This is a genomic window from Halopelagius fulvigenes, assembly GCF_055398025.1.
Genome location: NZ_AP043846.1, coordinates 1,267,496 through 1,487,124, shown reverse-complemented (window position 1 = coordinate 1,487,124; position 219,629 = coordinate 1,267,496). Strand labels below are relative to the sequence as shown.

Sequence of the window (219,629 nt, the reverse complement as noted above, 5' to 3'; positions counted from 1 at the left end):
CCCGGGTCGCCGTCCGCGCGGTGGAGGACGACGCCGTCGGCTATCTGGACGTCCGTCACCTCCACCGTCGTGTCGTCCGAGGAGAGCGTCCCGTGGTCCGCGGGTTGACCCCCGCCCTCGGGGTAGAACATCGTCTGGTCTAAGACCACGTCGTAGCCGTCGTCGCGTTCGAAGACGTCCAAGACGACCGCCTCGAACTCCATCCGCTCTTGGTCGTCGTAGTAGAGACGCTCCGTCTCCGGCAGGTCGGCGATGCGTTCGTCGCGGGCGACGGCGTCTCGGGTGCCGCCCTCGCCCTCGTGGCGGTCGGCGACCAGCGAGTAGAAGTCGTCCGGCATGTCGACCGTCGCGCCGCGTTCGTCGGCTATCTCCTCGACCATGTCCGGTTGGATGCCGTGGGAGTCGTACAGTTCGATGAGTTCCTCCACGGGGATGGGGTCGCCGGACTCGGCGTACTCGTCGGCGAGGGTCTGCACCTTCCGCGTGCCGCGTTCGAGCGTCTCGCGGTACTTCCGCTCCTCCGTGCGGACGATGTCGCGGATGGTGTCGCGGTTCTCGTAGCCGAGGCGTTCGGCCTGCATGTCCACCAGTTCGTCGAGGGGCGCGTCGACGCCGACGTTGTCCACCAGGCGCTTGGTCCGCCGGAGGACCATCCGCGCGAGGTAGCCGGTGCCGACGTTCGAGGGGACGATGCCGTCGCCGAACATGTACGCGAGGGTGCGACAGTGGTCGGCGATGGCGTAGATGTCTTCGAGGGGACGGAGAAGCGCCGTCAGTTCCTCGGCGTCCACGTCGAGTTGCTCCGCGATATCGACGCGCGCCTCGTACACATCGTCCACCTCGTCGATGTCGAGGTAGCCGGAGAGTTTGGCGGCGCGGTGGACGAGTTCGCGTTCCTCCTCGGAGAGTTCGACGCCCGCGTTCTCCTTGAGGAACTCGATCATGTCGGGGTAGACGGCCTCGTAGACGGTGGGGGTCCCCTGCGACACCCACGTCCAGCGTTCGAGGCCGTAGCCGGTGTCGACGATGTAGGTGTCCATCGGCGAGTACCGGTTGCCGTCCTTCATCTCGTAGTCGCCCTCGGGGTCCTGTTCCATCGACATGAAGACGAGTGTCGCCAACTCGGCGCCGCGGTACAGAACCTCGAAGGCGGGGCCGGCGTTGCCGCCGCCGACCCACGGGTCCTCGATGTACGTTATCTCCGAGACGTCCGCGCCCATGTGCTCGAAGAACTGATCGCAGAGGCGGACCGTCTCGTCCTTCCAGTACACCTCGCCGGAGTAGGCGTACTCGTCGCCGACCTCCTCGCGGGCGTTGAACGCGTGGTGCGCCATCATCTCGAACGCCATCGTGTGCCGGCCCGTCTTGCCGACGTTGTCGATGTCCTGCATCCGGATGCAGGGCTGAGAGATGGTCAGCGGGTTCGCCGGCGGCGGCGTCTGACCGCTGGTGACGAGCGGTTGGAAGTCGTAGATGGACGCCTGCGTCAAGAGCACGTCGTCGCGCCAGCGGTTGGCCGCGACGGGGTACGGTTCGATGCGTTCGTGGCCGTGTTCCTCGAAGAACGAGAGGAACTCCTCCCGCATCTCTTCGAGCGTGTACTCCTCGTCGAAGCCGGGGTTGTCGATGAAGGTGTAATCGTCGGCGGGCGGTTCGCCGCAGGTCTCTCTGTCGGGGTCGCGCGTCCAGAAGTGGACGTCGGTCACCGGACACTGCTTCCGGTAGAACCCCTCCTCCTCGAAGTAGTCGAGGCGATACTCCTCTTCGAGTTCGCTCATTACCCGTGATTGGCCTACGACCGGGTAAAACAGTTCCGGGAACGCGGGGGTACGAGCGGGCGATTCCGGGCTTCTTTCCGCACCCGAAGAGGCGGAACGAGCCGCCTTCGCCGCCGTCTAGGTGGGGGCGCGTCCGGCCGACGCGTCGGACGCCGGCGACACGGCTAACCGGTCACCGCGCCTCTCACCGGTATGGAGACGCGCGAGGCGGCCCCCGGCCGGTCGATAGGCGAGTGGATAGCGTGGGTCGGGGTGTCGTTGCTGGCGGGCGTCGTCGGGAACGCCCTCTCGGGGGCGGCGGTTCGGACGTGGTACCCGACGCTCGCCGAACCGTGGTTCGCGCCCCCGGAGTGGGTGTTCGGGCCCGTCTGGATAACCCTGTACGTCCTGATGGGGACGGCGGCGTTCCTGGTGTCTCGGTCCGACGACGGCCGGACTCGCGTCGCACTCGCCGCCTTCTTCGTCCAACTGCTGTTGAACGCCGCGTGGTCGGGGGCGTTCTTCGGCCTCCGGTCGCCGGCGTTCGGACTCGTCGTCATCGTCCCTCTGCTCGTCGCCGTCGCCGCGACGACCGGACTGTTCGCCCGCATCGACCGACGGGCGGCGGCGCTGATGGTCCCGTACCTCCTGTGGACGGCGTTCGCCACCGCCCTCAACTACGGGTTCTGGGCGCTGAACTGACGGCGGTGTCCCCGTCGGGCGGGAGAGCGGAAGAAGAGAGAACGTAACGGAGCCTACTGCTCCGACGCGCCCGCGAGAGACGCCAGCAACGCTTCGAGTTGCACCTGTTCGTTCGCGCCCTCGGTGATTCGGTAGTCCGCTTCGCCGATACGTTCCATCAGGCGGACGGTCGCCCGTTCGTCCAGGTCGAAGTCCCAGACCGACCGGTGGAGTTGGTCGATGATGTCGCCGCCGGCCATCCCCGTGTCGACGAGGAGCGTCTCCAACTTCGACCGCGCGCCGAGGAAGTCGCCGTCGATGGCGGCGGTGACCATCTCCTCTATGTCCTCGGGGCGGGCCGTCGAGGTTATCATGTACACCGCCTCCTCGTCCACCACGTCGCCCGTCGTCGCGGCGGCCTGCAGGGAGTTGATGGCGCGGCGCATGTCGCCGCCCGCGGCGTAGACGAGGGCGTCGAGGCCGTCCTCGGTGAGTTCGATGTCCTCGTTCTCCGCGATGTCTTCGACCTGCGACCGGACGGCGTCGTCCGAGAGGGGCGAGAAGCGGAAGACGGCGCACCGCGACTGAATGGGGTCGATGATCTTCGAGGAGTAGTTACACGAGAGGATGAAGCGGGTGTTGTCGGAGAACTGCTCCATCGTCCGGCGGAGCGCGGACTGCGCGTCCGACGTGAGGGAGTCCGCCTCGTCTAAGAAGATGACGCGGTAGTCGTACCCGCCGAAGGAAGAGCGCGCGAAGTTCTTGATTCGGTCGCGCACCACGTCGATGCCGCGTTCGTCCGAGGCGTTCAGTTCGAGGAAGTTGCCGCGCCAGTCGTCGCCGTAGATGGCGCGCGCGATGGCCGTCGCGCACGTCGTCTTGCCGATACCCGCCGGTCCGGCGAAGAGCAGGTGGGGAAGGTCGTCCTGTTCGACGTAGGACTGCAGACGCCCCACGATGTCTTCCTGCCCGTACACGTCGTCCAGCGTCTGCGGGCGGTACTTCTCTATCCAGATCTCTCGGCCCGCCGGCGTGGCGTCGGACTCTGCGGCCTCGCTCATACGCGTCACACGGGCCCCCCGAGTGATAAAGAACCCGCGTTGCGCGCGACCGGCGAGCGAACGCGGAACGGACGGCGGACGCGGAGAGAAACCCTGAAACCCGCGGCGCGCCGACGCACGACCATGCAGGTGACCGTCGAAGTCGTCGGGGAGGAGACGCGCGAGGTGGAGGTGGGCGACGACGGAACGTACGCCGACCTGATCCGCGCGGTGGACCTCAGTCCCCACGAGGTGTCGGTCCTCGTAGACGGCTCTCCCGTCCCCGAGGACCAACCCGTCGAAGCGCCGGAAGTGAAGGTCCTCAGGCTCATCAAGGGCGGATGACGGTCCGACGCGACTACCCCACGAAAACGGGTTCCTCGGAGGTTAGCCGTAGTAGGCGAACGAGTCGCTCCGCCCGTCGCGGAGCGTCCACCCGGGACTCCCCGCCGTCGACGGTGCTCTCGTCGGCGTACTCTTCCGCGCAGAGGTCCGACCCGCGTCGAATCGACCGACCCTAACCGAGAGACCGACGGCGGTAGCGCGGCGACCGACAGCGAGGAGGCCGACCAACAGGACATCATCGCCTCCGGCGAGATCCCGGAGCGTCCGAGCCGTAGCTCGCTGTCGCTGTACTACTCCGAAGGCTCCAAGACCTACGGCTGGTCGGAGTGCTAACCCCGAGTTGAGCTGCGTTACGCTCGGTTTGTCTCCCGTTCTTCGTCGTTCGGGCCGGAGACGTTACAGTGGTCCATAGCGTACGCTTCGTTCGATTATGCGGCTAACCGGGGGAACGGAGGGATGGTCGCGTGGCGGTCGCCGGAGAGGCGTCCCCGACGTGCGAACGAGAGAGGTTGCGGAGCCGAGCAGTACGGATACGAACGACCGTGCTGTCAGGACGACGGAGACGAGCGTCCACACCGCCGAGACGAACGCCGTCGCCGAAGCGGACGACGCCGCCGGGGAGGTATCGGCGTGAGTCCGAGGAGAGATTCGCTCCGGCGCGGACTCCTGTTCGTCGGCGCCGGCGTGCTACTCGTCGCCATCGCGTTCGGAGGGAGTTGGGCACTCGCTCCCGATACGGATCGGATGTCCGAGTCCGCCGACGTGAACAACTCGTCGCTGCTGGTGGGCGTGCAGGGACCTGGGCCGAACGGAAACGTGACCGCGCTCGACGGTCGGGGGAACGTTAAGTGGAGCATCGGGAACATCATCAGTTACCAGAGCGTCCAGACGCTCGACAACGGCTCGGTGCTGACCACGTTCGCCGCGGGCGGCTACCAGGACTGCGGACGGTACCAGCCGCCGTGCAAGCGGACCGGCGTCCGGATCATCGAGCCGAATCCCCGCCCGGAAGTCGTCTACGAGTGGAGCTACCCGGTCCGGACCCGGAAGGACAGCGAGGTCCACGACGCGGAGATGATGCCCAACGGCAACGTGCTCGTGGCCGACATGGAGTGGGAGAGCATCTTCACCTACGACCCCGAGACGGGTGAACGGAACTGGACGTGGAACGCAAGCGACCACTACGAGGCTCCCGACGACCCGACGAAGGTCGACTGGCTCCACCTCAACGACGCCGACTACATCGGCGACGGCCGCTTCCTCGTCTCGATCCGCAACGAGAACCAGCTCCTGATCGTCGAGCGCGGGAAGGGCGTGGTCGAAGTGATAAACGAGGACGGCGACGAGGACGTGCTGAACCAGCAGCACAACCCGCAGTGGCTCGGCGACGGCGCGGTGGTGGTCGCCGACTCGGAGAACCACCGCGTGGTCGAGCTCCACAGGAACGAGACGACCGGCGAGTGGGAGGAGGCGTGGGCTGTCGCCAAGGCGGGCGGTGTCGCGTTCGACTGGCCGCGGGACGCCGACCGACTGCCGAACGGCAACACGCTGGTGACCGACAGCCGGAACAACCGCGTGGTCGAGATACGCGAGGACGGGAGCGTCGTGGCGAGTTACGGCGTCCCCTCGCTGCCGTACGAGGCCGACCGCGTGCCCCACGGCGAGGTGTCCGGCAAGGCCCCGCAGTCGATCCAGCCCTACGGCACCGAGCGGGAGACCGACCTCGGCCTGCTCGAGCGCAAGATCCCGATACTCTGGATGCTTCTGGCCGGCGCGCGAGAGATCGTCGCGCTCCCCTACTGGGTGTCGGAGATTCACGTGCTAGTCGTGGCCGTCGCGCTCGTCCTCTGGATTCGGGGCGGGCACCTGCTCGTGCGAGGCGGACTCGGTGGAAAACAGTGATCGCGCTGGCGGGGTGAGCTACCCCCGTGAGCGAGGACGGTGGCGAGCGACGGGGCGGCCGACCTGTCCGATGTGCGAGGAGCCGATGTACCACCGCCACTGCAAGTACGTCCGTCCCCAGCACGGCGTGGCCTACGACTGTTCGGACACCTTCTACTGACTACTTCATCGTCACCCACGCCGGGAACGCGCGAGGGGATTTAACCCGACGCGGGGGCGAACGTCGGTCGATGAACCTCGCGGTGCGGGAGGCGACGCCCAACGACGAGGCGGACGCGATGTTCCTCCTCGACGGCGCGATGCTCGAAGCAGACGCCGAGACGGTCCGCCGCCGAATCGAGTCCGGGTCGGTGCTGGTCGCGGAGAGCGGGGACGACGGCCGTCTCGTCGGCGTCTGCGTCCTCAACGGGACGGAGATAGCGCAAATTGCCGTCCGTCGGCAGCGTCGCGGCCGGGGCGTCGGGAGCGAACTCGTGGCGGCGGCCGACGCGCGGGTCGACGGGACGGTGACCGCCGAGTTCGGCGACCGAGTGCGGCCGTTCTACGAGTCGCTCGGATTCGAGATACGGGAGACGGAGAACGAGGGGCGCTTCCGGGGCGTCCTCAGATGAGCGGTTCGACCAGTTCGCGGCCCGCCTCGAGCAAGGTATCGACGTCCTCCCGACTCGACGCCTCGGCGTAGACGCGCATCATCGGTTCCGTCCCCGAGGGGCGGACCAGAAGCCACGACCCGTCCTCGAGGAGGAGCTTGAAGCCGTCGAGCGTGACGACTTTGGCGATGTCGCGGCCGGCGACCTGTTCGGGGAGTTCGTCGTCTAAGTCCTCGATGACCCGTTCCTTCTCGGAGTCCGGGCACTCTAAGCCTATCTTGTCGGCGACGATGTCGCCGTGTTCGTCGAGGAGGCGGTCCACGCGTTCGTCCATCGGTTCGGCCGCCGTCGCCGCCGCGCCGAGGAGTCCCATGAGGACGCCGTCCTTCTCGCGGACGTGCCCGCGGACGGAGAACCCGCCCGATTCCTCGCCGCCCATCAGGGCGTCGTGCTCCTTCATCGCGTCGGCGACCCACTTGAATCCGACCGGCGTCTCGAACACCTCTTCGCCGTGCGCCTCCGCGATGCGGTCGATGAGGAACGTCGTCGAGACGGTGCGGATGGCGGGGCCGCTATCCGATTCGAGGAGGTAGTCGTAGGCCGCGGCGAAGAAGAGGTTCTCGTCCAAGTGGCCGCGTTCGGGGGTGACGAACGCCACGCGGTCGGAGTCGCCGTCGTTCGCGACGCCCAAGTCGGCGTCCTCCTCGCGGACGGTTTCGACCAACCGTTCGAGGTTCTCGGCGCTCGGTTCCGGCGGGCTTCCGCCGAAGTCGGGGTCCTGTTCGTCGCGGATGCTGATGACCTCCGCGCCCGCCGATTCGAGGAGGGCGTCCGTGACGCCGCGGCCCGATCCGTGCATGGCGTCGTAGACGACGGTGAGACCCGAGAGGTCGGCGTCCACGAGTTCGCGCGCGTGTTCCGCGTGCGGCGTGACGATGTCCACCTCCTCTATCGTCCCGCGTTCCGCCTCCGGGAGGAGGTCAGGTTCCGCGAGGCGTTCGACGATGGCCTCCGTCACCTCCGGGAGGGCGGGCGCGCCGTCGGCGGGGATGAACTTCACGCCGTTGTACTCCGCGGGGTTGTGCGACGCCGTGACCATCATCGCGCCCGAGAGGTCGCGGTCAACGATGGCGTAGGCGACGAGGGGCGTCGGTCGGTCGCGGTCCGGGAGCAGAACGTCGAAGCCGTTCCCGGCGAGGACCTCCGCCAGCGATTCGGCGAACCCGGGTGAGGACTCGCGGGCGTCGTACCCGACGAACACCGGCGCGTCGTACCCCTCCTCGGAGAGGTAGTCGGCGACGGCCTGTCCGACGATGCGGAGACGGTCGTCGGTGAACGTGTCGAGGGTGGCGCGCCACCCGTCGGTTCCGAAAGATATCTCGTCCATACGTGAACGTCTTCGGCGTCCGTCAAAAAGGTACGGCGCGGCGACGGGTAGACGCGCCCTACGGAGTGCCGACGGGCTTTTCAGCCGATGGGCCTAGTTCGCTAGCGATGACGAAGGTTATCGCCGTCTGCGGAAGCAGGCGCGACGGCAGTCACACCCTGAAAGCCCTCCGCGTCGTCCTCGACGCCGCCCGCGCGGCGGGCGCGGAGACCGAGATGATAGACCTCGGCGCGGCGGATTTACCCCTCTATCACCCCGACGAGGACGAACAGGGGGAGTCCGCCCGCTTGACCCGAAAGGTCCGCGACGCCGACGGCGTGATCCTCGGCTCTCCGGTGTACCACGGGTCGTACTCCTCGACGTTCCGCAACTTCCACGACTACTGCAGTTTCGACGACTACGAGGACACCGCCGTCGGGTTAGTCGCCGTCGCGGGCGGCGGGTCCTACGGCGCGACGCTCGAACACATGCGAAGTACCGTCCGAGGCGTCCACGGGTACGTCGTCCCCCAGCAGGTCGGAATCAGGAAGGGGTACGAGAAGTTCCAGGGCGGCGAACTCGTCGACGAGGACATCGAAGAGCGACTCGTCTCCCTCGGCGAGTCCGTCGTCGAACACGCGGCCAAACTCGACTGCGAACCGCCCGTCCTCGCGGAGTCGGACTGACCGCCTCGCAGGGGGTGCGGACCGCCGCCGGTCGAACCGCGGAGTCAGAAGAAGGCGGTGACCGACGCGGAATCTACCGCAGACGCCGACGCGAACGCGGACCGGACGCGCGGCCCCACCACCGACCTCCCCGACCGGACGCCCGACCACGTGACGAAGGTTCACGTCACCGTCCGGCAGTTCCTGAACGGTGAACTCGGCGGTGCCATCGGCGGCATCGTCGGCGGTTTCGCCGCGTAGAATCGGTCGTACCGTAGCCCTTCCCCCGGTCGTTTTCCTAGCCGTCTAATCCGACCAGTCGTTCCTTTCGTCGCCGCGAGAACTGCTTGACCTCGTACTCCCGGGACATCGCCTCGGACTTCGAGTCGAACGATTCGACGTGGACGAGTTCGACCGGCGTCCGGCCGCGGGTGTACTTCGCGCCCTCGCCCGCGTCGTGTTCGGCGACGCGGCGTTCGACGTCGGTCGTGTAGCCCGTGTACAACGACCCGTCGGCGCACCGGAGGACGTAGACGTAGTGTTCCGACACGGCGAGACGGTCCGCGCCGGACGGTGAAAGTTCGCTCGGTCCGACGGGTTCGGCTCGGTCGTCTGGTCCGCGCGTCGGAGGCTTAGTCGCCGTACGAGAACTCCGTGCCGCCGCACTTCGGGCACGCGTCGTTCCCGATGGGTTTCGGCTCCATCGACCGGATGCCGAGGAGGGTGACGCCGCAGGAGTCGCAGACGACGTTCACCGGCATCGGCCGGACGGGTTCGGCGGCGTCTGCTCGGCGTCGGTTCGACGAGGGGAGGAGGCTCCGCTCATACCTCGTCAACCGACCCTAAGGGGGGCTCTCCGGTCCTCGCGGAGAGGTTGAGTAGTTCCACCTCGTGGCTCCGCGACGCGTGGCGGGTGAAGAACGCCTGCGCGTCGTCGTAGTCTTCGAAGATAACCTCCTCCGTGCAGTCGCGGCACGCACATCGGTACATGTTACTCCTCACCCGGCGGTTCGGGGACGGTTCCCCCCTCGTCCGTCCGACGGGTAGTCTTCCGGTTTCGGGCGACGAACGCGGCACGAACGGGTCGCTCCGCGTCGCCTCCGAGTGGTCGAAGTGCGTCGCCGTCTGTCGCCTCCTGCGGTGGGAGACTGTCGCATCCGACGTCATCCGCTTCCGAAACCGCCGAGGGAACCTCCGCCGTCGATTCCTCCGTTTCGGAAGTCGCCAACTTCGCGCTAGACAATCCCATCGGCTACGAGTCAGTTTGCTACTACCAAAGTATTTTCTCCAACTCTAGTTATTGGAGTATATATCCCCAGTGTTCATTTACATTTCAAAAATTGTACCTGGGAAAATATCTAGCGGTCGTCGACGATTCCCTTCCCGAAGTGGTTGAACGGTTGGAGGTACGTGCGCCGTCGGAGGCGTTCGCTGACGATAGTCAACCCCAAGGCGTCTATCTGGGTGGCGATGTCGTTGATCTCGTCCGAGTCGTTGGAGACGGCAAGGACCCTGACGTTCTCCTGCGCGCTCAACATCTCCTCGACGCGGACGACGTGGTCGATTTTCAGCGCCTCCTGAGCGAGCTCCTCGCGGCGTTTGACCGGCGCGGTGCAGCAGAATTCGAGCCGAATGGGGAACCCGGCGTTCTGATAGTTGATAAGGGGGACGTACCCTTCGAGGACGCCCATACGTTCCATCTTCTCGATTCGGTTCCGGATCGTCTGGTCGGACACCGGGAGCTGTTTGGCCATATCGACGGGCGTGTGGTTCCGAGCGTCTTCCTGAAGGAGGTGGAGGATGCCCAAGTCTATCTCGTCGAGTCCCTCGGCACTCATGGATGACGTAGCAGTATCGGACACAATGATTCTTTGGACTGACGTTTCGGGCGGGCCGGACGAGCGGCGGCCGTGAACTCTCTCCGGAGCGAATTCGCCCTCGACGACGAACTCGGGCTTATCGCTTTAATACCTCAGCGAGCGTCGGAATACCTATGGTAACTACCACTACGCCTCCGAGCACCCGGTACGCCGTACCAACCGGCGCGGGTGAACTCGTCCGCCGGACGACGGCGGGCGTCCTCGTCGCAGTCGTCGCGCTACTCCTCGTCCGTACCGTCGTCGCCCTCTCCGGCGCGAACCTTGGCGCGACGGGGGCCAACGACCCGTTCGCCCTCGGACCGGGAATCGCCGCGGCCACCGTCGCCGGCGTCGGGGCGGCCGTCGTCTACGCCGCGTTGGTCCGACTGACCGACCGACCGGTCCGAAAGTTCGTCGCGGCGGCCGCCGTCGTCTTCGCGGTGATGCTCGTCCCCGTCATCGTCTTCGCGCCGACGCTGGGCGTCACCGCCGTCGGACAGGCCGTCCTCGTCGTCTCCCACGTCGTCGTCGCCGTCCCCCTCGTCGCGTTCGTGACCGGGGCGATTAGAGTCTAAGAGACTTCGTACCCCATATCTTGGACGGCACCTTTTATCTGCGCCTCGCCTATCAGTTCGAGGTCGAATCGGACGTCCGCCGCACCGCTCTCGGCGTCGATGTCCGCCTCCATGACGCCGTTGGCGTTCTCCAGTTCGCTCTCTATCTCCTCGACTTCCTCTTCGGACTTGACCGTCCTGATGGAGAACTGCGCGTGATTTTCGGCCATGGGAGTACGGTATTCGAGGCGGGAGAATGAGCACACGGCCTGCAAGGATAAGCCTTGGAAGGGTTTCGCGGGCAGAGCGGTCGAACTACTCGACTTCGAACGTCTCCACCACGTCCGCGAGGGCGTCGCTGTCCGGCACGCCGTGGTTCACCGAGAGCGGTGAGACGCTCACCTGCGCGTCCACGAGGGCGCGGCGGTCGGTGCCGACCGGGTAGAGGCGGCGGTGTTCCTCCGTCGGCGGGAAGGGGTTCTCCCACCCCACCGCGCCGGGCCACGTCCGGTCGTGGAGGCGGACGAGGCGTTCGTCGTCCGCCAGGTCGTACTCGTCGCCGGGTTCCGCGACGGGTTCGACGTGTTGGCCGTAGTCGTGGTGCGGTCGGGTGAGGACGACCGGCGGGTTCGCCGCGTCCACCGGCGCGTTGACGTTTAGGAGGTCCACTTCGTCGTAGACGCCCGCGTCGAGGGCACGTTCGACCAGTCCGCGGGCGGCGCGGGCGGGCCGGGAGAAGTCGTACTCCTCGGGCGGCGAGAGGAAGAAGTCCTTCGAGTGGTACGCCGAGACGGCGAGGGCGGGCGTGTCGAGGAACGCCGCTTCCAACCCCGCGCCGACGGTGGCGGAGCGTCCGACGACGTAGTTGCCGGCGTTCGGGCCGTCGTTGACGCCCGCGACGACCACGTCGAAGGAGGCGTCGAGTCCGCGGAGGCCGTACGCCGCGCAGTCGGCGGGCGTGCCGCCGAAGGCGTACCCCCACGGGTGGTCGCGGACGACGGCGGTGTCGTTCCGCGTCCGGCCGAGGCCGCTTCGGTTGCCGTCGGGCGCGACGACGGTCACCTCGCCGAGGGCGGTGAGTTCCTCGCGGAGGGCCGCGATGCCGGGCGCGTCGATGCCGTCGTCGTTGGTCAGGAGGATGGAGAGACCGTCGCTCATCGGGTACCTGAGCCTCGTCGGAGTCGAACCTATGGCTTCTGATTCGCCGCGGGAAAAGGGGGGTCGGCTTCGCGTGGTGGTCTTCCGTCCGCTTCAACGGTTATGCGGTGCGGGTACGTCGCCGCGCGACTTCAGCGATGCCCGCGTTCGCCGAACAGTTTGGACAGGCGAGGACTCGCCCTTGTTCGTCGGCGAACACGCGCACGAAGTGCTCGGAGACGTGCGACCCGCAATGGTCGCAGGTTGACATAGTTGGGTCCGGCAGCCACCACAGTGCCGGTACTCACCGTAGGTGTCCCGCGCGTAAGACCGCTTCGCGCACGTGCGACGGTACCACACAACTCCGTTCGCGGCGGCGCGTCAGTTCGCGTCGTCCGACCGACCGGCGTCCTCGGCGTCCGCCCTCGCCTGCGACACCGCGCGGGCGACGAGTCCGGCCTGCGCCCCGGCGACGAACCCGGCGTCCACGTTGACGACGGAGATGACGGTACAGGACTGGAGCATCCCCGAGAGGGCCGCCTCGCCGTCGCCGCCGTGGCCGTACCCCGTCGAGACGGGCAGGCCGATGACCGGCGTATCGACCAGTCCGGCGACGACGGTCGGAAGTGCGCCCTCGCGCCCGGCGGCGACGACGAGGACGTCGGCGGCCCGCAGTTCGTCGAGGTGGTCGAGGACGCGCCCGAGGTGGGCGACGCCCACGTCCTCGACGCGGAAGACGGAAGCGCCCATCTCGCGCGCGATGACGGCCGCCTCTCCCGCGGCCTCGGCGTCGGAGGTGCCGCCGGTGACGATACCGACGGCGGCGTCGAGACTCGGCGGTTCGAAGTCCGGCGCGCGCGCGACGAGCGTTCGCGCCCGTTCCTCCCGGTCGAGTTCCGCCGCGTCGCCCAGTTCCTCGGCGACGGCGTCCACGTGGGCCTGCGAAGCGCGGGTGAGTATCGCGCGACCCGTCGATTCGACGGCCGCGGCGGCCAGCGTCGCCGTCTCTGCGGGCGTCTTCACGTCCGCGAGAATGGCCTCCGGGACGCCTCGGCGCGTCTCGCGGGCGGCGTCGAACCGCCCGGCGTCCGTCGTCGCGTACCCCGCCAGTCGGGCCTCGGCGGCCGCCGGGGAAAGGTCCCCCGCGGCGACCGCCTCCAGAATCTCTCGCATGGTGCGCCGTTCGGATTACTCCTCCTCGTACGTGTCGTTTCCGGTCGGTGAGGGTCCGCCGACGGTCGAACCTTCCCTATCACTGCTCCCCCTATATAAATCCGTTCCCTCTGAAAGGCCATAACCTACCGGTAGGGACGTAGAGGAGGCAGATTTGCGAAATCTTATTAAGTAGGACTCTGAAAGGTGGGTTGTATGGCAGACCTTATTGTCAAGGCAGCCGTCAAGGAAGCGCTCAACGACAAGAACGTCGCTTCGGACTTCTACGACGCGCTCGATGAGGAAGTCAAGGAACTGCTCGAAGATGCCGCCCGCCGTGCGGAAGAGAACGACCGGAAGACGGTCCAGCCCCGCGACCTGTAAACCGGTTCAATCCGGCTTCGATTTTTTCGAGGCGATACGTCAGATAGCCTCGCGTGTGCGGGGCGCTACGACGGCGAACGCGACGGAGGGGAGCGTCAGCCCCGCGTCCTGACCTCGACGCCGTCGTCCGTTCCGACGTACACCTCGTCGGCCATCCCGACGAACAGGCCGTGTTCGACGCACCCCGGAGTCGCAGAGAGGTCCGCGGCGAGGGAGGCGGGGTCGTCGATAGCGCCGAACTCGCAGTCGAGGACGAGGTTCCCGTTGTCGGTGACGACCGGCCCGTCCTTCCGTTCGGCGCTCCTGAGCGTCGGGTCGCCGCCGAGTTCTCGCAGGCGCGCGGCGACCGTCGTCCGCGCGTCGGGCAACACCTCCACCGGCACCGCGCGGTCCAGCGTCGCCGCCGTCTTCGAGGGGTCGGCGACGACGACGAATCGCTCCGCGGCGGCGTCGACTATCTTCTCCCGCGCGTGCGCCGCGCCGCCGCCCTTGATGGCGTTCAGTGCGTCGTCCACCTGGTCCGCGCCGTCGATGGCGACGTCTACGGTCTCCACCTCGTCCAAGGAGGCGAGGGGAATCCCCTCCTCGCGGGCGAGTTCGCGCGTCGCGAAGGAGGTGGGGACGCCGCGGACGTCGAGTCCGTCTTCCTCGACGGCGCGGGCGATGGCGCGCACGGCGAACGCCGCCGTGCTCCCGGTGCCGAGTCCGACCGTCGCGCCGTCCGTCACGAGGTCCGCCGCGCGTTCGCCTGCGCGGCGCTTCTGGTCGTCCGTACCGCCCGTCGTCTTCATACCCGTGCGTCGGAGAGGCGCGGCGAAAAGCCTTCGAACGCCGTCGCCCGCGGTCATGCCTTTACTCCCGGAGTCCGTCGTCGGGAGTATGACAGATTCTGTCGCGGTCGTCGCGGGCGTCGGCCCCGGACTCGGAGCGTCCGTCGCGCGTCGGTTCGCCGACGAGGGGTGTTCGGTCGCCCTGTTCGCCCGGTCGGAGTCGTTCGTCGAATCGCTCGCCAAGGAACTGGACGACGGACCGGGCAAGGGACTCGCGGTGCCGACGGACCTCACGGACCCCGAGGACGTGAGAGACGCCTTCGAACGCGTCCGGTCGGAGCTCGGCCCCGTCGATATCCTCGTCAACAACGCCAGTTCGTCGGCGTGGAAGGGCGTCCGCGAACTCTCGGCGGCGGAGTTAGACGACGCGTTGGCCACCGGCGTCCGCGGCGCGTTCGTCTGCGCGCAGGAGGCCGTAGACGACATGCTCGAAACCGGGGGCGGAACCGTCGTCTTCACCGGTGCCACGTCCGCCGTCCGCGGGCGGGAGGGGGCGGTCGGCTTCTCGGCGGCGAAGTTCGCCGCGCGCGGTATGGCGGAGTCGATGGCGCGTGAGCTCGGACCCGAGGGCATCCACGTCGCCCACGTCGTCGTGGACGGCGGCATCCGCCCGTCCGACGCCGACGGAGACGAGGACGGAGACCGGACCGGCGAGGTGGAATCGCTTGACCCCGACGCGATCGCCGATGCGTACTGGTACCTCGTTCGGCAGGACAGAAGCGCGTGGACGCTGGAACTAGACCTGCGTCCGAACGCCGAGGAGTTCTGAGAAGGGTCCGCCGCCGACTCCGGCGGGTTCAGAGGCGGTCCAACACGGCCTCGGGGTCGTACGCCAACGAGAGCGACCGGGAGCGCCCCCGGCCCTCGATGTCGGCGTACTCGGTCTCGATGACGCCGAGTTGGTCGAGCTTGTTCGTTATCTCGGAGTACCGCGTGTAGCCGAGGTCCGTCTCCTCGCGGAAGGCGTCGTAGACGGTGCCGGCCTGTTCGCCGTCGTACTCCGCGATGACCCGCACGAGGGCGCGTTCGGTCTCGGAGAGGCCGCGGAGACACCGCGAGAGGTGGACGTACTTCGATTTGTCGTAGGCCGCCTCCACGTCTTCGAGTTCGACGGTCCGACTCGCGCGCATCTCCGCGTGGAGTCCCGCGCGGCGGAGCAAGTCGATGCCGACGCGCAGGTCGCCGTTCTCGGCGGTGAGCTCCGCCACCCGGTCGAGTTCCGGGTCCCCGATGACGTTCTCGTGGAACCCGCGGCGGGCGCGTCCGCGGAGGATGTCCACGATCTCGTCGACGTCGTAGACGGGGAAGTACACCTCCTCGGGGCGGAAGACGCTCTGGACGCGCCCGTCGAGTTCGTCGATGACGTCGAGAGAGAGGTCCGAGGAGACGATGATGACGCCGATTCTCGCGCCCGTGTGCGTCTCGTGGGCGCGGAGCAAGGAGTAGAGCGTGTCGGACGCCTCGTTCTCGTAGAACAGGTAGTTCACGTCGTCCAAGGCGACGGCCAACACCTCCTCGTCCTCGACGAGCCTGTCGGTTATCTGGCCGAACAGTTTCTTGAACGAGATGCCCGACGACGGCGGTTCGTACTCGAAGATGTGCTCGAAGATGCGGGAGAACACCGCGTAGCGCGTCGAATCGACTTGGCAGTTCACCCTGACGGTGCGAACGCCCGACTGCGCGCCGAGTTCGCCGAACAACTTCTGCACTGCGGTGGTTTTTCCGGTACCGGGAGGACCCCGAACCGTGGTGTTGAGGGGGCGGGAACCGCGAACCGCGGGGCGAAGCGCGTACTTCAGACTCTGCAGTTGCGTCTCGCGGTGGTTGAACGTCTCCGGGACGTAATCTATCTCGAAGACGTGTTCGTCGCGGAACACCGTCTCGTCCCACGACAGCATCCCCTCCTCGGGGTCGTCCCTCATCGCTTCAATCACGAATAGCAGTCTACTTAACGGTTCCCCAGCGGCGGAGCGAAAGTGAAAGTAAAACGAAGGGACTCTGAGACGCCCGGTATCGTAGGTTCGCGTTAACTAACGTGTTCGGGCGGCGGCGGTCCGCGGACGGCCTCGAACGGCCGGCGGTGCGTCACTCGGTCGCAAGCGTGTAGACGCGATAGGCGGAGAACAGGCCGACGGAGAGGGCGACGCCGCCGAATGCGGCCGCCGTCGCCGGTGCGGAACCGGCGAGGAAGGGGCCGATTCCGGCATAGGCGAGGGAGAGGCAGAGAGCCGCGAGTGCGAGGTGAAACAGCATCAGCGTCGCCGTGCCGACGACGTACCAGACGGCGTCTCTCGTCGCGCGGTGGACGGCGTCGTACGTCTCGTCCGCGCCGGACGGGTCCGCGTCGGAGGTGGAGGAGTCGGGGACCATATCCGGCGGAACGGAACTCACCGACATAAATCCCGGTCAGAACTTCTCTAAGAGGCGGTCGTAGAAGCCCGACCCGTCCTCGCCGGCGAGTTTCTCGACGATGAGTTCCGGCGTCGAACGCGCGAGGTGGTCCTTCACGGGGGAGCGGTTCACCTGTAGTTCGCCGTCCTTCAGGCCGACCGCTTGGATGCCGTCGACGGCCACCTCGAACGACGCCGCCTCGCGTATCTCCCCGGCGAGGTGGGAGACGAACACCGCCGTCGCGTCCTGTTCGTCCAACGCTTCGAGGATGCCCGCGATAATCTTCGCCGACGCGCCGGGTTCGGTGATGCTCTCCAGTTCGTCCACCAGGACGAGGCGGCTGGCGTCGCCGTCGGCGAGTTCGCGGAAGTCGCGGAGCGTACTCTCGAACGCGCCCGCGTCGAGGGTGCCCTGCGTCTTCGCGTAGTAGTGTAACTCGGAGAAGCGTTCGAGTTCGGCGCGTTCCGCCGGGACGGGGAGTCCCATGTGCGCCAACACGACGACGACGGCGACCAAATCGAGCGTGGACGTCTTCCCGCCGGAGTTGACGCCGGAGAGGAGGGTGACGCCGGAGACGCCGTAATCGACGGGTTCCACGTCGTCGAACCCGACGTCGAGGAGGGGCGACCGGCCGCCCGCCACCTCGAACCCCTCGCCGTCGAACGCCGGGACGACGCAGTCGAAGTCGCGGGCGAACCGCGAGACGGCGAGTTCCACGTCGAGTTCGAGGGCCGCATCGACCATCTCCTCGGCGGGGTCGCGGAGGGAGGCGAGGTCCTCGGCGAGTTCGCGCTTGAGTCGCGCCGCGCGCCTGTCGCGGCCCGCCTTCAGTTCCGTCCGGAGGCGGGAGACCATCTCCTCGTTCCGTTCGACGGGGAAGGAGGCGTCGTCGGAGAACGCGCGGACGGCCACGTCCGCCTCCTCGGGTCTGAGGTTCAGCGTCTCCACGAGGTGGTCCCTCGCCGCTTCGATGGCCGCGTCGTACTCGTCTTCTAACTCCCGAGAGAGGAGCGAATCGACGCGCGCGCCCTGTTCGACAAGCGAGAGGAAGTCCGTCCCCTCGATGGTCACGTCGCGTTCGCGGATGGCGTCGCGGAGGCGGTCGTTGGCGACCGACTCGGCGGCCGAGACGGCCGTATCGAGGTCGTCCACCGCCGCCGCGAGGCGGTCGAGTTCCTCGTCGCCGACGACGGTGCCGTCCTCGTCCAGTCGGTTCAGTGCGTCCCGCAGTCTCTCGACGTCGCAGGGCGCGTTGAGGTCCGATGCCTCGTGGACGTCCGCGGCCGCCTGCACGCGTTCGCGGTTCTGCGCGAAGAACGCCAGCACCCGTTCGGGGACTATCTCGTCGGGGTTCTCCGCGGCGTCGGGGCGCACCCGAACGTCGCCCTCCACGTCCACGCCCGCGAACGTCTCGTCCAAGGCGACGACGGTGGAGTACGACCGGGCGAGTTCCGCCAAGTCGCGGGCGTCCTCGACCACCTCCACGGAGAGTTCCGGGAAGGCGTCCTTCGCCGCCGCGTAGCGTTCGGCGTCGAGGGTGGCGAGACAGCGCTCTCGGACGCGGACGCCCGAAGCGGGTTCGAGGGGTTCGACGCCGGAGAGGGCGTCCAGCACCTCGGGGTCGGGGTCGCGTTCGACCGCCTCTTCGGCGAACTCGCGGACCTCCTCGATGCGCGAGGCCGACGACGTGGGAAAGAGCGTCTCGACGCGCTTGCCGGCGTAGGCGGTGACCGTTCGGTCGCGGAGAAGCGAGAGCACGTCGCGGTACACCTCCCGGGCGCGGTCGGTGGCGAGAAAGTCGCCGTCGTCGCCGTGACGGCGGCGGATGGCGGCCCGCGCGATGGCCGCCGCGCGCCCCTCGGTGATGCCCGGGGCGCGGGCGAGTTCGGCGACGTCGCCCGCTTCGAGGGCCCGAGCGGGGTCGTCGAGTTCCGAGAGCGCGGCCGCCGTCTTCTCGCCGACGCCCGGAACGGTTTCGAGGTCCATCTCGCCGTGGAGTATCGCTCCACCCGACAAAACGTTACGGGTCGCCCGGTCGGGCCGTGTCGCCGAGATTCTCTCGGCGGGCCTCCGCGGGGGACGCCGAGGACAACGCGCTTTTGGCGCTTCGCGCGGAAGTGCATGCCATGCAACCCGACGTGGACTCGACGGGCGGTGCGGACGCTTCGGTCGAGGAGAAGGCCGAGGCGGTCCGGACGGCCCTCGGAGAACGCGACGGCGTCGTCGTCGCCTTCTCCGGCGGCGTGGACTCCGCCGTCGTCGCCGCCCTCGCGCACGACGCCCTCGGCGACCGAGCGGTGGCCTGTACGGCGCGGTCCGAGACGCTGCCGTCCTCGGAACTCGACGAGGCGCGCCGCGTCGCCGACGAAATTGGAATCAGACACGAAGTCGTCGAGTTCTCCGAGTTGGAGAATCCCGACTTCGTGGCGAACGACGGCGACCGGTGTTACCACTGCCGGACGATGCGTCTCGGCCGGATGTACGAGACGGCGCGCGAACTCGACATCGACACCGTCTGCGACGGGACGAACGCCTCGGACCCCGGCGAGGGGCACCGACCTGGCCTCCGCGCCGTCGAGGAGTTGGAAGTGTTCTCCCCGCTTTTGGCCCACGGCATCACCAAAGACGAGGTACGAGCGATAGCCGACGAGTACGGCCTCTCCGTCGCCGACAAACCCTCGATGGCCTGTCTCTCCTCGCGCATCCCCACGGGACTGGAAGTGACCGAAGAGCGACTCACGCGCGTCGAGAAGGCCGAACGCGTCCTGCGGACGTGGGGGTTCTCGCAGTTCCGCGTCCGCGACCACGACGGCCTCGCCCGCATCGAAGTCGCCCCCGACGAACTGGAGGCGGCGTTGGACATCGACTTCGTGGAGGCGGCCCGCGAACACCTGACCGACATCGGATTCGACCACGTGACCCTCGACATGCACGGCTACCGCACCGGGAGCGTCAGCCCCGCGAGCGAAGCGAGTGGGGCATCGTCGCAAGCGGAGCGAAGCGACGGCAGCCCCGCGAGCGAGGGTGACGACGGCGAGGAGGAGAGCGCTGACGACTCCGAACCGGTGGTCGAGGACGTGTTCTCGGCGGACTACCCGACGGGAGAGTAGTCCGAGAGACGGAGCCAGACCCCGGCCGCGGGCGGAGTGAGACCACGACTTACGCGCTAGTTCACGTTCTTGGACGACGTATAGGGACGTATGCGAGAACTCGTTACGACGATAGCTATCGACGCCGCGCCCGACAGGGTGTGGGAGGTGCTGACCGACTTCGAGTGCTACTCGGAGTGGAACCCGTTCATGCGGATTACGGGCCGGGCCAACGAGGGCGCGCGCATCGCGGTGGAACTCTACCCGCCGGAGGGGCGCGGCGCGGCGTTCCGACCGACCGTGACGGCGTCGGAGTACGGCCGCGAGTTCCGGTGGGTCGGTCACCTCGGCGTCCCCGGACTGTTCGACGGCGAACACCGCTTCGTCCTCGAACCCGACGCCGACGGCGAGCGAACGACGCTCACGCACGCGGAGACGTTCCGCGGCGTCCTCTCGGGGGTTCTGTTCAGAGCCGTCGGCGACAACACGGAGGCGGGCTTCCGGCAGATGAACGAGGCGTTAAAGGCGCGCGCGGAGTCGCCCGCGCCGGACATCGCCAGCGGGTGGGCCGACGGAAACGCGTCGTAACCCCCGCCCCGCCCGCCGGCGGACCGACGGTCACTCCATCCTCGTCCACCGCAGGAGGAACAGCGTTCCCTCGAACAGCGTGATCATCGTCGCGGCGATGATGATGGGTGCCATCCCCGTCGGGTCCGGACTGACGAGGAACGAGAGGCCGAGGAACGCGCCCCAGAAGAGCAGACGCCGCTGAATCAGCCAGTCCCGCGTGACGAGGTTCATCATGATGGCGAGCATGACGAACAGCGGAATCTGGAACACGATGGCCATGTAGCCCATCAGAAGGAGGATGAGGTTGAACGTCTCCTTGAGGCCGAACGCGACGGTGGCCGTCCCGGTGGTGTAGGAGGTGAAGTACGCGAAGATGGCGGGGAGGACGACGAAGTGCGCGAACGCCATGCCGACGAGGGCGAGGACGAGACTCGTCGGGACGGCCGCGAGGTAGTAGCGTCGCTCCCGCTTGTACAGGCCGGGCCGCATGAACAGGTACGTCTCGTAGACGAAGACGGGGAGTCCGACGAGGAGGCCCGCGAGGGCCGCCACCTTCAGTTCCGTCAACACGAGTTCGAGCGGTCCGTACACGCGGGGGCGGCGCTTCGCGATCTCCGGCGCGCCGGGGATGTGGCGGTTCCACAGGTAGTTGATGACCTCCGTCGCGCTCGTGAGGTCGAAGCCGAACGCGGAGTTGACGAGTTCGCCGCCCGGGAACAGAATCAGCGTGACGATGCTGCCGACGGCGAACACCACCGCGAGGCGGCGGACCATCTCTTCGATGTGGTCCGCCAGCGGCATCTCCTCGTCGCTCTCGGGGCCTTCGCCGACGATGCCGTCGTCGGCGTACTCGGTCTCGGAACGCTGTTGACGAGTCGGGGCGTTCGCCGAGGGGACTTCGCCGCCGTCGGTCCCCGTTTCGACGGCCGCCTCGCCGTCCGCGTCCGGAGCCTCTGGGTCGACGGGATCGTCCGCGTTCGGGTCGCGGCCGTCCGCGTCCGGCGCGAGGTCGTCCATCTCGTCGGGCGTGTAGTCCGCCTCGGGCCACGGGTCGGTGTCGTCGTCGTCCGAGTCGTCCGCGTTCGGAGAAGGAGCGTCAGCGTTCGGGTCGCGACCGTCCGCGTCCGGCGCGGGGTCGTCCGCGTCGTCGGGCGTGTACTCCAGCCGGTTGGTGGGCTCGTCGCCCGTCGAGTCGTCGTCCGGGCTTTCCGAATCGGATGACTCTGATACGTCGGCGTCCGGGGGAGTGTCAGAATCGGTATCGGCGTCTACGTCGCCGTCGCTCCCGGTGGCGTCCGTCTCGGGGACCTCCTCGTCGCTCTTCGCGGGGTCGGCCCCCGACCCGGACGCGAGTTCGTCGGGGGGGCTCCCCTCGTCCGTCTCCGACTCGTCGGCCATTCACCTGGAATTCACCACCCGGTTCTTATAGGCCTTTCCGCATCGCGCCGAGGTTTCGCGGTGGGTAACCGACGAGCGCGGTGAAAAAGATTGATAACCGCGAGAGGGTTTTCAGTACGTATGTCCAGCGCGCTCGACGAGGACACCCAACAGACGCTCGCGGCGGGACGAGAGACCGCCGGTGCGATGCTTCGAGCGGCGCAAAAAGACCTCCAGAAGGTGTTCATCGTCTTCCTCGTCGGCTTCCTCGGTACGTTCTACGCGCTCCGGTTGTTCATCTGGGACTTCCTGAAGAGCGTCACGGAAGCGCAGATGTCGGCCCACGTCGAGGGCAGCTACGACATCATCGCGCAGACTCCGTTCGACGTCATCCTCCTGCAGGCGAAGATAGGGTTGGTGACCGGCATCATCCTCGCCGCGCCAATCTTCCTCTACTTCTCCCGCGACGCCCTCCGCGACCGGGGCGCGTGGCCGCAGTCGCCCGTCGCGACGTGGAAGCTCGCCTTCATCGTCGTCACCTCCGCGATCCTGTTCGCCGCCGGCGTCGCCTACGGCTACTTCGTCTTCTTCCCGTTCATGTTCGCGTTCCTCGCCGGGAACGCCCTCAGCGCCGGGTTCGCGCCCACCTACTCCATCGTCATGTGGGCGCAGTTCATCTTCCTTCTGACCGTCTCGTTCGGCCTCGCGGCGCAGATGCCGCTGGCCATCACCGGCCTCTCGTACGCCGAAATCGTCCGCTACGAGACGTTCCGCGACAAGTGGCGCCACGCCGTCGTCGCCATCTTCGTCTTCGGCGCCCTGTTCTCGCCGCCGGACCCCTTCACCCAGATCATGTGGGCGCTCCCCCTGCTGTTCCTCTACGGCGGGAGCCTCTACCTCGCGAAAGTCGTCGTCACGGCGCGGCGCGGGAGCGAACGCATCAGCGTCCCCGCCGTCGCCCGGCGTCGGTGGAACCTCCTCGCCGGGAGCGCAGTCCTCGGCGGCCTCCTCGTCTACCTGTTCTACGAACGCGGCGGTCGAACCGCCTTCAACGGCTTCCTCGCCCGGTTCGGGAGCGACTACCGCGTCCCCGCACCGGGGGCAACGCTCGGCCTCTCGCCGGAGGTGTCGCTCGTGGTGTGGGCCGCCCTCGGCGCCGCCGCCTTCGCCCTCGCGACCCTCGCGTACACCGTCTACCGCGCCATCGCGGAGTCGGTCGATCCGCTCGAATCGGGGCTCGGCGAGCCGAGTCAGATAGACGTCGCCGGCCTCGACGCCTCGGGCGTCCACGCCGCGCCGCCGGAGGCGTTCGCCGACATGACCGAGGACGAGGCGATGGCCATCGCGGGGCAGGCCGTAGACGAGGGGAACCACGAGAAGGCCCAAGCCGTCCTCGACAGGTTCGACGAGGCGGAGGAACGCCGCGAGGCCGAGGAGGGCGACGGGTCCTCCGACGTGCCCGAGGACGCCGGCACCATCGAGGACAGGGCGACGCGCGCCGGCGGGACGTTCCTCGACGAGTTGACCGAGGGCGAGAAGGACGAGGACGACATCGGCGGCTACTACGCCGACATCGCGTTCATCGTCGACTCCATCACCTCGAAGACGTTCCGCATCGTCGCGGTGTTCATGCTCGTCCTCGCGGGGACGTTCGCGTGGCTCTACACGGGCGGCATCAAGGAGGTGTACGACAACTTCCTGAGCAGCCTCCCCGCCTCGGTGCACCCGGAGGAGGCCATCAACGTCGTCGCCCTCCACCCCGTCGAAGCGCTCATCTTCGAGGTGAAGTTCTCGACGCTCATCGCCGCACTCGTCACCCTCCCCATCGTCGCCTACTACGCGTGGCCGGCACTCAGAGAGCGGAACATCGTCCGCCAGCGCCGCCGGACCGTCTTCCTGTGGACCGGTTCGCTCACCGCCGGACTGCTCGGCGGCTTCGTCCTCGGCTACACGTTCATCGCCCCGACCATCATCTCGTGGTTGGTGAACGACGCGGTGCAGGCGAACATGATAATCGCCTACCGCATCACCAACTTCTTCTGGCTCATCTTCTTCACGACGGCCGGAATCGGCATCCTCGCCGACATACCGGTGGCGATGGTGCTCCTGAACGGCACGGGCATCTCCTATCAGACGATGCGGAACCGCTGGCGCGAGGTGACCGTCGGCGTCCTCGCGTTCGCCGCCGTCTTCACGCCCGCCGGCATCATGACGATGTTCCTCGTCACCGTCCCCCTCATGGTCGCCTACGGCATCGGCCTCGGCGTCCTATTCATCGTTACGTTGGGCGGGCGGCGCAACCTCGCTCCCGCCCGCGGCGCGGACATCTAGAGACCCACTTTTTCTCGGGGGCGCTACGCGCCCCCGACAAAACCTGGAGGAAAAAACGGCGGACGGTCGGCGAACTGCCGTAGGCCCGTTCCGGGGGCGTACCGGCACCCGAACGGAACGGTCCGGGCGGTCGATATTCGAACGGTCATCTCGTGGTATGAAGACCGTATGCTTAATACCGCGTTACGACCCAAGAGCCGAGTATGGCCAAGATAAGCGTCGAGATACCCGACGAGTTGCTCGCGGACCTCGACGAACACGTCGGCGACGACGGGAAGTTCGTCAACCGGAGCGACGCCATTCGGGCGTCGGTTCGGAAGACGTTGGACGTACTGGACGAGATAGACCAGCGCCACGGACGACTCGAAGATGAGTGAGCGAGGACCGGCGACCGGACAGGTCGTCCTCATCGGACTGTTCGTCACGGCGTTGGTGACGGCGCAACTGACCGCCTCGAAACTGCTGGCGTTCGGTCTGCCCCTCGCGTTCCCGGTGACGGGCGACAGCATCGTCCTCCCCGGGGCGGCGTTGGCCTACGCGCTCACCTTCTTCGCCTCGGACTGCTACTCGGAGTTGTACGGCCGCCGGGCGGCGCAGGTGATGGTCAACGTGGGCTTCGCGATGAACTTCGTCCTCCTCGCGTTGGTGTGGGGGACCGTCTTCGCCCCCGCCGCGGACCCCGAGTTCGGCGCGCAGTTCCGGAGCGTCGTCGCGCCGGGGACGAACATCGTCGTCGGGAGTCTGCTGGCGTACGTGGTGAGTCAGAACTGGGACGTGGTGGTCTTCCACCGCATCCGCGAGGCGACGGGCGGGTCGATGCTGTGGCTCCGCAACATCGCCTCGACGGCGACGAGTCAGGCGCTGGATACGGTCATCTTCGTCGCCGTCGCCTTCCTCGTCGCGCCGGCGGTGCTCGGCTTCGGCGAGGCGCTTCCGACCGAGGTGGTGCTATCGCTCGTCGTCGGACAGTACCTCCTGAAACTGCTCATCGCCCTCGTGGACACGCCGTTCGTCTACGGCGTGGTCGCCCTGTTCGGCGGCGAACGAGCGAGCGTGCCGGACGACGCGTGGACGGTCGAGTAACGAGACGGCGAACGGACCCTACTCCTCTACGACTTCCGCGAAGCCGAAGTTCGGCTTGAGGTCGGTGACGCGGACGCGCACGTCGTCGCCCGCCTCCGTCTCCGGGACGAACAGCGTGTAGCCGTCGACTTTCGCGACGCCGTCGCCCTCGCTCCCCACGTCGTCGATGGTCACGTCCACCTCGTCGCCGGTGGCGACGGGGGCGGTGATGCGGTGCTTGCCGACGAGGTACTGCTCGGAGGACTGGTCGCGGGAGGCGTCCGGTCGGATGGAGCGGACGTACTGGAACTCCCGCTCCATGTCCGCGCGGAGGTCCTCGACGTCCGGGCCGTCGAACACCTTCACCGCGAGATCGCCGCCGGCCGGGAGCAGTTCGAGTGCGACCTCGAACGCCTGCCGGGCGAGGTGGACCGAGCGGGCGTGGTCCAGCGAGTACTCGCCGGTCATGTTCGGGGCCATGTCCGAGATGACGACGTCCGCGCCCTCGTCGCCGATTCGCTCGCGGAGTTTCTCCTTCGTCTCCTCGTCGGTCATGTCGCCGCGGATGGTCTCGACGGTGTCGGCCTCCACGTCGCGGATTCGCTGGAGGTCCACGCCGATTACCTGCCCCCGCGGGCCGACTTCCTCGGCGGCGACCTGTAGCCACCCGCCGGGGGCCGCCCCGAGGTCCACCACGGTGTTGCCGGGGCCGAACAACCCCGCGTCCTCGTCTAACTGCTTCAGCTTGTACGCCGAACGGGCGCGATAGCCCTCCTGCTTCGCCTTGTTGTAGTAGTGGTCTCGTTTCGTCATGCCTACCTCACTGAGTTCGACGGTGCGTTTCGCAGGCGAACTATCGACGAATCAGCGTTCATACTACGCGTAACGCCGTCGAACCGGAAAGGGACATCGAATGGACTCGCCCTCTCCCTCGACAACGCAAAGGACGAACTCCTCCCAGTGCCGTCCCGCGGTGCTCGCACGGTTTCGCTTTCCGGGCGACGCCTGACCCCCTCGCTGAGGCCGCAGGCGAACGTGAAGGGCCGGATTACCGACCCCCTCTTTCGACTCGAACGGGCCGCCATCTCTACGGCACCCGAACGTTTACCATACGGTAAACCAATTAGATGGTCACATCCGGGCGCGCCCGCGAGACGGGCGTTCCCCGGCGAGGAGGACGATTCAGTATGTCCGATACCAACACACAGTCGGCGGCTCAGGGGAAGATCCTGAACGGAATCACGGTTCTCGACCTCTCAACGTTCGTTACCGGCGGGTTTAGCTCCGCGATGTTCGCCAATCTTGGTGCCGAGGTGATCAAGATCGAGCAGCCGGGCTACGGCGATGCGATCCGTCACACCGGACCGCCGTTCATCGAGGGAGAGTCGCCGTACTATTGGACGGTCAACTACGGAAAACAGAGTCTCGAACTCGACCTGAAGAACGACCGAGCGAGAGAAGCCCTCTACGAACTAGCCGAGGAGGCGGACGTTTTCATTCAGAACTACCGTCCGGGAACTGCTGAACGCCTCGACGTCGACTACGAGTCCATCAGAGAACACAACGAAGGGATCATCTATCTCGCCATCTCCGCGTTCGGTCAGACGGGGCCGTGGGCGAAGCGGTCGGGGTACGACCTTCTGATTCAGGGGATGAGCGGCATCATGAGCGTGACCGGAGAGGAGGGCCGGCAGCCCGTCAAGGTCGGACTTCCGGTGACCGACCTCATCACGGCGATGTGGGCCGCCTTCGGGGCGACCGCCGCGTTGTACAGGCGCGCGCAGACCGGGGAGGGCGAGTACATCGACCTCGGGATGCTGGAGGCGACGCTCCCGTGGCTCACCAAGCAAGCCGGGCAGGTGTTCGCCGGGGAGGAGCCGAAGCGGATGGGAACGAAGGACCCCGTACTCGCTCCGTACCAGACGTTCGAAACCGCCGACGGCTACCTCAACGTCTGCATCCTCAACGAGAAGCTCTGGCACGAACTGTGCGAGGCGATCGACCGACCCGACCTCCCGGCGGACGAGCGATTCGAGGAGAACGCCGACCGGGTCGACCATCAGGACGAACTAGAGGCGGAGATAGAAGCCACGCTCACGGGGAAGACGACCGCCGAGTGGATCGAGATCATCGCCGAGGAAGCCGGCGTCCCGGCCGGCCCGGTTTTCGAGGTCGAGGAAGCGCTGAACAACCCGCAGATCGACTACCGAGGGACGATCACCGAGATCGATCATCCCGAGTTGGGGTCGGTACCGGTGATCGAGCACCCCCTGAAGTTCGAGAACAGCGATAGCGGATTCGAACTGGCTCCGCCGCTCTTGGGGGAACACAATCGTGACGTCTTCCGCGAGTTGGGATACTCGGAGGCGGAGATCGACGAGATGGCGGAGCTAGGCGTGTTCGGGGAGCAGGACGGGGCCGAAGGCGCCCGATGACGGACGTACCGATCGTCGAGGTCGGAACGACCGATGTCGCGCCGGAGACGTCGGATCGACGGAGGGGTAGTGACAACCCCCTCATCGGACCGATACGTTCCCAAAGCGGGCGGAGAACTACCGAGGGTCCGCGTGGAGCGATTCGAGAATGAACTCGTCGATCGCCTTTCGTGTCTCCTGGGGCGCGTCGTCGTGACCGAGGGCGAGTTTGCGACCGCGAGCGGCGTGGATCACGTCCGTGATGAGCTGGCCCATCCTCGCGGCGTCGACCTCGCGAAAGACGCCCTGCTCCATCCCGTCTTCGACGACTTCGGTGATGCTCGACCGGATCCGCTCGTAGTGGTCGTTGAAGATCTCTCGGTGTTGCTCGTCGTTCTGTGCGTGCGTGAACAGTTCGTGATAGACCTTCATCCGATCCCAGTGGCCGAAGTCCTCGAACTCGGGACCGAAGAGACACTGATCGATTCGAGCGTCGAGCTCCTCTCGGGGAGGTGCGTCCGGATCGACCTCCACGCTCCCCTCGTACTGTTGGATGATGTACTCGAGGAAGCGGGACATCAGGTCGTACTTACCGTCGAAGTGGTAGTGGATGACCTGCCGCGTCATCTCCATCTCGTCTCCGATATCTCGCATCCTGAGTTCGCTGTATCCGTGCTTGCTGAGGGCGCGGAAGGTCGCCTCCATAATCGCCTCTTGAGTGTCGGTGGAGGCGGTCTCCTCGCCGGGGGGGCTCATATTACGGAATAGTCCGCTGCGATAGTTATATCGCTTGTCTTACCGAGTGTGCACCGATTTACCGCACGGTAAATTATTTACAACCTTAGTCCGAATCACCGCTCGATCATGACAGAGAAAGTCATACAGGGTGGGACGGTCGTCTCTCTCGACCCGGAGATCGGCGATGTAGAGGACGCCGACGTTCTCATGGAAGACGGCGAGATCGTCGAGATCGGACGCGGACTGTCGACCTCGAACGCGGAAGTGATCGACGCGGAAGACCACATCGTGCTGCCGGGGTTCGTCGACTCTCACATCCACCTCTGGCAGACGCAGGTTCGAGGGATCGCGGGCGACTGGTCGTTGATGGGCGATTACTTCAGCGATATGCTCGGCAACATCGCCGGACTCTACCGACCCGAGGATATGTACCTCGGGAACCTGTTCGGCTCCCTCGAGAAGTTGTACACGGGGACGACGACGGCCATGGACTGGTCGCACGCGATCAACACACCCGAGCACGCGGAGCGAGCGGTTGACGGCATCAAGGACGCCGGACTCAGGGCGGTGTACGCGTACGGCCCGCCCGGCGATGACGCCGAGAAGTGGTGGTTCGACAGTTCGACGCCGCATCCGGAGGAACAGGTCCGGGAACTCCGAGAGGAGAAGATCGCGGACGACGACCTTCTGTCGCTCGGCGTCGCCCTCCGGGGCCCGGACTTCACGACCGAGGAGGTGGCACGCGGAGACATCGAACTGGCCCGCGACCTCGGCGTCGTCGCGACCATTCACATGGGCGCGGCCCAGTGGACGTCCTCGGAGTACAACCCCGAGTATCAGGGCTTCGGCGCGATCGAGGACATGCTCGGGCCGGACGTGAACGTCGCCCACGCGAATCACTTCTCGCAGGAGGACATCGAACACGCCGTCGAGGAGGGGGTTTCCTTCTCGGCGACGCCGGAGGTGGAGATGCAGATGGGCCACGGCATCCCCGTGACCGGGAAGGTGATGGAGGCGGGCGGACGCCCGACGTGGGGCGTCGACGTCTGCTCCGGCGTCAGCGGCGATATGGGGAGTCAGATGCGGATCGGACTCCAAGTTCAGCGGATGCTGGAGAATCAGGAACTGCTCGAAGGGGGCGAGGACGTGATGGAGGTGAACATCACCGCCCGCGACACACTCGAGATGGCGACGATCGAAGGGGCGCGGGCGCTGAACATGGAAGACGAGATCGGGACGCTCACGCCCGGGAAGCGGGCGGACATCATCATGATCGACACGAGTGACTTCATGACCGCTCCGAGCCATTCGCCGGTGCAGACCGCCGTGTTCCAGTCGGATCAGTCCCACATCGACACGGTACTCGTCGACGGGGAGGTCGTCGTCTCCGACGGGGAACTGAGGAACTCCAAGGTGAACGAGGAGTTCGACCGATTCGTCGAGTCCGGTCGTCGCCTCATCGGCGAGGCCGGCGTCGACCTCTGAACTGCGTTCGCCCGTATTTATCATCAACTGACAGTGAGCATTACGACACACGAAGATGCGACTCGGACAATACAGTACGGAAGACGCGGAGGAAGCGTGGACGGGAATACGACTCGACGACGAGACGGTGGTGAACCTCCCGGAGGCCGGTGCGGCCGCCGGCGTCGAACTCCCGAGAACGAGTACAGATCTGCTCGCCAGTTGGGAGTGGCGGGAGAAGACCGAACTCGCCGTCAAGTACGCCGAAGAGACCGAAACCGGACTCTACGACCTCGACGGCGTCACCCGGCACGCGCCGGTCACGAACCCCGGGAAGGTCGTCTGCGTCGGGTTGAACTACCGAGACCACGCCGAGGAGGGGGACAATCCGATCCCCGACACGCCGGTACTCTTCTCGAAGTTCCCGACGACGGTGACGGGGCCGAACGGCACGATCGCGTGGGATCCAGACCTGACGGGGAAAGTCGACTACGAGGCGGAGTTGGTCGTCGTCATCGGTCGCGAGGCCCGACGCGTAGACGAGGACGAGGCGCTTGAGCACGTCGCCGGATTCCTCGTCGGAAACGACGTCTCGGCGCGCGATCTCCAGCACGGTGACGGTCAGTGGGTGCGCGGGAAGAGCCTCGACTCGTTCGCGCCGATCGGGCCGGAGTTGGTTACGCCCGACGAGGTGTCCGACCCGCACGACTTGGACATCTGGGCGGAGGTGAACGGCGAACGACTGCAGGACTCCTCGACGTCGAATCTCATCTTCGGGATCGACGAGCTCGTCTCCTTCTGCAGTCAGGCGTTCACGCTCGAGCCGGGCGATCTCCTCTTCACCGGAACGCCGCCCGGCGTGGGGGTCTATCGGGAGCCGCCGGTGTTGCTGGAGGACGGCGACAGCGTCACGATCGGGATCGAGGAACTCGGCGAGTTGACGAACGACTGCGCGTTCGAGTAGGCCGGCGCGGCGCTCTCAGCCGGAGAACCCGTACACCTCTCGCGGGTTTTCGAGCACGACCCGCCGGATCGCGTCCGGCTCGATGCCGTAGCGGTACAGTTCGAAGATCGCTCGCTTGATCGCGTACGGATCCGTCCGGAGGACGTTCGCGCAGTCGGTGTCGATCATGATCCGCTCGGGCCCGTACTCGTCGATGGCGTCGGCCACGTCCGCCGCGTCGACGCCGATCAGCCACGAGTGACCGATGGTGAAGCTGAGGTAGCAGTCCGTCTCGCGCATCAGATAGTCGGTGTTGTTCTGGTCGGCGTGCGAGGCGACGACCCGCGTCTCGTCCAAACCGGCGTCGCGCGCCGCCTCGACGTCGATCTTCACCGATTCTAAGGCGGGGTTCTCGCCCGTGATCACCGGACGCTGACCGAGCGTCGTGTTCTTCTCGTAGCCGGGGATCCCCAGTCTGGGCCGGTAGCTTCGCCCGCCGCTACCGCCGGAACGGTTCGGCGTGTGGAGAATCACGGGCAGGCCGTGATCGTCGGCGATCTCCATCTGCGCCTGAACGACGGCGCGTTGCTCGTCGACCTCCCACGACTCGGCGTGTTGGGACGGAGTCACGCCGGTTTCGCCGACGGCGACCACCTCGTCGAGAGCGCAGTAGTCGTCCATCGCATCGAGCAACTCGTCGGGGTTCTCGATGCGGACGCCGGTGTGGATACCGAGTCCGAGTCGGGGAGTGAAAAAGTGGTTCTGTTCGATCGCGGCTCGGCGGTTGACGGCGTCGTCCCACAGGTAGCGAACGTCGTCGGCCTCCACCGGCTTGTACGGCGTCCAGTGGTATCCCGATGCGACCATGACCATCCCCTCGCAGCCGGAGAGCGCGTACCGTTCGCGGTCGTCCCACGAGAGCGTGTGCGCGTGGTTATGGCCGTCTATCCACGGCAGGTTGAGTAACTCTGTCGGAAGCGAGGGCGGTTCGTCGTCCAGATGCGCCGCGTCGGTCGGTCGCTTTGTGGGTTCGGTCGGGTTCATGGGAGGGGAAGCGCGTACTGGCGGTCGAGAGTGACGTCCGTCGACTCCCGTTCGGAAGGGCCTTACTTAGCGTTTTACGGCTCGGTAAATATTTATTAGTATGCCATACGGCATCACAACACATGACGCTCCTGATCGGAACAGACGAGGGACTGTACCGGGTCGACAGGATCCCGTTCGAGAGAGGTGACGCGGAGCGGATCTTAGACTGCGGCGTCGTGACCGCCGTTCGGACGTTCGACCACGTCGAGGGCGTCTTCGTCGCGTCATCGGAGGGGGCATTCCGTTCGAGAGGCGACGGCGACGCGTGGACAGATTTGGGCGTCCCGCTGGGTGACCGATTTTGGCACGCCGGACAGAGCGAGGTCTGGTCGATACTCGCCACCGCGGACGGGGCGCTGTACGCGGGAACGAACGACCCCTACATCTACCGATCGATCGACGATGGCGAGACGTGGTCGGAACTGAAGGGGTTCCGCGACCTGCCTTCGAGAGGCCACTGGGAGTCGCCGATCGATCCCCACTACGCACGACTCCGCGCGTTGGAGTCCGTTCCCGGTCGTCCGAATCGACTGATCGCGGGGGTCGAGGCCGGAGGAATTCACCTCAGCAACGACGGAGGACAGACGTGGCTCGACCGGCGCGAGACGATCATCGACGACGTCCACCAGATCCTCCCGATCTCCGAAGACGTCTGGCTCGCGACGACCGGGTACCTCGACCACGATCTGGAGAACCTCGGTCTCGGCCACGCCGTCGGCGAGGGAGGCCTCTACCGAACGACTGACGCGGGAGACTCGTGGGACCGGATCGATACGGGAAACGACTTCTCGTACATCCGGCGCGTGTTCGCTCACGACGGGACGGTCTTCTTCTGCGGCGGCGAGGAAGCCCCGCCCGCGTGGGTGAACGACGAGCACGAGGCGGCGCTGTTCGAGTCGACGAACTTCGGTCGCGACTTCGAACGCGTCCCGTATCCGGGCGAACCGCACGAGGTCATCGAGACGTGGGACGTGCACGAGGGCGACGTCGTCTGCGGGTCGGGACTGTTCGACGTGCCGGACGCGCGAGAGGACGTCGAGGGCCGCATCATGCGTCGGGACGACGACGGCACATACCACAGCGTCGGCCGAGTGGAGTCGAACGTCAGTCGTATCGCCGCCCTCTGACCGGGAAGACGATTCCGGAGAAGAACAGTTCGCGAACCATCGACGCAATCTCCGACCACCGACTCAATGACATCGAACGATCCACCGTCTGCGCTCGGCCGACTCCTGTACAGCGGAATCCTCGCCTACATGGCGATTGACGGATTCAAAAACAACGAGAAGCGAGTGAAGGCCGCGGAAGCCAGCGGAGTACCCGCCCCGGAGTTGCTCGTTCCGTTCGTCACCGGAATGCTGTTCGTCGCCAATCTCGGGATCCTCCTTTGGAAGTATCCGCGCGCTTCGGCGGGTGCCCTCGTCGTGTTCTTCCTCGGAACGACGCCGGTCATCCACAACTTCTGGACGATGGAGGGTGAGGAGCGTCAGGGGAACAAGATCAACTTCCTGAAGAACTGCGCGCTACTCGGCTGTAGCATCATGCTGCTGGACGAGGCGGCGAAGACGGCCGACTGACGCCACGTCTCTTCCGCGCACGGGTTCTGTTTCTGTTCTCGTGTACGGAACGTCGCCGGCGGCCGTCGATGGAGGGTGCCGAAGGACTTCGCGGTCGAGAGGTGGCGTTCAGCGAGTAGGCGCGATAGACCGCGAGGAGTAGTCGGAGTAGTGGCTTCGTTTCGTCAGCCGTAGTCGCGGGGAGTCGCCCGCGCGCAGTCGCGCCCGACGCACGGGAACACTCTATCACACCGAGAAACCGGGGGGATTTTTAAGCCCGATATCCTATCACCGTCCATATGTTCAAGGCCATCGTCAGCGCCTCCACGCTCCGGGACGCGCTGGATTCGGTGAGCGTACTCGTCGACGAGTGTAAGATACGACTCAACGAGGACGGACTCGCGATTCGTGCCGTGGACCCCGCGAACGTCGGCATGGTCGATCTGTCTCTCGACGCCGCGGCGTTCGAGTCCTACGAGGCCGATGGCGGCGTCATCGGCGTCAACCTCTCGAAACTCGAAGACTTCGTCGGCATGGCCGACTCCAGCCAGCTCGTCGAGCTCGAACTCGACGAGGAGACGCGGAAGCTGAACATCCGCATCGAGGGGCTCTCCTCGACGCTGGCGCTCATCGACCCCGACTCCATCCGGCAGGAACCCGACATCCCGGACCTCGATCTGGCCGCCGAAATCGTCCTCGAAGGCGCGCAACTCGACCGCGGTATTAAGGCCGCGGACATGGTCTCCGACCACGTCCGCCTCCGCGTGGACGACGTCGAGGAGGCGTTCCACATCCAAGCGCAGGGCGACACCGACGACGTGGACTTCGAGCTCGACGCCGAGGACCTCATCGACCTCACCGCCGGGCAGGCCGACTCGCTGTTCTCCCTGGACTACCTCAAGGACATGAACAAGGCCATCCCGAAGGACGCCGAGGTCACCGTCGAACTCGGCGAGGAGTTCCCCGTCAAGCTGCACTACCGCGTCGCGGAGGGGCAGGGCAACGTCACCTACATGCTCGCGCCGCGCATCCAGAGCGACTGAAGACGCTCTCTCTTCTCGTTTTCGCCGTCGGCACGACCGATCACTCGTCTCCCGCGCCCGTCTCGACGCTCTCGCCGTCGTCGCGGCGAGCGGTTCGAACGGTTCGGGCCGCGAGGAGGGCGACCACCGGAACGACGAGTACCGCGCCGGCGACAAACGGCGACCAGTACGCGACGACGTAGAGCGCCGCCATCGACGGCGGACCGACGGTTCGCCCGAGGCTCCCCGCGCCCTGGGTGACGCCGAAGGCGTTGCCCTGCCTGTCGGCGGGGACCGACCGCGAGACGAGCGTGGAGAGGGCGACGTTCAGCAGGCTGTTTCCGAGCGAGAGGCCCGCCAAGACGAGCAGTAAGGCGAGAACCGAGGCGGTGAGCCACGGGGGGCCGCCGACTTCGGGAACGGCCGAGCCGAGGGCGTGGGAGAACGGAAGCGCCGCGAGGGCGACGGCGAGAATCGTCGCGCCCGCGACGGCGACGGCGCGTTCCCCGTACCGACGGGAGAGGCGGCCCACGACGACGCCCTGATTCAGCACGGCGAGGACGCCGACGTAGGAGAGGAGAAGCGCGGTCTGCGTCTCGTCGTAGCCGTACAGGTCCGCGGCGTACGGGATGAACATGACCTGAATCCCCGAGAACGCGACGGAGACGAGGAAGAAGGAGACGACGAGGCCGCGAATCGACGGGTCGCGGAGCGCGCCCGCGAACTGGCCGACGAGCGTCGTCCGACTCGCGACCCCCCGAGTCCGGTTCGGTTCCGGGAGAAACAGCGCGGCGGACGCGAACGCGACCAGGCTGAAGAACGCGGCGGCGAAACTCGGCAGCGAGAAGCGCGTCGCGGGGACGAATTGGGGGAGAACGGTCCGGGCCGCCGCGACGGCCTCCTCGCTGGCGAAGACGCCGCCGATGGCGGGGCCGAAGACGAACCCGAGGCCGAACGCCGCGCCGACGAGTCCGAGGGCGGCGGCGCGGCGGTCCGCGGGCGTCACGTCCGCGATGTACGCCTGCGCGGTGGCGATGTTGCCGCCCATCGCGCCCGCGAGCATCCGCGAGGCGAACAGCGTCGCCAGCGCCGGCACGGTGCCGAAGAGGATGCCCACCTGCGTCCCCAACCCGAACACCGTCCACGCGACGGTGTTGCCCGCGAGCGACAGCATCAGCACCGGACGGCGGCCGCGCGAGTCCGAGACGCGCCCGAGAAGCGGCGCGGAGAGGAACTGCATCGCCGAGTAGGAGGCGGCGAGCAGGCCGATGAACACGTCGCTGGTGGCGAAGCTACGGACGTAGAAGGGCAGGATGGGGATGACGACGCCGAAGCCGAGTAGGTCGACGAAGACGATGCCGACCACGATGGCGAGGGCGCCTTTCGGCGCGTCTACCGACTCCGCGGGCGGAGCGTCGGGCGACCCGGGACCGGCGGATGCGCCCTCCGGTGTACTCACGCCCCACCGCACGGGCGGTGGAGCCGTAATTCTACCGACTAGTCAGTCCGATAATAGTTCAGGGTGTCGAGTCAATCCGGCGGGCGGCGACGCCGCCGGGGACGACGCTCCGGACTACCGGTGACGGTCGATGACGCGCTTGGCGGATTCGGCCTTCTCCTTCCAGCCGTACCCCGCCTCGTAGACGTGGCGCTTCTTGTCCACCAACTGCTCGGGCGTCGCCTCCTCGAACCCGCCGCGACTCCACGAACCGCTCTCTCGGAGCCAGTCGGCGACGTTCTCGCGCGTCTCGGACCACGAGAGGCCGACCATCTCGTACCACGCGATCATGGCGAAGACGGCGTTGTCGTGACAGCCGGGGTAGCTTCCGTGGCGGTAGAGCGTCTTCATCGGTTCCCGCGACGGAACCGACACCTCCTCGCGGAACTCCTCGGCCGTGAGGAGGCGGAGGACGCCGTTTGACTCGTCCACGCGCCCGTCGCGCTTCAGTCGCTCCATCGCCGCCCGGTGGAGCGCGTCCCACTCGCCGTGGACGAGGCTCAGAACGTCGTCCTCGTCCGTCGTTCCCGCCGAGAGGTGCGCGACGACGTCGGTGTACGCCTTCTCGACGTCCGGCCACGGCGTCCCCTCGAACTGGCAGTCGGCGTCGTGGAGGCTGTTGGTGGCCCGGCAGTCGGGGCACGGATAGTCGAACTGCGGCACGAGACGACGGACGAAGGATGTCGTCTTAGGTGATGTGATATTCTCCGCTCCGAGAGAAGATGTGACACTCCGACACGGCGGGCGCGACGCGCCCGCGACAATCGCCGTGTTTATTCGCAGTCACTCGCAAACCAGAGCCGATGCCGATGGACCCGCTCCACGCGCGCTACCCGTTCTTCGGCGGCGCACGTGACGCCGTACGAGAGGCGGACATCTCTCCCGCGGAACTCATCGCCGAAGACGCACCCGCCGTAGAGCGCGGGCTGGAACGGGTCGAACGCGCCCTCATGGAGGGCACCGTCGAAGCCGAGGAACCGAACCGGTGGGACGAACGCGAGGAACTGCTCTCGTACCCCATCGCACGCATCCTCGTCTCGCTGGTCGATACCCCGGCGGCGGTGGACAAGTACGCCGCCGCGGAGGCCGCCACCGCGCGGACGCGGTTTCTCGCCGACTTCGAGGCCGACGACGACGACTTACAGAGCACTCGGACGCGCCGCGCGTCCCTCGACGGCGTCCTCTCGGAGTTCGGGCTTTCGGGCGACGTGCGCCCGGAACGCGACGACGACGCGCCGCGGCGGCGCGACCCGACGCACTACTGGGTCGCCCTCGGGTCGTACCTGACGCTGGCGGACGCCGGGTGGGGCGAACGGTGGCGACTCGTCAACCGCGAGGTGGCCGACGGCGAGGTTCGCGTGACCGGAGACGAACTGCACCGGACACTGGAGGAGGCGGTCCGACGGCGCGTCGCCGACGGACTCCCGTTCGAGGTGCGCGGCAGCCCCGCCGGCGAGGAGATAGCCGACGCCCTCGACGAGGAGGTGGCGGCGCTCCGCGACCTGTTGAACGACCACGACGCCGCCGGGAGCGCCGCCGTCGAAACCGTCGTCCCCGCCCTGTTTCCGCCGTGCATGAAGACGCTCGTCCGCCGAGTCCGGGAGGGCGAGGCCGTCGCGCCGCACTCGGAGTTCTCGCTCGTCTCCTTCCTCGTCGCACTCGGGATGGACGAGACGGAGGTGACGACGCTTCTGAACGCCGACGGGGAGGACGCGGAGAGAGTGGAGACGCGCATCGCGTACCTCGCGGACGCCGACGGATCCCAGTTCGCGCCGCCGACGTGCGCGACGCTGAAGGCGTACGACGACTGCACGGACCCCGACGAACGCTGCGAGACCATCTCGCATCCGCTCTCCTACTACGAGAGCGCGGTGCGAGACGCCGGCGACGTGCGCGACTGGCGAGAGACGGTCGCAGAAAGCGAGTAGTCTACCGGCCCAACCAGAGGCCGAGAGCGCCCATCGCCACGATGAAAAACGAGATGGCCCCAATGAGGGCGAGTCCGCCGGTGCCCGTCGCTCCATTCCCGAACGTCACGCCGAGACCGATGATGAGCGCGATGAAGAATCCGACCGCCACGACGGAAGTGACTATCTTGCGACGCATCTCCGCTTCGATTTCCATGCTCCGGCTTACCCCCGGCCATTCTAAAAGGCCTTCGATGGACGTTTCGGACCGTTCGTCCACCTGAAACCAAGGTTTAGGTTCGTGCAGCACGTAGGTATATCTGACGAGGGAACGGCCCTCAGACCCCCCTAAAACCGATGACGCACACACGAAACACACCCGCGTCTAACACGCAGTCTCGCCCCCGCCGCCGCGCGGTCAGACAGAAGACGACACTCCCGGCGTCGGGCTTCGTCGGGCGCGCCCGTCGCGCCCGCGAGGACCCGATGGCGGTCCGCCCCCTCCGCGACGGCCGGTACGTCGTCGAGACGGACGGCGGGACCTACGTGGTAGACTCCGAAACCGACACCTGCACCTGCCCCGACAGCGCCATCCGCGACGCTCGCTGTAAGCACCTCCGGCGGGTCCACATCGAGATAGCCGACGGCCTCGTCCCCGCGCCGGACGAACGCACGGCGGTCTGCGCCGTCTGTGGCAACCGAACGTACGTGCCGCGGTTCGACTCCGGCCCCGTCCTCTGTGACCGCCACGACCACGCCTCCGGCGACTTAGTGCGCGACAGAGAGACCAAGAGCCTGCTCGTCGTCCTCCGGGCGACGGGCGACAGGGCCGACGAGGCCCGAACCGACTCGGACCGCACCGTCGCGGACTACGACACGAACGACGACTACGGGCCGCACGAACCCGTCTTCGAGGCCGTCTACGTCGATTCGGTCCCCCTCGACGAGGACATCGCGGAGCTCAGAGCGAAGAAGCGGTACCTCTTCCCCGCCTCGCGCCTCATCCCGGTCGAGTCGGGATTCGCGACGGAGGAAGTGCGCCGAACGCTCGCCGGGTCGCACCTCGGCGGCGAGTCGCAGACGACGCAAGCGACGCTGAGATTGAAAACGTAATCGCCTCAGGCGTCCGAATCGTCCTCGTCCTCGGGAACGTCCGTCAACCGACTCTGTGACGGCCCGCCGACGAACGAATCGAACGGTTCACCTTCGGCGAGAGCGGTCTCCTTTTTGACTCGGTAGTTGCCGCCGTCGGTGACGTACAGGTCGCCCGGGTGGAAGAAGTACCACTCCTCCCGGTCGAATCGGACGGCGATGCGGGACTTCGCGCCGAAGTTCTGCGCGAAGTAGATGAGCGCTTCCACCTCCTCGCCGGTGAGGTAGATGGGTCGCCCGGAGCTCGCTTTCGCCTCGATGGCGTAGAACACGTCGCCGTTGCCCGCGAGGACGTCCGGCAGTTCGCGTTCGGTCGCGCTTCCGGAGGCGGGCGCTCGCATCACCGCGAATCCGGCCTCGTCGAGCTTGTTGACGAGTTCCCGTTCGCGGCGGTCCCCTTTACGGTTCGAAGACATTGGCGTTTCTCGGAGGTTCACGCCCTTAAACTGGGCGAAACGGACGGACGAACTCCCGTTCGCGGCGTCTCCGTGAGCGAAGCGAACGGAGGCTCGAAGCACGAGCGAAGCGAGTGCTTCGGTGTCCTCACGAACGAAGTGAGCGAGGGTACGGGACGCGAGATATCGAGCGTTTCCCGTGAGCGAAGCGAGCGGAGACTCGAAGCACGGGCGAAGCGAGTGCTTCGAAGGTCCCCGTTACGGTTCGAAGACATTGGCGTTTCTCGGAGGGTCACGCCGTAAGCCGGGTGAAACGGACGGACGGGCCGCGAACGGTAACCAAATCTAACCTGTTCGTGTCCGGCAAGAGGGATTTTCCGCGGCGCGTCCGACGCGCAGAGTGTCAGAATGAGCGACCAGAAAGAGGAGAGGGCCGAGGAGTTGGAGGAGGAGTCCGACGCCACCGAGGCGGTGAAGGAGGCGCAGGCCGAGGCGAAGAACCGGGGCGAGCAGACGCCCGAAAGGGCCATCCTCGAAGAGCAGATTACCAGCGCGATGAACGAGCTCCGTCGGCCGGCGAGCGGACTGTTCCTCTCGGCGTTCTCCGCCGGCCTCGACATCGGGTTCGGCCCCCTCCTCATGGCCGCCGTGTTCACGCTCGTGTCAGGGGCGTGGAGCGACCCCCTCACGAGCATCGCGCTCGCGAACCTCTACAGCGTCGGGTTCATCTTCGTCGTCCTCGGTCGCTCGGAGCTGTTCACCGAACACACGACGCTCGCCGTGTTGCCGGTGCTCGACGGCCGAGCGTCGATATCGGACCTCGGTCACCTCTGGGGCGTCGTCTACGTCGGAAACGTCGTCGGCGGCGTCGTCTTCGCCGGCATCGCCGTCACCGTCGGCCCGGAGTTCGGCATCGCCGACACCGCGGCGTTCGTCGAACTCGCGCGGGGCCTCACCCAGCACTCGCTGTGGGGACTGATGACCGCCGCTGTCCTCGCGGGGTGGCTCATGGGACTCCTCTCGTGGCTGGTCGCCGCGGCGCAGGAGACGATTTCGCGCACGTTCTTCGTCTGGCTCATCGCCACCACCATCGGACTCGCGCACCTCCCGCACTGCATCGCCGGCAACGTCGAAGTGCTGATGGGCCTCCTCGCCGGGTCGGAGGTCGGGTTCCTCGCGTACGGCCGGTTCCTCGCGGTATCGACGGTCGGAAACGCGGTCGGCGGGTCGGTGTTCGTCGCGCTCCTGAAGTACGGACACGTCGTCCGAGGCGGGCCGGGCGTGTGAGGCGACTTTCCTGAGCGACCGGCCGTCACTCGACCAGTTCGCGGAGACTCTCGATGACGTAGGTGGGTTCGCCCGCGTCGAGGCCCTCGGGCGTCGAGAACGCGGCGTCCTCTCGCCCTTCTCGGCGGACGAACGCCGAGTCCGCGCCCGCCCGGGACGCCGCCGCCACGTCCACGGGTTCGTCGCCGACGTACAGCGTCCGCTCGGGTTCGACGCCCACGTCCTCGCAGGCGGCACAGAGGTAGTGCGGGTCGGGTTTGGTCCGACGGAGTTCCTCGGGCGTGAAGGTGGGCGCGCGGACGGACTCGACGCCGAGGCGCGTCCTGAGGTCGAACCGTTCGACGACTTCCTCCACGACGGGGCGGAGGTTGTTGCTCACCAACGCACTCGGCGCGGAGAGCTCCGAGAGGGCGTTCACGTCGTCGTACACCGAGCGAAGGCCGCGTTCGAGTTCGCGCTTCTGCGCGCGGTAGGCCTCCCGCGCCGCCTGCGTGCAGAAGGCGCTTCGGTCCACGCCCGCGGCGCGACAGAGGTCGGTGATGCGTTCGACGTCGCCGGTGACGAGTGCGCGGACGCCGTCCCGGGAGGGCGATTCGAGGTCGAACCGGGAGAAGGTTCGCGCGGCCGCCTCTCGAAGGGCGTCCCGACTCGGGAGCTCCACGAGGACGCCGTCGACGTCGAAGACGTAGGCGTCGTACGGGGGGACGGTCGCCGAGTGGGTCATAGAGTGCCGTCGTCTCGAAGCACGTATGAATCTATCCGATTGCGGCGAGCGTCGCAGGCGTTGAAAAGAGCGTTCAGCGGGCGAGACGGAGGCGACGAGTCGCTCGGAGCCTTACGTCCCGTGACTCCAGCTGCTCATGTACTCCTCCTGCGTCTCGGTGAGGGTGTCGATGTCGACGCCCTCGGCGTCGAGTTTTATCTCGGCGACTTCCACGTCGAGTTCGTCCGGCACGTCGTGGACGCCGGCGTCGTACTCGTCGCCGTTCTCGACGAGTTCGCGGACGCAGACCGCCTGCACGCCGAACGACTGGTCCATCACTTCGACGGGGTGGCCGAGGGCGATGGGCGACGCGAGGTTGACGAGGCGGCCCTCCGCGAGGACGTTGATGCGGCGGCCGTCCTCCATCTCGTAGGCGTCCACGCCGTCGCGGGCCTCGTACTCGTCCACGGCGAGGTCAGAGAGGGCGTCTAAGTCGATTTCGATGTCGAAGTGCCCGGCGTTGGCGAGGACGGCGCCGTCCTGCATCTTCTCGAAGTCCTCGCGGGTGATGACGTCTCGGTTGCCCGTCGTCGTGAGGAACACGTCACCCACCTCCGCCGCCTCGTTCATCGGCATCACATCGTAGCCCTCCATGTGCGCTTCGAGGGCGCGGCGGGGTTCGACTTCCGTGACGATGACGTTCGCGTTCTGCCCGGCGGCCTTCTTGGCGACGCCCTTCCCGCAGTAGCCGTAGCCCGCGACGACGACGTTCTTCGACGCCCACGAGAGGTTCGTCGTCATGGCGATGTTGGCGAGGGAGGACTCGCCGGTGCCGTGGACGTTGTCGAACAGACGCTTCATCGGCGTGTCGTTGACGGCGAAGACGGGGTAGTTCAGTTCGCCGTCCTCGTCCATCGCGCGGAGTCGGTGGACGCCGGTGGTCGTCTCCTCCGCGCCGCCGAGGATGGTGTCGATGAGTTCGGGGTACTCCTCGTGGACGAGGTAGACGAGGTCCATCCCGTCGTCCACGGTGACGGTGGGTTCGTGCGAGACGACGGCGTGCATCGCCTCGTAGTACTCGTCTTCGTCCACGCCGCGCTTGGCGTAGGAGGTGATGCTGTCGTTCGCGTCGAGGGCGGCGCTCACGTCGTCGTGCGTCGAGAGCGGGTTGCACCCGGTGATGGCGACTTCCGCGCCGCCGAGCGCCAGCAGTTCGACGAGGTTCGCCGTCTTCGCCTCGACGTGCATCGCCATCCCGACGACCTGCCCTTCGAACGGTTTCGACTCGGCGAACTGCTCGCGGAGTTCCTGCAGGATGGGCATGTGCTGAAGCGCCCAGTCCATCTTCCGTCGGCCCTCCTCGCGGGCTTCCTCAACGTCGTCGAGGTGGCCGCTTATCGGAGCGTAGGTGGATTCACTCATGAAGCCCGCTTCGGGCAGGGTCGGGAAAATCCTACCGAAGGCGGAGGGAGGACGGTGCGAATCGGTGGCACGGTACGGAGGTCCGAGCGGAGAGACGACGCCGAAGCGACGTTCGTCCGCACAGATAGATTCAAACCCCGCCTTCACGGAGGTACGCGGAAGCGATGCTGGTCACCCGCGCCGAAACAGATATCGAGGTCTCCGACGCCGAACTCCTCACGCTGATGGGATCCGAGGCCGCGAACGCGATACTCCGGACCGTCACGGAACCGATGACGGTCAAGGAGATTCACCAGTTCGCGGCGGTGCCTCTCTCGACGGCGTACCGCGAGGTGAACCGCCTCGCGGAGGCGAACCTCCTCGAAGAGCGGATTCAACTCAACCCGCGGCGGGGTCGGCACGCCAACCGGTACGTCCGCACGTTCGACACCATCGAAATACAGATGACCGACGAGGGCGTCGTCGTGCAGTTGCTCTCCTGATCCGTTCGCCCCGCGCCTCAGTTATCGTCGAGGATGTTCGCCGCGCAGGCCGACTCGTACCGTCCCCGGACGTTCTCCCAGTCGACGACGTTCCAGAACGCTTCGACGTACTCGGAGCGGCGGTTCTCGTACTGGGGGTAGTAGGCGTGCTCCCAGACGTCGACGACGAGAAGCGGCGTTCCGGCCTGCACGACGAGTTCGTCGTGATTCTCGACCTGCGTGACGAGCAGCGAGTCCGAACGGTGGTCGTAGAGGAGCGTTCCCCATCCCGACCCCTCGACGGCCGAGGCGGCCGCGGAGAACTCCTCGCGCATCGCCCCGAACGATCCGAAGTCGGTCCCGATGCGGTCGGAGAGCGAACCGCCGGGTTCGCCGCCGCCGTCGGGCGACATGTTCCCCCAGAAAATCGTGTGGAGGACGTGCCCCGAGAGGTTGAACGACAGGTCGCGTTTGACGCCGCTGATGCCGTCGAACTCGCCGGAGTCGCGCATCTCCGCAAGCGCGCGGAGGGCCTCGTTCGCACCGTCTACGTACCCCTGATGGTGGCTGTCGTGGTGCAGTTTCAGTATCCGTTCGTCAATGTGCGGTTCCAGCGCGTCGTAGTCGTACGGAAGCGGCGGGAGCCGATACGTCGGACCGTCTCCGTCGTCTCCGGTCGCCGCGGCGACGTCCGTTTCGAGGAGCGTCACGCCCGCGGCGACGCCGATTCCTCGAAGAACCGTCCGTCGTCCGAGTTCTGGAAGCGAGTCTCGGTGGAGGTGGGGACCATCTGTCATCGTACGTCGGTTCGCCGTTCAGCCGATCGGTTGATTAATCTAATTGACACTTCCGCGACTGTCGCTCCGTCGAACAGATTCTGTCAGACGAATGCCAAAAACGGAGCAGCCGATTACTCGGCTCTCTCGACCAGCGACGCCGCGCGTTCGCGCGCCTCCGCGACGACGCGCTCCTCGTCCAGCGTCAGCACCTCGCGGTCCCGCATGAGGACGCGCCCGTCGCAGACCGTGTGGCGAACGTCCGACCCGCGGGCGGCGTAGGCGAGGTGGCTCACGTAATCGTGCGTCGGCGCGAGGTGCGGGGCGTCGAACTCCACGACGGCGACGTCGGCCGCCGCGCCGACTTCGATTCGGCCGGCGTCGACGCCGATGGCCGCGGCACTCCCGGCGGTGGCCGCCTTCACGGCCGCCGCGGCGGGGACGGCGGCGGCGTCGTCGGCGCCGAGTTTCCCGATCATCGCGGCGTCGCGGAGTTCGTCGAACATGTCGAGGTCGTTGTTCGACGCCGCGCCGTCGGTTCCGATGCCGACGGTGACGCCCGCGTCCAGCATCTTCTGGATCGGCGCGATGCCGGAGTTCAGTTTCATGTTCGACGCCGGGCAGTGGACGACGGCCGCGCCGCGGTCCGCGAGGAGTTCGATCTCCTCGTCGTCGGTGTGGACGCCGTGCGCGAGGAAGTTCGACTCCTCGAGCATCCCGACGTCGTCGGCGTACGAGAGGGGGCGTTCGCCGCGTTCCTCGACTATCGGCACCACCTCGTCTCTCGTCTCGTTGGCGTGGAAGTGGACCGGGATACCCTCCTCGCGCGCCGTCTCGACGCCCTCGCGGAGGAGCCCCTCGCCGACGGTGGTCAGAGAGTGGGGCATGAACGCCGTGGAGACGCGCCCGTCCGCCGCGCCGTCGAACTCGCGGGCGACGCGGAGACTCTCTTCGACGTCTGCGGCGGCCTCCTCGTCGTCCTTGGCGACGGTGACGACGCCGTGGCCGACGCGGGCGCGGACTCCCGCCTCCTCGACGGCGGCGACGACTTCGTCCACGTCGAAGTACATGTCCGCGAAGGCCGTCGTCCCCGAGCGAATCATCTCGACGATTCCGAGTTTCGCCCCGGCGCGCACGTCCTCGGGTTCGAGGGCGGCCTCCGCCGGCCAGATGTCCTCCCGAAGCCACGGGTCGAGGGGTTTGTCGTCGGCGTACCCGCGGAGGAGCGTCATCGCGACGTGGGTGTGGGCGTTGACGAGGCCCGGCATCACCAGACAGCCCTCGGCGTCGAGGGTCTCGTCCGGGTCGTACTCCTCGGCGACGTTCGGGCCGACGGCCTCGATTTCGCCGGTGTCCCGGTCAGCCACGACGTCCGCCCGTTCGACGGTCATGTCGGGACGGAGCACCCGCCCGCCCGCGACCAACAGCGTGTTCGTCATGCTCGACCGTTTCCGCCGGCGAGCGTATCACTCCATCGGACGAACCCGGCGAGAGGAAACGGCCGAGTACGGCCGTTCGAGACGCCGACTAGTGCGTTTCCCGAAGTTCGAGAATCGTCGGGCTTCTTAGGGTTGGGTACGAACGACTCACCAATGTTGTCACCAGCACACGCGGGTGCCCACGGAGGGTACGACGTACCGCTCGCGGCGGTGTTGCTGCTCGCGGGAGTCGGATCGCTCGCCGTCGCCGGCCTCGCTGTCGGCGCACTCGCCCGGAGGCGGTCGCGTTCGTACCTCCTCGTGGCGCTCGCGTTGGTGACGCTCGCGGCGCGGACGGCGGTCGCCGGGGCGACGATGGCCGGGGTGGTGGAGACGTCGGCGCACCACCTGCTCGAACACGGCCTCGACGTCGTCATGGCCGCGCTCGTCATCGCGGCCGTCTACTACGCGCGACGGACCGAACGCGCCGCCGGAGGAAACCAGAGATGACCGAGACACGCACGCAGATAACCGACTACATCGGGTCGCACCCGGGCGTCCACTTCAACGAACTCGTCCGTTCGCTGGACCTCGCGCCGGGACAGGCACAGCACCACATCCGCCGCCTCGTCGGCGACGGCACCGTCAACCGCGCGGAGTACTACGGGAGGACCCACTACTACCCGCCGGAGTTCGACGAGTGGGAGCGCGCGACGCTGGCGCTGTTCCGCCGGGAGACGGCGCGCGACGTGCTGGGCGTCCTCCTGCGGGAGGAGGAAGCCCGGCCGGACGCGGTGGCCGAGGAACTGGACATCGCCCGCAGCACCTTGGAATGGCACCTCGACCACCTCGTCGAACAGGACATCGTCCGTAAGGAACGGGACATCCGCAACCGCGTGACGCTGGTCCTCGAACACCCCGACGAGACGGCGGAACTCCTCGCCCGCGTGTCGCCGTCGCTCCAGGGGCGGTTCGTGGACCGCTTCGCCCGCCTCGTCGATTCGCTTCTGGAGGGGTGAAAGGTCCGTCGGAGGCGTTGGTCAACCAAACCGGTCGGTGAACGCGTCCGCGACGTCCCCGGGCGAACGGTCGAGCGAGCCTTCGGTCCGCAGGTACCGCGACCCGGTGAGAATCACGGTCACCGAGACGACCGAGGCGAGCATGTTCAGGAGCAACCATCCCCCGGAGACGCCGTAGCGGACGGAGGTGACGGGTGCCAGCAGGTAGACGCCGCCGGTGACGAAGTCGAGGGCGATGTGCGAGATGAACCCCGCCGCCGCGGCCCGCCACGGGCCGAAGTACGAGAGGCCGAGCACCACGACACAGCCGCCGAGGAGGGAGTGCGTCATCCCGCGGTGGGCCCAGACGGGGCCATGGACGTACCCTGAGTCGACGAGGACAGGAAGGAGATACACGTCGATGTCGGGGAAGATGGCGGCGAGCGCCGCCACGAGGTACGGTTCCGGACGCTCCGCGCGGAAGGCGAGAAAGACGACGGCCAGAGCGACGAGGACGTGGACCCCATCTGCGACCATACGTCGTGCCAACGATTGCCACGGTGAAAACGCTGGGGGCAGACCCCTCGTCTCGGCGAGCGAAAGGCACACGTCGGCGGGCGATGACTCCGAGGTATGCGCATCGCCGTGCCCAACAAGGGCCGCCTGCACGATCCGAGCGTCGAACTCCTCGAACGCGCCGGACTCCACATCGAGGACGGGACCGACCGGAAGTTGTACGCGAACACGGTGGACCCCGACGTGACGGTCCTGTTCGCCCGCGCCGCCGACATCCCCGAGTACGTCCGCGACGGCGCGGCGGAGGTCGGAATCACGGGACTCGACCAGGTGCGGGAGTCGGGCCACGAACTCGCGGAACTGGTCGACTTGGAGTTCGGGACCTGCCGCCTCGTCCTCGCGGCCCCCGAGGACGGCGACATCGGGACGGTCGAGGACTTAGACGGCCGGACGGTGGCGACGGAGTTCCCGCACATCGCGCGGGAGTACTTCGCCGAGAAGGGCGTCGACGCGGACGTGGTGGAGGTGTCGGGCGCGACGGAGTTGACGCCGCACGTCGAGATGGCCGACGCCATCATCGACATCACCTCGACGGGGACGACGCTCCGGGTGAACCGCCTCGCCGTCGTGGACGAGGTGCTCGAATCGTCGGTGCGACTGTTCGCCCGCCCGGACGTGGTCGAGGACTCGAAGGTCCAGCAGTTGGCGACGGCGTTCGAGTCCGTCCGCGCCGCCGAGGGCAAGCGCTACCTGATGATGAACGCGCCGCGGGACCGACTCGACGACGTGCGCGAGGTTATCCCGGGCCTCGGCGGGCCGACGGTGATGGACATCGCGGGCGGCGGCGACGCCGACGAGGGAACGTCGTCCGGCGACGTGGCGGTCCACGTCGTCGTGGACGAACGCGACGTGTTCGAGGTGGTCAACGACCTGAAGGACGTCGGCGCGTCCGGCATCCTCGTCACCGAGATAGAGCGGTTAGTCGAGTGAGCGAGGCCCCGCGCTCCGAACGAATCACCGACGCTCGTCGGTCGTCGCCGCGGTCCGCCGCCGTTCTTCCGCCGCCTCCTCTCCCCCGTCGCGCCACCGGAGGTCGGGCCTCGGCAGACCAGGCGAGACGCGGGCCGACCCGTACCGGGCGCGGACGTACGCGACGATGAGCGCCGTGCCGAGGACGATGGCACCGACGCCGAGAGCGCCCGCCTCCGGGCCGAACGCGCCGCCGGTGATCGCGTCCGGACCGGTCTCTCTGGTCGCGACGACGCTCGTCTCGATGCCGAGGCCGCTGACGGAAAAGCCGTAGACGCCGCCCTGAAACAGGTTCCACGTGATGTGGAGGCCGACGGGGATGGCGAGTTCGTCGGTGAGGACGTAGCCCGCCGCGAGGAACACGCCCGCGAGCGAGATGCCCAGCGTGCTGACCAGCGTCGCGTTCGGGTTGGTGAGGTGGGCGACACCGAACGCCAGCGAGGAGACGACGACGGCGACGGCGACGGCCGCGCCGTCCGAGACGTAGCCCGCGAGTCCCTCCGCCACGTTCGTCAGGAGGTAGCCGCGGGCGACGAGTTCCTCCGCGAACCCGACGGCGACGAACTGGAGCGTGAGGACCGCCATCCCGGCGACGAACCCGCCGGTCCGCGGTCCGCTAACGAACGTGCCGGTGACGCGGACCCACCCGGCGAGGAGGGCGAGGAGGAAGATGGCGGTCATGAGACCGGCCCCCAGCGAGAGGCCGAACCCGAGGTCGACCCACCAGTCGCGGTCGAATCCGAGTCCAGCGTCCGCGAACGTCCGCCTGTCGAGGAGGGCAACCGCGACGAGGACGGCGACGCCCGGCGCGGCCGTCCCGCCGACGGCGAGGACGAGGAGGACGGGGAGCGAGTCGTTCAGGGGGGTGAACGCGTTCACCGCGAGACTGAACCCGAAGAGGGCGACGGCGACGACGACGGCCGCCAGAACGAGGCGAATCGGGGAGCGAAGCCGTCGCTCGTCGGCGTTCCAGACGAGGGCGCGGGCGCGCATGCGGTGAGATGCACCGCGCGGCGGTTTGAAGCCTACGGATGTGATCGGAGAGACACGTCCTACGACGGGGCGGTCGAGAGGAGCATCAACCCGGCGAAAAGCACCGCGCCGAGGATGACCGTGACGACGAAGTGGACGAACGTGACGTAGGCGGTGAGCCCGTTCGACCGCCCGTAGAGGGCTTTCACCGCCGTCGCGTCGAGGAGGAGAGCGAGGGCCACGCCGGCGAACGACGGGAGACCGTACGTCGTGAACACCACCGCGACGACGGCGGGGACCGACCCGACGACGAGGGACTTCAGCGCGGACGCCTCGCCGAGGACGTTGCGCGCCGCGAGGAACGCGGTGACCGAGAGGAACACCGCGAACGACGCGAACGTTCCGGCGACGGCGACTGCGCTACCGACTGACCCGGACTGCAGGACCGCGACGCCGTTGGACATGTACGCGACGACGAACGCCGGGAACTTAGGTACGTCCACTTCGGCGCGACGCGGAGACCCAGGACGCGAGCTATCCGTCTAAGAGACCGAGTTCGCTCAACCGAGAGACGATTTCGTCCACCGCCTCTTTCGCGTCCGAGGGGTGTTTGCCGCCGGTGATGACGAGTTTACCCGACCCGAAGAGGAGCGCGACGACGCTCGGTTCGTCGAGTCGATAGACGAGACCCGGGAACTGTTCCGGTTCGTACTCGATGTTCTCCAACCCCAGACCGATAGCGATGGCGTTGAGATTCAGGTTCCGCCCTAGATCCGCCGAGGTGACGATGTTCTGGACGGTGATGTCCGGTTCCTCGTCCACCGGAATCTGCAGGTCGCGGAGTTTGTCGAAGACGATGTGGAGACTCTCGTGAACGTCGTCCGTGGACTTAGCGCCCGTGCAGACGATTTTCCCCGACCGAAAGATGAGCGCCGCGGACTTGGGGTTCTGCGTGCGGTAGACCAAACCGGGGAACTGCTCCGGGTCGTAGTCCGCGCCCTCTAAGTCCATCGCCACGCTCTGAAGGTCCAATTCCTGACCGATTCCGGTCGAGGCTACGACGTTCTCGATGTTTATCGTGTCCTTGGGGTCGGTCATGTGACAACTTAAACGACGTATTTAACCTTTAAAAAGGTTGGTGCGGGACCTGACAGATGTCGTCACCGCTGAAGGACGCGAATATTCTGGAGCGTCACCAACACGCCGACGACCGCGACGGCCCCGGGGATGGCCGGGCGAACCGGCGAGGGGCCGACGAAGAGATAGCCCGCGACGAAGCAGCCGAACGCGGCGGCCTTCAGCAGGGCGAAGGAGACGAGCGGCGAGAGCGGCGCGGCGAAGACGCGCCTGACGATCGGATTTCGCTCCACGGCGTCGGGACGCGACGCCGCCGCCACGGTGGTCACGTAGTCTCCGACGCCGTAGAACGCGACGGCGAGAACCCACAGAACGGCTTCGAGCGGAGACGGCGCCGGGACGGGAGAGAGCGAGACGGCGTCGGGGAGGAGTCCCATCGTCGGAGTAGACACCTTCGAACGCCTTCGTTGTTCGCCCGTCTCCCGGACGCGCCGACGCCCTCGCGCGCCCTGCGTCGGTGCGCCGTCCCGCCGCATCGACACCCTCATGGCCGCCGCCGGACACGTCCGACCGTGTACTGCCTCGAACTCGCAGGCGAACCCGACGACGAGGCGTTCGCCGCAATCGAAGCCCGACGCGCCGCCGCCGACGCCGTCTCCGTCGTCGCGCCGGGCCTCGCCACGGCACGCGGCGTCCGAACCGAGCGCGTTCGCCACCTCGCGTACACCCACCGCGTCAGCGAACTCGTCGGTCGGACGGACGCCGGCGTCGAGAGCGCCGTCGCCCTGCTGGAGGCGGCGTCGATAGACCGGGCCGGGTCGGTGGCCGTTCGAGGCCGAAACGTCCGCGCGACGGCCGACGCGAGCACGAGCGAGGCCGAACGCGCCCTCGGCGGCGTCCTCGTTGACCGGGGGTTCTCGGTCGATCTGGAGGACCCCGACCACGAACTCCGCGCGGTGTTCTCGGGCGAGGAGTGCTACCTCGGGTGGGCGGTGGCCGAGAGCGTCCGCGACTTCGGCGACAGGCGACCCACCGACCGGCCGTTCTTCCAACCGGGGAGCATGGCCCCCCTCGACGCCCGCGCGTACGTCAACGTCGCCGCCGGGCGGTCGCTCCCGGACGCGACGGTTCTCGACCCGATGTGCGGCACCGGGGGCATCCTCGTGGAGGCGAGTCTCGTCGGCGCGCGCGCCCTCGGGAGCGACGCCCAGTGGAAGATGGCCCGCGGCGCGCGGGAGAACCTCTCCGCGCTCGCCCCGCGGGACGACTGGGACGTGGTCCGCGGCGACGCCACGGACCTGCCGTTCCGCGACGACGCGGCGGACGCTATCGTCTTCGACGCGCCGTACGGTCGGCAGTCGAAAATCGCGCGGCACGAACTCTCGGACCTCGTCTCCGGCGCGCTCTCGGAGGCGGCGCGAGTCGCCCCCTCGGCGGTCCTCGTCGCAGATAGGTCCTGGGAGGACGCCGCCGAAGACGCCGGGTGGCGCGTCGAAGAGCGGTTCGTTCGGCGGGTTCACCGGTCGCTGGACCGCCACGTGCACGTCCTCGCTCGGGAGTGAGTCGAGGCGTCGTGACAGCCGGTAGTAACAGTCCGCATCCGAATTTATACCGAACGATCGTTAAGATTCTACTTGTACGTGCGGAGCGTATCTCTCGGAGGAGAGATCATGGCAGTACAGACACCACCGGGAGACGAACGCATATACAGAGACCTCGAAGCGCGATTCCGCGGAACGTTGCTCCAGCCGGAGGACCCCGGCTACCACGACGCCCGGGCGGTCTGGAACGCCATGATAGACCGCCGGCCCGCACTCGTCGCACAGTGTGCCGGTGCGGCGGACGTGATGGCGGCGGTAGACGCCGCCCGAGAGCACGGACTACCGCTCTCCGTGAAGGGCGGCGGCCACAACATCGCCGGGAGCGCAGTCCTCGAGGGCGGACTGATGATAGACCTGTCGCCGATGCGGTCGGTACAAGTGAACCCCGAGTCGAAGACGGCCCGCGTCGAACCGGGCGCGACGCTCGCCGAGTTGGACCACGAGACGCAGGCGTTCGGTCTGGCGACGCCGGTGGGATATAACTCGACGACGGGCATCGCCGGTCTCACATTGGGCGGCGGGTTCGGCTGGTACTCCCGGAAGTACGGACTCACGTGCGACAACCTCCGCGCCGTCGACATCGTCACCGCCGACGGGCAGTTACGCCACGCCGACGAGACGCAGAACGAGGACCTGTTCTGGGGTGTCCGCGGCGGCGGCGGTAACTTCGGCGTCGTCACCTCCTTCGAGTTCGACCTGCACGAAGTCGGGACGGAGGTGTTCTCGGGACCCGTCGTCTACTCGTTCGAGGACGCCGCGGACGTGCTACGCGAGTACCGCGAGTTCACCAGCGACGCGCCCGACGACGTCAGCGTGTGGTTCGTGATTCGGGACGCGCCGCCGTTTCCGTTCCTCGACGAGAAGTGGCACGGCGAACGCGTCCTCGTCCTCGCGGCGTTCTACGCCGGAGACGTGGAGGACGGCGAGGAGGCGCTCGCACCGCTTCGAGACATCGGCGACCCGATAGCGGACGCCGTCGCCCCGCACGTGTACGTGGACTGGCAACAGGCGTTCGACCCGCTACTGACGGAGGGCGCGCGGAACTACTGGAAGTCGCACAACTTCGAGGCGATGACCGACGGGATGATAGAGACGTTCGTGGAGTACGGCGGGAAGATTCCGACCCCGCAGAGCGAGATAGCCGTCGCGCAGTTGGGCGGAGCGATAAACGACGTTCCGGTGGACGCGACGGCGTACCCCCACCGCGACGCCGAGTTCCTGATGAACCTCCACACGCGGTGGGAGGGCCCCGAACAGGACGAGGAGTGCATCGCGTGGGCGCGCGAACTCCACGCCGCGATGACGCCGCACGCGACGGGCGGCGTCTACGCCAACTTCGTTCCCGAGGAGGTTGGCCAAGAACGGGCCGTCTACCGCGAGAACTACGACCGACTGTCCGAGATAAAGACCGGGTACGACCCGGAAAACCTGTTCAGCGGGAACCAGAACGTCGTTCCCTCGGAGTGAGTACGCGCCCGAACGTCACTCGCCGCCGCGGAGTCGCCGCCCGCGTTTCGCCCACTCGGCCACCCCGGGGTGAGAGGCGACGAGTCCCTCGATGCCCGCCGCGCCGAGTGCGAACGCCACGCCCCGCCACCGAACCGGCCACGCGTAGACGGTGATCCCCTCCTCCCGCGCCCGTTCGACGAGGTCGGTTCCCAGACAGAGCGACCAGTGGGCGTTGACCCGGCCACAGTCGAGGAGGCGGGCGGTGGTGAGGTTCCGTTCGACGCGGACGTCGAAGTTGTACGCGAGCGTCACCGACTCGTCCATCGACTGCGCCTCCCAGAGGACGTCCGAATAGAAGGAGGTGAGGACGACGTCGTTCGGTATCTCGTCGGTGAGAGCGAGGACGTCCTCGACGACGCCGGGTTCCTTCAGGTCGAGTTCGACGCACACGTCCGGCGGGATGACGTCGAGGGCGTCGTCGAGGCGGGGGACGCCGTACGACGACCCGTCCACGCCGAGCGATTCCAGTTCCGCCGCCGACCGCTGGTTCACCCGCGCGAAGTCGTCGGTCGTCCAGAACAACCGCTGAAAGTGGCTGATGACCAGTTCGCCCGACCCGCACCGGCGGACGTCGAGTTCGACGCAGTCGGCCCGTCGCGCGGACTCACGGGCCGCATAGACCGTATTCTCGGGGTACTCGTCCCCGAACCCGCGGTGAGCGATGACCCGCATGGGTCCTCCGACGGCCGGGAGTCACAGAAACGCTACGGCGGATCGGCAGGTCGCAGAGACGAGGCGGGACTCAGCGCTCGTCCGCGTTCCCGGCGTCCGCGCCTGCGTCGGCGGCCGTCGGGTCGTTCGGACCGCCCTCGCGCCGGGCCACGATGGACTCCCCGGCGCGGACCGTATCGCCCACCTCGACCAACACGTCCTCGCGGTCGTAGGCGGGCGGGAGGAGGACGTCCGCGCGACTGCCGAAGTCGATGTGGCCGATTCGCCGGGCGCGCGTCAGGTCGTCGCCCTCCTCGACGTACGGGTGGATTCTGCGGGCGAACGCGCCGGCGATGAGCGACAGTTCCGCCGGGCCCTCCGGCGTCGAGACGTCAACGTCCACGCGTTCGTTTCGCTCCGACTCCTTCGAGAACGCCGGTCGGTGCGCGCCCGGTCTGTGGGTCACGCGTTCGACGGTGCCGTCGAACGGCGCGCGGTTGACGTGGACGTCGGTGACGTTCATGAACACGCCGACGCGAATCTGCTCACCCTCCTCGCGGACGACGGAGACGCGCCCGTCGGCGGGGGAGACGACGCCCCACGTCGAGGGTCGGCGCTCCGGGTCGCGGAAGAACCAGAGCGTGAACGCGCCGACGGCGAACGCGACGGCGGCGGCGGGCGGCGCGACGACCGAGAGGAGGGCGGCGGCGAGGAACGCGGGGAGGCCGAACCGCCGGACGCCGGGTGCAAGTCGCATCTATACGAGGGACTCCTCGTCGAGTTCCGTCTGCCCGGCCGCCCACGCCGAGAGGAGATGCGAGAGGTGCAGGCGGGCGTCGAGTCCCTCCGCCAGGTCCAGATCGACGCCGCCGGCGAGGCGGTGGAGGCGAATCAGGTCGTCGTCCCCGAACTCCTCGGGGTAGGTGTCGGCGACGCGGAGGATGTCGCGCAGGAGTTCCTGCCCGTCGTACCCCTCGTCGTCCAGAAGCGTCGTGAGCGTCTTTCGGGCGTCCCGAATCTCGCCCTCGCGGGCCGTCTCCAAGACGTCCTTCAGGTCGTCGTCGTGGCCGACGGCCGAGAGCGCTTCCTGCGCGGCGGCCATCGTTATCTCGCCGTCGCCCTCGATGGCGGCGTCCTGCGCGGCGAGGATGGCGTGGCGGAGGTCCCCGTTTGCCTTCGAGGCGACGATGCCCAGCGCCATCTCCTCGTAGGTCACGTCCTCTGCGTCGGCGACGCCTCGGAGGACCGCCTTCGTCTCCTCCGTCGTCGGCGCGCGGACGGGCACGGGGAAGCACCGCGAGCGAATCGGCGGGATGAGCTTCGTCGGTTGCCGCGTCGTGATGACGAACTGCGTCGTCCGGTGGTGCTGTTCCATCACGCGGCGAAGCGCCTGCTGGAAGTCCTCGCGGATGGCCTCGGCGTTGTCCAACAGGATGGTCTTGTACTCCCCGGAGACGGGCGCGTAGCCCGCCGACTCCTTCAGCACGCGGTTTATCATGTCGCGCTTCGCCATCCGACTCCGGCCGGTCAGGAACTGCTCGAACCGGGGGTCCGAGCGGATCTGCTTCTTCGTGCGGCCGAAGAAGTCGGCCACGTTGATTTCGACGAGGTCGTTGTCCGGGTCGTCGTGCGCCTCGCGGGCGAGTGCCCGCACGGCGGCGGTCTTTCCGACGCCCGGCGGCCCCTGCAGTATCAGGTTCATCGGTTCGTCCACGGTTCGGCCCAATCGCTCGCGGACCTCCTCCTGCGGGAGGTCGGACAGCGACGGGGCGTGCGTCTCCGTCCACAGGGGCGCGTCCATCGGTCGGTGGTAGCGGTCGGACGGTAAGAAACCCTACGACTCCGACTCCGACTCCGCCTCCGCCTCGGCCTCCGTCTCCCGCGCGGCGCGGTCCGCCCTCGCGCGACGGACGCGTTCGCGGGCGTCCTCGGGCGTCTCCGTCTCCAACAGCAGTTCGAGTTTCCGCTCGAACTGCTCCTCGGAGAGTTCGCCCCGCGCGTACCGGTCGCGGATGCGGGCGAGGGCGTCCGAGACGGACTCGTCGTCGTCGAGACCGTCGGTTCGACCGGACGGAGCGTCAGACTCGGGCGCGTTCTCGGACGCGTGGGACTCGCGGTAGCGCTCTTCGAGGATGGCCACCAACGGGACGACGACGGCGAACCCGATGGCGAAGATGGCCCAGAACGGCTCGATGGGTACCAGTCCGAACAGCGACCCGAGGCCGAGGCCCAGGACGAGGAGGGAGGCGATACCGGCCCACTCGCCGTCGCCCTCGCCGCCCCACCACTCATCGCTACCCCACCACTTCTCGCCGTCGTCGTCGGACCGCGTCCGACGGCCCGCCGAGGTTCTCTCGGCGTCGTCGCGGGAACCCTCGCGCCGGTCGTTCATGCCGGTGAGATTGGACGGCCAACGGAATAAAGGCCCCTTCCCCGGCCGACGCCGGCGAGTCGCCGCCTCGCAGATTCGACACGGTTTACCGCCGCGGCGTCCCAGCAACGAGCATGTCGATGCGCGTGACGTTTCTCGGGACCGGCGGCGCCGTGCCGACGACGGAGCGAGGGCCGAGTGCGCTCCTCGTCGCACGCGAGGGGGAGCGACTGCTGTTCGACTGCGGCGAGGGCACCCAACGGCAGATGATGCGGTTCGGAACCGGCTTCTCCGTCTCCCACCTGTTCGTCACGCACCTCCACGGCGACCACGTCCTCGGGATTCCAGGCCTGATACAGACGTGGGACTTCAACGACCGCGAGGAACCCATCGCGATACACGCGCCGCCGGGGGCGAAGCGGCACCTCCAGAGCCTCGTGAACGCCGGCGGCTACCGACCGGGCTACCCCGTGAACATCCACGAGGTTCGACCGGGCGGCGTCGCACTCTCGGGGGACGGCTACGAGGTGCGGACGTTCGAGACGGAACACCGCAACGTCCGGTCGATGGGGTACGCACTCGTCGAAGACGACAGGCCGGGGCGGTTCGACCGCGAACGCGCCGAGGAACTCGGCGTCCCCGTCGGCCCCGCATTCGGCCGCCTCCACTCCGGCGAGTCGGTCGAACTCGACGACGGCACCGTGGTCGAACCCGAACAGGTCGTCGGCGACCCCCGCCCCGGCCGAACGCTCGTCTACACCGGCGACACCCGCCCCGTCGGCGGCACCGTCGAGGCGGCCGACCGGCCGGACCTCCTCGTCCACGACGCCACCTTCGCCGACGACTGGGCCGAACGGGCGCGGTCCACCGGCCACTCCACCGGCCGAGAGGCCGCCGAGATAGCGAACCGCGCGGGCGCGCGGCGACTCGCACTCACCCACATCTCCTCGCGGTACGCGGGCGACCCGACGCCGATACTGGCGGAGGCCCGCGAGGTGTTCGAAGGCGAGGAGGCGTTCGTCCCCGACGACGGGCAGAAGATGGAGGTTCCCTACCCGAACGACGACGAAGGCGAGGAGTGAGCGGGAACCGCCGCCGGACCCGGTCCGCGCCGGTCGCCGTCCGCCGGGGCCGCGGTCGCCGGAACTGCTAACGTATTACGAACCCTACGGCCGTCGTCTTGACGGCGACTCCGACACCGCTGTCCGTCCTCTACGTCGAACCGGACGCCGCGTACCGAGAGCGCGTCGAACGGTACTTCGACGGCCCGGAGTCGGGGATGTCCGTCGTCGCGGTTCCCACGCTGGATGCGGCGCGTTCGCGCCTCCGGGACGCCGGCGCCGAGTTCGCGTGCGTCGTCGCCGAGTACGCGCTTCCCGACGCGGACGGCCCGGAACTGATCGAAGCGGTCCGCGAGGAGAACCCCGCGCTCCCCGTCGTCGTGTTCACGGACCGTCCGGCCGAGGGACTCGTCGAGGAGGCGTTCGACCGCGGCGCGACCGACTACCTCCGAAAGCAGTCCGGGACCGAGCAGTACGCGGTGCTCCGGCGTCGTATCGAGGCGGCCGTCGCGACGGGTCGGAGCGCCGACGGCGGGGCGGCGAGCGCGGAAACTCGGGGGGACGCCGACTCGACGTTCGCCGAGGTGAGCCCCGTCGGCTACATCACCTTCGACGCGGGCGGCGACATCGTCCACGCGAACCCGCGCGCGGAGTCGCTTCTCGGCCGGGAGGCGTCGGAACTGCGGACGCTCACCTACGACGCCGCCGCGTTCGACATCGTGGACTCCGAGGGGGAGCCGATTCCCGAGGAGCAACTCCCGTTCGCGCGGGCGTTGCGTTCGAAGTCCCCCGTCACCGACGCCGAAATCGGGGTCAGGCGGCCCGGTGGAGAGCGGGTTTGGCTCTCGGTCAACGCGACGCCGCTTTACGAGGAGGGCGACGGCGGAGAAGGAGACAGCGCGGGCGACGGTGACGGCGCGGACGACGGTGACGGCGAACGCGGCGAGACGGTGCGCGGCGTCATCGCCACGTTCCAGGACGTCACGAACCGCGTCGAGGTGGAGACGACGCTGAACGAGGTTCTCGACCGGACGACCGACTCGTTCGCGGCGTTCGACACCGAGTGGCGCTACACCTACGTCAACGAGGCGACCGCGCGCCTCACCGGGCGGCCCGCAGAGGATCACATCGGGCAGGTTATCTGGGACCTCTACCCCGATTCGAGGGCGTTCTGGGACGTGTCCCACGAGGCGATGGAGACGCAGGAACCGACGTCGTTCGAGGCGTACATCCCCGAACCGATAGACCGGTGGACGGAGGTGCAACTGTACCCCTCCGAGTCCGGGCTCTCGATATTCCTGCGTGACATCAGCAACCGGAAAGCGCGCGAACGCGAACTCGAGCGGTACGAGGCAATAGTCCAGACGGTCACCGACGGCATCTGCGTCCTCGACGACGAGTGGCGATTCACCACGGTCAACGACGCGTTCGTCCGGATGACGGGCTACTCCCGCGAGGAACTCGTCGGGAGTCGGGCCGACGCGGTGGCCGACGTGGCGGACCCCGAGTCGGCGGCGCGACTGCACGCGGAGTTGATCGAGGAACGGCGGAGCGTCGCCGCGATGGAGAGCGAAGTCGAGACCAAATCGGGCGAGCGACTCCCGGTGGAGGCGTGGCTCGCGCCCATCACCTTCGGCGACGAGACGCACGGCGTCGTCGGCGTCGTCCGCGACGTCACCGAGCGAAAGCGCTCGGCCGAGGCGTTCACGGAACTGTACGAAGCGGCCCACGACCTCCTGTCGGCGACGACGGAGGAGGAGATAGCGCGAATCGCAGTCGAGGCGAGTCGGGAACTGCTGTCGCTTCCGGACGCCGTCCTCTTCCGGTACGACCCCGACGAGAGGGCGTTCGTCCACCTCGCGCACTCCCCGGAGATAGCCTCCCGCTACCCGCCCGTGCCGACGTTCCCCGCCGACGAGGCGAGCCTCATCCGACGGGCCTTCTTCGAGGACGAGGTGCTCGCGTTCGCGGACGTCCACGACTCGGAGACCCTGCGCCACACGGAGATTCCGATGCGGCGGGGGCTGTTCATTCCCCTCGGCGAGTACGGGGTGTTGCTCGCGGGCGAGACGGCGACGGGGGCGTTCGACGACCAGACGGAGACGCTCGCGGACCTCCTCGGGACGACGATTCGCGCGGCGTTCGACCGGTTGGCGGACGAGCAGGCGCTTCGGGAGCGACAGTGGGAACTCCGCCAGCAGACGGCCCGACTCGAACGGCTGAACCAGATAAACGAACTCATCCGGGGCATCGACGAACGCCTCGTGGACGCGCGGACGCGGGAGGCGGTCGAACGCGCCGTCTGCGAGCAACTCGTCGCGAACGACCGCTACGCCCTCGCGTGGGTCGGCGAGTACGACCGCGAGACGGAGACCGTCAGACCGCGGACGTGGGAAGGGATGGACCGGGGGTACCTCGAACAGCTCGCGGCGATAGACGCCGAGGAGCGAACGACGGAACCCGCGGACCGGGCGGCGCGAGAGCGAGCGGTGGTGGTGGTTCCGAACGTCGTGGACGGACTGCGCGAGAATCGGTGGCGGCGGGAGGCCCTCTCGCGGGGGTTCCAGTCGGCGATAAGCGTCCCCCTCCACTACGACGAGATTCCGTACGGCGTCCTGACCGTGTACGCGACGCGGACGGACGAGTTCGACGCTCTCACGCGGACGGTGTACGAGGAACTCGGGGAGACCATCGCCCACGCGATAAACGGCGCGGAGACGAAGCAGGGGTTGGTCGCGGACCGGGTTGTCGAGCTCGAACTCCGGCTTCGGGCGACGAACGAGACGCTCCACCGACTCGCCGCGGAGGCCGACTGCTTGCTCACCTACGAATCGGTACTGCCGCGGAGCGACGACCGGTACCTCGTCTTCTTCCGGACGCCGGCTACCGTCGCGGGCGACGTCGAGAGGGCGGCGGCGGAACTCCCGTCAGTCCGCCGGTTGAAGGCGCTCTCGACGGACGAGGAGTCGGAGTTGTTCGAGGCGGTGGTGACCGAACCGCCGCCCGCGGTGACGTTCGTCGAACACGGCGCGGTTCCCCGTCTGATTCGCACCGACGGCGAGACGCTGACCGCCACCGTCGAAGTGCCCGCCGAGACGAACATCCGGGAGTTGATCGAACGGCTTCAGGGGACGTACCCGGACGTGGAACTCGTCGCGCGGCGCGAACGGGAACGGGAAGTGCGGACGTTGGACAGCCTACAGACGACGCTCGCGTCGCACCTCACCGAACGCCAGTTGGAAGTCCTCGTGACCGCGTACTACAGCGGCTACTTCGAGTCGCCGCGGTACCAAACCGGCGAGGAGATAGCCCGTTCGCTCGGCATCACCCAACCCACGTTCAACTACCACCTCCGGCGGGCCTCCCGGAAGCTGCTCTCGCTCCTGATAGCGCAGCAGGGCGGCATCTAGATACATAGGGCGGGGGCGACCCGGACGCTCGATAGATAGAGGCACGTAGTATCCCGACTGCGCGCGTCTCTCCCCGCAAGAGTATGGAGTCCAACGAATCGAAGCGTATCAGGGTCGAGGTGGGGGAGGAAGGTGCGACGATGGCCGTCGTCAGAACCGTCGCGGAGGCCGAGGGCGTCCACTCGCTGGAACTGCCGCCGTTGTACGGCGCGGTGGACACGGACGTCCTCGACGCCATCGTCCGCTCCGAGGTGGGAGCGGAGAGTTGGGTCGCCTTCTCGTACTGCGGATACCGCGTCGAGGCGAACAGTTCCGGCGTCGTCACCGTCGCGCCCGCCCATGGCTGAAGACCCGGCGGCGAACCTCCGGATGTGCGCGCACTGCGGAACCGTCTTCGAAGTCGGGGTCAGGTACCCCGTCGTCACCCTCCGCGGAACCGACGGGACGCCCCTCCTGTTCTCCTTCTGCGGCGAGGAGTGCGAGACGGCGTGGGCGAGCGAGTTCCGTGCCGAGGAGTAGCACACCTCGCGTAATCTTTTGAACGAAGCCGCCCCACCGGCGGCCATGAGCGCGGAGCACCGCTTTCACATCGTGGACGTGTTCGCCGACCGTCGGTACGCCGGCAACCAACTGGCCGTCGTGGAGGACGGCGCGTCCCTGAGCGACGAGGAGATGCTCGATATCGCCCGGGAGATGAACTACTCGGAGACGACGTTCGTCGAGACGGGCGAAGAGCGAGAGGGAGTCGCCGGACGACGTCCGGCGGCCCGCCGAGGTTCTCTCGGCGATGGGTACGACGTGCGCATCTTCACGCCGAAGGAGGAGATACCGTTCGCCGGGCATCCGACGCTCGGCACCGCCGCCGTCCTCCGCGAGGAGTTCGGGGCCGGCGACGAGGTGACGCTGAACCTCCCCGTCGGGCGGATTCCCGTCGAAGTCCGCGAGGAGGGCGGCGAGGAGGTGCTGTGGATGACGCAGAATCCGCCGGAGTTCGGCGAGACGCTCACCCCCGAACGCGTCGCAGAGGTGCTGTCGCTCGACTCGTCGGACGTGGACGACGAGTGGCCGGTGCAGGTCGTCTCCACCGGCCTCCCGGCGGTGCTGATTCCGCTGACCGACCGCGACGCCCTCGGACGAATCGCGGTGGACCGCCGCGCCTACGACGAACTCCTCGCCGACGTGGGCGTCGAGAACCTCTTTCCGTTCTGTCCGGACCCGCGAGACGGGGCGAACGACTTCGCGGCGCGCATGTTCGCCCTCGGGTACAACGTGCCGGAGGACCCCGCGACTGGGAGCGCGAACGGGTGTCTCGCGGGCTACCTCGCCCGGCACCGCTACTTCGACTCGCCGGAGGTGACCGCCACCGTCGAACAGGGGTACGAGATGGGACGCCCGTCGCTGCTCCACCTCGAAGCGCGCGACGAGGACGAGAACCCGGACGGCGAGGCAGGAGACGCCGAGGACGAGACGGGGGACGTGACGGTGCGCGTCGGCGGGCGCGTCGTCCCCGTCGCCGACGGAACTCTCCGTTGACGAGTCCGTCGGAACTCTCGGCTCGCGGACCGGTCTGCGCCTCGCTGCGCTGAACGCATCCGAAGGGGCGGTCACCGTCGCCGTATCGAGGGCGCGGCGCGAAACGCCACCTGTCGGACTCCGACATCGGCGTGGGGTATATATTCGTCTCCGACCAAACTAATCTGTGAACGACCGGACGAGTGCGCTCGACTCCCTCGTCTTCGGCGTGGACATCCAGAGCGGCGACGTGCGCGGCGACGCGCCGTCGTACGCCGTCGTCGCCTTCGACGGGGAGAACATCGACCGCGACGTGGTCTCCCACCGGAAACTGAGACGCCTCATCGACCGCGAGAAGCCCGCCCTCGTCGCCACCGACAACATGTACGAGTTGGCGGCGGACAAAGACGACCTGGTTCGGTTCCTCCGGTCGCTTCCCTCCGAGACTCGATTAGTGCAGGTGACCGGCGCGGAGCGACCGGAACCGCTCTCGCGGGTCGCCTCCAGGCACGGCGTCCCCTACGGCAAGAAGCCGATGAAGGAGGCCGAAGCGGCCGCCCGACTCGCCGCCGCGAACGTCGGCGTCGAGGTGTCCGCCTTCACGAACACGACGACGGTGAAAGTCTCCCGCGGTCGCTCGACCGGCAAGGGCGGGTGGAGTCAGGACCGCTACACCCGCCGCATCCACGGGTCGGTGAAGCGGCGCGCTCGCGAAGTCGAGAGCCGGTTGAAGCAGGCCGGACTGGAGTACGAGATGGACGTGACCGAGAAGTACGGCGGCTACTCGAACGCGACGTTCCTCGTCGAGGCGCGGCCCGAGGACATCCCCGTCTCCGCCGGCCGCGCGGGCGACACGCGCGTGGAGGTAGAGCGCGAACGCCTCGACGGCATCGAGTTCGAACCCCTCGTGAAGCGCCGCGACCACGTCATCGTCGGCATCGACCCCGGGACGACCACCGCCGCCGCGGTGGTGGACTTAGACGGGCACGTCCTCGACGTGCGTTCGACGCGGACGGCCGACACCGCCGAGATAATCGAGTGGCTCATCGAACGCGGACGGCCCGTCGTCGTCGCCGCCGACGTGACGCCGATACCCGAAACCGTCGAGAAGTTCCGGCGGAGTTTCGACGCCGCCGGGTGGGTGCCGAACTCGGATCTGCCGGTGGACGAGAAGCTCCACCGCACCCGCGAGGCGGAGTACGAGAACGACCACCAACGCGACGCGCTGGCGGCGGCGCTCTTCGCCTTCGACGACCACGAGGACCAGTTCGAGCGCATCACCCGGAAGGTGCCGCCGGACATCGAGCGCGGGACGGTCATCGCGCGCGTCGTCGCGGGCGAGGAGTCCGTCGAAGCCGTCCTCCGGGAGTTGGACGACGACGTGCAGGAGGAGGAGACCGAATCGACGCAGGAGCAGCGCGAACTCACCGACGAGGAGAAGGAGATTCGCCGGTTGGAGACGCGGGTCGAGCGCCTCGAATCGCACGTCGAGGACCTCAAGGAGACCATCGACGAGAAGGACGACACCATCGAGGAGTACAAAGCGGAACTGTCCGAGGCGAAACGCGAGGAGCGTCGGGAGGCCAGAGAGCGCCGCGAGGTGCAGCGACTCGAACGCGAGAACGGCCGCCTCGAACGCCGCGTCGAGACCTTAGAGGAGGAGAACGAGACGCTCGACCGGAAACTGGAGCGGTTGAAGACGCTGTGGAAGCTCGACCACTCGAACTTCGCGGACGTCAACACCGAGAAGGACCTCGTGCCGGTGAAAGTCGTCGAGCAGTTCACCACGGACGCCGTCGAACGCGCCGACGAGCAGTACGGACTCGCCGCCGGCGACGTGGTGTTCCTGCGGGACGCCTCCGGCGCGGGGCGGGCGACGGCGAAGCGTCTGGCCGAGACGAACCCCCGCGTCGTCCTCCGCGGCGTCGGCGGCCTCTCCAGCGAGGCCGACGAGGTGCTGTTCGACCACGAGATACCCGTCGGACCGGCCGACGACGTGCGACTGCAGGAGGTGGACGAACTCGCCGTCGCCCGCGAGTCCGACGTGGCCGAGGTCATTGAGGACTGGGAGGACCGCGCCGAGGAACGCCGCAAGGAGCAGAAGGAGGCGATGATGGACCAGATCATCAGCGAGCACCGCGCGGAGACGAGAGGCGAGAGTCGCTGAGGGTCGTTCGGGTCCGGCATAAACTGTCATTTCGTCAAAAATAGATAGGAGGTAGCGACGTTTACGCGGGTGTGACATTCTCCTATCTCCTCGGCTCCCCGTTCTCCGCCTTCCACGCGCTGATGTCCGTTCTTCTCGCTTACTGGATATATCTCGACGCGAAGGAGCGAGGAAGCGACTCGAGCCTGCTGTGGGCAATCGGCTGTACCGTCTTCCAACCTCTCGTCGTCGGGTATCTACTGTATCGGAGCGAGATCGGCGGTCGGACGGAACCCGCCGGACCGACCGAGAGAGCCGTCGGGGCGTTCGTCGTGGGCCACGTTGTAGCCGTCCAACTGTGGTTCGTTCTACGGAGCGTCGGTGTGTTTCCGCAGTTCGTCGACGACTTCGCGGTCGAGTTGCTGTACTACGCTCTCCTGTTCGCGGTGGGCGCCGTTCCCGGATACTGGCTCGTCTGGCGGCGAGGGTGGGCGCGCCTCCGCCGGGCGTTCGGCTGGATTCAGGAGTCGGAGGTAGCGGCACGCTGAGTCGGAAAACGGCATCCGTCGGTATCGGGATTCGTCCGCGATAGGCCGCGTTACCCCGTCGGTTCGCCGAGTCGGGACTGCCCGACGAGGAAGTAGAGGGCCGCGCCGACGAGAGGGAGGAAGAACGCCAGCGCCGTCCACGCCAGCACCGAGTTGCTCCCGCGTTCGCGGGCGTCGAAGTAGACGCGGCCGGGAAGCGCGACGTGGAAGACGAGGAAGTACACCGCGAACCCGAGGAGGTAGGCGACTCCTTCGACGCCGCCGACGGCGGCCCACATCACCGCGAGGGGGACGAACGCGGCGGCGACCAAGCCGACGAGGATGAGTATCGGCGAGCGAGTGGTTGCCATCACAGAACGGTACGACCGGTGCGGTATCAGTTTGGTCTTTTCAGGCTGCGATGCGGGGTAACGTTGGAAATCCCGTCGTTCTACGTCACCGCACTCATCGATACCGATCCCGCCTCATTCCTCCTGAAAAGACCAGAGTCTTCGTCGGTGCGGGGAGTTCCAGAAGTCATATCCCGAACCGCGGACACGCACACGTATGGACGCCTACGACCTGATCACCCGGAACGCCGCCGAGGTGGTCACGGAGGACGAGGTACGCACGCTGGCCGACGACCCCGATGGCAAGCGAGCGTACGTCGGGTACGAACCCTCGGGGGTCCTCCACATCGGCCACATGCTGACGGCCAACAAACTCATCGACCTGCAGGAGGCGGGCTTCGAGGTGGTCATCCTGCTGGCGGACGTGCACGCCTACCTCAACGACAAGGGGACGTTCGAGGAGATCCGCGAGACGGCCGACCGCATGCGCGAACAGTTCGTCGCCTACGGCCTCGACGAGGAGAACACGGAGTTCGTCCTCGGGTCGGAGTACCAGATGGACGAGGAGTACGTCCTCGACACGCACGCCCTCGAACTGGAGACGACGCTCTCGCGGGCCGAACGCGCGATGGCGGAGATTCAGCGCGGATCGAACCCGAAGGTGTCGCAGGTCGTCTACCCCCTGATGCAGGCGCTGGACATCGAGTACCTCGATTTGGACCTCGCCGTCGGCGGACTCGACCAGCGGAAGGTCCACATGCTCGCCCGCGAGGTGCTTCCGTCCCTCGATTACGACGTCCGCCCGGCGGTCCACACGCCCATCCTCGCGGACCTCTCGACGGGCGTCGGCAAGATGTCCTCCTCGGAGGGCATCACCATCTCGATGGAGGACACTGAGGAGGACCTCCGGGAGAAGGTGAACAAGGCGTTCTGCCCGCCGACGGCCGACCCCGAACCCGACGGCGAGGGCAACGAACGCGAGAACCCCGTGCTGCAGATATTCCAGTACCATGTGTTCCCGCGGTTCGAGAGCGTCGTCGTCGAACGCCCCGACCAGTACGGCGGCGACTTGGAGTACGACGACTACGAGTCGCTGGAGTCGGACCTCGAATCGGGCGAACTCCACCCCGCGGACGCGAAGAGCGCACTCGCGGACTACCTCGACGAACTCATCGCGCCGGGCCGCGAGAAGATAGCCGAACAGCGCTCCTGAGCGGTCTCCGACCGCGTTTCTTCCGTACGGCGGTCGAAACGCTGAGGTGACCGGCGCGCCGCCGTCCGACATGGCTGCCGAGACTTCGTTGACCGTCGAACGCGACCGCCTCGTCGTCGAACGCCCCGAGCGAACGCTGTACGCGGACGCGTACTACGCCGAGACGGGGGAGGCGACGAATCGACCGGTCGTCGCCTTCGTCTACGGCGGCGCGTGGGAGTCCGGCGCGCGCGGGCAGTTCGCCCGGTGGGCGCTCGACGCCGCAGCCGAGGGATTTGTGGCCGTCGAACTCTCCTACCGCCTCAGCGACGAAGCGACGTTCCCGGCGCAGATACGCGACGTTCGCGCCGGACTCGCGTGGGCGAGAGAGAACGCCGAGTCGTTCGGCGGCGACCCGGACCGACTCGCCGCCGTCGGTCACTCCGCGGGCGCGCACCTCGCGGTGCTGTCGGCCCTCGCGCCGGCGGGCGAGTTCGGCGACGACTCGTCCGTCAGTTCCCGCCCCGATTCGGTCGTCGGCATCAGCGGTCCGTACGTCTTCGAGGGCGACGACGAGGACGAAGTGGTAGAACGGTTCCTCGGCGGGACGCCCGCGGAGGTGCCGGACCGCTACGAGGCGGCGCAACCGGTGACGCACGTCTCCGGCGGCGCGCCGCCGACGCTTCTGTTACACGGCGGGGACGACGAGGTGGTCCCCGTCGAGTCGTCGGAGGCACTCGCCGAGGCGATGGCGGCGGCGGGGGACGAAGCCGAGGTGCGGACGTACCCGGGCGCGGACCACGTGTTCCTGCACTCGTCGTACTGGTATCCCGACGTACGCGAGGACGCGTTCTCGTTCCTCCGCGAGTCGCTCACTTAGGGCATCCCGAGCATCCCCATCACCGACTGCGCGAGGCCGCCGGCGACGAGGATGAGTCCGACGACGATGAGTCCCAGACCCGCCGCCACGACGGGTGCGCTCCACGCGACGAGTGCGAATCCGGCGACCATGACGACCAGACCGGCGATTCCCTTCGCTCCGAGTTTGTCGAGCATGTCACCGCGTGGCGGCGACGGACACCTAAGGGTACCGTTCGCGCCGCGTCGGGGGAGCCGAAAATCGGGGGACGCAATCGGCGTCACAGTGGCGGTAACGGTCGTCAGTGGAGAAAATCCAATCGACGAGAACCGCGGGTTTAAACAGCAAGACGACTAATCGCCCACGTATGGCGAAGAACGACAACGAAAATCAGGGGCGTCGCGACCTGCGGATGCCCGAGGACGACGAGGTTTTCGCCGTCGTGACGAACATGCTCGGTGCGAACCGCGTCGAGGTGCGGTGCGCCGACGGCGTCGAACGAACCGCGCGCATCCCCGGTCGGATGCAGAAGCGCATCTGGATCCGAGAGGACGACGTGGTGCTCGTCGAACCGTGGGACTGGCAGGACGAGAAAGGCGACATCACGTGGCGCTACGAGAAGTCCGAAGCGGACCAACTCCGCGACGAAGGCCACATCCAGTAACCGTTTTCGAGGACGCGTCTCCGCCGACGGAGGACACCTGTGACGCTTTTACCGCGCCGTCCCGTAGTGACCGGTAGATGAGCGATGAGTTCGGCCTAATCGCCTCGGACGAAGCCGACGTGCCCGGCGACGAGTGGGAAGAGATAGACGTCTCCGACACGGAGGCGGATCGCATCGCTCGCCGCCGGGACCGCGAGTTCGACGACTTCCGAAAACGGCTGAAAGACGCCGACCAGTTCAAGGTCGAACAGTCGGTGTTCGACGACGCCACGTTCGCGGCCATCTACAAGTTGGTCCAAGACGGCCATATCGAGGCGTTCGGCGGACCCATCTCAACGGGCAAGGAAGCCAACGTCTACGAGGCTCTCGGCGACGAGGACACGGACGTCGCGGCGAAGATCTATCGGATAAACGCCTCGAACTTCCGCCAGATGCGCGACTACCTCGAAGGCGACCCGCGCTTCGAGGGCATCGGACACGACAAGAAGCAGGTCGTCCTCGCGTGGACGCAGAAGGAGTTCGCCAACCTCAGTCGGGCGCGGCAGGCGGGCGTCCGCGTCCCCGAACCCATCGCCGTCGAGCGGAACGTCCTCGTGATGGAACTGGTCGGACTGGTCGAAGACCGGGCGCGGCGACTCGCCGAGGTGAACGTCGAGAACCCCCAGACCGCCTACGAAGTCGTCCGCGAGTACATGCGGCGACTCTACTCGGCGGGCCTCGTCCACGGCGACCTCTCGGAGTACAACATGATAATCCACGAGGGCGAACTCGTCGTCATCGACCTCGGGCAGGCGGTGACGGTCCACCACCCGAACGCCGACGAGTTCCTCCGGCGGGACTGCACGAACGTGGCGAAGTTCTTCTCCCGACAAGGGTTGGAGACGGACGGCGACGACCTCTACGAGTTCGTCACGACGGCGGACCCCGACCCGTCCGGGTCGCCGAACGACCCCTCGGCGACCGACGGCGCGAACGCGGACGACGACGGCTGACCCGAGTTTCGGCGGCCGATTCGCTCCGCGACGCTCGCCCGAGTGAGAGACGCCGATGCGAAGCGAACGGCCGAACAAACCCTTAAACCGCTCCACCGGGTAGCCAGAGGCATGCAACACGTGAAGGTCCCGCAGGACCGAATCGGCGTCCTCATCGGCGAAGGCGGCGAGACGATGCGCGAGATAGAGCGCAGAGCGGAGGTCCGCCTCGACATCGATTCGGAGTCGGGGTCCGTCGCCATCGAGACCGTCGGCGACCCGGTCAGCGGACTCGTCGCGCCGGACATCGTCCGGGCCGTGGGTCGCGGATTCACCCCCGAGTCCGCCCTGTCGCTTCTCGACGACGAGATGCGAACCTTCGAGCTCGTCGACCTCTCTGAGCACACCCGCAACAAGAACGACCTCCAACGGCAGAAGGGCCGCCTCATCGGCGAGAACGGCCGCACCCGCGAACTGATGGAGGAGCTCACCGGCGCGGAAGTCGTCATCAAGGGTTCGACGCTGGGCACCATCGGGCAACCCGAAGAGGTGCAGGCGGTCCGCCGCGCGGTGGGGATGATACTCGACGGCGCGCCGCACGGCGCGGTGTACTCCTTCCTCGAACGGAAGCACAACGAACTCACCGACGGCTTCGACGTCCGGCAGTCGGGCTGAGTCCGGACTCCCAGTCTCGGCCGCCTTCGCGCCCGCTTTTCTCGGCCGCCGTCTCCCACTGGCCCCGCCGACGACCGGCCGAAATTCGCCCGACGACGCCGAGCGAGGGCGTAATAAACACCCCGAAATCGTGGTATTCAATGGCACGATGAACCCCTCCCCCGTGTGCCATTTTGTCAGGAACTCCGTCGTTACTTTTTTATAGAATCGCAAACAACCCCACGAGTGAATATGTCTCAGCGAATGCAGCAGGGACAGCCCATGATTATTCTGGGCGAAGACTCCCAGCGCACACAGGGGAAGGACGCGCAATCGATGAACATCACGGCCGGGAAGGCCGTGGCCGAGTCCGTCCGGACCACGCTGGGTCCGAAGGGGATGGACAAGATGCTGGTCGACAACTCCGGCGAGGTCGTGGTCACGAACGACGGCGTGACCATCCTCAAGGAGATGGACATCGACCACCCCGCGGCGAACATGATCGTCGAGGTCTCCGAGACGCAGGAGGACGAAGTCGGCGACGGGACGACGACGGCCGTCGTCATCGCGGGCGAACTCCTCGATCAGGCCGAGGAACTCATCGACCAGGACGTCCACGCGACGACCATCGCGCAGGGCTTCCGTCAGGCCGCCGAGAAGGCCAAGGAGATCCTCGACGAGAACGCCATCGAAGTGTCCGAGGAGGACCACGAGACGCTGGTCAAGATCGCCGCCACGGCGATGACCGGTAAGGGCGCGGAGTCCGCGAAGGACCTGCTTGCCGAACTCGTCGTAGACGCCGTACTGGCCGTCGCCGACGAGGACGGCATCGACACCGAGAACGTCTCCGTCGAGAAGGTCGTCGGTGGTTCCATCGACAACTCCGAACTCGTCGAGGGCGCCATCATCGACAAGACGCGCGTCGACGAGAACATGCCGTACGCGGTCGAGGACGCCAACGTCGCGCTGTTCGACGGCGCGCTCGAAGTCCGCGAGACCGAGATCGACGCCGAGGTCAACGTCACCGACCCCGACCAGCTCCAGCAGTTCCTCGACCAGGAGGAAAAGCAGCTGAAGGAGATGGTCGACAAGCTCGTCGACGTCGGCACCGACGTGGTCTTCGTCGGCGACGGCATCGACGACATGGCCCAGCACTACCTCGCGAAGGAGGGTATCCTCGCGGTCCGTCGCGCGAAGTCCTCCGACCTCAAGCGTCTCGCCCGCGCCACGGGCGCGAGCGTCGTCGGCTCCCTCGACGACATCGAGGAGTCCGACCTCGGCTTCGCCGGCTCCGTCGCCCAGAAGGACGTCGGCGGCGACGAGCGCATCTTCGTCGAGGACGTCGAAGACGCAAAGTCCGTCACGCTCATCCTCCGCGGCGGCACCGACCACGTCGTGGACGAAGTCGAACGCGCCATCGAGGACTCCCTCGGCGTCGTGCGCACGACGCTCGAAGACGGGAAGGTTCTCCCCGGCGGCGGCGCGCCCGAGACCGAACTGTCCCTGAAGCTCCGCGAGTTCGCCGACTCCGTCGGCGGCCGCGAGCAGCTCGCCGTCGAAGCGTTCGCTGAGGCGCTCGACGTCATCCCGCGCACGCTCGCCGAGAACGCCGGTCTCGACCCCATCGACTCGCTCGTCGACCTCCGCGCCCGCCACGACGGCGGCGAGTTCGCGGCCGGTCTCGACGCCTACACCGGCGAAGTCATCGACATGGAGGCCGAGGGCGTCGTCGAACCCCTCCGCGTGAAGACGCAGGCCATCGAGAGCGCGACGGAAGCGGCCGTCATGATCCTCCGCATCGACGACGTCATCGCCGCTGGCGACCTCTCCGGTGGCCAGACGGGCGACGACGACGGCGACGACATGCCCGGCGGCGGCGGCATGGGCGGCGGAATGGGCGGTATGGGCGGCATGGGCGGCATGGGCGGCGCTATGTGAGCGCCCCCGGATAGGCACACACCACCCCCACCCGACCCCTTCGCCCCGAATCGCCCCTCGAACGTCGGCCCGCACGCCGAATCCTACCTTCTTTCGACGCCATCCGCCCGGCAGCGACGGCTCCGTCCCGCCGAACCAAACTGTGTAGCCCCGAGGGCCACGGAGCTCGGGAGCGTTTGTCAAGGACGTAATGGACCGAAGTCGCCGAGCGTTTCTCGAACGAATGGGGGCGGTGGCAATCGGCGTCGGCCTCGCCGGGTGTAGCGGACAGAGTAACGGAGAGGGAACGACCGGGACGGTTCCGGCGACAGAATCGCTACAGACGACGACGGCGGCGCAGACGACCGAGGGAGCGGACGCCAGCCCGAACGGGACGGAGACGACCGGAACAGCGGAGTCCACCGGAACGTCCGCGTCGGTGCAGGGGACGGTGGTGACCGCGGAGTCCACGAACGGTCTGAACATCACGGAACACAACTTCTTCCGGTCGGGAGACGTCGCGGGCGTTGAGGGCGTCCTGAAGAACACCTCGAACAAGACGTTCGAGTACGCCGAGGTGAAAGTCTCGCCCGTGAACGAGACGGGCGACAGAGCGGGGCAGTTCTACACGTCCACGCAGGCGCAGAACGTGAACACGCTCAAGCCGGGCGAGACGTGGAACTTCGTCGTCTCGTTCTCCTCGGAGTGGGTGCAGGACTTCAACAAGTACGAAATCTGGGCCACCGGGACGACCCAGATGCAGGGGACCGAGACGGGAGGAAACGGCACCGCGACCGGAACGCAGACGCAGACCCAAGGGTAGGCCGGCCGAGAGTCCGCCGTTCTCGGCGACGCGCTGACCCGTCTCGTCGTCCGACGGAACGGACGCAACGTTCTTCCCGCGGAGCGCGGTAGACGTTGGCATGGGAGACCCCGCGTGCTACCGAGAGGTGTGCCCCGACTGCGACGCGCAGGTGACCATCGTAGAGGAGGAGTGCCCCGAGTGCGGGCGGTCGTTGGAGGTGAAGTGACCGGGGCGTCGTCCGTCGGAAGACGGAGGGGAGAGAGCGGCGAACTCGCCGCTACTGCTCACTTCGTTCGCCGAGAAGTAACGGGCACGATGGGAATCACGTGAGCGGAGCGAATGTGACTACATCGTGGCCGTGAGGCCGAGTGAAACGAGGCCGAACGGGCACGATGGGATTTGAACCCACGACCGTCGGATTAGAAGTCCGACGCTCTATCCGGACTGAGCTACGTGCCCTCGTTCTCACACAAACCCCGACAGATGAAAAGCGATGTGGGTTTCGTCCGCTACCCGTCGAAGCGGTACAGCGAGGTGACCGCGGGCAAGCGGTTGAGCATTCACACCGCGACGGGGAGGCCGACGACGGTGCCGAAGTCACTTCGGCAGGCCACCAGACGTCGTCTGGTGACGGTGACGGCGAGGAACGACGCCGCGTTCGCCCAGACCACCCGACGAGGACGAACCCGGGGCGCGGACGACGAGGGAGCGGTCGTTCACACGAGAAGACAGTCGCCCGAAGGAGAAATCGTCGCCGGATTGGAGTTCGGCAGTATAGCAGGTCGTACCGCGAGCGACCGGAGGGAGCGAGCGGCCTTTTTGGTCCAGATTTTTGCGCCGAGGGTGAGCGAAGCGAACCCGAGGCGGAAAAAGGTGGAACGGCAGCCCTAAGTCCGGCAGACGTGAAACTGGCGACGATGAAGGTCATCGGAACCGTGGGCCTCCCGGGGAGCGGCAAGGGCGAAGCCGCCGCCGTCGCCCGCGAGGAGGGCATCCCCGTCGTGACGATGGGCGACGTCATCCGCGAGGAGTGTCGCGAACGCGGACTCGACCCCGCGGAACACCACGGCGAGATTGCCACCGCGCTCCGCGAGGAGAACGGTCCGGCGGCCATCGCGGAGCGGTCGCTACCGCTCATCGAGGCGGAACTCGAAACCGCCGACGTCGTCCTCGTGGACGGCCTGCGCTCGGGCGTCGAACTCGACTGCTTCGAGATGGCGTTCGGCGACGAGTTCGTCCTCGCGAGCATCGAAGCCCCCTTCGAGGTGCGCGCCGAACGGTTGCTCGACCGGGCGCGCGACGACAGCGACTTGGACCGCGAGGCGTTGAGGGCCCGCGAGGAGCGAGAACTCGGCTTCGGCATGGGCGAGGCGATGGACCGCGCGGACGTGCGCATCGAGAACACCGACACGCTGGACCGGTTCCGCGAACGGGTGCTGACGCTCCTGCGCGAGGGACCCGAGGCGCTCCGCGAGAGAAACGAGGTGACAGAATGATATACAGCATCGAGGCACGAATCGTCGCGCCGGTCAGGGAGACGGAAGTGACGGACCGGGTCGAAGACGCCGTGCGCAACCTCTTTCCTGGCGTCGAGTTCGAACACGAGGCCGGGCAGTTGGTCGGGGAGACCCACTCGTTAGACCGGTTCTCCGAACGACTGCACGAACAGGAGATACTCGACACCGCCCGCCGGGAGTTCGAGAAACGCGCCGACGGGGACGGCTTCTCCTTCGCGTTGAAGAAGCAGGCGGCGTTCAAGGGCGTCGTCAACTTCGCCGTCGGCAACCCCGACGAACTCGGCGACATCGAAGTCCACGTCGACGTCCGCGAACCGTCCGTCGAGGAGTTCATCGACCACATCGCCCCGCCCACCGAGGACGGGAAACCGTTGGACTTCGACCGGTAGGTCGGGCCGTCCCGCATACGCTCCTCGTCTCACTCTCCTTCGAACAGTTCCGCGTGCCGCGAGGCGAGGTCGGTGTACGCACCCGACTGGTACGCCTCGAACGTCTCCGTCGGGTTCACGTCCGTCTCCGAAAGGGGCGTGACGCGCGCCGGGACGCCGCGGACGAACGACGCCGGCGGAATCTCGTACTCCTCGGGGACGACGGTACCGGAGGCGACGATGCTGTCCGCGCCGACGCTGACGCCGGTGTTCACCGTCGCGTTGAACCCGACCAACGCCCCGTCTTCGACGTGCGCCTCGTTCAACACCGCGCCGTGACCGATCATGACGCGTTCTCCGAGCGTGGCGGCGTGCAACACCGCGTTGTCGCCGACGTGGGACTCCGCCCCGACGCGGACGCCCGACACGTCGCCGCGGAGGACGACGCCCGGCCAGACGCTGGCGTCCGCGCCGACTCGCACGTCCCCCACGAGCGTCGCCTCCCGACTCACGCGGGCGTCCTCGTGAATCTCCGGTCGTACCCCCTCGAACTCGTACGTTCTGCTGTCCATACGGGACGGTTGGTGCCGCAGCATCTTGTCATTTGGTAGCGCCCGACGATATCGGTCGGAGCGAGGTCAGACGGTCAGCAGGAACACCAACGCGACGGCGATGAACACCACCTTCAGAGCGGTGTTGACGGCGACGACTTTCGACCCGAATCGGGGGCCCCAGATGCCGTACTGGAAGGGGATGGAGCGCTTGAACGTCGAGACGGCGAAGGAGACGATGCCGCCGAGGAGCATCGTCGCCACCGCCGTCCGCGGCGTGAACGTCTCGCCGACCATCGGGGCGATGGTGGCCGCGCCCGCGGTGGTGTCGAACGCGAACACCGCGATGACGGGGATGGACGCGCCGGGGAGTCCGACGAACGTCGCGAGGGGGTCCGCCGCGGCGGTGAGTGCTTCGAGGTCCGTCGTCCGGACGACGGAGCGTCACGACGAGGTAGACGACGACCAGACGGGGGACGATGCGCTTCAGTTTCGGCCACGTCTTCCGCGCCGCCGCCGCGACGACTTCGTGGGGCGAATCCTCGCCGTCGGCGTCCGGGCCGCCGTCCGTCTGGGCCGCGGCGGTCCGATCGACGTTTCGCTCCGAGAGGAACGCCGCGCCCGCGAGGACGCCGACGGCGGTGATGGCCAACGAGATGGCCGCCCGCGTCCCGACGTACAGCAGTCCGACCTCCAGCCCGAGAATCGGGACGAGGACGGGCACGTAGAAGGTGAAGATGTGCTGGACGAACCCGAAGAACGTGTTCATGGTGACGGCGACGAGCGTCGCCCTGTCGTCGAGCATGCCGGACTCTCGGAACTCGGCGAGCATCCCATACCCGGCGGTGGTGGAGGCGGCGGTGGTGAAGATGGCCGTGCCCACCTCGTCGGGGAGGTTCGCGGGGCGCGTCAGGTACCGCGAGACGGCCGCGACGTACTGGACCAAGCCGAACCCGACGGCGACGTTCGCGAGGAACACGCCGACGGCGATGAGGGCGGCGATGCTCGCGACGCGCGGGAGAACCTCCGCGAGAACGGGCCAGAGCGACCCGAGCGTTTCGGCGACCTGCACGTGCGGAAGTCGGGTTCGACGGACCTAATCGCCGTCGATTCGGCGAAAGAGGGGGCCCGAGTTCGACGGAGACGACGAGGGCGGACGAACCGCACACCGTCCGGGTACCGCCGCGTTCGGGTCTCAGTTCGCTCACACGAGTAACTGCACGGAAGCGAAGAGCACCACCACGCCGAGGACGTCGCAGGTGTTCGTCACGACGGGGATGACCACGTCGTCGGGGTCGAGCCCGAACCGGTAGGCGGCGTACGTCGTCGCCATCGTCACGCCGATGGCGAGGAACGCCAAGGCGATGCCCGAGAGGAGGGAGACCGCGACGACGGTCGTAACCGGGAGTTGGACCCCGCCGAGAAGCGCCGTCAGCCCCCACGCGCCGACGCCGATGACGGGGAAGACGGTCACCGAGAGGGCGACGGTGGCGAGGGAGTTGCCGGCCAGTTCCTCGTCCGTCGGGTCGAACGTGAGCGTCCCGAGGTGGAACGCCGTCGAGAGGCGCGCCGCGAGGATGCTCCCGAGGTTACCCGCGGTGCCGATGGTGACGGGGACGAGAGCCAGCAGCGATGGGTACCGGTACAGTTGCGCCTCGAAACTCCCGAGGACGAGTCCGCTCCCCAGTTCAACCAGCGTCAAGAGCAAGAGGACGGGGAGCATCGCCCGGGTGATGGCCCGGACCGTCCACTCCGTCCGCATTCAGACGACACCCCCGACGAGCAGCACGAACCGAACCGCCACGAGCAGAAAGAGGACGCCGAACACGTCGCCGGTGGTGGTGACGAGGGGGCCGACGAGGGTGTCGGGGTTGTGCCCGCGGCGGTAGCCCGCGAAGACGACGGCGACGACGACGCCCGTGAGCGCGAGTCCCGAGAGGACGCCCGCGACGAGGGCGATGCCGACGAGCACTCCCAGGGAGGCGACGTCTCGGCCGAGGACGAGGAGGAGGACGTACGCGACGACGGAGGCGAACACCGACGCGAGGACGCCGTTGGCCAACGCCGCCGCCGCCGCGGCGCGGAGCCGTTCGTCCGCCCCGGAGAGGCGGGGTTCGATGAGACCCTGGTGGAGCGCGGTGGCGATTCGCGCGCCGAGCGAACCGTAGACGTTCCCCCGCGTGGCGAGGAGCGCCGGGACGATGACGAGGAGGCCGGGGACCGCTTTGAGTTCGGCCTCCATCCCGCTGAGGACGACGCCGGCGAGGAGGCCGCCGCCGACGGACGCGACGAGCGCCGGAAGCGCCTCCCGGTACGCCTCGGCGGCGGCGTCGCGTAGTGTCATGGTCGGACGAACGTACGGGGACGTAAAAAGTCGGGCGTCTGGCGACGAGCGAGCGGGAGAAGGGGGTCGCTAACTACCAGTTAGTTTCGTTGAGAGTCCCGTACACCTCCAAAAAATGCCTTAGGCCGTACAACCGACGACTCGTACCGACGTGAGTTGTTCGCCAGTCGCGACGACGGATACGACCCCCCCGCAGTATCCCGTCGTCCCAACGGAACGAGTCGGAGAGAGACCGCGACGAACACGAAGATGAACGTACGAGCAATCGCAACGCTCGTCGTCGCGTTCGCGTGCATCACATCGGTGGGCGTCGCCTCCACGACGCTCCAATCGTCCGTCTCCTCGACGCCGGACGAAGTCATCAACGTCGGACACGACCTCATCCCCCTCAGCCAGTCGGACACCGGGACGCTGAAGCGGGCCATGACCGGCGAGGAGGGGTCCGGCGGCGCGTCGACGAAGAAATCGTCGGACGGGTCGATGACGAAGCAGGCGAGCGGTGGCGACGGATCCGAACAGAGGCACCAACGGCGCGACGACGGGAGTTCCGGGCAACAGCAGAAGGACGTAGAGAAGAACAAGCCGGCGGGCTCCAGCTCCTCGGAGGGCAACCAGCCCGAGCAGTCGGTCGGCGGCATCGGCGAGATCCCCGACCCCGGACAGAGTTGGCTGCCGCTCTTGGCGGCCGTCCTCGTCCTGGCGCTCCTGGTCTACTATCGCGACCGGGTGGCGTCGTTCCTCGAACCGCCCGAGGGGAACGACCCCGACGAGCCCGTGGGCGTCCCCGCGCCGAAGAACGATATCGAACGGGCGTGGCTCACCGTCGTCGGCGCGACGCGCGTCGATAACCCGTGGCGGAAGACGCCCGCGGAGTGCGCCGCCGCGGCCGTCGAGAACGGCCTCGACCCCGACGCCGTCCAGCGGATTCGCCGCGTCTTCGAGGAGGTGAAGTACGGCGAACGCGAGGTGACCGAGGACCGCCGCGACGAGGTGCGGCGCAACCTCGCCCGCCTCGACGTGCGGACCGACCTCCGGGCGGACGGAGGTGAGGAGCGATGAGGCGACGCGTCCGGATAGCGCTCGGCCTCGTCGGCATCGCCGTGTTCTCGCTCGCGGTGCTCGTCGTCGCGGTGCCGGCCGTCGGAGACGCCATCCCGTCAGACGCCCTCGTCGACGCGGTCGGCAGCGACTACGTACTCGCGGCCGCGGTCGGCATCCTCGCCACCGTCCTCGTCGTCGCGGTGGTCGCCCTCCGGGGACTCGACGGCATCGACCAAGCGACGATGCCGGAACCGGAGACGGTCCAGCACGCCTCCTACCCCGGCGTTCGCTTCGACCGCACCGTCACGGAGCGGATACACCTGCTCCCGCACCGCCCCACCGAGGAGGAGAAGCGACTCCGCGACCGGATTCGGCGGGCGGCCGAGCGAGCGGTGATGCGGCGGGAGAACGTCTCCCGGGAGCGAGCGGACGCGATGGTCGAGAGCGGCGAGTGGACCGACGACGCGACGGCGGCGGCGTTCGTGAGCGACTCCCGGCGCCCGCCGTTGCGGGCGCGGTTCGCCGCCCTCCTCACGCACCGGTCGTTGTTCCAACGCGGCGCGCGGCGCGCGGCCGAGGAAGTCAGTCGCCTCGACGGGCGCGAAGCCGGAAGTAGAAGCGACGCCGCTGGCGTCGCCGCCGAGACCGCGAGTGCGACGAACGCCGCCGACGCCGCCGACGCCGCGAACGCCCCGAACGCTGCGAACGCCGCCAACGCTGCGAACGCGTCCGGAGGTGCGCGATGACGACAGTCCGCCGGACGCGGCGGTGGCGCGGCGTCGCCGCAGTCGCCTTGCTCGCCAGCGCAGTCGGCGTGTTCGCGACGCAACCGCTGGTGTTGCTCGCCGGGGCGGTCGGCGCGGGCTTCGCGGCGTACCCGTGGCTCCGGTCACCGCCGTCAGTCGAACTCGACGTGTCGCGGTCGGTCACGCCGACCGACCCCGCCGCGGGCGAGGACGTGACGGTGACCGTCAGGGTCCGAAACGTCGGCGACTCGACGCTCTCGGACCTCCGAATCGTGGACGGCGTCCCGCCGATGCTGAGCGTCAGCGACGGGACGCCGCGGCACGCCGCCGTCCTCCGCCCGGGTTCGACGACGGAGTTCTCCTACGCCGTGGAGGCCGAGCACGGCCGCCACCAGTTCGATCCCACAACGGCCGTCGCCCGCGACGTCACCGGCGCGACGGAAGTCGAGACGAGCGTCTCGGCGGACGCCGCCATCGAGTGCGCCGCCGCCGTCCCGGAGGTTCCGCTCCGGGAGCAGACGACGCTCGGCAGCGGTCGGGTGCTGACGGCCGACGGCGGGAGCGGCATCGAGTTCCACAAGACCCGCGAGTACCACTCCGGCGACCCGATGTCCCGCATCGACTGGAAGCGCCGGGCGAAGACGGGCGAACTGTCCACCGTCGAGTTCCGGGAGGAGCGTCCGGCGTCGGTGCTGCTCTGTCTCGACGCCCGCCCCTCCGCGTACCGCGCCGCCGACGAGGACGAACCGAACGCCGTCGCCTGTAGCCGGGAGGCCATCTCGCAACTGCTGACGGCGGTCGGAAGCGGCCGAAACGCCGTCGGTCTGGCGGCCGTCGGTCGGGAGCTCTGCTGGCACCGACCCGGCCGAGGGACGGACCACCTCGCCGACGCCCGCCAGTTAATGGCGAGTCACCCCGCGTTCTCGACGGTGCCGCCGTCGGTGGACGCCGAGTGGTCCACGAGCGGGCAGTTCGAGGAGATTCGCCGCCGCCTCGGGGAGAAGACGCAGGTGTTCCTCTTCTCGCCGTTGACCGACGAGGAGGTGGCGTCGTTCGCGCTGGAACTGGAGAACGGCCGAACCGCGGTGACGGTGGTCTGTCCGGACGTGACGGCCGAGGACACGCCCGGCAGTCGCTTCGCGGCGGTCGAACGCGACGACCGGGTGCGCAGGCTCCGAAGCGGCGGCGTGACCGTCGTCTCGTGGTCGCCGAACGAACCGCTCGGCCCGGAACTGCTCCGGGCCAAGGAGCGCGGCCTGTGACGTACCTCTCATACCCCACGCGGGTCGGAAGCGCCGCCTCCCTCGCCGCCGCCGTCGGCGCGGTGCTCCTCGTCCTCCCCGACGGCGCGGGGTCGATGCTCTCGCTCGGTGCCGCCTTCGTACTCGTCCTCCTCGGCGCGCTCGCGGCGCGGGCGGCGGCGAACGTCCGCGGCGACGGGAGCCGGTCGCTCGGCGCGGTGCTCCTCGCCGTCGGCGCGGGGCTGACCGTCGGCGGTGTCGGCGTCGGCGTCCTCGGCGCAGAGACGCTACCGAACCGCCTCATCGTCGCCGCCGGCTTGCTCGGCGTCTGCCTCCTCGGCGCGGGACTCGCTCCGGTTCCGAGGGTTCGACCGCGCCGCCTCGTCAGCGCCGGAAGCGGCGCACTCGTCGTCTGCGTCCTCCTCACCGGACTGATGACCGGCGTGGAGGCCCTTCAGATGCTGGCCGCGACGGCCGCCACCGTCGTCGCGTGGGACGCGGGCGAGAACGCCGTCTCCCTCGGCGAACACGTCGGCCGGCGGGCGCGGGCGTGGCCCGTCGAACTCGGCCACTCCGGTGCGACGGCGGCGTACGGCGCGGCCGTCGTCGTCGCGGCGTTCGGCGTCTCCGAGTTGAACGTGACGGACGTCCCCCTCGTCGGGTTGCTGCTGTTGCTCGGCGGCGCGGTGGCGCTGCTGCTCGCGTTGTCGAACTGAGCAGAACGCACCCCGGGACCGTCACATCCCGTTTTTCCGGTCTCTTCTACCGCTCCTCGCCCCACTTCGTCACTGAACTCGGCGCTCGACGGACGGCACGTCCAGCCTACCGAGGATGTCCGCCACGATGTCCCGCCTGTCCACGTTCTCGACGCGCGCGTCCGGCGTGAGAACGAGTCGGTGCGCCAACACCGGCTCGGCCATCCGCTTTACGTCGTCCGGCGTCGCGAACTCGCGCCCGTCCCCGGCGGCCACGGCGCGACTCGCCTCGAACAGTCGCTGCGTCGCCCGCGGCGACGCGCCGGAGCGAACGCGGCCGTCCTCCCGCGTCGCCCGCGTCACCCGCGTGATGTAGCGTCGGACCTCGCGCCCCACGTGGACGCGTTCGGGCGACTGTCGAAGCGCCTCCGCCATCCCATCCGAGCAGACCTTGCCCGAGGAGGGCGTCTGTTCCGTCCGGTCGGCCCGCCTGTCGAGGATTTCGAGCTCGCCCTCCTCGTCCGGGAAGCCGAGACTCGTCTTGACGATGAAGCGGTCCTTCTGCGCCTCCGGCAGCTCGAAGGTCCCCTCCTGTTCGACGGGGTTCTGCGTCGCGATGACGAAGAAGGGGTCCGGGAGTTCGTACGTGTCGCCGTCCACCGTCACCTGCCCCTCCTCCATCGCCTCCAGCAGGGCGGACTGGGTCTTCGGCGACGCGCGGTTTATCTCGTCGGCGAGGACGACGTTCGCGAACACGGGGCCGGGTTGGAAGTCGAACGAACTCGTCCGCTCGTCGAAGACGTGCGTCCCCATCACGTCGGCGGGGAGCAGGTCGGGCGTGAACTGTATCCGCGAAGCGGAGAGCCCGAGCGCCCGCGCGAACGACCGCGCGGTGAGCGTCTTCCCCGTCCCGGGCACGTCCTCCAAGAGCACGTGACCCCGCGAGAGGTAGCCGACGAGTATCGTCTCTAACACCGAGCGGTCGGCGATGACCGCGTTCGATAGTTCGTCGAGAATCATCTCGCACTGTCTCGAACAGTCTGCGACGTCCATAGAGGGAAGACACCCGTACGGAGCATTAGTAGACCGTCAGTAAAGCCGGCCGACCGGGCGCGCCGCGGGACCGCCCGTAGAGGTCCGGCAGTCGGCCGTTCCGCCGTTTAACGTCTGCCTTACCGCCCGACCGCGGGCGCATTCGTCGGACGCAAGGCTGACGGCGCGGTCGGAAGAGAGGAGAGAAAGACGTTCCGTCGGGGCGTTTCGTCGGCGGCGGTCGGCCGACGAGCGTTCAGTCGCCGAACGGCCCGAGGCCGCCCATACCGCCCATGCCGCCGCCACCGCCGCCTTGGTTCTCCAGTTTCTTCATCATGCGCTGCATGTCGCCGTCGCCCATCCCTTGGAACTGCTTGAGGGTGCGCTCCATCATCTTGTGCTGTTGGAGCAGTTCGCGGACGAGCTCCTCGTCCTGACCGGACCCCCGCGAGATGCGCTCGACGCGCGACGCGCCGATGACGCGCGGGTTCTCCAGTTCCTCCTCGGTCATCGAGTCCATGATGACGTCGAACGAGCGCATGCGGTCCTGCGTGACGTCCATCGCGTCGTCCGGTAGCTGGTCTTTCAACCCGCCGCCGAGACCCGGTATCATGTCGAGGACCTGGTCCAACGGACCCATCTTGTTCATCGCCTCCATCTGTTTTTGCATGTCCTTCAGCGTGAACGACCCCTTCATGATGTCCTCGGGGTCCCAGTCTTCGTCCTCCTCTTGGGTCTCGGCCATGGCGCGTTCGACCCGTTCGGACAGCTGCTTGAGGTCGCCCATGCCGAGGAGGCGGGAGATGAAGCCGTTCGGCTCGAAGCGTTCGATGTCCTGCACCGTCTCGCCGGTGCCGAGGAAGGCGATGGAGGAGTCCGTCTCGTTGACGGCGGTCAGTGCCCCGCCGCCCTTCGCCGTCCCGTCGAGCTTCGTGATGACGACGCCGCCGATGCCGATGGAGTCGTCGAACTCGCGGGCCTGTTCCTTCGCGCCCTGCCCGATGGCCGCGTCGAGGACGAGAAGCGAGAGGTCCGGGTTCACGACGGACTCGATGTCCTCGATCTCGTCGATGAGGGAGTCCTCGAGGGCGTGCCGACCGGCCGTGTCCACGATGTGGACGTCGGCGTCGTCGGTCTCTTCGAGGCCCTCGCGGGCGATTTTGACGGGGTCCTCCTCGTCGGGGTCGCCGTAGAAGTCCACCTCGGCGCGTTCACACATCTGCTTTGCTTGGTCGTACGCGCCGGGGCGGAACGTGTCCGTCTGGACGACGGCGGGGCGGAGGCCCTTCTTCGAGAACCACCACGCCATCTTCGCGGCGGTGGTGGTCTTCCCGGACCCCTGCAGACCCGCCAGCATGATGGTCTGCGGTTCGAGGGGGATTTCGGTGGACTCGCCGATGAGACCGACGAGTTCCTCGTACACTATCTTGAGGACGTGGTCGCGCGCGGAGGTGCCGCCCGGCGGTTCCTCCTCCGTCGCGCGCTCTTTGATGGACGAAGAGAGGTCCATCACGAGGCTCACGTCGACGTCGGCGGAGAGCAAGGAGCGCTGAATCTCCTTGACGATCTCCTCGACGTCCTCCTCCGAGAGACGAGATTTCCCCTGCAGCTTGTCGAGACTGCCGCGGAGGGAGCTCCCGAGATTGTCGAGTACCATTGAAACAGTCTACGCGAGGCGACGTGTAAAGGCTTTATCCGTCGCTCGGACACCGTTCGACGGCCGGGTTCGGCGGCGCGGCCGCCTCTCGCCGGCGGGGCCAACACCTAACCCGAATCCGCCCGAGTCGTCTGTCGATGACTACCATCCTCGTCCTCGACCAGTCGGCCCACGGCCTCCCCGCCGACGAGTACGCCGACGCACTCCGCGAACGCCTCCCCGACGCGACGGTTCGCCTGCCGGAGACGACGGACGAAGCCGTCGAATTGGCCGCGGACGCGCCGATTATCACCGGATCCAGCCTCCCCGACGAGGTGTTGGACGCGGCGGACGAACTCCGCCTGTTCGCCTGCGCCGCGGCGGGGTACGACCACCTCCCCCTCGACGAACTGGAGGCGCGCGGCGTCACCGTCACGAACGCCTCGGGCGTCCACGGCCCGAACATCGCGGAACACGTCGTCGGGTGGCTTCTGATGTTCGCCCGCCGCCTCGACGAGGGTATCCGCCGACAGCGACGGCGCGAGTGGCGGAGTTTCCAGGCGTTCGGCGAACTGCAGGGGTCCACCGTCGCGGTCGTCGGACTGGGCGCCATCGGGCAGGCCGTCGCGGAGCGACTGGACGCGTTCGGCGTCACCACCGTCGGCGTGCGTCACACGCCCGAGAAGGGCGGCCCGACCGACGAGGTGGTCGGCTTCGACGAGATAGAGTCGGCGGCGACCGACGCGGACTACCTCGTCCTCGCGTGCCCGTTGACGGAGACGACGCGGGGACTCGTCGACCGGGACGCCCTGAACGCGCTTCCGTCCCACGCCGTCCTCGTCAACGTCGCCCGCGGCGGCGTGGTGGACACCGACGCCCTCGTCGCCGCACTCCGGCGGAACGACCTCCGGGGGGCGGGCCTCGACGTGACCGACCCCGAACCCCTCCCGACGGACCACCCGCTTTGGGAGTTCGAGAACGTCCTCATCACGCCGCACGTCGCGGGGTACACGCCGCACTACTGGACCCGCCTCGCGGACATCCTCGCGGAGAACGTCGAGCGAATCGAGGCGGACGGATCCTACGAGGGACTGAAGAACCAGGTGCTGCCGTAACCGCCCCGCGGGCCGGATATTCTTCTACCAGGACCGACAACGTGCGCGCATGGCCTCCGTCGTTGGACTCTCCGCGGCCACCTATCTCGCGTTCTGCGGCGCGGCGATCGCCCTCGTACTCACGCCCGGCCCCGATACGATGTACGTCCTCGCGCGGGGGATGCAGGGCCGCGGCGCGGGCGTCCGGTCGGCGTTCGGCATCTCCGCGGGCGTGTTGCTCCACACCGCGGCGGCGACGCTCGGACTCGCCGCCCTCCTCCGCGCCGCGCCGACGGCGTACCGACTCCTGAAGTACCTCGGCGCGGCGTACCTCGTCTACCTCGGCGTCTCCGCCCTCCGCGAGGGCGAGTTCGACCCGCAGGTGGAGACGAACCCCGAGGGGAGTTTCCGCCGGGGCGTCCTCGTGAACGCCCTGAACCCGAAGGTGGCGCTGTTCTTCCTCGCGTTCCTCCCGGGGTTTGCGGGCGCGGGGGCGGGTGCCGAAGTCAGGATGGCGCTTCTCGGCGCGACGTACGCCGCACTCACGGCGGCGTACCTCTCGGCCGTCGCCCTCGCGTCCGGGCGCGTCGGGCGCGCACTCGAATCGACGCGCCTCTCGTCGGGACTCAACTGGGTCGGCGGCGGCACGATGGTCGCACTCGGCGTCGCACTCGCCGCGGAGTAGAAACGGAGGGGTCGGCGTCGAAGCTCTCGGTGACAGGGGTAACTCCGGCGGCCGCGCTGAATAGCGGACGTGCGTTCGACACGCCTCGACGGTTGGTTATCGAAGAACGACCGTTCGGTACAGAGGACGTGTTCAACGCGGCATTCGTATCAGCTATTCTAGCCACGCTAACGGAACTGCCGTGGGCGACGTCGGTCGCGTCCGGTGCATCGCCGAATTAAAAAAAAAAAACGTCCGGGACTACACCCCGAGGATTAGCTCGCTTGGTACGATTCTTCGTCGATGATTATCCCCTCGTCGTTGGCGACGACCACCGTGTCAGGGTTGCTGTTGTTCAGCTTCGGGCTGTCAAAGCCGGTGTACAGCGTCGACTGCGTGTTCTCTCCCGTACCGTTGTGGACCGTCACCGTCTCGCCCGCGCCGAGGGTGAACTCGCCGAACGTGTAGTTCTGGCCACGCCCGCCCTCGAAGCTGAGGATGAACCCCGAGAAATCGAGGTCCGTATCGCCGGTATTCTGCAATTTGACGTATTCGCCGTCGGGGTTCTCCCGGTCACGGTCGGGCGCGTTCGCCTGAATCTCGACGATTTCGACGGATTCCTCCGGCGGGCGATCGGAGACCAACTTCGCGCCGGGTTCGCCAGCGTTGGTCACGAACGTCGCGACGGTGCTGACCGACGCAGTCTGTTCCTCGACAGTCGAGACCGCCCGATAGTCGGTTCGCCACTGGTCAGGCGTGATCGTGCACCGAACGTACCCGCGGTGGACGCTGTAGAACCGCTGCCACGGTTCGCCCACCGACCGGCCGTACTGCGTCAGCCCGGACGCGTCTCCGAACGACGAGATGGAGGTGCCGACGTACTCGGTACCCACCGTCTCCGAGTCGGGGTCGGAGAAGTCCGCTTTGAGGTCGTAGGCGTAATTACGGTGGACGTCGCCGGTGATGACGACCGGATTGAGGTCGGAGTTCTCGGCCATGACGTCGAGCAGCGTCTGGCGGTCGGCGCGGTAGCCGTCCCACTTGTCGCCGCCGCCGAAATCCTGGACGGTCGGGTCCGCGTTGGTGTCCCTCGCCGCGAACGGAACCTGGTTGGCGAGGACGTTCCAGCGTGCCGTCGAGTTCCGCAGACCCTCGACGAGCCACGCCTCCTGTTCGTCGCCGAGAATTGTCCGGTCGGGATTCTTCGCGGCCTCGCTGGAGTGAACCTGGTCGTCGCGGTACTGGCGAGTGTCTAAGACGTTGAACTCGACGAGATCGCCGATGGTAAACCGTCGGTAGAGCGGGAGGTTCGGACCGTCGGCCATCCGAGAGGGGCGCAGCGGGATGTGCTCCCAGTAGGCCTGGTAGGCGTTCGCGCGACGCTCGAGGAACTCCTCCGGTGGTTCGCTGTCGTCTTCGTCGGCGTAGTTGTTCTCGACTTCGTGGTCGTCCCACGTGATGACCCACGGGAACGCGGCGTGTGAGTCCTGTAGGTCAGGGTCAGACTTGTACTGACCGTGTCGAATTCGATAGTCATCGAGGGACTCACACGTGCGCGGCGGCTCGTGACCTCGACCGAACGAATCCTGCAGACCTCCCTCGTAGATGTAATCGCCGAGGTGGACAGCCATGTCGAGGTCTTCCTCGGCGAGGTGCTGGTGGGAGGTGTAGTACCCGCTCGGGTAGTTCTGGCAGGAGGCGAAGGCGAAATTGAACTCGTCTACGGATTCGCCCTCCGCGGGAGCTGTCTTCGTCCGCCCCACGGGGCTGTAGTGGGGGCCGACTTTGAACCGGTAGAAGTACTCTGTGTTGGACTCGAGTCCTTTGAGATCGACGTGGACCGAGTGAGCGAACTCGGGACGCGCTTTCGCGTTTCCTTCGCCGACGACGTTCTCCATCTCCTCGTCGGTCGCGATCTGCCACACCACCGGAATCTCACGGTCGGGCATCCCGCCGTCTCCCTTGAGCGGGTCCTGCGCGAGTCGCGTCCAGAGAACAACCGAGTCCGGCAGCGGGTCACCAGAGGCGACGCCGAGCGTGAAGGGGTCTTCAAACTGGCCTACGCCGTCGTCCTCCTTTGCCGATGCGAATCTCGTCCCCGATGCCCCGAGTCCCGCGATCGTAGCGGTGGTGAATCCTTTACGAAGGAATTCGCGCCGGCTACTCTCCAAGTGGATGTTTCCTACCATATCCATTCGGTCGGACGAATAACTCGATTATAGACCTGTCTATCAGAGTATATATTTCGCTCCGTAAGTCACACCCTCCTATATTACCCTCTGTACGTTCGACCGTTCAGGTGAAAATGTATATAGAATCAGAGTGGAGTTTGGAGACTGGCGACTTTTCGGTGAGGCCGATTTAAATTGCCCTCAGGAGGGATCAGGAGATCGTTGAGCGAGGTCTGCGAGCGTTCCTGATGTCAGGGTAGAATAGCTTCTAACGCCGAACGACGATAGTAGACGTATTTTTGATACTATCGGGCCGCAATTTTGCACTTGCCGGTAGAAAACCCAACTTAATTACATTTACCACAGATGTCGTCGCGAGTAAGTGCGTTCTGAGCGTCGACGCGCTCCCTACGTACACTTACCTAGTGTGGTTCGGCGTCTGTGGTCTCTTTACGAGGTTCAACGAGACCGAACGGGGGGCGACTCGCGGTGGCGAACGAACGGGGGGCGGCTCGCGGTGGCGAAAAGAGACGAACGGAGAGGCGTGATTACTCCTCTTCGCCCAGCAGTCGGTTGACCATCCGTTCGGGGTCGAACCGTTCGATGTCGTCGTAGTCCTGCCCGACGCCGAGGAACAGGATGGGCTTGCCCGTGACGTAGGCGATGGAGATGGCCGCGCCGCCGTTGGAGTCGGCGTCGGCCTTCGTAAGGATGGTGCCGTCTATCTCGGCGGCGTCGTTGAACTTCTTCGAGCGTTGGACCGCGTCCTGTCCGGCGACGGCCTCGTCCACGAACAGCGTCATGTCGGGGTCCACCACCCGGTCGATCTTCTCTAACTGCGCCATCAGGTCGTTGGAGGTGTGCAGTCGGCCCGCGGTGTCGCCGAGGACGACGTCGATGTCGTGGGCCTCGGCGAACTCGACGCCGTCGTAGAGGACGGCCGCCGGGTCGCCGCCCTGTTCGTGGCTGATGAGTTTCTTGTCGAGGTTGTCGGCGTGCTTCTGGATCTGCTCGTTCGCGCCCGCGCGGTAGGTGTCGCCGTTCGCGAGGATCGTCGAGAGACCGCGTTCCTCGAAGTACCGTGCCATCTTGGCGATGGAGGTGGTCTTGCCGACGCCGTTGACGCCGGTGAAGATGATGGTGACGGGTTTCTCCGCCTCCCGCACTCGCTGGTCGAAGTCGAACTGGCCGACGCTGATGACGTCGTACAGGGCGTCGTGAAGCGCCTCCGAGACGAGTTCGCCCGTGGTGTCGACCTGCGCGCGCGTCTCGCCGATCATCTTGTCGCGGATGGTCTGGAGAATCTCCTCGGCGACGGTCATCTCCACGTCGCTCTCTAAGAGCGCCATCTCCAGCTCCCAGAGGGGGTCTTCGAGGTCCTCCTCCTCGATGATTATCTTCCCCGTGGCGAACGCCGCCGCGCGCTTCAGGCGGCCCGCGCCGGACTTCTTCTTGTCCTCCTTCTTGAGGGCCTCCGACGCCGCCTCCGAGGCGATGGACTGGTGTTCGTCCGCCTCCGTCTCCATCTCCGCCTCCGCCTCAGCGTCGGCGGAATCGGCGTCGGGACGGTCTTCGAGGTCGGATTCGGGTTCCGCCGTCTCCGCGCCCGTCGCGGCGTCGCGAGACTCCGTCTCGCGGCCCGCCGAACCCTGTTCGGCGACATCGCCAGACTGCGTCTGGCGGGCTGCCGAGGCTCCCTCGGCAACGTCATCGGACTGGGTCCGATGGGCCGACGAGCTTCGCTCGTCGACGTCGGCGGACTCGTCGGGCACCCGTTCTTCGGCCTCTTCGGTTGGTTCGGGGTCGGCGTGAGGCGACGCGTCGGCCGTCGCGTTCGGTTCGATTTCGACCTCCGAGTCCGACCGTTCGGCTTCGGCCTCGGCGGGTGCCGCGTCCTCCGCGCCCGAGGGCCCGATTTCCGACGCGGCGTCGGAGTCAGGCCCGCGTTCGCCCGCCTCGGAGGCGGGATCCTCGGCGGCCGACGAGTCGGTCGTCGGCGCTTCGGTGTCGGGTTCGGTCGCCGTCTCGTCGGCGACCGCCGTCGACGCGTCCGGATCCGTCTCGGTCTCGCTCTCGACGTCACCAGACGTGGTCTGGTGGGCCGACGAACCCTGTTCGTCGACGTCGTCGGACGAAGTCCGACTGCTTGCCGAACCCTGTTCGGCAACGTCACCAGACGTGGTCTGGTAGGCCGACGAGCTTCGCTCGTCGACGTCGGCCGCCTCGGCCTGTTCCTCGGCTTTCTCCTCGGCGGTGTCCTCGACGTCTTCGCGGAAACTCTGGAGTTTCTTTTTCAGTCCGTCAAACATCGTGATAGGGGTTAGGGCGCGACGCTACCGCGTCACGGTCAGATTACTCGTCTTCGTCGCTCTGCTGTTGCTGCATCTGCTGCATCTGCTGTTGCTGCATCTGCTGTTGCATCTGCTGGGCCTGCTGTTCGAGCTCGCTGCTCTCGTCTTCGAGGTCCTCGACCTCGCCTTCGAGCTCCGAGATGCGCTCGTCGATGGCGTCCTGCTTCGTGCGCAGGGCGTCGATTGCGTCGCCCTGCTCCTGTTCTGCGGCGTAGTTGCCGCCGAGTCCGACGATGACCTCGTCGATGTCCTGCACTTCCGCGCGGAGGTAGGCGTCGCCGCCGAGCGGAACCTGCACCGTGGACCCGGTTTCGAGCGTCTCGATGGCCTCGACGGCCTCGTCTATCTCGTCTTTCTCGTCTTCCAGGTCGGAGATGTCGCCTTCGAGCTCCTCTATCTCCTCGTCGATAGCCTGCAGTTCCTGCGAGAGCTGCTGAAGTTGCTGCTGACCGCCACCCATCATGCGGCGGCCACCTCCTCGACTTCTTCGAGGTCAATCTGGACGCGCTTGAGGCCGTGACGACTACCGACGTTGGCGTACACCCGCTCTCGGGCGACGTCTTCGTTCGGCGCGTCGACGGTCGTCTCGAACTGACGGTAACCGTCGCGGCTCTGGTACCGACCGCTCACCGTAAATTGGCTCATACTCCGAGGGTGTGGATGCGCGGGGAAGTATCTTCCTACTCGGGACACCGGCCGACGGCCGGACGCAGACGGAGCGAACGCCGCGTCGGCGGGTGAAACCGCCCGCGAGGCGTCGAAGGCGACGAGAGCGGACGAACACGGCGAGGAGAGAGCGAGAGAAGAGTCGGTGCGACCGCTCGGTCGGTCGGCGGTCGTCCGCGAGCGGGTCAGTCGATGTAGTCGAGTGCGTCCTCGACTCGTCCGATTTCGGGGCCGGTCGTCTCCTCACCGACCACGTAGTCGGAGTTGTTGGCCACGAGACCGGACCCGACGAGGGGCGCGCCGTAGTTGACCGTCCCGATGTCCGCGCGGACGTCGAGGAGTTCCTCGAGCGCTTCGAGTTCCGGTTCGCGGGACTTGGGGTGACAGAGGACGCCCCTGTCGTTGGCGACGGCGGCGGTGCCGATGGTTCGGACGTCGGCGAGGTCGCCGTGTTCGACCGGCACCCCGAGGCCGTCTTCGACCGCTTCGACGGCCTCCTCGGAGAGGTCGGGGTGGACGCACGCGCCGTAGTTGTTCGCCAACACGACGTTTCCGGCGGCGTTGATCCGACCCGGCAGCTCCGTCACCGGGAGGTCGGCCGCCTCGGCTATCGCCTCCTTCTCGCGGTCGGTCGCACGGGCGGAGACGAGAACGCCGTTCTCGTTACCGGTCGCGAGTGCGCCGACCGTTCCCGACCCGCCGACGGTCGTCTTCACGGCCGGAACGCCGAGCTCGTCGCTCATCGACTCGACGAGGCCGTCGTCCGCGTCCGGGCGGACGATGAGCACGTCGTCGGTGACGCGAGCGAAGACGCCGACGTACGACGAGCCGGCGAAGGAGGCGCGAAGCACCGTTTACTCTGCCGGTTCCGCTTCGACGACGGGTTCGCCGTCCTCGTCGAAGCGAGCCGCGCGAACGCGGAACTTGCTCGGCGGCTTCTGGCGACCGTGCGCCCAGATGTCCTCGTTGACCTGGGGGTCGAGACGGACGGCGTCCTCCTCGACTTTGAAGTGCTTGGCGAGGTGCTGGCGGATGAGCTTCATCGCGCGGTCCGCCGCCTTCTGCGAGGGGACGTTCTTGGCGTCGCGGAGCGGTACCGTGATGACGCGTTCTTCGAAGTCGCTTGCGCTCATTGGTTACTCGTCCGTGTCGCTCCGCCGCCAGTTGCGGCGCTTGGGGTTGCGCGTGACTTCCATGTCCGTCTTCAGCATGACCCACGCGGGGACGCGGCTGTTCTGACGCTCCAGTTTCGCCAGCCGCTTCTTCTTCGCCTTCGTCTTCTTGCTCATAGTGGACGATGTTTTCTCTGGCCCGCATAAAATCTTGTTCCTTCGGCCCCGCCCCGTGCGAGGGCGTCACAGCCCGAATCCGACGACTCCGGCGGAGTACCGTCGGGAAACCGAGTCATTCACGACGGGCGACCGTCTCCGGGTAACCGATGCGTCACCGAACTACCGCAGTTTTCCTTCTCGTCTCCGCCGTCTGGGGGACGGCCTTCATGGCCACGAAAGTCGGTCTCAGGTCGCTTCCCCCCGCCCTGTTCGCCGCCGTCCGGTTCACGCTCGCGGCCGCACTCCTCTTCTGTCTCGCCTCCACCCGGGGCGACAGGCTCCGCCCGCGGACGAGGGCGGAGTGGGTCCCCGTCCTGACGGGCGGCGTGTTCACCATCGGCGTCCACCACGCCTTCCTGTTCACCGGCCAGCAGTACGTCCAGAGCGCCGTCGCCGCCGTCCTCCTCGGCCTCATCCCCGTCATCACCCCGGCGCTGACGCGCCTCACCGCCTCGACGGAGCGACTGACGCCCGTCGGCGCGGTGGGCGTCGCACTCGGCTTCGTCGGCGTCGTCGTCATCGCCGACCCGGACCCCTCGAACCTCCTCGGGTCGGAGCTTCGCGGCGTCGTCCTCGTCCTCGCCTCTGCGGTGGCGTTCGCCCTCGGTGCGGTGTTGACCCACGACGCGAAGTCCGCGCTCCCCCTCGTCTCCACGCAGGCGTGGATGATGGTCGTCGGCGCGGCGTTCCTGCACGTCACCACCCTCGCGCTTCCGTGGGAGTCGTACGCCGACGTCTCGTGGACGCCCGACGCCATCGCGGCACTCGCGTACCTCTCCGTCGTCGCCGGCGCGGGCGGGTTCCTGCTTTACTTCTGGCTCCTCGACCGAATCGGACCGGTAGAGGCGAGCCTCTTGGAGTACGTCATCCCGGTGTTCGCCGCGATAGCCGGGTGGGTCGCACTCGGCGAGACGCTGGACGACACCACCGTCGTCGGCTTCGTCGCCATCTTCGTCGGCTTCGTCCTCGTGAAACGGGAGACGATTCGGGGCGAACTCCGGCGGATGCGGACCGGCAGTCGGGCGCGGGCGAACGACGCCGACTGAGGCGGCGGAGAGCGGCTTACAGCTCTACCCGCGTTACCGTGTCGTACTTCGGCCCCTCGCCGGTGAGCGTGCTCTCCTTCAGCCGAATCTCCTCGACACGGAACGTCCCCAACTCCGGGTCGTCCTCCTCGACGACCCGTCGGACGAGATCTTTCCCCCGCGCGTCGTCCATCCGCGCGATGGTGACGTGCGGCGTGAACTCGTGGGGCTCCTCCTCGAAGCCGAGTTCGACCGTCTCGCGTTCGACCGCCTCGTGGAGGCGCGTCGTCTCCGCCGCGCCCGCGCCGTCCCGGATGCCGGTCCAGACGACGCTGATGTAGTCGAGCGAGGGGAAGACGCCGAACCCGCCGACCGTCGCGTCGAACGGGCCGACGCCCGCGTCGGCGACGGCGGACTCTATCGCCGCCTCGATCTCGGGGACGCGCTCCGAATCCGTATCGCCGAGGAACTTCAGCGTGAGGTGCGCCTGTTCGGGGTCGGTGAACCGAAGGCCGTCGGCGTCCGAAAAGCGGGCTTGCGCGTCCGCGACGGCCGCCGTCAGCGTCTCGGGGAGGTCGATGCTCACGAAGAGTCGCATACGGCGAGTGGGGTCGCCGCGAACGTAAATGTCGGCGGTGACGGCCGCGGACGACCGGACTCGGGGACGCCGCGAGGACGACACCGCGCGGCGGCGACACCGCCACGTGACGTAGTGCTTAACCGTCCCGGCACCTAACCGCGGCGTATGGCAGAAGACGGCGAGCGAGACCGTCCCCACCGGTTCTCCGAAGGACAAGGGTTCGACGAGGACTACGAGGAGTTCTCGCTGGATCCGCCCGAGTTGAAGATGGACCCCACCAAGGAGGACCCGGTGGACACGCGCGTCATCACCGACACGCTGGACGAGCGTAACATCGCGTCCGAGGAAGTGGACGTAGAACAGCTCATCGACGTCGGCCTCTCGTACATGCAGATAAACCGGTTCGAGGAGGCCACCGAGACGTTCGAACGCGCCGCCCGGTTCGCCGAGGAGGGCTCGGCGGAACAGCAGGAGGCGTGGGTGAACAAGGGGGCCGCACACGCCCAACTCGAAGAGTACGACCAGGCTATCGGCGCGTACCGCGAGGCGCTCAGCATCGACGCCGCCGAACACGAGGCGGACGCCCACACGAATCTGGCCTACGCCCTCTGGGAGTTCGGCGAGACGGAGGAGGCGCTCGAACACGCCGAACGCGCCGTGGAGTCCGACCCGCGCTTCCCGCAGGCGTGGTACAACCGCGGCTTCTTCCTGCACGAACGCGGCCTGAACGAGGACGCCGTGAACGCGTTCGACAACGCAATCCGCCTCGGGATGCGAAACGCCGACGTGTTAGAGGAGAAGGCCCGCGCCCTCGAAGAGCTCGGCGAGAGCGAGGAGGCCGAACGCGTCCAAGAGCAGGCGAACGAACTCCGCAGGCAGCAAGAGCAGCAGCTCGTCGAGGACCGGTGATGCTACTCCGCGAACGACAGACGCCGGAGGGGCTACTCGTCTCCGTCTGCGACGACGACTGCCTCGGCGAGACGTACGAGAACGGGACGGTGTCGCTGGAGGTGACCGAGGAGTTCTACGGCGGCGAGGAGGCCGAACGCGTAGACGAGGACGCCGTCGTCGATAGCCTGACGCGCGCGACGGTGGCGAACATCGTCGGCGAACGCGCCGTCGGCGTCGCCGTCGAGGCGGGCATCGTGGACGAGGAGACCGTCCTCGACGTGGGCGAGACGCGCCACGCGCAACTGCTCTGGATGCGGTAGACGCGACGAACGCTCGCCTTCTGCTTCCGACTCGGCGCGGAGACGCGCTCTCGATTCGGTTTTGCTCCGATTTCCGACGCCCGGGAGCGGCCGCGTCCGTCCGCCGAGGAGAGAAGCGAGGGAGCGACGGGCGCGGAGTGAACGAGTCGCAGGGCGAACGCGGTTCGGAGGGGGCCCGGCGGACGAGTCGCACAGCCGTTTTCGACCGCGACGCCGACGGAGAGTAACCGAATTCCGTTTCGTTTCGACGCCGGGACCGAAGACGTGTTAGTGCTGTGGACGCTATCTGCCTTTAATGGAAGCGCAGGAATCGTACCCAGTTGACGTCGCGGCCATCCGCGAGGACTTCCCCATCCTCGAACGGAAAGTCGGCGGCGACATCACGACGCCCGGCGAGAGCCCAGACGACTCCCTGCCGCTGGTGTATCTCGACAACGCGGCCACGAGTCAGACGCCGAAACAGGTCGTCGAGGCCATCGTCGATTACTACTACGGCTACAACTCGAACGTCCACCGCGGCATCCACCACCTCAGTCAGGAGGCGTCCGTCGCGTACGAGAACGCCCACGACAGGGCCGCCGAGTTCATCGGCGCGTCCGGCGGGCGCGAGGAGATCGTGTTCACGAAGAACACCACCGAGGCGATGAACCTCGTCGCCTACGCGTGGGGCCTGAACGAACTCGGACCCGGCGACAGCGTCGTCCTCACGCAGATGGAGCACCACGCGTCGCTCGTCACGTGGCAGCAGATAGCCAAGAAGACGGGCGCGGAGGTGCGGTACATCCGCGTCACCGACGAGGGCTACCTCGATATGGACCACGCGAAGGAGCTCATCGACGACTCCACGAAGATGGTGAGTGCGGTCCACGTCTCGAACACCCTCGGCACCATCGTCCCCGTCTCTGAACTCGCCGATATGGCCCACGAAGTGGGCGCGTACGTCTTCGTGGACGGCGCGCAGTCCGTCCCGACCCGACCGGTGGACGTCGAGGACATCGACGCCGATTTCTTCGCGTTCTCGGGGCACAAGATGCTCGGCCCGACGGGCATCGGCGTCCTCTACGGCAAGAAGGAGATCCTGGAAGAGACCGAACCCTACCTCTACGGCGGGTCGATGATTCGGAGCGTCACCTACGAGGACTCCACGTGGGAGGACCTCCCGTGGAAGTTCGAGGCCGGGACGCCGCCGATAGCGCAGGGTATCGGCCTGCACGCGGCCATCGACTACCTCGACGAGATCGGGATGGAGAACGTCCAGGCCCACGAGGAACACCTCGCGAAGTACGCCTACGACGAGCTCTCGGCGTTCGACGACATCGAAATCTACGGGCCGCCCGGCGACGACAGGGGCGGTCTGGTCGGGTTCAACTTAGACGGCGTCCACTCCCACGACCTCTCCAGCATCCTCAACGACCACGGCGTCGCCATTCGCGCGGGCGACCACTGCACGCAACCCCTCCACGACGAACTCGGCGTGCCGGCCTCCACGCGGGCGTCGTTCTACATCTACAACACGCGCGAAGAGGTCGACAAACTGGTCGAGGCCATCGACGACGCGCGGCAGTTGTTCGCCTGATTCGGGCGGTTCGCCGCCGAACTCCGGCCGACCGACCGCCGCGGAACGTTCCCGCCCCGGAACCCTTTTTGGCCGCACCACCGTATCGCAGACAACTATGGGCATGGGCTCCGACATGTATCGGCAGCAGATTTTGGACCACTACAAGAACCCCCGGAACAAGGGCGAGATGGAGGACCCGACGTTCACCCACACCGGGGAGAACCCCTCCTGCGGCGACACCATCACGATGAACGTCCGTCTGGAGGACGACGGCGAGACCATCGACTTCGTCAGTTTCACCGGCGACGGGTGCGCCATCAGTCAGGCGTCCGCGAGCATGCTCACCCAGAACCTCCCGGGGACGACGCTCTCGGAGCTCGAAGAGATGGACCGCGACGACATCATCGAGATGCTCGGCGTGGACATCTCGCCGATGCGAATCAAGTGCGCCGTCCTCGCAGAGAAAGTCGCGCAGGACGGCGCGAAGCTCCACGAGGGCGAGGACATCGACATCGACCGGACGACCACCGAAGAGTAACGCTCTCCGTCTCTCTCCTCTCTGTTCGTCCCGCGTGCGGAGTCGTGACTGGCGAGTGCGGCGGAAACACGAAAAGAGAGCGTCGGGGAAAGGGAAATCCGGTGTGACCCGGGGGAATGCGTGCGTCGGAGTGACGCAGAGTCCGTGGTTTACTCGGGCATCAGGCCGCCGTCCTGCACGCGCATCACGGCCTCGCCGTCGGCGAGGTTCGGCGCGTCCACGAGGCGGACGATACGCTTGTCGCCCTTCGACTTGCGGAGGTAGATGCGGAACGTGGAGGTGTGACCGAGGATGTTCCCGCCGATGGGTTGCGTCGGGTCGCCGAAGTACGAGTCGGGGTTCGACGCGACCTGATTCGTCACGAGGACGATGGAGTTGTACAGGTCGCCGATGCGCATCAGGTCGTGGAGGTGTTTGTTGAGCTTCTGCTGGCGTTCCGCGAGTTCGCCGCGGCCGACGTACTCGGCGCGGAAGTGAGCGGTCAGCGAGTCCACGCAGACGAGACGGACCGGGTACTCCGAGTCCTCGTGCTCGCTGGCGAGCTCCTTGGCCTTCTCCGCGAGGAGAATCTGGTGGTTGGAGTTGAACGCCTTCGCGACGTGAATCTTGTCGAGGATGTCGTCGAGGAGTTCCTGCATCGCGCCCTCGTCGTCGGGCGTCCCCTCGATTTCGCGGTCGTCCATCGTCGCCTGAAGCGTCTCGTCGTCCAGACCGCGGACCATGTCGTCGATACGCTCCGGGCGGAACGTGTCCTCGGAGTCGATGAAGATGCAGCTGCCGTGGAGGCCGCCGTGGTCGCGCGGGAGCTGGACGTTGACCGCCATCTGGTGGGTCACCTGCGACTTTCCGGCACCGAACTCGCCGTACACCTCGGTGATGGACTGGGTCTCCAGACCGCCGCCGAGTAGGTCGTCGGCCTCGGGGATGCGCCAGCTGAGCTTGCCGATCTGCTGGCGTCGTTCGAGGACCATTGAACCGGTCTCGAAGCCGCCGACGTCTGCGGCGTCTCGGGCCGCGTTGATGATGTCCGACGCCGTGCTACTGCCGATGTCCGCCTTGTTCGAGAGCTCGCCGGGGCTCGCAACCGCGATGCTCTGGTAGCTCTCGTAACCGGTGTCGATGAGTTTGTCCGCCGTCGCGGGACCGACGCCGGGGAGACTCTCTAAATCGTCTTCTGCCATCGTACTTTCTCCTCGGGCCTATACCCACATAAACCCTCGTTAACAGCGGAGTGAAAGTAAAAACGAGGGACGGCGGCGGGGGGACTAATGCGGTACAGTGAACGTTCAAATGGGAGAAATATTCTGGCGGCGGCGGCGAGCGACGCCTCTCGGATGCGGACGAGTCGGCGTCGAGAGGAGAGAATCGAGACGAAACGGGAGCGAGTCGATGAGACGGAGGAGCGTTACCGCCGGGAGGGGAGCGTCACTCCCACGGGTGGCCGCCGGGGCGGTCGGGCCACATCGGGTACCAGTACTCCTTGTCCGGTTCGAGTTCGAGTTCGCCGTCGAGGACGGACTCCAGCTTCATCAGCACGCGTTCGTTCTGCTCTTTCCCGCGTTTCGGCGCGAACGGGTAGTACGCCCCGCGGCGGAACGAGTACACCCAGTACGCTCGCTGGCCGTCCTTCTCGAAGCCGAAGACGGCGACGAGGAGGCGCGACCCGTACCCGCGTTCGATGAACTCGTCGGCGGCGAAGTGGACGCTCGTGACGAGGTCCTCCGGGTCGTCGTCGCGGAGGACGACCCACTCCCACCCGTGGGAGTCCTCGCGCACCTCGAACGTAGTTCCGGTCTCCTCCTCGCCCGCGCCGAGGATGGCCTCCACCTCCTCGACGGTCCGTTCGAAGTCCGTGCTGTCGACCGAGGAGAAACAGAGGGCGGCCGCGCCGACGGAGTCGTAGCCGAGGTCGGCCTCCATCGTCAGGTAGGCAGTGCTCATCCCGAACAGGTCCTCGGGGTCGGCGTCGCGCGTCGCGTCCGCCTCGGCGCTGATCCCGAGGACGGAGCGGATGGAGTCGAACAGACCCATCGTTCAGGCCGTCTCCATCTCGCGTTCGAGTTGGCGGAGTCGCTCGATGCGGCTCTCGGTCGGGGGGTGCGTCGAGAACAGCTTCCCGACGAACCCGGTCTTGATGGGGATGATGAAGAACGCGTTCATCTCCGACTGCTCCCGCAGGTCGTTCTTCGGCACCTGGTCCATCCGGCCGGATATCTTCTGGAGGGCGGAGGCGAGCGCCGAGGGCCTGCCGGTGATGAGCGCCGCCCCCCGGTCCGCGGCGTACTCGCGGTAGCGCGAGAGCGCGCGGATGAGGAAGAACGATATTATCCACACGACGAGGGAGGCGAGGACGGCCACGAGGACGCCGCCGCCCTGCCGGTCGCGGTTGCCGCCGCCGAAGAAGAAGCCCCAGCGGACGACCATGAACGCCACCGTCGACAGGAACGACGCGATGGTCATCACCATCACGTCGCGGTTCTTCACGTGCGCGAGTTCGTGCGCGAGGACGCCCTCCAGTTCGTCACGGTCGAGCGTTCGGAGGAGGCCCGTCGTGACGGCGACGGCGGAACTCTTCTGGGACCGTCCGGTGGCGAACGCGTTCGGGACGCGCGAGTCTGCGACCGCCACCTTCGGTTTCGGCAGGTCCGCCTGCTGGCAGAGGCGCGAGATGGTCGCGTGCAACTCGGGGTACTCCTCTTCGGACACCTCCTTCGCGCCCATGCTGTAGAGCGCGAGCTTGTCGCTGAAGAAGAACTGCGCGCCGAGGAACAACACGACGAAGGGGAGGGCGACTGCGTAACCCGTTCGCAGTAGCACCGCCACGAAGACGATGTACAGGGCGAAGAGCAGGAACATCGTGAACGCCATGCGCCCACGCAGTCCCCAGTCCCGTTTCCATTCCATACAGTCTCTTCGCGCTCAGAGTTATAAACGCTGTTGGAGGGAGGGGAATTATGGCGGACAGTCGCGTTCTCGCCCGCATGGAAACAGTCATCGTCACCGGCGCGAGCGGTCGGTCCGGTCGCTGGATAGCGGACGCCCTCGCCGACGAGTACGAGGTGGTCTGCGTCGATATCGACCACCCGGGGTTCGAGGCGGACGCCCGCGAGAACGTCGACTTCCGCGCGGCGGACCTGACCGAGAGGGGCGAGGCGTTGGACCTCCTCGGGGAACTGGACCCCGACGCGGTGGTCCACTGGGCGGCCCTCCCGTCGCCGACGCGGCACGCGGGGGGACGCGTCTTCGAGACGAACACGCTGGCCGCCTACAACGTCCTCATCGGCGCGGGGCGAGCCGACGCGCGCGTCGTCTGGGCCTCCAGCGAATCGGCCTACGGGTTCGCCTTCGCCGAGGAGAAGACGCTCCCCGAGGAACTGCCAATCACGGAGGCCCACCCACTGCGCCCCGAGGACCCCTACGGCGCGTCGAAAGTCGCGGGCGAGGAGGTGGCGAAGACGGTGACGCGGCGGTACGGCGTCCCCGTGGCCTCGATTCGACCCTCGTGGATTCAGTACCCCGGCGAGTACAACTGCCGCGACGTGGCCGAATCTGGCGACCTGTCAGGCGGCGCGGGCAACTTCTGGAGTTACGTGGACGTGCGCGACGTGGCGGGCATCGTCGCCGCCGCCTTGGACGCCGACGTCTCCGGCCACGAGGCGTTCCACGCCGCCGCCGCGGACAACTACCTCGGCCGTCCCACCGCCGAGGTTGTCGAGGAGTTCTTCGGCGGACTCCCCGACGACTGTGCGGTGGACGGCGAGGAGTCGGCGCTCTCGACGGCGAAGGCGGCGGAGTACCTCGGCTGGGAACCCGAACACTCGTGGCGCGAGGCCGCGTCCGAGTCCGTCCCGGGGCCGTCGCTGACGCGGTGACGCCGCGGGGCGGGAGGCGGACTCCCCGCGGAATGCCGCCGAACGACGGCTGACGCGCCTGTCGTGCATCTTAAAAGTCCTCGCGGCTTACCCCGTACGAATGAGTTCTGGCGACTTCTGTCCGCGCTGCGGCGACCCGGTTCCGGAGCGAGCGGAACCGCTCCCCGGGATGCCCCGGGAGCGAGACGAGGTGCTCTGCGACGAGTGCTACTTCGAGGACTTCGACTTGGTGGACGCGCCCGACGAGATTCAGGTTCGCGTCTGCTCGCAGTGCGGTGCGGTCCACCGCGGCAATCGGTGGGTGGACGTCGGCGCGCGCGACTACACCGACATCGCCATCGAGGAGGTGAGCGAATCGCTGGGCGTCCACCTCAAAGCCGAGGACGTGCGTTGGGGAATCGAGGCCGAACAGGTCGACGAGAACAGCATCCGCATCCACTGCACGTTCTCCGGCGTCGTCCGCGGCACGTACGTCGAAGAGGACGTGACGGTTCCCGTGCGCATCTCCCGCGAGACGTGCCAGCGGTGCGGCCGAATCGCCGGCGGATACTACTCCAGCACCGTCCAAGTGCGCGCGAACGACCGCACGCCGACGAAGGAGGAACAGGCGCGGGCCACCGAGATAGCCGAGACGTACATCGCCGCCCGCGAGGAGAAGGGCGACAGGGACGCGTTCATCTCGGAGATAAACCAGACGCCCGAGGGGCCGGACATCAAGATATCGACGAACCAGATGGGCCGCGGCGTCTCGAAGCGCATCGTCCGCGAACTCGGCGGGAGTTTCGAGGAGTACCCGACGCTCGTCACCGAGGACGGCGACGGCAACGAGGTGTACCGCGTCACCTACGCCGTGCGCCTGCCGAAGTTCACGCCCGGGGAAGTCATCGACCCGGACGACGACGACGGCGGGCCCGTGTTGGTCCGCAGCGTCCGAGGGAACCTGAAGGGCGTCCGCCTCGACACCGGCGAGGAGTACGAAGCCCGGTTCGAGGAGGGCGAGACGCCCGACGCGCGGACGCTCGGAACCGCCGACGACGCCGAGGAAACCACCGTCGTCACCGTCGAGGACGAACACTCCGTGCAGGTGTTGGACCCCGAGACGTACGAGTCGAAGACCATCGCCCGGCCGTCGTACTTCGACCCCGACGGGGCGACGGTGCCGGTGCTGAAGAGTCGCGCCGGACTGCACATACTCCCGCCTGACGCGGTCGAAACGGACGAAGAATAGGATTTTACGGTCGAATCAGTCGGCGCCGACTTTGGTGCCCGTCCCGGACCGTACCTCGGTTCCGGATTCCTCTCGCACGGGGATGCCGTGTTGCTTGAGCGCGGCGAGGAGTTCCGCTTCGGACCGTCCCGCGCGGGCGGCCGCCTCGGAGAGCGAGAGCGTCCCGCTCCGGTACAGCGTCATCGCCGTGGTGAGGGCGTGTGTGTGCATGGCCGAGTACGATCGTACAAACAGAACCGATGGTGTTAACTATTTCGTGAGAACACCTGCCAGACCACGAGTAGAGTACGGACACAAGGTGAATTTTCGGGGAGTGGTTCGAAGTATTTCAGTACGATCGTCCAAACCAATGGATGTTCATTAACTATACGGCGAAGCATCGTTGCGGTCGGTGTAATAGTTGCCAGTCTCGGGAGCGAGAATCGGGGCGAAGAGTTGAAACCCCCTGACGGTCGGGAAACCCTATGGACAGACAGCAACTGATGGCCCTCGTGTTGACCTTCCTGATGGTCGGATCGATGTTCATCGCCGGTGCGAGTTACCTGTTCTACTAGCCGTCGCCCCACACGTCCGAGAGGGGGTGTTTGGAGCGACCGTCGTCGGAGTCGCCCGTCGACTCCGCGTCGGTGCGAGAACCATCGGTGTTCGACCCCGCGGAGCGACTCGCACTCGAACCGCCGCCGGAGCGACCGTTCCGCGCCGAAGTCGCGGTCCCCCCACGCGATATCCCGCCGGACCCGGTACCCGCCCGTCCGCCCGCCGCCTCGGGGTCGAACTCCGGAAGGTCGGGCGTCGTCGTGCGGTCCACCTGTTCGCGGAACCACGCCGGCATGTCCGAGCGGGTTCGCTCGAACAGGTCCAGCAGGCTCGAATCCGCGAGGTACGTCGCGCCGTAGTCGTCGGGCGCGCGGACGACGCGCCCGCACGCTTGGATGACGGTTCGGAGGGCGGCGCGGCGGTACCACGGCCACTGGCCGTCTTCGAGGCGGCGCGCGACGCGCGAGTCGTTCGTGTTGAGGTACGGCGCTTTGCAGATGACCTGCCAGCGACACAGGTCGCCCTTCAGGTCCAACGCCTCCTCCATCTTCACCGAGAGGAACACGTCGGGGTCGTCCGTCGCCTTCCACGACTCCAGTTCGGCGTCGCGGTTCTGCCTGTCGTGGGCGCGGATTCGGTTTCCGAGCCCCAACCGGGCGAGGCGGCGCTTCAGTTCCGACTGGATGGCGTAGGAGTGGCAGTGGACGAGTCCCTTCTCCTCGCGGTGGTGCGCCATCAGTCGCACGAGGACGCGCGCCACCTTCGGGAGCGTCTCGTCGCGGTGTTCGTACGTCATCTTCCCCCGCGTCACGTCGTACAGCGGTCGGTTCTCCACGGGGAACGTGTGCTCGACGTCCACGAGAGCCACGTCGTCGGGGTTCAGGCCGACGCCGCGGCAGAACGCCTCCTTGTTGAGGATGGTCGCAGAGAGCAGGGCGAACTTGTTGCCGCGGTCCCAGACGGTGTGGTGGAGGTATCGCTCGGGGTCCAGCGGTTTGATCTGCATCCCCTCGCCGTCGGGTTGGTCGACCACCCACGTCGTCGCGCTCTCGGGGTTTCTGTAGTCCTCGACGAACCACTTCAACTCGGAGCGGAGTTCCTGCAACCGATCGCGGCGGGCCGCCTCGTCGGGCGTCAACTCGGGTTTCGTGAGGAGTTCGTCCTTCGCGCGCTTGCAGACGCCCGTCAGGGCCTCGGCGAACCGAACGGTCCGCTCTACGGGGTCGTCGGCCGCGTTCACGTCGGGAACGCCGATGTCGTCCCAGACGGGGACGGTGCGCGGGTTCAGGTCGATGGTGGCGTACATCTCCGCCCACTCGGCGAGTCCGTGCGCCTCGTCTATCACCACCACGTCGCGCTTTCGGAACACGTCCGACCCGGCGGTCTGCATGAAGTACGCGAGCGTCATCGCCGCGATCTGTCGGTTCGAGGCGATGGCGCGGTCCGAGAAGTACGGACACCGGTGGCGGACGGTGCAGTCGAACCCCTTCTGTCGGGCGCAGGGCGCGCGGTCCACGGGCGTGTCCTCCTCGCCGTTGATGATGCAGGTGTAGTTGCGCTTCCCGCGGATGACCTGCAGGTCCGAGAGGAGTTCGTCTTCGGCCACGTCGTCGAGTTGCGACACCTGCGGCGTCGTGTAGTACGCGTTCGTCGCCTCCGCGGGCTTCGCCTCCTCTACGGTCCGGGCCGCGCCCGCGATGGAACGCGCGAGGAGGGACTTTCCGCTCCCCGTCGGCGCGCGCACCAACACGACGTCGTTTCCGGCGGCGAACGCGTCGCGGACGTCGCGGAGGGCTTGCTCTTGGGTTCCGCGGTAACTGGGGGCCGGGAACGAAGGGAGGATGCGCGAGGGATCCACGTCCGTCCCTGCTTCGCGCCGAGGTAAAAACCTTCCATCGGAATCGACCGACGGACGTTCGTCTCGCGGGGGGTTCCGAAATCACGTCGAGAAGCAGTCAGCCAGCGTCTCGCGACTACGCCCGTCGCGTCACTCGCCCAGCAGCGAGGACATTATCTTCTGCTCGGCGGCGCGCATATGTTGGGTGAACGTCGGCGCGGAGATGCCGAGCGTCTCGGCGATCTCCTTGCCGGAACTCTCCCGCGGCCACTCGAAGAACCCGCCGTAGAAGGCGGACTCCAGCACCGATCGCTGGCGTTCCGTGAGGTGGTCGAGGGGGTTCGCCGCCCCGTCCGAGTGTTCGGCCCGCGTGGTGTGTCGCTGGGCGATGACCCTCGCGTCGGGGTACGCCTCCTGGACGCCGTCCACGACGCGGCGCACGTCGGCGCTCTGCGGCAGGTGGACGACCACCCGGTAGTCGCCGTCCTCGATTTTCGCCTCGCGGACGCGGCCGCCCTGCGAGGCGACCAACGTCACCACCGGCGGGTCGGTGAGTCTGACCGAGAAGCGCGTCATGCCGTCGCGTTCGCCCACCTCCGAGACGGAGTCCCACGACGGAAGCGCCTCGACGACCTTCTGCAGCGTCTCGCGGCCCTCCTCGTCGGCCGAGCCGTACGTGAGGAAGTGGTCCTCGTCGACGCGAATCGTCCGGTCGAGCGTTATCGTCCCCGCCCCGGACCCGCCGCCGAGGGAGTCGAAGATGTTCCGAATCTCGAACTCTATCTCGACGACGTTGTCGCTTATGAGCGCCTCCTTCCGTTCGATGGCGGCGATGGCGTGGCCGACGATGTTCCCGAGCGTTCCGATGACCTCCCGTTCCTCCCCGCCGAAGGCGTCCGGCCGCGCCGAGTAGACGTTCAACACGCCGTAGAGGATGCCCTCGTGGACGACGGGTATCGCCGCCGACGACTGGATGCCGTACTTCTCGGCGTGTTCCTGCCACGGTTCGAAGTCGGGGTTGTCGGGGATGTCGTTGGCCACCTGCACCTCCTTCGTCTGGATGGCTTTCCCGGCGGGGCCCTTCCCGGTGTCGCTGTCGTCGTAGGTGACGTCGATCTCGTCGAGGTAGCCGTCGGTTCCGGCCTCGGCCCGCACGTTCACCTCGGGGTTCCCGCGTTCCACGCCGCCCACCCACGCGAACAGGTACGACTCGGTTTCGGCCAGCCGTTCGCACACCAACCGCTCTATCTCCTCGCGGGAGGACTGCCGAAGGACAGCCGCCGTGATGTCCTGAACGACGCTGTTCAGTTGGTTCAGCGCGGCGAGTTGTTCGCGCTGTTGTCTGAGTTGTCGCTCCTGTTCGTTCCGCTCCATGGTGTGGAAGATAGAGCGGGTCAGGATGTCCGCGTTAATCTCGTCTTTGACGAGGTACTCGTCGGCCCCTCGGCGGAGCGCCTCCATCCCCGTCTGTCGGTCGCGGAGGCCTGTGAGGACGACGACCGGCGTCTCCTCTGCCTGGTCGAGCATCGTCGAGAGCGTGTCGAGGCCGGTGCTGTCCGGCAGGTCCAAATCGAGGAGGACGACGTCCGGGTGATCGCTACGAAGCCGTTCTACGCCCGGTTCGAGGCGCGACTCGCGTATCACCGTCGGTTCGACGCGTTCGACGCGTTCGCGCGTTATCTGTTCGGCACCGACGCTGCCGCCGGTACCCGTGTCCGCGTCCGCCGTCCGCTCCGAGAGTTCGGTCGCCTCGCGGAGTATCTCGCGGATGTACCGTGCGTCGCCGGGGTTGTCCTCTATCAGGAGGATAGTGAGCGTCGTCTCGTCCGTCATTTGTTCTCTCGTGATGGGGGAAGCTGAACGAGTGTGAACCAGAACTCCTCGAACGACCGGACGAGTCCGATGAACTGGTCCGGGTCGACCGGTTTGGTGAGGTACGCGTTCGACTGCAGTTCGTAGCCCCGTATTATGTCTTCTTCGGCCTTCGACCCCGTCAGGATGATGGTGGGGATGCGACGCAGGGACTTATCGTCCTTGATTTCGTCGAGGACCTCCATCCCGCTGACCTTCGGCAGGTTCAGGTCCAACAGGATGAGGTTCGGACGCGGGGCGTCCTCGTACTCGCCGCGTTGGTACAGGTAGTCCAAGGCGGCTTCGCCGTCCCGGACGACGTGCAGGTCGTTGCGTATCTGACCCTCCTTGAACGCCTCTTGGGTGAGACGAACGTCGCCGGGGTTGTCCTCGACGAGGAGAATATCTATCGGGTCCCCGTTCGGTTTACTCACGGTATCACTCCGTCCTCGGGAGAGTTAAGTAGAACGTCCGTCCCGTTCTCGCCCCGGACCGGGTATCTCGCTGACCCGCGCCGACGTCGTCACCGTCCGCGAGCGTCCGGAATTGCAGCGTCTCGCCGCCCTCCGCCTCCGGCCGGAGACCGATACCGGGCCTCCCCTCGAATTCACTCATTGGCGAAGATAGATTTCAGAGACGGATAAGCGCATCATCGGCCGGGTTCCGAGAACGTACCGAATTACTGGTACTCCGTCGGAGCGACGGGTGGGCGGGAGGTGAGAGGGCCGGCGTCCGACCGGGAGTCGAAGATGCGGGAGTCGGAGGCCTCACAGCGAACTCACGTCGTCGCTCGTCGCGACTCTGTCGTCCGGCAACCGGTCGATGCAGTCGTAACAGAGGAAGAACTCCCCGCCGTCGTCGAGTTCGAGGGTGATGCCGCCGGTCGAACTGGTCTCGAAACTCCAGAAGTCGCCGATGCCGCCGGCGATGCGGACCGGTTTGCCGCACCCGTCGCACGGTTCCGTCGTCATGGCCGACCCGAGGCACCCGAGACGTAAACGTCCACCGTCGCGCCGAGTGATTCATGCGAGTGCGTGGCATAGTTCGTCGGTATGCGCGTTGACTGCGAAGGGTGCGCCGGATGCTGCCTCGACTGGCGACCGCTAGCGCCCGATGACGGCGGCGGGCGGCGCGGGCCGCGGGAACCGTTAGACGACGTGTACAACCTCGTCCCCCTGACGCGCGACGAGGTGGTCGCGTTCGTCGAACGCGGCGTCGGCGACGCGATGGTCCCCCGGATGTGGGCCGCCTCCGAGGAACGGGCGGGGGAGGGCGTCGAGATAGACGGCGTGGACGTCGCCGCCATCGGCGGCCGCCCGGCGTTCTTCGTCGGCCTCAGGAAGCCGCCGAAACCGGTCGCGCCGTTCGGTCACTCGCGGCGGTGGCTCCGGTCCTGCGTCTTCCTCGACCCGGAGACGCTCCAGTGCCGCATCCACGGCGACGACGAGTACCCCGCCGAGTGCGCCGAGTACCCCGGTCACAACCTCGCCCTCGAACAGGAGACGGAGTGCGAACGCGTCGAGTCCGCGTTCGGCGGCGAGAGACTGCTGGACGACGAGGCCCCGGAGGGGCAACGCGGACTGCTCCTCGGCCCGCAGGCGGTCGGGTCGAAGGTGTTCGCCCACCCCGACCCGAGTCGCCTCGGCGGCGCGGTCGAACGGATGCGCCGAGGCGACCTGACGGCCGAGGACCGCGCGGAGTTCGTCGGCGTCGCCGCCGGGTCGCGCCCGGGGTCGGTCGAGGTGAACGAGGAACGCGCCGAGCGAACCCGAGCGGAGGTTTTGGAGACCGAGTCGTGGGTGAGCGACGCCGTCGAGGAGTGGACGGACGCGGCGGGCGAACTCGGATCGGAGGCGACGGACGCGCCCGTCGGCGCGGAGGAGGCCTTCGGCGCGCCGGAGACGCCCGGGTGGGACGCCGTTCGGGAGTGAGGAGGCGGCGCGGGGGACGACGGCGGGGAGAGCGGCGAGACGCGCGGCGGGAAGCGTTAACAGCGTCGGAGCCGCATCCAGAGCCATGCGCGTACTCGTCACGGGAGCGACGGGGTTCGTCGGAAGCAACCTCGTCCCCGCCCTCCTCGACGCCGGCCACGACGTGACCGTTCTCACCCGCGACGCCGACCACTACGACGGCCCCGAGGACGTTCGAATCGTCGAGGGCGACGTCCTCGAAGCGGGCACGTTCGAGTCTGCGCTCGACGTGGACGCCGCGTACTACCTCGTCCACTCGATGGCGTCCGGCGAGGACTTCGAACGGCAGGACAGACTCGGTGCGCGGAACTTCTCGCGGGCGGCGTCCGACGCCGGGGTGGAGCGAGTACTCTACCTCGGCGGACTCGGCGAGGAACGCGACAGGCTCTCGCCGCACCTCCGTTCGCGCCGGGAGGTGGAGCACATCCTCGACGAGGGCGACTACGAGTTGACGACGCTCCGGGCGGCCATCGTCATCGGCGACGGGAGTGCCGGGTTCGAGACGGTCCGGCAACTGGCCGCCCGCCTGCCGGTGATGCTGACGCCGCGGTGGGTGGCGACGCCGTGCCAACCGATCGCCATCTCCGACGTGGTGGCGTACCTCGTCGGCGTCCTCGACGCACCCGAGACGGCGGGCGAGACGTACGAGATCGGCGGCCCGGACGTGCTGACGTACGGCGAGATGCTCGAACGCGTCGGCGAACACCTCGGCCGCCGCCCCCGGCTAATCGAGATTCCGGTGCTGTCGCCCGGCCTCTCGTCGTACTGGGTCGGGCTGGTGACGGACATCTCCCCCTCCGTGGCGCGGCCCCTCATCGAGGGCCTGAAGAACGAAGTTGTCGTCCACGACGACAGCATCAGAGAGCATGTCTCGGTCGATCTCACGCCGTTCGACGAGGCGGTGGAGAACGCCCTCGGACCGCCGGCCGACGCGGGGGACGAAGCGGGCGCGGACGAGGGGGACGGGGAGAACCCCGACATCGCGCCGCCGTTCGGCGAGGACGCCGACGAAGGGACGGCCGCCGACTCGGGGTCGAACGCGGTGGACCGGTAGATGGACGAGGGGTCCCCGGAGGACCGACCCGCCGCGCAGACGGAGTACGGCGAGGCGTGGGTGTACGAGAGCATCGTCGGCGCGCTTCCGGGCGTCCGCCTCACCGACGGGCAGGCGATAGCCATCCAGTTGGGCATCTTCGAGGTCGGGGTGGTGGCGTTCGCGTGGGTGTACGACCTCTGGAACGCCGTCCTGCCGGGCACCGTCGCGGTGGCCGTCGCCGCCGTCGGAAGCGTCGTGATGCTCCGGATGGGCCGGACGACGCGTCGCCTCGACCTACCGGACGCCTATGGGCGGATGCTGTTCGGGTCGAGCATCGAAGTCGTCCTCGGCGTCCTCGCGTTCGTCGCCCTCGTGACGCACCTGTTCGTCTTCGAACCGCGGCGGGCGGCGACCCCCCTCGTCGAATCGCTGTTCGGGCCGGAACCGCCCGTCGTCGCCGTCTACCTGATGCTCCTGGTGCTGTGGGACCTCTGTTACCGCATCGGCACCTCGTGGTGGGCCGCCGTCGTCGCCGCGTGGCGGTCCCGGAAGTACGCGTTCGACGAGGAGACGGCAGCGGCGTTGCGCCGCGTGGACGCGTGGAACGTCCTGTTCGGCCTCTCGCAACTGGCCGTCCTGCCGTTCGTCGCCGACCGACCGGCGTTGCTCCTCGCGGTCGGCGGGCACGTCGTCGCCGTCTCCGTCGTCTCCGCGGCGGCGGCGGCGTCGCTACGAATCGCGTGAGGGGAAAAGAGCGCTCACTCGTCCTTCATCTTGCGGAACTGATCTAAGAGGGCCTCCGCGGAGTCCCCCGAGTCGTACTCTACCTTCCCGTGGTAGACGGTGCGTTCGTCGTCGAACCCCGCGTCGACCGACCCGTTCTTTCGCTCACGGCGCTCGTGTTCGTCTTCGTCGTATGCCCCCATTGACATGGTACAACATACCTTTGGTAATCGAGATCATATATAATTATCGGCGAAGATTACGCGGCGGACGCGGAACGGATAAACCCGCCGACCGCGTATAGGAGGTGTGGCACGCCCGCTTCGCTTCCGGCACGCGCCCGGCCGATGGACCCAATCGCGGGTCCGTCGGGACGTCTACGACGATCTCGACCGAAACCTCGGCGCGACGATGAACTCGCCGTGGTTCAAACCCCCCTCCGCGTTCGAGGGGCACCGATTCGAGATGGAGAACAGCGACGTGGCGCTCTTTCTGTGGAACGACGACGAGGCGTACTGGCTCGGAAACACGGAGACGCCGCAGGCGTTGTGGAAGACCGAGAAGTACGGCTTCGCCGAGGTACCGCACGGCGTCTCGCGGTGGGCGACGAAGGAACTGACGGCGCAACTCCACGAGGAGTCGCCGTGGCTCGAACCGTACCCGCACCTCTCGTGGTACTTCCTGCCCGTCTTCCTCTCGAAGGACGGCCGGGAGACGACGCGGACGTTCTTCCAAGAGCACGCCGCCGGGTTCCCCGACGCGACGGCCGAGGAGGCCCTCGAATACTTCGAGTCGTTCCTCCGGACGGGCGTCCTAGACGACGACCGGGAGGTGATGGCCGGGAAACTCGGCACCTCCGAGTACCTGGACCTCACGCGGATGACGGCCGCCATGGGCGAGTTCAACGCGGCGAAGGTGCTCCACGACGCCGGGTACGACCTCGAACCGGAGATTCCGGTCTCGACCGGCCACGCCATCGACTACCGGGTCGAGAAGGACGGCGAGGGCACCCTCGTCGAGGTGACGCGGCCGTTGCCGCCGAACCGCCGAAGCGCGGGCACCGGCGTCGCCGCCGTCCGCGACACGGCCGAGACGAAGTCGGTCGGACAACTGCAGGAACACGGCGGCGGCGTCGTCCTGTTCGTGGACTGCTCGTCGTTCCCGGACGACGACTGGATGGCCGTCAAAAGCGAGAAACCGGAGGTTCACCACCGTCCGGCGGTCGTGTTTCGGACGCGGCCCGACGGCCGCGTGGACGGCTACACGAAGGGGCGAGTACCCCTCGAACTGCCGTTTTAGAAGGACACCTGCTGGGGACCGTCCTCACCGAGCGTGTAGACGTCTCGGTCGCTGTAGTACCGGCGACCGATAGCCTCGTGACCGAGACCGCAGAACACCGCGTTCCGCGCGTCGTCCGCGCAGGTGTAGGTCTCCGAACCCGCGCGTTCGAGTACCTCCGCGAGCGTCTCGGACCCGTTCGGGAGTTCGATGGTGCGCTCGCCGTACTGTTCGACGAGTTCTTCGGTGGTCGCGGGATACTCGTGGGCGTCGATCAGATCGCCGGTTCCGTTCAGGCGCATTACACCCGGACGAATCCGGGGAAGAACTATAATGGTTTTCCATGATGGTGATAAGTCTCCTTGTATTCCTTAATGAACATTAATGCACGTGGAGAGGGGGCACAGACGCAAGCGATTTGCCGCCGCCGGGCGGAGCAAGAACCGTGATACGGGACCGCAACGGCGAGTTCGACGGCGCGACGCCGGTCGCAGACCTGCACCTCCACACGACGGCCTCCGACGGGACGCTCACCGTCTCGGAACTCCCGGCGGCGGCGCGGGAGGGCGGCGTCCCCGTGGTGGCCGTCACCGACCACGACAGGGTGCACCCGGAACTCGACGCGCCCGTGACGACCCTCGACGGGGTGACCGTCGTCCGCGGCATCGAACTCCGCGCGGACGCGGGCGACCAGCGAGTCGACCTCCTCGGGTACGGCGTCGAGGACGTCCCCGCGATACGCGACCTGACGGAGCGGATCCAAGCCGACCGGAAGGACCGCGGGCGGCGAATCGTCGAACGGGTGGAGTCGCACCTCGGCGTCTCCCTCGACGTGGAACTGCGCGAGGGAATCGGTCGGCCGGACGTCGCGCGGGCCATCGAGGAGAGCGACGCGCCGTACGACTATCAGGGCGCGTTCGACCACCTCATCGGCGACGACGGGCCGTGTTACGTCGCGCGGTGGGTCCCCGACTTCGAGGCGGGCGTCGCCGCCTTGCGGGAGTCGTGCGCCGTCGTCGGACTCGCGCACCCGTTCCGGTACCCCGACCCCGAGTCGGCGCTGGAGCTCACGTCCGAACTCGACGCCGTCGAGCGGTTCTACCCCTACGGCGGGGCGAGTAAGGAGCGAGAGGATAGGGCGCTCCTCGGCGAGTACGTCGCGCGGAACGGCCTCCTCGCCACCGGCGGGAGCGACGCGCACACGAAGACGCTGGGCGTCGCCGGGCCGCCGCGGGACGCGTTCGAGGCGTTCGCCGCGCGCGTGCCGGGCGTCTGACGACCGCTCTCGTCGCCGATAACCGGGAGCGTAGAGTTAAACCGGGTGAAGAGCCAAGGTCACGTATGAAGTGCCACGACTGCGACCGCGAGGCCGCGTACGCCGCCGAGAAAGACGGAATAAAGGTGGGTCTCTGCGAGCGGCACTTCCGAGAGCGAGTGGAGGAACTCGCCGACTCAGAAGAACTCGCCGCCCTGAGAGAGCAGATCGACATCGAGCGCTCCGAGTGAGCTTCGTCTCACGAGACGCGATCGGTGTCGAGTAGACGTCGAGCGCTCCGAGTGAGCTTCGTCTCACGACTCTCGCTCGATACCGAAGGAAGCCGACCCGACCCCACCGACCCGCCGCGTCACCCTCACAGCATCGTGTTGAAGTAGACGTAGAGCGCCGCGAGAATCGACTCGAACGAGAGCGTCCCTATCGCGGAGAGGACGACGAACTTCTTGTCGTCCATCTCGGAGAACCCGGCGGGGACGGTTATCATCCCGCGCGTGAACAGGAGGGTGTTGGTCACCGGGACGACTATCGGGCCCCAGCGGTCGAACCAGCCGTCGAACCGGTCGAGTTTCTCCTCGCTCACCTTGAACCACCGCTTCGAGAGGAGGTACTCCCGGCCGCCGCGTTGGGCGACTTTGAACAGGACGTACTGTCCGAGAGTCGCTCCGAGGACGGCGACGGCGATGACGCCGACGAGTTGGTCGACGCCGAGGAGAACGAGCGCCGCAGGGACGACGAGTTCGCTCGGCATGAAGTACATCAGCATCGCGCCCTCTAAGACGAAGACGCAGAACAGCGCCACGTAGGCCCACCGGGAGTTCAAAAGCGCCTGCAGTTCGGCGGGCATCTGCGCGACTTGTACCGGCAGGGCGTCCATCGACTTCGACTATCCCCGTCGTCGGCAAACGCTTTTCGCTCGCCGCACCGCGTGAGAACCGGCCGACGGCCGCAGCACCGAGAGCGATGTGGTTTTTCCCGGTCGGACCGAACCACCGGTAATGAATCTCAGCGACCGACCGCGCAGACTCCGCACGGACGGCGTGCGACCCCTCGTCAGCGAGACGCGACTGGAGGCGACGGACCTCGTCGCGCCCGTCTTCGTGGACGCGACGGCGGACGAACGCGTCCCCATCGAGACGATGCCCGGCCACGAACGGGTTCCGCTCTCGGAGGCCGTCGCGCGCGTGAGGGAGGTGCTGGAGACGGGCGTCGAGGCGGTCATGCTGTTCGGCATCCCCGAGTCGAAGGACGAACGCGGGACGCGCGCGTGGGCGGAGGACGGCGTCGTGCAGGAGGCGACGCGACGCATCACCGCCGAGACGGACGCCTACGTCATCACCGACGTCTGCCTCTGCGAGTACACCAGTCACGGCCACTGCGGGGTTCTGGAGGACCACGCCCGCGAGGATCCGAACCTCACCGTTCGCAACGACGAGACGCTCGACCTCCTCTCGAAGATAGCCGTCTCGCACGCCGAGGCGGGCGCGGACATGGTCGCGCCGAGTTCGATGACCGACGGCATGGTCGGCGCGATTCGGGAGGGACTCGACGACGCCGGGTTCGAGAGCGTCCCCATCATGTCCTACGCCGCCAAGTACGAGAGCGCGTTCTACGGCCCGTTCCGCGACGCCGCCGACGGCGCGCCGGCGTTCGGCGACCGGCGGCACTACCAGATGGACCCTGCGAACGCCCGCGAGGCACTCCGGGAGGTCCGACTCGACGTCGAACAGGGCGCGGACGTGCTGATGGTGAAACCCGCCCTCGCGTACCTCGACATCGTCCGGGCCGTCCGCGAGGAGTTCGACCACCCGGTGGCGGCGTACAACGTCTCCGGCGAGTACGCGATGCTCCACGCCGCCGCCGAGAAAGGGTGGGTCGACTTAGAGGAGACGGCTTACGAGTCGCTGGTGTCGATGAAGCGCGCGGGCGCGGACCTCATCGTCACGTACTTCGCCGAGGACGTCGCCGCTCGCCTGTAAGTCCGGCGTTTCCGGGGTTCCGGCGAACCGAGTCTCGCGCGCACGCCGGACGCTCGGCCGATTTCGGACGAGCCTCGTTGTCCGATTCCCGGGAGGACGTACGTCGAAAAGTCTGGCAACATTTGTCCAGCAACTGGTCGAAGTACGACCTTATATTTCTTGTACACGCATTTATATCGGACGAGCGTCGATTATACGGCTTCGAAAAACACGTTTGTCAACACTAACCGTTATAAGATATCGTGAGCACAGATACTTCCGTGAACCCCGATACGAACGACGGAGAATACGCCAGAATAATGTACAACCGTCCAACCAAACCCGAACCGACGAAGTTCGACGGAGGTATCGCGCGTTGATTCCCCTCCAAACCGACCTCGCGGCGGTGGTGGAGGGCGTGAACCTCGTGTGGGTGCTGACGGTCACGTTCCTCATCTTCTTCATGCACGCGGGGTTCGCGATGCTGGAGGCGGGCCAAGTCCGCTCGAAGAACGTCGCGAACCAGTTGACGAAGAACCTGCTGACGTGGAGCGTCGGCGTCGTCGTCTACTTCCTCCTCGGGGCCGCCGCCTCGACTATCGTCGGCGGTCTGACTGGCGGAGGGTCCGTCTCGGTAGGCGGGGCGTTCGCGGACCTGTACGCGCCGGAAGCCACGTCGGCGTGGGTCGATTGGCTGTTCGGCGCGGTGTTCGCGATGACCGCCGCCACCATCGTCTCCGGCGCGGTGGCCGGGCGCGCGAGACTCCGCGCGTACGTCGCCTACACCGTCCTCTTGGCGGGGGTCATCTACCCCGTCGTCGTCGGCTTCACGTGGGCCGGCGGCTTCCTCGGCGCGATGGGCTTTCACGACTTCGCGGGCGGCGTGATAGTCCACGGGATGGGCGGCGTCGCCGGCCTGACCGCCGCGTGGGTAATCGGGCCGCGGATGGACCGCTACAACGCCGACGGGAGCGCGAACGTCATCCCCGGTCACTCGATGACGTTCGCCGTCCTCGGCACCCTGATCCTCGCGTTCGGCTGGTACGGATTCAACGTCGGCACCGCCGCCTCCCCCCTCGCCCTCACCGAGAGCGGCGAGGTGACCCTCGGCGCGTTCACCTACGTCGGGCGCGTCGCCCTCGTGACGACCCTCGGCATGGCCGCGGGCGCAATCGGCGCGGCGGGCATGGCCGTGTACCGGACCGGAAAGGTCGACACGCTGTACGTCGCCAACGGCCTGCTCGCCGGCCTCGTCGGCGTCACGTCCATCGCGGACGCCATCGTCTGGCCCGGCGCGATAGTCGTCGGCCTCCTCTGCGGCGTCCAACTGCCCCTCGTCTTCTCGTTCGTCGAGAAGCGCCTGAAGATAGACGACGTCTGCGCGGTGTTCCCGGTTCACGGCTCCGCGGGCGTGCTGGGCGCGCTCCTGTACCCCGTCTTCGCGACGGGCGTCTGGTCCGGAAGCGCCTCGGTCGTCGGCGCGGCCGTCCCGCAGATAGTCGGCGTCGCGGTCATCGGCGTCTGGACGTTCGCCGCGACGGCGGCCGTCTTCGGCGTCTTCCGCGCGACGGGACAGGCGCGCGTCACGCGCGAACACGAGCGCGAGGGACTCGACACCTCGGAGCACGGCGTAGACACCTGCCCCGAGTTCGGTCGCCCCGAATCGGACGCCGGCGTCCGCGCGGACGGCGGTGTGTTCACGGAAGCGGAGCGCGAGGAGTACCCATGAGCGAAGACGTACCCAACGACGGAGAGATTCGACTGGTAACGGCCGTCGTCCGGCCGGACAGGCTGGGCGACGTGAAGCGAGCGCTCGCGGAAGTCGGCGCGCCGTCGCTGACGGTGACGAACGTCTCCGGCCGAGGCTCTCAGCCGGCCAAGAAGGGCCAGTGGCGCGGCGAGGAGTACACCGTCGACCTCCACCAGAAGGTCAAGATAGAGTGCGTCGTCGCCGACATCCCCGCCGAAACCGTGGCGGACGCCATCGCCGACGCCGCCCGGACGGGCGAACCGGGCGACGGCAAGGTGTTCATCATGCCCGTCGACGACGCCGTGCAGGTCCGCACGGGTAAGACCGGCCGAGACGCCGTCTGAGCGTCCGGTTCTTCCGCGGTTCGGCGGTCACCTTCTTCGCGCGAGTGCGCCGCGAGCGACCGCACCGGGCGAGCGCACCGGACGGGGTCAGTCGTCCTCTTCGCGCCGTCCGCCGTCGGCGAACTCCGGTTCGAACACGTCCTCGATGCGACACCCGAAGTGGGCCGCGAGTTTGAACGCGAGTTCGAGCGACGGGTCGTACCGTCCGCGCTCGATGGCGTTTATCGTCTGTCTGCTGACGCCGACCGCCTCCGCGAGGTCGGCCTGACTCATGCTCGCGCGTTCACGCCGCGTTCGTAGGTCGTTCTTCATCTCCCGTCTCTTTCTGTGGAAGTCATCGTCGTGCGTAAAGCGCACCTCACGTAAAGTTCGTTTTACGGTAGAGAGCGCTCTACGTCAATTGTTAAATCTACCGACGAGAGGGGGCCCGGGCGGTCCGCGAGTCTTCACCCGGTCGTTCGACGCGGCGTTGGGCGAACCGGAAAGACGAAAAGAGCAAAGACCGGGGGTTCGTTCGAACTCCGAGTATGGACGCCTCGCCGGTCACCCTCGCGGGACTCGTCGTCGCCCTCGTCGGCTTCGAGTTGCTGGACCGCGCGAGGGAAGCGCTCGGGTTGACCGGCGGCGGCGAACTCCGGGACCACCTCTGGAAGTGGGTCGTCCCGGCCGTCCTCGTGGTCGTCGTCGCCCTCGAAGGGAAGACGCTCGCGTCCGTCGGGTGGCGCGTCGGGTCGGCCCCTGAGTTCCTCCTCGACGTGACCGTCGGACTCGCGGCGATACTCGGGGCGAACCTCCTGATGGCCCCCGTGTGGGCGCGGGTGGGCGACGGCGGCGAGAGCCTCGTGGAAGGGATTCGGTCGTTCGCCTCGCTGTCGGTTCCGGAGCGACTGTTCGTCGCGTTCACCGCGGGCGCGACGGAGGAGTTCGCGTTCCACGGGTACGCAGTCGAGCGATTACTCGCTCTCACCGGCAGCTACCCCCTCGCGGGGTTCGTCTCGTTCGCGGCGTTCACGCTCGGTCACCACGGGGAGACGTGGGACCGCCACGCCGTCGCCCGCATCGCCCAGCCGGCGCTTCTGACGACGCTCCTGTACCTCTGGTTTCGGTCGCTGCCCGTCCTCGTCGCGGTACACGCGGTGAACGACGCCGTCGGACTGTTGGCGGTCGAACGGTACGCGCCCGAGACGGGCGACGAAAAAGAGGAGACGGCGGCCGTCGTCCGGTGGCTGGGGGGCGACCGGTAGCGCGCCGGGGAACACGCTCCCGAGTCGCCCCGAGTCGCCCCGAGTCGCGTCGTTACTTCTCGGAGAAGCCCTCGGGCGAGTCGGTCGCTTCGAGCTGTTCCAGTTCGACGTTCCCCTCGGGGACGCGGTACTTCCGGAGGACGTCGCGGGCGGCGTCGGCGTCGTCCACCAAGTCGTCCACGGCGTACGTCGTCCACGTGCAGTGGTCGGGGGTGAACTCCGCGACGGAGTAGCCGTTGTACTTGGCGTTGAAGAACTCCACGTGGGGGTTCTCTTCGAGGACGACTTCGGTCATCCGCTCGTTCGTCAGCGACTCGGAACCCTCCTCCTTAGCGATCTCCTCGCCAACGCTCCAGAAGTCGGAGGTGCCGGAGTTGCTGGAGATGGCGGGCGTCATCAGCTCCACTCCCACCTTCTCCTCCTCGGGGACGACGGGCGTGCGGTTCTCGACGCTCTCCCAGTCGTTCAGCAGGTTCGACACCATGTAGGTGTGCATGTCGCCCGTGAACGCGACGAAGTTGTCCACGCCGAAGTGCGCCAACTGGCCGAGAATCTCCTCCCGTTCGTGCTGGTAGCCGTCCCACGCGTCGTAGTTGCGGCCGAACTGCGCGTTATCGTCGAACGCCAGCCACAACGGCGAGAGCGCGACTTCGTTCGTCCACGCCTTCCACGTCGCGTCGGTGGATTTCAGCGTGTCGAGGAGCCACTTCCGCTGCTCGAAGCCGAGTCGCGTCCGGTCGCCGTCGTCGGCCTCCGGCGCGTTCGGCGGCGTCCCCCACTGGCGCTGTCCGGCGGCGTCGCCGCCCGGCGGGAGCGAACTGAACAGGCGTTCGTCGGTGACCGGCAGTTCGAGCAGGTCGCCGAAGCGGACGCTGCGCCACAGGTGGAACTGGTCGAGAAGCGAGTCCGCGTCGGGGTCGTACTGGACGCGCGCGGGGTTGTACTCCCACCACGCCCGAATCCCGGCCTCGAACAGTTCCGTCAGGAACTCGGGGTCGTCGCTCTTGGGGTGGTCGTCCGTCCACGGGTTCTGGTTCTCGTAGTCCCAGTAGCGGTTGTTGATTATCTCGTGGTCGTCCCACGTCGGGATGAACGTGTGGCGCGCCAGCGCCCGCTGGAAGAACTCGTCGCCGCGGTACGTCTGCCAGAGGTGCCGGTAGTCCTCCAAGTTCCACACCACGTCGCGACCGCTCGGGAGTTCGACGGAGCGCCCTTCGAGTTCGGAGTCGCCGGCGTACTCGTATATCTGGTCGCCGAGGTGGACGAGGTAGTCCACGTCCTCCTCCGCGATGTAGCCGTACGCCGGGTAGTAGCCGTCCTGATACGACTGGCAGGTGACGACGGCGAGACGCACGCTGTCGGGACTCGCGTCCGGCGCGGGGAGCGTGCGACAGCGGCCGACCTGGCTGTTCGCGCCGGCGTGGTGGAACTGGAAGTAGAGGTGACTGTCGCTCGGGAGTTCGCCGTCTACGTCCACCTTCACGACTCGGTCGTGGTCGGGGGTGACCGAGTCCGCCGCGATCTTCCCCTCGTACACCGTCTCCGAGAACGACTCGTCGGAGCCCACGCGGACGTACACGGGGTCGGAATCGGAGTGTGCGCCCTCCGAGAGCTTCGTCCAGAGGATGGCCCCGGAGTCGGTGGGTCCGCCGCTCGCCACCGACAGCGGGAACGCGTCGCCGTCGGCACCGTCCGTCGTCCAATCGACGGCGCCCTTCCGCACCGACTCGGCGCTGACGCCGCGGATGATGTCCGCGTCGAGAAGCGGTGCGGAGGCACCGACCGCCGCGGCGCCCGCCGCCCGCATGAAGTTTCTCCGGTTTGTTACGTTCTTACTGTCTTGTTTGTCCGCCATGAGGCAGTTAGACTTGAGTCCGACTGTATAGTAGCCGTTTATAATATGTATATTGACAGTTAGGGAGCGGAGGTTAGCGGTACGGGGTCGGCTAGTCGCGACCGGTCCGGCACGTCCCGGTCGGGCGAGGTCGACTTCCGAACCCCGCACTTCTTTTTGCCACCGGCCGAACCGCCGCTTATGAATCACGACGAGTCCCGCGACCTGTACGACCGGGCGCTTTCGGTGATGCCCGGCGGGGTGAACTCATCGGTTCGCGCGGTGCGACCGTACCCGTTCTTCGTCGAACGCGGCGACGGCGCGCACGTCGTAGACGCCGACGGGAACCGCTACATCGACTACGTGATGGGTTACGGGCCGTTGCTGTACGGCCACGACATGCCCGACCCGGTTCGCTCGGCGGTGCAGTCGTACGCCTCCGACGGCCCGATGTACGGCGCGCCGACCGAGATAGAGGTCGAACACGCCGAGTTCGTCGCGCGGCACGTCCCGAGCGTCGAGAAGATTCGCTTCGTCAACTCCGGCACCGAGGCGACGGTGTCCGCGGTTCGCCTCGCCCGCGGGTACACCGGCCGCGACAAGATAGTCGTCATGGAGGGCGGCTATCACGGCGCGCAGGAGTCCACCCTCGTGGAGGGCGAACCCGGCGACACCGCTCCGAGTACGAAGGGCATCCCCGCGTCGTTCGCCGAGCACACCGTTCCGGTGCCGTTCAACGACCCCGAAGCCGTAGACGAGGTGTTCGAGGAGTACGGCGACGACATCGCCGCCGTCCTCACGGAGCCCATCCTCGGAAACATGGGCATCGTCCACCCCGTCGAGGGCTACCTCGAACACCTCCGCGAGGTGACCGACGAGCACGGGTCGCTTCTGATATTCGACGAGGTCATCACGGGCTTCCGCGTCGGCGGCCTGCAGTGCGCGCAGGGGAAGTTCGGCGTCACGCCCGACGTGACGACGTTCGGGAAGATAATCGGCGGCGGGTTCCCCGTCGGCGCCATCGGCGGGCGCGCGGACGTCGTAGAGCGGTTCTCGCCCTCCGGCGACGTGTTCCAGTCGGGGACCTTCTCGGGGCACCCGGTGACGATGGCCGCGGGGCACGCCTACCTGACGTACGCCGCGGAGAACGGCGTCTACGACTACGTGAACGACCTCGCGGAGACGCTCCGGCGCGGCCTGACCGACATCGTGGAGGACAACGCCCCCTCCTACACCGTCGTCGGCACGGACTCGATGTTCAAGACGATCTTCACGCGCGAGGGCCCGGACGACCTGACGGACGCGTGCGAGGCCGGGTGCGTCCAACGGGAGTCCTGCCCGCGCTACGGCTACTGCCCGAAGAACGGCGCGGACGTGGCGAACGCGGAAACCGAACGCTGGGAGCGCATCTTCTGGCAGGAGATGAAAGAGCGGGGCGTCTTCCTCACGGCGAACCAGTTCGAGTCGCAGTTCGTCTCCTACGCCCACACCGAGGAGGACGTAGAGGAGACGCTGGAAGCGTACAAAGAGGCGCTGTAGCCCCGTATCTCGGATATCTCGTTATCCGGTATCGAACGCGCTGTCGGCGTCGGCGTCGGCGGCGGCGAGTTCGCCGCTGAGCGTCTCGTTGACGATGAGGCCCAAGAAGAGGACGAACGAGGCGGTGTACAGGCTCGTGAGGATGATGATGATGCCGCTTATGACGCCGTAGATGGCGTACCGCGAGGCGTTGACGGCGTAGAGGTGGACGACGACGAGGAGCGCCGTCCATCCGACCGCCGCGATGAACGCGCCGGGAAGCGCCGCCGTCGGTTCGGTTATCCGCCGCGCGGGGACGTAGTACGCCGGGAGGAACGCGGCGGTGAGGACGCCGAGGAGCGTCACGACGGCGGCGGCGGAGACGAACGGCGAGTTCGGGAACAGCGAGAAGACGACGCTCGTGCAGAGTATCAGAGAGAGCGCGAGAACCAGAGAGAGGAGGACGGCGACGGCGCCGCGGAGTTGCTCGGAGTGCGACCGGTCGTCCTCGCCCTCGACGCGTTCGACGACGGTCAGAAAGCCGACGGCGACGTTCGCTCCGCTCCACCCGAGGACGACGATGGCCAGCACCGTCGCGCCGAGGCGCCCCGAACTCGTCACCGCCGCCTCCCACACCAACTGCTGGACGTCGGGCGTGAGAAACGGCGGCGTCACCTCGTGAACCCGCACGGCCGCCGACCGGTTGACGAGCGTCAACACCAACAGCAACAGGGGGAACAGCGAGACGAACCCGTAGTACGCCAACGACGCCGCCGGATACTCCACGTCGTGCTCCTGCGTCGCGCGGAGGACCGCCAAGAGAAAGTCGAACCGCCCGCCGAGATACGACATACCCCGCCTACGAAGTCGAGACGTAAAACCGCTGTAGCGGCGTCGGCGCGCCGTCGGGGCCACCGGCTCACTTTTTCTCCTCTGAGCGCGTCGTGTCAGCTATGGATGCAGAAGTGCGAACCGAGTCGGACGCGGCGCGGGGGTACGACGACCCGTTGGGTGACGTCCTCCCCCGGGCGAACGTGGACTCCCGGTGGTGGTACTGGATAGCGGCCGTCCCGGCGTTCGGTCTCGCCGCCCTCGTCGGGGGCGTCTTCTTCCTGTTCGGCTTCCTCTTCGACCTCTTTCTGACGGGCGGGCTGCTCACGTTCGGGGCCGCGTTCCTCCTCGTCCCCGTCGCCGGACTGGTCGGCTTGGTGCTGACGGTGATGTACCCCATCGCGACGTACGTGGACGCGCGGGCGGTCGCGGAGTCGAACGCGGAGTGGATGCCCGACCCCCTCGTGTGGGGACTCGTCGCCCTCGCCAGCGTCGTCCTCAGCGCGTTCTCCCTGAGCGTCGTCGCGTCGCTGTACTACCTCTACAAGCGACACGGCGCGGTCGGAATCCCCTGAGTTCGGCAGATCAGTCCGACCGACCCCGAGCCCACGGGGTCCGCGCGAGCGACCGTCTTCTCCCGCGCCCGACGCGAGACGAGAGGGAGCGCGAATCCGAGTGAACAGAGCCAACAGGCCGCGTACGCGGCGAAAAGAGCCCACGACCCGCGTCGGCGGACCCGAGCGTCGTAAACCCGGGGCGGCGACGGCGGACTCGGGCCCGCGCGGGCGGAAGTGGTGACCTTTTCACCCACCGGAACCCACGTCTCGACAACGATGACACGCGGGACACTCCGACTGGCGACGCGAGGGTCGAACCTCGCGCTCCGGCAGGCGGCGAGCGTCCGGGAGGCGCTCTCCGACCGCCGATTCGAGGTAGAACTGGTGGAGGTGGAGACGCACGGCGACGAGGTGCGCGACGAACTCATCCACCGGCTCGGCAAGACGGGCGCGTTCGTCCGGGCGTTGGACGAGAAGGTGCTCGACGGGAGCGTGGACGCCGCCGTCCACTCGATGAAGGACATGCCGACGGAGAGCCCGCAGAACCTCGTGGTCGCCGGCATCCCGCCTCGCGCGCCCGCGGGCGACGTGCTGATTACGCCCGACGGGTCCGAACTGGACGACCTCCCGGCGGGCGCGACGGTCGGTACGTCGTCGCTCCGGCGGAAAGCCGAGATTCTCGCCGCGCGACCCGACTTGGAGGTCGAACCCCTCCGCGGCAACGTCGACACCCGCGTGGAGAAACTCCTCGCGCCGTCGCTACAGGCCGAACACGAGAAGCGCGTGGACGCCGACAGGGAGAAGAAGGGCGAACGGGCCGTGGCGTCCGCCAAGGGCGAGGAGTACGAGGCGGAGTTCGACCAGTCCATCGAGGAGTGGTTCGACGGCCTCCGCGAGATAGAGCGCAGAGCGCTCGAACGCGACGTGGACACCGAGTACGACGCCATCGTCCTCGCGGAGTCCGGCCTCGAACGGAGCGGCCTCCTCCACAACGTCGAGTACGTCCGCCTGCCGACGACGGAGTTCGTCCCCGCGCCCGGACAGGGAGCCATCGCGGTCACGACGCAGTACGGCGACGTGGCCGACGACGTGCGGGACGCCGTCGACCACCCGCGCACGCGCGTGGAGACGACGGTGGAACGGACCGTCCTCGCGGAACTCGGCGGCGGGTGCGTCGCGCCGATGGGCGCGCACGCCACCCTGCAGGGGAAACACGTCCACGTCACCGCGCGAATCCTCTCGGTGGACGGCGAGGAGGAGGTCCGGGGGTCCCGCGACCTGCCGGTGGAGGACCACGCGAACGCCGCCGCCGAGTTCGCCGAAACGCTCGCCGAACAGGGGGCCGACGAACTCGTCGCGGCCGCCCGCGAACTCGCGGACGAGGAGTGAACGGATGAGCGACGAACCCACCGACGGTGCGCGGATCGACGGCGTAAACGCCGATACGGACGCGCCGGACGCCGACATCGCGCCGGGGATGGTCTACCTCGTCGGAAGCGGACCGGGCGACCCGGAGCTGCTGACGGTGAAGGCGAAACGCCTGCTCTCGGAGGCGGACGTGGTGCTTCACGACAAACTCCCCGGCCCGGAGATTCTCGGCCAGATACCCGAGGAGAGACGCGAGGACGTGGGCAAACGCGCCAGCGGCGAGTGGACGCCGCAGGAGTACACGAACCACCGGATGGTCGAACTCGCCCGCGAGGGGAAGACCGTCGTCCGCCTGAAGGGCGGGGACCCGTTCGTCTTCGGCCGGGGCGGCGAGGAGATGGAGCACCTCGCCGAATCGGGCGTTCCGTTCGAGGTGGTGCCGGGCATCACCTCCGCCATCGCCGGCGCGGGCGTCGCGGGCATCCCCGTCACCCACCGCGACCACGCCTCGTCCGTCTCGTTCGTCACCGGCCACGAGGACCCGACGAAGGAGGAGTCCGCCGTCGATTGGGAGGCGTTGGCCGCGACGGGCGGGACGCTGGTCGTCCTGATGGGCGTCGGCAAACTCCCCGACTACGCGAAGGCGCTTCGAGACGCCGGGATGGACGCCGAGACGCCCGTCGCACTCGTCGAACGCGCGACGTGGCCGGAGATGCGCGTCGCCGCCGGAACGCTCGACACCATCGTGGACGTGCGCGACGCCGAGGGCATCGAACCGCCCGCGATAACCGTCGTCGGCGACGTGGCGGCGACGAGGGACCGAGTCGTCGCGTTCCTCCGCAACCGAACGGGCGAGTTCCCGGCCGGAACCGCCGCCGACCCGGAGGTGCGTGAGGAGTGAACCGCGACGTTCGCGTCGCCGTCTTCCGCCCCGACGACGACAGACTGGCCGACGCGGTGGAACTGCTCGACTCCCTCGGCGCGACGCCGATTCCGGACCCGATGCTCGAAGTCGAACCGACGGGCGCGACGCCCGAGGCGGCGGAGTACGTCGTCCTGACGAGCAAGACGGGCGTCGAACTCCTCGCGGAGGCGGGGTGGAACCCCGGCGACGCGACGCTCTGTTGCATCGGCGCGGCGACGGCCGACGCCGCCCGCGACGCGGGGTGGACCGTGGACCGCGTGCCCGAGGAGTACACCTCCGCCGGACTGGTCGAACACCTCCGCGAGGAGGTGGGCGGCGCGACGGTGGAAGTCGCCCGGTCGGACCACGGCAGCGACGTGCTTTTGGACGGCCTGCGCGAGGCGGGCGCGACGGTGAGCGAGACGGTGCTGTACCGCCTCGTCCGCCCCGAGGGAGCGGGTCAATCGACGGTGATGGCCGCCGGGGGCGAACTCGACGGCGTCTGTTTCTCCTCCTCTCTCACCGTCGAGAACTTCCTCGACGCCGCGGCTGAGCGCGGCCTGCGCGAGGAGGCGATCGAGGGCCTGAACGACGCCGTCGTCGGCGCCATCGGCCCGCCGACGCGCGAGACGGCCGAATCGCTCGGCATCGACGTGGACGTGGTTCCCGACGCCGCCGACTTCGAGGAACTCGTCTGCGAGGTGGTCGAACGCGCCGCCCCCGCGTACCACGAGTGAGTTCGGAGGACCCCGTCGGTGGCGCGTGACTGGCGGTCGGTCGGCACCGTCGCGGCGTGGCAGACGGCCGCGAGCCTCTGTTACTACAGCATCTTCGCCGCGACGAGTTTCGTCCGCGACGCGTTCACCCTGAGCGAATCGCTCGTCGGCCTCTTCCTGACGGCCGCGCTGGTCGGCTACACCGCCGCGCTGTTTCCGAGCGGTGCGGCCGTGGACGGGTTCGGCGAGAAGCCCGTGATGGTCGGCGGACTGGTCGCACTCGCCGTCGCCGCCGTCGGCGTCTCCCTCGCGCCGTCGTACGGCGCGGTTCTCGTCGCGGGGGCGGTTCTCGGGGTGGCGTACTCCTCGGCGATGCCGGGGACGAACCGCGGCATCGTCGCCACCGCCCCGCGCGGGCGCGAGAACTTCGCCATGGGGCTGAAACAGGTCGGCGTCACCGCCGGAAGCGGCGCGGCGTCCCTCGTCGTCACCGGCGTCGCCGCCGTGGCCGCGTGGCAGGTGGGCTTCTGGGTCATCGCCGTCGTCGCCGCCGGGTACGCCGTCGCCTTCGCCGTCCTCTACGACGGCGCGGGCGGGAGCGGCGAGTTCTCCGTGCCGGACGTGCGCGACCTCCGGGCGAACGGCGCGTACCTCCTCCTCGTCGCGGGCGGCCTCTTCCTCGGTGCGTCCATCTACTCGATGCTCGGCTACACCATCCTCTACGTCGAGGACGTGGTGGGTGCGAGCGCCGCCGTCGGCGGGGCCATCCTCGCACTCACGCAGGTGACGGGGAGCGTCTCCCGCGTGGGCGCGGGGAGCCTCGCCGACCGGTTCGGCGGCGCGAACGGGGCGGTCACCGTCGCCCTCGGGCAGGTGGCGCTCTCTGTCTGTCTGTTCGCCGCGCTCGCCGTCGGTGCCGCGTCGCTTCCGGTCGCCGTCGCCGTCTTCGCCGGACTCGGCCTCTCCATCCACGGTTCGACCGGCGTCTTCTACTCCTGTCTCAGCGAGTTGGTGGCCGACGACGACATCGGCGCGGCGACGGCGGGCGGGCAGACGGCCATCAACGTCGGCGGGTTGCTCGCGCCGCCGTTGTTCGGCGCGCTCGTGGAGACGGCGGGGTACGCCGAGGGGTGGGCGCTCCTCGCCGGGTGCACCGTCGCCGCCGCGGGACTGCTCTTCGCGGTCAGGCGGCGGACCTGACTGTCGCTCCGGCGGGGCAGAGCGAGAGTTTAAACCGCATACCGACCCTACCCGGAGTAACAGCAATGGCAGGACCCGTCCCCGAACTCGATGCGCGCGCCGAGGCGTGCGCGGACCGACTGCGCGAAGCCGACCGGGTACTCCTCGCCTCGCACATCGACGCCGACGGGCTGACGAGCGCCGCCGTCGCCTCGACGGCGTTGGAACGAGCGGGGATTTCCTTCGAGACGGTGTTCGCAAAGCAGTTAGACGAGAGCGAAGTCGCACGGATAGCCGCCACGGAGTACGACACGGTGCTCTTCACCGACTTCGGCAGCGGTCAGTTGGACGTCATCGCGCCCCGCGAGGAGGCGGGCGCGTTCACACCGGTCATCGCGGACCACCACCGACCGGCCGACGCCGAGACGGAGTACCACCTCAATCCGCTGCTCTTCGGCATCGACGGCGCGTCGGAACTCTCCGGCGCGGGCGCGAGTTACGTTCTCGCTCGCGCACTCGAACCGGAGGGGGGCGACAACCGCGATTTGGCCGCCCTCGCCGTCGTCGGCGCGGTGGGCGACATGCAGAACTCCGACGGCGGCCTGCGCGGGGCGAACGCCGAAATCGTCGAGGAGGGCGTCGCCGCAGGCGTCCTGGAGGAGGCGAAGGACCTCGTCCTCTACGGGCGGCAGACCCGCCCCCTCCCGAAGTTCCTGGAGTACGCCAGCGACGTCCGCATCCCCGGCATCTCCAACGACGCCAACGGCGCGGTGCAGTTCCTCTCGGACCTCGATTTCGATCTGAAGGCCGACGGCGAGTGGCGGCGGTGGGTGGACCTGACGATGGACGAACGGAAGACCCTCGTGAGTGCGTTGCTGCGGCGGGCCATCGCCTCGGGCGTCCCCGCCGACCGAATCGAGAACCTCGTCGGGACGACGTACACGCTGACCGCCGAGGAGGCGGGCACCGAACTCCGCGACGTGAGCGAGTTCTCCACGCTCCTGAACGCGACGGCGCGGTACGAACGCGCCGACGTGGGGTTGGCGGTCTGTCTGGGGAACCGTCAGGGTGCGCTCGACAGCGCCCGAAAGTTGCTCAGGAACCACCGGCGGAACCTCTCCGAGGGCCTCCGGTGGGTGAAAAACGAGGGGACGGCCGTCGAGGAGCACGTCCAGTGGTTCGACGCGGGGACGCGCATCCGCGAGACGATCGTCGGCATCGTCGCCGGGATGGCCGTCGGGTCCGGCGGTATCTCCCGAAGCAAGCCCATCCTCGCGTTCGCCGAGAAGTCGGACGCGGAGGTGAAAGTGTCCGCCCGGGGGTCGCACGTCCTCGTCCGAAAGGGACTGGACCTCTCGGCGGTGATGCGCGAGGCGTCGCGGGCCGTCGGCGGCGACGGCGGCGGCCACGACGTCGCCGCGGGCGCGACCATCCCGAAAGGGACGGAACGGGAGTTCGTCGCGGAAGCCGACCGCCTCGTCGGCGAACAACTCAAATAACGCGGCACTCGGCCGTCGGTTCGTCGTTATATCGGCTCGTTAACCGCGTGAAACGGAGTGAAATTCGCGCGAACGGAAGTAACCGACGCGGCGCTTATCTCCGTCGGGGTCCGACCTCGGGAAGATGTCCCCCGTACCGGACGGTACTCCGCCGTCTTCCGAACGGACGCTCGACGACTGGACGATGGACGTTCCCGTCGGCAATCTCCTGTCGCGCGCGGACATCGCGACGTTCGAACTGACGCCTAACGGGAAGATTTCCGACGTTAACGACGCGTTCACCTCGCTCGCCGGGTACGCTCGGGAGACGCTTCTCGACCGCCCGTTCTCGCACCTCACGGCGTCCGAACGCCTGCCGCCGCCCGTGGAGGCCTTCCTCGGGGCGTCCGAGGGGGACGACCCCCCCGAGTCGGTGAGCGCTACCGCGCCGTTGGAGACGGCGTCGGGGACTGCCGTCCTCTGCGAGGTTCACCTCCAGCGGAACGGGCGGTCCGGGGGCGACGAGCGGTATCTCGGCGTCGTCCGGCGGAAGGGGCGTCCCGAACGCGGAGGGGACGACGGGCGCGAACGCCCCGAGGACGCGCCGGCGAAAGCGTTCGTCGCACTCGCCGACGCCGTCCGAGACGGCATCATCGTCCTCGACGCCGACAGCCGGATTCAGTACGCGAACCCCGCGGTCGAGCGGATTCTCGGCTACACGTCCGAGGAGTTGGTCGGAGGCAGCAAGATACAGATAATTCCCGACCGACTGCAACAGGTCCACCTCGACGCCCTCCAGACGTACCTCGATACGGGGAAGCGAAACATCGACTGGGGGTACGTCGAACTGCCGGGACAGCACAGAGACGGCTACGAAGTTCCGTTGGGCATCTCGCTGAACGACTTCTTCTTCGAGGGAAACCGGTACTTCGTCGGCCTGTTCCGGGACATCTCGAAGCGGAAGAAGGCCGAGCGAGAACTGGCCGCGAAGGCCGCCCAACAGGAGACGGTCGCGGAGTTGGGTCACGAGGCCCTCACGGCGACCGACGTCGATTCGCTCCTCGACGAAGTCGTCGGGCGCGTGGCCGACACCCTCGACGCAGAGTACTGCGAAGTGCTCGAACTCGACGTGGACGCGGAGCGATTCCGGTTCCGCGCGGGAGTCGGGTGGGACGACGGCGTCCTCGAATCCGCGACTGTCCCCGTCTCGGAGGCGACGCAGGCGGGGTACACGCTCAGCACCGAACGGCCCCTCGTCGTCGAGGACTTCGGGACCGACCCTCGGTTCGAGGGGACGGGCGGAATCGCCGACTTCGGCGTCCGAAGCGGAATCGACGTGATAATCGGCCCCGCGGACGACCCGTGGGGCATCCTCGGCGTCCACGACGCGGCGGCGCGGGAGTTCAGCGCGTACGACGTCCACTTCGTCGAGAACGTCGCCCACATCGTCGCGAGCGCGATAGACCGACACGCCTACACCCGTCAGTTGGAGGTCCAACGGGAGGAACTGGAGGCGTTGAACCAACTGAACCGGCTCGCGCGGGACATCCAGCGGGCGATAATAACGGAGTCCTCCCGCGAGGAGATAGAGCAGTTGGTGTGCGATCGACTCGCGCGGAAGGAGAACTACTCGTTCGCGTGGATAGGGCAGGTGGACTTGGCGGGCCAGACGCTCACCCCGGTCGCGCGGGCGGGGGACGACCGGGGCTACATTGACGACGTGACGGTGACCCTCGACGAACGGGACACCGGGAAGGGGCCCGCCGGGATGGCGGTCCAGACCTGGAACGTGCAGGTCGTCTCCGACGTCGAGACGGACGGGACCTTCGAACCGTGGCGAGAGGCGGCCCTCGAACGCGGCGTCCGGTCGGTGGCGACGATACCCATCGTCTACGAACAGACCGTCTACGGCGTCCTCGGCATCTACTCCGGGGAGAAGTCCGCGTTCGGACCGGACGCGCGGTCGATTTTCGGGTCGTTCGGCGAGATGGTCGGCCACGCTATCGTGGCGGCGACGCAGAAACACGCCCTCCTCACGAGGGAGATGACGGAGGTGACGCTCCAGTTGCAAAACCTCGTCGACCTCGTGGACGGCGGGGCGTCGAACCTCCCGGAGGTAGCGGTGTCGCAGGTGGTCCCGACCGGACGGGAGAGTTACGTCCTCATCGGGACGGCCGCACCCGAGGCGGAGGCGTCGATTCGCGAACTCGCGGAGGGAGCGCCGTCGGTTTCGGACGTGAGCCTCGCCGAGGAGAAAGACGGCGAACTGCGGTTCAGACTGCGGATACGGAACCCGCCGCTCATCTCGCAGGTGGTCGCGCGCGGCGGACGGGTCAGCCGAATCGTCGTCAACGACGCGGGACTGACGGCGACGATGGAACTGCCGCCGCACGTCGAGACGTCGGAGATAGTCGAGGAGGTGAAGGCGTCGTACCCCAGCGCCAACATCCTCCTCCAACGGCGGAAGACGGTCGAACGGTCGGTCGCTTCCGAGAAGGGGCTACTCGACTCGTTGACCGAGCGTCAGCGCACCGCCCTCGAACTGGCGTACCGCCAAGGGTACTTCGAGTGGCCGCGGAGGAACAGCGGCGAGGATCTCGCGGAGATTCTCGACGTCTCCCCCGCGACGTTCCACCAACACCTCCGAGCCAGCGAGCGGAAGTTCCTGACGGCGATATTCGACGGCGCGAAACCGTCCGCCGGGCGGGATAACGGCGGCGCTCGCCGCGATTAATCCGATCATACTCTCACCGGTCGAGCCCAGCGACCGCCGTCGCGCGGTCCGTGCCGCCCGTGTGCCTGTGAATTCGGCAGTAACTCAGAGACGTCTGAGATTCCAGAAATGAGACCCGTTAGGGCGTTCCAACACTGTTAGGTGAATTCCTTATCGGGTCTAGTTACCTAGGCGAAGTAACGACTAACCTATGGATAACTCGACTAAAGCCCTCGTGGAGGCGCTGGCGGTGACGCGGCGGCGGTACGTCCTCTCTATTCTGAGCGACCACCGCCGCGGACTGCGGGAGGGCGACCTCGCGACGATGGTCGCTTCGATGGAGACCGGAGACGCGTTGCGAGACGTCTCCGAGGACGCGCACCGACGCGTTCGGATCGACATCCGACACCGGCACCTGCCGAAACTCGAAGCGGCCGGACTGATACGGAGAGACGACGCGGGGACCGTCTCCGCGGCGGACAATCTCCTCTCGGAGGCCGAACCGGTGGCGGAGCTCCTCGAAGCGCCCACGGAGGTCACCGAAACGCAGGAACGAGTGCTGGAGAACGCCGTCCGGCCGCGCCGCCGGGCCGTCCTCTCGGTTCTCGAAGCGTCGGCGGGATCGCTTTCGCTTCGGGAATTGGGGGAACGCGTCGTCACCCGGGAGGAAGACGCCGCGGTATCGGACGTCTCCGAGGACCGCCTCGAAGAAACGCTCGTTTCGCTTCACCACGTCGACCTCCCGAAACTCGAAGACGCCGACCTCCTCGCGTACGACCCCGACGCGCGAACGGTCACCCGCCGGAGCGACGCGGAGTTCGACGACGAGTGGTTAGACGAGTCGGCGTTCGAGGCCGCCTGCGACGAACTCTCGAACGCGCAGGCGGGAGACGTCTGGACCCTCGAAGGGCGGGAGAACGTCATCGCGCGCGGGCAGTCGCTGTTCGAGGAGGTCGAGGACGAACTGTTCATCATGATAACGACCGACGGACTCCTCGAAGAGGGCTGCATCACCCGTCTCCAAGACGCCCTCGACCGCGGCGTGGACGTGTACGTCGGGTCGCAGACCTGGGCGGTCCGAGACCTCGTCCGCCGGCGCGTCCCCGAAGCGACGATATGGGAACCGCAGTTAGACTGGCTGAACCTGCCGCCTCACCGCGAGAAGCTCGGTCGCTTGGTGCTGGCGGACCGCGAGGCCATCCTACTGGGGTCGCTCGGCGAACCGAGCGGCGACGGCGTGCCCGTCGAGACGGCCGTCACGGGCGAGGGCGAGGACAACTCGCTGGTGATACTGATGCGGGAACTCCTCGGGAGCAGAATCGACCACCTCGACCACCAGAGCGCCGACTTCCTCGACCACCTTCCGCTGTAATCTCTCACGCCTCTTTCGCCGTCCTCGGAAGTTACGAACTAGCTACTGAGATGATAGACTGTCTCGAAGCGGTCGCCGTACTCCCGGGCAGCCACACACGAGCAGTGGTCAAGTCCTACCTCTGAGTGAAGTGTCGAGAGCACTCTTCGGACTCGGTCGGCCCGGATCACGACAGCGGGGGCGTTCTCGTGTGATTCACGGCCGAGGAGGGCATTGTCGGCGAGGGCTGTGATGACCTCGTTCACGAGGTGGTCGCCGATTGAGCGTTGTTGCCGTTGCATCGTCCACAGGGTGCCACTTTCCGGTATAGTTCGGTAGGCACCTGCCTCACCCGTGGTGGAATTTAAGTGGGGATGAGCCGTGGTGTTTAATTCCGAGCACTCCTGGTTCTTGTATGCGATATCTCACGGTATTAGTCAAACCGGATGGAAGGGGTGCTTTCCATCCACTCGGAAAGGAACTGGCAGATGACCCGTCGATCAGGCGGCGGGCCATTCATCATATCGAGCTTCTTGATGATGATACTGTACTCCTATTTGCCGAGGCAAGCGGCAGTAAGGAACGGTACAAACGGATTATGGAGAAGTCCCCTTATGTTATTAGTTATCTCATCGCCGGAGAAGACCGGTGGATGGCTGTGAGCCAGTTTGAACCGACAGAAGATGTTCGCCGGTCCCTTGAACTGCAACGAAAATCGCGTCTGGTATTCGAGACACCTATTCAGTTCACGTCCGACAATCATATTAAAGTCACATACTTAGGAACTGACGAAGAATTCAACAAACTGTACGAATATACTGAAGAGACGGAAAAATTCGAATTTGATATTCTCAAAATTGGCGATTATGAGGCTGACGAATCGTCAGTCAACAGGATAATCACAGATAGGCAAGAAGAAGTGCTTGAGGCGGCAGTTGATCTAGGGTATTATAATGAACCTCGCCAAGCATCTCTTGAAGACATCGGCGAGATCGTTGGGATTTCTCCCGGAACGGTCGGTGAGCACCTTCGGAAGGTCGAAGAACGTGTCTTCACCGAACTCGTCCACTGACTCCCGTTCCCAGTCACCAACCCTGCCGACGGCGTGAAAATCACCAACACACCACTGTTGGGCTCGAGAATTTAAAAGGAGCCACGTCAGTGCGGCAGTCCTTGTAATCAGCTCTGCCGCATATTTCTACCCAGAGGTAACACGATGTCAGCCACGAAACCACCCACAGCCGCAGATACGGTCACAAACACTGATGCATCGTTACTCACCGATCACGATGTAGAATCCACCTATCGCGACATCAACGGCGTGCAGTTACACATCGTCGCCGCCGGCGACCCCGACGCGCCACTGGTCGTCCTCCTGCACGGACATCCCGATTTCTGGTACGGCTGGCGCGATCAGATCTATTCGCTAGTTGAGGCCGGCTTCCGTGTGGTCGTCCCGGACCAACGGGGCTGTAATCTAAGCGAAGCGCCCGATGAGATCGGTGCCTATCGACAATCGGAACTAGTAGCTGACGTGCGTGAATTGATCCACAGTGAGGACCGGGAATCGGCCCACGTCGTTGGACACGACTTCGGTGGGTTCGTCGCCTGGAACGTAGCACTCCGTCACCCCTCCATGGTCGATCGACTCGGGATATTCAACGTCCCCCATCCGACAGCGTATCGAGATACTTTACGATCCAGTCCCCAGCAGATCCTGCGGAGCTGGTACGTCTGGTTCTATCAGGTACCGAAGCTCCCTGAATGGATGTTGACCCGGAACGATATGGCCAATATGGTTGATTCTCTCGAAATAACGTCCAACTCTGGAACGTTCGACGAGGAAACGATTACCTGCTACAAGGCGGCCTGGCAGCACACCGGCATTCGACCGAGAATACACTGGTACCGTGGATTCCTCCGATCAGAAAGCCCACCACGCAACACTGTTACCCAGCCGACGCTGATTTGTTGGGGAGAAGACGACATAGCACTCCTTCCCTCAACGGCCGAAAAGAGCGTGGACTACTGTGAAGACGCTCAGCTACAGATGTTCCCTGACGCGTCACATTGGGTACATCATGAGCGTGACGAAGTTACTGAAGCGCTACGCCGTCATCTCTCTAAATAACAGACACGAACCAACCGATCGTCAACCGAGTAGTGAAGTGAGACTTTATTGTCAATATTTAAGGAGAGCAACAAGCGCTCCGTTGACGAGGTCGCCCTCGGCCACAGAGAGATTCGAGAATCGTATGCATTGAGACGACCAGTCTCAACTTCAACATCCGATTCCGTATAGCATCATGAACTATATGGAGTGAGAGGTCGGCGTCCGTCTCCGATCGTCGAAACCGACGTCAGTCGGCCGAAAGCCGGTCGAACGGCGGGATATGGGGCCCGACTGACGGAACCGGCGAGTTCGGAGGAGGAAAGGCGAGTCGCGCCCTCCCGAGTTCTTCGCGTGAGGGCGGTTTCGTATCGCCCTCGGACGCCTCCGGGTCGATCCTCTCGCAGAGCGTCCTTCGGAGCGGATTTCGCAGTGGATCATGTGAGATAACATCTAACGGATAAGTGGACGGGTTCGTACACCGTTTCGGGGTGTACGAAACGGGGTGAGTGCGCCCCGTGGGACTTCCGGACGCGGGCCGGTCCGACCGCCTCCCTCGACGCCGCGGAGAGATCAGCCGAAATCAGGGAGTCGGCGGCGAAAGGAAGGTGCGACGCGATACCGCCGAGATGTCGCTTCTCGGGTCGAACCTCGGCGAGTACTCCCGTTCTCGCCCCGGTAGTCGTCCGGGAGAGCACCGATGTACCACCCGATTCGCTCGGACTCCGCGTGAGACGCCCGAAACCGCCGTTCGGAAGCGTTTGAGCGTCGAAAGACGGATTCGGAGAGACCGTCACGAACATCGTCATAAATTAGATACCGCTATACAGAATTCGGTTCGGCTGGCTACGTCGCCTCCACGAACTCGTGGAGTTTCTCGGCCATCGCCTCTGCGAACGCCTCGTCGTTGATGTCGGCGTCGAGTTCCACGAGTTCGACGCTGTCGGCGACGTTCTCCCGAATCGCCTCGAACAGGGCGTCGTCCGCCTCCGGGCGGTGGAACTCCTCGCCCTCGGCGTCGAGCATCGAGACGCTTCGGAGGGGGAGAAACAGGGCCGTCGGCCCGGCGGCGTCGTTCAGCTTCTCCGCGAGGACGCGCCCGAGTTCCGCGTTCTCCTCGGGCGTCGTGCGCATCAGCGTCACCGTCGGATTGTGGGCGTGGAGGTGCCTGTCGCGGAACTTCTCGGGCACCTCCTCCTTCGGCCCGAAGTTCACCATGTCGAGTGCGCCGACGGAGACGACCTGCGGGACGCCGCGTTCGCCCGCCGCCTCCAGACGGTCGGGTCCGGCGCTGAGGACGCCGCCGACGAGTTCGTCCGCCAGTTCCGTCGTCGTCGCGTCGAGGACCGCATCGACGACGCCCTGTTCGACGAGGTTCTCCATCGCCTCGCCGCCAGTGCCGGTGGCGTGAAAGACGATGCACTCGTAGCCGCGTTCCTCCAACCACGCGCGGGCCGCCTTCACGCAGGGCGTCGTCACCCCGAACATGGTGACGGCGACGGTCGGACCGTCGTCCGCCTCGACGTCCGCCTCGTTGGTCACCATGCCGACCATCGCGAGGGCGGCGTTGGAGATGATGCGCCGGGAGAGTCGGTTCAACCCCTCGATGTCGGCGACGGAGTACATCATCGTGATGTCGCGCGCGCCCACGTACGGGCGTGTGTCGCCGGAGGCCATCGTCGAGACGACGAGCTTCGGGACGCCGTACGGAAGCGCCCGCATGGCTGTCGTGACGACGGAGGTGTTTCCGGACCCGCCGAGGCCGAGAACGCCGTCTAAGGCGCCCTCCTCGTGGAGTTCCTCGACGACGCGGGCGGCCCCGCGACCCATCGCGTCCATCGACTCGCCCCGGTCGCCCGACTCGCGGAGCGATTCGACGGTCGTCCCCGCGCGGTCCGCGACTTCGGCGTTCGTCGTGTCCGGTTCGAAGGCCGGGTCGCCCATCACGCCCACGTCCACGACGTGGACGTCCACGCCGTGGTCTGTCAACACGTCGCGGGCGAACGCGAACTCCTCGCCCTTCGTGTCGAGAGTACCGACGAGTGCGACGGTCACGCGCCCTCACCTCCGGCGTCCCGCGTCGGCAGTTCCCCCGGCGGGACGACGGTGCACTCGGGCATCTCGCGGAGTCGTTCCTCGGGTCCCGGCGGCGCGTACACCGCGAGGAGACTGAGCGTCTCCCATCCGGTGTTGACCGTGCTGTGGGGAACGCCGCGGGGGACGAACACCACCTCGCCGGCTTCGACGCCGCGCGTCTCCTCGCCGACGGTCTGTTCGCCCTCGCCGTCGAGGACGTAGAGAATCTCGTCGCTCTCGGGGTGGTCGTGTCGTTCGTGGCCCTTGCCCGGTTCGAGTCGCACGACGCCCGCGCTGAACCGCTCGGAACCGGTCACTTCGGGCGTGTTGAGCCACTTGAGGACGCCCCAGTCGAACACCAGACTCTCCACGTCGTCCGGCGAGACGAACCGCGTCTCGTCGTCGCTCATAGCGAGATGTCCTTGAACTCGCGGGCCTGGTTCTCGATGGCCTCCTCGGTGGGGAGGCGTTCGATGCTGGACGCGCCGAAGAACCCGACGACCCCCTCCGTGTTCTCGATGACGTACCGGGCGTCGTCGGGCCACGCTATCGGTCCGCCGTGGCAGATGACGAGAACGTCCTCGTTCGCCTCGACGGCGGCGTCGCGAATCGCCTGCACCCGCTCTGCGGCCGTATCGAGGTCCAACGACGTCTCCGCGCCGATGTCGCCGGAGGTGGTGAGTCCCATGTGCGCGACGATTACGTCCGCGCCCGCCTCGGCCATCTCTCGCGCCTGTCTCTCGTCGAAGACGTACGGACAGGTGAGCATCCCCCGTTCGCTCGCCTCCCGAATCATCTCGACTTCCTTATCGTAGCCCATCCCGGTCTCTTCGAGGTTCCGTCGGAACTGGCTGTCCTCGTCGATGAGGCCGACCGTCGGGAAGTTCTGGACGCCGGAGAACCCCTGTCGCTTCAGTTTCTCGACGAAGACGTCCATCTGCCTGAACGGGTCGGTGCCGTTGACCCCCGCGAGGACGGGCGTGTCCTCGACGACCGGAAGCACCTCGTGGCCCATCTCCACGACGATTTCGTTCGCGTCGCCGTACGGGAGGAGCCCGGCCAGCGACCCCCGCCCGTTCATCCGGTACCGACCGGAGTTGTAGACGATGAGGAGGTCCACGCCGCCGCGTTCGGCGAACTTCGCCGAGATTCCCGTCCCGGCCCCCGCGCCGATTATCGGATCGCCCGATCCCACCGCGTCCCGAAGTCGCTCCATCGAGTCCTGTCTGTCGAACTGCATACGTACGACATGAACGTAGATTATGTTAATTCGTTGCAATTTTGTCGACGGGCGTGAACGTCACGCATTCGGTCTATCCCCGGCGCGGAACTCGCCGACTCGAACCACGCCGACTTTTATCCGCGACGGCGAACGTTCGGGTATGACCGACTTCGACCCCGAGAAGTTCGAGGACAAGTACGTCCACTACTTCCCCGAACTCCAACGCGCGTACAAGAACGCGTTCGAGACGATGAACGAGGAGTACGACTCGACGCTGATACACGGCATCGACCAGGAGATTCTCAACGAGTCCGAACCGATGTACGAGGACGGCGAGTTCCGCATCGACTTGCCGGAGAACCCCCACGACCGCCTCACGAGCGTCGTCGTCGACGACGAGAAACTCGACGCCACGCTGGACCGATACACCGACGAGATTCGGGCCGAACTCCGGCGCGTCTTCGGTGTACAGTCCTGAACCAAAGGCCTAAGCCAGTTCGTCTCGAACCCGGAACCATGAGTACGGACGCGACCGACGGAGACGACGACCTCAAAGACCGGGTCACGAACTTCCTCCGCCGGAACTTCCCACAGATTCAGATGCACGGTGGCTCCGCGGCGATTCAGCACCTCGACCGCGAGTCGGGCGAGGTCACCATCATGCTCGGCGGCGCTTGCTCCGGGTGCGGCATCTCGCCGATGACCATCCAGGCCATCAAGAGCCGCATGGTCAAGGAGATCCCCGAGATAGAGAAGGTCAACGCCGAAACCGGAATGGGCGACGACGGCGGCCACGGTGGCGGCATGTCCCCCTCGTTCCCCGGCGACACCGAAGGCGACGACGGCGAGAGCGACGAAGGGCCGCAGGCCCCGTTCTGAGGTTCGCGGTTTCCCCGATCTTCTTCGTTTTCGCGCCCGGCCAGCGGTGCGACCGGGTCGCAGGGAGCGGGAGCGAACGGGCGAGAACAGGAAGTTTATCCCGCGTTCGCCCGCACTGCGGGGTATGACCGAGTCGCCCGACAACGTCCTCTTCGTCGTGATGGACACGGTCCGGAAGGACCACCTCACGCCGTACGGCTATGAGAAGCCGACGACGCCGACGCTGGAATCGTTCACGGAGGAGGCGACGGTGTTCGAACAGGCCGTCGCCCCCGCGCCGTGGACGCTCCCGGTCCACGCGTCGCTCTTCACCGGGATGTACCCGAGTCACCACGGGGCCGACCAAGAGAACCCCTACCTGGAGGGCGCGACGACGCTGGCGCAGACGCTCTCCGCGGCGGGGTACGACACCGCGTGTTACTCCTCGAACGCGTGGATTACGCCGTACACCCACCTCACCAACGGCTTCGACGACCAGAACAACTTCTTCGAGGTGATGCCCGGCGACTTCCTGTCGGGTCCGCTGGCGAAGGCGTGGAAGACGATGAACGACAACGAGTCGCTTCGGGCAATCGCGGACAAACTCGTCAGTCTCGGCAACACCGCCCACGAGTACCTCGCCGGCGGCGAGGGCGCGGACTCGAAGACGCCCGCCGTCATCGACCAGACGAGGTCGTTCATCGACGACTCCGAGAACTTCTTCACGTTCATCAACCTCATGGACGCGCACCTGCCGTACCACCCGCCCGACGAGTTCGCCGAGGAGTTCGCCCCCGGCGTCGATTCGACGGAGATATGCCAGAACTCCAAGGAGTACAACTCCGGCGCACGCGACATCGACGACGACGAGTGGGAGGCGATTCGGGGGCTGTACGACGCCGAAATCGCCCACATCGACGACCAACTCGGCCGCCTGTTCGGCTGGCTGAAGGAGACGGGCCGGTGGGACGACACGATGGTCGTCGTCTGCGCCGACCACGGCGAACTCCACGGCGAACACGACCTGTACGGCCACGAGTTCTGCCTGTACGACCCCCTCGTGAACGTCCCCCTGATGGTCAAGCACCCGGAACTGGAGGAGGACCGCCGCGAGGACCAGGTCGAACTGGTGGACCTCTATCACACCGTCCTCGACGCCCTCGGCGTGGAGGGCGGCGCGCCCGCCGAACCGGGCGACGACGCCGTCGCACTCGACCGCACCCGGTCGTTGCTCTCGCAGTCGTACCGCGAGTTCGCCGAGGCGACGAACGACGACCCCGGCCAGATCGGCGACGGCGAGTACGCGTTCGTGGAGTACTCCCGCCCGGTGGTCGAACTGAAGCAGTTAGAGGAGAAGGCCTCGGACGCGGGTATCACGCTCCCGACGGACTCGCGGTTCTACTCGCGGATGCGCGCCGCCCGCCGGACGGACGCGAAGTACGTCCGCATCGACCGCATCGCGGACGAGGCGTACCGCCTCGATTCGGACCCCGACGAGACGGAGAACCTCGCGGACGAGGGCGACGAGGCAATCGAGGCGACGGAGGCGACGCTCTCGGAGTTCGAGGCGGCCGTCGGCGGCGCGTGGACCGACGCCTTGGACGACGAGGTGTCGGACGACACCGTCGAGGAGATGGACGAGGACGCCCAAGAACGGCTCAGGGACCTCGGCTACCTCGAATGAGAGCCCGAGGGAACCGTCGAAACGCCACCCCGGAGACGGTTCGGCGGGCCGCGTCGGATACGGGGCACGCGTTTGACACGCCTCGTCGAACGGGTCGGTGTCAAACGAGTTCCGTGATGATCTTCATTTCGATTTTCCGCAGGTGTTCGCCGACCGTCCCCGCGGAGATATTCGTCCGATCCGCAAGGTCACGGAGGGTCGCGCGCCGCGGCATCTCGTAGTAGCCCGCCTCGACCGCTAATTCCAACAACTCTCGCTGACGATCCGTCAGCAGCGACGCGAGCCGGCGCATATCCGGACGATACTCGCCAATCCCTTCGAGCGAAATCTGAATGCCGTCGGGGATTTCCGCGATTGCCTCTCGGAATTTCTTGTCCTCTCCGACCATGGTTACCCGAAGCCCACCCTGATCCGTGTACTCCATCGGCCAGTTCACAACGATCTCGTACCGTCGAAATATGCTGAGGAGGTCGGTCATAAGGGCATTCGCTCGAAAATGGAGATAGATGAGCCCTTCCGACGCCTCGGACTTTTCGCACGCCAGTACGTCCGGGTGGGCCTCCAGTAATTCCGCGCCCTCTTCGAAGTCGTCACGAAGTTGATACAGTCCGACGCCGGTTCCGTCGTCTAAGAGATTGATGTAGTGAATCGCTTCGACTTTCACCGCTCGATCGGTAGCGCACGCGCCGTTCGAACAGCGTTCATCGTCGATCTGAGGGATGACGAACGTAATGTATCTCATACTTCGGTTACTCTGTTCAGGAACGAGTCGACCGGATCGTATCCGTCGCCGCCGGTGCCGGGTCGAAGGGAGAATACGCATCGCGCATATATAAACCCGCCTCAGATGTGCGGCGCTATTGGCATGCACGGAGGGACCGTCTCTATCGCCATCTCATGCCGAACAGAGAAGCTGAAAGAGACGACAATCTCGGGAGCCGTACTGACGAATGAACCCGAAATCGATCGGATTGACCGTCCTCGGCGCCGTCGTGGCGCTTCTCGGGGTGTTATGGTTAGTTCAAGGTCTCGGGCTCGTCCAGATAGGTCCGATTCTGTGCGTCGCAGAGTGCGAACCGATAACCGGAAGATCAGTACAGTGGGCGGTCATCGGTACGATAGCCCTGTTCGTGGGAGCCGTCGCCGTCTGGGCGGGGCAGAGACGAATAAACCGATGAGCGTTCCGATCGGAGTCGTGACCACGATCGGACCGCTTCCTCACCGCGTCTATCCCGCGAACCGCAGTCCCGTGACTCCCGCGACGATGGCGGTGAGACAGGCGAGTCGGACCGGCGACGTGGACTCGCCGAACAGGACGATGCCGAGGACGACGGTGCCGACGGCGCCGACGCCGGTCCAGACGGCGTAGGCCGTCCCGACGGGCAACACTTCGACGGCCTTCGCGAGACCGGCCATGCTCACGACGAGGGCGACGACGACCACCGCCGTCGCGCGGAGGTTCGAGAAGCCGTCGGCGTACTCTAGTCCGACCGCCCACACCGTCTCGAAGCAGGCGGCCGCGAGGAGGACGAGCCACGCGGTCTGTTGGTTCACGCGCGTCGCTTCGGGGGACGCCGCCTTGACCGGTGCGGAATCGTCCCGGCGCGCACCGAGGGGTCAGCGAACCCCGCGACCCGCCTCCCAGGCGCGCAGGAGATCCGCGAGCGTCCGGTTCGTCGGCGCGTCGATTCCGTGCCGGTCGGCGCGTGCGACCACCTCGCCGTGGATGGCCTCGACTTCGGTCCGTCGGCCCGAGTCCACGTCCTGCAGCATCGACGACCGGTTGGCGGCGGTGTCCGACACCACCTCGTCCACCGCCGCGCGCGCGCCGCGGTAGGTGAGGCGGACGCCCTCGGCACGGGCGACGCGGACCGCCTCGCGCGCCGCGCGGTGGGCCACCTCCGACGCCGGTCCGTCGGCGAGAGCGCCGTTCTCGACGCGCGCGAGGGCGGTGACGGCGTTGATTCCCGCGTTGACGGCCAACTTCCGCCAGCGACGCCGCGGCATGTCCGTCGCCACGAGGGTCCGCAGGCCCGCGTCGCGGAACGCTTTGCCGACGCGTTCGGCGGCGGGGTCGGTGCCGCCGGCGCGCGCCCCCAAGACCACCCGCCCGACGCCGGTGCACTCGACGCGTCCGGGTTCGCGGAGGCGCGCGCCGTAGGTGGCCGTCCCCGCCAGGACCGTCGCGTCGAGCCTCGACGCGAGCGTCTCCTCGGTCAGGCCGTTCTGCAACGAGAGGACGGCGTCGTACGACCCGGTGGCGAGCGTTTCGGCGGCGGCGGCGGTGTCGAACGACTTCACCGTCACCACCGCCACGTCGGCGGCGCGCCCCTCGCCGTCGGTGACGGCGTCCGGGGCGGTGCGGGCCGTCTCCGCGCCGGTGACGGAGAGGCCGTCGACTCTGACCCGCGAGACGTGCGGGTCGCGCCCGACGAGCGTCACGTCGTGGACGCGTGCCAACAGACCGCCGACGAGCGACCCGAGGCTGCCAGCGCCGAAGACGAGAATCTCCATGCTCGCCTCGACTGCGAGCCTCCGGAAAAAGCAGTCGGATACCGTACGGCCGCGGTCAGTCCTCGGTCCAGTACATCAGGTCCTCTTTCTCCGTCCCGCAGTTGGGGCACTTCGGCGGCAGGTCGTCGTCTAACTCGCCCATCTCGCCGCAGTTCGTGCACCGCCACATCAACTCCGCCTCGCCGAACTCGTGGCCGGAGCGTTCGTGTTCGACGGACATCTTGTCGATTCCCTCCTCCGTCGTGACGAAGAAGCCGTCCGTGTCGAACCCGCGGATGTTTCCGAGGGGGCGTCCGTCTTCCGTGTACACTGTCATTCCGACTTTGGGTGCGGGGCTTTCTTCGGACATAGATGGGGGTTCGCTCGCCAGTCAGATAACTCTCCCCGCCGACACCTTCAGGGGGACGCGCCGCGATACGGGGCGAGAACCGAGAGCGGGGGACGTTCGGTGGCGGAGAACGCGAGATGTCGTACCGCGAGGCGAGCCCTCGCGGAATCTTTTTGGTGCAGATTTTCGCGAGGAGTGCGAGACAACGGAGTCGTCTCGCTTCTTCACGAGTGACCGTCAGTCACCCGTGAAGAGGGTTCCCACAGCGCACCGAAGGCGCGCGAGGAAACCCGACGAAGCAAAACGGTGCTACATGAAGTCCGAAATCTTCGAGGCTTTGTTCTTGTCGTTCTCGAAGACGGATTCGAGGCTCTTCTCTAAGACTTCGAGTCGCTGTTTCGTGTAGTCGCGGCAGCCGAACTCCTCGGCCACCTGAATCGCGGTGTCCATGTACTTGTTCACCGATCCGCGGTGGACGGTCAGGTTGACCCGGCCGCCGCACTCGCGGCAGTCGCCGGTGAGCGGCATCCGGCGGTACTTCTCGCCGCAGTCGAGACACCGCGTCTCCTGCCGGGCGAACGCGCGGAGGTTGCCGATGAGGTCCGGCAGGAAGTGGTACTCGATGACGCGTTCGGCCACGTCGGTTTCGTCCACGGCGCGGAGTTTCCGCGACAGTTCCAACTGCGCGTCCATCTTCTCCATCATCGACCCGAGCGTCTTGTACGCCGAGAGGTCCGGGCCGAGGGCGATGTCGGTGGTGTCGTGGGTGTGCTCGAACCCGCGGTACTCGTCGTCGGTGCCGAGGGTGTCCTCGCCGAGTTTGATGCGGTCCTCCATCTCGCCGGGGTCGGCCATCTCCAACGTCGCCTCGTAGAACTCCCGCGGGTACCGCCGGACGATATCCATGTTGTGCGCCTCGTCGTCTATCTCGGAGGGGTCGATGCGCGAGGACATCACGAGGGGCGCGTCCATCTGGCCCCCGCGCTTGTCGGGGAGGAACTGTTTCGAGAAGTTGAGAAGACCGTCCATCAGGAGCATCACGCAGTCCTCGTCTCCGTCGCACTGACCGACGAAGATGTCGTTCGCCACGAGCGAATGTGTGTCTTCGACGGTGAGACAGTAGGTGTGAGACGTGTCGGACTCGACGTACTCGACGGAGACGACTTCGTCGGTCCAGACGTCGCCTCCGTCACCGAGTAACCGTTGCGTCCGAGCGTCTGTCTCGGAGACGGCGGACCGAAGCGTCTCCTCTTTCCGGTCGAGATGGAAGCCGACACGCTCGGCAAATCGAACGGCGTTTTGAGAGGTTATCTTCAGCACCCACGTCCCGAACTCCGGTACGTCGTCGCCGTAGAACTCCGCTACTGCGCCGGTTTCCGGCGTCCGACGTTCCGTGTACGCCTTCGTGGCGATGCCGAACCGTTTCAACGCCGAGACGAGGTCCGTCTTGAGTTCGTCGCTGACTGTGTGGGCACGGATCTCGATGCGGTCCGTGGAAGCACTCCCGTCGCCGCTGAAGTACGCTGCGAGGAACGCACGGAGCACGCTATCCGAGGACGAGAACACGCAGTCGGGGATTCGCTTCGTCTCCGCACGTGAACCGGCACCGAGAACCTCGTCGAACAGTACGGCGACGAGTCGGCTAGAGACGGTGAGTTTCCACTCGTTCTCGTCGTACGCTTCGACGCCGAGACGGTCGGAGAGCGATTCGGTGATGACCTGACGGGCCGACTCGTCGGGGGTGCAAATCGTCGTCTGATAGTACTGACCGGATTCGCGTCGGGTGAATCCCTCTGCGGCGTAGTATCCGAGGACGGTTCCGAACCCTTCGTCTACCGTCAGATACCGATCGACCTCAGCCATGTCTCGTCTGATGGAGAGAGAAACGTCGTCCGGAACGATTTCGGGGAGTTCGTCGCTATCGAACAACTCACAGAGTACGTTCGTCGGGACGCTATCGCGTGATACCCAGTTGTAGACGGTCGAATCGCTGACGCCGAGGCGGTCAGCGACGGGCTTCAGATAGCCCGATTCGTCCGTGGCCTCGTCGAACAGCGTCCGAAGACCATCGGAGCCGATACCTCGTATCATCAACTCCTCGTTCGGAACCGAGTCGAGTTCGAGGAACGTCTCGAGGAGGTCGTACGAGCGAACTGCGCCGTCGAAGTCGAGCGCCTTCGGGGAGTACAGTTCGTCCCCGTCCGAGAGTTCGTTCGCCGGAACGCGTCCGACATCGCCGCCTTCGGAGCGAAGCATCGAGTGGTCGGGCGTCACCGTCAGTTCGCGGCCGCTCCGCGTCTCGATTCGGATCATGTGGTCCGGCGCGGGATGTTTCGACGCCGCTTCTACGGGTTTCAGAACCTCCTCGCCGGAGTCGTCTATCGACGGGACGAACACGTCGCCGTCGAGTTCCTGCACCAGCGTTCCGAAGTCGTCCGTCTCCGGGTCGGCGAGGCGTGCTTCGACGAACTCCTCGATTCGCTCGTGGTGCCACGCGTCGTCTTCGTCGCGGTACCACACCTTCGTCTCCGGGTGGAAACAGTTCCGACGTTTCGCGGCGTGAAAGTACGGATGAGCGTACCCGACCGCTGCTGACGTAAATCCGACAACTCTGCCGACGACGGCGGCGGAGGTGTGGGGTGCCATCCCGAAGACCAGTTCGCCGATGAGGTCGTCGCGTTCTTCGACCCCGTAGAACGGGTCGAGGCCGTAGAACTGGGTCAGAAGGTCGTCCACGAAGTCGGCCGTCTTCAGCATGTGCTCGGCCGCGCCGTCCGAGAGGACGATGTCTTGGACTTTGAGTTCGACCAGTTGGTCGTCGAACTGGAGGGGTTCGCCGTCGATGTCCGTCTCGTAGCCGAGTTCGCGGAAGTGGTCGGCCGTGACGTCGAGTTCCTCGGGGCGGACGGCGGTGACGGGCAGGTCCGTCATGTCGTAGCGGACGGTGCCGTCCTTGAACGAGGAGACGCCGTTCTTCGCCCGCAGGACGCCCTTCTCGATGGGTTCGGGCGTCTTGTTCGAGGAGGTGAGGCCCTTCACGCCCTTCAGGATGGGGAACGAAGACTCGCGTTCGCCGACGTTCTCCAACGCCTCGCGGAGTTCCGTCGAGAGGTCGATCTGGAACCAGTCGGGGCTCTCGACCTCCCGTTCGCACCGGTCGCAGTAGACGCGCCCCGACTCGTCGGGTTCGCGGACGGTGCCGCACTCCTCGCACTCGTAGTAGGGTTCGGTGTGGGCGTCGCAGTCGGGGCACTTCGATTTGAACGTGTGCGCGCCGCAGTCCGGGCACTCCCTGTCGCCGACGCGGACGTTCACCTCGCCGCGGACGCCCTCGTCGTTTCTGGCGCGGGCGGCCTCGCTCACGTCGCGTTGGTTGCCGCCCATCTCGCCGATGGGAAAGAGGGTGTGGACCGCCGGCGAGAGGTCCCTCGATTCGGACTTCTCCGGGCGGCCCATCCGGTTGCCGATGCGCGTCGGCGCCCGTTCTCGAATCTCGAACGGCGCAACCTCATTGACGGCTTTCACCGCGTTCTCGCCGCCGTCCCACTTTCGGGCCTCCGGCGAGAGGTCGTCCGCCTCCCACGTCCGTTCGAGGCCGGTCGTCAGTCCCAGCGAGCGAACGAGGGGACGCCACTCGGGGACGCGAATCGTCTCGTCGGACTGCGAGTGCTCGACGAGGAGGCGTTCGAGGACGCTCCGGACCGTCTCCGTGCGTTCGAGTTCGAGGACGCCGTCGCCGCCCTCGGGGCCTTCGGGGCGGACGACCACCCCGCCGTCGGGCTTCGCGTCCACGATTTGGCCGTCCGCGGCGGCGTCCGCCAGCGTCTCGAACTCCTCGACGCTCACGTCGTGCCAGAGGTACGTGTAGTCGGGGTGGAGGGGGCAGTCGTACTCGGCGGCCCACTCGAAGGCGTCCTCGGGCGAGGGGTGTTCGAGGTCGACGCTCGGGTCGTCCTCGAACGCCTGCACGGGCGCGCCCGCGGCGTCGAACTCCTGAATCCACCACTCGTAGACGTAGGAGGCGGGCGCGAGGGGGTGGTTGTTCTCGACGAACTCGCCGAAGTTGACGAGGTACTCGCCCAGATCGAGGATCTTCTCGACGCCGTTCCGGACTTCGAGGGCCTCTTCGGGGTCGTCGATGCGCCGCACGTCGCCGTTGGCGAGGCGAACCGTCGGCCCCTCGATGGAGTCGACGGGGACGACGCCGCCGGCCTTCCCGGGCCGTTCGGTCTTTATCTGCGTCCCGGTGGCGAGGAAGTCGTCCACGAGGTGCATCGTCGCGGGGTGGACGCCCGCCGTCGCGAACCCGTGGTTCCGTGATCGGCCGTAGCGGAGTCTGAACCCGCCCTCGGCGCTGGGGTGGCCGAAGACGGGGCGGCCGGCGATGAGGTCACGGAGGTACTTCGTCGCCGGTTCGACGCGGGCGGGACCGGCGGGTTCGGCGGGCGAGTCGTCCGCCTCCTCCCCCGCCGCGCCGTCCTCGCTCTCGTCGGCGGCGTCCTCGTCGGCGTCGGCCGCGTCTTCCGCCTCGTCCGTCCCGCCGTCCTTGCCGATGGTGCCGTCGATGAGGTCCTGCAGCCACGGCCAATCGACCTCGTCGAGTTGGCGGGTGTAGCGCTGAATCTTCGGGGCCTTGAGGGCGATACCCTCGGCCATGACGAGACACATGCCGCCGCGAGCGGAGTTGGTGTCCACGCGCTCTAAGTCGCGGAAGCCGGACACCTCCTCGTCGCCCGTCGCCTCGCCGTCGAGCATGATGGGCATGTGCTCCGCGATGAACTTCGTCTCCTTGTCCTTCGGCGAGTACTGGAGGCCGGTCTCCTTGTCGTAGAGGGCGATCTCCTCGGCGTAGCGCTCGACTTCGATGTCTCTGGCGTTGTACTCCTCGATACCGAGGAGGGAGCGAGCGTAGTCGGCGACGAGAACCGATAGCGCTTGGGCCGTCCCGCCGGCGGAGCGAATCGGGCCGGCGTAGTAGACGTTGACGAACTCGGTGCCGTCGTCGTTCTCCAGGATCTCGACGCGGTCGATGCCCTCGATGGGGGCGGCGACGACGCCCTCGGTGAGGAGGGCGACGGCCGTCCGAACCGCGCCCTCGACTTTGCCCTCGCGGGAGTCGTAGTCGCCGACGCTGCCCTCCACGAAGTCGGTGACGAGTTCGAGGGCGGCCTCCTCGCGGGACATCTGCCCTTCGAGTTCGCGGACGCGTTCCGCGACGCCCGGGATACCGAGGATGTTCTCCACCCGGTCGGCCATGTCCTTGGCGACCGGTATCTCCACGTCCGTCTCGGGGTCGTGCCCCTGCGCCTTCGCCGCGCGCGCGGTGTCGAACGCCTCGTCGAGGCGGTCTTCGATGCGCGCGAAGTACTGTTCGTCCTCTCGTCTCACGGCTTACAACCAGAGGTCGAGGTCGGTCACGTCGTCGTGTTCCCGTTCGAGGGGTTCGTCGAACGCGCGGATGTACATCTCGCCGGCGAAGACGGTGCCGGCGTTGAGGTGGCCCGCGAGCGACTGCCCGCTTCGGCGGGAGAGGACCGCGTGGGTGTGGGCGAACGGTTCGCCGTCGAGGAGGGCGACGTTGCCGACGCAGGCGGCGACTTCGAGGGGTTCGTCGAACGTCACCGAGCGGTACTCCTTCTCGTCTTGGTCGTAGAACCAGACGTCGGCGTCCTGCACCGCGCCCATCGCGTTGAACCACGCCGACTCGATGTCTTCGAGTTCGGCGAACTCCTCTATCTCCTCGCGCCAGTCCGCGCCGTTGTCCAGCGAGACGAGAAACTCGCGGCTGGACTCGACCTCCCGATAGTTCATGGGACCGACAACGGCGGACGCCACCAAAAACCTTCAGTCTCGTCGGGACGTGCGACCCTCGGGAGTCGGCTTCGGAGAAGGGTTCCGGCCCGTCGGCCGGGCCGTCGTGCGTCGTTCGTGGTACGTCGTACGTCGAAGCGGTCGGAACCGATCCGGGGACGTGCCCGCGCCCCCGGACCGACGGGCCCGAGCGTTCAGGCCCACTCCGGAAGCGACGGCGCGTCCTCTACCCGCATCGAAATCCACGCCTCGTCGCGGGAGATGTCCGCGATGATGAACTCCGAACGGGAGGGACTGGAGTCCACCGAGGCCATGACCTCGGCGCGCGTCGCACCGATATTCGCCGTCGCATTCGGCGTCATGTTTGATAGTGTGTAACACTCGTATATAAACCCGTCGGAATGACTGTTCTCTTCGTAGGCTTACTCGGAAATATGTTCCGACATGCGGGGAAAATTCCAGTGATGGTGGTGTATTTCGAGTCTCAGTGGAGGAGAGTTCGACGGACGACCACCGTAGGTCCGGGGAGTTTCCGGGCGCGGGTGCGGGTCGGGGGCGTCGGCGTCGCGTCCGCGGGAAATCGTCGCAGACGTTCGCAGACTACAAGAGGTGGCGGGCAGTATGGCGCGGTATGCACGTAGCCGACGCGATGACCCCCCGAGAGGACGTCGTTACGGTCGAACTCCCGGGGACGCGCGACGACGTTCTTGAGTATCTCCAAGAGCGCGGCTTCTCCTCCGTACCGGTCGTCAAGCGGGACGAGGACAGAGAGGAGTACCGCGGCCTGATATCGCGGGAGGACCTCATCGAACACCCCGACGAGGACCAACTCGCCGTCCTGATGAACGACGTTCCCACGACGACGCGGGACACGTCCGTCGAGGACGTGGCCCGCCTGATGGTCGAGGAGGGGTACCGGCGCATCCCCGTCGTGGACGGGGAACTGGAGGGTATCGTCACCGTCACCGACGTGGTTCGCGCCATCGCCCGCGGCGAAGTCGAGTGCGACGCGACGGCCGACGAGGTGGCCACGAGCGACGTGAACACGACGTGGGTCGAGACGCCGTTGACGGTGGCCGAGCGCGAGATATACTACGCGAACGTCCCCTACGCCGTCGCACTGGGCGAGGAGGGCGGGATGGCCGGCATCCTCACCGAGGTGGACATCATCGAAGTCGCCCGCGTCGTCGAGGGCGAGGACGGCACCGGCGACTCGGTGGCCGGACAGGAGGACGACTGGATGTGGGAGGGAATCCAAGGCGTCGGCAACCGCTACGTGCCGACCCGGAACGTGGAGATTCCCGTCGAACCCGTCTCGGAGTTCATGAGCACCGAGATGGTGACCGTCTCGAAGCGGAAGTCCGCCAAGGAGGCCGCGCAGGCGATGATAACCGAGGACATCGAACAGATTCCGCTCGTCGGCGGTGACCAACTCCTCGGCATCGTCCGCGACATCGACCTGCTGGAGGCGTTGTGAGATGCCGGAGCGAACCGAAGGCGAACGACTCGCGGAACTGGCCAAGCGCCGCGGTTACTTCTTCGGGTCGAACGCCGCCTACGGCGGCGCGGCGGGCTTCTACACGTTCGGTCCGCAGGGCGCGGCCCTGAAGAGCAACGTCGAAGAGGCGTGGCGCGACCGGTTCACGGTCAAGGAGGGGAACCTCGAAATCGAAGCGCCGACCATCATGCCCGAACCGGTCTTCGAGGCGTCGGGTCACCTCGACGGCTTCGACGACATGCTCGTGGAGTGCCCCGAGTGCGGTGAGTCCCACCGCGCGGACCACCTCATCGAGGACGAGACCGACATCGAGGACGCCGAGTCATACCCCGTCGAGGAAGTCGAGTCCCTCATCGCGGACAACGACCTGCGGTGCCCGAACTGCGGCGCGGAACTCGCGGGGGAGTCCGTCGAGGACTTCAATCTCATGTTCGAGACGAACATCGGTCCCGGCTCCTCGACGCCGGGCTACCTCCGCCCGGAGACGGCGCAGGGCATCTTCGTGGAGTTCCCGCGCATCAAGGAGTACGCCCGAAACAGCCTCCCGTTCGGCGTGACCCAGATCGGCCGGGCGTACCGCAACGAGATCTCGCCGCGGAAGAGCATCGTCCGCACCCGCGAGTTCACGCAGGCGGAGTTAGAGCAGTTCGTCGACCCCGAACGCGACGAACCCGACCTCTCGGCCGTCGAGGACGTGGACGTCGTCCTCTACCCCGCCGCGGAACAGCAGAAGGACGACGGCGAGTACGTCGAGACGACCATCGGCGAGGCAGTCGAGGAGGGAATTATCGGCAACGCGTGGGTCGGCTACTTCCTCGGCATCGCCCAAGGCTGGTACGAATGGGTCGGCGTGGACATGGACCGCTTCCGGTTCCGCCAACACCTCACCGGCGAACGCGCCCACTACGCCGCGGACTGCTGGGACGCCGAGAGCGAGGTGGACGGCGACTGGATCGAAATCGCGGGCTTCGCCTACCGCGGCGACTACGACCTCTCGAAGCACGGCGAGTACGGCGACGACGACTTCACCGTCTTCCGCCAGTACGACGAACCGAAGACGGTCGAACGCGCCGTCGTGGAACCCGACATGAGCGTTCTGGGGCCGGAGTTCGGCGGGAAGGCCGCCGACATCGCGGAGGCGTTGGAGACGCTGGCGGAACGGAACCCCGACGCCTTCGACGGCGACGAGGTGACGGTCGAAGTCGGCGGCGAGGAGTTCGCCGTCGAGACGGAGGTGACGAACTTCCGCGTCGAAGAGCAGACCATCGCGGGCAAGCACATCACGCCGCACGTGGTCGAACCGTCGTTCGGCGTCGATAGGACCGTCTACACCCTGCTGGCGCACGCCTACAGCGAGGACGAGGTGGACGGCGAGGAGCGGACGTACCTCTCCTTGGAACCGGGCGTCGCCCCCACCGACGTGGGCGTGTTCCCCCTCGTCAGCAACGTCGACGAACTGATAGCGCGCTCCGAGGACGTGGTCGAGCAACTGCGCGACGCTGGGTTCTCGGTCGTCTACGACGACTCCGGCAGCATCGGGCGGCGCTACCGCCGGCAGGACGAAGTCGGGACGCCGTTCTGCGTGACGGTGGACCGCGACGGCATCGAGGGCAACGGCCCCGACACCGTCACCGTCCGCGCGCGCGACTCCGGGCGGCAGGTTCGCGTTCCCGTCGCCGAACTCGTCGGCCAACTCCGCGCACTCCGCGACGGGGACCGGTCGTTCGACGAGGTGGCCCAGACGTACGAGGAAGTCACCGCGGGCGCGGACGCGTAACGAGCGTGAGTGCTCCCGCCCCCGCCCGTCCGAGCGAGAGCGAGGTGAAGCGCCGCCTCGTCCACGCCTGCGGCGTCGGACTGCCCCTCCCGTACCTGCTGGGCCTCCTGACGTGGCGGCAGCTCGGCTGGATGATGCTCGGCCTCTCCGCCGTCGTCGCCGGACTGGAGGTGATTCGGCTGGTCGTCGGCCTCGACTGGAAGGTGTTCGACGAACTCACCCGCTCCTACGAGGAGACGAACCCCGCGGGGTACGCGCTGTACATCTTCAGCACCACCGCCGTCGCACTCGTGTTTCGACCGGAAATCGCCGTGCCGGGGATGCTGATGCTCGCCATCGGCGACCCGGTGAGCGGTCTGCTCGGACGGACGCGGGAGGCGGGCGAACGGAAGCGCGTCTCGACGCTGGCGGCGATGTTCCTCGTCTGTCTCGGCGTCGGACTGCCGTTTCTCGTCCCCGCGGCGGGACCGGTCGTCGGGAGCGTCGCCGCCGTCGCGGGCGCGTTGGGCGCGACGCTGGCCGACGGGGTGAAGCCCGTCGTCGCGGGCTACGTCGTGGACGACAACCTGTCGATTCCGCCGACGGCCTGTCTCGCCATCGCGGGCGTCCTGTTCGCCGTCGGGTGAGGCGGCGGCGGCGTCCTCGGCGGACGGCCACGGGGTGTTTTTACCGGCCGCGACCTACGTCACGACATGACAGTCTACGAGAGCGACCTGCCCGGCGTGGGGAAGAAACACGAGGTGGACTTAGACGACGGGGGCCGACTCGTCATCGTCACGCACAACACCGGACGGCGCGAGGTGTTCCTGCGGCCGGACCCCGACAGCGACTCCGAGAAACTGTTCGAGTTGTCCGACCAACTGGCGCGGCAGGTCGGCACGTTGCTGGAGGGGGCGTACTTCCAACCCGTCCAGATGCAGGAGATAGAGACGAGACTCGGGGACGGCACCGTGTTGAACTGGGTCGAAGTCGGCGCTGACTCCCCCGTCGCGGGCAAGACGCTGGCGGAGTCGGACTTCCGCAACGAGACGGGCGCGTCCGTCATCGCCGTCGAACGCGACGAGGAGGTGTTCGCCTCGCCCGGCGGCGACACCCGAATCCGGGCGGGCGATACGCTCGTCATCATCGGTCGGAAGGACGCCTGCGAGGAACTCGAGGCGTACGTCGAGGACGAGTGAGCGATGGCGGCGGGGCTTCTGTCGCTGGGCGAGTTGTTCGTCGTCGTCGCCGTCGCGGGCGCCGTTGCACTCCGCTTCGGCCTGTCGGTCATTCCCCTGTACGTCATCGGGGGGGTCCTCGCCGGTCCGTACGTCGCCGGGCGGGCGGGCCTGCCGTACGTCGAGAACGGCGAAGTCGTGACGCTGTTCGCGGAGTTGGGCATCGTCCTCTTGCTCTTCTTCCTCGGCTTGGAGTTCAGCCTCGATAGGCTCCTGCAGTCGAGACGGAACATCACGCGCGCGGGCGCGATAGACATCGCGGTGAACCTCCCCGTCGGGGTGGGCATCGGCCTCCTCCTGGGGTGGTCGGTGGTGGAGTCGCTACTCCTCGGCGGCATCGTCTACGTCTCCTCGTCGGCCATCATCACGAAGACGGTGATAGACCTCGGCTGGATTGCGAACCCCGAATCGGAGCCGATTCTGGGCACCCTCGTCTTCGAGGACTTGGTGATGGCCGCCTACCTCGCTCTCGTCACCTCCTTGGTCGTCGGCGGCGAGGGCCTCGAATCGGTCGCGGAAGGCGTCGCGATAGCGTTCGGCTTCCTCGGCGCGTTGCTCGTCGTCGTGCAGTACGGGACGGCCTTCTTCGCGCGCGTCCTCGACGTGTCGGACCCCGAACCGTTCGTCCTCCGAACGCTCGGCGTCGTCGTCCCCGTCGCGGGCGTCGCCCTCGCCCTCGGCGTCAGCGAGGCCGTCGCGGCGTTCTTCGTCGGGATGGGCTTCTCGACCAGCGGTCACCGCGAGCGAATCGAACGCCAACTGACCCCCGTCAGGGACGTGTTCGCCGCCGTCTTCTTCTTCTGGATAGGCGTCGGCACCGACCCGCGACTGCTGGCCGCCGTCGTCGTCCCGTTGGCCGTCGCCGTCCTCGTGACGACGCCGACGAAGGTGCTGACGGGCTACCTCGGCGGCCGGGTGTACGACCTCACGGCGCGGCGGTCGCTCCGCGTCGGCGTCGGGATGGTCCCGCGCGGGGAGTTCTCCCTCGTCATCGCGGCGTTGGCGGCGGGCGGGTCCACGCGGGTGATGCGGGAGGTCATCCCCGCGTTCGCCGTCGGCTACGTCCTCGTGATGAGCGCGCTCGGAACCGTGCTGATGGAGCGTTCCGACGCCGTGGAGCGTCTGCTGCGCCGCGGCGACTCGGAGGCGAGGTGAGCGTTCGGGCCGCAGACATTTCACGGAGAGCGCCGAACGTGACCCGTGCGCAGTCACCCCCGCGAGGAGCGAACCGTCCTGCTGGGAGGCGGAGCGCTCGGCTTCGGATTCGGGGCGTTGTTCGACGTCCTGCTCTTTCACCTCGTCCTCCAGTGGCACCACCTGCTATCGTCGCTCTATACACCGACGACGCTCTCGGGGTTGCGGACGAACATCTTCTACGACGGGGTGTTCTCGCTCGGCGCACTCGGCGCGATGGCCGTCGGCGCGGCGGTCGTCTGGCGGGCGGTCAACCGCGCCGAGGAACCGTACTCGGGCGTGCGACTCGTCGGGAGCGTCCTCGTCGGCGCGGGCCTGTTCAACGTCTTCGACGGCGTCGTGGACCACTACGTCCTCCACATCCACGAAGTCGTCCACGGCGACCCGTCTTTGAACCCCCACTGGGTGGGCGCGAGTCTCCTCTTGCTGGGCGCCGGAATCTTGGTCCTCACCGAGTCGCGGAGCGCGGACTGATGGAACCGCTCGTGCGCGCGAGGAGAACGCCGGAGAGCGCGGTTCGGCAAGGTTTGCGCCCCCGAAAGCGTTTAATAGGCCGCGTTCGGTTCGAAGTACCAATGACGCGGCTCTCGGACGCCGGACGGTTCGGCACCTCCGGAGCCGCGCGTCTCGGTCGTACGGACGCCGAGGCGACCGTTCTTCTCGCTCCGCCGCGCCCGCAGACCGGCGCGCGACGACGACGACCGGCCCGTTAGGGCCAACTATACTACACTTTCCGGCGGTTTCGACGAAACGAACTCAACAGCCACTAGCGACCCTATAGGCATCTCTACGTGTTTATTCCTCCGGACAGAATCGTGTATTTTATACGGGAGAGGACACGATACGGAGGTACATGACAAGCGTGGCACTCGCGTTCTCCGGCGGACTCGACACGACAGTATGCGTCTCGCTCCTGAAAGAGGAGTACGGCTACGACGAGGTAGTCGGCGTGACGGTGGACGTGGGACAGCCGGAATCGGAGTTCGAGGAGGCGAAGGAGACGGCAGACGCGCACGGACTCGACCTGCACGTCGTCGACGCGAAAGACGAGTTCGCGGAGCTGTGTTTCGACTCGGTTCGCGCGAACGCGACGTACCAGGGCTACCCCCTCGGGACGGCGCTGGCGCGCCCGGTCATCGCCAACGCCATCCTCGACGTGGCGAAGGAGGAGGGCTGCGACGCCCTCGCGCACGGTTGCACCGGGAAGGGCAACGACCAGCTCCGCTTCGAGACGGTCTGGCGCGCCTCCGACCTCGACGTGGTCGCGCCCGTCCGCGAGATGGGCCTGACCCGCGAGTGGGAGAAGCAGTACGCCGACGAGAAGGGCCTCCCGGTCCAGAGCGGTAACGACGGCGTCTGGTCCATCGACACGAACCTCTGGAGTCGCTCCATCGAGGGCGGGGAGCTCGAAGACCCGAGCCACGTCCCGCCGGAGGACATCTACGAGTGGACCGAGACGCCGCAGGGCGAGACGGGCACCGTCGACATCGAGTTCGAGAACGGATACCCCGTCGCCGTGGACGGCGAGGAGATGGACCCCGCCGCGCTCATCGAACACCTCAACGAACTCGCCGGGCAGTACGGCGTCGGCCGCACCGACATGATGGAGGACCGCATGCTCGGTCTGAAGGTGCGCGAGAACTACGAGCACCCGGCGGCGACGACGCTCCTGACGGCGCACGAGGCGCTCGAACAGCTCGTCCTCACGAAGGAGGAGCGCGACTTCAAAGCGCAGGTGGACCAGCAATGGTCCAACAAGGGGTATCAGGGCCTCGTTGACGCGCCCATCGTGAAGGCGCTGGAGGGCTTCATCGCCGAGACGCAGACGAGAGTGACCGGGAAGGTCACCATCAAGTTCGACGGCGGGCGCGCCCGCCCCGTCGCCCGCGAGTCCGACTTCTCGGTGTACTCCGAGGAGGCCGCCTCGTTCAACACGAAGACGGTCGGCGACATCACCCAGGAGGACGCCACCGGCGTCGCCAAGTACCACGGCTTCCAGTCGCGCCTCGCCAACGCCGCCTACGAGAACGCGACGAAGGACAAGCCCGGACTCGCCACCGACGGCGGCGACGACGTCGCCGAGGAAACCTCGGCGGGCGGCCAGACGCAGTCTGGCGACGAGGAATAAACGGATGACGAGCAACGAGGAGTCGAGCGGAGTGGTCCGCCGCGACCGGTTCAGCGGCGGCCCCGCGCGCGAGTTCATGTCGAGCCTCGCGGCCGACGAACGCATCTTCGCGGCCGACGTGGCCGTGGACCGCGCGCACGTGGTGATGCTCGAAGAGCGGGGTATCGTCGAGTCCGCGGTGGCCGCCGACGTCCTCGCCGCCCTCGAAGACGTCGAGGCGGCGGGCCACGGCGCGCTTCCCGACGGCGAAGACGTCCACGAGGCCATCGAGACGGCCGTCATCGAACGCGTCGGCCCCGACGGCGGGAAGATGCACACGGCCCGCAGTCGCAACGACGAGGTGGCCGCCTGCATCCGCTACCGCTTGCGCCGTGACCTCCTCTCGGCCGTCGAATCGACGCTGGCGCTCCGCGAAGCGCTGGTAGAGACGGCCGAGGAACACGTCGAGACGGTGATGCCGGGCTACACGCACCTGCAACCCGCCCAGCCCACCACCGTCGCGCACTTCCTCCTGTCGTACGAGGCGGCGTTCGCCCGCGACACCGCCCGACTCCTCGACGCCTACGACCGGACGAACGTCTCGCCCCTCGGCGCGGCGGCGTTCGCCGGGACGCCGTTCGACGTGGACTGCGAGAGGACGGCGGAACTGCTGGGCTTCGACGGCGTCCTCGGCAACTCGATGGACGCCTCCTCCGCGCGGGACTTCCTCGCGGAGTCGCTGTCGGCGCTCTCGACGCACGCGGTGACGCTCTCCGGCCTCGCGGAGGACCTGGTCATCTTCGCCAACAAGGGGTACGTCGACCTCTCGGACGACTACTCCTCTACGTCCTCCATCATGCCGCAGAAGGTCAACCCCGACACGCTCGAACTCGTCCGCGCCACCGCGGGCGACGCCGTCTCGGGACTCAACGGCCTACTGACGACGCTGAAGGGCCTCCCCCGGGCGTACAACCGCGACCTGCAACGCGCGACGCCGCACGCGTGGCGTGCAGTGGACGACGTGTCGGCCGCGACGGAAGTCGCCGCCGGGGCCGTCGCCACCGCCGAGTGGCCCGAGGAGACCCTCGCGGACGCCGCGAGCGAGGGGTTCTCGACGGCGACGGGCGTCGCGGACGCCCTCGCGATGGCCGGACTGCCGTTCCGCACCGCCCACGAGGTGGTCGCGGAGGCGGCGAACCGCGCCGACGGCGAGACGCCGGATCTCGCAACACTTGACGCGGTCGCAGAGGACGTTTTAGGCGACACCCTGTTCGAATACGTGAGCCGTGAGCACGTCGAACGGACGCTCGACCCCGCCTACAGCGTCGCCAGTCGAGACTCCGCGGGCGGTCCCGCCCCGGAGGCGGTGGCGACGCAACTCGACGACGCGGCGGGGCGCCTCGACGCTCACGGGGAGGGCCACGCCGAACGCACCGCGGCCCTCGAATCGGCAGACGAGAAACTCGCGGCGGAGGTGAACGCCCGTGTCTGAACCCACCACCCGCGCGTCCGTCAGGACGCCCGAACGACGGACCGACCGAGAGCCACTTCGACGAGTGCCGCGACCGCCACGACCGCCGTCCCCTCTCGGGGACGAATAACATATGGAATCTGACACACTTTCCACACGGCCGGTTTGTTCGCCTCTCTGAAGTCGAGAGAGGCTTCTTTGTTCTTTTAATTTCGATGATAAGTTCGATGGGTTTAAGTCTCTGCCTCGCTCAGCCGAAGATACGATGGCAGAAACCATTACCGCCGAAGATCCGCTGACCGGAGAGGAAATCGAACTCCCCGCCGACGTGGAAGTCGGCGAGATCGTGGACAGCCCCGCCACGGGCGCGGAGTTGGAAGTCGTCTCTCTGGACCCCGTGACACTGGAAGAAGCACCCGAGCTCGAAGAGGACTGGGGCGAGTGAGATGAAGGTTGGACTGCTCTACTCCCGGATTCGGAGGGACGAGAAACTCCTGCTCTCGGAACTCCGCGAGCGCGGGCACGAGGTGGCGAAGATAGACGTCCGGAAGGAGCAGTTCAACATCAGCGAACCGCCGGCGGCGTTCGAGGACGTGGACATCGTCGTCGACCGCTGTCTGGCGACCAGCCGGAGTCTGTACATCACGCAGTTCCTCGACGCCTACGACGTGCCCGTCGTCAACAGTTCCGAGACGGCGGACGTCTGCGCCGACAAGGTGAAAAACAGCCTCGCGCTGGAGCAGGCGGGCGTCCCCACGCCGAACACGGAGGTGGCGTTCACCGTCGACTCCGCGATGGAGACCATCGAGAAGTTCGGCTACCCCTGCGTGCTGAAGCCCGTCGTCGGGTCGTGGGGGCGGCTGATGGCGAAGGTGGACTCCGAGTCCGCCGCGGAAGCCATCCTCGAACACAAGGCCACCCTCGGACACTACCAACACAAGGTGTTCTACGTGCAGGAGTTCGTCGAGAAGCCCGGCCGCGACATCCGCGTTCTGGCCGTCGACGGCGAACCCGTGGCCGCGATGACGCGCTCCTCGGACCACTGGCTGACGAACGCCGCGAAGGGCGGCGAAGTCGAGGCCTTCGAGCTGGACGACAGGGCGCTCGAACTGGTCGAACGAGCGAGCGACGCCGTCGGCGGCGGACTGCTCGGCGTCGACCTGATGGAGACGGGAGACGACTACACGGTTCACGAAGTCAACCACACCGTCGAGTTCAAGGCGCTGAACGAGGCCGTGGACGTGGACGTGCCCGCGAGAGTCGTCGATTGGCTGGAAGCGAAGGCCGACGAACACGTCGCGGAGGCCACCGCATGACGGCAGGCGAGACGTACACCGCCGCCGTCGTCGGCGGAAGCGGCTTCACCGGCGGGGAACTGCTCCGTCTGCTCTACCAGCACCCGAACTTCGACGTGGTGCAGGCGACGAGTCGCTCCAAGGAGCGGAAGACCGTCGGCCACGTCCACCCGAACCTCCGCGAGATGGACCTGCGGTTCACCTCGCCCGAGGACCTGCACTCGGTGGACGTGCTGTTCGCGGCAACGCCTCACGGCGTCTCCATGCAGCAGATAGACGAGTTTCGGGACGCCGCGGACACCGTCGTGGACCTCTCGGCGGACTTCCGCCTGAACTCCGAGGAGCAGTACGACGAGTGGTACGACGGGCACGACTGCCCCGAGTACCTCAAGAAATCGGAGTACGCCCTGCCGGAGATAAACCGCGAGAACCTGCCCGGCGCCGACCTCATCGCCTCCGGCGGGTGCAACGCGACGGCGACCATCCTCGGCCTCAAGCCGCTTTTCGACGCCGGACACCTCTCCGGCGACGAGCAGATAGTCGTGGACGTGAAGGTCGGGTCCTCCGAGGGCGGCGCGGGCGGCGGCGACGCCTCCAGCCACCCCGAGCGCTCGGGCATCGTCCGCCCGTACGCGCCCACCGGCCACCGCCACGAGGCCGAGATAGAGCAGTTCCTCGGCGTCTCGGTGTCGTTCACCGTCCACGCCGTGGACATGGTTCGCGGCGCCAGCGCCACCTGCCACGTCTTCCCCGACGCGCCCGTCTCGAAGGGCGATCTCTGGAAGGCCTACAGGGGAAGCTACGCCGACGAACCGTTCATGCGCACCGTCGCCGGGGGCGGCGGCGTCTACCGCTACCCCGAACCGAAGGCCGTCGCCGGGACGAACTACGGCGAAGTCGGCTTCGAGTTGGACCCCGGCAACCGCCGCGTCGTGGTCTTCTCGGCCATCGACAACATGATGAAAGGCTCCGCGGGGCAGGCCGTCCACGCCGCGAACGTCGCCCTCGGAGTAGAGGAGACGGCGGGACTGGAGTTCACCGGCCTCCACCCCGTCGGCGCACCCTGATACCGACCGACCACGCACACGATGCACACCACAGACACCACCGACGCACGCGAAGCGCGCGAGTCGAACGACTCGGAAACGCACCGGATGCTCGCCGACGGCGGAGAGGCCGTCATCGACGACCACGGCGAGGACCCGCCGAGCGACGACCCGCCGGTCGTCGTGAAGATAGGCGGCGCGCGCGCCGTGGACCCGGCCGGCGCGGTGCAGGACGTCGCGCACCTCGTCGCCAACGGCCGCGAGGTGGTCGTCGTCCACGGCGGTTCGACCGCCGTAGACGAGACGCTCGAAGAACTCGGCGAGGAACCGACCTACGTCGAGACGCCGGGCGGCGTGGTCGGGCGCTTCACCGACGAGCGCACGATGGAGGTGTTCTCGATGGTGATGCCCGGGAAACTCAACACGGACATCGTCGCCACCCTGCGGGAGGCCGGCGTGGACGCCCTCGGCCTCTCGGGCGTCGACGGGGGTCTCCTCACGGGGCCCCGCAAGTCCGCCGTCCGCGTTATCGAGGACGGCAAGAAGAAGATAAAGCGCGGCGACCACTCGGGGAAGATAACCGACGTGAACGCGTCGCTCCTGACGACGCTCCTCGGAGACGGCTACGTCCCCGTCGTCACCGTCCCGATGCTCGCGGACGACGGCGTTCCCGTCAACGCGGACGCAGACCGCGCCGCGGCGGCCGTCGCGGGCGCACTCGGCGCGCAACTGGTCGTCCTCACGGACGTCTCGGGCGTCTACGAGGACCCCGACGACGACTCGACGCTCATCGAGTCCGTCAGGACCGCCGCCGAGTTCGAGGCGTTGGAGGACGCCGCGGAGGGGTTCATGACGAAGAAGGTCATGGCCGCGAAGGAGGCGCTCTCCGGCGGCGCGACGGAGGTCATCGTCGCCGACGCGAACAACCGCGACCCCATCGTGGAAGCGCTCTCGGGCGGCGGGACGCACGTGTACGAGTCGGCGCTGGACGAGACGGGCGAGGACGAGGAGGTGACCGCCGAATGAGCGGCTTCGTCTTCTCGGAGAAGCCCATCGAAATCGAGTCGGGCGAGGGCGCGTACCTGTACGGCCCCGACGGCACCGAGTACCTCGACTTCGGCGCGTCGTACGCCGTCGCCGCCCTCGGCCACTCCCACCCCGCCGTCACCGAGGCGATACGGGAGCAGGCGGCCAAACTGACGTACGTGCAGGCGTCGTACCCCGTCGCCGCCCGGACCGAACTGTACGAGAAGTTGGCGACGCTCGCGCCGGGCGACCTCTCGAACGTCTGGCTCTGTAACTCCGGCACCGAAGCGAACGAGGCGGCGATGAAGTTCGCTCGCTCGGCGACCGGACGCTCGAAGATCATCGCCACGAAGCGCGCGTTCCACGGCCGGACGATGGGCTCTCTGGCGATGACGTGGAAGGACGAGTACAAGGAGTCGTTCGAACCGCTGGCGGGCGACGTGGAGTTCGTCACCTACGGCGACGCCGCGGAACTGCGCGGGGCCGTGGACGAGGAGACGGCGGCCGTGTTCCTCGAACCCGTGCAGGGCGAGGGCGGCATCCACCCCGCGACGGCGGAGTACCTCGAAGTCGCCCGCGAGGCGACCGAAGACGCCGGCGCGGCCCTCGTCTTCGACGAGATTCAGACGGGCGTCGGCCGGACGGGCACGCTCTGGGCGTGCGAACAGGTCGGCGTCGTTCCCGACGCGATAACGTCGGCGAAGGGCATCGCCAACGGCCTCCCCCTCGGCGCGACGATGGTCAAAGACTGGATAGCCGAAGAACCCGGGAACCACGGGTCGACGTTCAGCGGCGGCCCCGTCGTCTGCGCCGCGGCGAACGCGACGCTCGACACTATCGTCGAGGAGGACGTGCCCGGCCACGCCGCCGAGGTGGGCGAGTACCTCCGCTCGGAGATAAAACGCGTCGCAGAGGAGGAGGACCTGCCGGTGCGGGAGGTTCGTGGCGAGGGCCTGATGATAGGCATCCAAGTGAAGCGCGGCGCGAACCGCGTGCTGAAGAACCTCGCGCTGAAGGAGCAGATTCTCGCGCTCCCCGCCGGTCGGACCGTCGTGCGCCTCCTCCCGCCGTTGACGATAGACGAATCCCACGCCGACCGGTTCGTCGAGTCGTTCGCGGAGGTGCTGAGATGAGCGCCGAACTCGACCACGACGCGTTCGACGTGCAGGAAGGCCTGACGGAGGGGCTGACCGAGGCGCAGACGCTGCTCGCGGACCTCGTCTCCATCCCCTCGCCGTCGGGCGACGAGGCGGCCGCCGCCGAACGCCTGAAGGCCTACTTCGAGGAACACGGCCGCGAGGTGTGGATAGACGAGGTGGGCAACGTGCGCGCGCCCGCCGACGACTCGGTGCTCCTGACCTCGCACATCGACACCGTGCCGGGCGACGTGCCCGTGAAAGTCGAGGACGGCGTCCTCTGGGGGCGCGGAAGCGTGGACGCGACCGGCCCCCTCGCGGCGATGGCCGTCGCCGCCGTCCGGACGGGCGTCTCCTTCGTCGGCGTCGTCGGCGAGGAGACGGACTCCCGCGGCGCGTGGCACCTCGCGGAGAACCGCGCGGAACCCGACGCCGTCGTCAACGGCGAACCCTCCGGGTGGGACGGAATCACGCTGGGTTACCGCGGGTTCCTCTCGGGGACGTACGTCTCCACGAGCGAACTCGGCCACTCCTCCCGGCCGGAGAACAACGCCATCCAGTCGGCCGTCAACTGGTGGTCCCGCGTCGCGGACTTCTTCGACGAGGACGAGTCCGACGGCGTCTTCGACACCGTCACGACGAAGCCCGTCACGTTCGACGGCGGCCCCACGGAGGACGGCCTCGCGGTGGAGGCGACGGTGGACGTGCAGTTCCGCGTCCCCCCGCGCCTCACCATCGACGACGTGCGCGAAGTCGCCGAGGGCGAACTCACCCGCGGGAGCGTCCACTGGGAGAAGCCCATCCCGCCCGTGATGACGAGTCCCCGAACCGAGGTGGCGCGGGCGTTCCGCGTCGCCGTCCGGCAGGCGGAGGGCGAACCCCGCCTGCTTCGGAAGACCGGAACCAGCGACATGAACATCTTCGCCGGCGTCTGGGACTGCCCCATGGCGACGTACGGCCCCGGCGACTCGGACTTAGATCACTCGCCGAACGAACACGTAGACCTCGCGGAGTACGACAGTTCCATCGAGGTGCTGACGGACGTCTGCGAGACGCTCACCGACTAACTGGAGACTATCCGGATGCTCGAAACCGACCACTTCCTCGACATCGACGACGTCACGACCGACGAACTGCAGACGATACTCGACCGCGCCGCGGCGATAAAGAGCGGCGCGGACGACGCTCGACTCCCCGAGCGAACGATGGGGATGCTGTTCGAGAAGCCGAGCACCCGGACGCGAATCTCCTTCGAGACGGGCATGACCCAACTCGGCGGCCACGCCGTCTTCCTCGGCCCCGACGACATCCAACTGGGTCACGGCGAACCCCTCTCGGATACCTCGCGCGTCCTCTCTCGGTACGTGGACGTGGTGATGGCGCGCCTGTTCTCCCACGACGACCTCGTGGAGATAGCCGACTACGCCGACGTGCCCGTCGTCAACGGCCTCACCGACGACGCGCACCCCTGCCAGACGCTCGCGGACCTCCTGACCATCAAGGAACAGTTCGGCGGGTTCGACGGCGTGCGGGCGGCGTGGGTCGGCGACGGCAACAACGTCGGCCAGTCGTTCGTCGTCGGCGCGGCGATGGCCGGCCTCGACCTGACGGTGGCGACGCCGCCCGACTACGGGATGTCCGACGAGTGCGTCGAACAGGCCGCCGAGTTGGGCCACGAACCGACGATCGTGGACGCGCCGGAGGAGGCCGTCTCTGACGCCGACGTCGTCTACACCGACGTGTGGATTTCGATGGGACAGGAGTCCGAACGCCACGAGAAACTGCAGGCGTTCGAGGGGTATCAGGTGAACGAGGACCTCCTCTCCGGCACGGACGCGAAGGTGATGCACTGCCTGCCCGCCCACCGCGGCGAGGAGATAAGCCACGACGTTCTCGAATCCGACCGCGCCCTCGTGTGGGACCAAGCGGAGAACCGCCTGCACGCCCAGAAGGGGCTGTTGGTGGAGTTGCTGGAGTAACTCGGGGGCGGACGGAGCCGGCGGTACCGGCCCCTTTCGTCGTCTCTTAACCGGCGGCGGGCGTTCGGAGCGGTAGAGGCCGGATGTGCGGTCTCAGCAGGGTTTCACCGGATGAGATGGAGATACCAGGAGACGGTTCTGACGCTCTGTACGGTCGCGTTCTTCGTGACGATGGTCGGTCGGTTGGCGATAAGCCCCCTCATCCCCGACATCGCCGCCGAGTTGGACATCTCGAACTCCCTCATCGGCGGTGCGTTGACGGCGATGTGGGTCGCGTACGCGTTCGTCCAGTTTCCGAGCGGCGTCCTCGCGGACCGGTTCGGCGAACGCGTCGTCGTCCTCGCCTCGGTGGCCGGAACGGGCCTCACGACGCTCCTGATAGCCGTCGCACCCGGATTCGCGGTGTTCCTCCTCGGGACGGTCCTGCTGGGGGCCGCGGCGGGCCTGCACTACAGCGTCGCCACCGCCCTCATCACCCGGACGTACGACGACATCGGGAAGGCCATCGGCCTGCACAACTCCGGCGGCCCCCTCGCGGGACTGGTGACGCCCGTCGCCGTCACGTGGGTCGCCGTCGCCTACGGGTGGCGGACGGCCGTCGGACTCGTCGCGGCCCTCGCCGCGCCCGTCGCCGCCCTCTTCTGGTGGCGGATTCGCCCGACCGAACCGCGGCGACCCGGCCAGCGGATGCGAGAGCGGTTCGACCTCGGGCCGATAACGACGCTGCTCTCCCGGCCGAGCATCGCCTTCACGAGCGTCGTCGCCGCACTCGCGGACTTCACGTGGCAGGCGTTGGCGTCCTTCCTCCCGACGTTCTTCGTCCAGTACCGCGGCTACTCGCAGACGCTCGCCGGAACGCTGTTCGCGGGCTACTTCGTCGCGCAGGGGGTGCTACAGGTCGGCGTCGGCGACGCGGCGGACCGGTTCGGCCGCGACGGGGCGGCGGGGACGTGCATGGTCGCGAGCATCGCCGGCCTCGCCGTCCTCGTCGCCGGGCCCGGCCTGCCGTGGACGTGGACCGGCATCGGACTGCTCGGACTGGGGATGGGGTGGGGCGCGGCAGTGTTCCCCCGCTTCATGGACAACCTCTCCGCGGCCGAGCAGAGTTCCGGGTTCGGCCTGATTCGGACGACGTACATGGTCGTCGCCGCGTCGGGGTCAGTCGTCGTCGGCGTCCTCGCGGACGCCTTCGGGTGGGCCGTCTCCTTCGGCTTCCTGATGGCGCTTCTCGCCGTCGCCGGCGGGTTACTCGCCGGGAACAGAGTTCTCGGACTCGGCTACTGAGGCGACTCGCTACTCGTCAGCATCGTCGTTGTTCGTCTCCTCGACGTCGTCGTTGTTCGTCTCCTCGACGTCGTCGCTGTTCGTCTCCTCGACGTCGTCGCTGTTCGACTCCTCGGCGTCCTCGTGGTTCGACTCCCTGGCGAGTTGAATCGCACGAGAGACGACGTACAGGAGGACGACGCCCGCGCCGACGGCGAGGACGAACTGGCCGAGTACCGCGAGCAGAGGCCCGATAAGCGAACTGGTGACGGCGAACGCGGCGGCGAACGGGACGAGTGCCACGCCGGCGAGAAGCACCATCAGTTCGGCGATGGGGCGCGCTTCGTAGTACAGTCGCTCTAAGTCGATATCGCCGGTTTCCGGGTCGATGAGCGGATTGGAAGGCGTCATCTGTCAGCCGGTTCCGACGGCGTCGATATCAATCGAGCGGAACGTGCCGCGGCGGAGAGTTCGAGTGCGCCTGCGGCGCAGAACGACGCCGAGGGAGGGAGTTCACGCCACCTCGATGGCCTCGCCGCCGAGGCGTTCCTTCACGGACTGGACGAAATCGGAGCGCGTCGCCTCGAAGTTCGCCCGTGAGGGGTCCGCGATCCAGAAGCGGGCTTCGAGTTCGACGGCGGCGTCGCCGAGTTCGGTGACGATGACGGTCGGTTCGGGGTCGGTCAGAATATCGTCGTTCTTCGCCGCCTCTTCAAGGACGACGGCGCGGACGCGGGAGACGTCCTCGTCGTAGCCGATACCGAACGTGACGCGTTGGCGGAGAGTGTCGTAGGCGACGGGGTTCGTCACGGCGTTGCCCGCGAGTTCCGAGTTAGGGACGGTGACGCGTTCGTTGTCGAACGTCCGGATGCGGGAGACGCGCAGGTCGATGTCCTCGACGCGGCCCGCCCGTTCGTTCCACTCCACCCAGTCGCCCACCTCGAACGGTTCGTCCTTCAGGATGAACACGCCCGCGACGAAGTTGCTCAACAGATCCTGCGCGGCGAACCCGAGGGCCAGAGAGAGCGCACCGGCGACGGTGCCGAACGCGGCGATGACGCTGCCGAACCCGGCGACGGTGAACGCGAGCGCCAACGCGAGGACGAAGACGAGCGCGTGCGTCACGTCCGTCGAGAGGCTCTGCACCGTCGCGTCGAACCCGCGCTCTCGCACCAGTCGCCCCACCAACGGGACGACGAGCAGTCGGCCGAGCGACCACACGAGGAGCAACGCGAGGACGAAGGCGGCGACGCGTCCGACGAGCATTCCGTACGACCGGAGCAGTTCCTCCGCGTACGGCGGAATCAGGCCGCCCTGTGCGACGGGCGGGAACGCGGCGAGGGAGAACGGCATTCGCACGCCGGTACGCCTGTCCGCCTGTTCGGGATTTTGGCTCCGTCGCGTACTGTCCCTATTACATGACAGTCCGGCTCGGAATCGTATTCCCCCAACCGGGACGTTATAACCGATGACGGGCAAAGGACGGACGTGGCAGAGACGAGCGGGCACATGCGGTTCTTCCCGTACGAGCGGCCGTATCCGAATCAGCGCGAGGCGATGTCGAGCATCGCCGAGGCGCTAGACGAGGAGCGAGACGTGCTCATCGAGGGTGCGCCGGGGACGGGCAAGACGCTCTCGGCGTTGGTTCCGGCGTTGGAGTACGCCCAAAGAGAGGACAAGACGGTGGTCATCACGACGAACGTCCACCAGCAGATGCGCCAGTTCGTCGAGGACGCGCGGGCCATCACCCGCGAGGAACCCATCCGCGCCGTCGTCTTCAAGGGGAAGTCGTCGATGTGTCACATCGACGTGGAGTACCAGGAGTGTCAGACGCTCCGCGACACGACGCGCAGTCTGGTCGAGAAGGAACAGGACCGCGCGGAGCTATCGGAGCAGGCGAACGCCCTCGTCGAACGGATGCGGGAGGGCGAACGGGGCGCGGGCGACGCCCGAACCGCCGTGACGGACGAACTCGACGAGTTGGAGGACGAACTCGAAGCACTCCGCGAGGGGAACATCTGCGAGTTCTACCACAACAACCTCACCGAGAACACCGACGAGTTCTTCCAGTGGTTGTTCGACGACGTGCGGACGCCCGACGACATCTACGAGTACGCCGACCAGCGGAAACTCTGCGGCTACGAACTGCTGAAGGAGGGGATGGAGGAGGTGGACTTGGTCGTCTGCAACTACCACCACCTCTTGGACCCGAACATCCGCGAGCAGTTCTTCCGGTGGTTGAACCGTGACCCCGAGGACGTCATCACCGTCTTCGACGAGGCGCACAACATCGAGTCGGCCGCCCGCGACCACGCGAGTCGGAGCCTCACCGAGAACACGCTCGAACAGGCGCTGAGCGAACTCGAAGACGCCGACGACTCCCGCACCGAGTCGGCGCGGAACGTCCTCTCGGCGTTCCTCGGTGCGCTTCGGGAGACGTACGACGACGCCCTCGGCTTCGGCGAACGCGAACAGGTCGGCGACGACTGGCACGACCTCTCTATCGCCAACCGCGACAGACGCGACGAGTTGACGCTGACGTTCCTCGACCGCTACGAGGGCCGCGGCATCGACGCGGAGGTGGACCTCGCCCTCCAGTTGGGCAAGCGCCTCGACAGGGAGTACGAGGAGGCGTACAAGGACGGCGAGACGACGACCCGAAAGGAGTGCCAGACGCTGCAGGCCGCGGAGTTCGTCGCGACGTGGATGGCCGACGGCGCGAAACTCGGCCAGCACCCGATGTGTTCGGTCCGGCGCGACGGCGGCACCGAGGAGATATACGGCCGGGCGGAACTGTACACCTGCATCCCCCGCGAGGTGACCGAGACGCTGTTCGAGGAGGTGCACGCGAGCATCCTGATGAGCGCGACGCTCCGCCCGTTCGACGTGGCGGAGGACGTTCTCGGCCTCTCGGATCCGAAGACGATGGCCTACGGGTTGGAGTACCCCGAGGAGAACCGCCGGACGCTGGCCGTCGAGACGCCCGCCCTGTTCAAGAGCGAACGGGAGGAACCGCGGACGCAGGAGAGGCTGACGGACGTTCTCGCGGACGCCTCCCGGTTCACGCCGGGGAACACGCTCGTGTTCTTCCCGTCGTACTCGGAGGCCGAACGCTACCACGAACGGCTCACGGAACGCACGGACGTGACCGATAGGCTCCTCTTAGACGAGGCGGGCACGCCCACCGAGGAACTGCGGCAGAAGTTCGTCGCGCGCGACGGGGCGGTCCTCCTCACCTCCCTGTGGGGAACGCTCGCGGAGGGCGTGAGTTTCGACGGCGACGACGCGCGAACCGTCGTCGTCGTCGGCGTCCCCTACCCCCACCTCTCGGAACGGATGGAGGCGATACAGGACGCCTACGACAGGGCGTACGGCGACAGGCGGAAGGCGGGGTGGCGCTACGCCGTCGAGATTCCGACGATCCGGAAGACCCGGCAGGCCCTCGGGCGCGTCATCCGGTCGCCGGAGGACTTCGGCGTGCGCGTCGTCGCGGACAAGCGCTACACGCGGGCGAGTTCCGAGATGGGCAAGTACGGCGTCCGTTCGACGTTCCCGCCGGAGGAGCGCGCGGAACTGGTGGACGTCGCGCCGGAGAAACTCAAGTTCGCGATGCTGAACTTCTACGCCGACCACGACGCCTACGACGGCGCGCCGCCGACGCCCTGACACCGAGCCGCGTCGGGAGGGGTGTCGAGTGCTAACTACTACCATTTCGAACGGCTGATACGCGTTCGGCCCAACACGGACACGATGAGCACCCAGCCTCCCGGGCCGAAGGGCGTGCCGGTGTTCGGCAGCAGTCGCCACTACGCGAGGGACCCCTTCACCTTCCTGACGAGCGTGGCCGAGGCGTACGGCGACGTGATACACTTCGGACTCGGACCCATCGACACCTACATGCTCACCAACCCCGCCGATATCGAGCGAGTGTTGGTGACCGAGGACGCGAAGTTCCACAAGCCGGACTTCCAAGACGACGCCATCGGAACGCTCCTCGGAGACGGTCTGCTCTTGAGCGAGGGCGAGACGTGGCGCAGACAGCGCGAACTCGCCAAGCCGGCGTTCGACCCGCGGCGCATCGCGTCGCTGTCGGGCGTGATGACCGACCACGCGACGGCGATGGTCGAGGAGTGGGAGGACGGCGACGTGCGCGACGTGCAGTTGGAGATGGCGCGCGTCACGGTGAAGATTATCGTCGACGCGATGTTCGGGACGAGCATCGACGACGACCGGACGCGGGCGGTCCAGGAGAACCTCGAACCGTTGGGCAAGCGCTTCGAACCCGACCCGTTCCGCTTTCTCGTCCCCGACTGGGCCCCGACGAGGGAGAACCGCGAGTACAAGCGGTCCCTGCGGGTTCTCGAAGGCATCATCGACGAGATAGTGGCCGGGCGGAAGGGGACCGAAGGCGACCCGTCCGCGGCACCCGCCCCGGCGGGCGGAGAGGAGGGGCCGCCGATGGACCTCCTGTCGGTCCTCCTGCGGGCGCAGAAGCGGGGCGAACAGACCGACGAGCAACTCCGCGACGAGATGATGACGATGCTGTTGGCGGGCCACGACACGACGGCGCTGACCCTGACGTACGCGTGGTACCTGCTGTCGCAGCACCCCGAGGCGGAGGCGAAGGTGCACGCGGAACTGGAAGCGGTGTGCGGCGGCGAGACGCCGACGACGGCAGACGTGCGGCGGTTCGACTACATCGAACGGGTGTTACAGGAGGCAATGCGCCTCTACCCGCCGGTGTACGTCATCTTCCGCGAACCGCAGGTGGACGTGCGCCTCGGGGGCTATCGGGTGCCCGCGGGGTCGGCGGTGATGCTCCCGCAGTGGGTCGTCCACCGGTCGCCGCGGTGGTACGACTCGCCCGAAACGTTCGACCCCGACAGGTGGCTCCCCGAACGGCGCGCGAAGCGCCCGCGCTTCTCGTACTTCCCGTTCGGCGGCGGACCGCGCCACTGCATCGGCAAGCAGTTCTCGATGCTCGAAGCGCAGTTGATACTCGGCACCGTCGCACAGCAGTACGACCTGGAGTACGTCCGCGAGGAACCGTTCGACCTGCGCGGGTCGCTGACGATGCACCCCGAGGAACCGATGGGGATGCGACTGCGGGCGCGCGACTAACGCCGAAGCGGCAACCGCGCCGCCGCCTCGCGGTAGCGGGCGTCCCAGACGGCGAGTTCGTTCACCGTCCACCGCACGTCGTCTATCTCCCTCGCGGCCAACGCCTCGGCGTCGGCTATCCGCCCGCCGCGGGCAAGCGTCACGTGCGGCGTGTAGTCGTCGCCCTCCATCTCTTCGACGACGCCGAACTCCCGGCAGAGGTCGTAATGTAGGTCGTAGAGGCCGGAGCTCTCGATTCGGAGGTAGACGACCGGCCCCTCGCCCCGGGTGGGCCGTTCGAAGAAGTCGATGCCGTCCGTCCGCGCATCGAACGGCGGTCGCCCCGCGAGGGCGTCGCGGAGGCGTTCCCGGACGTGCGGAAGCGAGTCCTCCCCCTCCAGTCGCTTAACGACGAGCGTGTGTCGTTCGCGGACCCTCTCGAACGGAGAGAGGAGCGGAAACAGGTCCTCGGCGAGTCGTTCGACGCTCCCCGGCGCGAGGACGTTCAGGCTGAACACGTCGGAGACGTGACCCCGACGTGTGAAGAACGCGTCGGGACACGTCAGTCGAACAGGTAGCCCCCGGCGGCGGCGGCGTGGTGTTCGACCCCGACGGCGACGGCCGAGGGGTCGGCGTCGGGGGGAAGCGCGGTCGTACAGACGGCGGCGACGGAGACGGCGTCGGCCGGCCGGCCCCGCCAGCCGACGGTGTAGCCGTCCTCCTCTCACCCGTCTCCGGCAGCGAGTCCCACGTCTTCGGGGCCTTCGGTCGGACCGTTCCGGTGTCGAGGGACGCGTCCGCGGAGACGACGACGCCGGACAGGACGAGAACGAACGCGAACCGAACGCCGAGAGTCCGGCCGTCCACGGGACATGCTTAATGTTGCTGGACGATAACGTTTCTCTATGGCCAGCGTCTTCCGCGCACTGGGACGGCTTTCGGCCCGCGGGCCGCCGGACTGGTTGGTGACCGGTCTGCTCGCCGCCGTCGCCGTCGCCGTCGCCCTCCTCGTCCTCCCTCCCGACCCGATAGTCGTGGTCGGCGCAGTGGTTCTGGCGCTCGCCGTCGCCACCCTCTACAGCGCCGTCGAGTTCGTCCAAGCGTACGAGCGTCGGGCGCTGACCGTCTTCGGTCGGTACCGCGAACTGCTCGAACCGGGGTTGAACGTCGTCCCGCCGTTCGTCTCGAAAACGTACGCCTTCGACATGCGGACGCAGACGCTCGACGTGCCGCCGCAGGAGGCCATCACGGAGGACAACTCGCCGGTCACCGCCGACGCCGTCGTCTACATCAGGGTGATGGACGCCAAGCGGGCGTTCCTCGAAGTGGACAACTACGAGCGGGCGGTGTCGAACCTCGCGCAGACGACGCTCCGGGCCGTCATCGGCGACATGGAGCTCGACGAGACGCTGTCGCGGCGCGAGGAGATAAACCGCAGGATCCGAATCGAACTCGACGAACCCACAGACGAGTGGGGCGTCCGCGTCGAGAGCGTCGAAGTCCGCGAGGTGAAGCCCTCGCGGGAGGTCCAGAGCGCGATGGAACAGCAGGCGGGGGCCGAACGCCGCCGCCGCGCGATGATTCTCGAAGCGCAGGGGGAGCGTCGCTCCGCCGTCGAACGCGCGGAGGGGGAGAAGCAGTCGAACATCATCCGCGCGCAGGGGGAGAAGCAGAGCCAGATCCTCGAAGCGCAGGGCGACGCCATCTCGACGGTCCTCCGCGCGCGGTCCGCGGAGTCGATGGGCGAACGCGCCATCGTCGAGCGAGGGATGGAGAGCCTCGCCCGCATCGGCGAGTCGCCCTCGACGACGTACGTCCTCCCGCAGGAACTCACCTCGCTTCTCGGCCGCTACGGCCGGCAACTCACCGGCGGCGACGTCCAGGAGTCGGCGGGGTTAGAGAGCCGCGACTTCGACGCCGAGACGCAGGAACTCCTCGGACTGAACGACGTCGAGGAGATACTGGCGGGGACGAACGGCGAACTCGGTAACGGCGACGAGAACATCGCCGGGCGGTCGGCCGCCACGGAGAGCGAGTACGAGGAGCGCTGACTCACTCGCGCGCGCCGGTCCGCGACACCGACGAGACGGCCGCGAGGTCCAACACCTCCTCTGCGAACCGTTCGACGGTGGCCCAGTCGGTGTACTCGTAGTCCCGCCGCGGGTCCGCGTCGCCGCCCATCTTCGAGACGATCTTCCGCATGACGAACCGCTTGAGGAAGCCGTACTCGCTGTACTTCAACGCGCCGCCGACCGTCGCCGTTCGGTCGGGCGACCACCGCGCGTCGGCGGTGAACCGTTCGACGTACTCCTCGGCCTTCTCTCGAATCTCCGGGTCGTCGCTGGCCGCCGAGAGACTCACCGAGAAGAACCCCGTGGGGACCGACCGAAGCGCGGCCCGATAGTTCCCGACGAACTCGGAGACGGATTTCTGGTGGGATCCGCCGTGTACCGACCCGCCGACGAAGACGGCGTCGAACGACGCGGGGTCCATCTCCGCGTGCGGGGAGTCGAGGTTCACGAGCGTCGTCTCCGCGCCGCGCCGGTCGGCGACGACGGCGATTCGCTCTGCGACCGCCCGCGTCTGTCCTTCGCTCGTGGCGTACGCGACGAGTACCGTCCGGGAGTCGGTCGTGGGAGCGGAGGCGTCCATGTCGGGAGCAACGCGGCGGATCCTCAAGGCTCTACGGCGACGCTCCGCTTCGAGAGAGAGTCAGTACTTCGGGCGGGAACGACCGCGAGTCACTCGGAGAGCGTTCGCCTAACGAGCGACCGTTCGTTCTCGTAGGTGAGACAGTCAGCCGACGACGACGGCGAGAGCCACGTCCGGTCGTCTACCTCCTCGCCGGGGGTGAAGCGGTGCGCCTTGACCAGCGACATCCGCCAGACGAAGACGCCCTTCGGTCCCTGTTCGCCGGCGTCGTACTGATAGCGGCCGGCGAACGGGCCGCACTCGACCGAACACTGCGTCTCCTCGCACACCTCCCGGACGGCCGCCTCGACCAGCGACTCGCCCGGTTCGACCCGCCCCTTCGGGAGCACCCAGTCGTCGTACCGGGGTCGGTGGACGAGACAGAGGCGGCCGTCCGCCCGGCGGAGCAACCCGCCGGCGGCGAAGGTGACCACGGTCAGAACTCGTCCGGCGGCGCGAGTCCGTCGGCGGCGTCGCTCTCGGGGGCAACTCCCTCCTCCTCGTCTAAGTCGAACTCCTCGCGCAGTTTCCGGATCCTGTCGCGGATGTCGGCGGCGAGTTCGAATTCGAGGTTGTCGGCGGCCTCCTGCATCCGGTCTTGGAGGTAGGCGACCTGTTCTCTCGCTTCCTCCTCGTCTTCGGGGGCGTCGCCCGTCGCCTTCGAGGTGTCCGTCTTGCTGCCGGGGAGGTTCGCCTCGCCGACGGCCTTCTGGATGGTCGTCGGTTCGTAGCCGTGTTCCTCGTTGAACTCCTGTTGAATCTCGCGGCGGCGTTGCGTCTCCTCGATGGCGTTCTCCATCGAATCGGTGCGCTCGTCGGCGTACAGGATCACCTCGCCCTCGACGTTGCGGGCGGCGCGACCCATCGTCTGAATCAGCGTCGTCTCCGACCGGAGGAAGCCCTCCTGGTCGGCGTCGAGGATGGCGACCAGAGACACCTCGGGGATGTCGAGACCCTCCCGGAGGAGGTTGATGCCGACCAGCACGTCGATGTTGCCGAGGCGCAGGTCGCGGATGAGTTCGTGCCGTTCGAGCGTGTCCGTCTCGTCGTGCATGTAGGCGACGGAGACGCCCGACTCCTCAAGGTACTCGGTGAGGTCCTCGGCCATCCGCTTCGTGAGGGTGGTGACGAGGGTTCGCTCGTCGCGTTCGATTCGCTCGTCGATGCGGGCCATCAGGTCGTCCACCTGGCCGGTGGCGTCCTCGACTTCGACCTTCGGGTCCACGAGGTGCGTCGGGCGGACGATCTGCTCCGCAATCTGCTCGGACTGTTCGCGTTCGTAGTCGCCGGGCGTCGCACTCACGAACAGTTTCTTCGCCGTCTTCTCCTCGAACTCCTCGAACGTCAGCGGGCGGTTGTCGTACGCCGTCGGCAGGCGGAAGCCGTTCTCCACGAGGGAGTCCTTCCGCGATTTGTCGCCCGCGAACTGGCCCTTGATCTGGGGGAGCGTCTGGTGGGACTCGTCGACGACGGTGAGGAAGTCGTCGGGGAAGTAATCCAGCAGGGTGTACGGCGGGTCGCCCGAGTCGCGGTCGGACATGTGGACGGAGTAGTTCTCGATGCCCGAACAGTAGCCCGTCTCCCTGAGCATCTCGATGTCGAAGGTGGTTCGCTCCTCGATTCGCTGGGCGGCCACGAGGTCACCCTGTCGCTCGAAGTAGCGGACGCGTTGCTCCTTCAGTTCCTCTATCTCCGAGATGGCCTGTTCCAACTTGTCCTCGGGGATGGAGTAGTGCTCCGCCGGGTGGACGAGGACGGCGGGTTCGTTCGACACCACCTCCCCCTGCAGGGGGTCGAGCTTCATCATGCGGTCTATCCCGTCGCCCCAGAACTCGATGCGGACGGCGTAGCGACCGTACATCGGGAACACCTCGACGGTGTCGCCGCGGACGCGGAACGTCCCCTGCTGGAAGTCCACGTCGTTTCGCTCGTAGTTGAGGTCCACGAGTCGGCCCAGCAGTTCGTCCCGGTCGATGTGGTCGCCGACTTCGAGGCGAAGGGCCATGTCGGTGTAGTTCTTCGGGTCGCCGAGGCCGTAGATGGCGGAGACGGAGGCGACGACGATGACGTCGTCGCGGGTGAGGAGCGAACGCGTCGCCGAGTGCCGCAGGCGGTCTATCTCCTCGTTTATCGACATGTCCTTGTCGATGTAAGTGTCCGTCTGCTCCATGTACGCCTCGGGTTGGTAGTAGTCGTAGTAGGAGACGAAGTACTCCACCGCGTTGTCGGGGAAGAGGTTCCGGAACTCCTCGTACAGTTGGGCGGCGAGCGTCTTGTTGTGGGCGATGACGAGCGTCGGCTTCTGAATCTCCTCTATCAGCCACGAGACGGTGTTGGTCTTGCCGGACCCGGTGACGCCGAGGAGCGTCTGGGTGTCCATCCCCTGTTCGTAGCCGCGAGCTAGCTTCTCTATGGCCTCCGGTTGGTCACCGGCGGGGTCGAACGGGGCGTCCACGCGGAAGTCGCGGTCCGCCGCCGGGCGGTCGGGAGAGAGCGGTCCCTTCTCCGAACCGGACGTGTCGCTCATTGCTCGCGGGTACGTGTCCGACGTACTTGAGGGGGACGGTCACCGGGTTTCGGCGGGGGACGAGTCCGAGGGCGACCCGTCGCAGGCGTCCGCAAACCCGGCCGTCGGAGGAACTATTTTGCGATGGGGAGGGAAACGACGACGCATGGCGCACGAAGAACTCCAGACCGCGAGCGACGAACTCCGGGCGGCCGCCGAGGCGGCGTCCGGCGACCTCCAGTCGCGCCTCTACGATCAGTCGAACCAGTTGGCCGACCTCGCCGCCGCCGAACGCGGCCCGGACCACGGCCGACTCGCCCGGCACATGAACGCACTCACCGAGATCGCCGAGGAGACGGACGGAGAAGTGAAAGAACGCGTGGAGTCGGCGTACGACCACGTGAAGGAGTACCGGTCCGGCGTCTCGGGAGTCTGATCCGCGTCCGACGATCGTCAGACGTTCTCTCCCCCGAAACCCCTCCGTTTCAGGTGGAGATTGAGAACTGTTCGCACCGAGTGAGAACGGAGCAGAGGCGTTGCGGTGGCGGACACCGAGCCGTACCGGGAGCGAACGGAGTGAGCGACCGGCGGCTTTTGGTCCAGCTTTTTTGCGAGGAGCGGTGTGCCAGAGGCGCACCCGACGACGCGAAAAGGTGGCTAGCAGACGTTCTTCGGTTTCACGCCCATCGACTCCAGCGTCTCCACGTACTCGTCGTACGCGCCGTCGACGACGGCGTCGGCGGCGTCGCGGGCGATGTCCCAGTCGTCGTCGCCCTCGCACGTCTCGTCTAACGCCGCCGCGACTCGGTCGCGGGCGTCCTCGACGTCGCCGCGCAGGTCGCGGAAGTCCGAGGCGGTCCGGGGGTCGGCGTCGCCGACGAAGAAGCCGACCATCTGCTCGACGTGTTTCTGCGCGACGAGGTAGCGCGCGAGGAGGCCGCCGAGGCGGGGGAGGGTGTCCTCGAACTCGGCGAGTCGAGCGTCCGTCTCGGGCGTCTCGCCGCGTTCATGGTCGTCGGGGGCGACCGACTCGGCGTGGTCGCGGGCCGTCTCCGCGAGTTCCTCGTAGAGCGAGGCGGCCTCGTCGTCGTCCTCGTCCGCCGCCCAGTCGTCGAGGACCGACGCGAGGGAGAGCGCATCGTCCGCGGCGGCGGCGCGGACGGGGCCGGCGTCCATCTCGCCCCCGGTGAGGGCGTACAGCGCCTTCGAGGAGCCGAGTCGGGAGAAAGGCGTCTCGTGGTCGTCGCGGAGTTCGTCGGCGAGGTCCTGACCGTTCATACCCCGTCGTACGGCGTATCGGGCTTTGTAACCATCGACATGGGGGAACGCGGCGGGGGCGAGGCGGCGCGGGCGTCGGATCCGAAGCGAACCCCTCGAACGGGATTGAGACGGGCTGTCACGGGCTCGTTGCCCTTATCTGCGTCTGGCCCCGAATGAACTCGATGCCGCCGTCCTCCCACGTCCCCTTACGCCCGGACGTCGAACCACCGCGGTCGTCTCTCCCCGGAACGACGACGCCCTCCTCCCCACCGCGACTGCCCGACACACATGAGCATGACACCCCTACCCCGTAGTTCGCAGGAACGACTGGACCTCGGAAGCGGTATCGAAGCGCTTCAGTCGAGTCCCGAGTTCCGCGGACCCGTCGAACCGTTCGAAGGCCAGTACTGCAACGACCACCTCGCGCTCATCTACGAGAGCAAAGCCGAGCAGTACGCCGCCGTGGTCCCGTACCTCCGCCACGGAATCGAACGCGGCGAGCGGTGCATGTGCGTCATCGACGAGAGCTCCGAGGCGGAGATGCTCGCGGCCATGCGCGGGGCGGGAATCGACGCGGACGCGGCCGTCGAATCGGGACAGCTGACGTTCCACACCGTCGAGGAGACGTACCTCCGGAACGGGACGTTCGAGCCCGACGAGATGGTGGCGTTCTACGGCGAGATGATCGACGAGGCGACGGCGGAGTACCCGGCGCTTCGGATATCCGCCGAGATATCGTGGCTCGCCGACGGCGAGACGGCGTTCGAGACGTTCATGGAGTACGAGTCGAAGGTGAACGATCTCTTCGACGACGAGGACTGCATCGCGCTCTGTCAGTACGACCGCACCTCGTTCCCGCCGGAGACCGTCCGGGACATCATTCGGACGCACCCCCACCTCATCTACGACGGGACGGTCTGTCACAACTTCTATCACGTCCCCCCGGAGGACTTCTTCGACTCCGACGACGCGGATCGAGAAGTCGAGCGGATGATAGGGACGCTGTTGGACCGCACCGAGACCAAAGTCGCGCTGCAGAGCCGCGAGCGGTTCCTGCGGGGGATGTACGACGCCACCGCGGACCCGTCGCTGTCGTTCGGAGCGAAAGTCGAACGACTGCTCGAACTCGGCCGGGCGTGGTTCGACCTCGAAATCGGCTACTTCGCCCTCACCGACGAGGACACCGACGAGTTCGAGGTGGTCGAAGCCGTCGGCGCGCACGAGAAGATTCGGCCGGGGGCGGTCGGCGACCTCTCCGTGTCGTACTGTCAGCGCGTACTGGAGTCGGAGGGGCCGGTGAGCGTCCTCGACGCCGCCGACGAGGGGTGGAAGGGCGACCCCGCTTACGACACGTACGGTCTCGAATCCTACATCGGAACGTCGCTCGTGGTCGGCGGCAAGCAGTACGGGACGCTCTGCTTCGGGGCCAAATCGTTGCGCGGGCAGTCGTTCACGCGGTCGGAGTACACCTTCCTCGAGCTGATGAGCCAGTGGGTCAGCTACGAGCTCGAACGGAAGGAGCGCGAACGCTACCAGCGGAAACTGTACGAGATAACGTCGAACCCCGACCAGCCGTTCGAGGAGAAGATAGAGCGCCTGCTGGAGTTGGGCCGCGAGCGGTTCGGACTCGAACACGGGCTCTTCGGCCACTACGCCGACGGCCGCGCCGAGATAGAGGCGACGGTCGGGCCCGCCGACGGGGGACTGAAACCGGGCGCGTCCGGGGTCGAACCGAAGCCCGGGCAGTTCTGTCGGAGAGTCGTCGAGGCAGACGGGCCGGTGGGCGCGCCCGACGTGCGGGAACTCGGCTGGGACGACGACCCGGTGTACCGGGAGTTGGGTTTCGAGTCGTACTTCGGCGTCAAAGTCACCACCGGAAACGAGCTGTACGGGACGCTCGCGTTCTGCGACACGTCGACGCGCGACGAACCGTTCACCGACGCCGAACGGACGTTCTTAGAGCTGATGGGGCAGTGGGTCAGCTACGAACTGGAACAGCGACGGCGGGAGGAGCAGTTGGCCGCCCTCAACGAGATGAGCCGCGACCTGATGAACGCCGAGACGGTGTCGGAGATAGCGGAGACGACCGTCGAACACGTCGACGAGTCGCTCCGCCTTCCGCTGTCGGCGGTGGCGCTGTACGACGGGGAGAGCGGTCGGCTCTCGCCCGCGGCGCAGACGCCGCGCGCGGAGGACGAACTGCCGACAGCGACGCTGTGTGACGCCGCCTCCGGCCCGGTGTGGGAGGCGTTCGTCGCCGGCGAGATGCGCACGATAGACGTCGGCGACGACGGCCTGCCGGCGAACGACCTGACGCAGGTTCTGGCCGTCCCGCTCGACCGACAGGGCGTGTTCCTCACCGCGACGGCCTCCCCCGAGAAGTTCGACTCGCTGGAACGCGACTTCGTGGAGACGACGGCCGCGACGATCGAGTCGGCCTGCACCCGCGCCGACCGCGAGCAACTGTTGCACGAGCGCGAGGAGACGCTGGAGGACCAAAACGAGACGCTGGAGCGTCTCAACCGCATCAACACGACCATCCGGAACATCGACCGAGCGCTGGTCCAGTCTTCGACCCGCGAGGAGATAGAGGAAGTCGTCTGCGAGCAGTTGGCCGACGTCGGCCCCTACGAACTCGCGTGGGTCGGCGAGCACAACACGATGAGCGACGTGATCGAACCGCGCACGTGGGCGGGCGACGAGAACGGGTACCTCGAGGACCAACGGATAACCGCCGACGACACTCCTGAAGGGCGCGGGCCGGCGGGGCGGGCCGTCGAGACGCGCGACCCGCAGGTCGTCAACGATATCCTGAGCGACAAGTCGTTCGCGCCGTGGCGGCAGTCGGCGCTCAACCGGGGCTACCACGCCTGCATCGCGCTGCCGTTGGCCTACAAGGACACGCTCTACGGCATCCTCACCGTGTACGCGGGCCAACCGGGCGTGTTCGACTCCTTAGAGCGGGCGGTGCTGACCGAACTGAGCGACACCATCGCCTACGCCATCAACGCCGTCGAGAGCAAGAAGGCGTTGGTGACCGACGAGGTGACGGAGCTCGAGTTCACGGTCGAGGACATCGGCTGTGGGGTCACGGAGTTCGTCGAGCAGGCGGACTGCACGCTGTCGCTGGAGAACCTCGTCGCCCGGAGCGACGGCGGCCTCCGCGCGTTCTTCTCCACGCGCGGGACGACGGCCGAGGAGATTCGCACGTTCGCGCCGAACTTCCCCACCACCGACCTCACCGTCGTCTCGGAGTTCACCGAGGGCGACGAACGGGTGTGTCTGGTGGACGTCACCCTCACCGAGGACTCCCTCGCCGGAACCGTCGTCCAACACGGGGGGAGGCTCCGTCGCCTCGACGCCACGGACGGGGACGCGAAGGTGACGGTGGCGCTGGCGTCGGACGCCGCGGTCAGGGAGTTCGTGGAGATGTTCCGGACGAGGTACCCGAACTCGACGCTGCACGCCCAACACACCCGCCGACAGGTCCAGCGCACGTCCGCGGAGTTCCAGTCCGAGGTGGTCGAAGAGCTCACCCCCCGGCAGTTGGAGGTGCTTCAGACGGCCTACTTCAGCGGCTACTTCGAGAAACCGCGCACCCGCACCGGCACCGAAATCGCCTCGTCGCTCGACATCTCGCAACCGACGCTGAACACGCACCTCCGCGCGGCCCAGCGCAAACTGTACCGTCAACTCTTCGAAGAGGGACTGATACAGGCCTGATTCCGGTCGGCGGGTCGCACCCGAACGTCTTATCCGGTCTCCCGACGCAGTGAGAGTACCGCGACGACGCTCGACGGACGACTTTTCGCCGCTTTCTCGGGTCCGAACGCCGCTAGTCTAGATAGATAGCCCCCACATTTCGGGGTGGCTTTCCATCTAGCTGTAAGCGCTATTCCGGAAGCGGCCTTCGAGTAGAGTGAATGAGTCAGTGCACGCGCGACGGTAGTACGTATTCTCTCGGTCAGGACGAACCCCTCAGTCTCACCGTCGTGAGGACGGTCGCCGACGCGGAGGGCGTCGAACCGACGGCCCTGCGTCCCCTCTACTCCGCCGTCGACCCGGACGCGTTAGACTCGCTCTTCGAGTCGGGGGCCGGAGACGGACTGGGGTTCGCCGGGGAGGTTCAGTTCCAGTACCACGGGTACGACGTCTGTATCCACAGTGACGGTCGAGTGACGCTCACCCGCGCGTAAGCGAAATCTACTGTTCTTCGGTCTGCGGTCTCTCCGGGCGAAGTCGAAGAGAGGGTACTCGGGGGGCGGAACCGTCGAGAGACGGAACTATCGGGGGAGCGAGCGCCGACGCTCCGGGTGCGGCGGAACCATCTGTGTAAAAACGGAGAGAGTCGAAGTGCGCTTCGGCGTCGGTTACTCGTCGCCGGAGCCCTGTTCGATGGGCGCGCCGACGAGGTTGCCCCACTCGGTCCAGGAACCGTCGTAGTTGACGGTGTTCTCGTAGCCGAGCAGTTCGTGAAGCGCGAACCACGCGATGGAGGAGCGTTCGCCGATGCGGCAGTACGCGACGGTCGTCTCGTCGCCGTCGATGCCCTGGTCGGCGTACAGTTCACGGAGTTCCTCGGGCGATTTGAACGTGCCGTCGTCGTTGACCGTCGCGGCCCACGAGATGTTGCTCGCGCCGGGGATGTGGCCGCCGCGCTGGGCCGTCTCCTGCAGTCCCGGGGGCGCGAGGATCTCGCCGGAGAACTCCTCGGGCGAACGAACGTCCACGAGGGGCAGGCCCTTGTTCACCGCGTTCTCGACGTCGTCGCGGTAGGCGCGGATGCCCTCGAAGGGACCCTTCGCCGTGTAATCGACGGAGTCGAAGTCGGGTCCCTCGTCCGTGAGGGGGTAGTCGTTCTCGACCCAGTAGTCGCGGCCCCCGTCGAGGAGCTTCACGTCGTCGTGGCCGTAGTACTTGAACTGCCAGTACGTGTAAGCGGCGAACCAGTTCGAGTTGTCGCCGTAGAGGACCACCGTCGAGTCCTCGGAGATGCCGTGAGAACCGAGGAGTTCCTCGAAGTCGTCCTTCGAGAGGATGTCGCGGGTGGTCTGGTCCTGCAGTTGCGTCTCCCAGTTGAAGCCGACCGCGCCGGGAGCGTGACCCTCGTCGTACGCCTCCGTGTCCACGTCGACTTCTACGAGGCGATACTCGGGGTCGTCGCTCTGGAACTCGTCGAGGTGCTCCTCGACCCAGTCCGCCGAGACGAGAACGTCCTTCGCGTAGCCGTCGTCTGTCATACGTACACGCCTACGTACTCGATTGGCTTAATCCCCACAGCCACGGCGTGTACTGCCCACCATCGTGCCAACAGGAACTTATTGCCGATTTATTCGTCGCTGGTGGCACGGAGTGACCGCGGAACAGTCACAGGGACGAACAGGTCCCCAACTACCGGCAATATCATCGACTTTCTCTGACAGTTGGCCACGTCGTCCCGAACGGGCGAGTCTAAGGAGGCGGCGCGGCAACGGGACGGTATGAGCGAGAACGTCGTCGTGTCCCCCGAGTGGCTCGACGAACGACTGGACGAGGTTCGGGTGATAGACGTGCGCGACGCGTGGGAGTTCGACGGCATCGGGCACGTCCCCGGCGCGGTGAACGTGCCGTTCGACTCCTTCCGGAGTCCGGAGGGCGACGAGGGGATGCTCCCGGGCGCGGAGACGTGGGAGGAGCTACTGAGCGAGGCGGGCGTGGAGGCGGACGGCGATATCGTCGCCTACGACGACACCCACGGGGTCTTCGCCGCGCGCTTTCTCGTCACCGCGGAACTGTACGGGCACCCGCCCGAGCGTCTGCACCTCCTCGACGGCGACTACAGTTCGTGGAACCGCGAACGCGAGACGACGAGCGACGGAACCGAGGTGACGGAGACGGAGTACGTTGTCAGAGAGCCCGAATCCACCCCGTTGGTCGATTACGAGTTCGTCTCGGACGCCCTCGACGACGAGGACACCGTCGTCGTGGACACGCGCGAGGAGTGGGAGTACGACGAGGCGCACCTCCCCGGCGCGGTGAATCTCGACTGGCGCGAACTCGTGGACGACGAGACGCGGGGGCTGAAACCCCGCGAGGAGCTCGAAGCGACCCTCGAATCGAACGGCATCGAACGCGGGCGGCCGATTGTCCTCTACTGCAACACCGCCCGGCGGATCAGCCACACGTACGTCGTCCTCCGGTACCTCGGCTACGAGAACGTCGCGTTCTACGAGGGGAGCCTCACCGAGTGGGAGGAGCGCGACGGCCCCCTCGTCAGCGCCGACGACTGAGAGGGGTCACTCGGGGTCGGTTCGCGGCGTCTCCTCGGGCGAGTCGCCCGCCGCGGGCGGTTCGTCCTCCGCGGATGGTTCCTTTTCCGTGACGGACTCGCTCTCTGCGGCGGATTCGTCCCCCTCGGCGGACTCACCCTCCGCTTCGGGTTCCGTCTCCGCTACCGCCCCCTCGTTCAGTTCCTCCGAGAGGAGCGTCGCCGACTCGACGACGAGTCCGACGACGAGGGGGCCGGCGACGATACCGATGGGGCCGAGGGTGAGCAGACCGCCGAAGAACCCGACGAAGTAGAGGCTGCCGGGGATGTCCGCCGTCCGGCGCGCGAGGCGCGGGCGGATGAGAACGTCGGGAAGCCAGCCGATGACGAACCCGCCGCCGAGGACGACGAGGAGGGCTTGGACCGTCTGGCCGACGGCGAGGTGGTACGCGCCGAGGCCCGCCAGCAGGAAACTCGGGCCGACGATGGGGACGAACTGGAGGACGGCGGCGGCGGTGGCGAGCGTCACGGCGTACTGGTAGCCGAGGAGGTAGAACACCGGAAGCGCGAGGACGAACGTTCCGGCGGCGGTGGCCGCCTGCAGGACGTAGATGGCGAGGAGCGTCTCGCGGGCGCGGCCGTTGAGCGACTGGGCCACGCCGCGGTACGACGGCGGGACGACGGCCAGCGCCGCGCTCCGAGCCTCCTCCTCGTAGAACAGCAGCGAGAACACGAGGAGCGTAAAGAGCGTCGCCTTCAGCAGGAGTACCGGCGCGGCGGCGGCGGACTGCCGTGCGACGGTCTGTAGCCACACCGAGACGAGCGTTATCAGTTGGTCGAGCGTCGCCTCGTAGACGAAGCCGAACAGTTCGACGTGGATTACCTCGGGGACGAGTTCGAACAGCGCCAACAGTTCGTCGAGTCGGAGGACGACGGCGACGGCCAACGGGGAGAGGACGGCGACGGTGGCGAGGAAGGCGAACGCCGTCGCCGCCGCACTCGCCCACCGCCGGGAGAGTCCCCGGGCGACGAGTCGGCGGCGAACCGGCGAGAGGAGGTACGCGACGGTGATAGCGAAGAAGACGGTCCCGACGACCTGCCAGAGGAGAACGCCCGCCACGACGGCGAAAAGCACGAACAGACCGCCCAAGACGTAGCGACGGTTTCGAGACACGACGGCAGATTAGCGAGGGAGCACAAAACCGTTCCCCTGACAGGTTCGCCGAGCGTCGCCGCCGCGAAACCCGAGGTCAAGGGTGTTAAATATCACTCGGTACAATTACTCGGTAATGAAACGACGAACCTTTCTCCGGGCGGCGGGCGTCGGCGGCGTCGCGGGACTCGCGGGATGCTCCGGCGGCGGCGGAGACGCCACGGAGACGACGGGCGGCGGCGGCGGATCCACCGGGACGACCGGAACGACGACAGGCACCGCGGGCGAGGGGGCGTCGGAGCTCGTCGTCGCGACGTACGGTGCGTTCGTGGACTCCCCGAGTACGAGTCCGGGCGCGTGGCTGAAAGAGACGTTCGAGTCCGAGAACGACGCGACGATACGCTACGAGACGCCGGACTCGGGCGTCAACCACTACATCGAGCGAGCGATGCGCGGCGAGGACATCGCGGCGGACGTGTACGTCGGCCTCGACGTGAACATGCTCATCCGCCTCGACGAGAAACTCGACAAACCGCTCTTTGCGTCCGCGGACGGCCTCTCCCGTCGCGACGACGTGAAGGAGTCGCTAGAGTTCGACCCGCAGGGCCGGGCCGTCCCGTACGACACCGGGTACATCTCGCTGGTGTACGACGAGACGCAGGAAGACGGCGGGTTCGCCGCGCCGAAGACGTTCGACGGCCTCCTGCGCGAGGAGTTCTCCGGCGACCTGTTGACGCAGAACCCCACCTCGAGTGCGACGGGGCAGGCGTTCCTCCTGCACACGGTGAAGGCGAAGGGCGAGGACGGCTACCTCGACTACTGGAAGCAGTTGAAGCGGAACGACGTGCGCGTCCTCGGCGACTGGGAGTCGTCGTACGCCGCCTACTCGAACGGCGAAGCGCCGATGGTCGTCTCCTACTCGACGGACCAAGTGTACGCCAACGAGTCGGGCGAGGACCTCTCGAAGCACCAGATTCGGTTCCTGAACGACCAGGGCTACGCGAACCCCGAGGGGATGGCGTTGTTCGACGGGACGGACCGCTCGGAACTGGCGCGCACGTTCATGGACTTCGTGCTCCGACCGGAGGTGCAGTCGGAGATCGCGGTGCGGAACGTCCAGTTCCCCGCGACGACCACCGCGGAACTGCCCGAGGAGTTCGCCAAGTACGCGAAGGAACCGCCCGAGGCGGTGACCTTTTCGTACGACCAACTGAAAGGCAACCTCAGTGAGTGGACGGACGCGTGGGCCCAACAGTTCGCGAGCAAGTGACGTGGGCCTCCTCGGCGCGGCGGTTCGGTGGGCCGAGCGACGCGCACTCGCCCTCGTAGCCGCCGCCACGGCGTTCGTCCTCCTCGTCGTCTTCTACTACCCGGTGGCGACGGTGTTCGCCGACGCCGTCCTCGTCGAGGGACGACTCTCGGCGGAACCCCTCCTCGAAATCCTCACCTCCGAGTTCTACCTGCGCGACATCATCTGGTTCACCGCCTATCAGGCGTTTCTCTCGACCGTCGCCGCCGTCGCCCTCGGCCTGCCGGGCGCGTGGATTCTCTCGCGCTTCGAGTTTCCCGGCCGCGAGACGCTCCGCTCTTTGACCATCCTCCCGTTCGTCATGCCCTCGATAATGGTCGCCATCGGCTTCGTGGCGACGTTCGGGCGGAACGGGACGCTCAACGGCTTCCTCGGACTCCTCAGACTCCCGCGGGTGAACCTGCTGTACACGCTCCCCGCGATACTCGTCGCGCACGCGTTCTACAACGCGCCCCTTGTCGCCCGCGTCGTCACGTCGGCGTGGGAGAGCGTGGACGCCTCCGCCGTCGAGACGGCGCGCAGTCTCGGCGCGTCGCCCTCGCGGGCGTTCCGCGACGTGGTTCTCCCGCAGTTGCTCCCGGCCGTCGCCGTGGGCGCGACGCTGACGTTCATCTTCACGTTCGCCTCCTTCCCCATCGTCCTCGCCCTCGGCGGGTTCCAACTGGCGACGGTGGAGGTGTTCATCTACTCGCAGGTGCGGAATCTGGAGTACGGCCGGGCGGCGTCGCTCGCGGCGATAGAGACGGCGATTTCGCTCGGCCTGACGTACGTCTACCTCCGGTACGAGGGGCGACAACGCGGGGCGGGACAGGGCGCGCGTCCGCTTCCGCGCCGACGCCTCCGACCGCCGAACCGGTCGCTCCGAGAACTCCTCCCCCGCGTCGGCGTCGCGGCGTACGCCGTCGTCGTCCTCGCGGTGTTTCTCGTCCCCGTCGCGTCGATGGTGTACGGGAGCGTCACCGGCCCGCAGGGCGGACTGACGCTGGACAACTACCTGTTTTTGCTCGAACGCCAGCGTACGGGGGCGTCGTTTCAGGTGCGGCCGCTCCCGGCCGTCCGCAACTCGCTCGTCTTCGGCGTCGCCACCCTCGCTGCCGCCCTGCCGATGGGCGTCGTGGTGGCGGTGCTGACGACGCGGCGGTTCCGCGGCCGGAAGGTGGTGGACGCCCTCGCGATGGCACCGCTCGCGGTGTCCGGCATCGTCGTCGGACTCGGACTGCTCCGCGGACTCGTCTTCGGCGTCGAGGCGTTCGGCACCGAGGTGCAGGTGACGGGCGCGGTGGCCATCGTCGCCGCCCACGCCGTCGTCGCGTACCCGTTCGTGACGCGCACCGTCGCGCCCCTCTTGGGGAACCTCGACCCCAGGCTCGTCGAGTCCGCGCGCAGTCTCGGCGCGTCGCGGGCGCGGGCCCTCCTCGACGTGGAACTTCCGCTGGTCGCTTCGGGCGTCGTCGCGGGCGCGGCGTTCGCCTTCGCCATCAGCGTCGGGGAGTTCGACTCCACGGTCATCCTCGCGGAGGGGTCCGCCAGTTACACGATGCCCGTCGCCGTCGAACGGTACCTCGGGCGGCGACTCGGCCCCGCGACGGCGATGGGGTGCATCCTGCTCCTCGTGACGAGCCTCAGTTTCGTCGTGATAGAGCGGTTCGGCGGGCGGTACCGCGGCGGAGGGGGACTGTAGATGCCGGAATCTCACGGAGACGGTGACTAAGATGCGACTCGAACTCGACGACGTGCGAAAGGAGTACGGCGCGACGACTGCGCTCTCGGACGTGAGCCTCGCTATCGAGGACGGCGAGTTCTTCACCCTCGTCGGCCCCTCGGGGTGCGGGAAGACGACGACGCTCCGCCTCGTGGCGGGCTTCGAGGAACCCACCGCGGGGTCGGTTCGATTCGACGGCCGGGAGATGCGCGGCGTGCCCCCGGAGGAACGCGGCGTCGGCGTCGTGTTCCAGAACTACGCGCTCTTCCCGCACATGACCGTCGGCGAGAACGTCGCCTACGGCCTCCGCTTCGCGGACGCGCCGAGGGGAGTCTCCGACGAGGAACGCGTCGCGGAGTTGCTGGAGTTGGTCGGCCTGCCTGAGTCGGCGGACAGAGACCCCACGGAACTCTCCGGCGGCCAACAGCAGCGAATCGCCCTCGCGCGTGCACTCGCGCCGGGGCCGAACCTCCTCCTCTTGGACGAACCGATGAGCGCCCTCGACGCCCAACTGCGCGAACGACTGCGCGCGACGGTCAAGGAGATACAGTCGGAACTCGAAATCACGACGCTGTACGTCACGCACGACCAGGAGGAGGCGTTGGCCGTCTCCGACCGAATCGCGGTGATGAACGGCGGCCGGGTCGAACAGGTCGGCGCGCCGCGGGCGGTGTACCGCCGGCCGCGGACTCGGTTCGTCGCGGAGTTCGTCGGCGACAACAACGTGTTCGTCGGACGGGCCGAAGAATCAACATCTCCACACGAAACGAAGGGGTCGGGCGTGGGTGCGGATGGCACGGCTGACGCGGCGGGCGAGTCCTCGGTTCTCGTCGCCGTCGGCGGACGGAGATTCCTCGTCCGGACCGACCGAGACGTCGAGGCGGGCGAGGCGGTGACGTTCTGCGTCCGCCCCGAACGGATGCGCGTCCTCGCAGGCAGGTCCGGCGACGCGGCGGACTCGGACGGGGGAACCGGCGCGCCGAGAGCCGAGACGGCGGACGGCGGCGGACCGATCAACCGACTCCGGGGGCGCGTCGCGGACGCGGAGTTCCTCGGCGAGACGACTCGCGTCCGGGTGGACTGCGACGGACACCGGATAACGCTCCGGACGGCGGACCCCCTCGACGGCGTCGTGGAAGTCGGGTTCAACGCGGCGGACGCCCGCGTCGTCGAAGCGGGTGAGTGAGGAGACGGCGGGCGTTCAGGGGGCGACGCCGACCGTGAGAAGCGTCCCGTACGTCCGGTAGCGTTCGACCATGTCCTCGCGGGACTCCCAGTCGTCGGTGGGGAACGCGTCCGCGGGCGGAATCTCTGTCTCCCGGTCCGGGACGTTGTCCTGTTCCGCGACGTGGAGGCCGGCGTCGCGGAACGCCTCGCGGTACTCCGCGGCGGACCACCGGGTCATCTCCACGGAGATGAACTCCTGCCACTCGCGGGAGTGGACGTTCTCCTCGTAGTAGTTCACGGCGCAGAAGAACGTGCCGCCGGGGCGGAGGACGCGGGCGACTTCTTCGAGGGTGTGGTGGGGGTCCGCGGCGTAGTAGAACGCCTCCATGCTCCAGACGTGGTCCACGCTGTCGTCGGCGAACGGGAGTTCGTCGAAATCGCCGACGAGGAATCCGACCGAACCGTCGTCGGTGTACGACTGCGCGTTCCGCGCCATCTCCGGCGACCCGTCGAGGCCGTACACCCGGCCCGCCCCCTTCGTCTCGCGGAGGGCGCGCCCGACGTACCCGCTTCCGCACCCCAAGTCGAGAACCACGTCGCCCTCCTCGACGGGCATCCGCGCGAGGGCGTGCTTCGCGGTGTGCCAGTGGCGGTCCTCCATCCCCTTGTCGCGGCCGTCGGCCGCCCACTCGTCGAACTCCTCTCGAACGCTCATACCGGAGGGAGGGGGCCGCCGCGACTAAATCTCCCGGATTCCGGCCGACGGCGTGGCGCGTCCTTTATCAGTCGTTACCCCAACACGCGGAACATGGGACGCGGACGCCGGTACGCACTCTCGGACTCGGCGCAACAGGTAGTCGGCGGCTTCCTCCTGGCCGGACCGTTCGTCGTGACGGAGGAGGTGTGGAGTCTCGCGCGCGAGATGTCCGGAGCGCAGGCCCTCCTGACGGTCGTCATCGTGTTCTCCGTCGGGTACGGTGCGCTGTACAAAGCCGACGACGGGAGGGACCCAGACAGGGAAGACGACGTGGGTGGGATTCCCGTCCGGTTCATCTCCCTCATCCTCGTCTCGTACCTCTCGGTGTTCCTCCTCGCCGTCTCGTTCAACGCGCCGGGGACGTTCCTGAGCGATTTGGCGAGCGACGGGGGACTCGTCGCACTCGGCGTCGCGTTGGAGTGGGACGTCATCTCGGTGACGCTGAAGGCGATCAGCATCGGGTCGGTGTTCAGCGTCATCGGCGCTGCGACGGCCGACACGCTGTTTTGAGCGAGCGACCGGCGAGGCGATTCGAGGGAAAAACGACACGGGAGCGTCGGAGACGGTCGATTTGTCGCACCCGCATAATTAAGTTCGCTCGCTCGCAGGCTTGCGTATGGATTACACCCTCGCCATCGAGAACACGCCGGAGACAATCTCCGGCGGGACGGGAATCCTACTCCTGCACCCGAGCATCGGCGAGACGGACCGCATCGACACGGACTTTCTGAAGACCGACACCGATCACTTCCTCGTCGTCTCCACGCGCACGACGGCGCGGGAGGTCGAACAGAAGCTCGAACACTACGACGTCGACGAGTCCCGCGCGGTCATCCTCGACACCCTGTCGGTCGAACGGGGGTACTCCCGGCGCGGGAGCGACAACGTCCACTACGTCTCCTCGCCCGACGACCTGGACGGCATCGTCACGCAGACGCGTCGGTTCCTCGAATCCCACGAGGGCAAGGTGCGCGTGAGCGTCGATTCGGTGACGGAGATGGCGTACTACGCCGACGTGGACCGGGCGCTCGACGCGACGGCCGAACTCCTCGAACTCCTCGAAGAACACGACGCCGTCGGCCTGTTCCACCTCTCGAACGAGGTGCACGACGAGGAGACGGTCGGACGGTTCCGCGAACTGTTCGACGGCGTCATCGAACTCTCCGTGGACGGAACGGTCACCGGCGACTTCTGAATCGACTCCGGTGGACCGACCGCGAGTCGACCCCGCGAAGAAGACGCGCTACTCCTCCGACGACGTCGACTCCGAGTCGTCCGCCGACCCCTCCGTCGCCGAACGCTCGTCGAGTCGTTCGAACGTCTTCCGCGCCCACCGAACGCCGTAGGACGCGCCGTACTCCACGTACGCCTGCGTGTCGAGGGCCGCGAAGGGCGCGGGCAGCTCGCGGCCGTGTTTGACGGCCGAACACGCGAACTCCGTGGCGTCGGCGAAGGACGTCCGCCCGCGCGCGACTTCCCGCGGCAGGTTCGTCAGTCGCCCCTCCAGTCGCGCCCCCGCGTCGGTCCACGCGTCGTGCAGTCGGGGGTGTGCGTCGGCCCACGACTCGAACGTCGGGCGCGTCTGCAGGCCCAACCACGCCTCGTAGAGGGCCGTCGCTATCTGGTACACCTCGTTCGGCGGGAGGGGAACCGCTTCGTCGAGTTCGCGGTACTGCTCCCCGAAGAACGGCAGAAAGTGTTCGGGTGCCCCCGTCCCGAGTTGGACGAACGCCTCCGCCAGGAGGAAATCAAGGAACTCCTCGGGCGTCCCCTCGGCGCGCGCCTTCGCGAACACCGCCGGCGGGACGGTCTGTCGCGTCCAGACGACGGTGCCGTCGCCCGGCATGCCGATGGTGAAGTCGGTGTCCGCGTAGCGAACGAGCAGTTGCGGCGAGTCGTCGGGAAGCCACGCGGTGGGGTACGTCGCCGGGTCCAGAGAGTCGGCTAACAGGCCGAGGTCCTCCGCCGCGGCGGGCGGTATCGTCTCGAAGTCCGCCGCCACGTCGAGGACGAGGCTGTCGGGTGCGTGCTCGTCTCGGACGGCGGCGACGTCGTCGGGGAGTTCGCGCGTCTCGAACATCTGTTCGGTGTACGGGTTCGAGACCCTTCAGCCGAACGCGATGACTGCGATGAGCGCGATGGAGAGGACGGCCGAGACGCCGACGGTTCCGAGGACGAGTTTGGTCGCCTTACTCATGGTATCACCCATTTCGCCGCGGTGCTTAAAGCCTTCAATATCGACGGAACGCGCCGGAATCACAACCCCGCCGTTTCATCTCGACCGCGGTCCGCCGAACGTCGGCGGGACGAGTTAGAGAGAAGTGAGAGCGGATCGGCGAGAGAGAGCGAGTCGGCGAGAAGAGGGAGCGACCGGCCGCCGGTTCACTCGTCGGGTTCGCCGTCCCACGAGTCGGGGACTTCGATGACGTAGCGTCCGTCCTCGCGGAGCGAGATGATGTACTCGGTGCGGTCGTACAGTTCCATCAGGTTCAGTTCGTACTCGCCGGGCGCGACGATTTTGATGCTCTCGAACTGGCTGTTCAGTTCCTCCCGCAGTTCGTCGAGTTCCGGTCGCTCGTCGCTCTGCGGTTCGATGACGGTGCCGTCGGCGTCGGTCGGCGGCCCGTCCGCCTCCTCGACCGCCGCGCGGTCGGCCGCCGCGGCTATCTCGTCCGGGGAGACGACCGCGCTTCTGGCACTCGCCTGCGCGGAGTCCTCCCGGTCCGATTCGGGTTCGCCGCGCGCGGGCGCGTCCTCCGGCGTCTTCGGACGCCCCTGCTCCTGCGCCTGCGGACTCCGTTCGGCGGGGGTCCGCGGCGAATCGCCCGCCTCGGGCGACTCGGACTCGGACTTGGCGCTCGAAGCCGAGGCGGAGGCCGAAGCCGACTCCTCTTCCTGCGATGGATCGGTGCCGCGGGAGTTCACCCAGTCGCGGACCGACTTCCCCGCGCGGTTCGCGCGGCCCGAGAGGCCGCCTCCGCCCTCCGCCGCGTCGGGCGAGGCGTCGCGGGTCGCTTCGTCCGGCGCGTTCGACGCCGGTCGGTCGTCGTCCTCGACGTCGGCGGCGCGTTCGGCGGTGCGCGCCCACGTCGGAGACTTCGCGTCCTCGGACTGCGTCCGACGACCCGCCGACGTCTCCGAGGCGGAGCCGCCGGTTTCGGGTCCGGCCGACTGCGAATCGGTCGAAGCGGTGTCGCTTCGGCGAGTCGAGTCGGCGTCGGACTGCGCCCGGTCGGCCGCCGGACTTCGTTCGGCGTCGGTCGGTGTCGAGGTGGAACTCGGGGAGGAACGGTCCGTCCCCTCGGTTCGCGTCGAGGACGCCGCACCGTCGGTGGACCCCGCGCTGCCGGACGGACGGAACTGGAACTTGTTCCCGCCGCAGTTGGGGCACCCCGAGAGCATCTCCTTTGAGCCGTCGGGGAACACCTTACCGCAGTTCGTACATTGGTGGGGCATCTGTGTGGTCGGTGAGTGTGTGTGAGTGGTGTGCCGGTCTCTCGCTCCGCGTTCGCGCGCGCGACGGGCGTCCGTCGGTCGCCCGGTTCGAGTCGTCTCGAACGCGGGGGCGCGTGTCGCGTGCGTGCGCGCGTTCGGTCAGCGTCGGGAGACGAGCGCGCTGATGAGGTTCTCGTCTTTGTGAAGCGTCTCTATCTGGTTCGCCGGTCCGATGACGGTGAGCTTCTTCGTCTCTTCGGACCCCATCAGCCGGCCGAGGAACCCTTGGCTCCCCGCCTTCGACTGCGGATACGTCTCTATCTCGATACCGTTGAACTCGTCGGGGCTGATCTCCCTCATCGTCACCTCGATGAGTTTCGACTCCTCGTCCGGCGACAGTCCCTCTTCGAGGATGACGATGTTGCCGTCGCGGACGCCGTCGAGGATGAGCCTGATCTTCTCCATGCTGGTCAGGTCCTCCATGCGGGCGCCGCTTATGAGGTCGATTTGAACTCCGTCCGTGTTGCCGGGTGTGACTTCAGGCATGATACTCACCCGAAGTACTCCGCTATCTTGTCGTACACTTCGTCCATATTGTTTCCTTCCAGCGCCGAGAGCGGAACGGTCTCATGTTGTGGGAACGCGTTCGCGATGCGCTGGACGTTCGAGTCGTCGAGGTCGGTCTTGTTCGCGAAGATGAGCACCGGCAGGTCCTGACTCTCGATGATCCCGATGAGCATCGTGTTCACTTGCGTGAACGGGTCTTCCGTGCTGTCGAGGACGTAGACGACGCCGTCGACGTCTTCGCGCAGCCAGTGCATCGCCTCGGCGACACCCTCTGTCGCCTCTCGGGAGCGACGCACGGCGTCGTCCTTCTCCATGTCGTGGTCGAGGAACTCCTTGTAGTCCACCTTCGTGGTGACGCCCGGAGTGTCGACGATGTCGATTGTGACTTTCTTGCCGTTACGCTCGATTTCCACGTTCTCCTTCCGGCGCGCGCGGCGCGTCTCGTGAGGGATGTGGCTCTCGGGCCCGATGGCATCACCGGTCCAGTCGCGTGCAATACGGTTCGCAAGGGTCGTTTTTCCGGCGTTCGGCGGTCCGTAAATGCCGATCCGTCTCGGCTCTGCGTCCGAGAACATCCGGTCGACGACCCGTGAGATACTGTCTCTTAAATCTGTGAGCAGACCCATCCTAGCCTCCCGCACCTCCCGACTCCGTCGTGGAGGGGCGTATGGAGGTACCACATTTCCGGGCCCACTTAAACACTACGTCAGACGACAGTCATTTTCACACCTCATTTATCCGAATTGAAATAGGTTTAACACGCCGTTAGGCCCCCGTACTCAACCGTTCGGCGCGAAGCGGTATCGTTCGCCGTCCGACCGGTCACCCCGTCGCGGCCGCATCGAAGAACGGCGCCCGCGCGAACCGAACTCCTTCGGTACCTTCGGACCCGCAGGGAACTTCCGAACCATCCGAGCACCTCCCGACGCCCCGGTTTCGGGTGGAGAGTAGTCGGGGGCGTTTCTCCGGAGACGCGCCGACACGTTCCTCGGCGGCGGAACGACTCTCTCGGCCGAAGGACGAGACTAACTGACACCTAAATCGGGATAGTCACCGCGCGCGTGAGTGAGGTCAGCGACGGACGGTCGGATCGACCGGCGGTCTCCTGTCTCGAATCCGCTACCGTCTCCTCGCGTTCCCCCTTCGTTTCCATTCGAACTATCGCGTGTTCTCCCGTACGCGGGCCGCGGGAGACGAAGCAGCGACGAGGACGGACGAATGCGAGAGACAGGGGAGGTACGAAAAACGGACGAGAAGTACGAAAGACGGAGTACGAGAGACGTGAGTGCGGGAAGGAAGCGTTGTGGGTCGAGAACAGAGACGCCGAGGGCGGCGGAGACGCAGAGGACGGAAGGACAGACAGGGTGAGGGTGAGTAAGACGGAGGCAGGACACGAAAGGCGAGACGGGTCGGACCGAGAGACGGGGAACGCGGACGAGGCGGAGGGCGAATTCGGGACGGACGGCGGAACACCCCCACCCCTTCGTTTCGGGTGGAAACCCTCCCGAGGGTGGGGGTGGGTTGCCGAGTCAGCGGCTAGCCTAGTTAATACAACCAACACCCAACTCAATATAATGTCTCTTACTGTTCTACGGATATGGTTGCATCCCCACCGTGATAAAACTACCCGGTTCGAAAGACGGCTTTGCACCCCACCCACCCTTTCGGCGGTTCCACCCGAAACGAAGGGGTGTGGGGGTGCTCCCCTCCGTTTCGTGTCGAACCCGATCCGCACCCTCGACGGAGCGCGCCAATAGAGAACACCCTACACAGTCCGCGACGAAACCGCGAATTCGAGGCCGAAAACGGCCGGTAAGCGCTTTCGGCTTCGAGTCGAACGCCGGCGATTTCCAGTCGAAACGAAGGGGGTTCGGCGTGCGAACGCGCCGTTCGAATCCGTCCGCGTTCCGAACTCGACTGTCGCCGCCACCTCCGCGAGTGGAAACGGAGGTGGGGACGAGACCGACGAGGCGGCGCAGAGTCGAAACGATGCCCTCGGACGAGAAAGAGTCGCGCGGGGAACGACAGACGTGAGGAGGAGACGGCGAGGCACCGCCGGCATCCGCGGCGGTTCGACCGCACTCGAAGCAACGAGCGGACTCAGGGGGTCGATCGGTTTCCGACTCTCTCCGTTCTCACCGGGAGTCGCGGCACTCACCACGATACACCCGAAAATTCCCTTCGGGCGAACAGTCGAACGACGGTACCGGTGCGCGTCTCGTACGGTTCAACGTTGATGCCGATAGACAATTTTTTGTACCACCTGTTCGTCTGGTTCGTCTGCATCATCTGGACGTGCCGTCTTCGGTGCGACGGCGGAGTATCGGTGTCCTACACCGTCTTCCGCCGACTGTGCGCCGTCTGCGGCCCGTTTTCCACTCGAAATCGGGGGGTATGCACCTATGGACGAAGACACTCCGCGCGACGGGGACGCAGACGAGGACGGTACAGAGCGCGGCGGACAGGAACCACCGCATAGTGACGCACGGAACAACGATACACCGGATAGCGACGCATCGGACGACGAACAGCGCAGCGACGCAGCGAACGCCGACGACCGGAACGACGACGACCGGAACGACGACGAGACGGTCGAACGGACCGACGACGCCGACGCGCGCCGCGCGTCGGCCTCCCGGACGCAGTCCGACGCGGCCGAACGGCGGTCCGACGACCGCCGGCCGGAGTCCGGAGACGGCCCCGCCGCGACCGAAGACGACCCGGTCACGGCCGAGGACATCGACATTCGAGAGAGCATCGGCCCCTCCGCGGCGTCCGACGGAACGGACGGGGAGGCGCCGGACGTGAGCCTCGACGAAGTCGTCCTCGACGACGACGACGACGGCGACAGTCGCGGCCTGTTCGACGACTTGCTGTCGGGCGAACCCATCTTCGAGAACAAGGAGGTTCTCCGCCCGTCGTACACGCCGCACGAACTCCCCCACCGGACCGAGCAGATAAACCAGATGGCGACGATTCTCGTCTCCGCCCTCCGGGGCGAGACGCCGTCGAACATCCTCATTTACGGGAAGACGGGGACCGGGAAGACGGCGAGCGCGAAGTTCGTCAGCCAGGAACTGGAGTCGACCTCCCAGAAGTACGACGTCCCCTGCGAGGTGGAGTACATCAACTGCGAGGTGACCGACACGCAGTATCGGGTCCTCGCGCAGCTCGCCAACAAGTTCATCGAGAAGAACGAGGCGTACATCGAACGCGAACTCGACCGCCTGCGCGACTTGCGCGCCCGCGCCGCGGAGTCGGTGAACGAACTGACCGACACCGAGTTCGACTCCGTCGCCGCCGTCGAACAGCGGATTTCGCGGCTCGAAGAGGACTTAGAGGAGATGGAGGCCGTCCCGATGACCGGGTGGCCGACCGACCGCGTGTACACGACGTTCTTCGACGCGGTGGACTACAACGAACGCGTCGTCGTCATCATGCTCGACGAGATAGACAAACTCGTCGAGAAATCGGGCGACGACACCCTCTACAACCTCTCGCGGATGAACTCCGAACTCGACAACTCCCGCATCTCCATCATGGGAATCTCGAACGACCTGAAGTTCACCGACTTCCTCGACCCCCGGGTCAAATCCTCCCTCGGCGAGGAGGAGATCGTGTTCCCGCCGTACGACGCGAACCAACTCCGCGACATCCTCCAACACCGCTCGGACGTAGCGTTCAAAGACGGCGCACTCACCGACGACGTCATCCCCCTCTGTGCCGCCTTCGCCGCGCAGGAACACGGCGACGCGCGACGCGCACTCGACCTCCTGCGGACCGCGGGCGAACTGGCGGAACGCGGGCAGTCCGACACCGTCGAGGAGGCCCACGTCCGGCAGGCCCAAGACAAGATAGAACTCGACCGCGTGGTCGAAGTCGTCCGGACCCTCCCCACCCAGTCGAAGATCGTCCTCTTTGCGACCATCCTCTTGGAGAAGAACGGCGTCCGCAACATCAACACCGGCGAGGTGTTCAACATCTACAAGCGCCTCTGCGAGGAGATAGACGCCGACGTCCTCACCCAACGGCGCGTGACCGACCTCATCTCGGAACTCGACATGCTCGGCATCGTCAACGCCGTCGTCGTCTCGAAGGGGCGCTACGGCCGCACGAAGGAGATTTCGCTGTCGGTTCCCATCGACGAGACCGAGGCGGTCCTCCTCTCGGACTCCCGACTCGGCGACATCGAGAACGCGCAACCGTTCGTCCAGGCCCGCTTCGACAACTGACCGTCCGTTTCACTGACCTGCTGTCCGACTGACCGTCGGTTCGACTCGAACCGACGCGCCACCGACTGCGAGTCGAAAACTACGCGCCCGCCGACCACGGGTCGAACGCCGTCGTCGCCGCCGCGTCAGCTCTCTCCGCGAGTATTCTCGGTTCGAGCGCCCCCTTCTCGACCGTTCTCGGTTCGGCTACTCTCTCTCGCGTGGACTCGAAGCGAAGGGGTTCGGAGTCAGCCGCCGCCGAATCTGTCACCGACGCAGAGTCCGCCATCGACGCCGAGGTGTCGACGGGCGTCGAGAGGAACAGTCCCGCGAGCTTCAGTCGAATGTAGCCGAGGTACGGGACGCGGATGTGGGCGACGCCCTCTATCCACCCCTTCTTGACGGGTTCGGCGATACCGCTCGCTTGGTCGTACCGCGAGTTGGCGTCGCCCTTCGTGATGAACCCCGCGTGCGGCGCAGGACAGTTCGACAGTTCCGCGCAGTTGTCGGCGCTCACGTACTGCGGGTTCGCCTCACTGTACCAGTTTTCGCCCTCCTCGACCCAGAAGTGGGCGCGGTGGATTATCGGCGACCCGAACCGAGTGGGCGGGTCGTAGACGACGACGGACCCGTTCCCGCCGAGCGTCCGATACCCTCTCTCCTCGCCGACCTCCACCGGTACGACGCCGGTCTGCTCGAAGGCGTACTCCGGGCTGAACCGGTCGGGGTCGCTGATGAAGACGAGGTCACCGCGTTCCATGTGCGGTTCCATGCTCCCGCTCTCGATGGCGACCATCGGCGGCCAGACGCCGCTGACGAGGTAGAGCAACAGTCCGATCGCGACGACGATGGAGAGGCTGACCGCCGCCTCGCGGGCGAAGGCGAGCGCTCCCGTCTCCGCCGTCCGGACACGAGTGAAGAAGTCGTCTGCGTCCCCCGCCTCCCGTCTCGCCTCGGGTGAGAGGGGCGGGGCGTCGGCGTCGCCGCCCGACTCCTCCTCGTCGTGAGTCATCGCTCACGGCTTCGCCGTCGCCGGGTTTCAACTTTCTGGGTAGGCGTCGGACGCCTCTGCGCATCGCAGACGTTCGGTTCGGCGTTTCAATACGCTTTTCTTGTACCTCCGCATTCGACCGGTGTGCCTCTGGAGACGCCGTCGCGCATCGTTCAGGAACTCGCTCGTCACGGGTACAACGCCGAGAGGGAAGCCGTGACGCTCATCGCCGGTGCCGCCGACCCGGCGACTGCGCTGGCGCGCGCGGTGGAAGAGGCGGGCGACGACGCGTTCCGCGTCACCGCCGCCGACGTTCGGACAGTTCTCGATACGGACAAGAACGCGGCGGACGCGCAGACGACGCCCTCGCCGACGGCGTCTCCGACCGACGATTCAACCCCCACCCCCGACCCCTCTGTTTCGACTGCAGAATCGGGCGGTGTGGCAGCGTCGAGCGCGATAGAGACTCCAGACGAAACGACGGGCGAGCGGCGAGAGCGGGACGCGAACCGGTCGCCGAACCCCGTCGACATCGCGGGCGACATCACCGGACAGAGCACCGGAACCGGCGAGTACGCCGACTTCGTGAAGGTGTTCAAGGACCGCTACGAGCGACTCTCCTCGCACCTCCGCGGGCGGGTGAACCACCGCCCCGCCGAGGCGATTCAGCGGATGTCCGGCGGGAGCGACGCCGCCATGATCGGACTCGTCAACGACATCCGTTCGACCGCCAGCGGACACTGGCTGGTCGAACTGGAGGACACGACGGGGACGTTCCCCTGTCTGGTGATGAAGGACCGCAACTTCGCGTCGCAGGTGGACGAACTCCTCATGGACGAGTGCATCGCCGTCGAGGGGACGCTCGCGGACGACTCCGGCATCATGTTCGTCGATTCGATGTACTTCCCGGACGTGCCGCGGACGCACTCGCCGAACACGGCGGACCGCCACGTGCAGGCGGCGCTCATCTCAGACGTCCACGTCGGCAGTCAGGAGTTCATGGCCGACGCGTGGAACCGCTTCACCGACTGGCTCCACACCGAGGAGGCCGAACGCGTCGAGTACCTCCTCATCGCCGGCGACATGGTGGAGGGCGTCGGCGTCTACCCGAATCAGGACGAGGAACTCGACATCATCGACATCTACGACCAGTACGAACGCTTCTCGGAGTACCTCAAGCAGGTGCCCGGCGACGTCGAGATCGTGATGATTCCGGGGAACCACGACGCCGTCCGCCTCGCGGAACCCCAACCCGGATTCGACGAGACGCTCAGAGATATCATGGACGTCCACGACGCCCGCATCTCGGGTAACCCCTCTCTCGTCACCGTCGAGGGCGTGAAGGTGCTGATGTACCACGGCGTCTCCCTCGACGAGGTGATCGCCGAACTCCCCGAGGAGAAGGCCAGTTACGACGAACCGCACAAGGCGATGTACCAACTGCTGAAGAAGCGCCACGTCGCCCCGCAGTACGGCGGTCACCTCCGACTCGCGCCCGAGGAGAAGGACTACCTCGTCATCGACGACGTGCCGGACGTCTTCCACACCGGCCACGTCCACAAACTCGGCTGGGGGAAGTACCACAACGTCCTCGCGGTCAACTCCGGATGTTGGCAGTCCCAGACCGACTTCCAGAAGTCCGTCAACATCGACCCCGACGCGGGGTACGCGCCCATCGTGGACCTCGATACGCTCGATATGACCGTCAGAAAGTTCGCCTGAACGCCGGCCGAACCCCTTCAGTTCGGGTCGAGACTGTACCGGACCGTCGGCCCGCCGTCGAACTGCGGGCCGGGACCCTCGGCGGTGAAGCCGGCGTTTTCGACCGCCTCCCGCACGTCGTCGTCGCTCTCGGAGACGACGAACTCGACGGTCATCCCCTCGCGGGCGGCGAACCGAACCGGTTCCCCGAGGAGTCGTTCGCACGCCTCCACGGACCCGCCGAGTTGGGTGATGTGGACCGTCCGACCGCTCACGTCGAAGGAGACGAACCCGAGGAGCGACGAGTCGCCGGATTCGGTGTCGGTATCGACGTTCGGGTCGCTACCGCCCTGTTTCTGCTCCGCCACGCGGACCGTCCTGTCGTGGACGACGTTTCGCATCACGTCCACCGGCGAGTCCGCGATGGCGGCGAGTTCCGGAGCGTCAGCCTCGACAGCGTCGCGCACGTCCGCGTCCATGGCGGTCGTACAGTTCGCCCCGGCTTAAATACACGTACGTTTCCGAGAAATCGACACTCGCTCTCGGTGAAACGTTTTCGCTCCCGCGGGGATGACAGCCGCCTCCGGTCGCGTTCTCGCCCGCTGGACACTATCGTATCTGCACCTGTCGGCTTCGGCAACGGTTGAACGTGGAGACACAGTTATACGCTATCCCACGTTAGCCCCCGCCATGTTCGAGCACCAGTCTCTACGCTCCTGTCCGGGAACCGAACCGGGGGTACGTCGATGCGAGTAGTCGCGAAGTTCGGCGGAACCTCGCTCGGAAGCGGCGACCGAATCAACCGCGCGGCCGACTCCATCGCCGCCGCGGTGGGGCAGGGCCACGAAATCGCCGTCGTCGCCTCCGCGATGGGGAACACGACGGACGACCTCTTAGACGAGATCCAGTTCGAAGCGGAGGATCGCGACCGGGCCGAAATCGTCTCGATGGGCGAGCGAACCAGCGTCCGCATGCTGAAGGCCGCCCTCTCCTCTCGCGGCGTCGAGGCCCTGTTCGTCGAACCCGGCAGCGACGAGTGGCCCGTCATCACGAACGACCTCGGCGAGGTGGACGTGGAGGCGACCCGACGACGCGCGGCGGAACTGGCCGCCGAGTTGGACGGCGTCGTCCCGGTCATCACGGGCTTCCTCGCGCAGAACCACGAGGGCGAGATAACGACGCTCGGACGCGGCGGGTCGGACACCACCGCCGTGATGCTCGGCAGGTACATGGACGCCGACGAAGTCGTCATCGTCACCGACGTCGAGGGCGTCATGACCGGCGACCCGCGCGTCGTCGAGGGCGCGCGCAACGTCGGGCGCATCACCGTGGACGAACTCCGAAACCTCTCGTTCCGCGGCGCGGAAGTCGTCGCGCCCTCTGCGCTCTCCTACAAGGACGACGAACTCGCGGTCCGGGTCGTCCACTATCAACACGGCGACCTGCTGACCGGCGGCACCCTCATCGAGGGAGAGTTCGAGAACCTCATCGACATGCAGGACGACTCACTCGCCTGCATCACCGTCGCCGGACGGTCGATTCGGAACCGAAAGGGCATCCTCGCGGACCTCTCGGAGTCGCTTCGGGACGCCAACATCAACATCGACGCCGTCGCCTCGGGGATGGATTCGGTGACGTTCTACGTCACCGAGGACCGCGCCGAGGAGGCCGAGAACCTGCTTCACTCGAAGGTCGTCGCCGAGGACACCCTCTCGTCGGTCACCGTCGACGACGACGTGGCCGTCATCCGCGTCACGGGCGGGGAACTCCCGAACAGTCCGGGCGTCATCCTCGACATCGTCCAACCCATCTCGGAGGCCGGCATCAACATCCACGACGTCATCACCTCCGCCACCTCCGTCGCCATCTTCGTCGCGTGGAAGGACCGCGAGCAGACGCTGAAAATCGTCCAAGAGGAGTTCTGAGCGCCCGGCGGCGCGTCTCTTCTCGTTTCGCAGAAAGTACTTACCGCGCGTAGCGACAGGTCCGCCATGGACGACCGGTATCTCTCCGTCGCATCTGCGCTCTTCGCGGTGGTCGTCGCCGCCTCTCTCGTCGGCGCACCCCTCGCGATGGCCGACTGGGGCGAACAGGCGGAGTTCTCCGTCGAACCCGTCCAGCGGTCGGAGAGAGACGACGAGGTGCCCGTTCTCCGCTACGAGGAACTCCCCTTCGACGCGCGGGACGCCGTCCGCCGCGCCGTCGAGTCGCCCGACGGACACCACGTCGTCTACGGGTGGGAGGACGCCCCGGACCGGTTCTTCTACAGCGACTACGCCGCGCCCGGAAACGGGCGGTACGTCGTCGTCTATGAGGGGCGGTACTACCGACTCGAAACGTACGCGGGCGGCGGGTTCCCGTTCGTCTACTGGCTCTACGAACTCCCGTTCGTCGCCTACGGACTGATTCTGGCGTCGGTCGCCGTCCGGACGTACGACGGCGAGCGTTCCCCCCGAACCGCCGCCGTCCTCGCACTCCTCGGCGTCGCCTTCCACCTCCTCGGCCCGGAGTTCGACTTTCCGCTGATACCGCCGGGGGCGTTCGTCGGATTCGGGACGGCGGTCACCGTCGGCCTCGCGGTGAAGTTACTCTGGGACGCAGCGTACACCAACTACCCCATCCCGTGACTTCCGTCGACCGACCTCCCGTGAGGCAGGGAACGCTTACGGTCTCCCCGTAACGAACTCCTTGAGATGCTGCGGAACGGGGCGACACCTCCCGCGCTTCAGACCGCGACGCGAGTGCGCGCGGCAGTTCGCAACCGGCGGTGTGGGCACTCGCGTCCGTGTTCACCCCCGTCGGCATCCCGTACTACCTCTTTCGACGGTTCCGGCGCGGCGGATTCGGCGACCGAGAGCGTCCCCCGACGGGGCGCGATCGACTCCTCGCGGCGTGGGCCGCCGCGAGTCTCGTCGCGTTCGGCGTCGGAAGCGTCGTCTCGCCGCCGGACCCGTTCTCGCAACTGCTCTGCACGCTCGAACGCTCTGTGCGACGCTCCCGCTTTCGTCCCTCCTCGCCTACCGCGGCGGTTACCGGCGCGGCCGAACGGATCGGCCTCTGACCGCTCCGACTACCGCCCGTCGTACAGTCTGAGGCCGATTCGTTCGGGGAGTCCGGCCTCCTCCACCGCCTCGACGACTTCCTCGATGTCGTAGTCCACGCGATGCTCTTCGACGGTCAGGTCGTCTAAATCGACCACCGCGTAGGCGGCGCGGTGGTCGCCGTCGCGCGGTTGGCCGACGCTGCCGGGGTTCATCACGACGCCCTCGTCGAACGTCTCGTGGCCCTGGACGTGGGTGTGCCCGAGGACCAGTACGTCCTCGTCTCCGAGCATCCGGGCGCTGAACTCGTCGGGGTAGGTGTAGCGGTCCGGGTCCTCGGGGTGGCCGTGGACGAGTTTCACCCGTCCGTCGCAGGCGAGGCGTTCGTCGGGCAGGTTCTCCAACCACGCCAACGCGTCGTCGTCCAACCGTTCGCGAGCGTACTCGACGCCCGCGGCGGCCATGGAGTTGAAGCGGAACGCCGTCCCGGAGGCCACCGCCCGGTCGTGGTTGCCCATCACCGTCGGTACGTCGCGTTCGCGCATCGCCTCGACGCACTCCGCCGGCCACGGGTTGTACCCGACAACGTCGCCGGCGTTGACGAGGGCGTCCACGTCGGGCATCTCCGAGAGGACGGCGTCTAGAGCGACCCTGTTCCCGTGAACGTCGGAGATGACGCCGACTCGCATGGCTCCGAGTAGGGTCGCCAGCGGGAAAAATTCGGGTCCGCTCCGCCGCGCGTCGCGATTACTCCTCGTCGCCGTCTGGGCCGTTCTCGACGGCCACCCGCACCTCTCCGTCTCGGTGGGTGACGCCCGCGGCGCAGACGGCGTGGTCGTACTCCATCTCGTAGACGCCGGACGCCGCCGACTCGGCGTCGGACGCCTCGAACTCGACGGGCGCGGGGGCGTCCTCCTCGTAGGTGGCGACCAGCGTCGGTTCGGAGACGGCTTCCACGAGGAGGGCGTCGCGGCGGACGATGCCGACGTAGGACTCTTCGCCCACCACCCCCGCGATTCGCGGCGTGTCGTAGTCGTCCTTCTCGTAGTCGAGGGCGAGAAGCGCCGACGCGAGGGCGTCCCGGGCGGGGTAACCCAAGTCCAGTTTCTCCGCTATCGGGTCCACGTGCGACCCGTTGCCGACGACGACGGCGTCGCCGCCCTCGCGGACGCAGTTGTAGGAGATGTAGGGGTTGTCGCTCTCGGGGGCGTCCGGCGTCGGCGCGACGGTGAGGGTTCCGTCGCGGTCGACGATGCGGCGGTTCGGGAACGAACGGGACGAGACGCGGTAGGCGCCGAAGTCGGGACCGACGACGATGAAACGTCCGACGTACATACACGAGGGTGTACAGGACTCGGGTAAATAGATGGTGGATTATGCACGTTCGGACGCTGTGAGGCGTGTTCGCACGGCAGTCCGAACGCGCAACGCTTACAAACCCCGACGGGGTACGTAGGGGTGCAACCCTAGTCCCATGGGGTAGTGGCCAATCCTGTTGCCTTCTGGGGGCAACGACCCAGGTTCGAATCCTGGTGGGACTACTCAGAATTCCTACGTAATCCAACTACGTAGCGAAGCGGTTGGAGCGTCTCCCTCTGGAGTCGAAATGAGGGGGTGTCCGGTGTGACGGCCAGTCCCTCGCTGAACTGGGAGAGTCTGCTCTGGGAGACGGGGTTTTCTCTACCTCGCTGACGACGCCCCGTACCACTCAGTCGAATTTCTTTCTTCGGAATCAAACTCCGTTCTAATGTGATCTACTGTCGCACCTTCGTATCAGTCGTACGTTGATATATAAACGCTCGAGAGGATCTTAATTCAGAGAAGCCGTTTTAGGTGGCATGACCGCTTGGATGCTGTCAGTCGGAATAACGCGGTGGTCCTCGGACCTGTATTCGAGAAGGCCCGCCGCGTCCAACTTCGGGAGGTGGTGGTGGTGAAGTCTCGTCTTCACTTGTTTGACATCTCGCTCGTCGCCTTCGAGGACCGTGGCGACCTCCTCCGCGAGGGGTGAGAGGTTAACTGAACGGTCTTTCCCGACGAGAATACTTACCACAGTTTGTTGGTACTTCTCGCTAAGGACGGCGAAGTAGTCATCAGATGAATACCCGGAGGGAGTGCCGTCTTGGTTGATTGCCATTCTATCTCTACGACTGTTCTCTATCCATGAAAAGTAAGTACCTAAAGTAGTTGGTTCCGTAGTGATTGTCTGTCATGAAGACGTTTTCCACATTTTCTGAGCGCGAGCTGGTATTTCCTCCGACGAACGGGGTTGACATTTCGCTCAACGGGCGACTCAACGGCGATATCGTCGGCCCACTCTCTATCGAGATGAGCAAAGAACAGCCGAAGCGTTGCGGTAGTCTCGGACACTACCTTCGGAGAGACCGTGTTCGCTCAGCGAAGAGCCGAAACTTGTGATCGTACCTCTGCCACAGGGTGCTTCGATTACGAAGGTTTGGCTAGCAATTCCGGTGGAGCTACTCCGATTCTACCGAGTCCGACCGCGTAGCGGCGTCTGTACACCGCACGTCGGACGGAAACTCCGTCCGCGGGATCGGTATCGACGCAGATACCGGAAAGTCCGTAGGCAAGCCCGGCCGTTATTCCCCTCCCCCCCGTACCTCGTTTCGTGTCCGAAACCGACTCACAGACCGATACCGCACCGTCCCGCCTCGGTCGTCTCCTCTTCGCCAGCGGACTCGCCTCGCTGGCGCTTCGAAACCTATCGAACCTCGAGGGGCGCATCGCGTACGCCGACGCGAAGGGCGTCCCCGAGGCGGACAAACTCGTCCCCGCCGCGAGCGGCCTCCTCCTCGGCGGGAGCATCGGAATCGGTCTCTGGAAGTATCCGAGACTTGCGTCGGCCAGCGTGGCGGCGTTCCTCGCGGGCGTGACGCCCACGATGCACGACTTCTGGGCGGTCGGCGAGGAGAACCGCGGCGAGGAACTCACCTCGTTCCTGCAGAACATGACGCTTCTCGGCGCCGCAATTGCCTTCTTCAGGCGAGCGAGTCGAGACTGACGGCGTCGAAGCGTCGACTTTTCTCCGAAAAACGAGTTCGCGGCGTCAACCGACTGATGGAGGCGAGAGTCCGGTTCGACGGCCTCACTCGCTCGCTATTCCCGCCGCCGAGAGGGGCCTCCGGTAGAGCGATTCTCCCGGTAGGAGATTACTCGAAGAGTTCGACGGCTTGCTCGTAGCGCGCGGAGGGTTCGTCCCAATCGACGACCTCGAAGAAGTTCGAGACGAAGTCGCCGCGGGCCGGCCCGTAATCGTGGTAGTACGAGTGCTCCCAGACGTCCAGCGCCAGAATCGGGTGCGAACCCCACAGCGCGCCCTGGTCGTGTTTGTCCACGACGATGTTGCGCAGTTGGTTCGAGAACGAGTCGTAGACGAGAAGCGCCCAGCCGCCGGCGTTGCCCGCGGCGGCCTCGAACTCGCCCTTCCACGCGTCGTAAGAGCCGAAGTCCTCCTCGATGCGGTCACGGAGTTCGCCCGAGGGTTCGTCGCCGCCCTCCGGCGACATCGAGTTCCAGAACAGGTCGTGGAGGATGTGCCCCGACCCGTTGTGGGTGACGTTGCGAATCGCACCGGGCGACGAGGAGAAGTCGCCGTCCTCGCGGTTCTGTTCGAGGGTCTCCTCGGCGGAGTTCCAGCCGTTGACGTAGCCCTGATGGTGGGTGTCGTGATGCCACGTCAGCACTTGCTCGGAGATGTGCGGTTCGAGCGCGTCGTAGTCGTACGGGAGAGGATCGAGTTCGTAGCTCATGTGCACTCTCGACTATACCTTGTACGAAACATGAAGATTTCCTGAATCGCATTTTGGTAGCCGTTCTGTCTATTCAATTTCCCACAAGCAACGCACAAAACGGCTGTACAGGATGTGATACGACAATACGTGTCGGAAAACAGACCATTCTCGGGTTCCGCTTACTCGACGCTTATCCGTCGGGGACCGCTTCGAGAACGTATGACCGCAGACGAGACGGCGACGGGACGAACCGACCCGGTTTCGGGCGAGACGGTTCGGCACGGGAGCGGTGTGAACTCGACACGCGCGTTCCCGACGAACGCGTACCCGGCGCACCTCGACCCGTTCGTCCTCTTCGAACGCTTCTCCATCGACCCAGACGCGGGGTTCCCGATGCACCTCCACGAGGGGTTCGAGATAGTCTCCTACATGCTGGAGGGCGGGATGGACCACGAGGACTCCCTCGGCGTCGAACACACCGCGTACGCGGGCGACGCGATGCACATCACGGCCGGGGGCGGCGTCCGACACTCCGAGTTCTCCGCGGACGGCGACGCCTGCAACGGCCTCCAACTGTGGGTGAACCTCCCCCGCGCCGAGAAGGACGCCGACCCGGACTACGCCGACGCGACGGCCGACGAACTCCCGACGGCGGAACTCGACGGCGCGACGGTGACCACCGTCGTCGGCGACGGTTCGCCCCTCGAACTCCGCACTCCGACGGAGTACCTCGACGCCCGCGTCGCCGACTCGTGGACGTGGACGGTGCCCGACGGGTGGTCGGGCTTCCTCTACGGCGTCTCCGGCGACGGAACCGCCGACGGGGACGCCTTCGGCGAGGGCGACGTTCTCCCGGTTTCGGACGCCCGAGACGTCGAACTCCGAACCGAGACGACGCTCCGCGTCGTCGCCGTCTCCGGCCGACCGCACGGGGAGCCGATTCGCCTGCGAGGCCTCGTCGTGCGCTGAGGGAATCGCCTCGAAACCGCGAGGTCGCCGTTAGTTCTCTATGGGTGCCCTGCGAAGGGATTCGACAACCGTGACCGACCACCAGCACCCGTTCTCGTCCGACCGGGTCGCCGACGCGGCGGACGAGTACGACGTGGACGAAGCGGAGGTAGCGGAGACGCTCGAACGCATCCAGGAGGCCATCGAACGCACCGACGACACCTACGAGTTCTCCTCACAGCACAACTACGGGTGGCACGACGACGACGCCTACTACCTCTACGGGGACGGCATCTGGACGACGCTCCAGGAGCAACTCTCGCTCTCGGAGGAGAACCGCGCCGCCGCGCGCGCCGTCCACCGCGGGGCGATGGTCGATTCCGCGGCGGAACGCGACAGGCGGGACTCCCTCGAAGAGATGTTCGAAGAGGGGAGCGAACCGCTTGTCGTGGAGAACGACGGGGAGGGGCCGCCCCGGTTCGGACAGGGGTTCTCCGTGTAGCGGACGCTCCCGACCGTTGTCGCTCGAAGCTGGAACCTGCGTTCGTCCCGCCTCGGGCGCTTCTCACCGGGCAGTCACTTTAACTACTGGTTACGAGTAGGACAACTGCCGGAATGAGCGACTCGGATACGATCTCACGGCCGGCCGATACGATGCGGGAACGCGTCGGCGAGACTCGCGTAAAGATCTGGTTCCTCATAAACGCGAACAGGTGGCTCGTCACCGGACTCATACTTCTGGTCGCGTACGTCGTCTTGGTGGCTCTGCACGTTGTCGGGCCGAGTTCGACGCAAAAGCTCCTGGCGACGAACGGGATAAGTTCGCTGTTCGGCTCGATGGTCATCGCCATCGTGACGAGCGTGACCCTCGTCCTGACGATCTCTCAGTTCGTCCTCGCCGAGGAGATCGGCCCCCTCGGACAACAGCGAGAGCGGATGTCGAACGAGACCGACTTCCGCGAGGAGATAGAGGGGACCGCCGACATCGGCGTCAGTCCGGCCGAACCGTCTCGGTTCCTCCGGATGCTCATCGAAATCGCCGACACCCGCGCGCGGAGACTGGGCGACGTGGTCGCGTCGGGCCCCGCCTCCGAACGACTCGAAGAAATCGTAGAGTTCGTGGACGGACTCGAAGACCACAGCCAGAAGATAAGCGACGAACTCGTGGACGCGGAGTTCGGGTCGTTCGAGACGCTCCACCCCGTACTCGACTACAACTACTCGTGGAAGGTATTCGCCGCGCGAACGCTCCGAGACAAGCACTCCGAGTCGCTCTCCGAGGAGGCGGACGAGGCGTTCGAGGACCTGATCGAAGCGCTCCAGTACTTCGGTCCCGCGCGCGAACACTTCAAGACGCTGTACGTCCAGTGGGAGATAATCAACATCTCGCGTGGCGTCCTCTACGGGGCCATGCCGACGCTCGCACTCGCGGGGTACATGATGCTCGAGTTCGACGCGACGCAGGTGACCGGCAGCGTCTTCGGCGTGAGCAACGCGTTCCTCCTCGTCGGAGCCGTCTTCGTCGTCACGCTCGTTCCGTTCGCCGTGCTGTTGGCCTACCTCCTTCGCGTCCTCACCGTGATGAAGCGGACGCTCGCCATCGGACCGTTCATCCTCCGTAAAACCGAGGAGTTAGAGGGCGTTCGCAACGAGGAGTTGACGGAGATTCGCTCCGAGAAGTGACGACGCGGGGCGCGGAACGACCGAACCGTCGATTGCTCTTTGTGCGTTCGGGCTGTCGCGTCCGTATGGCGAATCCACGGTACGAGTACCACTCGGAGCCGGTGTCCATCACCCCGACGGAACTCCGGAACGACCAGCCGAAGATAGACGAGATTCTGAACGGCCTCGCCGGCGAGGGGTGGGTCCTCGACGAGGCGGTCAGAGTCGACAGTTCGTCGCTACTCTTCGTGTTCCGCCGCCCCGTCGAGTCGTGAACGGTTCAGGGGACGCGAGAGGGGTCAGTCCCACTCGATGTCGCTCGACCGCTCGGAACTCCGGAGGATGAACGGTCCGATGGCCAAGGTTCGTTTCGCTATCGTCGCGAGACGGAGGATGTAGGTAGAGAGGAGCATGAACGGGAACGTGCCGATCGCGGCCCCGGCGCTCACGACCCACACGAGGTTGTCGACGCCGAGCGTCGAGTCGGGAACGGAGTTCGGCGAGAGATACAGCGCGAGCGTCCCGGTCACCGCGAGCGCCGAAATCGATGTGTAGATCATCCCCCGAGAGAGGTCGACCAACTCCCACTGGAAGTACAGCGTCTTGATGTGTTCGCGCGCGGGGCCGTAGAACGCGAGAACGTCGGAGAGGTCCCGGAGCGCCTTCGTCTGGTCGTCGGTGAAGTCGTCGCCGAACTTCACCCTGAGGCGGCGCACTTGGTACACCTTGTACGAGTAGTTGTAGTCGAGGGCCGCCTTGACGACGGCGTAGTCCCCGAAAGACTTCCCCGATAGCTCCTCGGAGACCACCTCGGCGTTGTCGATGATGTCGTCTGTCACCTGCCTCGTCTTCTCCACCACCTCGTCGTTCGAGTGGTCGGAGACGGCCTCTCGAAGCCTCTCGGCGTCTTGACGGGTGTTGTCGATGAGCGCTTTCAGGAACGCCTCCGGTTCCGGCGGACTGACCGACCCGAAGGCGTCTTCGACGTCGCCGCGGAAGCCGACCGACCCGCTCATCCGCTCTCGTTGGCTCCCGAGCGACCCGAGTTCCTGCGAGATGACGAGCTGGTTGATGCTGACGACGAGGGTGACGCCGGTGATGAGTGCGCCGACGAACGCCTGAAACAGGTACCGCGACGGCCCCATATTCTGCATGTACGTCCGAAACGGCGGAAAGCTGAGCGCGCCCGCAACGAAGAAGACGAGGAACATCCCGACTGTCAGCGCGCCGGCTAACTTCAGCCGACCGATGTCGAGCAGTACGTAGAGCCGAAACCGGTCCAGCCGACTCCCGACGCGCTGTCGCATCGTATCTCCGGGCCCCGAGTCGTCGCTCATGTGGCCGTGATTCGGAACCCGAGACGGAAAGCGTGGTGGACGGCGGACCGCCCGCCGGATCGGGGAACCGCCCGTCGCCCTCGCATCCGTACTCGAGCCACAACGATAAACACCCGCCGCAAGGGAGTATCGGTGTGAGCAGACGCCGACTCACCATCGCGCTCTCACCCTCCCATGACACCCGAAAGTGACCCCCGCGACGCGAGGAACTCGGCGGTAGAGAGGCGACTGACTCGCCGCGGTGTCTTAGCGTCCCTCGGGGGCGCGGCGATGGCCTCTCTCGGCGGTTGTGCCGGTTCGGGCGGTTCGTCCTCCACGTACGTCGACGGCGAGATAGACCCCTCCGAGATAGACGCCTCGAACAACAGTTCTCGGTCGCCGGCGGAGGTGTCCGCCGCCGCGGCGGTGGCCGAAGTCGAAGCCACCAACTCCGCCAGTTCGCTCGACTCGCTCCGACTCGACAGCCACGAGTTCGCCGTCGAAGGCGGGTACAAAGGGCCCGTCGTCCGGGGTACCGTCACGAACACGAGCGACCAGAAGATAAAGCTCGCCGAAGTTCGGGTCCGCGTCTTCGACGACAACGGCACCTATCTCGGTCTGTTCGTGGACAGCGTCGGGGAGTTGCCGCCCGAGACGACGTGGCAGTTCGAGGTACTCGTCCTCGCTTCGCTCGACAAACTCGCCACCTACGACATCGGCGTCTTCGGAATCCCCGAGTGAGTCGTCGCGGCGTCCCGGCCCGCCGGCAATCCGAATCCTTTAGTTCTCGTCGTCGTTACTGTGAACTCCCGAATATCGCTCGGCGCGTCCTCGATTTCGACTCGACGCTCGTCCGTACGCGGTGCCTCGGTCTCCAGTCGAAACGATGGGGATAGGCGGCGCGCGAACTGTTCTAGTTCTGGACACGAAACGAAGGGGTTCGAGTCCGTCCCTCACTTCTCGACGACGAGGAGCGCGACCCGTTCGAGGACGAGCGACTCCAAATCGCCGTCGACGGTGGCCAACTCCGCGTCGCCGACGTCGAAGAAGTCGCGGACGAGCGACTCGTCGTAGTCGCCGAGCGTCTCCGCGGGTTCAAAGTTGAGTCGCTCCGCGACGGCGTCCGCGGCGGCGTCCTCGCCCGCTTCGGACCCCTCCACCAGGACGACGATGGGCGTCTCGCCCGGTGAGACGCCTATCGTGAGGGCGTCGTCTATCTGTCTGCGTCCGGCCGCGTACAGCAGTATCTCGACGGCCCTGTCGCGCGCGACGTTCTCGCCCCGTTCGAACGCCCGGTCCGCGAGTTCCGCCGCGCGCCGGAGGTGGGCTTCGCTCACCACGTACCGCGCGTCGAACGCCTGTACGGTCGTCTCCGTCTCCTCGGCGAGTTCGCCCACCGTCGCCACGAACTCGCCCACGTCGGCGACGGACGCGACGCCTTCGACGAGTCTCATCCGAAATCACCCAGGCTCGCCTGCTCTTGGGAGCCGTCCGCGTCTCCGTCGTCACCGCCGTCGCCGTCTCCGCGGCGGTTCTTCGCCGTCTCGAACGTCGCGTCCGGAACGTCCTCGGCGTCGGCCTCCCGAACGTCGTCCATCGAGGGGTCCTTGCGTCCGGCGGCTTCGAGGACGTTCTCGGCCGTTTTCCGGCGTCCCCGGAGGGCCGCGAGGACGACGGACTTGTCGGCTTCCCTGAGGTCCGCGCGCGTCTCGATGCCCGCCTCGAACAGGCGGCGGGCGCGCTTCCGACCGACGCCGCGGATGCCCGCGAGGTCGATGAGTTCGTCGCGGACGCCGTACTGGACGCGCATCTTCGCCTCGCGCACGGCGATAGTGGCCGACGCGTCGATCTCGCTCGTCAACTGTTCGGCCGCGCCGAGCAACCACTCCGCCGTTTCGACTTTCCCGCGGATGTCGCCCGGTCCGACGCCGTACCGCTCGGTGATGCGGTCCTCGTCCACCTCGTTGGCCCAGTCTTCGAGCAGACGCGCCGTCTTCAGCGCGGAGAGCCACTCCTCGAAGCGCACGTCCTCGTACTCCGAGGGGGTGTTCCCGAGCAACTCGGGTTCGCGCTCGTAGCAGCGTTCGGTGTACTCCTCCCTGTCGCCGGACTTCAGGTACAGTTGGTACATGTCCGGCGTGCGGCAGACGAGGTGGAACAGTCCGAGCGCGGTCGGATACGTGCGGTCCGTCTCGAACTCGCCTTCGCTCTCGTCGCCCTCGGCGTCGTCCGCGTCGGGCACCATCTCGCTCGCTCGCCGGAACCCCGCCTCCGCGTTCGCCTCTGCGTCGGCGCGGTTCTCGCGCGTCGAACCGCCCGCTTCGCCTTCGAGTTCGCGCAGTTTCTCCTCCCGGTGGTCGCTGGCCCACCGCAGACCGTCGATAATCTCGGCGGCGCTCATCGGGTCGAGGTAGAGGCGCGAGACGGTGTGGCCGACGCTCGTGGCGGTGATGCCGTCGCCGTCGCGTTCGACGAAGCCGTTCGCTTCGAGGTAGTCGAGGACGTTGTCGGTCACCCGTTCGAGGCGTCCGGGTTCGTCTGTCTGCGTCGCGTACAGGGTCCGGTCGAGGAACTCCAACAGTCCCTCGCGGGTGTGGGCGAACCCGGAGGCCACCGTCGCCAGCAGGTGCGTCCGAAGCGCGGGTTCGGCGGCGAGTTTCGACCGGACGGGTTCGGCGTCCGCCCAGATGTACCGCTCGAACAGTTCGTCGCGCGTGTCCGCGTTCTTCGCCAAGAGGACCGCCTCGCCGTAGGGGTCCAGTCCCGGGCGTCCGGCCCGGCCCATCATCTGGTGGACCTCCAGCACGTCGAGCGGTTTCATGCCGCCGAAGTCGCCGTCGTACCGCTGCCAGTCGCGGACGATGACGCGCCGACTCGGCGTGTTGACGCCCGCCGCGAGCGTCGGCGTCGCGCTGATGACCTTTATCAACCGGTCGCGGAACGCGTCCTCGACGAGGCTGCGGTGTTCGGCGGCGAGGCCGGCGTGGTGGAACGCCGCGCCCTTCGCCACGCAGTTCGCGAGGGTGTCGCTCGTCTCGGTGTCCGACACGTCGCGAATCTCCTGGGCGATTTCCGCGAGCTCGCCGCGCTCGGCGCTCGTGATGCGCTTTCCGGTCACGTCGGCGAGTCGCTTCGCGGACGCCTCGGCGTTGCGGCGGGAGTTGACGAACACGAGGCTCGACCCGCCCCCGTCGTCCTCGTCGCCGCCGCTGTCGTCGTCTAAGATGTCCGCGACGAGTGCGGGCGTCTGCCTGTCGCCCTTGCCGACGCGGACCTCCCGTTGGCTCCCGTCGTCGAAGGTGATGGCGTTGCCGTAGTGGACGCCCATCTTCAGGTCGATGGGTCGCCAGTCGGACTCGACGAGTTCCGCGTCCAACCACTCGGCGATGTCCTCGGGGTTGCCCACCGTCGCCGAGAGGGCGACGACCTGTAGCCCGGGGTTTATCTTCCGCAGTTTGCCGAGGGTGACTTCGAGCGTCGGGCCGCGGTGACTGTCGTCCACGAGGTGCACCTCGTCGGCGACGACGCAGGAGAGATCCTCCACCCACGGCGCGTTGTTGCGGACGAGCGAGTCCACCTTCTCGCTGGTGGCGACGATGATGTCCCGCGAGGCCAACCACTCGCCGCTGGACTCGTAGTTGCCCGTCGAGACGCCCACGTCGATGCCGTACTCCTCCCAGCGTTCGAACTCGGCCTTCTTCTCGGAGGCGAGTGCGCGAAGGGGGACGATGTAGAGCGCCTTCCCGCCGCGTTCGACCGCCGAGAGCATCGCTAACTCGGCGACGAGCGTCTTACCGCTCGCCGTCGGAACGCTCGCGACGAGGCTCTCGCCCGCCGTCACGCCGGCCTCGACGGCCTCGGCCTGCGGCGGGTACAGCTCCTCGATACCCTCGTCGCGGAGATGCTCGGGGACGCCCGGCGGGAGTCCCGCGAGGTCCGCTGTTTTCATCGTGTTTGGTTGGCGCGTCACCCGATTTAAACTGTCGGGTCGCGGCCCCGCGTCGCCCCCTCCGCGGGCGACTCAGGGGCGACTCAGGAAGAGCGCGAGGTGGCGAACGACGGTCCGACTCTCCAACCCGCCGGCGATCGCGCCGGTGACGACGCCGATGGTGCTGACGAACACGGCCGTCCGGACGAGGTCCCACGGGGTCACCACCGGGTCCTCCAAGGAGGGCCACGTGCTGATGAGGTCCTGCGGGAAGACGAGCAGTTCGATGCCGAGCATCAACAGTCCGACCAGCGCGAACAGGCCGAGAACCGCGGCGAACACCGTCGCCAACACGACCACGTTCAAGAGCGCCATGTGCTCGGTCACCACCCTGTGGGGGTCGCGCGGGAAGAACAGGTTCTGCGCGAACGTCAGATACAGCGTCGCCGCGACGACGCTGAACGCCGCGAACGCCGCGGCCGTCAGGTCGCTCATGTGTACGCCCACGTCCCACGTCTCCGCGCTGAACACCAGCACCAGCGTCGGCGCGACGGCGGCGGTGGTCAACCCCGGGAGCGAGAGGGGGAGCAGTGGCGCGCGGTTGCGGACCAGCGACCGGGCGACGTAGCCGGCGTTCGACGCTGCGCTCCGTGCGTGGAACGCGACCCGACCGAGCGGATTCCGGACGGTATCGACGTCCTCTGCGTCGGGGATGTCGGGCGCGATTCGACGGAGGCGTCGCTCGGCCGCCGGCCCGAACTCCCCGGCGCTTCGACGTTCGGGGTCGAACCTGAACGGCCGCATCACTTCTCCTCCGGCGTCGTGGTCGGCGTCGAGTACGTGTCCGAGAAGGTGGAGGAGGAGGTGCGCGGCGTTCCAGCGCACGGACTCGGCGTCGAGCGAGCGAACCGGTTGCTCCCGCGGCGACGTGACGAGTCGCCGCGTCGAGACGACGACGATGCGTCCGACCGGCGACGCCAACCCCGGCACGACGCGCTTTCGGGTCGAGACGAGGGGCGCGTCGGTCACGACGACCACCACGTCGTACGGGCCGTCGACCATCCGGAGCGTCGCCTCCTCCAAGAAGTCCGACGGACGGCGCGCGCCCCCGTCGCTGAGGCGGTTCGGGTCCTCCTCGTAGAACTCCCATCCGACGCCGGTCGCCCGCCGGAGTTCGTCTCGGACGTCCGCGGTCATCCGGTCGCCGAAGGCCCGAAGCGCGTCCACGTCCGCCGACGGCGAGTGCGATACGAACGTCCCGACGCTGACCGTCTCGTCGCCCTCCTTCGGGGGTACCGACTCTCCCGCTCCGTCCGCGGCGGACTCCGAGGCTGTTCGGTCCACGTCGCGTACGACGGCCGCGCGGTCGTAAAGTGGCGGGGCCGACTCCGACGTTCGTCGTCACGCATATGTGAGGGACCGACCAAGTGCGAGCATGCGAATCGAATACGACCGGGACACCTGCATCGGCATGTTCCAGTGCGTCGACGAGTGGGAGGCGTTCGAGAAGAACTTAGACGAGGGGAAGGCCGACCTCGCCGGCGCGGAGGAGACGGAAGACGGCGTGTTCGTCCTCGAAGTACCCGAGGACGAAGAGTTCGAAGCCGAGTTCGCCGCCCGGGTCTGCCCGGTCGACGCCATCGAACTGTACGACGACGACGGCGAACAGGTCGTCTGACCGGACGACCCGCGGAAGCGGCCGGGCCTCCGGCGCTGACGGGCAAAATCGTTATGTACGTCCGCTGAGATTACACCGTCTAAGGAGGACCATGGGCCACCGAAGCCACCGCACCCGTCTCTCGGAGTGGGCCGACCTCGTCGGAGCGTCGCTCCCCGATTCGCTCGGGGAGGAGTCCGAGGACGCGACGCGCGAGGCGGCCGACGTCCGCCGGGACGGAGAGCGCGGACACCCGAACTGAGAGCCGACGCGCCGGCTTTCAGTTACGCCGCGGTTCGCTAACCCTTATTCGCGACGACGCCGAAGCGTGTACGATGGCGGCCACCGACGACCCCGCATACGTCGACCACCCCCTTCTGACTCCCGAGTTCATCGAACGCCGACTCTACCAGATTCGGCTCGCGGGTTCCGCGCGCGACGCGCACACCCTCGTCTGTCTGCCGACGGGTCTCGGCAAGACGACGGTGAGTCTGCTCGTCACCGCCGACAGACTCCACGACGTCGGCGGGAAAGCGCTGTTTCTCGCGCCGACGAAGCCGTTGGTGCAGCAGCACGCGGACTTCTACCGCGAAGCGCTCTCGATACCCGACGACGAGATCGTCGTCTTCACCGGCGACGTCCGCCCGGACGACAGGGCGGCCCTGTGGGAGGACGCGCAGATAGTCATCGCCACGCCGCAGGTCGTGGAGAACGACCTCGTCGGCAACCGCGTCTCCCTGCGCGACGTGACGCACCTCACCTTCGACGAGTGCCACCGCGCGTCGGGCGACTACGCGTACGTCTACATCGCCGAACGCTACCACGCCGACGCGCAGAAACCGCTCGTCACCGGGATGAGCGCGTCCCCCGGCGGCGACCAGGAGGCCATCCTCGAAGTGTGCGAGAACCTCGGCATCACCGAAGTCGAGGTGATGACCGAGGAGGACGCCGACGTCGACGAGTACACCCACGACACCGACGTGGAGTGGGAGCGAATCGAACTGCCCGACGAGATTCTGGAGATGCGGGACGCCCTCAACGAGGTCATCAAAGACCGTCTGGAGAAGTTGAAGTCCCTCGGCGTCGCCAGCACCACCCAACCCGACGTCTCGCAGAAGCAGTTGAACGGGATGCGCGCCGAACTCCAGAAGTTGATGAACGCCGACAAGTCGGAGGGGTACAAGGGGATGTCCACCCACGCCGAGGTGATGAAACTCCGGCGCGCCGTCGAACTCGTCGAGACGCAGTCCGTCGAGTCCGTCCGCCGGTACTTCGAACGTCAGCGAAACGCCGCGCGGTCCTCGGGCGCGTCGAAGGCGAGTCAGCGACTCGTCGCCGAACCCAAAGTCCGAGAGGCGATGCGGAAGGCCGAGTCGTTCGACGGCATCCACCCGAAGTTCTCCCGCACGCGCATTCTACTGGCGCAGACGCTCGGCATCGAGGACGGCGAACGCGTCATCGTCTTCACCGAGTCGCGGGACACCGCCGAGGCGTTGACGGAGTTCCTCGGCGAGAGCTTCGACGTCCACCGGTTCGTCGGGCAGGGCGACGCCGACGGGTCCGAGGGCATGACCCAAAAGGAGCAACAGGAGACCCTCGACGACTTCAGGAACGGCGAGTTCGAGGTGCTCGTCTCCACCTCCGTCGCCGAGGAGGGCCTCGACGTGCCCGAAGTCGACCTGGTGCTCTTCTTCGAACCCGTCCCGACGGCGATTCGCTCCATCCAGCGGAAGGGTCGGACGGGCCGGCAGGCGAAGGGCCGCGTCGTCGTCCTGCTTGCGGAGGACACCCGCGACGAGGCGTACTTCTGGATATCCCGCCGCCGCGAGAAGGAGATGGAGTCCGAGTTGCGGGAGTTGAAGGGCGTCGCCGAGGAGGTGGAAGACGAACTGGACGACGCGCAGACCGGCCTCGAAGCGTTCTCCGCCGCGGAGGGCGATACATCCGCGACGGACGCCGCCGCACCCCCGGCGGAGAACGGCGCGGCGACGAACGACGGCGGCGCGGCGACGGAGGGTGCACCCGCCGAGAACGACGACGGTCAGGTCGGACTGACCGACTTCGGCGCGACGGACGAGGAGATAGCCCGCGCCGACGAGGACGCCGACGGCGAGAGCGAGGAGACGGATGCCGGAGACGACGGAGTGGTCGCCACCGCCGGACGCGACGACGAGACGGTCGAAATCGTCGTAGACCAGCGAGAACTCGACTCCTCCATCGCAAAGGACCTCTCGACGCGCGACGGCATCGAGACGCGGTTGGAGACGCTGGCCGTCGGCGACTACGTCCTCTCGGACCGCGTCGCCGTCGAGCGAAAGTCCGTCGCCGACTTCCTCGACACCCTCGTCGGCGAGGAGCGGTCGATATTCGAGCAGATAGGCGACCTCTCGCGGGCGTACGCTCGCCCCATCCTCGTCCTCGAAGGCGAGGGACTGTACGAGGAACGCAACATCCACCCCGGCGCGATTCGCGGCGCGCTCGCGTCTCTCGCGGTCGATTTCGACGTGAGCATCCTCCAGACGCGCGACGAGGACGACACCGCCGAACTCCTCGACACCATCGCCTCGCGCGAACAGACCGAACGCGAACGCTCCGTCAGCGTCCACGGCGGCAAGAGCGCGAAGACGCTGACCGAACAGCAGGAGTACGTCGTCTCGGCCATCGCCGACATCGGGCCCGTCACCGCGCAGAACCTCCTCGAAGCGTTCGGCACCGTCGAGGCGGTCATGACCGCGCGGGAGGACGACCTCCTCGACGTGCCGGGCGTCGGCGAGGTGACGGCCTCCAGGATTCGCGAAGTTGTCGGGTCGGATTACGAGTAGTCGGCCCCTCCGTCCCCCGTCCGGTTCTGAACGAATGTCCGATTTACCGACTCCGTATTTATGAACAGTTCCCCGAACTGGGGCCGTTTATTCCGCATTTCTTTGATTTAGGAGAAACGGATATATAGGTAGCGGCAAGACATGTAACTCGAAGATGAGTACCTCATCTGCGGAATACGAAAAGTCCGTCAACCGTGATGGATCGGACTCCGAGGAGCCCCCGAACAGGGTGCTCTACGGTGCCCCCCAGCACGAGACGGACGTCCCC

The 219,629-nt window shown here is 67.0% G+C and carries 229 protein-coding genes, 2 tRNA genes and 2 pseudogenes (2 of these 233 running past the window's edge); 128 read left to right on the top strand and 105 right to left on the bottom strand.

Annotated elements, in window-relative coordinates:
- Positions 1 to 1,778 carry the 5' portion of an alanine--tRNA ligase gene (alaS, locus tag ACZ522_RS12285; RefSeq protein ID WP_379699087.1) on the bottom strand. The gene continues 991 nt to the left of window position 1, outside the view, so 1,778 of the gene's 2,769 nt are visible here — the first part of the coding sequence; the start codon lies at positions 1,776 to 1,778; its stop codon lies off the left edge, out of view.
- Positions 1,779 to 1,970: 192 nt separating this feature from the next.
- Here alaS and ACZ522_RS12280 point away from each other — a divergent pair, with 192 nt between their 5' ends.
- Complete coding sequence (locus ACZ522_RS12280; protein WP_379699089.1) at positions 1,971 to 2,459, top strand: TspO/MBR family protein; 489 nt, start codon at positions 1,971 to 1,973, stop codon at positions 2,457 to 2,459.
- 53 nt (positions 2,460 to 2,512) lie between these two features.
- Here ACZ522_RS12280 and ACZ522_RS12275 read toward each other — a convergent pair whose 3' ends face one another.
- Entirely contained in the window at positions 2,513 to 3,499 is a 987-nt protein-coding gene (locus ACZ522_RS12275) for a replication factor C small subunit (protein WP_379699091.1), read from the bottom strand.
- A 123-nt stretch (positions 3,500 to 3,622) separates the two neighbouring features.
- Between ACZ522_RS12275 and samp2 the strand changes: the two genes are divergently transcribed.
- The 5 genes from samp2 (at position 3,623) to ACZ522_RS12250 (ending at position 6,336) form a co-directional block, all read left to right on the top strand.
- Positions 3,623 to 3,823 (top strand): ubiquitin-like small modifier protein SAMP2, encoded by a 201-nt coding sequence (gene samp2, locus ACZ522_RS12270; RefSeq protein WP_379699093.1) that lies wholly within the window; start codon positions 3,623 to 3,625, stop codon positions 3,821 to 3,823.
- A gap of 493 nt (positions 3,824 to 4,316) precedes the next feature.
- On the top strand, positions 4,317 to 4,457 hold the full coding sequence (locus ACZ522_RS12265; protein WP_379699095.1) for a hypothetical protein: 141 nt from the start codon (positions 4,317 to 4,319) through the stop codon (positions 4,455 to 4,457).
- The gene (locus ACZ522_RS12260; RefSeq protein ID WP_379699097.1) at positions 4,454 to 5,725 is read left to right on the top strand and encodes an aryl-sulfate sulfotransferase; all 1,272 of its coding nucleotides are present in this window, start codon (positions 4,454 to 4,456) and stop codon (positions 5,723 to 5,725) included. The genes ACZ522_RS12265 and ACZ522_RS12260 overlap by 4 nt, the downstream gene beginning before the upstream one ends.
- Before the next feature lie 70 nt (positions 5,726 to 5,795).
- A complete protein-coding gene (locus ACZ522_RS12255) occupies positions 5,796 to 5,885 on the top strand; it encodes an HVO_2523 family zinc finger protein (protein WP_379699937.1) in 90 nt (29 codons plus the stop codon).
- 70 nt (positions 5,886 to 5,955) lie between these two features.
- Positions 5,956 to 6,336 (top strand): GNAT family N-acetyltransferase, encoded by a 381-nt coding sequence (locus ACZ522_RS12250; RefSeq protein WP_379699099.1) that lies wholly within the window; start codon positions 5,956 to 5,958, stop codon positions 6,334 to 6,336.
- On the opposite strand, the gene ACZ522_RS12245 is transcribed toward ACZ522_RS12250, so the two are convergent.
- Positions 6,329 to 7,702, bottom strand: a complete 1,374-nt coding sequence (locus ACZ522_RS12245) for a phosphoglucomutase/phosphomannomutase family protein (RefSeq protein ID WP_379699101.1) — start codon at positions 7,700 to 7,702, stop codon at positions 6,329 to 6,331. The two genes, ACZ522_RS12250 and ACZ522_RS12245, sit on opposite strands and share 8 nt — an antisense overlap.
- 107 nt (positions 7,703 to 7,809) lie before the next feature.
- On the opposite strand from ACZ522_RS12245, the gene ACZ522_RS12240 reads away from it, so the two are divergent.
- On the top strand, positions 7,810 to 8,367 hold the full coding sequence (locus ACZ522_RS12240) for an NADPH-dependent FMN reductase (protein WP_379699103.1): 558 nt from the start codon (positions 7,810 to 7,812) through the stop codon (positions 8,365 to 8,367).
- A gap of 57 nt (positions 8,368 to 8,424) precedes the next feature.
- Positions 8,425 to 8,607, top strand: coding sequence for a hypothetical protein (locus tag ACZ522_RS12235; RefSeq protein WP_379699105.1), 183 nt, complete (start codon positions 8,425 to 8,427; stop codon positions 8,605 to 8,607).
- A 37-nt stretch (positions 8,608 to 8,644) separates the two neighbouring features.
- Here ACZ522_RS12235 and ACZ522_RS12230 read toward each other — a convergent pair whose 3' ends face one another.
- The 5 genes from ACZ522_RS12230 to ACZ522_RS12210 all read right to left on the bottom strand — a co-directional run bounded on the left by ACZ522_RS12230 (position 8,645) and on the right by ACZ522_RS12210 (position 10,184).
- Entirely contained in the window at positions 8,645 to 8,896 is a 252-nt protein-coding gene (locus ACZ522_RS12230; RefSeq protein WP_379699107.1) for a GIY-YIG nuclease family protein, read from the bottom strand.
- An 82-nt stretch (positions 8,897 to 8,978) separates the two neighbouring features.
- A complete protein-coding gene (locus tag ACZ522_RS12225) occupies positions 8,979 to 9,182 on the bottom strand; it encodes a zinc ribbon-containing protein (RefSeq protein WP_379699109.1) in 204 nt (67 codons plus the stop codon).
- On the bottom strand, positions 9,169 to 9,336 hold the full coding sequence (locus tag ACZ522_RS12220; RefSeq protein WP_379699111.1) for a hypothetical protein: 168 nt from the start codon (positions 9,334 to 9,336) through the stop codon (positions 9,169 to 9,171). Before ACZ522_RS12220 ends, ACZ522_RS12225 begins: the two co-directional genes overlap by 14 nt.
- 1 nt (position 9,337) lies before the next feature.
- Complete coding sequence (locus ACZ522_RS12215; RefSeq protein WP_379699113.1) at positions 9,338 to 9,595, bottom strand: hypothetical protein; 258 nt, start codon at positions 9,593 to 9,595, stop codon at positions 9,338 to 9,340.
- A 109-nt stretch (positions 9,596 to 9,704) separates the two neighbouring features.
- Complete coding sequence (locus ACZ522_RS12210; RefSeq protein WP_379699115.1) at positions 9,705 to 10,184, bottom strand: Lrp/AsnC family transcriptional regulator; 480 nt, start codon at positions 10,182 to 10,184, stop codon at positions 9,705 to 9,707.
- A gap of 155 nt (positions 10,185 to 10,339) precedes the next feature.
- On the opposite strand from ACZ522_RS12210, the gene ACZ522_RS12205 reads away from it, so the two are divergent.
- Entirely contained in the window at positions 10,340 to 10,780 is a 441-nt protein-coding gene (locus tag ACZ522_RS12205) for a DUF6069 family protein (protein WP_379699117.1), read from the top strand.
- On the opposite strand, the gene ACZ522_RS12200 is transcribed toward ACZ522_RS12205, so the two are convergent.
- The 4 genes from ACZ522_RS12200 to larB form a co-directional block, all read right to left on the bottom strand.
- A complete protein-coding gene (locus ACZ522_RS12200) occupies positions 10,777 to 10,989 on the bottom strand; it encodes a heavy-metal-associated domain-containing protein (RefSeq protein ID WP_379699118.1) in 213 nt (70 codons plus the stop codon). The two genes, ACZ522_RS12205 and ACZ522_RS12200, sit on opposite strands and share 4 nt — an antisense overlap.
- Before the next feature lie 85 nt (positions 10,990 to 11,074).
- Complete coding sequence (gene surE, locus ACZ522_RS12195; protein ID WP_379699120.1) at positions 11,075 to 11,917, bottom strand: 5'/3'-nucleotidase SurE; 843 nt, start codon at positions 11,915 to 11,917, stop codon at positions 11,075 to 11,077.
- A 100-nt stretch (positions 11,918 to 12,017) separates the two neighbouring features.
- Positions 12,018 to 12,167: a DUF7563 family protein gene (locus ACZ522_RS12190; RefSeq protein ID WP_464391773.1), complete on the bottom strand. Its 150-nt coding sequence runs from the start codon at positions 12,165 to 12,167 to the stop codon at positions 12,018 to 12,020.
- 110 nt (positions 12,168 to 12,277) lie between these two features.
- Positions 12,278 to 13,069 (bottom strand): nickel pincer cofactor biosynthesis protein LarB, encoded by a 792-nt coding sequence (gene larB / locus ACZ522_RS12185; protein ID WP_379699122.1) that lies wholly within the window; start codon positions 13,067 to 13,069, stop codon positions 12,278 to 12,280.
- A 195-nt stretch (positions 13,070 to 13,264) separates the two neighbouring features.
- Between larB and ACZ522_RS12180 the strand changes: the two genes are divergently transcribed.
- On the top strand, positions 13,265 to 13,432 hold the full coding sequence (locus ACZ522_RS12180) for a DUF1931 family protein (protein ID WP_006055446.1): 168 nt from the start codon (positions 13,265 to 13,267) through the stop codon (positions 13,430 to 13,432).
- Positions 13,433 to 13,527: 95 nt separating this feature from the next.
- On the opposite strand, the gene rpiA is transcribed toward ACZ522_RS12180, so the two are convergent.
- Positions 13,528 to 14,223, bottom strand: a complete 696-nt coding sequence (gene rpiA / locus ACZ522_RS12175; RefSeq protein WP_379699125.1) for a ribose-5-phosphate isomerase RpiA — start codon at positions 14,221 to 14,223, stop codon at positions 13,528 to 13,530.
- 88 nt (positions 14,224 to 14,311) lie between these two features.
- On the opposite strand from rpiA, the gene ACZ522_RS12170 reads away from it, so the two are divergent.
- Positions 14,312 to 15,031 (top strand): SDR family NAD(P)-dependent oxidoreductase, encoded by a 720-nt coding sequence (locus ACZ522_RS12170; RefSeq protein ID WP_379699127.1) that lies wholly within the window; start codon positions 14,312 to 14,314, stop codon positions 15,029 to 15,031.
- A gap of 28 nt (positions 15,032 to 15,059) precedes the next feature.
- Here ACZ522_RS12170 and ACZ522_RS12165 read toward each other — a convergent pair whose 3' ends face one another.
- The 3 genes from ACZ522_RS12165 to ACZ522_RS12155 form a co-directional block, all read right to left on the bottom strand.
- A complete protein-coding gene (locus ACZ522_RS12165) occupies positions 15,060 to 16,184 on the bottom strand; it encodes an ORC1-type DNA replication protein (RefSeq protein ID WP_379699129.1) in 1,125 nt (374 codons plus the stop codon).
- A 163-nt stretch (positions 16,185 to 16,347) separates the two neighbouring features.
- Complete coding sequence (locus tag ACZ522_RS12160) at positions 16,348 to 16,632, bottom strand: hypothetical protein (protein WP_379699131.1); 285 nt, start codon at positions 16,630 to 16,632, stop codon at positions 16,348 to 16,350.
- A 36-nt stretch (positions 16,633 to 16,668) separates the two neighbouring features.
- Positions 16,669 to 18,639 (bottom strand): MutS-related protein, encoded by a 1,971-nt coding sequence (locus ACZ522_RS12155; protein WP_379699133.1) that lies wholly within the window; start codon positions 18,637 to 18,639, stop codon positions 16,669 to 16,671.
- A 140-nt stretch (positions 18,640 to 18,779) separates the two neighbouring features.
- Here ACZ522_RS12155 and larE point away from each other — a divergent pair, with 140 nt between their 5' ends.
- Positions 18,780 to 19,763, top strand: a complete 984-nt coding sequence (gene larE, locus ACZ522_RS12150; RefSeq protein WP_379699134.1) for an ATP-dependent sacrificial sulfur transferase LarE — start codon at positions 18,780 to 18,782, stop codon at positions 19,761 to 19,763.
- A 90-nt stretch (positions 19,764 to 19,853) separates the two neighbouring features.
- Positions 19,854 to 20,330, top strand: coding sequence for an SRPBCC family protein (locus ACZ522_RS12145; RefSeq protein ID WP_379699135.1), 477 nt, complete (start codon positions 19,854 to 19,856; stop codon positions 20,328 to 20,330).
- 30 nt (positions 20,331 to 20,360) lie between these two features.
- Here the strand turns inward: ACZ522_RS12145 and tatC (ACZ522_RS12140) are convergent, their stop codons facing one another.
- Positions 20,361 to 21,710 (bottom strand): twin-arginine translocase subunit TatC, encoded by a 1,350-nt coding sequence (tatC, locus tag ACZ522_RS12140; protein WP_379699137.1) that lies wholly within the window; start codon positions 21,708 to 21,710, stop codon positions 20,361 to 20,363.
- A 120-nt stretch (positions 21,711 to 21,830) separates the two neighbouring features.
- Here tatC (ACZ522_RS12140) and tatC (ACZ522_RS12135) point away from each other — a divergent pair, with 120 nt between their 5' ends.
- The 3 genes from tatC (ACZ522_RS12135) (at position 21,831) to ACZ522_RS12125 (ending at position 25,103) form a co-directional block, all read left to right on the top strand.
- Positions 21,831 to 24,020: a twin-arginine translocase subunit TatC gene (gene tatC, locus ACZ522_RS12135; protein WP_379699139.1), complete on the top strand. Its 2,190-nt coding sequence runs from the start codon at positions 21,831 to 21,833 to the stop codon at positions 24,018 to 24,020.
- A gap of 203 nt (positions 24,021 to 24,223) precedes the next feature.
- Complete coding sequence (locus ACZ522_RS12130; RefSeq protein ID WP_379699141.1) at positions 24,224 to 24,397, top strand: ribbon-helix-helix domain-containing protein; 174 nt, start codon at positions 24,224 to 24,226, stop codon at positions 24,395 to 24,397.
- Positions 24,390 to 25,103: a queuosine precursor transporter gene (locus tag ACZ522_RS12125; protein ID WP_379699143.1), complete on the top strand. Its 714-nt coding sequence runs from the start codon at positions 24,390 to 24,392 to the stop codon at positions 25,101 to 25,103. Before ACZ522_RS12130 ends, ACZ522_RS12125 begins: the two co-directional genes overlap by 8 nt.
- Positions 25,104 to 25,121: 18 nt before the next feature.
- Here ACZ522_RS12125 and ACZ522_RS12120 read toward each other — a convergent pair whose 3' ends face one another.
- Positions 25,122 to 25,895 (bottom strand): 23S rRNA (uridine(2552)-2'-O)-methyltransferase, encoded by a 774-nt coding sequence (locus ACZ522_RS12120; RefSeq protein ID WP_379699145.1) that lies wholly within the window; start codon positions 25,893 to 25,895, stop codon positions 25,122 to 25,124.
- A 374-nt stretch (positions 25,896 to 26,269) separates the two neighbouring features.
- Between ACZ522_RS12120 and ACZ522_RS12115 the strand changes: the two genes are divergently transcribed.
- Positions 26,270 to 27,517 carry a CaiB/BaiF CoA transferase family protein gene (locus ACZ522_RS12115; RefSeq protein ID WP_379699147.1) on the top strand — a complete coding sequence of 416 codons (1,248 nt, stop codon included), beginning with the start codon at positions 26,270 to 26,272 and terminating at the stop codon, positions 27,515 to 27,517.
- Positions 27,518 to 27,634: 117 nt separating this feature from the next.
- Here ACZ522_RS12115 and ACZ522_RS12110 read toward each other — a convergent pair whose 3' ends face one another.
- A complete protein-coding gene (locus ACZ522_RS12110; RefSeq protein ID WP_379699148.1) occupies positions 27,635 to 28,252 on the bottom strand; it encodes a TetR/AcrR family transcriptional regulator in 618 nt (205 codons plus the stop codon).
- Between the two features lie 108 nt (positions 28,253 to 28,360).
- Between ACZ522_RS12110 and ACZ522_RS12105 the strand changes: the two genes are divergently transcribed.
- Together ACZ522_RS12105 and ACZ522_RS12100 are read left to right on the top strand one after the other, a co-directional pair.
- Positions 28,361 to 29,719, top strand: coding sequence for an amidohydrolase family protein (locus ACZ522_RS12105; protein WP_379699150.1), 1,359 nt, complete (start codon positions 28,361 to 28,363; stop codon positions 29,717 to 29,719).
- 55 nt (positions 29,720 to 29,774) lie between these two features.
- Positions 29,775 to 30,662 (top strand): fumarylacetoacetate hydrolase family protein, encoded by an 888-nt coding sequence (locus ACZ522_RS12100; RefSeq protein WP_379699152.1) that lies wholly within the window; start codon positions 29,775 to 29,777, stop codon positions 30,660 to 30,662.
- A gap of 15 nt (positions 30,663 to 30,677) precedes the next feature.
- Here the strand turns inward: ACZ522_RS12100 and ACZ522_RS12095 are convergent, their stop codons facing one another.
- Positions 30,678 to 31,685, bottom strand: a complete 1,008-nt coding sequence (locus ACZ522_RS12095; RefSeq protein ID WP_379699154.1) for a TatD family hydrolase — start codon at positions 31,683 to 31,685, stop codon at positions 30,678 to 30,680.
- 122 nt (positions 31,686 to 31,807) lie between these two features.
- Here ACZ522_RS12095 and ACZ522_RS12090 point away from each other — a divergent pair, with 122 nt between their 5' ends.
- From ACZ522_RS12090 to ACZ522_RS12080, 3 genes are all read left to right on the top strand, one after another.
- Positions 31,808 to 32,854: a WD40/YVTN/BNR-like repeat-containing protein gene (locus tag ACZ522_RS12090; RefSeq protein WP_379699156.1), complete on the top strand. Its 1,047-nt coding sequence runs from the start codon at positions 31,808 to 31,810 to the stop codon at positions 32,852 to 32,854.
- Positions 32,855 to 32,920: 66 nt separating this feature from the next.
- Positions 32,921 to 33,304 (top strand): DoxX family protein, encoded by a 384-nt coding sequence (locus ACZ522_RS12085; RefSeq protein ID WP_379699158.1) that lies wholly within the window; start codon positions 32,921 to 32,923, stop codon positions 33,302 to 33,304.
- A gap of 278 nt (positions 33,305 to 33,582) precedes the next feature.
- Positions 33,583 to 34,326 (top strand): DNA polymerase sliding clamp, encoded by a 744-nt coding sequence (locus ACZ522_RS12080; RefSeq protein ID WP_092538328.1) that lies wholly within the window; start codon positions 33,583 to 33,585, stop codon positions 34,324 to 34,326.
- 40 nt (positions 34,327 to 34,366) lie between these two features.
- On the opposite strand, the gene ACZ522_RS12075 is transcribed toward ACZ522_RS12080, so the two are convergent.
- Together ACZ522_RS12075 and ACZ522_RS12070 are read right to left on the bottom strand one after the other, a co-directional pair.
- Complete coding sequence (locus ACZ522_RS12075) at positions 34,367 to 35,764, bottom strand: MFS transporter (protein ID WP_379699161.1); 1,398 nt, start codon at positions 35,762 to 35,764, stop codon at positions 34,367 to 34,369.
- A gap of 114 nt (positions 35,765 to 35,878) precedes the next feature.
- Positions 35,879 to 36,466 carry a DUF7474 family protein gene (locus ACZ522_RS12070; RefSeq protein ID WP_379699163.1) on the bottom strand — a complete coding sequence of 196 codons (588 nt, stop codon included), beginning with the start codon at positions 36,464 to 36,466 and terminating at the stop codon, positions 35,879 to 35,881.
- Between the two features lie 146 nt (positions 36,467 to 36,612).
- Here ACZ522_RS12070 and ACZ522_RS12065 point away from each other — a divergent pair, with 146 nt between their 5' ends.
- Positions 36,613 to 37,731: a DNA primase gene (locus ACZ522_RS12065; RefSeq protein WP_379699940.1), complete on the top strand. Its 1,119-nt coding sequence runs from the start codon at positions 36,613 to 36,615 to the stop codon at positions 37,729 to 37,731.
- Position 37,732: 1 nt separating this feature from the next.
- Here ACZ522_RS12065 and ACZ522_RS12060 read toward each other — a convergent pair whose 3' ends face one another.
- Complete coding sequence (locus ACZ522_RS12060; protein WP_379699165.1) at positions 37,733 to 37,927, bottom strand: DUF7472 family protein; 195 nt, start codon at positions 37,925 to 37,927, stop codon at positions 37,733 to 37,735.
- 140 nt (positions 37,928 to 38,067) lie between these two features.
- On the opposite strand from ACZ522_RS12060, the gene ACZ522_RS12055 reads away from it, so the two are divergent.
- Positions 38,068 to 38,823 (top strand): SWIM zinc finger family protein, encoded by a 756-nt coding sequence (locus ACZ522_RS12055; protein ID WP_379699167.1) that lies wholly within the window; start codon positions 38,068 to 38,070, stop codon positions 38,821 to 38,823.
- A gap of 5 nt (positions 38,824 to 38,828) precedes the next feature.
- On the opposite strand, the gene hjc is transcribed toward ACZ522_RS12055, so the two are convergent.
- On the bottom strand, positions 38,829 to 39,278 hold the full coding sequence (hjc, locus tag ACZ522_RS12050) for a Holliday junction resolvase Hjc (protein ID WP_379699169.1): 450 nt from the start codon (positions 39,276 to 39,278) through the stop codon (positions 38,829 to 38,831).
- A 534-nt stretch (positions 39,279 to 39,812) separates the two neighbouring features.
- Between hjc and ACZ522_RS12045 the strand changes: the two genes are divergently transcribed.
- The gene (locus ACZ522_RS12045) at positions 39,813 to 40,544 is read left to right on the top strand and encodes a formate/nitrite transporter family protein (RefSeq protein ID WP_464391822.1); all 732 of its coding nucleotides are present in this window, start codon (positions 39,813 to 39,815) and stop codon (positions 40,542 to 40,544) included.
- Positions 40,545 to 40,569: 25 nt separating this feature from the next.
- Here the strand turns inward: ACZ522_RS12045 and ACZ522_RS12040 are convergent, their stop codons facing one another.
- Together ACZ522_RS12040 and ACZ522_RS12035 are read right to left on the bottom strand one after the other, a co-directional pair.
- Positions 40,570 to 41,268: an HAD family hydrolase gene (locus ACZ522_RS12040; protein WP_379699173.1), complete on the bottom strand. Its 699-nt coding sequence runs from the start codon at positions 41,266 to 41,268 to the stop codon at positions 40,570 to 40,572.
- 111 nt (positions 41,269 to 41,379) lie between these two features.
- Positions 41,380 to 42,669 carry an adenosylhomocysteinase gene (locus tag ACZ522_RS12035; RefSeq protein ID WP_379699175.1) on the bottom strand — a complete coding sequence of 430 codons (1,290 nt, stop codon included), beginning with the start codon at positions 42,667 to 42,669 and terminating at the stop codon, positions 41,380 to 41,382.
- Positions 42,670 to 42,833: 164 nt separating this feature from the next.
- On the opposite strand from ACZ522_RS12035, the gene ACZ522_RS12030 reads away from it, so the two are divergent.
- Entirely contained in the window at positions 42,834 to 43,151 is a 318-nt protein-coding gene (locus ACZ522_RS12030) for a helix-turn-helix domain-containing protein (RefSeq protein ID WP_379699177.1), read from the top strand.
- A 17-nt stretch (positions 43,152 to 43,168) separates the two neighbouring features.
- Here the strand turns inward: ACZ522_RS12030 and ACZ522_RS12025 are convergent, their stop codons facing one another.
- Positions 43,169 to 43,927: a superoxide dismutase gene (locus tag ACZ522_RS12025; RefSeq protein WP_379699179.1), complete on the bottom strand. Its 759-nt coding sequence runs from the start codon at positions 43,925 to 43,927 to the stop codon at positions 43,169 to 43,171.
- Between the two features lie 113 nt (positions 43,928 to 44,040).
- Positions 44,041 to 45,345, bottom strand: a complete 1,305-nt coding sequence (locus ACZ522_RS12020; RefSeq protein ID WP_379699181.1) for an amidohydrolase — start codon at positions 45,343 to 45,345, stop codon at positions 44,041 to 44,043.
- Between the two features lie 153 nt (positions 45,346 to 45,498).
- On the opposite strand from ACZ522_RS12020, the gene ACZ522_RS12015 reads away from it, so the two are divergent.
- Positions 45,499 to 45,834: a DUF7471 family protein gene (locus ACZ522_RS12015; RefSeq protein ID WP_379699183.1), complete on the top strand. Its 336-nt coding sequence runs from the start codon at positions 45,499 to 45,501 to the stop codon at positions 45,832 to 45,834.
- The gene (locus tag ACZ522_RS12010) at positions 45,831 to 46,343 is read left to right on the top strand and encodes a winged helix-turn-helix transcriptional regulator (RefSeq protein ID WP_379699185.1); all 513 of its coding nucleotides are present in this window, start codon (positions 45,831 to 45,833) and stop codon (positions 46,341 to 46,343) included. The genes ACZ522_RS12015 and ACZ522_RS12010 overlap by 4 nt, the downstream gene beginning before the upstream one ends.
- Positions 46,344 to 46,364: 21 nt before the next feature.
- Here the strand turns inward: ACZ522_RS12010 and ACZ522_RS12005 are convergent, their stop codons facing one another.
- On the bottom strand, positions 46,365 to 46,859 hold the full coding sequence (locus ACZ522_RS12005) for a metal-dependent hydrolase (RefSeq protein ID WP_379699187.1): 495 nt from the start codon (positions 46,857 to 46,859) through the stop codon (positions 46,365 to 46,367).
- A gap of 96 nt (positions 46,860 to 46,955) precedes the next feature.
- Here ACZ522_RS12005 and hisG point away from each other — a divergent pair, with 96 nt between their 5' ends.
- On the top strand, positions 46,956 to 47,828 hold the full coding sequence (hisG, locus tag ACZ522_RS12000) for an ATP phosphoribosyltransferase (protein ID WP_379699190.1): 873 nt from the start codon (positions 46,956 to 46,958) through the stop codon (positions 47,826 to 47,828).
- A gap of 24 nt (positions 47,829 to 47,852) precedes the next feature.
- Here the strand turns inward: hisG and ACZ522_RS11995 are convergent, their stop codons facing one another.
- The 4 genes from ACZ522_RS11995 to ACZ522_RS11980 all read right to left on the bottom strand — a co-directional run bounded on the left by ACZ522_RS11995 (position 47,853) and on the right by ACZ522_RS11980 (position 50,353).
- The gene (locus ACZ522_RS11995; RefSeq protein ID WP_379699193.1) at positions 47,853 to 48,860 is read right to left on the bottom strand and encodes a CPBP family intramembrane glutamic endopeptidase; all 1,008 of its coding nucleotides are present in this window, start codon (positions 48,858 to 48,860) and stop codon (positions 47,853 to 47,855) included.
- A 59-nt stretch (positions 48,861 to 48,919) separates the two neighbouring features.
- Positions 48,920 to 49,303 carry a DUF7473 family protein gene (locus tag ACZ522_RS11990; protein ID WP_379699942.1) on the bottom strand — a complete coding sequence of 128 codons (384 nt, stop codon included), beginning with the start codon at positions 49,301 to 49,303 and terminating at the stop codon, positions 48,920 to 48,922.
- Positions 49,304 to 49,373: 70 nt separating this feature from the next.
- Positions 49,374 to 49,937: a TATA-box-binding protein gene (locus ACZ522_RS11985; protein ID WP_379699196.1), complete on the bottom strand. Its 564-nt coding sequence runs from the start codon at positions 49,935 to 49,937 to the stop codon at positions 49,374 to 49,376.
- Between the two features lie 62 nt (positions 49,938 to 49,999).
- Complete coding sequence (locus ACZ522_RS11980; RefSeq protein WP_379699198.1) at positions 50,000 to 50,353, bottom strand: DUF5658 family protein; 354 nt, start codon at positions 50,351 to 50,353, stop codon at positions 50,000 to 50,002.
- Between the two features lie 135 nt (positions 50,354 to 50,488).
- Between ACZ522_RS11980 and ACZ522_RS11975 the strand changes: the two genes are divergently transcribed.
- Positions 50,489 to 51,478 carry a methyltransferase domain-containing protein gene (locus tag ACZ522_RS11975; protein ID WP_379699201.1) on the top strand — a complete coding sequence of 330 codons (990 nt, stop codon included), beginning with the start codon at positions 50,489 to 50,491 and terminating at the stop codon, positions 51,476 to 51,478.
- Between the two features lie 108 nt (positions 51,479 to 51,586).
- Positions 51,587 to 52,984 (top strand): FAD-binding oxidoreductase, encoded by a 1,398-nt coding sequence (locus tag ACZ522_RS11970; RefSeq protein WP_379699203.1) that lies wholly within the window; start codon positions 51,587 to 51,589, stop codon positions 52,982 to 52,984.
- 15 nt (positions 52,985 to 52,999) lie between these two features.
- On the opposite strand, the gene ACZ522_RS11965 is transcribed toward ACZ522_RS11970, so the two are convergent.
- The 4 genes from ACZ522_RS11965 to ACZ522_RS11950 all read right to left on the bottom strand — a co-directional run bounded on the left by ACZ522_RS11965 (position 53,000) and on the right by ACZ522_RS11950 (position 56,069).
- Positions 53,000 to 53,698 (bottom strand): glycerophosphodiester phosphodiesterase, encoded by a 699-nt coding sequence (locus tag ACZ522_RS11965; protein WP_379699206.1) that lies wholly within the window; start codon positions 53,696 to 53,698, stop codon positions 53,000 to 53,002.
- A 70-nt stretch (positions 53,699 to 53,768) separates the two neighbouring features.
- Positions 53,769 to 54,434, bottom strand: a complete 666-nt coding sequence (locus ACZ522_RS11960; RefSeq protein WP_379699209.1) for a protein sorting system archaetidylserine decarboxylase — start codon at positions 54,432 to 54,434, stop codon at positions 53,769 to 53,771.
- Positions 54,435 to 55,478: an AAA family ATPase gene (locus ACZ522_RS11955; RefSeq protein ID WP_379699212.1), complete on the bottom strand. Its 1,044-nt coding sequence runs from the start codon at positions 55,476 to 55,478 to the stop codon at positions 54,435 to 54,437.
- Positions 55,479 to 55,511: 33 nt separating this feature from the next.
- The gene (locus tag ACZ522_RS11950; RefSeq protein WP_379699215.1) at positions 55,512 to 56,069 is read right to left on the bottom strand and encodes an SHOCT domain-containing protein; all 558 of its coding nucleotides are present in this window, start codon (positions 56,067 to 56,069) and stop codon (positions 55,512 to 55,514) included.
- 119 nt (positions 56,070 to 56,188) lie between these two features.
- Between ACZ522_RS11950 and rnz the strand changes: the two genes are divergently transcribed.
- The 7 genes from rnz to ACZ522_RS11915 all read left to right on the top strand — a co-directional run bounded on the left by rnz (position 56,189) and on the right by ACZ522_RS11915 (position 64,725).
- Positions 56,189 to 57,130: a ribonuclease Z gene (gene rnz / locus ACZ522_RS11945; protein WP_379699944.1), complete on the top strand. Its 942-nt coding sequence runs from the start codon at positions 56,189 to 56,191 to the stop codon at positions 57,128 to 57,130.
- A 98-nt stretch (positions 57,131 to 57,228) separates the two neighbouring features.
- Positions 57,229 to 60,519: a PAS domain S-box protein gene (locus ACZ522_RS11940; RefSeq protein ID WP_379699218.1), complete on the top strand. Its 3,291-nt coding sequence runs from the start codon at positions 57,229 to 57,231 to the stop codon at positions 60,517 to 60,519.
- 83 nt (positions 60,520 to 60,602) lie between these two features.
- Entirely contained in the window at positions 60,603 to 60,866 is a 264-nt protein-coding gene (locus ACZ522_RS11935; RefSeq protein ID WP_379699221.1) for a HalOD1 output domain-containing protein, read from the top strand.
- Positions 60,859 to 61,038 carry a DUF7576 family protein gene (locus ACZ522_RS11930; RefSeq protein WP_379699224.1) on the top strand — a complete coding sequence of 60 codons (180 nt, stop codon included), beginning with the start codon at positions 60,859 to 60,861 and terminating at the stop codon, positions 61,036 to 61,038. Before ACZ522_RS11935 ends, ACZ522_RS11930 begins: the two co-directional genes overlap by 8 nt.
- A 45-nt stretch (positions 61,039 to 61,083) precedes the next feature.
- Complete coding sequence (locus ACZ522_RS11925; RefSeq protein WP_379699227.1) at positions 61,084 to 62,052, top strand: PhzF family phenazine biosynthesis protein; 969 nt, start codon at positions 61,084 to 61,086, stop codon at positions 62,050 to 62,052.
- A 166-nt stretch (positions 62,053 to 62,218) separates the two neighbouring features.
- Positions 62,219 to 64,198, top strand: a complete 1,980-nt coding sequence (locus tag ACZ522_RS11920) for a DUF460 domain-containing protein (protein WP_379699230.1) — start codon at positions 62,219 to 62,221, stop codon at positions 64,196 to 64,198.
- A 71-nt stretch (positions 64,199 to 64,269) separates the two neighbouring features.
- Positions 64,270 to 64,725: a hypothetical protein gene (locus tag ACZ522_RS11915; RefSeq protein ID WP_379699233.1), complete on the top strand. Its 456-nt coding sequence runs from the start codon at positions 64,270 to 64,272 to the stop codon at positions 64,723 to 64,725.
- A gap of 50 nt (positions 64,726 to 64,775) precedes the next feature.
- On the opposite strand, the gene ACZ522_RS11910 is transcribed toward ACZ522_RS11915, so the two are convergent.
- Entirely contained in the window at positions 64,776 to 65,075 is a 300-nt protein-coding gene (locus ACZ522_RS11910; RefSeq protein ID WP_379699235.1) for a PLDc N-terminal domain-containing protein, read from the bottom strand.
- 196 nt (positions 65,076 to 65,271) lie between these two features.
- On the opposite strand from ACZ522_RS11910, the gene ACZ522_RS11905 reads away from it, so the two are divergent.
- Entirely contained in the window at positions 65,272 to 66,267 is a 996-nt protein-coding gene (locus ACZ522_RS11905; RefSeq protein ID WP_379699238.1) for a tyrosine--tRNA ligase, read from the top strand.
- Positions 66,268 to 66,337: 70 nt separating this feature from the next.
- Positions 66,338 to 67,126: an alpha/beta hydrolase fold domain-containing protein gene (locus ACZ522_RS11900; protein WP_379699241.1), complete on the top strand. Its 789-nt coding sequence runs from the start codon at positions 66,338 to 66,340 to the stop codon at positions 67,124 to 67,126.
- On the opposite strand, the gene ACZ522_RS11895 is transcribed toward ACZ522_RS11900, so the two are convergent.
- Positions 67,123 to 67,302, bottom strand: a complete 180-nt coding sequence (locus tag ACZ522_RS11895) for a DUF7470 family protein (RefSeq protein WP_379699243.1) — start codon at positions 67,300 to 67,302, stop codon at positions 67,123 to 67,125. The genes ACZ522_RS11900 and ACZ522_RS11895 overlap by 4 nt on opposite strands.
- Positions 67,303 to 67,472: 170 nt before the next feature.
- Between ACZ522_RS11895 and eif1A the strand changes: the two genes are divergently transcribed.
- The 5 genes from eif1A to ACZ522_RS11870 all read left to right on the top strand — a co-directional run bounded on the left by eif1A (position 67,473) and on the right by ACZ522_RS11870 (position 72,134).
- Positions 67,473 to 67,769, top strand: a complete 297-nt coding sequence (gene eif1A / locus ACZ522_RS11890; protein WP_379699246.1) for a translation initiation factor eIF-1A — start codon at positions 67,473 to 67,475, stop codon at positions 67,767 to 67,769.
- A gap of 77 nt (positions 67,770 to 67,846) precedes the next feature.
- The gene (rio1, locus tag ACZ522_RS11885; protein WP_379699249.1) at positions 67,847 to 68,761 is read left to right on the top strand and encodes a serine/threonine-protein kinase Rio1; all 915 of its coding nucleotides are present in this window, start codon (positions 67,847 to 67,849) and stop codon (positions 68,759 to 68,761) included.
- 111 nt (positions 68,762 to 68,872) lie between these two features.
- Positions 68,873 to 69,415: a KH domain-containing protein gene (locus tag ACZ522_RS11880; RefSeq protein WP_379699252.1), complete on the top strand. Its 543-nt coding sequence runs from the start codon at positions 68,873 to 68,875 to the stop codon at positions 69,413 to 69,415.
- A gap of 261 nt (positions 69,416 to 69,676) precedes the next feature.
- Positions 69,677 to 71,332: a thermosome subunit alpha gene (gene thsA / locus ACZ522_RS11875; protein WP_379699947.1), complete on the top strand. Its 1,656-nt coding sequence runs from the start codon at positions 69,677 to 69,679 to the stop codon at positions 71,330 to 71,332.
- Between the two features lie 190 nt (positions 71,333 to 71,522).
- On the top strand, positions 71,523 to 72,134 hold the full coding sequence (locus tag ACZ522_RS11870; RefSeq protein WP_379699254.1) for an FxLYD domain-containing protein: 612 nt from the start codon (positions 71,523 to 71,525) through the stop codon (positions 72,132 to 72,134).
- Between the two features lie 366 nt (positions 72,135 to 72,500).
- Here the strand turns inward: ACZ522_RS11870 and ACZ522_RS11865 are convergent.
- Positions 72,501 to 72,575, bottom strand: a tRNA-Arg gene (locus ACZ522_RS11865).
- Positions 72,576 to 73,033: 458 nt separating this feature from the next.
- Here ACZ522_RS11865 and ACZ522_RS11860 point away from each other — a divergent pair.
- Both ACZ522_RS11860 and ACZ522_RS11855 read left to right on the top strand, forming a co-directional pair.
- The gene (locus ACZ522_RS11860) at positions 73,034 to 73,612 is read left to right on the top strand and encodes an AAA family ATPase (RefSeq protein ID WP_379699258.1); all 579 of its coding nucleotides are present in this window, start codon (positions 73,034 to 73,036) and stop codon (positions 73,610 to 73,612) included.
- On the top strand, positions 73,609 to 74,022 hold the full coding sequence (locus tag ACZ522_RS11855; RefSeq protein ID WP_379699261.1) for an RNA-binding domain-containing protein: 414 nt from the start codon (positions 73,609 to 73,611) through the stop codon (positions 74,020 to 74,022). The genes ACZ522_RS11860 and ACZ522_RS11855 overlap by 4 nt, the downstream gene beginning before the upstream one ends.
- A gap of 29 nt (positions 74,023 to 74,051) precedes the next feature.
- On the opposite strand, the gene ACZ522_RS11850 is transcribed toward ACZ522_RS11855, so the two are convergent.
- The 4 genes and pseudogenes from ACZ522_RS11850 to ACZ522_RS11835 all read right to left on the bottom strand — a co-directional run bounded on the left by ACZ522_RS11850 (position 74,052) and on the right by ACZ522_RS11835 (position 76,896).
- Positions 74,052 to 74,573 (bottom strand): gamma carbonic anhydrase family protein, encoded by a 522-nt coding sequence (locus ACZ522_RS11850; protein ID WP_379699263.1) that lies wholly within the window; start codon positions 74,571 to 74,573, stop codon positions 74,052 to 74,054.
- A 66-nt stretch (positions 74,574 to 74,639) separates the two neighbouring features.
- Positions 74,640 to 75,624: pseudogene (locus tag ACZ522_RS11845) on the bottom strand (nucleoside recognition protein).
- Positions 75,625 to 75,756: 132 nt separating this feature from the next.
- Positions 75,757 to 76,314, bottom strand: a complete 558-nt coding sequence (locus tag ACZ522_RS11840; RefSeq protein WP_379699265.1) for a magnesium transporter — start codon at positions 76,312 to 76,314, stop codon at positions 75,757 to 75,759.
- The gene (locus tag ACZ522_RS11835; protein WP_379699269.1) at positions 76,315 to 76,896 is read right to left on the bottom strand and encodes a magnesium transporter; all 582 of its coding nucleotides are present in this window, start codon (positions 76,894 to 76,896) and stop codon (positions 76,315 to 76,317) included. It abuts the gene before it with no gap.
- 249 nt (positions 76,897 to 77,145) lie between these two features.
- Here ACZ522_RS11835 and ACZ522_RS11830 point away from each other — a divergent pair, with 249 nt between their 5' ends.
- From ACZ522_RS11830 to ACZ522_RS11815, 4 genes are read left to right on the top strand one after another with little or no spacing between them, the layout of a single operon-like run.
- Entirely contained in the window at positions 77,146 to 77,955 is an 810-nt protein-coding gene (locus ACZ522_RS11830) for a DUF4129 domain-containing protein (RefSeq protein ID WP_379699272.1), read from the top strand.
- Positions 77,952 to 78,683: a DUF7269 family protein gene (locus tag ACZ522_RS11825; RefSeq protein WP_379699275.1), complete on the top strand. Its 732-nt coding sequence runs from the start codon at positions 77,952 to 77,954 to the stop codon at positions 78,681 to 78,683. The genes ACZ522_RS11830 and ACZ522_RS11825 overlap by 4 nt, the downstream gene beginning before the upstream one ends.
- Complete coding sequence (locus tag ACZ522_RS11820) at positions 78,680 to 79,945, top strand: DUF58 domain-containing protein (RefSeq protein WP_379699278.1); 1,266 nt, start codon at positions 78,680 to 78,682, stop codon at positions 79,943 to 79,945. The genes ACZ522_RS11825 and ACZ522_RS11820 overlap by 4 nt, the downstream gene beginning before the upstream one ends.
- Complete coding sequence (locus ACZ522_RS11815) at positions 79,942 to 80,640, top strand: DUF7519 family protein (protein ID WP_379699281.1); 699 nt, start codon at positions 79,942 to 79,944, stop codon at positions 80,638 to 80,640. The genes ACZ522_RS11820 and ACZ522_RS11815 overlap by 4 nt, the downstream gene beginning before the upstream one ends.
- Before the next feature lie 69 nt (positions 80,641 to 80,709).
- Here the strand turns inward: ACZ522_RS11815 and ACZ522_RS11810 are convergent, their stop codons facing one another.
- Both ACZ522_RS11810 and ACZ522_RS11805 read right to left on the bottom strand, forming a co-directional pair.
- Positions 80,710 to 81,672, bottom strand: a complete 963-nt coding sequence (locus ACZ522_RS11810) for an AAA family ATPase (protein ID WP_379699284.1) — start codon at positions 81,670 to 81,672, stop codon at positions 80,710 to 80,712.
- 235 nt (positions 81,673 to 81,907) lie between these two features.
- Entirely contained in the window at positions 81,908 to 83,308 is a 1,401-nt protein-coding gene (locus ACZ522_RS11805; RefSeq protein ID WP_379699287.1) for a signal recognition particle protein Srp54, read from the bottom strand.
- A 137-nt stretch (positions 83,309 to 83,445) separates the two neighbouring features.
- On the opposite strand from ACZ522_RS11805, the gene ACZ522_RS11800 reads away from it, so the two are divergent.
- Together ACZ522_RS11800 and ACZ522_RS11795 are read left to right on the top strand one after the other, a co-directional pair.
- Positions 83,446 to 84,402 (top strand): D-2-hydroxyacid dehydrogenase, encoded by a 957-nt coding sequence (locus tag ACZ522_RS11800; RefSeq protein ID WP_379699289.1) that lies wholly within the window; start codon positions 83,446 to 83,448, stop codon positions 84,400 to 84,402.
- Positions 84,403 to 84,451: 49 nt separating this feature from the next.
- Positions 84,452 to 85,066, top strand: coding sequence for a LysE family translocator (locus ACZ522_RS11795; protein ID WP_379699292.1), 615 nt, complete (start codon positions 84,452 to 84,454; stop codon positions 85,064 to 85,066).
- Between the two features lie 254 nt (positions 85,067 to 85,320).
- Here ACZ522_RS11795 and ACZ522_RS11790 read toward each other — a convergent pair whose 3' ends face one another.
- The 7 genes from ACZ522_RS11790 to ACZ522_RS11760 all read right to left on the bottom strand — a co-directional run bounded on the left by ACZ522_RS11790 (position 85,321) and on the right by ACZ522_RS11760 (position 91,522).
- Positions 85,321 to 87,234: an alkaline phosphatase D family protein gene (locus ACZ522_RS11790; RefSeq protein ID WP_464391813.1), complete on the bottom strand. Its 1,914-nt coding sequence runs from the start codon at positions 87,232 to 87,234 to the stop codon at positions 85,321 to 85,323.
- 530 nt (positions 87,235 to 87,764) lie between these two features.
- Positions 87,765 to 89,132, bottom strand: coding sequence for a signal recognition particle-docking protein FtsY (gene ftsY / locus ACZ522_RS11785; protein ID WP_379699950.1), 1,368 nt, complete (start codon positions 89,130 to 89,132; stop codon positions 87,765 to 87,767).
- Positions 89,133 to 89,568: 436 nt separating this feature from the next.
- Positions 89,569 to 90,027, bottom strand: a complete 459-nt coding sequence (gene pfdA / locus ACZ522_RS11780; RefSeq protein WP_379699953.1) for a prefoldin subunit alpha — start codon at positions 90,025 to 90,027, stop codon at positions 89,569 to 89,571.
- Entirely contained in the window at positions 90,027 to 90,212 is a 186-nt protein-coding gene (gene rpl18a, locus ACZ522_RS11775) for a 50S ribosomal protein L18Ae (RefSeq protein ID WP_379699298.1), read from the bottom strand. Before rpl18a ends, pfdA begins: the two co-directional genes overlap by 1 nt.
- Before the next feature lie 206 nt (positions 90,213 to 90,418).
- Entirely contained in the window at positions 90,419 to 91,084 is a 666-nt protein-coding gene (locus tag ACZ522_RS11770) for a translation initiation factor IF-6 (RefSeq protein WP_379699301.1), read from the bottom strand.
- Positions 91,085 to 91,087: 3 nt separating this feature from the next.
- Positions 91,088 to 91,366: a 50S ribosomal protein L31e gene (locus tag ACZ522_RS11765; protein WP_379699303.1), complete on the bottom strand. Its 279-nt coding sequence runs from the start codon at positions 91,364 to 91,366 to the stop codon at positions 91,088 to 91,090.
- A gap of 3 nt (positions 91,367 to 91,369) precedes the next feature.
- The gene (locus ACZ522_RS11760; RefSeq protein WP_092538384.1) at positions 91,370 to 91,522 is read right to left on the bottom strand and encodes a 50S ribosomal protein L39e; all 153 of its coding nucleotides are present in this window, start codon (positions 91,520 to 91,522) and stop codon (positions 91,370 to 91,372) included.
- A gap of 149 nt (positions 91,523 to 91,671) precedes the next feature.
- Here ACZ522_RS11760 and ACZ522_RS11755 point away from each other — a divergent pair, with 149 nt between their 5' ends.
- Positions 91,672 to 92,610 carry a DMT family transporter gene (locus tag ACZ522_RS11755; RefSeq protein WP_379699307.1) on the top strand — a complete coding sequence of 313 codons (939 nt, stop codon included), beginning with the start codon at positions 91,672 to 91,674 and terminating at the stop codon, positions 92,608 to 92,610.
- A 16-nt stretch (positions 92,611 to 92,626) separates the two neighbouring features.
- Here the strand turns inward: ACZ522_RS11755 and thpR are convergent, their stop codons facing one another.
- The gene (gene thpR, locus ACZ522_RS11750) at positions 92,627 to 93,187 is read right to left on the bottom strand and encodes an RNA 2',3'-cyclic phosphodiesterase (protein ID WP_379699309.1); all 561 of its coding nucleotides are present in this window, start codon (positions 93,185 to 93,187) and stop codon (positions 92,627 to 92,629) included.
- A gap of 147 nt (positions 93,188 to 93,334) precedes the next feature.
- Between thpR and ACZ522_RS11745 the strand changes: the two genes are divergently transcribed.
- The 4 genes from ACZ522_RS11745 (at position 93,335) to sufU (ending at position 96,476) form a co-directional block, all read left to right on the top strand.
- The gene (locus ACZ522_RS11745; RefSeq protein WP_379699312.1) at positions 93,335 to 94,078 is read left to right on the top strand and encodes a tetratricopeptide repeat protein; all 744 of its coding nucleotides are present in this window, start codon (positions 93,335 to 93,337) and stop codon (positions 94,076 to 94,078) included.
- On the top strand, positions 94,078 to 94,380 hold the full coding sequence (locus tag ACZ522_RS11740) for a DUF424 domain-containing protein (protein WP_379699314.1): 303 nt from the start codon (positions 94,078 to 94,080) through the stop codon (positions 94,378 to 94,380). The genes ACZ522_RS11745 and ACZ522_RS11740 overlap by 1 nt, the downstream gene beginning before the upstream one ends.
- Before the next feature lie 295 nt (positions 94,381 to 94,675).
- A complete protein-coding gene (gene sufS, locus ACZ522_RS11735; protein ID WP_379699317.1) occupies positions 94,676 to 95,956 on the top strand; it encodes a bifunctional cysteine desulfurase/selenocysteine lyase SufS in 1,281 nt (426 codons plus the stop codon).
- A 97-nt stretch (positions 95,957 to 96,053) separates the two neighbouring features.
- Complete coding sequence (gene sufU, locus ACZ522_RS11730) at positions 96,054 to 96,476, top strand: Fe-S cluster assembly sulfur transfer protein SufU (protein ID WP_379699320.1); 423 nt, start codon at positions 96,054 to 96,056, stop codon at positions 96,474 to 96,476.
- A gap of 149 nt (positions 96,477 to 96,625) precedes the next feature.
- On the opposite strand, the gene radA is transcribed toward sufU, so the two are convergent.
- From radA to htpX, 3 genes are all read right to left on the bottom strand, one after another.
- The gene (gene radA / locus ACZ522_RS11725) at positions 96,626 to 97,657 is read right to left on the bottom strand and encodes a DNA repair and recombination protein RadA (RefSeq protein WP_379699323.1); all 1,032 of its coding nucleotides are present in this window, start codon (positions 97,655 to 97,657) and stop codon (positions 96,626 to 96,628) included.
- A 244-nt stretch (positions 97,658 to 97,901) separates the two neighbouring features.
- Positions 97,902 to 98,507, bottom strand: coding sequence for a PspA-associated protein PspAB (gene pspAB / locus ACZ522_RS11720; protein WP_379699326.1), 606 nt, complete (start codon positions 98,505 to 98,507; stop codon positions 97,902 to 97,904).
- 3 nt (positions 98,508 to 98,510) lie between these two features.
- Positions 98,511 to 99,380 carry a zinc metalloprotease HtpX gene (htpX, locus tag ACZ522_RS11715; protein WP_379699328.1) on the bottom strand — a complete coding sequence of 290 codons (870 nt, stop codon included), beginning with the start codon at positions 99,378 to 99,380 and terminating at the stop codon, positions 98,511 to 98,513.
- A 77-nt stretch (positions 99,381 to 99,457) separates the two neighbouring features.
- On the opposite strand from htpX, the gene ACZ522_RS11710 reads away from it, so the two are divergent.
- Together ACZ522_RS11710 and ACZ522_RS11705 are read left to right on the top strand one after the other, a co-directional pair.
- Positions 99,458 to 100,348 (top strand): NAD-dependent epimerase/dehydratase family protein, encoded by an 891-nt coding sequence (locus ACZ522_RS11710; RefSeq protein ID WP_379699330.1) that lies wholly within the window; start codon positions 99,458 to 99,460, stop codon positions 100,346 to 100,348.
- Between the two features lie 100 nt (positions 100,349 to 100,448).
- The gene (locus ACZ522_RS11705; protein ID WP_379699332.1) at positions 100,449 to 101,576 is read left to right on the top strand and encodes a 60S ribosomal export protein NMD3; all 1,128 of its coding nucleotides are present in this window, start codon (positions 100,449 to 100,451) and stop codon (positions 101,574 to 101,576) included.
- Between the two features lie 15 nt (positions 101,577 to 101,591).
- On the opposite strand, the gene ACZ522_RS11700 is transcribed toward ACZ522_RS11705, so the two are convergent.
- The 6 genes from ACZ522_RS11700 to ACZ522_RS11675 all read right to left on the bottom strand — a co-directional run bounded on the left by ACZ522_RS11700 (position 101,592) and on the right by ACZ522_RS11675 (position 106,772).
- Complete coding sequence (locus tag ACZ522_RS11700) at positions 101,592 to 101,786, bottom strand: DUF7317 family protein (RefSeq protein WP_379699334.1); 195 nt, start codon at positions 101,784 to 101,786, stop codon at positions 101,592 to 101,594.
- A gap of 340 nt (positions 101,787 to 102,126) precedes the next feature.
- Positions 102,127 to 103,971, bottom strand: a complete 1,845-nt coding sequence (locus ACZ522_RS11695) for a helicase C-terminal domain-containing protein (RefSeq protein ID WP_379699336.1) — start codon at positions 103,969 to 103,971, stop codon at positions 102,127 to 102,129.
- A gap of 129 nt (positions 103,972 to 104,100) precedes the next feature.
- Entirely contained in the window at positions 104,101 to 105,783 is a 1,683-nt protein-coding gene (locus tag ACZ522_RS11690; protein ID WP_379699338.1) for a bacterio-opsin activator domain-containing protein, read from the bottom strand.
- Positions 105,780 to 106,235: a response regulator gene (locus ACZ522_RS11685; protein WP_379699340.1), complete on the bottom strand. Its 456-nt coding sequence runs from the start codon at positions 106,233 to 106,235 to the stop codon at positions 105,780 to 105,782. The genes ACZ522_RS11690 and ACZ522_RS11685 overlap by 4 nt, the downstream gene beginning before the upstream one ends.
- A 4-nt stretch (positions 106,236 to 106,239) precedes the next feature.
- A complete protein-coding gene (locus ACZ522_RS11680; protein WP_379699343.1) occupies positions 106,240 to 106,416 on the bottom strand; it encodes a hypothetical protein in 177 nt (58 codons plus the stop codon).
- A gap of 152 nt (positions 106,417 to 106,568) precedes the next feature.
- Positions 106,569 to 106,772 carry a DUF7561 family protein gene (locus ACZ522_RS11675; protein ID WP_379699346.1) on the bottom strand — a complete coding sequence of 68 codons (204 nt, stop codon included), beginning with the start codon at positions 106,770 to 106,772 and terminating at the stop codon, positions 106,569 to 106,571.
- An 81-nt stretch (positions 106,773 to 106,853) separates the two neighbouring features.
- On the opposite strand from ACZ522_RS11675, the gene ACZ522_RS11670 reads away from it, so the two are divergent.
- The 3 genes from ACZ522_RS11670 (at position 106,854) to ACZ522_RS11660 (ending at position 109,551) form a co-directional block, all read left to right on the top strand.
- On the top strand, positions 106,854 to 107,732 hold the full coding sequence (locus tag ACZ522_RS11670; RefSeq protein WP_379699348.1) for a YkgJ family cysteine cluster protein: 879 nt from the start codon (positions 106,854 to 106,856) through the stop codon (positions 107,730 to 107,732).
- Positions 107,733 to 107,817: 85 nt separating this feature from the next.
- Positions 107,818 to 108,825: an NAD(P)H-binding protein gene (locus ACZ522_RS11665; RefSeq protein ID WP_379699350.1), complete on the top strand. Its 1,008-nt coding sequence runs from the start codon at positions 107,818 to 107,820 to the stop codon at positions 108,823 to 108,825.
- Entirely contained in the window at positions 108,826 to 109,551 is a 726-nt protein-coding gene (locus tag ACZ522_RS11660; protein WP_379699352.1) for a DUF7530 family protein, read from the top strand. It abuts the gene before it with no gap.
- A gap of 14 nt (positions 109,552 to 109,565) precedes the next feature.
- Here ACZ522_RS11660 and ACZ522_RS11655 read toward each other — a convergent pair whose 3' ends face one another.
- Positions 109,566 to 109,739: a DUF5786 family protein gene (locus tag ACZ522_RS11655; RefSeq protein ID WP_379699354.1), complete on the bottom strand. Its 174-nt coding sequence runs from the start codon at positions 109,737 to 109,739 to the stop codon at positions 109,566 to 109,568.
- A gap of 100 nt (positions 109,740 to 109,839) precedes the next feature.
- Between ACZ522_RS11655 and ACZ522_RS11650 the strand changes: the two genes are divergently transcribed.
- The gene (locus ACZ522_RS11650) at positions 109,840 to 110,829 is read left to right on the top strand and encodes a DUF5784 family protein (RefSeq protein ID WP_379699356.1); all 990 of its coding nucleotides are present in this window, start codon (positions 109,840 to 109,842) and stop codon (positions 110,827 to 110,829) included.
- Here the strand turns inward: ACZ522_RS11650 and ACZ522_RS11645 are convergent.
- A complete protein-coding gene (locus ACZ522_RS11645) occupies positions 110,826 to 111,110 on the bottom strand; it encodes a DUF5789 family protein (RefSeq protein ID WP_379699359.1) in 285 nt (94 codons plus the stop codon). The two genes, ACZ522_RS11650 and ACZ522_RS11645, sit on opposite strands and share 4 nt — an antisense overlap.
- A 143-nt stretch (positions 111,111 to 111,253) precedes the next feature.
- On the opposite strand from ACZ522_RS11645, the gene ACZ522_RS11640 reads away from it, so the two are divergent.
- Positions 111,254 to 112,084 (top strand): PHP domain-containing protein, encoded by an 831-nt coding sequence (locus tag ACZ522_RS11640; protein ID WP_379699361.1) that lies wholly within the window; start codon positions 111,254 to 111,256, stop codon positions 112,082 to 112,084.
- Between the two features lie 65 nt (positions 112,085 to 112,149).
- A complete protein-coding gene (locus tag ACZ522_RS11635) occupies positions 112,150 to 112,314 on the top strand; it encodes a DUF6757 family protein (RefSeq protein WP_379699363.1) in 165 nt (54 codons plus the stop codon).
- 125 nt (positions 112,315 to 112,439) lie between these two features.
- On the opposite strand, the gene ACZ522_RS11630 is transcribed toward ACZ522_RS11635, so the two are convergent.
- Positions 112,440 to 112,958 carry a DedA family protein gene (locus ACZ522_RS11630; RefSeq protein WP_379699365.1) on the bottom strand — a complete coding sequence of 173 codons (519 nt, stop codon included), beginning with the start codon at positions 112,956 to 112,958 and terminating at the stop codon, positions 112,440 to 112,442.
- A gap of 121 nt (positions 112,959 to 113,079) precedes the next feature.
- Between ACZ522_RS11630 and hemB the strand changes: the two genes are divergently transcribed.
- The 3 genes from hemB to ACZ522_RS11615 all read left to right on the top strand — a co-directional run bounded on the left by hemB (position 113,080) and on the right by ACZ522_RS11615 (position 116,133).
- On the top strand, positions 113,080 to 114,060 hold the full coding sequence (gene hemB, locus ACZ522_RS11625; RefSeq protein WP_379699367.1) for a porphobilinogen synthase: 981 nt from the start codon (positions 113,080 to 113,082) through the stop codon (positions 114,058 to 114,060).
- Between the two features lie 355 nt (positions 114,061 to 114,415).
- Positions 114,416 to 115,768, top strand: a complete 1,353-nt coding sequence (locus ACZ522_RS11620; protein ID WP_379699369.1) for an ammonium transporter — start codon at positions 114,416 to 114,418, stop codon at positions 115,766 to 115,768.
- Entirely contained in the window at positions 115,765 to 116,133 is a 369-nt protein-coding gene (locus ACZ522_RS11615; protein ID WP_379699371.1) for a P-II family nitrogen regulator, read from the top strand. Before ACZ522_RS11620 ends, ACZ522_RS11615 begins: the two co-directional genes overlap by 4 nt.
- An 87-nt stretch (positions 116,134 to 116,220) precedes the next feature.
- Here the strand turns inward: ACZ522_RS11615 and ACZ522_RS11610 are convergent, their stop codons facing one another.
- Positions 116,221 to 116,445, bottom strand: coding sequence for a helix-turn-helix transcriptional regulator (locus ACZ522_RS11610; RefSeq protein ID WP_379699373.1), 225 nt, complete (start codon positions 116,443 to 116,445; stop codon positions 116,221 to 116,223).
- Positions 116,446 to 116,660: 215 nt separating this feature from the next.
- Here ACZ522_RS11610 and ACZ522_RS11605 point away from each other — a divergent pair, with 215 nt between their 5' ends.
- The gene (locus ACZ522_RS11605; RefSeq protein WP_379699375.1) at positions 116,661 to 117,377 is read left to right on the top strand and encodes a CPBP family glutamic-type intramembrane protease; all 717 of its coding nucleotides are present in this window, start codon (positions 116,661 to 116,663) and stop codon (positions 117,375 to 117,377) included.
- 52 nt (positions 117,378 to 117,429) lie between these two features.
- On the opposite strand, the gene ACZ522_RS11600 is transcribed toward ACZ522_RS11605, so the two are convergent.
- A complete protein-coding gene (locus ACZ522_RS11600) occupies positions 117,430 to 119,184 on the bottom strand; it encodes an alkaline phosphatase D family protein (protein WP_379699377.1) in 1,755 nt (584 codons plus the stop codon).
- A 228-nt stretch (positions 119,185 to 119,412) separates the two neighbouring features.
- Here ACZ522_RS11600 and hemL point away from each other — a divergent pair, with 228 nt between their 5' ends.
- On the top strand, positions 119,413 to 120,750 hold the full coding sequence (gene hemL, locus ACZ522_RS11595; protein ID WP_379699380.1) for a glutamate-1-semialdehyde 2,1-aminomutase: 1,338 nt from the start codon (positions 119,413 to 119,415) through the stop codon (positions 120,748 to 120,750).
- 21 nt (positions 120,751 to 120,771) lie between these two features.
- Here the strand turns inward: hemL and ACZ522_RS11590 are convergent, their stop codons facing one another.
- Positions 120,772 to 121,581: a YhjD/YihY/BrkB family envelope integrity protein gene (locus ACZ522_RS11590; RefSeq protein WP_379699382.1), complete on the bottom strand. Its 810-nt coding sequence runs from the start codon at positions 121,579 to 121,581 to the stop codon at positions 120,772 to 120,774.
- Positions 121,582 to 121,682: 101 nt separating this feature from the next.
- Between ACZ522_RS11590 and ACZ522_RS11585 the strand changes: the two genes are divergently transcribed.
- The 8 genes from ACZ522_RS11585 to ACZ522_RS11550 all read left to right on the top strand — a co-directional run bounded on the left by ACZ522_RS11585 (position 121,683) and on the right by ACZ522_RS11550 (position 131,847).
- Positions 121,683 to 122,135 carry a hypothetical protein gene (locus ACZ522_RS11585; RefSeq protein ID WP_379699384.1) on the top strand — a complete coding sequence of 151 codons (453 nt, stop codon included), beginning with the start codon at positions 121,683 to 121,685 and terminating at the stop codon, positions 122,133 to 122,135.
- A gap of 258 nt (positions 122,136 to 122,393) precedes the next feature.
- The gene (hemC, locus tag ACZ522_RS11580) at positions 122,394 to 123,506 is read left to right on the top strand and encodes a hydroxymethylbilane synthase (protein ID WP_379699387.1); all 1,113 of its coding nucleotides are present in this window, start codon (positions 122,394 to 122,396) and stop codon (positions 123,504 to 123,506) included.
- Positions 123,507 to 123,510: 4 nt separating this feature from the next.
- Complete coding sequence (gene cobA, locus ACZ522_RS11575) at positions 123,511 to 124,386, top strand: uroporphyrinogen-III C-methyltransferase (protein WP_379699388.1); 876 nt, start codon at positions 123,511 to 123,513, stop codon at positions 124,384 to 124,386.
- Positions 124,383 to 125,126, top strand: a complete 744-nt coding sequence (locus ACZ522_RS11570; RefSeq protein ID WP_379699391.1) for a uroporphyrinogen-III synthase — start codon at positions 124,383 to 124,385, stop codon at positions 125,124 to 125,126. The genes cobA and ACZ522_RS11570 overlap by 4 nt, the downstream gene beginning before the upstream one ends.
- A gap of 18 nt (positions 125,127 to 125,144) precedes the next feature.
- The gene (locus ACZ522_RS11565; RefSeq protein WP_379699393.1) at positions 125,145 to 126,305 is read left to right on the top strand and encodes an MFS transporter; all 1,161 of its coding nucleotides are present in this window, start codon (positions 125,145 to 125,147) and stop codon (positions 126,303 to 126,305) included.
- Positions 126,306 to 126,370: 65 nt separating this feature from the next.
- Positions 126,371 to 127,783, top strand: coding sequence for a DHH family phosphoesterase (locus tag ACZ522_RS11560; RefSeq protein ID WP_379699396.1), 1,413 nt, complete (start codon positions 126,371 to 126,373; stop codon positions 127,781 to 127,783).
- 124 nt (positions 127,784 to 127,907) lie between these two features.
- Positions 127,908 to 130,496 carry a PAS domain S-box protein gene (locus tag ACZ522_RS11555; RefSeq protein ID WP_379699398.1) on the top strand — a complete coding sequence of 863 codons (2,589 nt, stop codon included), beginning with the start codon at positions 127,908 to 127,910 and terminating at the stop codon, positions 130,494 to 130,496.
- 190 nt (positions 130,497 to 130,686) lie between these two features.
- Complete coding sequence (locus ACZ522_RS11550; RefSeq protein ID WP_379699401.1) at positions 130,687 to 131,847, top strand: DUF7344 domain-containing protein; 1,161 nt, start codon at positions 130,687 to 130,689, stop codon at positions 131,845 to 131,847.
- Positions 131,848 to 131,894: 47 nt separating this feature from the next.
- Here the strand turns inward: ACZ522_RS11550 and ACZ522_RS11545 are convergent.
- A pseudogene (locus ACZ522_RS11545) lies at positions 131,895 to 132,128 on the bottom strand (NADH-quinone oxidoreductase subunit C); the annotation flags it as partial.
- 113 nt (positions 132,129 to 132,241) lie between these two features.
- Here ACZ522_RS11545 and ACZ522_RS11540 point away from each other — a divergent pair.
- Together ACZ522_RS11540 and ACZ522_RS11535 are read left to right on the top strand one after the other, a co-directional pair.
- A complete protein-coding gene (locus tag ACZ522_RS11540; RefSeq protein ID WP_379699404.1) occupies positions 132,242 to 132,898 on the top strand; it encodes a helix-turn-helix domain-containing protein in 657 nt (218 codons plus the stop codon).
- 144 nt (positions 132,899 to 133,042) lie between these two features.
- Complete coding sequence (locus tag ACZ522_RS11535; protein WP_379699407.1) at positions 133,043 to 133,957, top strand: alpha/beta fold hydrolase; 915 nt, start codon at positions 133,043 to 133,045, stop codon at positions 133,955 to 133,957.
- Between the two features lie 825 nt (positions 133,958 to 134,782).
- Here ACZ522_RS11535 and ACZ522_RS11530 read toward each other — a convergent pair.
- The 3 genes from ACZ522_RS11530 to ACZ522_RS11520 are packed head-to-tail and all read right to left on the bottom strand — an operon-like array spanning position 134,783 to position 137,252.
- Positions 134,783 to 135,991, bottom strand: coding sequence for a Tm-1-like ATP-binding domain-containing protein (locus tag ACZ522_RS11530; RefSeq protein ID WP_379699409.1), 1,209 nt, complete (start codon positions 135,989 to 135,991; stop codon positions 134,783 to 134,785).
- Positions 135,988 to 136,422 carry a cupin domain-containing protein gene (locus ACZ522_RS11525; RefSeq protein ID WP_379699411.1) on the bottom strand — a complete coding sequence of 145 codons (435 nt, stop codon included), beginning with the start codon at positions 136,420 to 136,422 and terminating at the stop codon, positions 135,988 to 135,990. Before ACZ522_RS11525 ends, ACZ522_RS11530 begins: the two co-directional genes overlap by 4 nt.
- The gene (locus ACZ522_RS11520; RefSeq protein ID WP_379699413.1) at positions 136,419 to 137,252 is read right to left on the bottom strand and encodes a phosphoenolpyruvate hydrolase family protein; all 834 of its coding nucleotides are present in this window, start codon (positions 137,250 to 137,252) and stop codon (positions 136,419 to 136,421) included. The genes ACZ522_RS11525 and ACZ522_RS11520 overlap by 4 nt, the downstream gene beginning before the upstream one ends.
- 142 nt (positions 137,253 to 137,394) lie before the next feature.
- On the opposite strand from ACZ522_RS11520, the gene ACZ522_RS11515 reads away from it, so the two are divergent.
- From ACZ522_RS11515 to ACZ522_RS11505, 3 genes are all read left to right on the top strand, one after another.
- On the top strand, positions 137,395 to 137,712 hold the full coding sequence (locus tag ACZ522_RS11515; protein WP_379699416.1) for a DUF5783 family protein: 318 nt from the start codon (positions 137,395 to 137,397) through the stop codon (positions 137,710 to 137,712).
- 38 nt (positions 137,713 to 137,750) lie between these two features.
- Positions 137,751 to 138,113: a NifU family protein gene (locus ACZ522_RS11510; protein WP_379699418.1), complete on the top strand. Its 363-nt coding sequence runs from the start codon at positions 137,751 to 137,753 to the stop codon at positions 138,111 to 138,113.
- Positions 138,114 to 138,237: 124 nt separating this feature from the next.
- Positions 138,238 to 139,776 carry a sulfatase gene (locus tag ACZ522_RS11505; RefSeq protein WP_379699421.1) on the top strand — a complete coding sequence of 513 codons (1,539 nt, stop codon included), beginning with the start codon at positions 138,238 to 138,240 and terminating at the stop codon, positions 139,774 to 139,776.
- Positions 139,777 to 139,876: 100 nt separating this feature from the next.
- Here the strand turns inward: ACZ522_RS11505 and ACZ522_RS11500 are convergent, their stop codons facing one another.
- The 7 genes from ACZ522_RS11500 to ACZ522_RS11470 all read right to left on the bottom strand — a co-directional run bounded on the left by ACZ522_RS11500 (position 139,877) and on the right by ACZ522_RS11470 (position 148,791).
- Positions 139,877 to 140,518 carry a helix-turn-helix domain-containing protein gene (locus ACZ522_RS11500; protein WP_379699423.1) on the bottom strand — a complete coding sequence of 214 codons (642 nt, stop codon included), beginning with the start codon at positions 140,516 to 140,518 and terminating at the stop codon, positions 139,877 to 139,879.
- Between the two features lie 485 nt (positions 140,519 to 141,003).
- On the bottom strand, positions 141,004 to 141,330 hold the full coding sequence (locus ACZ522_RS11495; RefSeq protein WP_379699426.1) for a DMT family transporter: 327 nt from the start codon (positions 141,328 to 141,330) through the stop codon (positions 141,004 to 141,006).
- A gap of 63 nt (positions 141,331 to 141,393) precedes the next feature.
- Positions 141,394 to 142,290: a ketopantoate reductase family protein gene (locus ACZ522_RS11490; protein WP_379699429.1), complete on the bottom strand. Its 897-nt coding sequence runs from the start codon at positions 142,288 to 142,290 to the stop codon at positions 141,394 to 141,396.
- Between the two features lie 55 nt (positions 142,291 to 142,345).
- Positions 142,346 to 142,639, bottom strand: coding sequence for a DUF7130 family rubredoxin-like protein (locus tag ACZ522_RS11485; RefSeq protein ID WP_379699431.1), 294 nt, complete (start codon positions 142,637 to 142,639; stop codon positions 142,346 to 142,348).
- Positions 142,640 to 142,927: 288 nt separating this feature from the next.
- The gene (locus tag ACZ522_RS11480) at positions 142,928 to 148,006 is read right to left on the bottom strand and encodes a DNA polymerase II large subunit (RefSeq protein WP_379699434.1); all 5,079 of its coding nucleotides are present in this window, start codon (positions 148,004 to 148,006) and stop codon (positions 142,928 to 142,930) included.
- 3 nt (positions 148,007 to 148,009) lie between these two features.
- Positions 148,010 to 148,429 carry a PPC domain-containing DNA-binding protein gene (locus ACZ522_RS11475; RefSeq protein WP_379699437.1) on the bottom strand — a complete coding sequence of 140 codons (420 nt, stop codon included), beginning with the start codon at positions 148,427 to 148,429 and terminating at the stop codon, positions 148,010 to 148,012.
- A gap of 194 nt (positions 148,430 to 148,623) precedes the next feature.
- Positions 148,624 to 148,791, bottom strand: a complete 168-nt coding sequence (locus ACZ522_RS11470; RefSeq protein ID WP_175454459.1) for a DUF7556 family protein — start codon at positions 148,789 to 148,791, stop codon at positions 148,624 to 148,626.
- A gap of 269 nt (positions 148,792 to 149,060) precedes the next feature.
- Between ACZ522_RS11470 and ACZ522_RS11465 the strand changes: the two genes are divergently transcribed.
- The 16 genes from ACZ522_RS11465 to ACZ522_RS11390 all read left to right on the top strand — a co-directional run bounded on the left by ACZ522_RS11465 (position 149,061) and on the right by ACZ522_RS11390 (position 165,459).
- The gene (locus ACZ522_RS11465; RefSeq protein WP_379699439.1) at positions 149,061 to 149,906 is read left to right on the top strand and encodes a CBS domain-containing protein; all 846 of its coding nucleotides are present in this window, start codon (positions 149,061 to 149,063) and stop codon (positions 149,904 to 149,906) included.
- 1 nt (position 149,907) lies between these two features.
- Positions 149,908 to 151,704, top strand: coding sequence for a glycine--tRNA ligase (gene glyS, locus ACZ522_RS11460; RefSeq protein WP_379699442.1), 1,797 nt, complete (start codon positions 149,908 to 149,910; stop codon positions 151,702 to 151,704).
- Between the two features lie 80 nt (positions 151,705 to 151,784).
- Positions 151,785 to 152,330, top strand: coding sequence for a dolichol kinase (locus ACZ522_RS11455; RefSeq protein ID WP_379699955.1), 546 nt, complete (start codon positions 151,785 to 151,787; stop codon positions 152,328 to 152,330).
- A 66-nt stretch (positions 152,331 to 152,396) separates the two neighbouring features.
- Positions 152,397 to 152,882: a cation:proton antiporter regulatory subunit gene (locus tag ACZ522_RS11450; RefSeq protein WP_379699445.1), complete on the top strand. Its 486-nt coding sequence runs from the start codon at positions 152,397 to 152,399 to the stop codon at positions 152,880 to 152,882.
- 3 nt (positions 152,883 to 152,885) lie between these two features.
- Positions 152,886 to 154,076 carry a cation:proton antiporter gene (locus tag ACZ522_RS11445; RefSeq protein ID WP_379699447.1) on the top strand — a complete coding sequence of 397 codons (1,191 nt, stop codon included), beginning with the start codon at positions 152,886 to 152,888 and terminating at the stop codon, positions 154,074 to 154,076.
- 45 nt (positions 154,077 to 154,121) lie between these two features.
- A complete protein-coding gene (locus tag ACZ522_RS11440) occupies positions 154,122 to 154,589 on the top strand; it encodes a DUF2243 domain-containing protein (RefSeq protein ID WP_379699449.1) in 468 nt (155 codons plus the stop codon).
- 379 nt (positions 154,590 to 154,968) lie between these two features.
- Positions 154,969 to 156,243, top strand: coding sequence for an argininosuccinate synthase (locus ACZ522_RS11435; protein ID WP_379699452.1), 1,275 nt, complete (start codon positions 154,969 to 154,971; stop codon positions 156,241 to 156,243).
- Between the two features lie 4 nt (positions 156,244 to 156,247).
- A complete protein-coding gene (gene argH / locus ACZ522_RS11430; RefSeq protein ID WP_379699455.1) occupies positions 156,248 to 157,714 on the top strand; it encodes an argininosuccinate lyase in 1,467 nt (488 codons plus the stop codon).
- A 244-nt stretch (positions 157,715 to 157,958) separates the two neighbouring features.
- Positions 157,959 to 158,138, top strand: coding sequence for a lysine biosynthesis protein LysW (gene lysW, locus ACZ522_RS11425; RefSeq protein ID WP_379699458.1), 180 nt, complete (start codon positions 157,959 to 157,961; stop codon positions 158,136 to 158,138).
- Position 158,139: 1 nt separating this feature from the next.
- Positions 158,140 to 159,009 carry a lysine biosynthesis protein LysX gene (lysX, locus tag ACZ522_RS11420; protein WP_379699461.1) on the top strand — a complete coding sequence of 290 codons (870 nt, stop codon included), beginning with the start codon at positions 158,140 to 158,142 and terminating at the stop codon, positions 159,007 to 159,009.
- Complete coding sequence (argC, locus tag ACZ522_RS11415) at positions 159,006 to 160,055, top strand: N-acetyl-gamma-glutamyl-phosphate reductase (protein WP_379699464.1); 1,050 nt, start codon at positions 159,006 to 159,008, stop codon at positions 160,053 to 160,055. Before lysX ends, argC begins: the two co-directional genes overlap by 4 nt.
- 87 nt (positions 160,056 to 160,142) lie before the next feature.
- The gene (locus tag ACZ522_RS11410) at positions 160,143 to 161,060 is read left to right on the top strand and encodes an acetylglutamate/acetylaminoadipate kinase (protein WP_379699958.1); all 918 of its coding nucleotides are present in this window, start codon (positions 160,143 to 160,145) and stop codon (positions 161,058 to 161,060) included.
- A complete protein-coding gene (locus tag ACZ522_RS11405; RefSeq protein ID WP_379699466.1) occupies positions 161,057 to 162,193 on the top strand; it encodes an aspartate aminotransferase family protein in 1,137 nt (378 codons plus the stop codon). Before ACZ522_RS11410 ends, ACZ522_RS11405 begins: the two co-directional genes overlap by 4 nt.
- Complete coding sequence (locus ACZ522_RS11400) at positions 162,190 to 163,263, top strand: [LysW]-lysine hydrolase (protein ID WP_379699469.1); 1,074 nt, start codon at positions 162,190 to 162,192, stop codon at positions 163,261 to 163,263. Before ACZ522_RS11405 ends, ACZ522_RS11400 begins: the two co-directional genes overlap by 4 nt.
- Before the next feature lie 15 nt (positions 163,264 to 163,278).
- Complete coding sequence (argF, locus tag ACZ522_RS11395) at positions 163,279 to 164,175, top strand: ornithine carbamoyltransferase (protein ID WP_379699473.1); 897 nt, start codon at positions 163,279 to 163,281, stop codon at positions 164,173 to 164,175.
- A gap of 111 nt (positions 164,176 to 164,286) precedes the next feature.
- Positions 164,287 to 165,459 (top strand): MFS transporter, encoded by a 1,173-nt coding sequence (locus ACZ522_RS11390; protein ID WP_379699476.1) that lies wholly within the window; start codon positions 164,287 to 164,289, stop codon positions 165,457 to 165,459.
- A gap of 9 nt (positions 165,460 to 165,468) precedes the next feature.
- On the opposite strand, the gene ACZ522_RS11385 is transcribed toward ACZ522_RS11390, so the two are convergent.
- Both ACZ522_RS11385 and ACZ522_RS11380 read right to left on the bottom strand, forming a co-directional pair.
- Entirely contained in the window at positions 165,469 to 165,849 is a 381-nt protein-coding gene (locus ACZ522_RS11385) for a hypothetical protein (RefSeq protein ID WP_379699478.1), read from the bottom strand.
- Positions 165,850 to 165,951: 102 nt separating this feature from the next.
- The gene (locus tag ACZ522_RS11380) at positions 165,952 to 166,791 is read right to left on the bottom strand and encodes a mechanosensitive ion channel family protein (protein ID WP_379699480.1); all 840 of its coding nucleotides are present in this window, start codon (positions 166,789 to 166,791) and stop codon (positions 165,952 to 165,954) included.
- A gap of 156 nt (positions 166,792 to 166,947) precedes the next feature.
- On the opposite strand from ACZ522_RS11380, the gene ACZ522_RS11375 reads away from it, so the two are divergent.
- The gene (locus ACZ522_RS11375) at positions 166,948 to 169,104 is read left to right on the top strand and encodes an ATP-dependent DNA helicase (protein ID WP_379699960.1); all 2,157 of its coding nucleotides are present in this window, start codon (positions 166,948 to 166,950) and stop codon (positions 169,102 to 169,104) included.
- A gap of 84 nt (positions 169,105 to 169,188) precedes the next feature.
- A complete protein-coding gene (locus tag ACZ522_RS11370; protein ID WP_379699483.1) occupies positions 169,189 to 170,559 on the top strand; it encodes a cytochrome P450 in 1,371 nt (456 codons plus the stop codon).
- Here the strand turns inward: ACZ522_RS11370 and ACZ522_RS11365 are convergent.
- Positions 170,556 to 171,056, bottom strand: coding sequence for a 2'-5' RNA ligase family protein (locus ACZ522_RS11365; RefSeq protein ID WP_379699485.1), 501 nt, complete (start codon positions 171,054 to 171,056; stop codon positions 170,556 to 170,558). The genes ACZ522_RS11370 and ACZ522_RS11365 overlap by 4 nt on opposite strands.
- A gap of 387 nt (positions 171,057 to 171,443) precedes the next feature.
- On the opposite strand from ACZ522_RS11365, the gene ACZ522_RS11360 reads away from it, so the two are divergent.
- Positions 171,444 to 172,589 (top strand): SPFH domain-containing protein, encoded by a 1,146-nt coding sequence (locus ACZ522_RS11360; protein ID WP_379699488.1) that lies wholly within the window; start codon positions 171,444 to 171,446, stop codon positions 172,587 to 172,589.
- A 1-nt stretch (position 172,590) separates the two neighbouring features.
- Here ACZ522_RS11360 and ACZ522_RS11355 read toward each other — a convergent pair whose 3' ends face one another.
- From ACZ522_RS11355 to uvrB, 3 genes are all read right to left on the bottom strand, one after another.
- Positions 172,591 to 173,190 (bottom strand): flavodoxin domain-containing protein, encoded by a 600-nt coding sequence (locus ACZ522_RS11355; RefSeq protein ID WP_379699491.1) that lies wholly within the window; start codon positions 173,188 to 173,190, stop codon positions 172,591 to 172,593.
- A gap of 89 nt (positions 173,191 to 173,279) precedes the next feature.
- A complete protein-coding gene (locus tag ACZ522_RS11350; protein WP_379699494.1) occupies positions 173,280 to 173,663 on the bottom strand; it encodes an NUDIX hydrolase in 384 nt (127 codons plus the stop codon).
- Positions 173,664 to 173,665: 2 nt separating this feature from the next.
- Positions 173,666 to 175,756, bottom strand: coding sequence for an excinuclease ABC subunit UvrB (gene uvrB / locus ACZ522_RS11345; protein ID WP_379699496.1), 2,091 nt, complete (start codon positions 175,754 to 175,756; stop codon positions 173,666 to 173,668).
- A gap of 145 nt (positions 175,757 to 175,901) precedes the next feature.
- Here uvrB and ACZ522_RS11340 point away from each other — a divergent pair, with 145 nt between their 5' ends.
- Positions 175,902 to 176,171, top strand: coding sequence for a DUF7553 family protein (locus tag ACZ522_RS11340; RefSeq protein WP_379699498.1), 270 nt, complete (start codon positions 175,902 to 175,904; stop codon positions 176,169 to 176,171).
- Positions 176,172 to 176,392: 221 nt separating this feature from the next.
- Here ACZ522_RS11340 and ACZ522_RS11335 read toward each other — a convergent pair whose 3' ends face one another.
- Complete coding sequence (locus tag ACZ522_RS11335) at positions 176,393 to 177,013, bottom strand: transcription antitermination protein (protein WP_379699500.1); 621 nt, start codon at positions 177,011 to 177,013, stop codon at positions 176,393 to 176,395.
- Between the two features lie 276 nt (positions 177,014 to 177,289).
- Between ACZ522_RS11335 and ACZ522_RS11330 the strand changes: the two genes are divergently transcribed.
- Both ACZ522_RS11330 and ACZ522_RS11325 read left to right on the top strand, forming a co-directional pair.
- Positions 177,290 to 180,718 (top strand): MEDS domain-containing protein, encoded by a 3,429-nt coding sequence (locus ACZ522_RS11330; protein ID WP_379699502.1) that lies wholly within the window; start codon positions 177,290 to 177,292, stop codon positions 180,716 to 180,718.
- 200 nt (positions 180,719 to 180,918) lie between these two features.
- A complete protein-coding gene (locus ACZ522_RS11325; RefSeq protein WP_379699505.1) occupies positions 180,919 to 181,191 on the top strand; it encodes a HalOD1 output domain-containing protein in 273 nt (90 codons plus the stop codon).
- A 174-nt stretch (positions 181,192 to 181,365) separates the two neighbouring features.
- Here ACZ522_RS11325 and ACZ522_RS11320 read toward each other — a convergent pair whose 3' ends face one another.
- Entirely contained in the window at positions 181,366 to 182,235 is an 870-nt protein-coding gene (locus ACZ522_RS11320; RefSeq protein ID WP_379699507.1) for a sulfurtransferase, read from the bottom strand.
- Between the two features lie 240 nt (positions 182,236 to 182,475).
- On the opposite strand from ACZ522_RS11320, the gene ACZ522_RS11315 reads away from it, so the two are divergent.
- A complete protein-coding gene (locus ACZ522_RS11315; RefSeq protein ID WP_379699509.1) occupies positions 182,476 to 183,264 on the top strand; it encodes a sulfurtransferase in 789 nt (262 codons plus the stop codon).
- 6 nt (positions 183,265 to 183,270) lie between these two features.
- Here the strand turns inward: ACZ522_RS11315 and ACZ522_RS11310 are convergent, their stop codons facing one another.
- Entirely contained in the window at positions 183,271 to 184,416 is a 1,146-nt protein-coding gene (locus tag ACZ522_RS11310) for an AI-2E family transporter (RefSeq protein ID WP_379699511.1), read from the bottom strand.
- A 115-nt stretch (positions 184,417 to 184,531) separates the two neighbouring features.
- Here ACZ522_RS11310 and ACZ522_RS11305 point away from each other — a divergent pair, with 115 nt between their 5' ends.
- The 3 genes from ACZ522_RS11305 to ACZ522_RS11295 are packed head-to-tail and all read left to right on the top strand — an operon-like array spanning position 184,532 to position 188,592.
- Positions 184,532 to 185,665, top strand: coding sequence for a thiamine ABC transporter substrate-binding protein (locus ACZ522_RS11305; protein ID WP_379699514.1), 1,134 nt, complete (start codon positions 184,532 to 184,534; stop codon positions 185,663 to 185,665).
- 1 nt (position 185,666) lies between these two features.
- Positions 185,667 to 187,385 carry an ABC transporter permease gene (locus ACZ522_RS11300; protein ID WP_379699517.1) on the top strand — a complete coding sequence of 573 codons (1,719 nt, stop codon included), beginning with the start codon at positions 185,667 to 185,669 and terminating at the stop codon, positions 187,383 to 187,385.
- A gap of 31 nt (positions 187,386 to 187,416) precedes the next feature.
- Entirely contained in the window at positions 187,417 to 188,592 is a 1,176-nt protein-coding gene (locus ACZ522_RS11295) for an ABC transporter ATP-binding protein (protein ID WP_379699519.1), read from the top strand.
- Between the two features lie 15 nt (positions 188,593 to 188,607).
- On the opposite strand, the gene ACZ522_RS11290 is transcribed toward ACZ522_RS11295, so the two are convergent.
- Positions 188,608 to 189,288, bottom strand: coding sequence for a class I SAM-dependent methyltransferase (locus ACZ522_RS11290; protein WP_379699521.1), 681 nt, complete (start codon positions 189,286 to 189,288; stop codon positions 188,608 to 188,610).
- Between the two features lie 93 nt (positions 189,289 to 189,381).
- Here ACZ522_RS11290 and ACZ522_RS11285 point away from each other — a divergent pair, with 93 nt between their 5' ends.
- Together ACZ522_RS11285 and ACZ522_RS11280 are read left to right on the top strand one after the other, a co-directional pair.
- The gene (locus ACZ522_RS11285) at positions 189,382 to 189,840 is read left to right on the top strand and encodes a DUF2391 domain-containing protein (protein ID WP_379699524.1); all 459 of its coding nucleotides are present in this window, start codon (positions 189,382 to 189,384) and stop codon (positions 189,838 to 189,840) included.
- Between the two features lie 106 nt (positions 189,841 to 189,946).
- Entirely contained in the window at positions 189,947 to 190,525 is a 579-nt protein-coding gene (locus tag ACZ522_RS11280; RefSeq protein WP_379699526.1) for a DUF7090 family protein, read from the top strand.
- Positions 190,526 to 190,573: 48 nt separating this feature from the next.
- Here the strand turns inward: ACZ522_RS11280 and ACZ522_RS11275 are convergent, their stop codons facing one another.
- The 5 genes from ACZ522_RS11275 to ACZ522_RS11255 form a co-directional block, all read right to left on the bottom strand.
- Positions 190,574 to 191,410 carry a DUF7089 family protein gene (locus ACZ522_RS11275; protein WP_379699528.1) on the bottom strand — a complete coding sequence of 279 codons (837 nt, stop codon included), beginning with the start codon at positions 191,408 to 191,410 and terminating at the stop codon, positions 190,574 to 190,576.
- 27 nt (positions 191,411 to 191,437) lie between these two features.
- Entirely contained in the window at positions 191,438 to 191,527 is a 90-nt protein-coding gene (locus ACZ522_RS11270; protein WP_449404959.1) for a hypothetical protein, read from the bottom strand.
- Positions 191,528 to 191,712: 185 nt separating this feature from the next.
- Positions 191,713 to 192,786, bottom strand: a complete 1,074-nt coding sequence (locus tag ACZ522_RS11265; protein WP_379699531.1) for an OapC/ArvC family zinc-ribbon domain-containing protein — start codon at positions 192,784 to 192,786, stop codon at positions 191,713 to 191,715.
- Positions 192,787 to 192,924: 138 nt separating this feature from the next.
- Complete coding sequence (locus tag ACZ522_RS11260) at positions 192,925 to 193,311, bottom strand: DUF2073 domain-containing protein (RefSeq protein ID WP_379699533.1); 387 nt, start codon at positions 193,309 to 193,311, stop codon at positions 192,925 to 192,927.
- Between the two features lie 5 nt (positions 193,312 to 193,316).
- A complete protein-coding gene (locus ACZ522_RS11255) occupies positions 193,317 to 193,958 on the bottom strand; it encodes an Era-like GTP-binding protein (RefSeq protein WP_379699536.1) in 642 nt (213 codons plus the stop codon).
- A 1,776-nt stretch (positions 193,959 to 195,734) separates the two neighbouring features.
- Here ACZ522_RS11255 and ACZ522_RS11250 point away from each other — a divergent pair.
- On the top strand, positions 195,735 to 197,564 hold the full coding sequence (locus tag ACZ522_RS11250) for a Cdc6/Cdc18 family protein (RefSeq protein WP_379699539.1): 1,830 nt from the start codon (positions 195,735 to 195,737) through the stop codon (positions 197,562 to 197,564).
- Between the two features lie 79 nt (positions 197,565 to 197,643).
- On the opposite strand, the gene ACZ522_RS11245 is transcribed toward ACZ522_RS11250, so the two are convergent.
- Positions 197,644 to 198,555, bottom strand: coding sequence for a S26 family signal peptidase (locus tag ACZ522_RS11245; protein ID WP_379699542.1), 912 nt, complete (start codon positions 198,553 to 198,555; stop codon positions 197,644 to 197,646).
- 123 nt (positions 198,556 to 198,678) lie between these two features.
- Here ACZ522_RS11245 and ACZ522_RS11240 point away from each other — a divergent pair, with 123 nt between their 5' ends.
- Complete coding sequence (locus ACZ522_RS11240) at positions 198,679 to 200,256, top strand: DNA-directed DNA polymerase II small subunit (protein ID WP_379699545.1); 1,578 nt, start codon at positions 198,679 to 198,681, stop codon at positions 200,254 to 200,256.
- A gap of 17 nt (positions 200,257 to 200,273) precedes the next feature.
- On the opposite strand, the gene ACZ522_RS11235 is transcribed toward ACZ522_RS11240, so the two are convergent.
- Positions 200,274 to 200,714 (bottom strand): hypothetical protein, encoded by a 441-nt coding sequence (locus ACZ522_RS11235; RefSeq protein WP_379699548.1) that lies wholly within the window; start codon positions 200,712 to 200,714, stop codon positions 200,274 to 200,276.
- A 267-nt stretch (positions 200,715 to 200,981) separates the two neighbouring features.
- On the opposite strand from ACZ522_RS11235, the gene ACZ522_RS11230 reads away from it, so the two are divergent.
- The 3 genes from ACZ522_RS11230 (at position 200,982) to ACZ522_RS11220 (ending at position 203,296) form a co-directional block, all read left to right on the top strand.
- On the top strand, positions 200,982 to 202,160 hold the full coding sequence (locus tag ACZ522_RS11230; RefSeq protein ID WP_379699550.1) for an aspartate kinase: 1,179 nt from the start codon (positions 200,982 to 200,984) through the stop codon (positions 202,158 to 202,160).
- A gap of 66 nt (positions 202,161 to 202,226) precedes the next feature.
- A complete protein-coding gene (locus ACZ522_RS11225; RefSeq protein WP_379699553.1) occupies positions 202,227 to 202,862 on the top strand; it encodes a DUF7979 domain-containing protein in 636 nt (211 codons plus the stop codon).
- 140 nt (positions 202,863 to 203,002) lie between these two features.
- A complete protein-coding gene (locus ACZ522_RS11220; protein ID WP_464391812.1) occupies positions 203,003 to 203,296 on the top strand; it encodes a hypothetical protein in 294 nt (97 codons plus the stop codon).
- Between the two features lie 9 nt (positions 203,297 to 203,305).
- Here the strand turns inward: ACZ522_RS11220 and ACZ522_RS11215 are convergent, their stop codons facing one another.
- Complete coding sequence (locus ACZ522_RS11215; protein ID WP_379699558.1) at positions 203,306 to 203,965, bottom strand: metallophosphoesterase family protein; 660 nt, start codon at positions 203,963 to 203,965, stop codon at positions 203,306 to 203,308.
- Between the two features lie 58 nt (positions 203,966 to 204,023).
- Complete coding sequence (locus ACZ522_RS11210; protein ID WP_379699560.1) at positions 204,024 to 204,611, bottom strand: IMP cyclohydrolase; 588 nt, start codon at positions 204,609 to 204,611, stop codon at positions 204,024 to 204,026.
- 133 nt (positions 204,612 to 204,744) lie between these two features.
- Here ACZ522_RS11210 and ACZ522_RS11205 point away from each other — a divergent pair.
- Positions 204,745 to 204,817: transfer RNA gene (locus ACZ522_RS11205), tRNA-Gln, on the top strand.
- Positions 204,818 to 205,086: 269 nt separating this feature from the next.
- Here the strand turns inward: ACZ522_RS11205 and ACZ522_RS11200 are convergent.
- Positions 205,087 to 205,413 (bottom strand): DUF7344 domain-containing protein, encoded by a 327-nt coding sequence (locus tag ACZ522_RS11200; protein ID WP_379699561.1) that lies wholly within the window; start codon positions 205,411 to 205,413, stop codon positions 205,087 to 205,089.
- Positions 205,414 to 205,905: 492 nt separating this feature from the next.
- Between ACZ522_RS11200 and ACZ522_RS11195 the strand changes: the two genes are divergently transcribed.
- Positions 205,906 to 206,298 carry a DoxX family protein gene (locus ACZ522_RS11195; protein WP_379699564.1) on the top strand — a complete coding sequence of 131 codons (393 nt, stop codon included), beginning with the start codon at positions 205,906 to 205,908 and terminating at the stop codon, positions 206,296 to 206,298.
- Positions 206,299 to 206,446: 148 nt separating this feature from the next.
- Here ACZ522_RS11195 and sod read toward each other — a convergent pair whose 3' ends face one another.
- On the bottom strand, positions 206,447 to 207,046 hold the full coding sequence (gene sod / locus ACZ522_RS11190) for a superoxide dismutase (protein ID WP_379699567.1): 600 nt from the start codon (positions 207,044 to 207,046) through the stop codon (positions 206,447 to 206,449).
- 201 nt (positions 207,047 to 207,247) lie between these two features.
- Here sod and ACZ522_RS11185 point away from each other — a divergent pair, with 201 nt between their 5' ends.
- The 4 genes from ACZ522_RS11185 to ACZ522_RS11170 all read left to right on the top strand — a co-directional run bounded on the left by ACZ522_RS11185 (position 207,248) and on the right by ACZ522_RS11170 (position 209,913).
- Complete coding sequence (locus ACZ522_RS11185) at positions 207,248 to 207,997, top strand: pirin family protein (RefSeq protein WP_379699569.1); 750 nt, start codon at positions 207,248 to 207,250, stop codon at positions 207,995 to 207,997.
- Positions 207,998 to 208,037: 40 nt separating this feature from the next.
- Positions 208,038 to 208,478: a DUF8048 family protein gene (locus ACZ522_RS11180; protein WP_379699572.1), complete on the top strand. Its 441-nt coding sequence runs from the start codon at positions 208,038 to 208,040 to the stop codon at positions 208,476 to 208,478.
- 113 nt (positions 208,479 to 208,591) lie between these two features.
- Positions 208,592 to 209,659, top strand: a complete 1,068-nt coding sequence (locus ACZ522_RS11175; protein WP_464391811.1) for a DUF7972 family membrane protein — start codon at positions 208,592 to 208,594, stop codon at positions 209,657 to 209,659.
- 65 nt (positions 209,660 to 209,724) lie between these two features.
- Positions 209,725 to 209,913 (top strand): hypothetical protein, encoded by a 189-nt coding sequence (locus ACZ522_RS11170; protein WP_379699576.1) that lies wholly within the window; start codon positions 209,725 to 209,727, stop codon positions 209,911 to 209,913.
- 24 nt (positions 209,914 to 209,937) lie between these two features.
- Here the strand turns inward: ACZ522_RS11170 and ACZ522_RS11165 are convergent, their stop codons facing one another.
- Positions 209,938 to 210,975: a DUF7972 family membrane protein gene (locus tag ACZ522_RS11165; protein ID WP_379699579.1), complete on the bottom strand. Its 1,038-nt coding sequence runs from the start codon at positions 210,973 to 210,975 to the stop codon at positions 209,938 to 209,940.
- Positions 210,976 to 211,245: 270 nt separating this feature from the next.
- Between ACZ522_RS11165 and ACZ522_RS11160 the strand changes: the two genes are divergently transcribed.
- Positions 211,246 to 211,695, top strand: coding sequence for an FxLYD domain-containing protein (locus ACZ522_RS11160; RefSeq protein WP_379699581.1), 450 nt, complete (start codon positions 211,246 to 211,248; stop codon positions 211,693 to 211,695).
- A gap of 212 nt (positions 211,696 to 211,907) precedes the next feature.
- Here the strand turns inward: ACZ522_RS11160 and cgi121 are convergent, their stop codons facing one another.
- The 3 genes from cgi121 to ACZ522_RS11145 all read right to left on the bottom strand — a co-directional run bounded on the left by cgi121 (position 211,908) and on the right by ACZ522_RS11145 (position 216,226).
- Positions 211,908 to 212,408, bottom strand: coding sequence for a KEOPS complex subunit Cgi121 (gene cgi121, locus ACZ522_RS11155; protein WP_379699583.1), 501 nt, complete (start codon positions 212,406 to 212,408; stop codon positions 211,908 to 211,910).
- Entirely contained in the window at positions 212,405 to 214,903 is a 2,499-nt protein-coding gene (locus tag ACZ522_RS11150; RefSeq protein WP_379699585.1) for an ATP-dependent DNA helicase, read from the bottom strand. Before ACZ522_RS11150 ends, cgi121 begins: the two co-directional genes overlap by 4 nt.
- Positions 214,904 to 214,975: 72 nt before the next feature.
- Positions 214,976 to 216,226, bottom strand: coding sequence for a hypothetical protein (locus ACZ522_RS11145; RefSeq protein ID WP_379699587.1), 1,251 nt, complete (start codon positions 216,224 to 216,226; stop codon positions 214,976 to 214,978).
- Positions 216,227 to 216,317: 91 nt separating this feature from the next.
- Between ACZ522_RS11145 and ACZ522_RS11140 the strand changes: the two genes are divergently transcribed.
- The 4 genes from ACZ522_RS11140 to ACZ522_RS11125 all read left to right on the top strand — a co-directional run.
- Positions 216,318 to 216,560: a ferredoxin gene (locus ACZ522_RS11140; RefSeq protein WP_379699590.1), complete on the top strand. Its 243-nt coding sequence runs from the start codon at positions 216,318 to 216,320 to the stop codon at positions 216,558 to 216,560.
- A gap of 91 nt (positions 216,561 to 216,651) precedes the next feature.
- A complete protein-coding gene (locus ACZ522_RS11135) occupies positions 216,652 to 216,801 on the top strand; it encodes a hypothetical protein (protein ID WP_379699593.1) in 150 nt (49 codons plus the stop codon).
- A 73-nt stretch (positions 216,802 to 216,874) separates the two neighbouring features.
- Positions 216,875 to 219,361 carry a DEAD/DEAH box helicase gene (locus tag ACZ522_RS11130; protein ID WP_379699595.1) on the top strand — a complete coding sequence of 829 codons (2,487 nt, stop codon included), beginning with the start codon at positions 216,875 to 216,877 and terminating at the stop codon, positions 219,359 to 219,361.
- Between the two features lie 154 nt (positions 219,362 to 219,515).
- On the top strand, positions 219,516 to 219,629 hold the start of the coding sequence (locus tag ACZ522_RS11125) for a hypothetical protein (protein WP_379699598.1). Its footprint extends 165 nt past the window's final position; 114 of the gene's 279 nt are visible here — the first part of the coding sequence; it begins with the start codon at positions 219,516 to 219,518; its stop codon lies off the right edge, out of view.

Bases quoted from the DNA above. Each gene is read 5' to 3' on its own strand.
- ACZ522_RS11370 (WP_379699483.1), top strand. From the start codon at position 169,189: ATGAGCACCCAGCCTCCCGGGCCGAAGGGCGTGCCGGTGTTCGGCAGC.
- ACZ522_RS12100 (WP_379699152.1), top strand. From the start codon at position 29,775: ATGCGACTCGGACAATACAGTACGGAAGACGCGGAGGAAGCGTGGACG.
- tatC (WP_379699139.1), top strand. From the start codon at position 21,831: ATGTCCAGCGCGCTCGACGAGGACACCCAACAGACGCTCGCGGCGGGA.
- ACZ522_RS11980 (WP_379699198.1), bottom strand. From the start codon at position 50,353: ATGGGACTCCTCCCCGACGCCGTCTCGCTCTCTCCCGTCCCGGCGCCG.
- ACZ522_RS11870 (WP_379699254.1), top strand. From the start codon at position 71,523: ATGGACCGAAGTCGCCGAGCGTTTCTCGAACGAATGGGGGCGGTGGCA.
- ACZ522_RS11510 (WP_379699418.1), top strand. From the start codon at position 137,751: ATGAGTACGGACGCGACCGACGGAGACGACGACCTCAAAGACCGGGTC.
- sod (WP_379699567.1), bottom strand. From the start codon at position 207,046: ATGAGCTACGAACTCGATCCTCTCCCGTACGACTACGACGCGCTCGAA.
- ACZ522_RS11360 (WP_379699488.1), top strand. From the start codon at position 171,444: ATGGCCAGCGTCTTCCGCGCACTGGGACGGCTTTCGGCCCGCGGGCCG.
- ACZ522_RS12245 (WP_379699101.1), bottom strand. From the start codon at position 7,702: ATGGACGAGATATCTTTCGGAACCGACGGGTGGCGCGCCACCCTCGAC.
- ACZ522_RS11760 (WP_092538384.1), bottom strand. From the start codon at position 91,522: ATGAGCAAGAAGACGAAGGCGAAGAAGAAGCGGCTGGCGAAACTGGAG.
- ACZ522_RS11670 (WP_379699348.1), top strand. From the start codon at position 106,854: ATGCGCGTTGACTGCGAAGGGTGCGCCGGATGCTGCCTCGACTGGCGA.
- ACZ522_RS11585 (WP_379699384.1), top strand. From the start codon at position 121,683: ATGGATGCAGAAGTGCGAACCGAGTCGGACGCGGCGCGGGGGTACGAC.
- sufU (WP_379699320.1), top strand. From the start codon at position 96,054: ATGGGCATGGGCTCCGACATGTATCGGCAGCAGATTTTGGACCACTAC.
- ACZ522_RS11500 (WP_379699423.1), bottom strand. From the start codon at position 140,518: ATGAGATACATTACGTTCGTCATCCCTCAGATCGACGATGAACGCTGT.
- ACZ522_RS11655 (WP_379699354.1), bottom strand. From the start codon at position 109,739: ATGTCAATGGGGGCATACGACGAAGACGAACACGAGCGCCGTGAGCGA.
- ACZ522_RS12030 (WP_379699177.1), top strand. From the start codon at position 42,834: ATGCTGGTCACCCGCGCCGAAACAGATATCGAGGTCTCCGACGCCGAA.
- ACZ522_RS11160 (WP_379699581.1), top strand. From the start codon at position 211,246: ATGGCCTCTCTCGGCGGTTGTGCCGGTTCGGGCGGTTCGTCCTCCACG.
- ACZ522_RS11515 (WP_379699416.1), top strand. From the start codon at position 137,395: ATGACCGACTTCGACCCCGAGAAGTTCGAGGACAAGTACGTCCACTAC.
- ACZ522_RS11280 (WP_379699526.1), top strand. From the start codon at position 189,947: ATGGATTACACCCTCGCCATCGAGAACACGCCGGAGACAATCTCCGGC.
- uvrB (WP_379699496.1), bottom strand. From the start codon at position 175,756: ATGAGCGACACGTCCGGTTCGGAGAAGGGACCGCTCTCTCCCGACCGC.
- rnz (WP_379699944.1), top strand. From the start codon at position 56,189: ATGCGCGTGACGTTTCTCGGGACCGGCGGCGCCGTGCCGACGACGGAG.
- eif1A (WP_379699246.1), top strand. From the start codon at position 67,473: ATGGCGAAGAACGACAACGAAAATCAGGGGCGTCGCGACCTGCGGATG.
- ACZ522_RS12005 (WP_379699187.1), bottom strand. From the start codon at position 46,859: ATGGTCGCAGATGGGGTCCACGTCCTCGTCGCTCTGGCCGTCGTCTTT.
- ACZ522_RS12215 (WP_379699113.1), bottom strand. From the start codon at position 9,595: ATGGGATTGTCTAGCGCGAAGTTGGCGACTTCCGAAACGGAGGAATCG.
- ACZ522_RS11765 (WP_379699303.1), bottom strand. From the start codon at position 91,366: ATGAGCGCAAGCGACTTCGAAGAACGCGTCATCACGGTACCGCTCCGC.
- ACZ522_RS11525 (WP_379699411.1), bottom strand. From the start codon at position 136,422: ATGAGCGACGACGAGACGCGGTTCGTCTCGCCGGACGACGTGGAGAGT.
- ACZ522_RS12130 (WP_379699141.1), top strand. From the start codon at position 24,224: ATGGCCAAGATAAGCGTCGAGATACCCGACGAGTTGCTCGCGGACCTC.
- ACZ522_RS11250 (WP_379699539.1), top strand. From the start codon at position 195,735: ATGGACGAAGACACTCCGCGCGACGGGGACGCAGACGAGGACGGTACA.
- ACZ522_RS12170 (WP_379699127.1), top strand. From the start codon at position 14,312: ATGACAGATTCTGTCGCGGTCGTCGCGGGCGTCGGCCCCGGACTCGGA.
- ACZ522_RS11895 (WP_379699243.1), bottom strand. From the start codon at position 67,302: ATGCTCGACAAACTCGGAGCGAAGGGAATCGCCGGTCTGGTCGTCATG.
- radA (WP_379699323.1), bottom strand. From the start codon at position 97,657: ATGGCAGAAGACGATTTAGAGAGTCTCCCCGGCGTCGGTCCCGCGACG.
- ACZ522_RS11680 (WP_379699343.1), bottom strand. From the start codon at position 106,416: ATGAGTGAATTCGAGGGGAGGCCCGGTATCGGTCTCCGGCCGGAGGCG.
- ACZ522_RS11930 (WP_379699224.1), top strand. From the start codon at position 60,859: ATGGCTGAAGACCCGGCGGCGAACCTCCGGATGTGCGCGCACTGCGGA.
- ACZ522_RS11550 (WP_379699401.1), top strand. From the start codon at position 130,687: ATGGATAACTCGACTAAAGCCCTCGTGGAGGCGCTGGCGGTGACGCGG.
- ACZ522_RS11535 (WP_379699407.1), top strand. From the start codon at position 133,043: ATGTCAGCCACGAAACCACCCACAGCCGCAGATACGGTCACAAACACT.
- ACZ522_RS12055 (WP_379699167.1), top strand. From the start codon at position 38,068: ATGACGCACACACGAAACACACCCGCGTCTAACACGCAGTCTCGCCCC.
- ACZ522_RS11900 (WP_379699241.1), top strand. From the start codon at position 66,338: ATGGCTGCCGAGACTTCGTTGACCGTCGAACGCGACCGCCTCGTCGTC.
- ACZ522_RS11950 (WP_379699215.1), bottom strand. From the start codon at position 56,069: ATGAACGACCGGCGCGAGGGTTCCCGCGACGACGCCGAGAGAACCTCG.
- ACZ522_RS11235 (WP_379699548.1), bottom strand. From the start codon at position 200,714: ATGGACGCGGACGTGCGCGACGCTGTCGAGGCTGACGCTCCGGAACTC.
- ACZ522_RS12015 (WP_379699183.1), top strand. From the start codon at position 45,499: ATGTTGTCACCAGCACACGCGGGTGCCCACGGAGGGTACGACGTACCG.
- ACZ522_RS11600 (WP_379699377.1), bottom strand. From the start codon at position 119,184: ATGCGGGCGGCGGGCGCCGCGGCGGTCGGTGCCTCCGCACCGCTTCTC.
- ACZ522_RS11905 (WP_379699238.1), top strand. From the start codon at position 65,272: ATGGACGCCTACGACCTGATCACCCGGAACGCCGCCGAGGTGGTCACG.
- hemB (WP_379699367.1), top strand. From the start codon at position 113,080: ATGAATCTCAGCGACCGACCGCGCAGACTCCGCACGGACGGCGTGCGA.
- ACZ522_RS11385 (WP_379699478.1), bottom strand. From the start codon at position 165,849: ATGACGCCTTCCAATCCGCTCATCGACCCGGAAACCGGCGATATCGAC.
- hisG (WP_379699190.1), top strand. From the start codon at position 46,956: ATGCGCATCGCCGTGCCCAACAAGGGCCGCCTGCACGATCCGAGCGTC.
- ACZ522_RS11970 (WP_379699203.1), top strand. From the start codon at position 51,587: ATGGCAGTACAGACACCACCGGGAGACGAACGCATATACAGAGACCTC.
- glyS (WP_379699442.1), top strand. From the start codon at position 149,908: ATGCCGGAGCGAACCGAAGGCGAACGACTCGCGGAACTGGCCAAGCGC.
- ACZ522_RS11245 (WP_379699542.1), bottom strand. From the start codon at position 198,555: ATGACTCACGACGAGGAGGAGTCGGGCGGCGACGCCGACGCCCCGCCC.
- ACZ522_RS12205 (WP_379699117.1), top strand. From the start codon at position 10,340: ATGGTAACTACCACTACGCCTCCGAGCACCCGGTACGCCGTACCAACC.
- ACZ522_RS11270 (WP_449404959.1), bottom strand. From the start codon at position 191,527: ATGAGTAAGGCGACCAAACTCGTCCTCGGAACCGTCGGCGTCTCGGCC.
- ACZ522_RS11355 (WP_379699491.1), bottom strand. From the start codon at position 173,190: ATGGACGCCTCCGCTCCCACGACCGACTCCCGGACGGTACTCGTCGCG.
- ACZ522_RS12280 (WP_379699089.1), top strand. From the start codon at position 1,971: ATGGAGACGCGCGAGGCGGCCCCCGGCCGGTCGATAGGCGAGTGGATA.
- argH (WP_379699455.1), top strand. From the start codon at position 156,248: ATGACGAGCAACGAGGAGTCGAGCGGAGTGGTCCGCCGCGACCGGTTC.
- hemC (WP_379699387.1), top strand. From the start codon at position 122,394: ATGACACGCGGGACACTCCGACTGGCGACGCGAGGGTCGAACCTCGCG.
- ACZ522_RS12115 (WP_379699147.1), top strand. From the start codon at position 26,270: ATGTCCGATACCAACACACAGTCGGCGGCTCAGGGGAAGATCCTGAAC.
- ACZ522_RS11850 (WP_379699263.1), bottom strand. From the start codon at position 74,573: ATGGACAGCAGAACGTACGAGTTCGAGGGGGTACGACCGGAGATTCAC.
- ACZ522_RS12250 (WP_379699099.1), top strand. From the start codon at position 5,956: ATGAACCTCGCGGTGCGGGAGGCGACGCCCAACGACGAGGCGGACGCG.
- ACZ522_RS11465 (WP_379699439.1), top strand. From the start codon at position 149,061: ATGCACGTAGCCGACGCGATGACCCCCCGAGAGGACGTCGTTACGGTC.
- ACZ522_RS11275 (WP_379699528.1), bottom strand. From the start codon at position 191,410: ATGTTCGAGACGCGCGAACTCCCCGACGACGTCGCCGCCGTCCGAGAC.
- ACZ522_RS11790 (WP_464391813.1), bottom strand. From the start codon at position 87,234: ATGGTAGGAAACATCCACTTGGAGAGTAGCCGGCGCGAATTCCTTCGT.
- argC (WP_379699464.1), top strand. From the start codon at position 159,006: ATGACGGCAGGCGAGACGTACACCGCCGCCGTCGTCGGCGGAAGCGGC.
- ACZ522_RS11925 (WP_379699227.1), top strand. From the start codon at position 61,084: ATGAGCGCGGAGCACCGCTTTCACATCGTGGACGTGTTCGCCGACCGT.
- surE (WP_379699120.1), bottom strand. From the start codon at position 11,917: ATGAGCGACGGTCTCTCCATCCTCCTGACCAACGACGACGGCATCGAC.
- ACZ522_RS11215 (WP_379699558.1), bottom strand. From the start codon at position 203,965: ATGCGAGTCGGCGTCATCTCCGACGTTCACGGGAACAGGGTCGCTCTA.
- rio1 (WP_379699249.1), top strand. From the start codon at position 67,847: ATGAGCGATGAGTTCGGCCTAATCGCCTCGGACGAAGCCGACGTGCCC.
- ACZ522_RS12045 (WP_464391822.1), top strand. From the start codon at position 39,813: ATGAACGAGCTCCGTCGGCCGGCGAGCGGACTGTTCCTCTCGGCGTTC.
- ACZ522_RS11165 (WP_379699579.1), bottom strand. From the start codon at position 210,975: ATGAGCGACGACTCGGGGCCCGGAGATACGATGCGACAGCGCGTCGGG.
- ACZ522_RS11445 (WP_379699447.1), top strand. From the start codon at position 152,886: ATGGCGGCGGGGCTTCTGTCGCTGGGCGAGTTGTTCGTCGTCGTCGCC.
- thpR (WP_379699309.1), bottom strand. From the start codon at position 93,187: ATGCGACTCTTCGTGAGCATCGACCTCCCCGAGACGCTGACGGCGGCC.
- ACZ522_RS12035 (WP_379699175.1), bottom strand. From the start codon at position 42,669: ATGAGTGAATCCACCTACGCTCCGATAAGCGGCCACCTCGACGACGTT.
- ACZ522_RS11290 (WP_379699521.1), bottom strand. From the start codon at position 189,288: ATGAGCGTTCGAGAGGAGTTCGACGAGTGGGCGGCCGACGGCCGCGAC.
- ACZ522_RS11505 (WP_379699421.1), top strand. From the start codon at position 138,238: ATGACCGAGTCGCCCGACAACGTCCTCTTCGTCGTGATGGACACGGTC.
- ACZ522_RS11835 (WP_379699269.1), bottom strand. From the start codon at position 76,896: ATGACACTACGCGACGCCGCCGCCGAGGCGTACCGGGAGGCGCTTCCG.
- ACZ522_RS11615 (WP_379699371.1), top strand. From the start codon at position 115,765: ATGAGCGAAGACGTACCCAACGACGGAGAGATTCGACTGGTAACGGCC.
- ACZ522_RS11605 (WP_379699375.1), top strand. From the start codon at position 116,661: ATGGACGCCTCGCCGGTCACCCTCGCGGGACTCGTCGTCGCCCTCGTC.
- ACZ522_RS11710 (WP_379699330.1), top strand. From the start codon at position 99,458: ATGGAAACAGTCATCGTCACCGGCGCGAGCGGTCGGTCCGGTCGCTGG.
- ACZ522_RS11935 (WP_379699221.1), top strand. From the start codon at position 60,603: ATGGAGTCCAACGAATCGAAGCGTATCAGGGTCGAGGTGGGGGAGGAA.
- ACZ522_RS11170 (WP_379699576.1), top strand. From the start codon at position 209,725: ATGGCGAATCCACGGTACGAGTACCACTCGGAGCCGGTGTCCATCACC.
- ACZ522_RS11200 (WP_379699561.1), bottom strand. From the start codon at position 205,413: ATGGCAATCAACCAAGACGGCACTCCCTCCGGGTATTCATCTGATGAC.
- ACZ522_RS11380 (WP_379699480.1), bottom strand. From the start codon at position 166,791: ATGCCGTTCTCCCTCGCCGCGTTCCCGCCCGTCGCACAGGGCGGCCTG.
- ACZ522_RS11645 (WP_379699359.1), bottom strand. From the start codon at position 111,110: ATGCGCCTGAACGGAACCGGCGATCTGATCGACGCCCACGAGTATCCC.
- ACZ522_RS11255 (WP_379699536.1), bottom strand. From the start codon at position 193,958: ATGGGTCTGCTCACAGATTTAAGAGACAGTATCTCACGGGTCGTCGAC.
- ACZ522_RS11805 (WP_379699287.1), bottom strand. From the start codon at position 83,308: ATGGTACTCGACAATCTCGGGAGCTCCCTCCGCGGCAGTCTCGACAAG.
- ACZ522_RS11820 (WP_379699278.1), top strand. From the start codon at position 78,680: ATGACGACAGTCCGCCGGACGCGGCGGTGGCGCGGCGTCGCCGCAGTC.
- ACZ522_RS11520 (WP_379699413.1), bottom strand. From the start codon at position 137,252: ATGCAGTTCGACAGACAGGACTCGATGGAGCGACTTCGGGACGCGGTG.
- ACZ522_RS11305 (WP_379699514.1), top strand. From the start codon at position 184,532: ATGAAACGACGAACCTTTCTCCGGGCGGCGGGCGTCGGCGGCGTCGCG.
- ACZ522_RS11995 (WP_379699193.1), bottom strand. From the start codon at position 48,860: ATGCGCGCCCGCGCCCTCGTCTGGAACGCCGACGAGCGACGGCTTCGC.
- ACZ522_RS12090 (WP_379699156.1), top strand. From the start codon at position 31,808: ATGACGCTCCTGATCGGAACAGACGAGGGACTGTACCGGGTCGACAGG.
- ACZ522_RS11675 (WP_379699346.1), bottom strand. From the start codon at position 106,772: ATGACGACGGAACCGTGCGACGGGTGCGGCAAACCGGTCCGCATCGCC.
- ACZ522_RS11265 (WP_379699531.1), bottom strand. From the start codon at position 192,786: ATGCCCCACCAATGTACGAACTGCGGTAAGGTGTTCCCCGACGGCTCA.
- ACZ522_RS11475 (WP_379699437.1), bottom strand. From the start codon at position 148,429: ATGAACTATCGGGAGGTCGAGTCCAGCCGCGAGTTTCTCGTCTCGCTG.
- hjc (WP_379699169.1), bottom strand. From the start codon at position 39,278: ATGTCTTCGAACCGTAAAGGGGACCGCCGCGAACGGGAACTCGTCAAC.
- ACZ522_RS11140 (WP_379699590.1), top strand. From the start codon at position 216,318: ATGCGAATCGAATACGACCGGGACACCTGCATCGGCATGTTCCAGTGC.
- ACZ522_RS12125 (WP_379699143.1), top strand. From the start codon at position 24,390: ATGAGTGAGCGAGGACCGGCGACCGGACAGGTCGTCCTCATCGGACTG.
- ACZ522_RS11690 (WP_379699338.1), bottom strand. From the start codon at position 105,783: ATGACGGACGAGACGACGCTCACTATCCTCCTGATAGAGGACAACCCC.
- ACZ522_RS12065 (WP_379699940.1), top strand. From the start codon at position 36,613: ATGGACCCGCTCCACGCGCGCTACCCGTTCTTCGGCGGCGCACGTGAC.
- ACZ522_RS11450 (WP_379699445.1), top strand. From the start codon at position 152,397: ATGACAGTCTACGAGAGCGACCTGCCCGGCGTGGGGAAGAAACACGAG.
- ACZ522_RS12255 (WP_379699937.1), top strand. From the start codon at position 5,796: ATGTGCGAGGAGCCGATGTACCACCGCCACTGCAAGTACGTCCGTCCC.
- larB (WP_379699122.1), bottom strand. From the start codon at position 13,069: ATGCGAGAGATTCTGGAGGCGGTCGCCGCGGGGGACCTTTCCCCGGCG.
- ACZ522_RS11665 (WP_379699350.1), top strand. From the start codon at position 107,818: ATGCGCGTACTCGTCACGGGAGCGACGGGGTTCGTCGGAAGCAACCTC.
- ACZ522_RS11960 (WP_379699209.1), bottom strand. From the start codon at position 54,434: ATGCGACTTGCACCCGGCGTCCGGCGGTTCGGCCTCCCCGCGTTCCTC.
- ACZ522_RS11210 (WP_379699560.1), bottom strand. From the start codon at position 204,611: ATGTACGTCGGACGTTTCATCGTCGTCGGTCCCGACTTCGGCGCCTAC.
- ACZ522_RS11340 (WP_379699498.1), top strand. From the start codon at position 175,902: ATGGCGCACGAAGAACTCCAGACCGCGAGCGACGAACTCCGGGCGGCC.
- ACZ522_RS12180 (WP_006055446.1), top strand. From the start codon at position 13,265: ATGGCAGACCTTATTGTCAAGGCAGCCGTCAAGGAAGCGCTCAACGAC.
- ACZ522_RS11985 (WP_379699196.1), bottom strand. From the start codon at position 49,937: ATGACCGACCCCAAGGACACGATAAACATCGAGAACGTCGTAGCCTCG.
- ACZ522_RS11225 (WP_379699553.1), top strand. From the start codon at position 202,227: ATGGACGACCGGTATCTCTCCGTCGCATCTGCGCTCTTCGCGGTGGTC.
- ACZ522_RS11705 (WP_379699332.1), top strand. From the start codon at position 100,449: ATGAGTTCTGGCGACTTCTGTCCGCGCTGCGGCGACCCGGTTCCGGAG.
- lysX (WP_379699461.1), top strand. From the start codon at position 158,140: ATGAAGGTTGGACTGCTCTACTCCCGGATTCGGAGGGACGAGAAACTC.
- ACZ522_RS11230 (WP_379699550.1), top strand. From the start codon at position 200,982: ATGCGAGTAGTCGCGAAGTTCGGCGGAACCTCGCTCGGAAGCGGCGAC.
- ACZ522_RS11315 (WP_379699509.1), top strand. From the start codon at position 182,476: ATGAGCGAGAACGTCGTCGTGTCCCCCGAGTGGCTCGACGAACGACTG.
- ACZ522_RS11405 (WP_379699466.1), top strand. From the start codon at position 161,057: ATGAGCGGCTTCGTCTTCTCGGAGAAGCCCATCGAAATCGAGTCGGGC.
- ACZ522_RS11740 (WP_379699314.1), top strand. From the start codon at position 94,078: ATGCTACTCCGCGAACGACAGACGCCGGAGGGGCTACTCGTCTCCGTC.
- ACZ522_RS11320 (WP_379699507.1), bottom strand. From the start codon at position 182,235: ATGACAGACGACGGCTACGCGAAGGACGTTCTCGTCTCGGCGGACTGG.
- ACZ522_RS11375 (WP_379699960.1), top strand. From the start codon at position 166,948: ATGCGGTTCTTCCCGTACGAGCGGCCGTATCCGAATCAGCGCGAGGCG.
- ACZ522_RS11855 (WP_379699261.1), top strand. From the start codon at position 73,609: ATGATATACAGCATCGAGGCACGAATCGTCGCGCCGGTCAGGGAGACG.
- ACZ522_RS12110 (WP_379699148.1), bottom strand. From the start codon at position 28,252: ATGAGCCCCCCCGGCGAGGAGACCGCCTCCACCGACACTCAAGAGGCG.
- ACZ522_RS11825 (WP_379699275.1), top strand. From the start codon at position 77,952: ATGAGGCGACGCGTCCGGATAGCGCTCGGCCTCGTCGGCATCGCCGTG.
- ACZ522_RS12040 (WP_379699173.1), bottom strand. From the start codon at position 41,268: ATGACCCACTCGGCGACCGTCCCCCCGTACGACGCCTACGTCTTCGAC.
- ACZ522_RS12060 (WP_379699165.1), bottom strand. From the start codon at position 37,927: ATGGAAATCGAAGCGGAGATGCGTCGCAAGATAGTCACTTCCGTCGTG.
- ACZ522_RS11435 (WP_379699452.1), top strand. From the start codon at position 154,969: ATGACAAGCGTGGCACTCGCGTTCTCCGGCGGACTCGACACGACAGTA.
- ACZ522_RS11560 (WP_379699396.1), top strand. From the start codon at position 126,371: ATGGCAGGACCCGTCCCCGAACTCGATGCGCGCGCCGAGGCGTGCGCG.
- sufS (WP_379699317.1), top strand. From the start codon at position 94,676: ATGGAAGCGCAGGAATCGTACCCAGTTGACGTCGCGGCCATCCGCGAG.
- ACZ522_RS11610 (WP_379699373.1), bottom strand. From the start codon at position 116,445: ATGAAGAACGACCTACGAACGCGGCGTGAACGCGCGAGCATGAGTCAG.
- ACZ522_RS12020 (WP_379699181.1), bottom strand. From the start codon at position 45,345: ATGACGAACACGCTGTTGGTCGCGGGCGGGCGGGTGCTCCGTCCCGAC.
- tatC (WP_379699137.1), bottom strand. From the start codon at position 21,710: ATGGCCGACGAGTCGGAGACGGACGAGGGGAGCCCCCCCGACGAACTC.
- ACZ522_RS11185 (WP_379699569.1), top strand. From the start codon at position 207,248: ATGACCGCAGACGAGACGGCGACGGGACGAACCGACCCGGTTTCGGGC.
- ACZ522_RS12155 (WP_379699133.1), bottom strand. From the start codon at position 18,639: ATGGACCTCGAAACCGTTCCGGGCGTCGGCGAGAAGACGGCGGCCGCG.
- ACZ522_RS11840 (WP_379699265.1), bottom strand. From the start codon at position 76,314: ATGCGGACGGAGTGGACGGTCCGGGCCATCACCCGGGCGATGCTCCCC.
- ACZ522_RS11555 (WP_379699398.1), top strand. From the start codon at position 127,908: ATGTCCCCCGTACCGGACGGTACTCCGCCGTCTTCCGAACGGACGCTC.
- ACZ522_RS11470 (WP_175454459.1), bottom strand. From the start codon at position 148,791: ATGACGCCGAATGCGACGGCGAATATCGGTGCGACGCGCGCCGAGGTC.
- ACZ522_RS12275 (WP_379699091.1), bottom strand. From the start codon at position 3,499: ATGAGCGAGGCCGCAGAGTCCGACGCCACGCCGGCGGGCCGAGAGATC.
- ACZ522_RS12085 (WP_379699158.1), top strand. From the start codon at position 32,921: ATGACATCGAACGATCCACCGTCTGCGCTCGGCCGACTCCTGTACAGC.
- ACZ522_RS11390 (WP_379699476.1), top strand. From the start codon at position 164,287: ATGAGATGGAGATACCAGGAGACGGTTCTGACGCTCTGTACGGTCGCG.
- ACZ522_RS11130 (WP_379699595.1), top strand. From the start codon at position 216,875: ATGGCGGCCACCGACGACCCCGCATACGTCGACCACCCCCTTCTGACT.
- ACZ522_RS11965 (WP_379699206.1), bottom strand. From the start codon at position 53,698: ATGCGGGTCATCGCTCACCGCGGGTTCGGGGACGAGTACCCCGAGAAT.
- ACZ522_RS12165 (WP_379699129.1), bottom strand. From the start codon at position 16,184: ATGAGGGACGACCCCGAGGAGGGGATGCTGTCGTGGGACGAGACGGTG.
- ACZ522_RS11330 (WP_379699502.1), top strand. From the start codon at position 177,290: ATGACACCCCTACCCCGTAGTTCGCAGGAACGACTGGACCTCGGAAGC.
- ACZ522_RS11755 (WP_379699307.1), top strand. From the start codon at position 91,672: ATGCGTCACCGAACTACCGCAGTTTTCCTTCTCGTCTCCGCCGTCTGG.
- ACZ522_RS11830 (WP_379699272.1), top strand. From the start codon at position 77,146: ATGAACGTACGAGCAATCGCAACGCTCGTCGTCGCGTTCGCGTGCATC.
- ACZ522_RS11860 (WP_379699258.1), top strand. From the start codon at position 73,034: ATGAAGGTCATCGGAACCGTGGGCCTCCCGGGGAGCGGCAAGGGCGAA.
- larE (WP_379699134.1), top strand. From the start codon at position 18,780: ATGCAACCCGACGTGGACTCGACGGGCGGTGCGGACGCTTCGGTCGAG.
- ACZ522_RS11540 (WP_379699404.1), top strand. From the start codon at position 132,242: ATGCGATATCTCACGGTATTAGTCAAACCGGATGGAAGGGGTGCTTTC.
- ACZ522_RS12120 (WP_379699145.1), bottom strand. From the start codon at position 25,895: ATGACGAAACGAGACCACTACTACAACAAGGCGAAGCAGGAGGGCTAT.
- ACZ522_RS11745 (WP_379699312.1), top strand. From the start codon at position 93,335: ATGGCAGAAGACGGCGAGCGAGACCGTCCCCACCGGTTCTCCGAAGGA.
- ACZ522_RS12025 (WP_379699179.1), bottom strand. From the start codon at position 43,927: ATGACAGATGGTCCCCACCTCCACCGAGACTCGCTTCCAGAACTCGGA.
- cobA (WP_379699388.1), top strand. From the start codon at position 123,511: ATGAGCGACGAACCCACCGACGGTGCGCGGATCGACGGCGTAAACGCC.
- ACZ522_RS12080 (WP_092538328.1), top strand. From the start codon at position 33,583: ATGTTCAAGGCCATCGTCAGCGCCTCCACGCTCCGGGACGCGCTGGAT.
- ACZ522_RS11700 (WP_379699334.1), bottom strand. From the start codon at position 101,786: ATGCACACACACGCCCTCACCACGGCGATGACGCTGTACCGGAGCGGG.
- ACZ522_RS11630 (WP_379699365.1), bottom strand. From the start codon at position 112,958: ATGGACGCCCTGCCGGTACAAGTCGCGCAGATGCCCGCCGAACTGCAG.
- lysW (WP_379699458.1), top strand. From the start codon at position 157,959: ATGGCAGAAACCATTACCGCCGAAGATCCGCTGACCGGAGAGGAAATC.
- ACZ522_RS12190 (WP_464391773.1), bottom strand. From the start codon at position 12,167: ATGTCAACCTGCGACCATTGCGGGTCGCACGTCTCCGAGCACTTCGTG.
- ACZ522_RS11485 (WP_379699431.1), bottom strand. From the start codon at position 142,639: ATGTCCGAAGAAAGCCCCGCACCCAAAGTCGGAATGACAGTGTACACG.
- thsA (WP_379699947.1), top strand. From the start codon at position 69,677: ATGATTATTCTGGGCGAAGACTCCCAGCGCACACAGGGGAAGGACGCG.
- ACZ522_RS12200 (WP_379699118.1), bottom strand. From the start codon at position 10,989: ATGGCCGAAAATCACGCGCAGTTCTCCATCAGGACGGTCAAGTCCGAA.
- ACZ522_RS12240 (WP_379699103.1), top strand. From the start codon at position 7,810: ATGACGAAGGTTATCGCCGTCTGCGGAAGCAGGCGCGACGGCAGTCAC.
- ACZ522_RS11285 (WP_379699524.1), top strand. From the start codon at position 189,382: ATGGGACGCGGACGCCGGTACGCACTCTCGGACTCGGCGCAACAGGTA.
- ACZ522_RS12010 (WP_379699185.1), top strand. From the start codon at position 45,831: ATGACCGAGACACGCACGCAGATAACCGACTACATCGGGTCGCACCCG.
- ACZ522_RS12210 (WP_379699115.1), bottom strand. From the start codon at position 10,184: ATGAGTGCCGAGGGACTCGACGAGATAGACTTGGGCATCCTCCACCTC.
- ACZ522_RS11295 (WP_379699519.1), top strand. From the start codon at position 187,417: ATGCGACTCGAACTCGACGACGTGCGAAAGGAGTACGGCGCGACGACT.
- ACZ522_RS11335 (WP_379699500.1), bottom strand. From the start codon at position 177,013: ATGAACGGTCAGGACCTCGCCGACGAACTCCGCGACGACCACGAGACG.
- ACZ522_RS11260 (WP_379699533.1), bottom strand. From the start codon at position 193,311: ATGCCTGAAGTCACACCCGGCAACACGGACGGAGTTCAAATCGACCTC.
- ACZ522_RS11955 (WP_379699212.1), bottom strand. From the start codon at position 55,478: ATGGACGCGCCCCTGTGGACGGAGACGCACGCCCCGTCGCTGTCCGAC.
- ACZ522_RS11150 (WP_379699585.1), bottom strand. From the start codon at position 214,903: ATGAAAACAGCGGACCTCGCGGGACTCCCGCCGGGCGTCCCCGAGCAT.
- ACZ522_RS11660 (WP_379699352.1), top strand. From the start codon at position 108,826: ATGGACGAGGGGTCCCCGGAGGACCGACCCGCCGCGCAGACGGAGTAC.
- ACZ522_RS11325 (WP_379699505.1), top strand. From the start codon at position 180,919: ATGAGTCAGTGCACGCGCGACGGTAGTACGTATTCTCTCGGTCAGGAC.
- pspAB (WP_379699326.1), bottom strand. From the start codon at position 98,507: ATGGGTCTGTTCGACTCCATCCGCTCCGTCCTCGGGATCAGCGCCGAG.
- ACZ522_RS11795 (WP_379699292.1), top strand. From the start codon at position 84,452: ATGGCCTCCGTCGTTGGACTCTCCGCGGCCACCTATCTCGCGTTCTGC.
- pfdA (WP_379699953.1), bottom strand. From the start codon at position 90,027: ATGGGTGGCGGTCAGCAGCAACTTCAGCAGCTCTCGCAGGAACTGCAG.
- cgi121 (WP_379699583.1), bottom strand. From the start codon at position 212,408: ATGAGACTCGTCGAAGGCGTCGCGTCCGTCGCCGACGTGGGCGAGTTC.
- argF (WP_379699473.1), top strand. From the start codon at position 163,279: ATGCTCGAAACCGACCACTTCCTCGACATCGACGACGTCACGACCGAC.
- ACZ522_RS12105 (WP_379699150.1), top strand. From the start codon at position 28,361: ATGACAGAGAAAGTCATACAGGGTGGGACGGTCGTCTCTCTCGACCCG.
- rpl18a (WP_379699298.1), bottom strand. From the start codon at position 90,212: ATGAGCCAATTTACGGTGAGCGGTCGGTACCAGAGCCGCGACGGTTAC.
- ACZ522_RS11810 (WP_379699284.1), bottom strand. From the start codon at position 81,672: ATGGACGTCGCAGACTGTTCGAGACAGTGCGAGATGATTCTCGACGAA.
- htpX (WP_379699328.1), bottom strand. From the start codon at position 99,380: ATGGAATGGAAACGGGACTGGGGACTGCGTGGGCGCATGGCGTTCACG.
- ACZ522_RS11490 (WP_379699429.1), bottom strand. From the start codon at position 142,290: ATGGAGATTCTCGTCTTCGGCGCTGGCAGCCTCGGGTCGCTCGTCGGC.
- ACZ522_RS11910 (WP_379699235.1), bottom strand. From the start codon at position 65,075: ATGGCAACCACTCGCTCGCCGATACTCATCCTCGTCGGCTTGGTCGCC.
- ACZ522_RS11410 (WP_379699958.1), top strand. From the start codon at position 160,143: ATGCTCGCCGACGGCGGAGAGGCCGTCATCGACGACCACGGCGAGGAC.
- ACZ522_RS11880 (WP_379699252.1), top strand. From the start codon at position 68,873: ATGCAACACGTGAAGGTCCCGCAGGACCGAATCGGCGTCCTCATCGGC.
- ACZ522_RS11990 (WP_379699942.1), bottom strand. From the start codon at position 49,303: ATGTCCAACGGCGTCGCGGTCCTGCAGTCCGGGTCAGTCGGTAGCGCA.
- samp2 (WP_379699093.1), top strand. From the start codon at position 3,623: ATGCAGGTGACCGTCGAAGTCGTCGGGGAGGAGACGCGCGAGGTGGAG.
- ACZ522_RS11135 (WP_379699593.1), top strand. From the start codon at position 216,652: ATGGGCCACCGAAGCCACCGCACCCGTCTCTCGGAGTGGGCCGACCTC.
- ACZ522_RS12220 (WP_379699111.1), bottom strand. From the start codon at position 9,336: ATGTACCGATGTGCGTGCCGCGACTGCACGGAGGAGGTTATCTTCGAA.
- ACZ522_RS12160 (WP_379699131.1), bottom strand. From the start codon at position 16,632: ATGGTCCCCGACTCCTCCACCTCCGACGCGGACCCGTCCGGCGCGGAC.
- hemL (WP_379699380.1), top strand. From the start codon at position 119,413: ATGAATCACGACGAGTCCCGCGACCTGTACGACCGGGCGCTTTCGGTG.
- ACZ522_RS11635 (WP_379699363.1), top strand. From the start codon at position 112,150: ATGAAGTGCCACGACTGCGACCGCGAGGCCGCGTACGCCGCCGAGAAA.
- ACZ522_RS12095 (WP_379699154.1), bottom strand. From the start codon at position 31,685: ATGAACCCGACCGAACCCACAAAGCGACCGACCGACGCGGCGCATCTG.
- rpiA (WP_379699125.1), bottom strand. From the start codon at position 14,223: ATGAAGACGACGGGCGGTACGGACGACCAGAAGCGCCGCGCAGGCGAA.
- ACZ522_RS12145 (WP_379699135.1), top strand. From the start codon at position 19,854: ATGCGAGAACTCGTTACGACGATAGCTATCGACGCCGCGCCCGACAGG.
- ACZ522_RS11175 (WP_464391811.1), top strand. From the start codon at position 208,592: ATGAGCGACTCGGATACGATCTCACGGCCGGCCGATACGATGCGGGAA.
- ACZ522_RS11590 (WP_379699382.1), bottom strand. From the start codon at position 121,581: ATGTCGTATCTCGGCGGGCGGTTCGACTTTCTCTTGGCGGTCCTCCGC.
- ACZ522_RS11180 (WP_379699572.1), top strand. From the start codon at position 208,038: ATGGGTGCCCTGCGAAGGGATTCGACAACCGTGACCGACCACCAGCAC.
- ACZ522_RS11800 (WP_379699289.1), top strand. From the start codon at position 83,446: ATGACTACCATCCTCGTCCTCGACCAGTCGGCCCACGGCCTCCCCGCC.
- ACZ522_RS11400 (WP_379699469.1), top strand. From the start codon at position 162,190: ATGAGCGCCGAACTCGACCACGACGCGTTCGACGTGCAGGAAGGCCTG.